Genomic DNA, 230686 nt, shown 5'->3' with positions numbered 1-230686 from the left:
TACACACATATCCCTTAATCCGTTTCCATCTACCGCAACACTCGCACTTTCTAACGTACCTTCTAACTTAAAACCTAATTTCTCAGGTATCGCTCTACTCTTCTTATTTAAAGAATCACAACGAATTTCTACACGGTTTGCTTTCAATTCAGAAAAAGCGTAATCCGTTATACCTTTCGCAGCCTCTACCATATAGCCTTTTCCGCTAAACCTTGTATCAATCCAATATCCGATTTCAAATTGAGGTATATCCCAATTAATACGATGCAATCCGGCTGAAGCAATAAATTCACCTGTTTCTTTCGAAAATACTAGTAATCTTAAATCCTCACGTTGCAAAAATTGAATATGTGATTTTCTAATACTTTCTTCTACTTCTTGCTCTGTTTGCTCTTTTTGTGCAAACACCATCCAAGGTTTTAGTTCTTCTATTGAAGCCTGAATTGCATCATATACAACTTTACCATCTCCTGGTTTCGGCATTCGAATAAAAAGCCTGTCAGTATAAAATTCAGAAGGAAAATCGAATAATAACAGATTCACTGTAAACACTCCCTATATTTCTTTTATATATAATAATATCCATCTCAAGTTATATAGTAAAGAATTTTCTGAATTGAAAACCTTTTACTCATTCACTTCCACCGCTACACGAATTCCAGATTCAATCGCACCTTGAATCCATCCGTGATATAGCGTTGTATGATCTCCAGCGAAGAATATTCTCCCCTCTGGTTTGACAATCGCTGGTTGCAACTCAGATTCTTGACCTGCTTGAAAAAGTGCAAATCCTCCAAGCGCATACGGATCCAATGTCCAGCTTTTTGATATTCCAGATATGAACTCATCATACACTTGACCACCTAATATTGTTGCTAAGTTGTGTAATGCGTAATAAATACGATCACCTTTTGATAAACCATCCCATAACAACGCGTCATAAGACCATGTATAGCTACCTAACATCATAGCCGGTCCTTTCTGCCCAATTCCATAACTTGGATAATAGGCATAACGAATTGGCAAATCTGTTATAATTCTGCCGCCTAATTGTCCTTGTTCTTCCCAAAATCGGCTTTTAAATTGAATTCCTATTTTCGTCGCAGGCATATAATGTAATTCACGAATTGCTTTCCATTTTTCATGAGATATAGAATCAAACGGATCTACTTCTACAAAACGCATTGTCGAAAACGGAATGGTAACAATAACTAAATCTCCTGTAATACTACTATATTCAAAAGTTTCCTCGTTCCGATAGAAAGCTGTCACACCATTATCGTGTTGATGTAGCTTCATTAATTTTTGATTATATATAATATTCTCTTCTAATTGCGGTAAAAATGACTTTGGCAATCTATCGTTCCCGCCCACAATTTCACAAAATCCGCTCTCCTCTTGCATAATGTATAGAAAGCGTAAAGTCTCTACAAACGATCGTTCCAAAAAACCTTCTAAATCTAATAGAACACCAATCATCTCAATTGTTACTGGCGAAAAGTAAGTATTATACTGATAAGGATGATACTTTAAAAATTGCCCCGTAGAGTATCTTCCAAAATCCTTTACTACAACGTCCCAATTTTTTTCTGGGTTCTTTTTTATAAAATTTATAATGGGCTGTACCGCTAACAATAATAATTCCTCTGACGTTTTTCCAACTTCATTCATTTCCACAGGATATCTTAGAATACTTGGATCTTTTTCATATTGTTTTAACGTCGTTTTCCGTCCATTTACGTATATAATATCCGTCTCATTCCTATTAATAAAAGGTCTCACCTGTAGCCCAAATTTTCTTATATATGTCATCGTTAATGTATGCGAATATGGAATCCTCATTGCTCCAACATCTAAATATAATCCGGTATCTTCCATTCTAACCGTTTCTATACGGCCACCTACCCGGTTATTTGCTTCAAAAATTTTCACATCATGTCCTGCAGCCTTTAATAAAGAGGCTGAAACTAACCCAGCCATACCAGCTCCCACTACAATAATCTGTTTTGGGCTTGTCGTCTTATTCAATCCTTTATCTATAACTTTTAACGCTTCATCCATTTCAGTGTTATACATTATATCTTTCTGCACAATTCCACCCCTTACTTCATCAAATGGACGTTAGTGGTTTAGTGCATTTTATTCATAAATCCCCATAAACATAACACCATTGCAATTTGAATATTCACTAAAAGTACATAAGAGACAGATTTCATATTTCTTTATGCCTCGTATAATATAACAACCGCAACGAAGGAGTGACTAAAAAATGAAACATACTTATGATTACCACGCTACAAAAAAGCATTTAGAATTAAAGAAACAAAACTTATGTAAAAAACTTAGCAATATGACACTATCTGAAAAAGAACGTGAACAACTAAAACGTGAAATTGACAACTATGAATATATTTTAAATCTAGTCGAAATGAATCATTATGAACGCGGATTTTCTCGTTAAAAGCGGAAATAAGATTATCCGCTTTTCATTTTGAGCATTTCACTACGCATTTTTCATAAGTAAATATATAATAGGATGTACATTAAGATTGAGAGGTATATTCTATGATCAAGTTAAGTGTATTAGACCAATCACCTATTTCAGATGGTAGCACAGCAGCCCAAGCTTTTTCACATACAGTTACGCTTGCACAAGAAGTTGAAAAACTCGGATTCACACGTTTTTGGGTATCCGAACATCATAATTCCGTAAGCTTAGCTGGTTCAAGTCCAGAAATACTTATTTCTCATATTGCCGCTAAAACGGACCGTATTAGAGTCGGTTCAGGTGGTGTTATGTTACCGCATTATAGCCCATATAAAGTTGCTGAGAATTTCCGTGTTCTAGAAGCATTGTATCCGAACCGCATCGATCTCGGTGTTGGTAGAGCTCCTGGTGGTATGCCAATAGCAACTCGCGCACTTCAAGAAGGGAAAATGGTCTCACTTGATCAATATCCAGAACAAATTGCAGACGTTGCAATGTACTTACATGATCAAGTACCAGAAAACCATCACTATGCAAACTTAAAAGCCACTCCAGTTATCCCAACGTCTCCTGAAATGTGGATGCTCGGTTCTAGCGGAGAGAGCGCTAAAATTGCTGCAAACAACGGAGCTTCTTTCGCATTTGCACAATTTATTAACGGCTTCGGAGGCCCTGAAGTTATGAGGGCTTACCAAGAACAATATCAGCCTTCATTTTTAGGAGATAAGCCTAATTCAATCGTTGCCATCTTTGTTATATGCGGAGAAACAAATGAAGAAGCGGAAAAAATTGCTTCTAGTTTAGATTTATCAATCTTATTATTAGAGCAAGGAAAACGAACTACTGGTACACCTTCTATTGAAACTGCTCAAAATTATTCATACAGCGCTTATGATTTATTCCGTATAAAAGAAAATCGTCAACGTATGATTGTTGGTGATCCGTCTTCTGTAAAAGAAAAAATAATAAACTTAAGCAAAGCATACAATACTGACGAATTTATGATTGTCACGATTACTCATCAATTTGAACATAAATTAAAGTCTTATCGCTTATTAGCAAATGCTTTTAATTTATAATTCTAAAAAGAGATGCATCACATATGATGCATCTCTTTTTCTTACTACTTATTGTTTTCATTTCCTATATATTCAATAGCTTCTTTTAATAGCTCTTCAAAGTTAATAGGATAATCATGATCTAAGTCAGGCACAACTTTATACTTATGTTCTATATTCTTCTCTCTTAATAGTTGTACAAATTGCTGCGTGGATTCGAAACAATCTTCATCTTGATCCCCGCATACTATATATCCTTTTATATGTTTATCCTGCAGCACTCTTAGCAACTCATCCCATTCTTCAATCTCGGGAAGCCATGGTGCCATAAAAACAAAACCATCAACCTCTATATCTTTTTGCAAAATCGTATATAAAGCTACTCTTGCCCCTGCAGAAAAACCACCAATGATTACATTTTCTACTGTATGGTTTTCTATAAACTTATTGTAATGCCCTTTTAATTCTTCTTTCCCTCTCTCTATATCATCCCAAACAAATCCATCTGAAAACTGAATTTGTGAAGACTGTGGTAAAGCTAACGTGTAATCTTGTGTCAAAACTGATTTCCAATATGGCTCTACTATTTGAATATTTTCTTGGTCACCGTGCAATGTAAGTAGTAGATTTCCTTCTTTCTTGCTGTATATATATTTCACATCTGGTCTTTCCTTTTTATGTGCTAATTCTTCTCTTTCTTTACATAATTGCACCATTGTATGAAATTCTTCAAATTTATGTAGTGATTTTAAATCTTCGTCGGAAATTAAATACTCATTTCCATACCAGAATCCCTTTTCTATAATGGCCTCTCTCATTAAATGTAATGCTTCTTTTTCAAGTCCCGATGCACTTGCGAGTGCATACTTAAAATTATATATTTGCGCCTCATTCCCTATTACACCTGTAGCGTTTTCCATTATATAATTGTACGCTTCAAAACTTCCTTTATTTGCATAACAACGTAACGTTTCATTTAATAATTGAATGTAAGTCATGCTATTTTTCATGTACCAATTCCCCCGAAACCTTTTATAATATTTTTTGCGAATCTTTATACCACTTTGTATAACCCACGCTAACAATACCTTATTCTCAAAATGATGCTTAATAGTTACTCTTCCCTGTCCAATACATTTAGTATAAATAATAATAGACTGAAAAATCAATATTTTAACAAACAAAAAAAGACAACAATATATGTATTGTTGTTTTCATTACATCTACCCGCTCTTTTGTTTTTTTCTATCTGGTTTACTTGAAACTAAATAATGTTTTTCTGAAATATATAAGTCTCTTTTTAAGCTACGATTTAAGTAAGGTCCTAGCTTCATTCCGCATATGAGGCGATCTTCGCTACCTTCAACAATTGGGAACATTTCTTTTTCTGTTACGTATTGGTCTACTGCTTTTTGTACGACATCAATTTCTTTCACTAGGCTTAAATTTTCTGCTGTATGTTCAAATACCTCAAGCGTTTCCTTCGTTATGAGAAAATCATTTGTTGGAAATGCAGGTAAATACGGTTTTAACAAATCATAATTTACTGTATAATCTTCATTTACTAATACTGTATAAACGATATTAGCATTCGTTTCTAAAAACTGAGCCATCGCTTGTTCTAATTCATCTTTCGTAATTTCCCGCTCTTCTTTTCCAGTTCTGAAAAAGCGAAACATCGCATCGCCTCCTTTTTACTATATTATAGCATAAAAGAAAACTGAAAAATCATAAAAAAACCCATTGAAATAATTTTTCAATGGGTTTCTATTATATTTATCGTTATTTTAAGAATGCACTTAGCATCCATACATGCTGTTCTAATGTTGTATGAATTGCTAACAGCATGTCAGCTGATGTTTCATCACCAGCTTCACCTGCAACTTCCATACCTTCTTTTAATTCTTGAATAAGTGCAGAATAATCATTCACTAATGTTTGCACCATTTCTTCTGCAGATTCTTTGCTTGTCCCTTCGCTGACACTAGATGTTGCGAGATATTCTTTCATTGTCGCTAATGGTTTACCTTCTAAAGCTAAAATACGTTCTGCTAACTCATCAATATACGTTCCAGCCTCATTATAAAACTCTTCAAATTTCTCATGTAATGTAAAGAAGTGTGGCCCTGTCACATACCAGTGATAATTATGTAGTTTAACATATAACACATTCCAGTTTGCTACCTGCTTGTTTAATACTTCAACAACATTTGTTTTCGTACTCATACAATCACTCCTCTTATCATTTTGTAATGTTTATCTTTTAATAACCTAATTACATTTTACCATACATTCCCTTTCCTTTCGAACAATTGGCTTATATGTAACAAAGTTTTAACACCTTTAATGCTTCCCTAATATCATTAAATTCATGTATTTTTTCAAACACTTCATACGTCTAATTGTCCAAGCTCATACATATGCATAATAGTACATCAAGCTCATCATAGTAGAAAGAGGGATAACATGGACAATCAACAATGGCAAGTAGCAAAGAAAGTAGCCGCTACTTATATCGGAACTGTCGTTGGAGCTGGATTTGCTACTGGACGAGAAATTGTTGAATTTTTCACAGTGAATGGATTATACGGGACAATTGGCATATGTGTAAGTGGATTTTTTTTTATTTGGCTTGGCACAAAGATGATGTTACTTTCATCACAAATCGGGGCATTTTCAGCGCAAGAATTTAACAAATATTTATTTGGGGATGTATTTGGGAATGTTGTAAACACATTATTATTACTCGTTTTATTCGGCGTAACGAGCGTTATGTTATCAGGGGCTGGTGCAGTATTTGAAGAGCAACTTCGCTTACCAAGACAACTCGGTATTCTTATTACAGTTATCGCTTGTCTTATTATAAGTAGCCGCGGATTACAAGGTGTTTTTGAAGTAAATACACTTGTCGTACCTATTATGATGATTTTTATTATCGGACTTGCTATTACAACCTTTTTTCACGGTACACCTTCCATTAATAACACTATTCCTGCAGAGAACTGGAATATGAAATGGATTACTAGCCCTATTACATATGTCGCCTTAAATCTTTCTCTCGCCCAAAGTGTTCTCGTCCCATTAGCCAGTGAAGTAAAGGACCGAAAAGCTATTTTTTGGGGTGGGATTTTAGGTGGTGCTGGACTTTCTTTAATTTTATTATGCAGCCATTTAGCAATCTTATCAGTCGATCAATTTTACCAATATAACATCCCAATGGCTGAAGTCATAAGAAGATTTAATGCAACTTTTCACTTCTTTTTCGTTCTCATTATTTTCGGTGAAGTTTTCACAACTTTAGTTGGTAATGTGTTCGGAATGACAAAACAGATGCAATCTATTACTGGGTGGAAAAATAACAATATTATTTTCTTCATTTTACTAATTAGTTATTGCTTTAGCTACATCGGTTACAGTGACTTACTTCACATTCTATATCCTATCATCGGATGGGTAAGTATTGTTATACTGCCAATCATTGCGTTTAAACAACTTCAAAAAACATAAAAAAGCATCCATGTTATTGGATGCTTTTTTATGCTCATTCACAATCATCACATACTTCCCAGTACGGTCCCATTTCTAATGCTAAATATGGCTTTAACTGCAACCGAATCATTCGACTAGGCATGCGCTCTAAAACAAATTGAATACCTTCTTCATCTTCGTCTAATTCAACTTTTGAAATCGCAATTCTTTGCATAGTCGTAATGGGAATTCCATCTTTATATAAAGTGATTTTCACCTCATCGTATTCATTAAAATATAATTCGACACTCATTTGATTTTTCAGTATTTCATCAACAATTTTAAATGTATTATTTTGTTCTTGGATTATATATTTCCATCCGCCTCTATCTTCTTTCGGAGCTGTTTGAAATAATGTCTCCAAATCCTCGTATAGCATAAGATAACCCCTCTCTTACTAAAAAACGATGAGTATTTTATATACCCTTTATCTCTATCACTATCCATAGCTATTGTACCATATATCAACGTTCTTACCGTATTCATTTGCTTCATACATACTTATAAAATAACTAATTCTATCTCCATTATTATGTATATTACCTCATTACTCCATACACTCTTACAAGTTCAAATAACGACAGACTTTAATCCATGCAAATATTGTCTACTCTCTGCTTTTATTAGCTCACAGCATTCACACTTTTATATATAGTAAGACTACCACAAATAAAAAAGGAGAGTGACTTATACCACTCCCCTCAAAAGACCTTCCCTATAGCTGCTAAAACTAATACGATTATTAAAATTGCAAATAATAATGAGACAATGAAACTAAAAATAGGTAACGCTTTCTTTTCATTCTTCTTAAATAGTAACTTTAAACTAAGAAAAATATTTACTGGTACAAATATAAAATAAAAATATTTAACAATTTGCACCGAGCTATTCGAAAGTGTTTTTAATATAAACACTTCAATTAGAAAAACAATAAAAAATGAAATACTTAGCCAAAATGAGACGTAACTAAGCCAAGAATGTCTTTTTGTCCCCCAATACACTCCCATAATACTCTCCTTTTATTTGTATTCTATACGTTAATAATTATACACAAAGCTAACAAATACCTCTATTTTTCGACAAACATTATGCAAAATACCATTTTAAACGTCATAAAGGAAGTTTACATCTCCATTTGATTTTACACAATAAAACAGACTACCCTCTATTGGCATAATGCTACTAGGGGATAGTCTGTTCTCTATTAGACTTTAAATCTGTCAATTAGTCCTTGCAACTCTTCAGCCATTTGAGATAACGTGCCTGCTGCAGATCCAATTTCCTCCATCGAAGCTAGCTGTTCTTCAGCTGAAGCCGCAACATTTTGTGTGCTTGTCGCATTATTTTGTGCTGTCATTGCAATTTGTCCTACCGAAATAGATACTTCATTTGCCCCTTTTGACATTCCATTAGCCGTTTCAACCATCGTCTTAATTTGATTAGCTATTTCATTTGTAGATTGTAAGATTTCAGCAAAGTTTTGCTTCGTTTCATTTGCGATAACAAGTCCAGATTGAACTTCCTCATTTACATGATTCATAGATTTGACTGTCTTACCCATATCATCTTGTATTTCACATATTAATTTACTAATTTCACTAGAAGATACGCTAGACTGCTCTGCCAATTTACGCACTTCATCTGCAACAATTGCGAAACCTCTTCCATGCTCACCGGCTCTTGCGGCTTCAATCGCCGCATTTAGAGCTAGAAGGTTTGTTTGATCTGCAATATTTTGAATTACTTCTAAAATATCACCAATTTGTTTTGATTTATTATTTAGTAATTGTATAACTGCATCTGATTGTGAAACCGATTCTGCAATAGACTGCATCTGGTTTACTGTTCTTCCTACTAGTTTCCCACCATCTTCTGCTTTTTCACGAGTATGTGCAGAAGCCGTATTAATAGATGATGAACTATTTGCTACATGTTGAATTCCTTCCGTTACATCAAACAGTAACATAGCGCCATTTTCTACGCTTGTTGTTTGCGTCGTTGCCCCACTTGATATTTCATCCATTGCGATTGTGATTTGCTCAGTCGCTTCACTTGCTTGCCTTACACTTGCAGTTAACTCTTCTGATGCCGCTGCAACATGCCCAGCTGAATCGTTAATTCTTCCAATTAACGTCCGTAACGAATTCGTCATCTCATTAAAACCTTTAGCAAGTTGGCCGATTTCATCATTAGAATGAATTTCAATTGTTTGCGTTAAATCCCCTTCGCTTATTTCTTTAGAGGTAACAACTAATCTCTTTAAAGGCTTCGTAATTGAAAGTGTTACAAAATAAATAAGTGCCCCGCCTACTACTAATGAGATAAGCATAACAATTAACATATTATAAAATACAGGTTGAGCAGCTTCAATTACTTCACTTGAGTACATCGTCCCACCAATTTTCCAACCTGTTTTTACATTTGTAGCAAATACCATATTCTTTTCACTACCGCCATAAGAATATGAAAAAGCACCGTGATTATCTTCATAAATTTTCTTTGCCCAAGAATCAGCCGCTTTTTCCCCTGATTTTTCTTGTGGATGAGCAATTATTTTTTGCTTTCCATCTAAAATGAAGGCATATCCTTTTTTACCAATATTAATTAACTTTGATGTTTTTAATAAATTATCTAAACTTAAATCTAGCGCAACAACTCCATTTTTATCTTCTGTTTGTTTTGCGATTGTTACGACAATATGTCCATTTCCTTTTGCCTTATATGGCTCAGTAACAACAATACCACCTTGTTTTGCAACCGCATCTTTATACCAAGAACGCTCTGTTGGATCATAGTCTGCTGCCATTTGTATATTTGGTTCTTGTACAAATTTTTTATCATTTCCGGCAACATATACTTGTTCAATATCTTTATTTAAATTTATATATTGAGATAACATTTTTCTTAATTCATCCTGATTATCTCCTTGATACATATTCCCCTGAATCACCCGTGCAAAATTATTCACATCATTAAATTTTGCATCAATCATTTGATTGATTAAATTATCCAGTATTTTTATATTGTCGTTGGCACTACTCTTAATTTGCGATTCAAAATTCTTTTTGGCTGTTTGATAAGACATGCCTCCGATAATAGACACAGCCGCAATTAAAATTACAAAGAATGAAATTAATAGCTTTTTTGCTACTTTCATATCACGAAACAAATTTAATAGTTTACCCATTATGAACCTCCTAATTTTCAAATTTAAAAGTTAAATTGAGTTAATTATGAATATTTCCCAATCCCTAATTATTATTTTCATAACCTATTATGATGAATACTTTGTAAAGTTTAAACAATTAACTTCCCTTTGTCTATATATATAAATAATATTATTATAAAATTTACAAATAGAAAAAACCAAAGGGTGCCCCTTTGGTTTTTACATTTTTTTATGTTGTTTAGAAAGCTTTTTCCACTTATCACGCTCTGCTCTGGCAAGGATTGCATCTTGTTTTCTTATAAAATACGCCAGTTCTCTTTGTAATTTTTTATAGCTTTTCAAACGATTTATCGTAATAAGTCCGTTTTCAATTGCACTATACACCGCGCACCCTGGTTCATTCTCATGCTTACAATCACGGAAACGGCATGTTGTCGCAAGTTCTTCAATATCAGAGAATGTTGTTTGAATCGCTTCGCTTCCTTCCCAAAGTTGCAATTCCCTCATACCGGGAGTATCAATTACGAGAGCGCCACTTGGCAATTGGAATAACTCTCGATGCGTTGTCGTATGCCTTCCCCTACTATCCTCCTCACGTATATCTCCCGTTTTTGCTACCTCAATTCCTATTAGCGCATTTAACAAAGTTGACTTTCCTACCCCTGATGACCCAACTAAAGCAATTGTTTTCCCTGAAGAAACGAATTGTTTCAACGAATCAATACCTGTATGCTCTAAACTATCAACAACAAAAATAGGAACACCAATTGCTATAGCTTCCGTTTCTACAATTTTTTGTTCTATATCATTACATATACTACTCTTTGTTAAAACAATAACTGGCATAGCGCCACTTTCATACGCTAATAATAAATAACGTTCCATCCTTCTAACATTAAAATCATGATTAAGTGCATTCACTAAAAATAAATAATCTACATTTGCTGCTATAATCTGTTCTTCTGTTCTTGTTCCAGCCTCTTGTCTTGAGAAAGAGCTTCTTCGCTGGAAAATACGATGAATAATCGCTTTCTTTTCATCTTCTATTTTCTTTATATACACCCAATCACCAACTGCTGGATAATCGCCTTTCGTAACTGCTTCATGCCGAAACTTCCCAGACAGTTCTGCCATATACTCACCATCATTACAAATAATTCGATATATATGCTTATGCTCGAGTAAAATTCGTCCTACTTCAAAGTTCTCAACAGCTTGTTCCTCAAAAAAAGAATCCCAGCCGAACGATTCTAAAATATTTTGATTCAAATTGATATCCTCCCTAGTGTAAGCTAAGCGGAAGGATCGTGCGCTCACTTATATAGTCTCGCCCTTTCCATCCACCTTTGTATTTGGTTTATTATTCATATAAGTTATTTTCGCCATAATACATCACCCCGTTCTTCTTTTAATTACTCTCATTATATGGAATTCTCCTATAAAAAGCTACATTATTTAACGTAATTTTCAAACAACTTTCTTTTGAGCATTCTAATTTGTCCTCGGTGACTAATTTCATCTTCTAGCACATGATACCAAAGATAGTGCTGGTTATATATTACACCGTTAGGCCACTTTCTTTCTGACATGAGCCACTCATCACTTTGTTCACTTAAATACTTCAGAGATTCTTCTCGAACACTTTGTAGAAGTTGTACATAATACTGTATTTCATGACCACGGATCGCTCTACCTGCTTCCCCTAAATACAGTGCATCTTCCCATATTTCTAATTCTTCTTTTGTAAAGTCACGATTTTGAAATGAAATAAGCTGATGAACTTTTTCAATAGCTGCTATATGCTTTAATAAGGCGCCAATTGAATTTCCGCTGCTCTGCATAATTAAATCTAATTGCTCAACTAATAAATTTTTTACTTCGCCTAATGTTACAGCCCTCGTATGCTCCAGCATGCTTACTAATTCCCCTATAGTTTTTGTATAACCATCTACACTTCTTATTCGATAACCTATCTTCATATCACGCACCCCTTTCTGCATTCATATTATTGTAAAAATGATTCATATAATAGACTGAAACCTTTCGAAATTTTCTGTTATAATTAAATTGAATACAAAATATACCCAAACAAACTTTCTCAATATGCTTATATGAAATATTAAAAGGAATCAATATAAAATAATCGAATCTTATTCACTAAAAGGAGTGGATTCGATGGAAATGTATCAATGGCTAACCGCTGTTCTCGTTGGTGGCATTACCGGCTTCGTTTCCCATCTAATCAATAACCAAGGTAAGTTATTGCTTCCACGCCGTTTGAAAACATTTTTTCATTTTGGATTTTTAACTGACATTTTTACTGGTAGCCTAGCCGCACTTCTTGGGCTCGTTTTATTCGATGTCACCGCAATAAAAGAAATTATAAAAGTATCCATTGTAACTGCTATTTCCGGTCAAACTTTCTTACTACATCAAGCTCTTGGTGGCGAACAGGCTAAAAATACGCAAATTGGGAAAGCTGATGAGAAGATTCAAGAAATTGACAAATTATTGCGACGTTAGTGTATACTTTCTTTTAAAATTATTGTTATAATGAGAAATAAATATTTTCTATTGCGTCGTTTGTCAGGAGAAAGGGTGTTTCGTATGACAAAAAAGAAAATAGAAGATTTCTTAACAAACTCCGAAAAAGAGGAACTGCTAGAAAACTATAAATGTTTACGAGAAGCCCGCACAAAAAGCGAAGCTAACTATTTTGGTGAAGCAGTAAACCATCTATTAAATAAAGCAAAACAACGAATTATTAAAGATGCAGGTATACATGATGAAAATGCTGCAACTGTTCAATCAAAGAGAAAAGCACTGTTTTAGCTACATTAGCTAAAACAGTGCTTTTTATTTAGAATTTTTTTCTTTCCATGCTATATTCTCTCTGCCTTTATCTTTCCATTTTTACAGTTTCAAAAGTCATCTAGACCTAAAGATCAACCTAATAATATTAGCCCACGCAAACCATTTTAATAATAGATAAAATAATTGAACTAGTAATGCTACAAACTAAATAAGTTTATTAAATCGCTTCTTTTAAATCTGAATGCGGATTTGGTCCGTATTGATTGTCATTTTCTTCACTTTCAATGATAAAAAATACAAGTAAAACAACGCTACCAAACGGTACAAAATTTAATAGTTGCCACCATCCCGTTTTCCCAATATCATGTAATCGTCGTGCACCAACCGAAAAACTTGGTATAATCATTACTAACATAAATAGCAACGCAATAATAGCAACTAACACCTCTGAAAATGATGATAAAAATAACAGTAGCCAAAAAATTACGATATTGGATAAACTAAAAATCCAGTACTCTTTTCGCGTAGCTCTACCACTAAAATTCCCATAATTCTTTAGAGCTTTCAAATACCATTGCATTTAAACCTCTCCCTTTTATCCCCAATAAAATTAAAATATGTAATTATTAACAGATAAGTAGAAATATAACACAACATTTATGTAAAATCCATATCCCCATCTAAATTGCCCCCTATTTAAATAGTTTTTTCCTTCGGCATTTTTCACATTACTTTCACATCTATTTCACAAATATAAGTAGTCCGATATGCTAAACTAAGTATATCCTTTTCCAAGGAACTATATGCCGATATATAAATCCCTATCTTTATAGGGATTTTTATTTTTTGATTCCTCATAACTTTGTTACAATACATTTCTTCTACTATTTCTATACTTTTAGTAACTACTTTAATTAAAAGCACATTCATGTATTCACACTCTTATTAATTCTGATTTGCGAAATATTTATACAAGCTTTATGATGCAATTCCTGTTTCACTACTTTCAGTAAGTTTTTCACTTTTTCTAAACAAAAATAAAGCTCCTATATATAGTAAAGTAGTAAAACTACCTATAAGTATAAAATTGTGAGATACTGCAAATAACATTCCTGCTATTGCCGCACCAATCATTTGACCAATATACATAGAAGCATTTGCAAGCGCGGCTCCTGTTCCTCTTGCTACACTAGATATGTTTTGTAAGTGCCTCATCATTAATACAAACAAAATTCCTGTCACAAAAAATAAAACAAAGAAAAAGTATTCAACAAAAATAAGACTCTTTAAATAGGGAAGTATTATATACGACAGAACCATACTAAAAAAACATTTCATATGAATATGAAATGTTTTTTTAGTATTCTCTATTCTTTTAATAAATCTAATAATCCATTACCTTCGGATGTACGTTCATACCCTAAAGGTACAGTTCTTTTAATAAGTTGTGCATATATTTCCGGCTCTGATAACTTTCGACCGTATTCTTGCTCACACTGTTTAATGAGCAAGGCAAGCGCTCCAGCAACATGCGGCGTCGCCATGGAAGTTCCACTTAACACTGCATATTTCCCATCTGGATACGTAGATAATATTTCATCACCTGGCGCTACTAGATCAATTTCTTGATTTGAATTACTAAAACATGTGATTTTCCGTTCTAAATTGACAGCGCCGACTTCAATTACTTCCGAGTAAGCACCTGGGTAATCTAGTTCCTCTGTATTATCATTACAATCTCCATTATTCCCAGCAGCACATACGACGAGAACATCCTGCTTTACCGCATTTTGAATTGCTTCATGTAATTCTGGAACATCTTGCGGACCACCAAGTGACATTGAAATAATTCTCACTTTCTCTTGATTCGGCCCTCTCCAATTTACAGCATAATGAATTGCCTCAATAATTTGCTCGTAACTTCCAGAACCATCTCCCGCTAAAACTTTTAATACTAACATTTTAGCAAGTGGTGCAACTCCTAATACACCGACACCATTTTCAGTTGCTGCAATCGTCCCCGCGACATGAGTACCATGTCCGTTATTATCAAGATACACATTTGGATCAGCTTCATAATCTTTTGTGAAATTTCTTCCCCCGATAATACGATCTTTTAAATCTATATGATTAGTATCACACCCTGTATCTAATACGGCAACGACTACATCTTGCCCCTTCACACTCTTTCCCCATACTTGCGGAGCGTGAATCAGTTGTACACCTGGTGGAATTTCATTTACTTGTTCTACAACCTTATTTACGGTAAATGGAATCAATTGTATACCTTTTTGTTTATTCACTGTACTACTCATCGTAATCCCTCCTGAAAATGTATTATTTTCATTTCAGACCACTTTTGAATACGTGTAAATGTAACATTCGTTTTATTCTTTTTGTTTTCCTTCTTTTCAAATATTTCTCAACATCATTTACTAACTCTATACTACTTTTGTATTTCCCCTATGATTTATAGGAAATAACAGCCTGGGTCATTCAACTAATAACCAAAATAAAAGGACCAATTAATGGTCCTCTTACAGTCTTTTAAAAGAATGATATGTAATTTGAAAAATAATATAAATTAAGACTAAACCTCACTCTTGTTTAAAAACTTTTCTATTTCTTTTACTAAATATTCCGCTCCCTCTATCCCAACAGTAATATTTCCATTTGCTAATGATATGTTCTGCTCTGAAACATCACCTGTGATTTGGCAAGCATTGTAAGGTTGATATTTTTGTAAAATGATTTTATCTGCTTCTACAAAAATTTCAAGCGGTGATTTGATTTGTATTCCCAATACATCGCGTAATTCTTTAGGGATAACAATTCGTCCTAATTCGTCTACTTTTCGAATAACTCCTGTTGCTTTCATATTTCTCCCCCCTTTCTCTCTATTAATTTTTTTCACCTCGCTTTTTCCATTTTATCACTTTTTGGCAATACTTGCCTCTTTTTAGAAAATTTTGTACTCGAGTTAAAAAAACACATTTAATGCATACGTAATCTCTCTTTCAATTGTTTTACATAACGGGATCTTATAAGTAAGAAGTATACAACTTGAATACCTATGAAAATACTTAATACAACTGTATTTTCTTTAAACAATGAGTACTCAAACATTTGCCCTAACGCCGTTAAGGCTACTGCCCCATGTAATGTTGCAACACCAATTGGAACGAAGAATAAAAGCGCCAATCGAATTGTAACTACCTTCGATAATTCCCTACTCGTCAATCCAACTTTTCGAATCATTTCGAACAAGCGAACATCATCCTCCAAATCGGAGAATAAACGGAAGTAAAGGAAACTTCCTGCGCAAACGAAAAATACTATACCAATAAAGAAACCTACAAATAAAATCGGTCCTGCAATTTGTAAACTTTGGTTTTGTTCGTACTCTTCCGCACTAAACGTTGACTGTTCTTGATACGGTTTAATTTGATGAGTAAGCTCTTTACCAATTTCAATCTCATCTTTCGTTCTTTCAGTTTTATACATATAATCTTTTGTCTCTATAAATCCATCTTGTAATGAATCATATTGATTATTAGAGATTACATAAACATTTCCTCTTAATATTTTCCCCAATGAAGATGAAGTAACTTTTTTCACCTTTAAACTTTCATTCATATTGGGTAAAGTAATTTCTTTTCTTTCTTTCATCGCTGGCCCTGGTATATCAGCTGACAAAAATACAACCTCTTTATTTGCTACAGTATTAAATGGTTCTCCTGTTAACTTTGCATATTCCTTATAATCTGATTCTTTTATAAAAGTGGCGCTTCTTAACGACTGTTCCTCCGTTTTCTTTGTCGAAATATTAGTTTTTGAAGCTGCTATATTATGTTTCTTTAATCCTTTGTCAATCATTTGTATATGTTGTGATTCGTTACTATTCCCTTGCTTAGAATGGTAATGAAACGCAATTGGTCTCTCCATTATCCCTTTCGTCATGGATGCGAAGCCGACTAATGTCCCTATTGCGGAAAATGCTACAGTAGAAATAATGGTTACAATAAAGAACATTCTTGCGTTATCTCTCATGCGATACGCTAAATCTGATAACGTAATAATATTAGTCTGTGTCCAATAGAAACGTTTACTTTTTTTACATAATCGAATAATAAAGACACTCAGCTGCTTGTACAACAAATACGTCCCAATAATAACTACCGTTGTAACAGGAATCATCATAATAAATACCATTGCGCCATGCGATAGAAGAGCTCCTACATAGCCAGCACTAAGCAATACTACTGCTAATATTGAAGAAATGATTGATGCTTTCGGTTCCGGTTTTGCCTCTGCTGATCCTCTAAACAACTTCATAATTTTATTTTTACGAATCATTCCTGCACTAAACAATGATATGATCATAAATAATATGAAAAACATAATACTTGTTACAACAATTGCTTTCATCGGTATGTAATAGGATAAGGAGATATCTAGTTTTAATATCATCGGGGCGACAAATAGTAATACCCCTGAAAATAACATACCTGAAAGAATACCAAAAATAATTGCCCCTATTCCAATCATAATATTTTCAAAAAAGATAAGACGCTTTAATTGATATTTCGTCATACCTAGCATCATTAAAATTCCTAGTTCACGCTTTCTCGTTTTTAAAAACATTCCCATCGAATATAAAATAAAGAATAATGTAAATAAGTAAATAATAGACTGTGCAAAAGACATACTTACGAATACGTACTGACCTAATTCTCCTGCACTTAATGCCGGATGAAACGCAAAAAATGAATACACAAAAAAGGCCATAATTGCAAATGCACTACTCAAAAAATAGGCTGAGTATGTCCGTCTATTTCGGGTTACATTCCGATATGCTAGTTCTCTAATGTTCATATTACTTCTCCGCCCTTCTACTATCTATGTTTTTATATTAGTAAAGTGCGGAAATACCTTCCATCGATTCAAATGACAAAAACCTTACATTTTTGAAAGGTTTAAAAAAATTGCTTATACGTAGTACTTTATTTATAATGACTACATTCATATTCATACACACATCCTATTGTATATTCGTTAGTTTTGCGAAATAATAAAGGATAGAAGTATGTACCATTATACATATAAACTTATTTACCGCTTTAATATGAATAGGAGGAAAACATAATGACATTACAAGAACAGATTATGAAAGCATTACATGTTCAGCCTGTAATTGATCCAAAAGTTGAAATTCGTAAACGAGTTGATTTCTTAAAGGATTATGTAAAAAAAACAGGCGCAAAAGGATTTGTACTTGGTATTAGCGGCGGCCAAGACTCTACATTAGCAGGACGCTTAGCACAACTTGCAGTTGAAGAAATTCGTAACGAAGGTGGTAATGTAACGTTTATTGCCGTGCGTCTTCCTTATAAAGTACAAAAAGATGAAGATGATGCACAATTAGCATTACAATTCATTCAAGCAGATCAATCTGTTGCATTTGATATTGCTTCAACTGTTGATGCTTTTTCAAATCAATATGAAAACTTATTGGGTGAGTCATTAACAGATTTCAATAAAGGTAACGTGAAAGCACGTATCCGTATGGTTACTCAATATGCAATTGGTGGACAAAAAGGGTTACTTGTTATCGGAACAGATCACGCTGCAGAAGCTGTAACAGGGTTCTTTACAAAATTCGGAGATGGTGGTGCAGATTTATTACCATTAACGGGATTAACGAAGCGCCAAGGACGTGCATTATTACAAGAGTTAGGTGCAGACGAGCGACTTTACTTAAAAATGCCAACAGCTGATTTATTAGATGAAAAACCAGGTCAAGCTGACGAAACAGAGTTAGGTATTACTTATGATCAATTAGATGATTATTTAGAAGGTAAAGCAGTTCCAGCTGACGTTGCAGAGAAAATTGAAAAACGTTACACAGTGAGTGAGCATAAAAGACAAGTACCAGCGTCAATGTTTGATGATTGGTGGAAATAAATAAAACATAAAAAAGAAGCTAATCTTCATTTAGCTTCTTTTTTATATGTTAACGATATACCCCTACTCTTTTCTCCAATAAATCTTGCAAGCAATCTTCATGTTGTTTACAAAATAACGGTGGCATGTCGTCTAACGGGAAAAACTTCAAATCCAACGTTTCATCACCATCTACTTTTTTGTCACCTCCAACTATTGAGAATGAAAAGAACATCACAATTGACTGGGCCTTGTCTCCATTTGGATATGATTGAAAATATTTTGTATACACTCCAATAAGCTCATTTATTTCTACATCATACCCGGTTTCTTCTTTTATTTCCCGGATTGCAGTTTCCGCAGCTGATTCTCCTATCTCCATTGCACCACCTGGAAATCCCCAAGCGTTAAAGTCTCCTCTTTTTTGCAGTAATACTTCTCCATCTTTATTAAATACACAACCACCGGCAAAGTTTAAGAAAACATAATCATGTCCTACTTTTTCACGTAATTCTTTTATATAATTCGCCATTCTCTTTCCCCTTTTCATACTTCTTCTATCGCTATTTTTTATCTTTTTCAAGCAATTCAATGATTCGATCTAGCTTCTGGTTCATATTAATCACGTGGTGTTTCTTTGCAACGCTGCTTTGTAATACTCTTCTAATAAACAAAGTAAATGATATGAAAAACAAAACGATAAGTCCGATTACTAAACAAGTATATATCAATGTGAAAATATTACTTTCGAACAAGTTCATTCAGCATTCACATCCTCTCCTTTTTATTTTATCACATAATTCCCAATATTTTAAAGTGATCAACAAATATAAAAAGAGCATCTTTTACAGATGCTCTTTCTCATTGCTTAATACGTAAATGTAATTGTCGCCAATGAATAACCAGCCAATGCACTATAAGGCGCTACTTGATAAGACACACGCTTTGCACCTTTTGGCCAATTTATTTCATTTAATACTTTCTTTATATCTTGCATCGTCCCATCCATGGACTGCTTATATCGTACTTCTACTTTTTCTGGTTTGGCTGCAAACTGTTGCTGCAACTTTTGCTTAAATTCATTATAATTTTCTGCTCCGTATTCTGCAGATAAGTATTGTAAATTTGTTTCTTTTAACATCTGCTCATATACGACAGTCTTTGAGCTACCAGCTTTTATTTTATTTGTTAATTCACCAAAATAACTTGTAGTTGCCGCTGGATATTTGCTACGATCCCATTCATGATCTTTACTTAACTGTTCGTCAGACATATTAAAATATGAGTAAGTTACACGCCCTGCTTTATCTGGTACTGGATCATCAAATGTAGTATCTAGGTGATACCATTTGTTTTCAATGTTCACTAAATTCCACGCGTGAGCTTGTCCATTTCCTGTGCCTGTTACAATATGATTTTGAATACCTGCCTCTTTTAACAACTCATACGTTAATAATGTATATCCTTGGCAAACGGCAGAACGATTCGCTAATGCTTCATATGCTGTATACGCTTGATAAGACGTATCATAAGACACATGCTTAACAACGTAATCGTGAATAGCTTTTACTTTCTCATGCTCATCCATCCCTGGTTTTACAATTGATCCAACAATTGATTTCGCCTGAGCTTTTACATATTGAGTTTGTTCTTTTGATTCACGGTATTTTACTTGCAGTGTAAACGTATAGTCCCCTGGCATTCCTTTAATAGAATATCTAGTAGACGCTACATTATATTTTACATACTCATCAGCATCTACAATTTTATTAAACTCACCATACAATTGATCCATAATATTTCTAGCATTTCTATCTTTTGTTTTATATGTGATTGTAATATTTTCTTCTCGATTATCAATCTGTTTTTTTAATTCTTTTCTGAAATCATCTAATAACTTTACATCTGATTGTGCTGTCACTGTAGTCGGATTTGTAGCTGCATAAGATACAGATGATGCTTGTAAGCCTCCCATTACTATAGTTGAACAAAGTGCGGCAGCTGTCACATACTTACTTGTCTTTCCCATCTTGTCACTCCTTATATTCTATAACTATACGAAAAAGTATCGTATAGTTTCAGAGTATACAATACTTTTTCGTATAGGTCATATGAGATTATGCATATTAACTAATTCACATAAAAAGGTTGTTCTTTTTAAAAGAACAACCTTTTTTCATTAGCATGTTTGTAATACACAGCATGTATTTTCAAAACGTTGATTTTTCAAATCTTCATTATTAATACAGAAATATAGCATCCCTAGTTCTCCCCAAACCATATTACAATTTTTATGATCTGAATCAATTTGGAATAAAAGAGTCATTTGCTGCGGGTCTACTCCCATATATTCTCCTGTCTCATATAACACTTCTTCTTGTACAGAGAATGGCTCACCAAACATTTGATGGTTATCGTAGTTATCTGGAATTAGCTCTTCAAGTAATTGCAAGAAACGATCTGAATCAGCCTCATCTTCAATGAAAAGTTCTGGTAATTTGTATGTCAGTTCAAAAGTAATTGCACACTGGTTATATTTCGCTTGTATTTCATTTTCTCTTCGTAATTGCTCTACAGGAACATCATAATAAAGTACACGCCCAGCTTCTGTTAGATTCACATTTTCTTCAAAATAATTTTCAATGCAAAAGAAATACAGCATCCCCGTCTTAGGAAGATTGTGATCCATACCAACGTTTTGTAAATCACTTAAGTTAAATTGCGCGATAAATTGTAGTGGATTTCCTTTATGCTTTGGATATTCAAATAAAGCTGGTAGATCAGGAACTCCTCCCATTTTCGAACTACCTATCGCAACAGTTCCCTGCTGCTTTGGCACAACTTTTATACAAGGAAATACAGTATTAATAAGTTCTTCTTTCAAGTGTGTTAGTTCATATTTATCAATTAATACTTCAATTTTTTTATTCATAAATTCTCCTTACATTTACATACTTATTTATATCATAGTACAAAGATTATACTTCATTCTTTACAAAATCAACAAGCCTCCCAAAAACGGGCTTATCCTTCGTACGCGAACAAGTTTAAAAAAGCATACTATACATTGTTCCTACAAACATGATAATTCTTTAGTTCTTCCAGTACATTTTCCCCTCGTTCATTTTTAAATATAAGGAGGAATTCCACATGGGTTACGGATATAGTTGCTGTGGTTACGGATACGGTGGCGGCGGTTGTGGTTACGGAGGTTTCGCTTTATTAATCGTTTTATTTATCCTTCTAATCATCATCGGAGCTAGCTGTTGGGGCGGCTTTGTAGGCTGCTAGTAAACTAAAAAACTATTGTAAAAAAGCACGTACAATACGTGCTTTTTTGCCATTTCTAAATCTTTCATTCGAAAGGAAGTATGTTTAATGAAGATTGATGGTGTTTTTGAAGGAGGCGGTGTGCGCGGTATTGCGCATGTCGGGGCAATTTGCGCGTTAGCCGAAAAAGGTTATGAATGGGAACGTGTAGCTGGTACATCGGCTGGTTCGATTATTGCAGCGCTCCTAGCGGCAGGATATTCTTGTTCAGAGTTAAAAACGATTATAACTGATATTGATTATAATAAATTTACGAAAAGAACTTTTATTGATAGAATTCCTTTTATCGGCAAGGGACTCAGTGCATGGACTACTCTAGGTATATATTCTAATGTATTTATAGAAGAATGGATTGAAGAATTACTTCGAAAAAAAGGTGTTCATTTATTTACTGATTTACCGGATCTAAACAAACTCAAAATCATCGCCTCTGATATTAGTAATGGTAAAATGGTTGTCTTTCCTGACGACTTACCAAACTACGGATTTTTAAATTATCGCTTCTCTATCGCTAAAGCGGTAAGAATGAGTAGTACAATCCCCTTCTTCTTTGAACCGGTAAAATGGAGAACTCCAAAATGGAAACAGCCTTGTTATATGGTTGATGGAGGAATTCTAAGTAATTATCCAATTTGGATCTTCGATTCACCTACCGCTCCTCGCTGGCCGACTTTCGGATTTCATTTTGTAAAAGATGAGATTCAAGCTGATCCTGCTCACTATAACGAGCCTATTTCCATGTTAAAAGGACTATTTAAAACAATGATGCAAGCTCATGATTTACGTCATTTAGATAAGGAATCAAAAGCAAGAACGATTACAATTCCAACAGGAACGATTACAAGTACTAATTTTGAACTGACAAAGGAAGAAAAAGAATGGCTTTACAATTCTGGTTATAACTCTGCTAATAAATTTTTACAAGCTTGGAACTTTAGGCAATATATCGATGAATATAGAAAAGGAAATCAAGACCGAAAGACAAATCGATTTTTTCGTCAACTTGACTCATAATATTATTACTTTGCTTATAAATACGAGAACGTTTAACAACTTAATAATAAATAAGCCTAGTAATTTCTTATATTACTAGACTTATTTATTATTATATAATCTCGTACATTGTTTAAGGATACGTTAACCCTTCGGCTTCCTCTGCAGTAATAACTATGTAACGATTTCCCGTTCTTAATCCTAACAGTTCTGCTTTTTCAATCGCTTCTTGCTTCGTCTCTGCATAAGCAGCTAAATATTTTTCTCCATTGATCATTTGGCAAATTACATATTGTTTCATTACTTTCTCCTCTTACTTTTTCATTAGTTGTGCAAGTTTTTTTATACCTATTTCAATTTCTTCTAACGTTGCGTATGAATACGATAGGCGCAAAAATTGATTTGCACTTCTATCATATAAAGTACCTGGGTTTAATAAAACCTTTTCTTGCAGAGTTTTATCAAATAAACTGCGATATGAAATGGGTACTTTTATATGTACCCATATATAAAATCCCCCTGTTGGTTCATGCCAAGTTGCTATTTCACGAAGATATTTATCTAACATTAGTAACATAAAATCTCTTCGTTTTTTCAATTCACTTCTTACAAAGCGCAAATGCTCATCATATAGACCATTTGTAAACCACTCTGCTGCAATTTGCTGGGATATAGTGCTTGAACCATAATCTGTTTGCATTTTTATGTCTGACAATCTTTGAATTACTGGCTCAGGTCCAACAATCCATCCAATTCTTAACCCTGGACTAATTACTTTGGACATGCTTCCAATATGTAGTACGATTCCATTTTTATCATAGGCTTTTAAAGGTTTCGAACAAGGTGCATCAAACCATAAGTCTTGATACACTGCGTCCTCTATAATAGGTAATCCAATTTCATTACATATTTCCATCACTTCTATTCGTTTCTTCGCATTCATACTAAAGTTCGTTGGATTATGAAAAGACGGGATTGTATATAAAATAGATGCATTAAATTGCTTCTTATATTTTGTAATATATGATGTATTTAAACCGTTCTCATCCATTGGTATTCCAATGAAACGCATTCCTGCGGATTGAAAAACATTAAGCGAGTATAAATAGGATGGTTTCTCTAATAAGATGGATGCCCCTTTTGGAAGAAGCCCCATAGAGATAAGTTGCAGCGCTTGAATTGCTCCTGAAACAATTAATATAGAGTCAGGAGATACACATATACCATGCCCCTTTAAGTATTCGGAAATCTTTTCCCTTAAATAAAAATTTCCTTTCGGCTCTTCATACCCAAGCGTCACATTTGACTTTAAAAGCTTATTCATAATTTCTTTCATCTTTTTCTCAGGTAAGAGACTCGGCGCGAGCTCACCTGTTCCTAATCGAATTACATGTGGATAAAATTCAGCTTGATTAATCTCCTGAATAGCTGGGAGATTCGGATAATGAAGTCCTGTTTCTACATAAGACTGCCAATTAGGCGGGGGTGCGTAAGTTGAAGCATTCTCATTATTATTTACAACAATTGTTCCTTTCCTGCCATTCCCTTCTATGTATCCCTTTGCAACTAGTTCACCGAAAGCCATTACAATTGTGCTTCGATTCACACCAAATGTATGTGCCAAATCTCTTTGTGAAGGTAATTTCGTTCCAACGGTCCATTCTCCATTAACGATCCTTTCTTTTATATACGTTTCTATTTGTTTATACAGAGGAGTCGCTAGAGACATATTCGGTTTCCAAACGAATCTTTCCATTATATCACCTTATATTCTTTTTGGTTGGTAACCTCCCCAACCATATGGATGGATACAAATTTTCATTTCTTCTATACAATATACACTATCATAATGAATTAAAATAGGAGGTAATATGATGAGTGAAGCAATTATTCATGGTATCATTCTTGCATTTGGACTTATCATTCCATTAGGTGTACAAAATGTTTTTGTCTTTAACCAAGGTGCGAGCCAACCAAACATTTGGAGGGCAGCCCCTGTAGTATTAACTGCCTCTATATGTGATACGTTACTCATATTGATTGCAGTGCAAGGTGTCTCCCTTGTACTCCTTACTTTTTCTTGGCTAACTAACTCGTTATATATAATTGGATTTTTCTTTCTCCTATACATGGGCTTTGTTATTTGGAGAAGTAACCCTTCCAACGATGTAAAACAAGAAAAAAGTATGCCCTTAAAAAAGCAAATCCTTTTCGCAGCATCCGTTTCGTTATTAAATCCACATGCTATTTTAGACACAATCGGTGTAATTGGAACAAATTCTATTCAATACATAGGAAGTGAAAAATGGGCTTTCACACTTGCAACTATTATCGTTTCTTGGATTTGGTTTATAAGCTTAGCGTTAGCGGGGAAATTTCTAAAAAGACTAGACTCAACCGGAAAGACAATTTTATTATTAAATAAATTTTCTGGTCTCATCATATGGGGTGTCGCGCTTTATATGTTAAAACAAGTTATTTATTCTTAATGAACGAAAGAGAATTGCATGTTACTCAAAACATCATGCAATTCTCTTACAAATTATGAAGTAGGCTCTGGTTTCTGTTTTACCGTCTTTGCATCCTTTGCTGGTTTAATCCAAATGATTGCTATGATAGCACCAATGGCAGCGAAAATACTTGTCAAATAAAACACTTCATGGTCCGCCCCTTTCATGAAAAAAGAATATAAAGGTGGTCCAGCTGCTACACCGATAAATCGCATTGAACTATAAAATGACGTAACCGTTCCCCTTTGCTCCTTTTCAATTCCTTGTGTAATGAGGGCATCTAAACATGGGAGTGCCATACCAATCCCTATCCCCATAATAACGAGACAAAGAAGTAGTAAATAAATCCCTTTTATAAATAAAGGAATGATGACTGATGCAGCTGCCATTAAAAAACCAATATAAATACACTTCTTCATAACATTTTGATTATCTCCAATTTTTTTACCGGCCATATATGAACTAAGTGACAGTACAAGTAACGGGATAGCAAGCACACACCCTTTCCATATACCATGAATGTCATACTTTGATTCCAGTATAGTCGACAAATAAAAGAGAATTCCGAATAAAATAAGCATAATAATTGCACCTAATGCAAAAATGGCAATTAACCATCTTCCTTTTTCTCGAAACGTAGACAGAATAGATTTTATAAACTCTTTAAGTGGTGGTACTTCTCCTTCTTGTTTCTTTGCCTTTACTAGAACAAGCAACAAAACAATTGATATGACACATAAAACTGGAATCGCCCAAAATGGTAAGAACCATACAATGGCAGCAAGAGCAGATCCTAAAATAGGGCTCAGCACTTTTCCAAATGTATTGGATGTCTCAATAATTCCCAGGCCTGTACTAACTTGTTTTTCGTCTTTGTATAAATCACCAACACACGGTATAACAACCGGCATTGCCCCAGCAGCACCAATACCTTGAATCGCTCTACCGATTAATATCCAAGTGTAGGGATTATCAACTTTCCAAGATACCCAACCAGTTATAGCTCCTCCTATAGCCGCAATCAGCAAACTCGGAACCATTACCATCTTTCGTCCCCATCTATCTGATAAATAACCAGCAATCGGTATAAGTAAAATGGCTACGATAGAGTAAATTGTAATAATCATGGATACTTGAAACGATGAAATATGTAATTTCTTTTCAATTGTCGGCAAGATTGGAATGAGCATTGAATTCCCTAATGTCATGACAAGTGGAACTGATGCAAGCGCAATTAAACAACAGTTTTCTTTTTTTAACATGTTGATTTCGGAACCTTTCATCATATATTTCTTACCATATAATAGCCCTGCTGGAACATAATTTTCATTCCACCAGGGCTATTACATCTTTAATACTTCCCATTCACAACAAAAGAAATTGGGTAAAATATAGTATTACTTTTATTCTTTGAATTCTGTTCGCAATATATTCATACCAATTAATTGAAAAAAAAAAGAAAGGAAGAATCCTTCCTTTCTCCTATAACCTTCTACATTTAGCGAGTATATCCGCCACCAAGCTGTTGTTCTGCCATCGCTACTAGGCGTTTTGTGATTTCACCGCCTACAGAACCGTTTGCACGTGAAGAAGTATCAGCTCCAAGTTGTACACCGAACTCTTGTGCAATTTCATACTTCATTTGATCTAAAGCTGCTTGTGCTCCATGTGATGCTAATTGATTAGAATTACGATTTCTAGCCATTACCAATCACCTCCTTATTTATATATAAATTGTGTTAAATTCAAATTAAAATACATGGAAATTTTTGGTTATTTTTTACCATAAAAAAAGAGCCTCTAAAACGAGACTCTCACATCATTTCACATTACGAACTTACTACTTCTAATTTTCTATTTATTAATACTTTCATTTCTTCTTTTAATATCTCTTTTGAATTATGTCCAAACCATTCTAAGGAAGCAAAAAGATCCGTACCTCTCACTTCCTGAATAATCTCATCATAATTTACAATACCTTCAAATAACGGAACCATACCAATACGACTTCCTGCTGCAGCATATACATTATTAGGTTCAAACACATGCAAATAATCCGCTGAAGATATATTCTTAAAATGGTAATGTAGTGTCCACGGCTTTAATCGATGGAAACTGTCTATTGGATCTGCGCCAGACTCCCATATATGAAGAAAATCAAGATTTATTTTTAAATTCGGATGGTTTACTTCTTCTAATAGTTCTATAGTAGAAGGCAATGTGTCCGTTAGTGTATTGGGATGTGTTTCTAACAGCACATACATATTGTGCTGAGCAAATACATCACAAATCTTACGTATTCGCTTTACATACTCTTTTCTCTCTTGTTCCGAGAAGTCCTTGCTCCCTTTTTGCCCAGCAAACGTGCGAATTTTATTCGTATTAAACCAATTAGCTAGTACTACAAGTTGTTCACTTTTCTCTATCGTTTTTTCAAAATCTGCTGATAATGATATATCTAAGTAATCACTTATCATCGTAATTTCTAAGTTTTTATCCTTTAGAAAATTCAATTCTCGTTCTGTCGTTTCACGTTCTTGCATGTACAAATTTTGTGCATGCGTCCCCCATAATTCAATTCCTTCAAAACCGTTTTCATATGCAAATTGAACAATATCAGTAAATGAAATTAATTGATGACGAAATGAAATGGTACATAGCGAATATTTCATAGCATTAAACTCCCCTATCTTAAATTCAGTTAGCTTATTAAAGAGTTGCGACAGATTGATTTGTTTTCATACCTTTCCATGATAGAAACTGTCTCTCTAATTCCTTCTTAATTTGCAGTTCAATTGCATTCATTTCATCCAGTTTTTCAATAATCGATACTAGCATACCTTTATTATTCGTCATTGCCATTTTAATTGCACGATACTGTACATTTGTAAATCCTTGTACAATATCCTCTACCCGATCACACCAATAATCAAATTCTTGCTCCGAATATTGCAACGTTTCACGGAAGTATGCAAAGGCATGCTCATAACTATATTTACGAATTGCAAGTACTGGTATTTGTTTTACTGCTGCTACAAGTCCAGAAAGCGCATATCCTTCTTCCTCATTTGCCATTTTTACAATTAAATTTTTCAGTTCCATAGTCAGTTCATTGTCGTTCTTTTTGAATGTTTCTGTGAAATAACTAGCTACTGTTTCTTGCGTTGGCTCCCCAATTCCTTCTATATCAATGAAATAACCTCCACCAAATGGGTTATCTTGAATAGAGTGAAGTACTTTTTCTCTTTCCATATTTCCTTCCCAACGAAAATCAGGATCTAGCATGAACCACTCTTCTTCTTTCTCTGTTTTTGATATCATTAAATAATGTGGAAACGGTTTTTGATGAAATTTATTTTCCCTCTCTGGTAATAGAGACATATCAACCATTACAATGACATAACGATTTTCCGGCTTGTTTTCTACTAATTCTAAAAACGTTTCTACATTGCTATCTTTATCTTTTGCATGATCATACCATTCGTTTACTTTAATACCGTACAATTTTTCAAACCAAAGTAAATAATGATCATGGTTAATGTTTTCAGAGTGATATGAAATAATTCCGCCTTCTGTTATATCAAAATCTCCATCCCATAGTCCAAAATAAAATGGACGAAAATCAATGTCGCTACGCCTTTTTATAATTTCACAAAAACAACTCACTAAACAGTGCACTTTAATTGAAGTCATACTCTCATCCACTTTCCTAAAGGTTAGTTATTCACATTTACTTCCTGTAACGGCTCTAACTCCTCCATAAAATCAAGCAAAGATCCTACAGTAAGAAATGCCTTTGGATCTACCTCATCCTCTGGAACGCATAGCTTTACATCCATTTCTATGTATACAATAAGCTGTAACATCATTACCGAATCTATATATAAATCTTGATTTAAGCGCATCGTTTCTTCTAAATGCGTTACATTTTTCAGTTCCATTTTTTCTATCATAATTTTTAACACGGCATTCTTTAACGCTTCCCGTCTCATGTTGTAACCTCTCCCATCTCTAGTAACTTTCTACTTACTTTTCCGGTTTTATTTTTAGGAATTTCATTTACACTTTCAATTTCATACGGAACTTTATAAGAAGGTAAGTGCTGAATACACCATTCTCTTATTTTCACTGGATCAACATGAGAGATCACTTTCGCTTTAACTATTTCGCCCATCACAGGATGTTTCCCTCGATATACAATTGCCTCTTGCACACCTTCCAATCGAAGCATCGTTTCTTCTACCTCTATAGGAAAGACTTTTAATCCTGAAACATTAATTACATCGTCCATACGCCCCATAAAATGAATGCCACGCTCAGATTTATAACCTAAATCTTTCGTGAAAATTTCCTTATCATTCATTTTCACGACGATTTCTTCCGGTGCATTTTCATCTGAACCTATGCTTATACTCGCATGAGGTAGAGGGTTTCCTAAATCTAAATGGCTCTTCATATCATGACATATACTAATACAACCTGCTTCAGAACAACCGTATTGCTGCATCATATATGTTGTCATTTCTTTTAGTTTATAAAATAGTGCTTCTGGCAAAGGCGATCCTGATGTCATAATTTTATGAAACTGGAACGTTCCTAATGGAAAACTCCCCATAATGTGTAACATAAGTGGTACTGCATATATGATATGTTTTTCTGTATTGCGAACTATATTTAATGCGAATTTAGGATTTTTGTTCGTAATGATTACAGGTTTGCTCCCCCTCGTAATTGCTGATAACGTACCACATATTAGTCCGTATGAATGTGAAACAGGAGCCATAACGATTGGCACTTCATCTACTTCACAGTTTAAAGCTTCATTATAGGCAGTAATTTCTGTATCAACTTCCGTCCATGCTCTACGAATCAGTTTCGGTTCTCCCGTAGTTCCCGAACTATATTGCAATAAAGAAGGCTCTTCTAGTAAAAAGTTCCCTACTTCTAATTTTGTAAAATCGCCATATTCTCCATATAAAACTCCTACACAATTTGCACGCTTTGCCATTTCAATAGCCGTTTCTTTTGGCGTATCTTCATGTATAAGTAATACTGATGATTTCTTTTCTTTTAAGAAAAACACAAGCGTAATAATATCGAATGGATCTTTCAGACAAAGTGCAAATCTATTTCCTTCTGCTTCTTGAAATTGTTCCATTTCCTCATAAACTTGTAATCTCAAATTAAAATTACTTTTGCTATACTCTTGTTTATTAACGATTAGCATAATTTCCCCCTGTAACAATTGATTTTTGTTTCATAAGTTTTCTTACTCTATACAATGGATTTGGAACTTCATGAACAAGCGATTCCACATCCATATATAATCGACGTTTCGTTAATTGTTCAGCATAGAATGTAGGTGCATATAATTGAATATTTTCAAATCTACCTTTCAAATGTGGATATATTCTTAAATGATCTTCAATTTCTTCAACAACCATCATCCAAAAATGTTCTTCTTTCAATCCATATTCATCCGCAAGTACGAATGCTAATTCTCCTAAATTAAACAGGAATAGTGCATCTAACACCATCTCTTGCAAACATTCAATGCCATCCATTTCAAAGAAATCATTCATTTTTCCATTCGCATATGTTTTATGCATTTTAGTAAAGTCGGGACATTTGTCAACTTCTTTCAAATATGGACGATAAAACTCAAGCCCTTCATGAAAATCCTTTAACGCAATACGAACAGGCACCCCTTCTTTATGGACTAGAATCATATTTTGTCCATGTGATTCCAGTGCGATGCCATGCTCTACAACAAGATGTATAACTGGTATTATCGCTTTTTGAATAAGTAATTGTAGCCAATCCTTCATTCCATATTTATTCAACCACACATCAATAATTGGTGTACCATCTTTCTCTTTAGCGTATAAACCATTAAAAGGAATTGCATCCTCTTGTGCATCTAAATACTTATGAACGCTTTCGCGCCAAATACATCCTAATGAACCATATATAGCTTTCTTATTCGTGTCATACGTTACACTTGAAAACTCACTTAACAAGATTAAACGTGCTTCATCCATTAAATAGGCGTCATTATTTACAACATCATTTAACCAATTTGATATTACTGGTGCACTCACAACAGAGTATGGTTTCAGCGTACGAAGTGTTGAAGTGTTGAGTAAATTCATCGATAATTTAACGTACGGTTTCTTTGGACTCGTAATATTTCTTAACGTTCTCATTGACTGTTGCGCGCAATAATCGTCCTCTGATGTTCCTAAATAAATAATAAATTTACCCTGTATATGATCCGCATAATTTGAAATGATGAAATTCTCCCACTGCCATGGGTGAACAGGTATAAACACGTACTGTTTTGGATTACATCCCTTATTACGAATTCGTTCCATAAACTCTTCTAATTTACGATCGCCAATCTCCTCTTTTAAAAGGTTGTTATACATCACTTCATTCTCATAACCTACAGTCGCATAATTCTTATGTGCTGCAATCCATATGAGTTTTATTGGCTGCATAAATTCATAACCATATTGAAAATTGTCACGATATTGAAATCCAACACGTGCTTTATAACTAGGATGGTATGGATGGCCATCTATTAATTGGCTTTCAAACTCATCGTAAGATTTTTGAGTATATTCTCTCTTATTATTTCTTTCATATTGTGCAATCGTGTCTTTAAATATTGTTTGTTCTAATTCTTGCATAAAAGAATCTAATTTAGCTTGTTCTACACTAGTAACCCGAAAAACTTCTTCTAGAAATTGCGAGACAGACTGTATTTCTTGCTGTTCATCTTGAACTCTTACTATTAATGAGTCTAACGAAATACGTCCAAATGTCATCCGTTCCCTGCCATAGCATTTGTACGTGACACTTTTGTCTTCTTCATCAAGTCCTTGTATTAGAAAAAGAAGTTGTTCTTCTTTTTCTATGCGAACCGGTGTAATAATCCCCTCATAAATTAACGATTCTACTAATTGACGTAGCACTCTTCTTCGTACTGAAATGTAATCTTCTGATTCGAGCGCCTTCAATACTTTCGTATGATACATGTCCACTCTCATAAAACCCTCCACCTTATGACAAAATACCATTATTTGTATTACGTGAAATTTTAACGTTATTTATGAACGAACAGCCACTTCTCTAACGAGTGGATTATGTACTTGCACATAAATAGCTTGCTCCAATGGATTACTTAACTCATCGACATCGAAAAATCTCGTTAGTAAATTTGCTTTACACGCTAACTTATCTTCGTCCAATAATTCTCTTAAAAATGTAGAAGGTTCCCGGTTATATGGAAGAAATGATTCAAGTACAGACCTTAATTCCGAGAGAAGAATTTCCTCCTTAATTAATCCTGCTGTGCCAAAACCATTAATGATGCCAAACATATGATTGAAAATTAAGTAGTAACGAAATCTCTCATCCACAATATAGTCGTCATATAAATTTCCAGTACGTTCTCCAATACCAGCTAATTCATTATTAAGCATCTCTTTCATTGAGTTACAGAAATAAAATCCTTGATTATCACGGAAATAATATTTGATCGGATAACCATCTTTTAGCTGAACAACGCTATTTTGCTGATGAGCTTCTAATGCAACACCATACTGTAAATACATCCATACCATTGGCTTTAAAGAAATATTCATATATCGTCTAAACCACTCTAAGCTTACTTCTTCACAGCTTTTACTTTCTAAATCTGCTAGGCGATGAATAATATTCGATAACCGCGTACGCTCCCCAGGTATAGCGTCTTGAACTAGCCCAGCAATTAATGTTGCGTCGTTTGCATGTTCACTATAAAAAGGATTCTCACGAATAATCACTTCAAATCCAGATTCTTGTGTTCCATAATTTAATGTAATAAAGGCTGGATCACAAATAAAATCAAATCCTGGAAATCTTTCTCGTACTTCACCAATAGCCGTATTTAACATTTCCTTCCCTTCAAGACCACTCTCAAGTTCTTTCAGTTTATTAATACGCATTGAATTCGTTACTTTCACCGGAAATGAAAACTTAAGCATATACTTCGAATTGGGATGATATAGCGTCCTTAGTGATGATGTTGCCATATAATACTTACCTACAGGACCAATATACTCAAGCAATTCTTGAACTATCCAATCTTGTACGTAAGCTTGATGCAAGAGCCATTCTGCCTGAAGCGGATGAATTGGAATTAATGCATATTGATCTTCCTTACAGTACTTCGCTATAAATTCCTTACTAACCATCTCATCATTACTTAATTCTTCTTTTATAATCATTGTTGTAGAATCTGATAATAATGATTTTTCATTTACTATACTTTTATGTGCCCGAAAATAATGAAGCTGACATTCTCCTTTTAATTCTGGAGAATACATTGCACTTTTCCAATCCAATATCCCCTGTCTACTCTTTGGTGTAGGATGAGTTAAATGCCCAAATAATAAAGACTGCTCCGCTTCTATAAAAGTTGTATGAAAACCGTATAATGCGGATGTATCTTCTATTCTCTCTTTTGTAAATTCCTCAATATTTTGACAACTACGGATGACTCGAAGCATAAGTTCCGCAGGATTCGTTCCTTCTCCGTAGTTGATAGACATCTCTTTTATTAAAAATGTAATAACTGTAACATAATCTGCTGTAATAACAGAATGACTATCTCCAATTTGATAATAAAATTGTTCTCCAAACAAATGGCGATCTGTTGATGATTTATATATAACTTCTCCATACAAAGTAACGTTCTGTGCCGATAGCCGACAACATAAATATGTGGGGACTGTATCTCTATTCAACGTATTACTGAAGATACTCTTCATTCTTTCATCCTCTGTAATCCATTCTCCACTCCCTGTTTCTCTTAAATAACAGTTTAAAAAGCTTTGTAATGTTGCATGTTCTGCGATTTGTTTCGCATGCTGCATGTTGGTCCTCCTCTTTATATTAACGCTATGAGAATTTCATATTACAATTGATAATTGAATATCGTTATCAACTATGATTCTAATTGATAATGATATTCAATTCAATAGTATATTTCAGAATTTTTTTATCAAATTAAATTTTTCTTTTTTTCTTTCTTTTCTTTAATCTAGTTAAAAGTCCACTAGAAAAATTCTTGCTTTCAAACTAATTACCTACTATTTTTTATTAATCCACCTTTTGATGGATTAATAAAAAGGTACACCAAATGAGGTATACCTTTCTATACGATATGTTTACATAATATTATTATATGCATCAATCTATATAGCTGTTTGTTTTTGTAACAAATTCAAATCTCTCCAACAATACGCTGTTTCTTCTACCCTTACTCTCTCTAAAAATTTCGTATCAATTTTTTCAGGGTTGAATTTTTCATAAAACTTTTTAGAAGGATTATTCGTAACAACCCAAACTAAAAGTGATTGCATATCATTATTTATACAATCCGATAATAAAGCTTGAAATAACTTTTGTCCTATTTTCATTCCTTGATACTCTTGTAAAAGGTAGATTGCATATAATTCTCCATCACAATTATATGTACCAGTTCTTTCTACTCCCCCATCGATGAATCCAACTATTTCTCCATTTAAATTCTCTGCTACAAATCTAAATTGATGATTACCCTCTTTTTGAAAAATATCTTCCCATTGTTTTTCTCGTTTCTCATATGCTATATTATCTAGAATTTCGTCAGCAAATATCCCTTTATACGTTGTTTTCCAACTATCAACATGCACCTTTGCTATACCTTGTATATCATCCTTTATTGCTCTTCTAATATGTATTCCCATCATTTCTCCCTCCTTGTTACTCATCATTATATCAATTTCATTCCTTAAGAATCCAAATAAAAAAGAGTGAATTCACTTCACTCTTTTTTATCACAATTATCTACTTTCCACTTCAACTGAAACTACTCGATCTATCTCTTTCAGGGAACTATATAACTCTGTTGTATATAAATCTTCTGGAGCTAAAATAACCATCTCTAGTTGCTGAAATGCTCCACTATCTATATCTTTAATTTTCACGCGTTTCACATGCATGCCTAAATTTTTAATTTGCTTAAATATACCATCTAACTCATGATGCTCTTTAACAGTAATTTTTATAGATAAATCCTTTTGTCTTAATGAATACGGTCCTGCAATTTTCACAAGTTGCGGAAGTACATTAATCGCTAAAATAATTAAAACCATCGCAACTGTCGCTTGTAAATAAAATCCCGCACCAATTGCGATCCCTAAAGCTGAAGCAGCCCACACCATAGAAGCTGTTGTTAATCCAGAAATAACGTCATTACTTCTTCGTAAAATGACACCCGCGCCAAGAAAACCAATTCCACTAACAATTTGAGCGGCCAGTCGCATCGGATCCATATTTGTATGTCCTGGAACAGAATATACATGTACAGATTCAATTGAAACCATCGTAATTAAACAACTTGCTACAGAAATAACCATACTTGTTTTCACACCAAGTGGTTTATTCTTTAGCTGCCTATCTATCCCGATGAATAATCCTAAAAAGAGTGCTAAACCTAATTTGAGTAAAAATTCATATGACATATTCCCATTCTCCTTACTTTACAATGTTTCCCTTAGAATAACTCACTATAACTCTTTTATGATATCAATTCCAGTCTTTTCTATTCATTTAACGTAAAAAACCGAAAAAACATTTATAACGATGTTTCTCCGGCTTTTTATTACACTTTAGATTCTTCTTTATTTCTGATCTTTAATCTTAATTTCTGCATCTTTGTAGAATGCTAATTTACTGTCATTATACTCTTTTGTAAATTTGTTAAACTGCTCTTTCGACTTTTGTGCTTCCACATTTAATTCATTAACAGTTTTAACTTTTTCACCGATTTCTTTTAATTTCGTTTCTTTTACTTTTAATTTTTCATACAGTTCTTTTTCAGTCGCTAACACTTTCGTGTAATTTTCATTCATCTTTTGGAATGCATCATAACGATTCTTATACGACTCTTCTACTGCTTTTGCTTGTTTTTGTAACTTCTTATCTTCAATCTTCTCTATATTACTTTGAACAGACTTCGTTTCCTTCTGTGCTTTTTCTAGCATTTCTTTCTCACTTTTCAATACTTTTTCACGATCGTCTACATTTGCAGTAGCTTGCTCTATTTTCTTCACAACTGCTTCATTATGATCTTTACCTTCTTGCAAAATTTGAGCATATAATTCTTGCCCTTGTTTCTCTAACTGCTCTAATTTTTTTGCTTCATCCACTAAAGATTTTTCTTGTGTTGCTGCTGTTTCAAAAGCTGTATATAGATTTTCTTCTGGCTTTTCACCGAAACAACCTGTTAAAAGTCCTACTGATAATGCTCCAACTACTGCTACTTTTCCATACTTCAACGTTCATTCCTCCATTACATACGGTTATCATGCCAGAAGTTCACTGGGAAGTGACTCTCTTCATGATAAGCTTCAAACTCATAACCTTTTTCTTTTAGCCCCTTTAAAATTGCTGGCACAGCAGCAACTGATTGCGGGTGAATATCATGCATTAAAATTACTTCTTGTGGTTTTGTTGCGTTTGTTAATACGTTTTGAGCAATTTGTGCTGCAGCTGCATCAACTGGCATTTTATTGTATCTCCAATCTAATGAATCAATTGTCCAATCCCATACTTTAAATCCGCCTTCTACCACTTTATTTCGAAGACCTTCATTCAATCCAGGCATCGAACCATATGGAGGACGTGTTAATTTAGGTGATTTCCCAATAATATTAGCGATTAAACCTTGATCTTCTTTCATCTCATTTACATACTCGCCATTTTTATATAACTTTGCGAAATTATGTGTCATACTATGCATGCCTACATAATGACCCTCAGCATTTTCACGTTTCACTAAATCAGGAAATTCTTTTACATTCGCTCCAATTAAAAAGAACGTCGCCTTCGCATCATGTTGTTTTAGCGTATTTAATAATTCAGCCGTATATTTCCCTGGCCCATCGTCAAATGTAAGATAAGCAACTTTTCTTTCTTTTCCATTAAAACGACTTGGTGCCGTTTTATTCATTTCAACTTTCGGCTGTTCACTTGCAAGCTGCACTACATTTTCTTGTTTCGCAACAGCTTTTGCTGGTGAAGTAATTGATTGAAACATGTAATACCCAATAGCTACTGCGGCAATCGCTATTAAAACGACTACTATTTGTTTAATTTTTAAAGCTTTTTCCATTCTATCGAATTCCTCTCCCTATTAATCTTATATATAAATCGCCCAATATAATTATACATCTATTTATTTTTATTTCACCATATAAATAGATTTTATTTGTATTATAATGGGAGTTTTATCAAAATTGTTGTTCCTATTCCTTCTTTGCTTGTAACACTAAGCACACCGCCATGAAGCTCTACCATTTTTTTAACGATAGCTAAACCAATACCTGCACCTGCAGCATGATTATTAATTTGGTAAAATGATTGCTCAATATATGGTAAATGTTCTTTAGCAATTCCAATCCCTTCGTCTCTTACCTTAATCACTGCTTGTCCTTCTATTTTAGTCGCTTCAATGTGTATTGTACTTTTTTTATGTGAATACTTAATTGCATTTTGAACAATATTCAAGAAAACTTGCTTTAACCTATTTCGATCTCCCATCAATTCAATTCGGTCTATAGTAGTAATAAATTGAATTTCCTTCTCTTCCGATTTAGGAGTTAATTGCCAAATCGTCTCCTCTAGTATATCGTACAACTGCACCTTTTGTTTATATAAATTAAAATGATTTGATTGTAATCTTGAAAAATCTAGCAATTCTTCTACTAAATGAATCAATCTATCTGTCTCACCTGAAATAATGCCCATACCTTGCTTTATTTCTTCTTCTGTTAAATGATCTACTGTTTTTAACGTCTCACTCCAACCTTTAATTCCTGTTAAAGGCGTTCGTATTTCGTGCGAAATAGAAGCAATGAATTCATTTTTCATCTGCTCAGCCTTATCTATTTTATAGGCCATATAATTTAAACTATGTGCCAATTCACCTAATTCTCCAGGATAATCTTCTTTAATTTTTTGCTTTAATGTGCCTTCTGCAATTTGTGAAGAGGCTTGAATAATGGATTCAATTGGCTCAACAAATGAATTTGCCAAACGTCTACTAATTAAGAAGGCGACTCCCGAAATAACAATACCTACAGAAATAGTAAACGTAATAATTTCAATAATCTTTTTATTTACATTTGTTAAAACAGTCGTATATTTTAAAACACCAATAGTTTGTCCTTGATGTATAAGTGGGCTTAGCACCTCTAGTTGTTTTTTATTACCTTTCGTAGTAACTTGATTATACATTTCACCTTCTAATAATGATTGTGGAATATTCACTTTACCTTTTACCTTTTCACCACTTGAAGATTGTATAACCGAGCCGTGACGATCAATTAACTGTAATTCTGTTCCTTCTAATTGAAAGCTACTAATTATGTCACCACTATATTCTTGTAATCGAATAAAGTATAGTGAATTGTATTCTGAAAAAAAACGTGTACTCGTTTTCGCATGAGACTCTATATATTGCACAATACCATTATAATAGTATCGATAAATTGAGACTGAAAATACAACTTCAAATAATACAAGCATAAGTGTAATGACCGTCATAAAATATAAAGTCACTTTCCGTTTCATCTCATACTTTCCTTCCACACATATCCTTTTCCCCACACCGTAAGAATAAATTCAGGTTCTGATGGATTACATTCTATCTTTTGACGTAACCGTCTCATATTTACATCTACTACTTTCGTCTCACCTACGTAATTGGTTCCCCAAATCATATTTAAAATTTCATCACGCGAAACTGGCTTTGAAGCCTGATTCATTAAATACTGTAATATCATATACTCTGTAGGTGTTAAATCGACTAATTGTCCATCTTTATACAATCTTTCTTCTATAATATTTAACGAAAATGGACCTGACGTAACAATATTCGTTTTTTCTTCATGTACTTCTATTCTTCTTAATAAAGACTGTATACGTGCAGTTAATACTACTGGACTAAACGGTTTTGCAATATAATCATCTGCACCTATTCCTAGTCCTTGCACCTTATCTTCATCTTGTACACGTGCGGTTAACATAATAATACCCATTTTTTTATTTTCTTTCCTGATAGCCTTACAAACTTCTAAACCATCAATCCCCGGTAACATTACATCCAGCAGTGCTATATCAACAGTTTGTTCACTCAAAATCTGTAACCCTTCTTCTCCAGTAGTAGCTTCTATTACATAAAATCCAGCACGTTTTAAATTTAAAACAATAAAGCTACGGATCGTTAATTCATCTTCTAAAACTAAAATTTTTGACATAATTCCCACCTCCTACTCTTGTTGATAATCCGCTAGCGGTGTTATATATGCTTTCACTTTTTCAAATTCCGATTGCTTCGGTACTGCATATACGTGAGAAGCCGTTTTAATTGCTGCGCTGTAGCCTTTTATATTGAACCATTCTTTCCGCTTAAAAATATGAACTTCAAGCCATATTTTATTTGTTCTTGTATCCAAAAACTTTTGAGAATTTGATTCTTTTTGCTGATCTGGTATTGTAATTTTCCCTATTAACTCTTTAGGAATTTTCACATAATACCCTTTTTCTATATCTATATATCGTTCTTCAATTGGTTTAATTCCAGATTCACTCCACTGTATGTAACGTTCAAAAAGCGGACTATCACCATGTGATTTATCCTCCCAACCTTTTGGACGTACAGTACGAACAAATTCAATAATGCCGTCTTCATTAACATCTTTACTTTCTACAACATATTCATTAAATAAATCTTCTTTCCCACCTATAGGTAATACTTCATAATGATCCTGATCAAATTTTGCTACATAAGTTATACCTGAATGAGCGCCAACTCCTGCATCAATTACTACCGCCTTTAGTGATTTAGATATACGACCCATTTGTATTCTTTGAATACTATTTATAAATGGATCGTATGACACTTCAGATAAAGTCTTAAATTGTTCCATGAACTCAACTGTCAGCTTCTCATCTTTTTCAAATGTAACAAGGCTTATATCTTTCAGTCCATTTTCATTTAGATCCTCTATGAATAACTTCGTATAACTTCGATTATATATTTCCTTCATCTCTTCATTTTCTTCCGAAAAAACATACATAACATGTTCTAACGATTCACGATTTACAGAGATTCCGATTAACAACTCTCTCTTCCCGTTCCCTGTAAAATCACCGACTTCAACGATATCTACATCTCCACCATCAAATTTATGTGTGGACTTTATTCTCCAGCCATTTCCGATTTCTTCATATACGGCTAAATATACGCTATGATCTTCATTCGGCAATTTATAAAATAAGATGGCTTCTTTCTTATTATCTTGTTTAAAATTCATTGACCAAATCATCTGTTTATCTTTGTTAGACATTGGAGTAAGTAAGCGATAATTAACAGGTAAATCTTTATCAATTTGTTCCTTTAATTCATTAATCCATTTTTCATTTGTAGGAGCTTCCATTAGACTTGTTGGAGCTTCAGACATTTTACATCCAGTCAATATAAAGATAATTCCCATCATGCTTAACCATTTCTGCATATGATATCTTTCCTTACCACAAATTTTGAATATGTCCTTTTACTTTTTTACCTATCCATTATACTCATACATATGAGTATAATTTTTCTAAACTAAAAAATCGTTACAGAAAAGTTACAAATACATTCCAAAAAAAAAGATTGGCAAAAGCCAATCTTTTTTTATTATTCGTTTCGGACTGATTTTGGCGTTACACCTAAATGATCATTTAATTTTTTTGAAATATCTTTTACATTTTTTTCATTTGGAATGTAATAATAAATACCACCGATACGTTTATCTGTACCTTCTATTTGCAATTTTTCCATTTCCAAACTAGATCCTGCCATATTTTTTGTAATGGCAAGCATATCGTCAAATGTTAAGTTCGTTTTCATATTTTTATCAACCGCATCTAGTAAAGAGCCCATTTTGCTAATTGATTGAACAGACATCGCTTTTTTGGCAATTGCTTCTATTACAAGTTGCTGTCTCTGTCCACGCATTGCGTCACTATCAATTTTACGCGTTCTTGCAAGTGCAAGTGCTTGTTCTCCATTTAAATGTTGGTAACCTTTTTCTAAATGAATCATACCAGCTTGGTCTTTACTATCTTGTTCAGTGAAAGTAACTGGTACATCAATATCAATACCACCAATTGAATCGACAATTTGTACGAATGATTCAAAGTTAAACTTCACATAATAATCAACAGGGACATTCAAAAATCTTTCCACTGTATCGCGTGTGCTTTCTACGCCACCAAATACGTGAGCATGAGTAATTTTATCTAATTTTTTTCTAGTTGGAATGTAAACACGTGAATCACGTGGAATACTTACTAGCTTAACAGACTTATCATCTTTATTAATTGTTGCTAATAAAAGTGCATCTGTTCGAACTGCTTCGCCATATTGGCTTTTTCTCATTTCACTTCCATCTACACCCATGATTAATATTGAAATATTATCCTTTAAAGGTTCAACTTCTTTATCACGCTTTGATGACTTTTCAATTTTCGCATACGCATCATTTACAACAGCTTTTGCTTTATTATATATAAACGAACCATATCCTACTCCTCCAAAAATAAGTAGGAAAAATGGAATTAATATGAACCATTTTATTGACTTTCTTTTAGAACGCTTTTTATTACTTCTCGTATTTTGTTCTAATTCAGAGCTCATACCCATTCGCCTCTCTTTCTCTTTACCAAGTATAATGTAAGTCTATTTATCTTCATATTGAATTTCCTTTCATTAACCTTACAATTTTGTAAGGTTACTACTAAAACCCAATATGTATTCCATTTCACATTATACTCTCGTACTTATTTTTGGCAAGTCACTATTTACCAATTTCAAAAATTTAGCACTTCGCAACATGCAAATTTATAAATTCATTAACTCTTTCATTTTAAATTAGGATATCTTTTTCCAGATAAACGATATGAATAAAGAGTCCAGCTAATGATAAAACCTCTATGAATACAGTATATTTCACGTTATTATTTCTCAAACGGCGTATACATGCTTTTCTTCCCCTGATTATCAATAAAAGCCGACTTTGCTTTTATTTTCGTTTTTTCTACTTCCATGTCTTCATTTGAGAAGTTCACAATGATTTTAATATTTTTTCCATAAGAAACAAATTGTACTAGCTTATCTTCTGACAAATACGCAAAATTCGTCATCTCTTCTTTTACTGCTTTTTCATGAACTTCATTCCAAACTTTTAGATGCTCTGTAATTTCTTTTTTATGCTTATTCCACTCTACTTCATCTAAATGGTACAACGGAGGAACATTATACAATAATTCAGACAGCATTCGATTTCCAACTTCATCTTTTACCTTTAAACTTCCCCATTCCCAATGGTGCGTTGTAATAACGGAATCATTGTATACTAATTTATATAATGGTACCGAATATACTGGGTTTAAATACACTTGTTTATATTCTTCTTTCAATGGTACTTGTTTTGCATATTTTTCGGGAACATTTTGATTTGGTGACCAATATCCACCGACATAATACGGACTTGTTTTATTTTTCCGCATATCTTCATCGTCCCATTTAATAACAGGTGTTTCAATTCCGTGTGCAAATGCAATCGTACTACTAGCAAAATCATTTCCACCTTCAGAACCAACGACCATACCCTTTTCTTGCGCAATGTAGTCCATTCGTTTTAAACGTGCTTTTAAATCTTGCTCTTGTGTCGTTATATGTTTCGCTGAATAGTCATCGTAAATTTCACCTGTCGCATCACAATCAATAAACCATGAATTATATTTAGGACCATTTTGTAATATATCATTCATGCGTTCCTTTACACTAGGCAGCGATAAAGTCGGGTTTAACTTGCGACCTCTGCCTAAAAAGCCTTGCACCTTTTCTCCGTTTTTCTTCGTTACAGTAGCCTCTTCATATAATGATGGGTCATTAAAGGATGCTGTGTTCCAATTTTTATCACTTTTTTCGTGAATGGAATGATATGAATCATACGGACCAACTAAATACCCCATTTCCTTCGCTTTTGTCACGAAATTAGGTTGCATAAATCCTTGTTCCCAGTTCGGCAGACCAATCCACGCTTTTTCTATTCCTACCTCTTTCATTTCCTTTAGTATGTCCGTTCCATCTGCATTACCCCATTTACTTACCTCTTCAACCGCATCACCAAGTAGCGACTTTAATAAATGCTTATTTAAGCTATACAATTCTGTGTTCGTTAAGTGACCTACACCTTTCTTTAATAGCACACTAGCTTCCTGATCAACGTTTTGAAAAATATCCTCTTTATAAAATTCCTTCATGGATAATACTTCGTTTATATAACGTAAAATAACATTTTTTTGATACTTATCAATGAAATCTTGTTTACTTACTTGATCTAATACATTCAGTTCCCCAGGCTCTGAACTATTCTTTTGAATAAGTTCTTTTATATGACTAAACAGCGGGCTATTTATTTGCTCCCTTAGTTTTGGCCAATTTATATTATTTTCTGATAGACCATTTTGATTCCAAAAATAAAAATGCGCCGCTCCATATAACTTTTCGATTTCTTTATTTTTTCTAGCCTTTTCTTGTAATGTTTTAAATTCACCTTTTCGAACAATATCATCCTTATACAGTTTAGCAATGCTTACCGCATCATTATTTGTCACATATAATTGAAATCCATATGTTTTATTTTTATTTATGCTCGGAAATTCATGTGTAAAATCAAATCCTATTTTCGGATCCGAATGAAACTTCAATTCATTATTAAACATATTGTTTGCAATATATACAATTGAATATTTCGAACCATTTAATGCGAAAAACTTCATAGAAAATGATTCAGCAAATGAATATGCATCATCCTTTAAAAACTTCTTCCAATTCTCATCATTGCTCGGAATTTGCTTACCCTCCCATAACGGAAGTGTATAATTTTCAGCTTCTACTTTCGGCCATGTAAAGCTTTCTGCACCAGTCGATTCCACTTCAATGTTTAAGTGGTCTTTTTTCTTTTCTAATTTTATTTTTACTTTTTGATCTGGATATTCCCACGATGTACGATCCTTTTCTTTTTTTACATTCGATACCTTCATTTTCGGTAGGGGTCGTGATGCCTGTTCCTTTACCCCCTCATGTTCTACAGTTAATGTGAATGTTTCTGGATTTACATCATAAGTAAAATCTTTATACGTCGATTTCTTTATTTTAGACTCTTGTACAGCATTACTACCTTTTACGTCACAACCGACTAAAGTCGAAAATGGCATAGTTGTTAGAAGACATATCGCTATCATTTTTTTCATCCTCTGCACCTCCACCAATGAATATACAGGTGGTTTGTTACAGGAATGTGGCAAAAAATAATAGAGCTAGCATTTTGCTAGCTCTATTTGGAGTATTAAAAGTTGATATGAACAACTATAACTTGCTTAGAAGATATGTAATACAGTAACTGCGTTTTTTTCTCAATAATTATGAAACTAAACAAATCAAAATTTTAACAAGCATTCTTCAACTGAAAAAATAAGTGTATACAATGTATCCTAAAAATAGTACTAAAATGATTATTCCTGTGCCTTTCCAATTCATACCGCCTGCTATATCAACTGGACTACCTGTTTCCGCTCTATTGAGTCCGTCATGTAAAGAACCCGTAGGATTACTTTTTAATTCACTTTGTCTCATACGCTCTCTTTTTTCTTCTGGTGACTCTTTATTCATTTAATCACCTCCAAAATGAATGCACTCTTTACTTACATTATTCAAAATCAACATTTGTTTTATATTTTTTTCCGAAAAAAACCTAATTTAAAATAGGTTTGCAACGTAAAGAAAGCTAGCCATGCCAGCTTTCTTTACGATCCAATATGCTCTTCCTTATTTACAATAATACCTTTATGGTCGATTTCAAGCTCACATACTTTCATATCTGTAAATACTCTCGCTAATTGCTCAGCGATTTCTTGACGTTTCTCATATGGCGTTAATATAAAAATAGATGGTCCCGCACCGCTAAGTGCTGTACCGTACGCACCAAATTCTTTTGCGCATTTACGAATAGATGGTAATAACGGTACGAGTTCTAAACGATATGGTTCGTGAAAATGGTCTCTCTCCATCATTTCACCTACAACTTCCCACCGCTTTTGACATAATGCAGCTACTAATACGTTACTTATCGCACTAGCTTTAACTGCCTCATGAAACGGAAACATCTTTGGTAATACAGATCGACTTTCATCTGTATTTAATTCTTCATTCGGAATGAGAGAAACTACACCTAATTCCTTGCTCTCAATTCTTACGACGGAAATATCCTTTCCATCAAGTGCTCCGATTACAGTTCCACCTAATATAGAAGCAGCAACATTATCAGGATGTCCTTCAAAATTTGTAGCAATTTGAACTTTTTGATCAGCAGTTAAGTTCAAATTGCCTAGTTGATTCGCAAGTTCTATCCCAGCTACAATCGCTGATGCACTACTTCCTAGCCCTCTTGTTAATGGGATATTACTAGTAACTTCTATTATATGGGGTGATATAGAAGGACAGACTTTACATGCCGTGCTAACGATTAAATTTTTATCGTCTGTCGGAATTGATTCTTCAAAGGAATGGATTACTTGCCATTTATCAGCTTTTTCTTTAACCACCACATCTAAATACAATGACAAAGCTATTCCAACTGAATCAAATCCAGGACCAACATTTGCCGTACTAGCAGGGACACGAACACTTAATGGTATCACGACATAATCACCCCTTTAATATGATCTTTAATCTGTTCTATATCATTTGACAAACTTGCGATGTCTAGTTGATTTGAAGAAATAGCGATATCAGGATCCTTCAAACCATTTCCAGTTAATACTGCAACAACTGTTTCTCCCTTTTTGATTTTTCCAGATTTAACATGTTTAATTACGCCAGCTAATGAAGCATTTGATCCTGGTTCAGCGAAAACTCCTTCAGTTTTTGCTAATAACCTATACGCATGTAAAATTTCTTCATCTGATACCATATCTATTTCACCACAAGACTGCTCGGCAGCCTCTACTGCATACGACCAACTTGCTGGGTTACCGATGCGAATCGCTGTTGCAATTGTTTCAGGTTCTTCAATTACATGCCCTTTTACAATTGCAGCTGCTCCTTCTGCTTCAAAACCATGAATTCTTGGCTTCTTATAACCTTTTTCTTTCTCATATTCACAGAACCCTTTCCAATATGCTGTAATATTCCCTGCGTTCCCAACAGGGATAGCTAGAACATCTGGTGCATTTTGCAATTGGTCACAAATTTCAAATGCTGCCGTTTTTTGCCCTTCAATTCGATAAGGATTCACTGAATTTACTAACGTAATCGGCTCTTCTGCAGCAATATTTCTTACAGCCTTAAGTGCATCATCGAAATTCCCTTCTATTGAAATAATTTCAGCTCCATAAGCGACCGCTTGCGCTAATTTTCCATGTGCAATCTTTCCTTCTGGTATTACGATAATACATTTCATCCCAAGACGTGCCGCATATGCTGCAGCTGATGCTGATGTATTACCTGTTGATGCACAAATGATTGCTTCTGAACCTTCTTCTTTCGCCTTAGCAACTGCCATGACCATACCACGATCTTTAAAAGAACCTGTCGGATTCGCTCCTTCGTACTTACCGTATAGCTGAATCCCTAATTGTTTTGATATGTTTAATAATGGAATAAGTGGTGTGTTTCCTTCCATTAAGCTGACATCAGGTGTATTTTCATTCACCGGTAAATAAGAAGCATACTGTTTTAATAGTCCTTTATACATATTGTTTTTCCTCCTCAATAATGTAGTAACTGTTTATTTCACTTGCGACAGCTTCTATCGCTCCTAAAACTCGTTCAAATTGATACTTGGAAGTTCGATGTGTCACAACAACGACTTCTGCCAGTTCACGGTTTAAAGGTAATTGAATAACCTCTTTTAAACTTACAGAATAATTAACGAAACATTCTGTTATTTTTTGTAACATCCCAGGCTCATCTCGTAATGAAATGCGTAAGAAATATTTCGAAACTACTTCTTCATCACCTTGTAATTCATAAGGAACTGGTTCTTTTAACGCACTTTTATTTTTCGGAACTTGATTCATATTTTTAACGATGGAAATAATATCACTTACTACAGCAGAACCAGTCGGTAACTTCCCAGCTCCGGGTCCATAAAACATCACTTCTCCTACCGCTTGGCCATGAACATACACCGCATTAAATTCATTATTCACATTTGATAATGGATGCTGGCTCGGTAAAAGCGTCGGTTCTACACTTAAATGAATGGCTGGTCCTTGTTTTTCAGCCTTACCAATTAACTTCATAGTAAATCCTAACTTTTCAGCCATTTGTAAATCTTCTTTTTCGACCTTTCGAATCCCTCTTACTTGCACATCATCTAATGAAACATTCATCGAAAAACCTAAGTTTGCAAGAATTGCTACTTTTCTTGCCGCATCTAGTCCATCTACATCTGCTGTCGGATCCGATTCTGCAAAGCCTAATTTTTGTGCTTCCTGTAAAGCCTCTTCATAAGACCATCCATTTTGACTCATTTTTGTTAACATATAATTTGTTGTACCATTTACAATTCCCATTATTTTTTCAATTTGATCTGATGCTAGCCCGTCAGTTAGTCCTCTTAACACTGGAATACCGCCTGCTACGCTCGCTTCATAACATAAATCACAATCATTATCGTTCGCCAGTTGAAGAAGCTCTGCACCGTATACAGCCATTAAATCTTTATTTGCTGTCACGACATGTTTCTTATTTCGTAAAGCCTTAACAATATGCTGCTTCGCTTCTTCAATTCCGCCCATTACCTCTACTACAATATCAATATTCGAATCATTTAGAACTTCATCTGCATGACTTGTTACTGCAATCCCGTCAATACAAACATCGCGTTCTTTTTCCAAATCACGTACAACGACTGTTTTCACTTTCACTTCGTATCCTGTATCAAGAGCGATTTTTTTATAATGTTCTTTCAAAATATGAACAACACCACTTCCGACCGTACCTAAACCTAATACTCCAACATTTATAACGTTATTCATCTTCTAATCTCCTCCTAAAAGTTTAATTGTTACACCTATAAATCACCTTATTCTGCTTTTTTGTCATGCAGGTGGTGGTTATTTCCGTACTTATAAATCGTTTCATGTTACCGCACCTCCCTTCAAAGTAATAAAAAAAACACACCCATCCCTAGGAAAGGGACGAATGTGTTTTCGTGGTTCCACCCTTGTTCCAATCTAGACGTATTTCTCCCTAGATTGCTCAAGTTCAGATAACGGCTGATACCGTCAATAATTACTAGATTACTCGTTCACTATTGAAGTTCAAAGGTGGTAAAATCATTTCTCGTGTTAGGAAGCTCACACCCTTGGCTTCCCTCTCTGTAAACCGTAAAAATGATTTCTTGTCCTTATCGTTACTTTTTCGTTCATGTTTATTTGTTAACTCATTATACTCGCATAAAAAACAAAATCAATACTATTTTTAAATTATTTTAAATTTTCAATCTCTAAATCCGTAAAAAAACACACTCATCCCTAGGAAAGGGACGAATGTGTTTTCGTGGTTCCACCCTTGTTCCAATCTAGACGTATTTCTCCCTAGATTGCTCAAGTTCAGATAACGGCTGATACCGTCAATAATTACTAGATTACTCGTTCACTATTGAAGTTCAAAGGTGGTAAAATCATTTCTCGTGTTAGGAAGCTCACACCCTTGGCTTCCCTCTCTGTAAACCGTAAAAATGATTTCTTGTCCTTATCGTTACTTTTTCGTTCATGTCTATTTGTTAATTCATTATAGTTATCAACTTTTTAAAAAGCAAGCCTATTTTTACTAACTATTTTCAAGAATTTTTTTTATTATATTTCACAATATCATTATGCAACCGCCACTCAATTTACCTATTTTGTTATTTCTCCAGTTTATAAATCAACGGTTCATATATAAAGTGAAACTTTAATCAGTGGGGATTTTGTTCATCCCCACTGATTATTAGCCTTCACCAATCGGGCTTTTACGGGCAGTTGATCCCCACCTGACTTCTTTGTTTTCGCTGAATTTTGAGGTAGGGGTCTTACTGCCCGTTAATGTGGGATAAATTCCCCATTCTAAAAACCGTACATATCCGCTCTACAAAACTATATTAATAAAATTTTTAATACAATCTTTTTGTATAACTTTCTTCTAAAGAACGTGCAACATCTTCTTCTGAAGTATTCACTTTCGCATGCTCCAGCAACATTTTTGCTGCTGATGGTAACTCTTTTTTATTTAACCAAGATTCTGGATCCCACATCTTAGAACGAATAAACGCTTTTGCACAATGAATATAACACTCTTCTATTTCAACAACAATTCCAAGCAACGGATTGCGTCCATTCGCCTGCATTTCTTTCAAAATTTCTTCGTCGTTTGTAATATACGCTCGGCCATTTATTCTGAGTGTCTCCCCAAGACCTGGAATAAAAAAGATTAGTCCTACACGTGGATTTGAAATAATATTCAAAATGGAGTCTATACGACGATTTCCTGGTCTTTCTGGAATGATAATTTTATTATTATTGAGTACGTATACAAATCCAGGTGCATCTCCTCGCGGCGAGGCGTCACACTCCCCCAACTTATTTCCAGTGGATAATACTAGAAAAGGAGATTTAGAAAGAAAATCTACGCAATGGTGGTCTAATGATGAAATGACTTTTTTCAACGCTCGCTCACTTGGTTGCCCCAATATTTTCCGTAACTCTTCCTCTGTTGAAATAATCGATTTTATTTCCGTACGCTCTATCCCCACTTATAACCACTCCTTTTTCTTTATTTTCCCAAAATTCAATACAAATATTGTATAATAAAATTTGAGGAAAGGGGAATTAAAATGACAGAGTGGTTAACAATATTTGATCCTGAAAGAAATACACTTGGGAAGAAATTACGTGATGAAGTGCATCGTGACGGCGATTGGCACGAAACATTTCATTGCTGGTTTGTAGAAAAAGATAATGAAGATATGTTTTTATATTTCCAATTACGCTCTAAAAATAAAAAAGAAGCTCCATGTATATGGGATATTACTTCAGCTGGACATATTATGCATGATGAAGATGTACAAATTGGTGGTCTTCGTGAAATTGAGGAAGAATTAGGGCTTTCCTTTCAAACTAATGATTTAACATACAAGGGAATCTTTAAAATAGATTATGAAATTTCAAATCTTACTGATCGCGAGTTTTGTCATATGTATTTTCACAACGTCATCAATCCACTTCCATTCGCACCAGGTGAAGAAGTAGACGATGTGATGAAAGTACATGCAACTTCTTTTCTACAACTATTAAAAGGAGAGATTTCATCTTTAACGACTATTTCAGTCTTAAACAATACACCGATTACGATAACATTTGAAGATATTTATCCGTATGATCTTGCATACTATGAATTTGTTATAGAGCAAGGAAAAGAATTATTAAAAAATAATAGTTTATAAATAAAATAGGACTCCTAGCATAATATTGCGTAGAGTCCTATTTTTTATTATTGTTCAAGGATTTTTAATCTACTCTCTACTTGTATAAATAAACGAATCATTAATAACAGCATAACCACTATAATCACTATTATTGTATGTGGATATCTAAACAGTATACTAATAACACTTCCAATTAACATCATGATAAATCCGTTTTGCTTCATCACTTCTGCACTATACCTGTTACCCGCATCCCATAATTCCTTATTTTTCATAGATCGTTTCGTACGATAACCATATGCCGCATTAATATCGGTCGGTGGATTTTTTTGAAGAATAATTGCCGCAAGTATAAAAATAATACCAATCAATATGCTTATTCCTATGTTTACTAGTGCATCAATCAATTATATCCCCCCCTAACTTACACTTTCATTATACGACACAACCCTTATTTTTCCAATTTATAACACATTCACTTTCTTTCTTTTGATGTCTGGAACATACTTGGAAGTGTTACAAAACGTGCCCCTTTCGTTTTTAACTGCGGAATGATTTTGTCTAGTGCATCAACAGATCCTTGTAAATGCCCACCTGGAGTAGAATGCTGCAGTATGACACTACCTGGAAATGAATTCCCTAACACATTATTTGTAATCGTATCGGCACTTACACCTTTCCAATCAACTGTATCAACACTCCACTGTACAATCATAAAATTTTGCTCAGTTGCCCAATTCAATTGATTTTCAAGTATTTCACCATACGGTGGACGTATAAATTTAGGGGCATAGCCGGCTAAACGTTTTAATATTTCTTCCGTTTTTATAATTTGATTACGGTACTCAGCGTCATTTACTTTCGCTAAATTCGGATGACTGTACGTATGATTACCAATTACATGCCCTTCATTTGCAATACGCTTTACTACATTCGGAAATTTTTCTGCGTTTTCACCAAGTAAGAAAAAAGTAGCTTTTACATTATGTTGTTTTAACTTATCTAATATTTTTGGCGTGAATTCTGAATCTGGTCCATCATCAAATGTAAGAGCTACTTCCGCTTTATTATACGGTCCTGAAAATGCGTACGCATATTTTTCAACCCATGTAAATGGTGTCCACGATCCACGATCATCTGCTTTCATTTGTACTTCATAGCTTTGAGGGATATATGCGTATGGCAATGCGCTTATATAATCTCCATAATAAAATGAGTTATATGGCATATAAGCATACGAAACATCTCGTTCTAGTCCCCATTGATATGGAGCAAACATTTCTGGCGAATAAAAATAATACATGATAAAAAACCTCCCTAAATTTTCATATGTGATTCATCTGCACTTTGTTAGAGAAATTGTTATTCATAAACAAAAATAAGACTGTCCTTAATTAGGACAGCCTTACTACTTTATATTATTAATAAATTGATGTACTATCTTTTGGCAAAGCTTTCACATGTTTTAAATAGTTCGTCACTTTATCATCATCTTCTTGCGGATATTGATATTCATACGTGTTAGCGATTTCGTTCGCCACTTCCCTAAATAAATCACTCATGACAAAGAATGACTCCCATATGTTTTCATATTCAGCATTAGAAAATGTCCTTTTAAATTGCTCCCACATATCTTCTTCAATATATTGCTCGAAATGCTTTCCAAACTTCCCTGTATTAACTGTAAAGTCTGTTTTCATACCAATATGCCATTCTAGCATTACGATGAACATATCTCGCACTGGTCCTTCAAGCATTCCTTTTGCATAAGAAAGTTCCTCTCTCCATACCCCTTTTGCCACATTTGTACTACACCACCAAAATTCATTACAGCAATCCAAAAACTCTTTTTCTGTAGGCTTTTTTATTAAGTAATCCTTATCGCTTGCTGGCGGGAATCCTTCTATACAATTATCTTTATCAAGAAGCAGTTTACTTAAACTATCTTGTCCAACGAACTTTTTTATTAACTCAACTGGAACTAGCGTTAAATCAATCCGATTCCCATCCATGAACTGCATTAAATATGGAAACTTCCCATCTTCATCTGGTTGAACTAACGACATTTCTTCTGGCATTTGTACTATCATTATTTCTCCAAATCTATGAACCCAATTATGATTAGACGTAAAAGATTGTATATCATTTACAACATACATAATATCATAGTCTTGAAAACAATCTCTTTTCACATTTGGATTTACACGCGATCCATTCATGATAACTGCTCGAATTCTTTCATCCTCTTTTGCTATATTTATAATTACGTCTAACATTTCTTTTTCAGTTCTCATCTATTTATATCCTCCAATTTTTTAATATATAATATAGTGTTATGTATATTGGAGGTCCACGAGCTAATCTCGTTATACACGATACATGTTATAATTTTTGAAACTTCTTTTTCATCCCTTGTTCCTCCTTACATCACTCTTTTACAACTGCCATCCCTTTCAATTTCCCAATGCTTTCTACCATTCACTTTTAATTATACCGAAAATTCTGTCTCGAATACAAAAAATAAAGAAAGGACATCTACCCCTTACAGAATAGATATCCCTTCTTTTAAAGTTAAATTTAATTCCTATGGATTAGTAGACCAAAGCCCAGCAGATTTAATAAATGTACGTTTATTTAATTTCAGCTGCGCTACGATAAATTCTGCAATATCTTCTGCTTGCATTACTTTATCAGGGTTTCCATCAGTTAATCCTAAATCTACAGCCATATCAGTTGCTACTGTACTTGGAGTTAAAGCTGTTACACGAATGTTATGTTTGCGAACTTCCATCGCTAACGATTCTGTTAAGCCAAGGACACCAAATTTAGAAGCACTATATGCACTTGTTACAGGTGCACCTTTTTGTCCTGCTGTAGATGAAATGTTAATGATATCACCAGATTGTTGTTCAATCATGCTCGGTAAAGCTGCACGAGTTGCATAGTATACACCCATTAAGTTTACTTGAATGATTTTTTCCCAATCAGCAACGTCTAGTTCTAAAAACTTACCGAATTTAGAAATACCAGCGTTATTAATTAAAATATCGATAGATCCTAAACCATTTTTTAACGTTTCAATCGCAGTTGTTACTTCTTCATATGAAGAAACATCAGCAGTTGCAATAACAGCTTTTACACCTTCTGCTTCTACTTCTTTTGCTACAGCTTTTAAGTTTTCTTCTGAACGAGCTAATAAGCCTACATTTACGCCTTCTTTCGCTAATGCGATTGCTACAGCGCGACCAATCCCTCTACCTGCTCCTGTAATTAAAGCATTTTTACCTTGTAATAATTCTGCCAAGTATAACACTCCTTAATCATCTCAGTTATGTATTATATTAAAATTGTATCTATGTTTATGTAAAAAGGCAATGATGCACTTTCATGTGCGTAGGTTACTTGTAGGTAACTATAGAAAGTTTTTATTTATAAGTTTCATTTTTTTACCATTATTCATGTAAAATAAAAACAAATCCAGCATAGGGGAGTGTATGAGTATGAAAAGCGAAGGAAAAGCTTTTCAATATAATTGCAGTAACGGTAAATGCATTTTTAAAGAGAAATAGTGTTAGAAGGTTCTCCTTCTAACACTATTTCTCTTCATGATTCGGCATACGCACAATAAATTCAGTACCTTTTCCTTCCTCACTCTCCACTTTTATCTCTCCTTGATGAAGGTCGAGTACTTTCTTTACAATAGCTAAACCTAAGCCACTTCCTCCATAGGCACGATTTCGTGAAGAATCCGCTTTATAAAAACGCTCAAAAATATGTTGTTTCTGTTCTTCTGATATACCAATTCCTGAATCACGGATACGCACTTCCACTACTGTCTCATGTTCCTTTAACTGAATAGTAATCGTACCACCGCTTGGAGTAAATTTAATACTATTATGAATTAAATTAATCCACACTTGACTCATACTTTCTTGGTCAGCAATAACATATACTTTTTCTAAATCTAGTTCTAACTCAATTTCTTTTTCAGCCCAGAGTGGTTCACTATTTAACACAATTTGCTTTAATTGTTGATCTAATCGATAGCTCACTCTTTCTGGTGTATACTCTTCTGATTCTAAAAGAGTTAGCTTTAGTAAATTTTGACTTAGTTTAGATAATCTCGTTGTTTCAGTTTCAATAATGGTAAGATAATGCTTTCTTTTTTCCTCAGAAAGATTATCGTCTTGTAGTGCTCTAGCAAATCCTTTTATAGAAGTTAACGGTGACTGTATTTCATGAGAAACATTCGATACAAACTCTTGTCTCATTTTCTCCATCGTATTCAGTTCATCTGTCATATCATTTATACTTTTTACGAGCACGCCAATTTCACCATCATACTTTTCTTCATTTCTTATTTTTACGGAGAAGTCTCCTTTTGCAATTTTTTGTATCGGTTCAATAATAGTCCAAATCATCGCCTCTCGTTTTGGTCTCATTAATATTCCAATCAATGTCCAAATAAGAATAATAAAGACAAAACCGACCATATCACTAATTAGAAAAGCAACAAACGGCGATACGTTTACGTCAAAAGCATTCAATATACTAGTTGCTACATAAAATGCGATAGACCAAATTATAGTAAGAAAAGAAAAGAGCGCTAATACCGCTCCAAATACTTTCAGCATCTTCAACTTACTCATTCGTTTTCTTTTTCTCATTTACTTACCTCTAAGCGATACCCTAATCCTCTTATTGTTTTAATACTAAATTTCGACTGCTCTTCTTGAAACTTCTCACGTAACCGATTAATATGAACGTCTAGTGTACGTTCATTACCTTCAAAATCATATCCCCATATTTCTTCAATTAATTGCTCTCTCGAACAAGTTCTTCCCGATTTAGACCCTAAAGTAAAGAGCAGCTCAAATTCTTTTAACGGTAATGTAACCGTTTGTTCTCCAGATGTAACTTCGAATGTTTTACGATTTAATAATACATTTCCAACTTGAATCGATTGGGAAACTGTAATTTGGTAACGTTTCAATAATGCCTTTACTCTCACTACTAATTCTATAGGGTCAAATGGTTTTACAAGATAATCATCTGTCCCAAGGTGAAATCCTTTTACTTTTTGTGATGTTTCCCCTTTGGCAGTTAGCATCAGAACCGGGATATCATAGTATTTTCTTAATTCAAAACATACATCAAATCCATCCATATTTGGCATCATGATATCAAGAATAACCATATCGACTTTTACGTCATCCATTTTCTGAAGTGCATCTACTCCATCAATTGCCTCATATGTTTGAAAACCTTCTCGTTCTAAAAATACCGAAACGAGTTCTCTAATGTGTGGATCGTCATCTACTATTAAAATTTTAGGTATCAAAGGAACCATTTCCTTTCTACTTAGCATCTAATATATTTTTTAAAAATGAATCATCAGTGGAGTAAACTTCCCGCTGATGATTCATTTTATAATGCACCCTCTTTAATTTTCAATTGTTGCGTTGCAAACTCACGATACATATCATGCGTCTGTAATAATTCATCATGCGTACCACTACCTGTAAGATTCCCTTTTTCAATAAAGACAATTTTATCTGCATCTACAACAGTAGAAAGTCTATGCGCAATCACTAACGTTGTTCTGCCTTTCATTAAGTTATTTAACGCTTTTTGAACGACAGACTCAGATTTACTATCTAAGCTTGAAGTCGCCTCATCTAGCATAAGAATTTGCGGATTTCGAAGCAACGCTCGGGCAATGGCAATTCGCTGTCTTTGTCCCCCAGAAAGCTTCACACCGCGTTCTCCAACTTCTGTTGCATAACCGTTTGGTAAGTCATGAATAAATGCATCAACATATGCCATTGCTGCTACTTTTTCAATTTCTTCATCTGTTACTTCGCCCTCAACGCCGTAACAAATATTATCACGAATCGTTCCATCAATTAACGGACTATCTTGTGATACGTAACCGATTTGACGTCGCCATGACTCTAATGAATAACTCGTAATTAATTCTTTTCCTAATTTAATGGCACCACTAGTTGGCTCATAAAAACGTTCCAGTAATGAGAATAACGTTGTTTTCCCACTACCACTTGGTCCTACAATTGCTGTCACTTTTCCAGATTCAATTGTGAAATCAATATTTTTCAAAACTTGCTCTTCTTCGTTATACTCAAAATGTACATTTTCAAGAACGATCGGTTGCTTAGCATTTGTCACTTTCACACCAGTTTCATGATCTTCTACTTCATATTCTAAAATCGTACTAATTCTTTCCGTTGCACCAATTGCCTTTTGGAATTGTGTAAAGAACATAGATAATTGACTCATTGGCATTACAATTTGAACTAAATACAAAATAAACGCTACAAGTTCACCGGTTGTTAATGCACCGCTAGAAACTCGCATCCCGCCATACCCTACGATAATAACAAGTAGTGCCATTAAAACAAACGACATAACTGGCGAAATTAATGCTTGCACTTTTCCTTCTTTCAAACCAAATTGTAATAACTTTTGTATACCTGTATTACCCGTTTCATATTCTTTCTTTTCTGTATTTGAAGATTTCACTAAACGAATTTCTGATAACACTTGCGTTAACACACTTGTAAAAGATGCAGTTTCATCTTGAAGCGCTTTTGAAATCTTATACATTTTTCGTCCAAGTGGAACTAAAATTAACACAGACAACGGAATAACCGTTAAAAGTAACGCAGTCATTTTCCAATCTAAAACAAATAATACAATTAACGATCCAACAATTGAAATACCACCTGTTAATAAGTTTGACAAATGCTCAGAAATTAACGTTTTCACAACACCTGTATCATTCGTCATACGGCTAATCGTATCACCTGTTCTATTTTGATCGTAATAAGATACCGGCAAGATAAGTACCTTTTTCCACAAACGTTCTCTTAGTCCCGCTACAATCTTCTGCCCAATATAATTTAGTAAATATATAGACAACCCTGCCGCAATAGTTTGCATTACAAAGAAAGCAATTAACCCAACAATTTGTCCTACACTAATTGAAGAAAGCGAAAAATTATCTACTAATCCTTTTGTCAGCATAGGAATAAATAAACTCGCTCCCGTAGAAAGCAAACTCATTAACAACGCAAAAACTAAAATTCCTTTCGGAGGATTTGTATCTTGAATAAGGCGTAAAAACTGCCTCCAACTCCCTTTTTTCTTTATTTCATTTCTAACTTCCATTCCTGTTCATCTCCTCATGTTAAACAAAACTGTTCTTTCTAAAATTAGAATACGATACAAATGTAAACTGAATGTAAACACACTTTTTCTATTTTTACAAAATATACATAAAAACTCATCTTTACAACAGATATAAACATCTGATATTATTACCTGGTACTTAATATTATTCTATGTAAATTATAGATAAATAATTTAAAACACGATATAAATCTCCAGTTAGTGAAAGGAGTATCCTTTTTGCAAACAAATATACATTCTGAAAAGGAAACAATTATTTTTATTCATGGATTAGTTGGCAATCGTCGTGCCTTCAAAAAAGAGCAAAAACGATTTTCTGCCTCCTACAACATTATAACTTATGACTTATTAGGTCACGGTGATGATAAAGGAGAAGCAATCGACTTTTCATTACAGCGCCTCGTAGATCAATTATTAAACTTATATGAACAAGAAGGTATTAAAAAAGCACATATTTGTGCGCTAAGTTACGGCTGTTACATCTCTACAATTTTTGCACAAATGCATCCAGAAAAAGTATTAAGTATTTGTCATATTGGAGGACATTACAATAACCCTTCTCGTTTATATAATGTATTTCAAAATTTTTGGGAGAAGCGAGGAGATGAATACTCTAAATGGCTCTCTCAATACGCAAATACTATTTTTCCAAGCGGTATATTAAAAGCAAATCCGTTCGCAGTCATTTCAAGAAATATTTACTACCGTTTCGGATTACAATTACATTCATCCATAATTGCCCAGTCATTACGACATCGGTTAGAATTCGATTTAAAATCTAAATTAAAATCACTTCCTCACCCTATACTATGGGTAATGGGAGAGCATGATCATCTCTATAAATCTTGTCTATTTGATTTGAAATCTATTTTGCCTAACGTTCTATATAAGGAAATACCGTTAGCGGGACATGCAGCGAACTTATTTCGTCCTAACTATTTCCATGACTTATATGATCGATTTTTAAATGGAAAGTTAAAATAAAAACTATTAAACTTCCAATTTATTCAACTATAAAAAGGCTTCCCAAGTTTCCTTGGAAAGCCTTTTCTCTATACGAAAAGTATATAAAACTACTTTTTCTTAGTATGCTTTTGTGTAACCTAATAGGTGCTTGCTCCAGTAAGAGTTACTTACAGAACTAATACGTACACCAGTTGCATCTGTTTCTGCACTAATGAACTGACCGTTTCCTAAGTAAACACCCATGTGAGAAGGACCTGATTTATAAGTATTTTGGAAGTATACTAAATCACCTGGTTGTGGATTGCTAGTTTTTGTTTTAGAGCTCCAGTATCCAGCAACTGTTTGACGAGCGCCTTTATGACCAGTTTGATTTAATACGTAGTGAATGAATCCACTGCAGTCAAAACCAGCAGGTGTTGTACCAGCAGTTCTGTATGGTGAACCATTTAAAGATCTAGCGAATCCAGCGATTGAAGATGTATCTCCACCTGTTGTTGGTTTTTGTACGTCTTTACCTGGTTGTTGAACGTTATTTGTAACATTATTGTTATTTGTAACGTTGTTTACTCCGCCTTTTACAAACTTAACGAAGTCTGCACTTACGTAACCTGTGCGGCCGTTATGGTTAATTTTGTACCAACCATTTTCAGCACCAGTAACGTTTAATACTTTACCATTTGTTACTCCACCGATTACAGCGTTGTATGTAGCTGGGCCTGTACGTACTTTTAAAGCACCAGTGTTAACAACATAAGAACCACCAGTTTGAACTGTTGTAGTATTGTTGTTTGTAGTTGGTTGTTGTGTTTCGTTAGATACAGCAGAACCACCTTTTGTTACGAAGTCTTTGCTTACGTATCCAGTTCCACCATTGAAGTTGATTTTAAACCAATCTTGTACTTCACCTACAACTTGTACTGTTTTACCTTTGTTTACAGAACCTAATACTGTATGAGATGTACTTGGGCCTGTACGTACGTTAAGTGAAGAAACGTTTACTGTGTAAGTACCTGTTCCTTGTTGAACAGTCGTTCCTGTTTTGCCACCAGTCGTTACGAAGTCACCACTTACATAACCTGTTTGACCATTTACGTTTACTTTGAACCAACCATTTTCTTGTCCAACTACTTGTAGCACTTGGCCTGATTTTACTTTAGAAATAACGTTATGTCCTGTACCAGCACCTGAACGAACATTTAATACATCAGCAGTTACTGTGTATTTTAATTCAGAAGTTGTTTCTACAGTTTTTGTTTCAGTTACAGTCGTTTGAGTTTGAGTTTGAGTTTGTCCATTAATTTCTTTTAGCGCTTCATTTGAAACTTGTGCATGAGCAGAATCCATTCCTGGAACTGCAACGCCAGCTACAGAAGCTGCTGCTAAACCTGCAATTACTTTTTTCATAAGTTGTCTTTACTTCCTTTCCCTACTATCCTCTTAAAAAAAACTAAAACTTTAATACTTTACAATATTATCAAAGTAAAATATTCATCCAGTTCCATTTTTTAGCAAGAGTTTTATTTTTCACACAGAGTTCATTTTAAATGAACAAAGTGAAATCCGTGTGAACTTCATGTGAACTTTATCATTAAACACAGTGTTTTTGCAATGGTTTTTTCAAATTTCTTATATATCGCATGAAAATTCGACATTCCATTTAATATTTTAATATAAAATATCCCTTTTCTATCTATTATAAAAAATTCTATTAACCTAATACAAACTCAAGTATGTATTTCCTTATAAAGCTCCTTACATGAAGTATACTTTCATCATGACAAAAATCACTCTATTTATCAATAGTATAATATTTTTAGAAAACTAAATTTCTATACTATCTACAATTTTGAAATAATTTGACGAATTGTAAGATTTATTTCACAAAAGCCATTTCTCCTTTAAAGAAAACACACACTATATCAACTGTTCTCTTTTTCTTATAATGGAATTTATAGGATATTTATAGTATTATATACATATCTTAATAAACAAGAATTTTAGCGAATTGATTAAAGTTTCATTCCCTTATAAAATGAAACTTTAATCAGGAAGGGTTTTATACATCCTCCGCTAATTATTAACCCTCACCACTCGGGCTGCCCATTAATGCGGAGTTTTATTGGAATAAAAAGAGGAGGCATATTTGTGAGAAATATAATAGATGATCCAATACAAAAAAACATAGAGCTATACTATGCTTTTATTCAATTCGTTTCAATGATAACATTACAAAAAGTATCAGCTATTGAAACACGTAAAAACGAATTAAAAAATCAGATGAAAAATGCCGGACAAAAAAACCCTTATTACGTATAAAAAAAGGTGAACAGGTTATATTCCTGTTCACCTTTTTAAATTATTTATAAATTTTCACACGGTCCTCTAGCGGTTGGAATTCTTTTTCACCAGCATGTACTACCGGTTTACCAAATGGCATTTGCGCAATAAGTTTCCAATTCTCTGGAACATCCCACTCTTTTCTCACTTCTTCATCAATTAGCGGATTGTAATGCTGTAACGTAGCACCAAACCCTTCAATTTCTAAAGCTGTCCAAATTGCAAATTGTAACATTCCTGATGATTGCTGAGACCAAGTTGGGAAATTATCTTTATATAATGCAAAGTTTGCTTGAAGGCTTTCCACTACTTCACTGTCTTCAAAATATAAAACCGTTCCATAACCACTTTTAAATGCATTCATTTTTTCTTCAGTAGGTGCAAAGTTATTTTCAGGTACAATTTTTCGTAACGTTTCTTTCGTAATATCCCATAATTTATCATGTTGTTCTCCTAATAAAACAACAACGCGAGCACTTTGAGAATTAAAAGCTGAAGGTGTATGTTTTACAGCATGATAAATCACTTCTTGAATTTTCTCATCAGAAACTACTTGCTCTTTACTAATTGCATAAATAGATCTTCTGTCTTCAATTGCTGAGTAAAAATCTTTTGCCATCATAATTCCCTCCAATTTTCAATTGAGGCTATTTCATATGTATATATCATATTACGCCCCTCAAACTTATTATTAATAAGCTTATAACTTTATAATATCACAGCAACAAATAAACTCAAATGATAACACTTGTATTTAGAAGCTTTTTCCTTTTTAAAATAAAAATAAAAATAAAAATAAAAAGACTGTTTGTTGTTATCTAAAATTAGTAACAACAAACAGTCTTACTTATGTAGCGATCTAGATTCGTATTTTACTTACTTAATTAACTAATCCAAATGCATACGACATTAACTTATTTGTCTCTGTAAAACGTTTTGTTTTACTTGATGTCCCCATGACCACTGTAATAATTCGATTATCACCTTGCTTTGCAGTCCCAGTAAAACAGTATCCTGCACTATCTGTAAATCCAGTCTTTAGTCCGTCCATTCCTTCTATATATAAACTTTTATTATTTTTATTTAACATGTCGTTTGTGCTTATAACATTAATATTATTAAATGCTAGCTGACTTTGGCGTAAGTGAGTCACTTCTAATATTTCCGGATAATCTTTTATAAGATGATATGCCAATTGCGCTACATCAGCAGCCGTCATTTTTGTTTCACTTCCATCTGGCTCTTGTAATCCAGAAGCATTTGCAAATTTAGCATGTTCCGACATTTTTAACTGTTTCGCTTTTGCATCCATAAGCTGAACGAAATCTTTCTCCGATTTTGCCATATGTTCTGCTAAAGCCACAGCTGAATTATTAGCTGACTCAATCATTAATGCATGATATAAATCTTTAACAGTTAATGTATCATTAACTTGTACTGGGATTCTCGCTCCCTCTGTTTGTGCCGCCTTCGCACTCATTTTTACTGGATCTTCCCAGCGAACTTTCCCGTTATGTATACTCTCTAGTAAGAGATACGCTGTCATCATCTTAGACATACTAGCCGGTGCAAAAGCTTCATTTTCATTATATTGATAAATAATATCTCCATCACTCGCATCGATAATCATAGCTGCTTTTGCGTTAATTTCTGGTGGGATGTACTTTGGCGGGACTACTTTTTCAGTAAATCCTGCTTTAGGTAGTTCTGCCACTTGCAAAGGTTGTCCCTCTACATTCGCTATGCTCTTTTGATTTCCTTGGAATAAGAACCAACATATCCCTAAAATAATGACTAATAGGACTGTCATCCTTCCCCATTTTAACCGATTCATTTCAAAACTCCTTTAGCAAACCTTTTATACACTCACATTTAACCTTATCAACAATTCCTTTATACAGTCAAGGTAAAAGGTATATTTATTCATAGTACAGCAATGATTATTTTAATTTATTTATGTTAAACTTACAATATTGAAACGTAAGAAAATTTAATAATAAAATCTCGTAAATAAAGCGAAACTTTAATCAGCCCCACCAATCAGGCTACCCGTCAAATAGCGAGATAAACTATTTAATAGAAGGGATTCATACAAATGCTACTTCCAAAATCATTAAAATACGGAGACACAGTTGGGATTTACTCCCCTTCTTCACCAGTAACCTACACTTCACCAAAGAGATTTGAACGAGCAAAATCTTACTTACAACAGAAAGGGTTTCATATATTAGAAGGTTCATTAACAGGTCGATATGATTTTTATCGTTCTGGTAGTATACAAGAGCGGGCCGAGGAGCTAAATGTCTTAATAAGAAATCCTAATATTTCTTGTATTATGTCAACAATTGGTGGGATGAATTCAAATTCAATATTACCTTATATTGATTATGATGCTTTTCTAAAGAACCCTAAAATAATGATTGGATATTCAGATGCAACTGCTTTATTACTAGCAATTTACACCAAAACAGGAATCCCTACATTTTATGGACCAGCTCTCGTCCCTTCCTTTGGCGAATTTGAACCTTTTGTTGATTGCACATACAAATATTTTGCTGAAACTTTACTACATGATCATTCTCTTCCTTATCATATAAAACAACCATTATTTTGGTCAGATGAATTTATTAATTGGGAAGAAAAGACAAAGGAGAAAGAACTTCGACCAAACGATTGGATTTCAGTAATTGATGGAAAAGCTACTGGGCGTATTATTGGCGGGAATTTAAACACGATACAAGGAATTTGGGGTAGCCCCTATATGCCACATATTCAAGAAGGCGACATTCTCTTCATTGAGGACAGTTCAAAAGATGCAGCTACTATTGAAAGAAGCTTTTCATTACTTAAAATTAACGGTGTATTCGATAAAATTTCAGGTATCATTCTTGGAAAACATGAGCAATTTGATGATTGTGGTACAAATCGAAAACCTTTTGAAATACTATTAGAAGTACTTCAAAATCAAAGAATTCCTTTTCTAGCTGACTTCGATTGTTGTCATACACATCCCATGATTACCATGCCTATCGGTGTTCAAGTAGAGTTGGATGCAACAAATAAAACGATACATATTGTAGAACCTTGGAAAAAATGAATGCATAGCTTCTATTGTTTTACAATAAAAGCCATGATACTATATAATTTGGAATGTGAAAGATTAAACAAAATACGTTCCAATATATATCATTAGAAAAATTAGGTATAAATATATATTTATATGCAAAAGAGAGTGAATAAATGAAACCAACTATTAAAAATTACGTATTTTTACATGTAGCTTTTTTGATATATTCTATCATTATGGTTTACATGAAATGGGCAGCTAAATTCCCCATTGCTTCCATCTCATTTTTTGTTGCTTATTTCGGACTAGTTATACTTTTATTCGGATATGCAATTTTATGGCAACAAGTAATTAAACATTTCGAAATTTCAAAAGCATATTCACATCGCGGAATTATTATACTGTGGTCAATGCTTTGGTCAGTATTTCTATTTGGAGATACTATTCAGTGGAATCATTTACTTGGTGCAGCTATTATTATCGTCGGGATTGTGGTGGTGACAAAAGATGAATAGTTATATGTTATTATTTATTTTCGGGATAATTTTAGCTAATTACTCACAAATATTATTAAAAAAAGCTACTTTGCAACAATACGATTCTAGAATAAAAGAATATGTGAATCCTTATGTTATTATCGGCTACTCTTTATTTGTAATTAACGCCGGATTAAATGTTATCGCCATGAAGGGCATGGCATTAAAACAAGCATCAGCATTAGAATCCTTAAGTTATATCATCATATTAATTTTTGGTTGGTATTTCCTAGGAGAAAAAATAACGAAACGTAAACTCATCGGCAACATGATTATTATCGTTGGTGTAATCGTTTATTGTATCCAATAGTAAAAAGCTCCGTTTATCACAAACGGAGCTTTTTACTATTGACCTAAATTTTGCACTTTATCTTTCAAATCTCGAACTTGATCTACCGTCTGCATAAGCTCAGAGTTTTTAAATTGCTCTACATCCACTTTTCCTTCTTCTATCTTTGTCATCGCCGTATCAATTAACGTATTTAACTTTTCGTTATATCCGACGATTTGTTGATGAATATCCTTTGCTACATCAGGTGGCGTTAATTCATTGAATGCGGGTATATCTTGTTTAATTTCACTAAGCTTCGTTTCTAATTCTTTTCGAGCCTCGCTATCATTAACGGCCTTTTCTGCTAATGCTGGTGCATCATTTGCAAATGCACTTATTTCATTTACATAGTCTGTCGCCTTTTGAGCATAATCTATGGAGTTCTTTCCTTCTTCCACTATTGAACATCCCATTAAACCAATTGAAACTATAAATACTAATAAAATTGATTTTATTTTCATTTTAGACTCCCTTCGTCTTTATCATTGTCTGTAATTTTCTCTATACATAACTTCTAGCTAAATTGTTTATAACCTTTTTCAAATAGCTATTTATCCTCTTACATGCCCTATTATCGTTACAACATCTATTTCTATATGTACGCTTATAATATCTTCAATTATATCCATATATCCTTGTCCTATAGCTGTTCCATAGTGTAATGTAAGCCCCTTCTTTTCATACACTGACTTTGGCACTGAAAAAATAAATCTCCTCAAGTTTCTTTCATCAGTTGGTTCCATAATTAAAACAATCCCATCTTCATCAAACATATACGCTCGCCCTCCAACTTTACATTCACTATGGCTCAGTATTGCCTTGGTCAGCAAAATTTAAAACATAATAAGTTAAGATACACTCCGCTCTATCATAAAGTGAAACTTTAATTAGCCCTCACCAGTCGAATCTTTATCGGCAAATAGCGAGATAAAAATAAAAAGCATTCATTCTTTTTTGTTAAGAATGGATGCTTTTTAAAAAATCAATTTCTAACTCTAGCATCTTTTTTTGACGAGGTTTTACTTTTCTTACGGGAACTCCAGCGTAAATATACCAATCATCTAAACTCTCTTTTACCATACTCATCGCACCGACTGCCGTACCTTCTCCTACCGTTACATTTGGAAAAATAATAGAATTAGCACCAATAATCACATGTTTTTTTAAAATAACTTTTTCTGCTTTCACATTCCTATATTGATTCGGGACGGTTGGCCCCATTAATGTATTTCCACTGAAATCATCAAGTACTGCATATACGATTGTTTTAGCTGAGATGTTTGCAAAATCATGCATTTTAATCCCAACTTCCCCTCCATATAACGCTGTATACGCTGATATGTGCGAATAACTTCCAATTGTGATTTTACCACTTAAAATGCAAAAATCATCAATTCTTACATGATTGCCAACTGATATAGCACTCGGATTATATATACTTGCTTTTTTACTAACCAATACATTTTTCCCAACAGATAAAAATCCAATTTGCTTTAGTTCTTCTTGACTATAAAAACTATTCATCTACCGACACCACCTTCTGCTCTAAACAGATTACAATTTGCTCTACTAGTTCTTTCGTCATTCCTTCCCATAAAGGTAAACTTACGATTCGTTTTGCTATTTTATTCGTCTTTGTTAAATCTGTAGACTTATAGTTTTTAAAAAGAACTTGTTGGTGGCAAGATGGTGAAAAGTATAATCTAGCTTCTATTTTCTGTTTTTTCAGTTCTTCTATTACTTGTATATTGCGAACTTCTTCTGGACAAATGATAGGCATAAATTGGTGAATAACCGCTTCTGTCTTTTGGACTTTCCACCCTTTTTTCATTAACCCAGTATTTTGTAACAACTGTTTATACCATTCAGAAATACGGCTGCGTTCTTTTAATTTTTGATCCCACTTTTTTATAGTCGCTATCCCAATAGCTGCTGCGTATTCAGACATTTTACAATTAAACCCCATCATCGTACATTCACGATTTTTATCAAATCCGAAATTCCCCATTCTTTTAATACGTTGTATATCTTCTTCGTTTTTACTATATATGAGCCCTCCTTCACCAATTCCGAACGGCTTTGTTGCATGAAAGCTATATACAATCATTCCACTAAAATCTTGACCGTAATGCATCCCTCCATTCATTAATCCAAATCCCGGCGCCGCATCTACGACAACCGGAATCCCCTTCTTCTCTAGTTCTTCATATTTTTCTAAGTTCATCCATGATCCAAAAGTGGCGTACGGGATAACAATCGCAACCTCTTCTTTTAATTCTTCTATTTTATCCAAAAGTACGGTTTTATCCATATACCAATCATCTATTGAAATATCAATAAAGTACGGTTCCAATCCACACCAAATAGCGGCTAAGGCAGTCGCAGGGAATGTAAAGCTAGGCATGAGAGCATACTTTCCCTTTCTTCTTTTCTTTAGTTGAATAGCCGCCATTAACCCTAACGTTGCGTTTGCTACTGTTGTAACAGCTCCCCTGTTTTGAAAAAATGACGACATAATTGTTTCCTCAAAACGTTGATTTATAGGTCCATAATTCGTATATATGTGAGATGTATCAATTTCCTTCAATTCGTCCAAATACTCACTTACAGGTACAGTTGAAGCACGTAAAAAAGGAATATTCTCCATATCTATCTATTCCTTCCTATCATTTTCGGACAATATAGAGCATATCTGTTTCAGTTAATCCAAACTTCCTAGCACTTTTCATTCCTTGTTTTTCCGCTATGTTATATAATTCTACCTTAAATCCTGCATTCATTAATCGTTGAATAAATCCCGATTGATTGTAAATTCTCACATGATCTTCTTGACCAAAAGCTAATTTCCTCAATTGTGGTGTTACAATTAATTCATTCTCTATAATAAAATCTACATTCATTACGATCGGTACTTGAATAATTCCCCATCCATTTGGCTTTAACACTCTATATAACTCTCGCATTGCTTTGTCATCATCAGGAACGTGTTCTAACACATGACTACATAATATTACATCAAAAGTATTACTATCATATGTAATCCTTGTAACATCAATTTCCTTCATTAATGGATCCTTTGGTTCTAAGTCACCACATACATACGTAATATTTTTATACTCGTTAAACCAATCTCTTAACTTCGCTTCAGGTGCAATATGAAGCATTGTATAGTTTCTATTTAACAAGTCCGTTTCCGTTTCAATGTACGCACGATACAATCTTTCACGATCCATCGAATTGCAAACTGGACATATCCCTGTATCTTTATTCCACATCTCAAATTTATATTTCGGAAAATCATAATGCGCTGGCCAAGGTGAAAATTTTTCAAATTGTTGATTGCAATATTGACAATAACAAGATTCTTTCTCAAACATATGAGCAACTAACTTGTTTAACCCTTTTTTTATCTTTTCATTATAAATTTGATCTAGTTCGCCATTTCTTACTGCATCCTTAACTATAAATCCCGCATTTTCTAAACAATAAGATAAACTCTCTTTATACTCACTTTCGGAGCTTAAAAATCCACTATTATATGCATCTATAATTAATTCAATCCACTCTTCAATTGTCATTAAAATAAAATGCATTTGTTTTTGATTTTGTCCACTATGTTGTCTAAAATAACTAAGAGGTTCTTGCATATAAACTACTTTTCCTTTCCTCATCATATCTAGCCAAGTTGCAATGTCATTAATAGCAGAATAAGCCTTTCCTTTAAAATATCCAAACTTCCCGTCAAACAAATCCCGATTAAACAAAACAGTTGTCGGCTCACCAACTACATTTTTTAAGTTTTTTAACATATAATTTCCTAATTCTTTTCCTTCAAAAAGTGTAGTTTCTTTCGCGATTTTCATATTTAATGTTGAAGGTGGTAATATCTCTCCATTCTCATCAATCAGTTCACGATATGACGTCACAAATGAAATATTTTCTAACGTCAAAAAGTATTTCATCATTCTCTCGATCTTTTCATGATGAAATAAATCATCATCTAATAAAAAGTTTATATAGTCCCCATTCGCAAGTTCTACACACTTATTAAAGTTTTCGGCAACTAACGGCGTTTCATTTTTAACATATGTAATACACTTATATTCACGTAAGTACGGTTGAATCATAGCATTGACTTCATTATTTGTACTATCGTCAGAAATAATAATTTCAATATTTTCATATGTTTGATTCAAAGCGCTGTTGAGTGCTAATTCCAAGTAATAAGGTCTATTGTATGCAGGAATAAGTATACTTACTTTCGGTAATGAAGAATTATTATTTATATGTTGTTTTTTCTTTTCTATGTTTATTTTCTTCGCTCTAATTTTTTGGTAATAGTCTAATGTATATAATATTGATGATGGAACTATCCTTCTTGCATAATCTAGAAAATTAGTTATCGCTTTGTCTAACTCTTTTTCGGTGGATAAGAAACCATATTGTTCTCCTGCTATAATACTGTGTGAAAAATCTTCTAACCCATCCATCATTTTATTAGATTCATTTAACTGTTGATCTGGATGTAATCGAAAGTAACTCAGTGTCTCTGCTATATATACTGCTTTTCCTTTACTTAATAAAGATAACCATGAAGCTATATCTACGTTACATAAATACCGCCTCTTATCAAAAATCCCATATGGTTCTTGTAAATCATTTTTACGAAATAAAACTGTTGTCGGTTCTCCAATATAATTTTTTTGATCCACAATTACCTTATTTCCTAATTCTGTTCCCTCTATAATGGTATCCTCTTCAAATAAACGGACAGTCGAATAAATATGTCGCAGTTCTTTCCCTTTATCATCAATGACTTGACGATGAGATGTTACAAGCTTAATTTCATTATCTAAATCATTGAAAAAATACTTCATCATTTTTTCAATTTTATTCACATGAAATACATCATCATCCATTAAAAAATTTATATACTCACCGTTCGCTTCATTAAATAACATTAACGCATTTTCAAATTGTCCGAGAGTTGACCTATTTTTTATATAAATAATATTTGAATGATCACATAAGTATTTTTGTAACAATTTTTCTGTTTCATCATTCGTGCTGTCATCTCCAACTATAATTTCTATATTAGGGTACGTTTGTTCTAACACACTACATAACGCCTTTTCAAAGTAACTAGGACGATTATACGTAGGAATTAATACACTTACCAACGGAAGTTGCTCTACCATTTCTTCAGTTCTTTCAATACGAGTTCTCATTTTAACTCTCTCACCTCTTCGCATATTATTTATATACGCGACACAAAAATCACATTACTTTAACTGTATGGAGCCTATATACTTTTATGCAAACATGAAACAAAATATCATACTTTTCGTTCCTGAATAAACATATTTAATAATGCGGACATTTTATTTGCACCTTTTTTATTCATATGATCACTATCATAAAAATCATCGTCACAAAATAATGGCGAATCAAATAGATCTATAATTTGAAAAGAATATTGAGTTTGAAAATCATTTATAACTTTATAAAAATCTTCTTTTAATTTCTTACTACTACAATTGAAATAATGTGAAGTAACAGGGAACACAACAATTAATGGCTTTATATCGTTTTTTAACAGTAATTCTAAATATTTCTTAAAAATCATTTTATTTTCATCTAAAGTATGAGGATACGCCAATTTAGCATGTGAAGCTGCTCTTATTTTCCCGTGTTCTTCAAAAGGAATATGAAGAGAAGTAGTATTCCATTCAGCATTTATCCAAGGCAGCGTCAATGATTCATCTTTTAGTTCGTCTAATAAAATATATTCAAAATGCAAATTAAAAATAGAAAGAAGTGGTTTCGGAGTATTTAGATGTGAGAATCCATCAGTGGGTAGAGGAGAATGAACTACAGTATGATGACCATCTTGAAACAATGGATAATATACTTTGTGAATTCTATATGATTCAGATGATAACGACATATCAAAGTAAAACGAGAAATAGGCTATTCCTATTAAACAATATTGAAATGAATGATTGTTTGATAAAAGTTGTGACGCTATTAAATAATCATAGTATAGATCTTGCGATGGAAGTGTTAATTTTATTGACTTTTTTGAGAGAAGCTCCGTACTTATGCCACAATGTGGATAAGACAAACCGGTAGCAAACAATTCATACGTCGGATCACTCTTTGCTTTTTTCATAGAAATGTATAAAGACATAAGATCCGGATTTATTTGATAGATAGAAATTAATTTATCCTTCCATTCATACATGTATTTTGTTAAATTAATAATTTTTGAACTTTGCACGCCCCTATTTATCAAGTCATTTGTAAGTTTTTCTGCGTCCCCTCTCCAAATGACTATATATTGAAAAGAACTTTCTATACGAACAACATCTGAAACGTCTACAACATGAACTATTGTTTTACATTTATTTTTGTCTAACGTATTTCGAATCCTCTCCCCTGATAACTCATCACTTAAAACAATGATTTTATATTGCTCCTTCATGTACATCCCCTCCACTATATGTATAATATGAAATTCATTTTTAATTCGTAACAATCATATACACCTGCAATCTAACAAAAAAATAGCTCCACCATTAGGCGTAGCTATTTTTACAATTATTGCTTATTCAAATCATATTCCTTTATCTAACTCATAAAGTTTACGATACTTTTCATTTTCTTTCAGAAGTTGTTTATGACTACCTTGCATGACAATTTGGCCACGATCAAGGAATATAACTTCGTCTACATGTTCTATTCCTACAAGATGGTGCGTAATCCAAATAACCGTCTTTTCTTCCGTTGCAGAAAACATTGTTTCGATTAAAGACAATTCTGTTTTTGGATCTAAACCGATAGTCGGTTCATCAAGTACAATAATTGGTGTTTCTTGCATAAGAGTTCTAGCAAAAGCAACCCTTTGTCTTTCCCCACCAGAAAACCGCTTTCCCATTTCATGCATTTTTGTTTGTAATCCGTCTGGAAGAGAAGTAACATGTGAAGCTAATTGTGCTTTCTCTAAAGCTTTCCATATCTCTTCATCCGTCGCCTCCGGTTTGCCAATTCGTACATTATTTCCAATTGTCGTATCAAACAAATGCGGCTTTTGATTTAATACAGAAATATATTTAGCTAAAAGATTCGTATGAGCTCGTTCACCATTCAATACAACTTGTCCATTTACTGGGCTTAACGCCCCTGTTAACAATTTTAGTAAAGTAGATTTCCCTGTCCCACTTCTCCCTAAAATAGCAATTTTCTTCCCTGCTTTTATTTGTAATGATACATCTTTTAATACAATCTCATTACTATCTGGATAACTATACGATACGTGATTCAGTTCAATATCTACATGTTTTGGTTCAATATAATCTTTCTCTCCATGCAAATCCGTTTCATCATGTAAAACACTATCACTTTCTACGCCATTAAGACGATGGGTAGATTCTACGTACGACGGTATTCGATCGATGGCATCTGCAATAGGAATAAGCGCGTTTGTTACAGATAAAGTCATTAATACGAAAGCTGCGATAACTGTAGGAGCAATTTGTTCACTTGCCGCTTCATTCCCAGTCCATATGATCATCGAAATAACTACAATACCTACTACTAATTGAATGATACTGTCCCGAATATGATACCAGCGTTTCACTCTCTTTTCGATTTTTAACAACTGATCATTTTGTTTTACATACTCATTAATAAATTCATCTTTACGACCACTTGCTTGCCAATCAGATAATCCAAAAACAGCATCTGTCAGTTGTTGATACAAACGGTTTCTTCCTTGCTTTAAAGTAACATGATGTTTCTTCATCAAAAGTAATGATACAAACGGAAGAAGAAAAACGATAATAGCTAACATACAACCTACAATAAGTGCAAAAACAAAATCAAATGCACCGATAACAAGTACGAAGATACTATAAACAACTAGCGCTAATATGCTAGGAAATATTGTACGTAAATATAGGTTTTGCAAATGCTCTATATCTTCGGATAACACTCCTAACATATCACCCGTTTGAAATCGAGAACGGAAAAATAACGCCTGTGGTTCTACTATTCTATATAGCCTCGTTCTCATTTTTTCTAATATACGTAGTACGACATCATGTCCGACTAGGCGCTCTATATAATGAAATACAGCTTGCCCTATACTAAACGCTCTTGTTGCAACAATAGGAACATATACAGCCATTACATTTTCTGGTCTAAGGGCAGATTTTGAGATCAAATAACCTGAAATAAAAAGTAACATCGCTCCTGAACTAACTCCAAGAAGACCAAGGAAAATAGTTAAAGTCATTCTACCTTTATTTTGTTTTATATAAGGTTTAACCCAGTTACTCATTTCTCTCCCCTCTCTTCCCTATGAAAATGTAATGTCTCATTCTCTAAAAGTTCTTCATACGTCCCACTTTCTTTCATTTCCCCTTTATTTAGAATAAGAATATGGTCCATTTGTTTCATCCAATGTAGACGGTGAGTTGCTAAAAATACTAACTTTCCATTAAATAGACGTAACATCGCTTGCTTTATTTCAAATTCGGTTTCAATATCAAGATGTGCCGTAGGCTCATCTAATAAAATGATTGGTTTTTTACTTAAAAGCGCACGCGCCATAGCAACACGCTGTTCTTGTCCGCCACTTAGCATACGTCCACCTTCTCCAATTCTTTCGTGTATCCCATTTGGAAGTGATGTAACGAGTGAACGAAGGCCGACTTCATTAATAACTCTTTCAACTTCTTCATCTGTTGCATTTGTTTCATAAAAACGAATATTATCCTTTAATGAAAGCGGAAAAATATAAGGTTGCTGCGGAATATAAGCAATATTTTTTTGCCAATCTTCACGAGTAGATCCATCAACTTCTACACCATTTACTAACATCTTTCCACTCGAAGGAGATAAAAAACCTGCTAATACGTCGATTAACGTCGATTTCCCTGCACCACTTTCACCAATAACACCAATAGCACCGTTACCTTCCCAAGTAAAATTAATTCCTTCTAATATAGCCTTTTCAGATTCAGTATTATTAACTTTGATATCTTGTAATTTCAAGCTACTAGAGGCATTCCATACTATATCTTCATTTAAATCTTTCTTTTGTATTCCTTTTTGTTGTTGCAAAATCTCTTCTATTTGCTCCATCGCAATTTGTCCATCTAATGTCGCATGATAATTTGCTCCCACTTGTTTAATCGGCAGAAAATATTCCGGAGCTAAAATCAAAATTGTAAGGGCTGGTAATAGTATAATCGTTCCATCTATTAAACGTATCCCTAATCCAACTGCCACAAACGCAATTGATAAACTCGTAAAGAAATCTAATGCAAAAGAAGAAAGAAAAGCAACTCGCAAAGTACGCATCGTTGCTTTTCTATATCTTTTACTTACTTTTTCAATCTTTCCTTCGTGCTGTTCACTTTTCCCTAAATACTTTAATGTTTCTAAACCTTTTAACGTATCTACAAAATGATTCGAAAGTACACGATATATCTCATACTGACTATCTGCCATTTTTTGCGCTGCTAATCCGAGAAGAATCATAAATATGATCACGATAGGAATCGTTACAACTAAAATGATTCCAGACTCAATATCTAGCGTAAAAACATATAGTACAATTAGACCTGGAACGATACTACTTCTAATCATTTTAGGAATCGTTAATTCAATATATGTTTTAAATTTCTCAATCCCCTCAATTGATAAGGTAACCAGATGACCAGTTCCAACAGTTTGAACATACCTTGGACCTAATGTGAAATATGCCTCTATCAATTGTTTTCTTAGTAACGACCCTGTTTTTTCAGCAAAACGTTCCACTAATATTTGTGATGTTCGAACTACTATGTTACGCGCTGCAAACGCGATACCAAAATAAACAACTTCACTTAATATTGTTTGTACTGTCTCTCCATGAAATAAAAACGTAATAGCTCGTGCTAAAAAGATTGTTTGCGCAATAATACTAAAAGCTTCTAAAATACTAATAATCGTTAACGCTACATATAAAATACGGCTACCGGGATAAGACGGAAGTCCTCTTTTTCTTTTCATTAGTACTCCAAATCGTTGTCTGACTTAACAGGTTGTCTAAATACATAATAACTCCATATTTGACTTCCGATAACGAAAGGCAAAATAGCAATCGCAAAGTAAGTCATAAGTTTTAATGCATAAGCTCCTGATGCTGCGTTGTAAATTGTCAAATCATTCATTGCTCCTAAAGAGCTAATCATAACACGTGGGAACATACCGATAAATACACTCGCACTTAGTAAAATGATCGTTAAACTCGTCATAAAGAAAGCCCAACCATCTCTTCTTCTTTTATTTAATAAAGTGGACACTAATAGTGCTACAAAAGCTCCGATTGGTACCATAATCCATTCTGTTCCATGAGCAGTGAAAATGTCGGTTTTCCATAACCCCACACCAGCAAAAACAAGAAGTGTAAGTAATGAAAATGGTGCAATTTTTATTGCAGCAATTCGTGCACGTTCTCTCAATTTACCAGTTGTACGTATCGTAAGAAATTGTAATCCGTGAACAATACATAGTAGGAGAAACATTACTCCTCCAAGTAACGCAAATGGATGAAGTAATTGCAAGAATCCACCTACAACATTTTTACTCTCATCAATAGGTACACCTACCATAAAGTTTGCAATCGCAACTCCCCAAAGGATAGGAGGTAACATACTTCCAATAAACATCCCCCAATCCCATGCACTCTTCCATTTATGATTATCTATTTTCGCACGAAATTTAAAGGAAACACCTCTTAAAATTAAAGCAAGAAGCATAAATACAAATGGAATATAAAAACCACTAAATAAAGTTGCATACCAGTGCGGAAATGCCGCAAACATGGCTCCACCAGCACAAACAAGCCATACTTCATTCGCGTGCCAGAACGGTCCTATTGTATTTAAGTAAACTCGTTTTTCAAAATCATTCTTTCCTAAAAACCTCGAAACCATTCCTACACCAAAATCGAAACCTTCCAGTACGAAGAATCCAACAAACAAGATTGCAATAACTAAAAACCACAACTCATTAAGAGATAACATACTCTTCCTCCTTATCAAATGGATCATGGCTTTGATAATCCTTTTTCGTTTTCTTATTCGTGTGGCCCTTAATGGTACGAACGAATAAGTACACACAAATTCCACCCATAATTAAATACATTGATGTGAATGAAATAAGTGAGAATAATACTTCACCGAATGTTACATTTGGTGATACAGCATCTTCTGTTTTCATTACACCAAATACTACCCAAGGTTGACGACCCATTTCAGTCATAATCCACCCTACTGTATTACCGATGAATGGAAGAGAAATTGCATACACCATTAATTTTAAATACCACGTTTTTTCAGCTAAACGATCTTTTCTTGATAAGAACCATCCGTAAGCTCCTAGAAGAAGCATGAATGTTCCACTCATTACCATCGCTCTAAAACTCCAAAACATTGTATGCACTGGAGGAATATAATCTCCAGGTCCATATTTTTCCTCATATTGTTTTTGAATTTGATTCATCCCTTCAACTTGACCGCTAAACTTATCATACGATAATAGACTTAGCATATAAGGGATTTGAATTTCAAACGAATTTTCTTTCTTCTCTGTATCAATTTTCGAAAATACTGTAAATGGTGCTGGATCCTCACTTGTATTCCATAGCGCTTCAGCTGCCGCCATCTTCATTGGATGTGTCTTAATTAATTGTTGCGCTTGTGCATGACCAAAGAATAATACAAGCGCCGTTGTAATTGTTCCAACAATGATAGAAATTCGGAAAGATTTTTTAAATACTACAGTTTCTTGTCCTTTTGTAATTTTCCATGCACTTACACCAGCAATAAAGAATGCACCTGTTGCAATTGCCGCTGTAATTGTATGCGGGAATTGTACCCATAGTTGTGGGTTTTGAATAATGGCTAAGAAATCATTCATTTGCGCACGACCATCAGCTGCCATTTCATACCCGACAGGTGACTGCATAAATGCACTTGCAGTTAAAATCCAGAATGCTGATAACATCGTTCCAATTGAAAGGAGCCAAATACACATTAAGTGAATTCGCTTCGGTAATTTGTCCTCACCGAATACCCATAAACCTAGGAATGTAGACTCAATGAAAAATGCCAGTAATCCTTCAATTGCAAGCGAGGGACCAAATACATCACCTACAAAACGTGAATACGTTGACCAGTTCATACCAAACTGAAATTCTTGTAAAATACCTGTTACTACACCTACTGCAAAGTTAATAAGGAATAATTGCGTCCAAAACTTTGCCATCTTCTTATATACCTCTTGCCCTTTTACCACATACAACGTTTGCATGATCGCAATAATAAAAGCTAAACCAATTGACAGCGGAACAAAAAAGTAATGGAAAATCGTTGTTGATGCGAACTGTATTCGTGCCAATTCGAGCGTTTCCATACTAAAATCACTTCCTTCATAGTTTTTATAATAAAAGTTAATTGAGCAATCTTATCAAACTCAATTATTAAGAAATACGAAAAGACAAAAACATTTTGTATGTATTGTCGAAAAATATGAAGTTTCAGTTTTTCAAACTATTGTAATGCTATTTTTTACCTTTTCACTATTTCTGTAGTGTTTTATTCGTTAATCGAATTGTATAATATACCTGCATAGTAAATTCAGGTTATTTTTGACGTATTATTGACATCATTTTGTCTGAAATATGTCTTTTGTCATTTTTTTGAATCAGATTTTTCTCATTAGCAAAATGTGTTTTTTCAATATACTTCTTACTTTTATATCTATAAAACAATCGTTTTTTCTTCATACGCTTGACTTTTACTCGGAAAAATGTCCTCGAAAGCACCCACGATAAATGCTTATTTTTTGTCAAGAGAAAAATGTATTTTCAAAATTCAAACTCGAAATAATGTTATTCAAAAATAGAAAACAACTTCCCTCTTCCTCGACTAAAAGTTCATTTTTTTGTCATTTTTCCAGAACAAATAAAAAAACTGAGAGTCGATTAAACTCTCAGTTTTTTTATTTATTTTGCTGTATGTTTTCTAACGGCTGGTAAAATTTCAGTAGCAATTAATTCAATATTTTTCTCAATTTTATCAAATGGTACACCGCCAAAATCAATTTGTGCCATAAAGCGTTGTTGGCCAAACAATTCATATTGGTAAAGCATTTTCTCAATGATTTGTTGTGGGCTACCAACCATTAAAGCATCACGGTAATCTATTGCATTTGTAAATTGCTGTTTCGGATACCCATCACCGCGCAGTGTAAGCATACCAGCATTAATGTGAGGGTAATATTCACTAAGTGCATCTTGTGAATTTTTTGCCGTATAAAATAAACTCGTTGTCGCAACTGGTAAACTAGCTGGATCAAATCCGCTTTGCTGAGCAGCCTCGCGGTAAGCATCTACTGACACTTTAAAGTTAATTGCTGGACCACCAAGTGTTGTTATCATCATTGGCACACCTGCACGTCCTGCTTTAATTGCACTAGCTGGTGGACCTCCAACTGCACGCCAAATTGGTAAGTTATTATTTTTCGCTCTTGGAATCACCGATGCATGTGCGAGCGGTGCTCTGAACTGTCCATTCCATGTTACATGTTCCTCGTTATTAATTTTTAATAAAAGATCCATCTTCTCTTCAAATAATTCTTCATAATCATTCACGTCATAACCAAGTAAACTATATCCTCCAATACGAGATCCACGACCAGCCACAATTTCTGCACGTCCATTAGAAATCAAGTCAATGGTAGCGAAATCCTCATATACTCGAACTGGATCAGATGTACTTAATATCGTTGCGGAACTTGCAATTTTTATATTTTTCGTAGCTTGCGCGACCGCACCTAAAATAACTGTATGAGCTTGCGTTGTAAAATGTGTTTGATGACTTTCGCCGACAGCAAACACATCAAGTCCTGCCTCATCTGCTAACTTAGCTGTTTCAATTAGTTCGTGAATTCTTTTCTCTGGCGTAATTTTGTCCCCATTATGTGGATTTAAAACATGATCACCAATTGAATATAATCCAAACTCAATTCCTTTTCTTGTATCTATACGGTATTTTTCCATAGTTACTCTCCCCTTTAATAAAGTAGTATTAGTTTTTTTCTAAAAACGTTGGTAAGTCAAGTTTATCTCCGTATTACCTACACCATCACTTGATTAGTCAATTGATGGTGTAAAAAAAATTACTCTTGCGGTAATTCTTTTTTTTCACTATGCTTATGAACTTTCGTCATCAGCTCATATAATATTTTCTGCTCTTCTTCATTTAATACATCATCAAAAAACGAAGATTGAAATGCAAGTTGCTCTGGCAATGCTCTCTCTAAAGCTGCTTCTCCTTGCTCTGTAAGACTAATTGTTTTCGTTTTCCAATCTTGTTTTCGTACAATATATCCTTCTTTTTCAAGACGAGTTAACATTCGAGAAATGCCACCTTGTGTAACAGTTACCTTTTCAGCTAACTCCATTTGTGTTAGTGGTTGATACGTACGTATTTGCAAAAGCACATCAAATTGAGCTGTCGTTAAATCAAAACGTTTTAAAAACTCATTTGACATTTGATTACTTTGGTTCGTAAATCGTATTAAACGTAACCATATTAATGATCCTATCGTATTATCACGCATGTTTTGTCACTTCCTAGCGTTCATCTTACTATCACTTTACTACGCAAGTGATAAAAAAGCAAGAAAAAATGTAATAAATATATCGATAGAGTATTGCATAAATAATGATAAGTAAGAATTCATATAAACATGAATTCTTACTTATCATTATTCTTAACTTTTCCTTTCATTCATTACTATATTTAAAGCTGCCATAGCTTTTGGCCAACCAACGTAAAAAGCCATATGTGTTATTAATGCAACCAATTCATTCTCCTTAATCCCATTTTGTTTAGCTAGCTTCAGATGAAATTGTAATTGTTCTGTATTACCGAGACTGATTAGTGCTGACACAGTACACAAACTTCTTTCCCTTAATGTTAAAGTGGCATCCCGCCACACTTCCTCAAATAATATCTTTTCACTATAATGAGCAAATGCAGGTGCCATTTCTCTCATTTTCTTTTTAATATGTACTTCAATAAGTTCATTTTTCATTTTTTTCTCCCTTTATTTTCATCATTTGTGCTATTCCTTGACCAAATGACCAGTTTTCAGCAGCTGTCTCATTTAGTGTAATAAAAATATTCGAAGTTTTAACGTCGGAATATTCCGTAATTTTTAAAGATATCGATTGATACAAATCTTTTTTCTGTTGCACCGTTCTTCCCGGTCCACATGTAATAGAAACATATATCATATTCTCTGTTCTCTTTTCTCCTCTTTCCAACAAATAATATGGATTATATAAAAATTTATTTTGTTGGTAAGGTAAGAACATTTGAAAATAATCATTTTCAGGGATGTTAAAATGTTCAATTAACGAAAGATGGATACATTCACCCATTTTTTCCAACTCTTCTTCATTTAATATGTTTTCAGGATAATAAATCTTCACAAAAGGCATAGACTTTCATTCCTTTTCTTATTTTTAATATACAACAAAATTTCATCGTGAAATGTGTAAAATCTCATATACTGTAGCACCTTTATTTACTATAATATCAGGCTTCTCTTCATAAAACTCAAACCTACTATATCCCCATTTATCCGGATTATAAACGATTACATTCCCTAAACACTTTTCATTGTTTTGTACATTTTCATTCATCATGTTTAATTGAGTCCCAATCAGCGTTTTACTTTGAGCAATACTTCCTGCATATTCAACAACATATCTACTTTTCTTAAATCCATCACTTAGATTAACAACTAATGGAACACCTATATGTATTTGTTGCCAACCAAACGATTGTAAAATATTATCGTAATACCCTTCAAAGATAAATTTATTCATCCCTTCATGCCCATTCCAAATATATAAAGGTGCATAGGAGTTATAAAAATTCCCGTCTTTCTCCGTTTCCGTAATTAAATAAGCTTTAAAATTTAGTGCTTGGAAACCATCAGTTTTATAACCATTATCCTTTACCCTTTTCTTAATAATTTCCATGTCATAATCCTTTGGCAAAATGACCTTATATTGCATTCCAATCATGTTTATCACTCGCTTTCAATCTTATATACATTATGATAAATCGATAAGTAGCTAACGTAAAATAGGTATAAATTATGTTTGGTATCATTTATAATGATAGTGCATAAGGGGCTGAGATATATGGAAATAAATGATCTTATTATATTCAAAACTGTAGCCAGTGAGGGTTCTATTAGTAAAGCTGCTAAAGAGTTAGGTTATGTTCAACCGAACGTAACTGAAAGAATCAAAAAATTAGAACAAGAATTAGAAACACCCTTACTACATAGAGATAACAAAGGCGTTTCCTTATTACCTTCTGGTGACATTTTATTAGATTACACGAATCAAATATTAACTCTATTAGAAGAAGCGAAAGATAAAATTAAAACAAGTGGGTCTTCTTATATAATCGCGACGTCACAATCGATTTTGACTAATTATTTAAGTAAGCGTATTAAAGAAAATTTCATGAATTATCAAATATATGTAGAAAATAGTAGTCATTTGCCAAAATTACTGCAGCAACAAAAAGTTGATATGGTCATCACTTATGAGGATGATTCTGGTGCAGGTTTTAAAAAAGTATTTACTACTTCAATTTCTATAGGCTTACTAAAAGATCAAGAAAAATGTATCATTGACTATTCAAAGGAACTCTTCTTCGTTAGCAATGACAAAAAGTGCCCTTTTAGAAATAAGACGATACAATTTCTAAAAGAAAATAATTTATCTCAGCGTCAACTTCAACAATTAGATTCTTATTCGCTTATGGAAGAGTTTATTCAGGACGGAAAAGGGATAGCCTTTTTGCCGATTAAAAATGATAAATTGGTACCAATTGAAGATGTTCCAGTTGAAAAATTAGCTGTTCATTTTTTTACAAATCAAAACTCTTTCAAACAAATCCCTGATGAACTATTCGGTTAATAAAAAATCCCTCCTTTATGAATCTAAAAGAGGGATTTTCATATTCTATACAATTGATTTTTCACACATTTTGCTCCACTTCTGCACTTTTCTCCTTCTTATTCCGTTTCATATTCTTCAGTCCCTTAACCGTGCCAACTAATCCTTTCGGGAAAACTAGCAATACGATAATGTACAATAAACCAAGAATAATCGTCCATCGTTCAAAGATCGGATACTCTGTAGCTAGTTCTGATAAATAATATTTTAGAGATTCAATAATTCCAGCTCCTGCAATTGCTCCAATTAACGTTCCAACCCCACCAATCATCGTCATCAATAATGCATTTAATGTCATTTCAATTGAAAATACAGTCGTATTAACAAAACGCAATGTGATAACAAATAAACCACCGCTAATCGCAGCTACTACTCCTGCAACAATGCTAGCAATAATTTTATAATGAAGCACTTTATATCCTAGTGCTTCAACACGTTGCTCATTTTGGGAAATTGCCTTTAATACTTTTCCAATAGAAGATTTGGTGAAAAGACGTAACAGAACAAAAATGATAAGTAAACATATAAGTGTTACATAATAAAACGTAAAACGATCACGGAATACGTCTGGTACACCAAATGTAAAACCATCTCCTCCGTGAGTAAGCCCACGCCATTTTTCAGCAAGTACAAAAAATAACTGTGAAATAGCAAGTGTTAACATTGCATAAAAATGACTTTTCAATCGTAAAGAAAGCAAACCAATTATATAACTAACGATTGCTGAAACGATAATTGCAGCTACTATTCCAATTAAAAAGTTCGTTATTGATACGCCTTGTCGATCAAATAAAAGTGCTACCCCATATGCTCCTATCCCAAAGAACATACAATGACCGAACGATACAATTCCTGTATACCCAAGCAATACATCAAAACTCATTGCAAAAATAGCAAAGATGAAGATTTGAGTGAACAAAATTAACAGGCTCCGTGAATCATTTACGAACGGAAATACACTTAAACAAATGAGCATACATACTCCGAAGTATACTTTAATTCGGTCCGATGTGTTGTTCACCATTTCACCCCTTTTCACCAACAAGTCCAGTTGGCTTCACTATTAAGAAAAATAGTAACATTAACATATTAATTGCAAGTGATAAATCTGGTATAAAATACGCTGTAAAAGCACCAGCTAATCCGACAATTAAAGAAGCAATAGCTGAACCTTGAACGCTTCCTAATCCACCGATAATTACTACTATAAAAGCTAAAATTGCATACTGCATGCCCATCTCGGCGAAAATAACGCCCGAATACGGTGCTAATAAGAATCCTCCCAAAGCTGCCATCCCTGCCCCTAATAAAAAGACGAAAGAAAATATCGCTTTTACATTAATACCAAGCGCTTGAACCATTTCTTTATCCATTACACCTGCACGGATCATAAGACCTATCTTCGTCTTTTTGAGTAATAGTAGTAGTGCAATGTAAATAATTATCCCAATCAAAATAACAAATAGACGATATTTAATTAATATAATACCTCCGAATGTAAAACTTCCTTGTAACCATAACGGTAATTTTGCACTAATAGGGTTTGGCCCCCAAAATATTTTAATACACTCACTAAGAACGAGCATTCCTCCAAGCGTAACGAGCAGCTGTCGAACATGATTTCCATATACCGGCCTAATAAGAAACCTTTCTAAAATAAATCCTAGGAACATTCCCATGGCTACTGCTCCAACTAAAGCTAATATATAACTTCCTGTCACATTAAATAACCAAACACCTGTAAATGCTCCCCATGCAAATAAACCACCGTGTGCAAAGTTTAAAACGCTCATTAAACCGAAAATAAGTGAAAGACCTGATGCTAACAAAAAAATGAGCATCCCTGTTGAAATCCCATTTACAAATAAATTGATTAACACATCCATCCTTTTCACCTCGGATTCATGTTAAGAGATTCCTAAATATTTATGACACATTTCCTTATCCTTTTTTAATTCATTCATAAAACCGTTATGAACAATTCGTCCGTTATCCATAATGTAAAAATAATCGCCAATTTGACTGGCCATCATAAAATTTTGCTCAACAAGTAAAACTGTTGTTTTCTCTTTCATCTTCAAAATAGCTACCATTAATTTCTCCACCATTATCGGGGATAGCCCTTTGCTCGGTTCATCAATAAGTAATAATCCATCACTATTAATAAACGCTCTTGAAATAGCCAACATTTGCTTTTGCCCTCCGCTCAAGAGCCCACTTTTCTTATTCCAAAACTGCTTTAAATCCGGAAATAGTTCCAGCATCCACTCTATTTTCCCTTCTACTTCCTCACCTTTTCCCCTAGCAAGAGCGAAAGTTTCTTCTACTGTCAAATCATGAAAAATACCTTGATTTTCTGGTACATACCCTATTCCTTTCCTTGAAATTAAATGTGTAGGTAATCCACTCACTTTTGCACTATCATAATAAATTTCACCATCTGCAATGCGGTGAAACCCCATCACTGAACGTAATGTCGTTGTTTTCCCTGCCCCATTTCTACCAAACAGTACAGTAATCGTCCCTTTCTCAACAGCAAGAGATACTCCTTGCAAAATATGAAACTGATCTAAATACGTTTCTATATTATTCACTTGTAATAGTGCCACTATATAATCCCCCTAAATAAGCACTTTGTACACGCTCATCTTTCATAATTTCTTCTGGCAATCCTTCAGCCAATAACTCTCCATGAAATAAAACGATAAGATGATCTGACAAACCTAGTATCATATCCATTTTGTGTTCGATAAGTACAATTGTGCTCTCTGGATGTTTCTTAATATTTTCAATCACTTGTAATATAGCAGGGACTTCCTCAACCGAAATACCTGCCGTCGGCTCATCAAGTAATAACACATCCGTTTTTAAAGCTAATAACATCGCAAGTTCTAGCTTCCTTTTCTCTCCATGTGCCAAATCTTTCGCTAATACGTTCTCTTTTTCATGAAGTAATACTGTTTTTAAGAAACGTCTCGCCTCTCCAACTTGTTGCTTTAATTTTGCTGAACTCGGGAAAAAACTATAGTAATCTTGTACGAATGATTGAACACTTAAACGGACATTTTCAAGTACCGTTAATTCTGGGAATATGTTTGTAAGCTGAAAAGAGCGACCGATTCCTAAGCGTGTTCGATCTGAAATCGATAGTTTTGTAATATCTTGCCCTTTAAAATACACTTCACCTGTTGTGGGTGAAATCTGTCCACTTAGTAAATTAAATAACGTTGTCTTCCCCGCACCATTTGGCCCAATAATAGAAATGAGCTTTCCTTTTTGGACAGTTAAATTTACATCTTTAATAACTTGATGTTCACCAAAAGATACACTAAGATTTTTCGTCTCTAGCAAATGTGTCACGAAATCCCTCCCTTTAAAGCCGTGAGTATGAAAGAAATTTGTATAAAGAGGGTCCCCCCTCTTTATACAAAAACAACAGAAAATTCAGTCTATTTATTTTGAACTGGTGGTTCTGTTTCTTTCATCGTTAATTCTCGCTCTAACACTGGCACCGGATAATCAACACCGTCTTGCTTTTTCAATGTGATAGAATACAGTGTCTGCATCGCTTGGTGGTCCTTCTCTCTAAACTTCATCTTTCCTTTCGGTGTATCAAATTCCATTCCTTCCATTTTCTTAATCAAGGTATCTACATCTGTATCACCTTTTGTTTTCTTTAAGGCTTCTACAATAGAAATTGCTGCTGACATTCCTCCTGCTGTAAACAAATCTGGCACTGCACCATTAAAACGTTTTTTATGCTCTTCAACTAGCCAATCATTCACTTTATTTTTTGGAAGTGTGTGATAATATACAGAAAAACCTTGCATACCTACTAATGCATCCATTGTTTTTAATGCTGGTATATCTGGCGCACCTGTAGAAATTTTAATACCTTGCGCTTCCACATTCATATCTTTCAACTGTTTCCAAGGTGAATTTGCCCCTGCCCAAACGATAAATAAATAATCTGGTTTTGAACTAATGATATTTTGAATATTCGCTGTAAAATCTGTTGAATTTGTATCCGCGTATTGCTCATTCACAATGTTCGCACCTAATTTTTTCGCACCCGCTTTAAATGCAGCAATCCCTTCACGACCAAAAGCGTTATCTGGGGCAAATGTTGCAATCTTTACATCTTTTTTCGCAATTGCTGCTGCTCCTGCAATCGCATCTTGTGAGGAACTTCTTCCAGTTCTAAAAATATATTTATTCCAGTTCTTCCCGGTAATACTATCCGCAACTGCCGGTTCTACAACCATAATCTTTTCATATTCTTCAGCCAGTGGTAAAACCGCTAACGTATCACTTGAACTAGACGATCCAACTAAAAAATCAACTTTCTCTTCTTCTAATAACTTCGTAGCTTTTTTAACTGCTACATCCGCTTTCGTTTCTGTATCTTCTACAACAAACTTAATCTTTTTCCCATCTACTTTCCCAGTTCCACCAGTTGCATAATTTAACCCTAATTCAAATCCGTTCACTGTTTGTTTTCCATACGATTCTAGCGGTCCTGTTAAAGAAGCAAGGACTCCTACCTTAATCGTTTTTTCATCCTCTGTACTTGTTTTCTTTCCTGAACAAGCTGCCGTTATTAATAACGAACCTAAAACACAACCAGTAAACATTGTTTTTAGCCACTTACGTTTTTTCATCGACATTGTGATCCTCCCCATACTTTACTTTCTGATAGAATCAAACACGCCAAAATCCCCTGTCCGTAATCATGACTAACTAATTCGATAGATAATGGAAAACTCTTGTAGTACCCTCTACATTCGGCACAAATATATAATCACCTTCCTATGTAATGGAAACGGACATACAATCAATATATATTCTGCAATCCAATTGAAAATACTGTTTCATTTCAGTAATGACCATACAAAAAGACTAACTTATTTTTAAGTTAGTCTTTTCCCCTTAATTAGAGTTAAGTTCTACTTTCTCTAACCCTTCAGCCAATTGTTTCTTATCTAGTCCTTCTCCTATTACTACTAAGTTTGTCGGGAAACCGAAGTCTTGTTCTAATAAAGTTGGTACTCCGAACGAATATTGGAATAGGTGAGGGTATTTATCTCCATGGAATTTCACAAAACCTTTCACTCGATAAATACTATCTGGTAAATTCGAAAGCCATTCATATAATGTGTCTTGATCAATCGGTTTCGTAAATTGATATGTCATTGTTTGTATATGTAAATGCTGTTTGACATGTAGTGTCTCGTGTTCCTCATCATTTGGAAATTCTGCTTCTTCTATATCTTTTAAAGATATATTACAATACTTTGTCTCATACATTTTCGCATGATCATTTATTGCCTTTACTTCTTCAAATACTGTATTCTTATCTTCATCTGTTAGTAAATCTGCTTTATTAACAAGAATGTGACTACCAAATTTCAGTTGCTCATGCAATAGCTGTTGTACATTTGCACTTAATATACTTCGATTTAACCACCTTACTGCATCTAAAACGACTACAATTGATTTCACTTCCAGAAAAGGAGCTAAAATTGGCGAGACACACGCGTCTAACACTTCAATTGGATGCGCAACACCTGTCGTTTCTATATAAATTACATCTGGTCTTTCTTGTTGGTATAACGAATGTAATTGTATTTCAAGCTCTTCTTTTAACGTACAACAAATACATCCTTTAAGAAGTTCTCTTAAAACATTCTCTTTTCCAATAATATCTGTATCTACTGAGTATTCACCAATTTCATTCATTAATACTGCAACTTTTCTATTCTTCTTTTTCTCTGCTAACAATAAATTTTGTAATAATGTTGATTTTCCACTACCTAAAAAACCACCTAATATATGAATCTCCACTTTATTCATTCAACCGACCATCCATTTCTTTACTTCAAATGTATTCAAAGCGTAATAATTACGATTTATATTTATCATTTTATTAAAAGAATGACCATTTGTAAATATAAGAGATTCACTGTTCATTTACTTCATATGCAACTCTAACTCCAGACTCAATTGCCCCTTGCATCCATCCATGTGTTAATGTCGTATGCTCTCCTGCAAAATGTACTTTTCCAGATGGTGGTGTAATATACGGAAATAACTCGAGCTCTTGGCCTGGTTCGAAAGCTGTAAATGCACCGCAAGAATACGGATTTTTACTCCAGCTAAAAGATGTTCCAGTGACAAACTCACTATAGACGATGTCACCGTATATTTCCGCTAAATTTTTTAATGCGTAACGAATACGATCTCTTTGCGGGAGACTATCCCATGTTAACGCCTCATCTGCCCACGTATAACTTGCTATAACGATAGCTGGTCCTGGAGTATGAATGCCATAACTCGGATAGTATGTAAACCGTATCGGTAAATCAGTAATAGATTTACCGCCACACTGTCCCGCTTTCTCCCAAAATCTACTTTTAAACTCTATTGCAATTTTAGTTGCAGCAATATAATTTAATTCACGAATTGCTCTTTTTTTAAAATAAGAGAATAAATAGTATGGCTGAACTTCTACAAATCTTAACGCTGAAAATGGAATTGTAATAATAGCAAAATCACTTGTTATTGTAAATTGCTCTAACGTTTGTTCATGATTTCCTTGTAACATTACTTTATTATCTTCTTGTATAATTTTATCAACCTTATACGGCATTAAAATATGTTCCCTTAATTGTGGTAAGAATGCATTCGATAACTTATCCATTCCACCAGTTATTTCATAATATTTCGTTGTTGAAGTAAAGAAAATCATTTCACGTAATACTTCAATTAAGGACATTCCCATATAAGCTTCCATATCAAGAAGTACCCCAATCATATCTATCGCACCATCTGAATAATACTCCATTAAAAATGAACCAAGCGAATACGTTTTATACTTTTTTTCAACGATAAGCCAGTTTTTATCAGGATCCTTCTTAATGTAATTTAGTATTGGTTCTAATACTTCAATCATTAGCTCTTCTGCCGTTTTTCCTCTTTCTTTATCCAAAACCGGATATTCAAGTACACTTGGATCATTTTCAAACACATTCAATCTCGTTTGAATGTTATTCGTATAAATGATATCTGCAAAAGTTTTATTTATAAAAAGGTTTAAAGGTAGTTTAAATTTATGAATATACGCTAAGGTTAACTTATGGGTGTCAGGGATTCTCATCGGTCCCGCATTAAAATATAAACCCACACTAAATGGTTCCCGAATCGTATACACTCTGCCACCTATTCTGTTATTTGCTTCTATAATCGTTACTTCGTGCCCAGCCTCTTTTAATAAAGAACCTGCAACTAATCCAGAAATCCCTGCACCTGCAATCGTAATCCGTTTTGGGTTATTCTTTTTAACAAGCCCTGCATGAATAATATGAAGCATTTCTTCCATTGCTAATGGATTCCCCATGCCATTTCCCCTTTTACAAAGGATTTTACTGAATTATATTCGGTTCACTGAATTCCTATGTTTTGTTCGCGGGTTTGCACGGATACATTTTCAAATACTTGAATATCTTTTATAAAATGTAATAAACTAGATATGACTCTATAGAAGTAAGACGTATTATCTTACATAATAAAATCAATGAAATTGCGAGGAATTTTGAAATGAAAAAAGGTATTAACCGTGTTGTATTAGTAGGAACAGGAGCAGTTGGATGTAGTTATGCTTACTGCATGATTAACCAGGCTGTAGCTGAAGAATTTGTTTTAGTCGATGTAAATGAGGCAAAAGCTGAAGGGGAAGCAATGGACTTAAGTCATGCTGTTCCATTCGCACCAGCTCCAACTAGAGTATGGAAAGGCAGCTACGAAGATTGTAAAGATGCTGACCTTGTAGTTATTACAGCTGGATTACCACAAAAACCAGGCGAAACACGTTTAGATTTAGTTGAGAAAAACGCTAAAATCTTCAAACAAATCGTTCGCAGTATTATGGATAGCGGATTTGATGGCATCTTCTTAATCGCAACAAACCCTGTAGATATTTTAACTTACGTAACTTGGAAAGAATCTGGTTTACCGAAAGAACGTGTAATCGGTTCTGGTACAACGCTTGATTCTGCTCGTTTCCGCTATATGTTAGGTGAGTACTTCGATATTGGTCCACACAACATTCACGCTTATATTATCGGAGAACACGGCGATACTGAACTTCCAGTTTGGAGCCATGTTTCCGTTGGTATCCAAAAACTACAAACACTGCTTGAAAAAGACAACACGTATAATCAAGAAGATTTAGACAAAATTTTCATAAACGTCCGTGATGCAGCTTACCATATTATTGAGCGTAAAGGCGCAACTTATTATGGTATCGGTATGTCACTTCTACGTGTTACAAAAGCAATTTTAAACGACGAAAATAGTGTATTAACTGTATCAGCTTACTTAGAAGGTCAATACGGTCAAAAAGATGTTTATATCGGGGTACCTGCTGTTTTAAATCGCGGCGGTGTTCGTGAAATTTTAGAGGTTGAATTAAGTGAAGATGAAGAATTAAAATTCGACCACTCTGTTCAAGTATTGAAAGAAACAATGGCTCCAGTTCTTTAATTAAGATAAAAAGCAATCCAATTTATTTTGGATTGCTTTTTATTTTCATTATCTCCTATGACTTTTTAGTGATTTTCTATCATTTCTTATTTTTTAGTCGCATTCTCATTATTTATATCAAGTACATCTAATAAAAAGATAAAGATTGGTATCCCGATAATAAGCCCCCATATTCCAAGGAAATGCTCTGAGAAGATGAGAATCATAAATGTGTAGAATATTGGTAAATTTGTTTTTGCAGACATAAACTTCGGATTTAAAAAATAACTTTCAAGAGCATGGATTACTGTTATGAATACGAGTATGTATACTACGTATATAACTCCGCCTACGTTGTAAGCAATGATACAAAGTGGAAACAAAGAAATAATTACACCTGCAACAGGAATCAACCCTAGTAAGAAAATCATAACAGCTAATACAAGTAGCTGTGGAAATCCTAAAACGATTAATGCAATGACAGTAAGAATACAATTTACAACGGCAATTAAAAACTGAGCCTCAATTACTTTGCCGAACGATCTTGCAAATCTTTCACCAAAATATGCAATTTCTTCATAAAAGATTTTTAACTTACTATCTTTAAACTTTGATGTAAATGTAATAATACGCTCTTTTTCTAATAAGAAAAATAAGCTTAAAATTAGAGATAATAATATTTGTAAACTTACCTTCCCTATATTTGCTATTGATTGATATATGACGTCTACACCTTGTTCTATATATTTTGATACTTCCATCCCATTAATTGTCGAAAGTGCATATTTAACGATTTCATTATCAGGTGGATTTTGAAAAAACAGTTTAAATTGATAAATTAATTGTGAAATTTGTATCGTCAGCACAGGTAAATATTTATATAATGTTGTGCCTATAAAGGAAACTAGTATTATATATAAACATGCAATAACAATTTTCCGGTTTACTTTCAATTTTCTTGAAATAAAACGTTGAAATCGATCCATTAAAAACGTCAGTATAAACGTAATTAATATTAAATTAATCATACTTTTTAATGCGTATAATACAAGCGCTACTATTATTAAAACGAGAAACCGTTGAAACCCTCTACTTCGAAAAAAACTCTTTACTTCATTCATTAAGAATTAACCTCCCCCTTCAATGGATGGAAATTGAATATATTACATTTTATGAACTCCTATAGACAATCTTTCTTACTAATTGAGAAGAATCCTTTTTTTCTTTTCATATTGTTAGATTCGTTTAACTGGAATCCACCAACATAATTTCGGTGGCAGTTATTTTTCATATAATCTTTTATAAACTAGGTGATTTTCTATTTTTGGACTGCTGTTCATACGCATATCCAATATTGAAAAGCTCTTTTTCACCAAACTGTTTCCCTACAAACACTACACCGATTGGTTCTCCATTTTTATCATATCCAGCAGGAACCGCTAATTCCGGATAACCAGCTACAGCTGATAGAAGGACTTCATCGTTATTAATCATAACTAGAGCATCCAAACCTTTTTCTACTAAATACCTATCTAGCTCTTTTCTTGCATTTTCTTGACTCGTTTGCACTACGTTTTCAAACTCTTCTTTCGTTATAGCAGATTTTTCAGACCCTTCAATTAATGTTTGTCCGTATTTTATTCGTCTTTTACTATCCTTTTTATTAAACGCTATAATCTCTTCTAACGATTTTACCGGTACATTCTTTTGCTGTGAAAGATAGTCGTTTACATTATGCTTGAACTCATATTCTAATGTTTGCAAATTATCTACACCCTCAGCACTTAACTGGATATTATCAGTTAATATCGCACCTGCATCTTGAAGGTCTTTTCTAATTTTTTCTACTACTACTTTTCTATTTTCATCTTGTTGGTCTACAGAAAAAAGAAGCCCTATCTTTTTCCCTTTTAATCCATCTATTGATAAATCCTTTGTATAATCAATTCTTTCTTTATCTTTCATTTTTTCTGTCATAACATCTTTTTCGTCATAACCTATCATTGCATTAAATAACGTTGCTACATCTTTTACTGTTCTTGCCATAGGTCCTGCTGTATCAAGAGTTTCAGCTAATGGAATAATTCCTGTTCTACTTACCATACCTAAAGATGGACGTAACCCAACTACTGATTGCTGCGCCGCTGGTGCAACAATCGATCCCGTCGTTTCTGTTCCAATTGCAAGCGGCGCAAAATCTGCTGCAACTACTGTAGCAGATCCTGAACTTGATCCTGAAGTATCGAATGTAATCGGACCGTACGGGTTTAAATTTTGTCCTTTCTTCCCGCTATACCCGCTTGGCATTGTAAAAGATAAATAGTTCGCCCACTCAGACATATTCGCTTTTCCTAAAACAAATGCTCCTTCTTCTTTCAACTGCTTCACAATTGTTGCGTCTTGATCTGCAATCCAATCTTTTAATACATAAGTTCCTGCACTAGTCGGCATCACTTTTTCCGTCTGTACATTATCTTTTACAACGACAGGAATACCATATAAATTCGAATTTTTGTTTCTACCCCGCTCTTGATCTAACTTTCTTGCTTCTTCCATCGCATTAGGATTTATCTCTGTAACAGAATTTAATGTTATTCCATTTTGATCATGTTCTTGTATTCTAAAGAGATAAATACTCGTTAATTCTTCATATGACAACTTTCCATCATCAATCATTTTTTGAAGCTCATCTACAGTCGCATTTACGACTTCTCTTTCTTTTATCTTTACATTTTCTATATTGATTCCTTTAAGCTGATTATGTATCGGTTGTAGCACTCTTTCTTTATCATATACAATACGCTCAGGTTCCTTTGGAAAATAATTTTTATACACGTAATATCCGCCGGCACACGCTAATAAGACAATGCCTCCAGTGATAGACAGCGTTACCTTTACCCATTTCTTCATGTTGCTTCCTCCACTCTATAAGATGCTTAGCTATACAAAAAAGAGAGTTACCTTTTACTTAACTCTCTCCAATCAAAATGCTAAATGAAAAAATGAAAGATTTCAATCTAATTACTTCTTTTTTTGCATTTGCTTTGCTAACATTTCTTTCACTTGATTATACGTTAACCCTGAATTTTTATTTAAACGCTTTACTTCCTCAACATCAGTACCTACCACTGTATATTTTTTCTCATCATTCATTTTTCTAATTCCCTTCTCACCGTATTATTTCTTATATTTCTTCCCTAAATGCGCATAAATTAACACCACTACAAAAAAGGAAGCTGTTTTTAAGCACAGCTTCCTTCTCGTTACATATTGTATTTCTTAATAAAATTTCACTACATCTTCAGTAGGCAAGAACGTTCTTTCTGCTGGTTGTTCGTTTGGTTCACCAAATGGCATTTGACCTACTAAGCTCCACTCTGCCGGAATGTTCCAAGTTTCTTTCACTTCAGCATCTACGATTGGGTTGTAATGTTGTAATGACGCCCCAATTCCTTCAGCAGATAATAGCATCCACACAGTATGTTGTAACATCGCATTTCCTTGATGAGACCAGAATGGAAACTGATCTTTGTATAATGGGGCATTTTCTTGCATTTTTTCTACAGTTGCTTGATCTTCAAAGAATAGAACTGTTCCTACACCTGCATGGAAGCCTTTTAGTCTTTCTACAGTCGCTTCAAAGTTTTCTGCTGGTACGCGTGCTCTTAGTGTTTCTTTAACGATATCCCAAAACTTTTCATGCTCTCCATCCATTAATACAACCATACGACCACTTTGCATATTGAAAGATGTTGGTGCGTGTAAAGCTGTTTTTAACACTTCTTCAATTCTTTCTTTCGTAATTGCATCGTTTTTTGTTACTTTACGAATTGAACGGCGGTTCACGATTGCTTCTTTTAAGTTTGTTGTAGTTGCTGACATTTTAATTCCTCCAAATGTTTGTTTTATCATTTATTTTGTTATTTCATAACAAGCGAATTAGCAATATCCATCGGTATTACATTGCATACCTTCAAATGAATTTGTTTTATCCTTTTCAATTTCTTTATCAATGACCCTTTCTAGTGTTTCTTTACTAGCAAGTCCTTGAATGACTTCATCTCCAATCATGACAGTTGGAACAGCCATAATATTCGCTTCATCATATGCGTGTTGAATTGCTTCTTGATGCTTTTCTTTATATTTACGAGTTACTAAAGCATCTTTAAATTCCGCCTCAGGAAGTCCTACTTCTACCGCTAATTTTGTTAACACATCAATATCTTCAATGTTTTGCTCTTCTTGGAAAAATGCTGTGAATACGCGGTGATGATACTCATTACCTAGTCCACGTTCTTTCGCAAATTGACATCCTTCGAAAGCTAAATGTGTATATGGATGTGGTGAAACACGTGGCAAGCGCATATCAATTCCTAACTTCTTCGCTGTCGGAAGAATGAAAGCATCCCATGAACCTAATTTTTCTGGTTCATTCCATGGATCTATTTTTGAATATGGACTTGGACGTAATTCAAATGGCATCCATTCAATCTCTACATCTTTCTCTTTCGCTACCTCATCTAATGGACCTTTTGCTAAAAAACAAAACGGACATATAAAATCTGAGTATACTTTCATTTTTACAGTCATAACTTTTACACCTTACCTTATCGTTGTAATCAAATCAGTTACATTGATGATAAAAAAATATAAATATTATTTAAGCATTCATTTTTTCTTGCAAAGTTTCAAACAACTGCCCCATCGTAATATTTCTCAAAACTTCTTCCATCGCGGATTGTGCTTGAATTAAAATAATTTCTAACACCGCTTGAATATTCGCCCCAATTGGACAATCTGGATTCGGTTGCTCGTGAATATGAAATAGCTTGTCTTCTTCGACTACGTTCACTGCATGATACACATCTAACAATGTGATTTCATGTAAATCCTTTAGTAATCCCGCGCCACCCGGTCCACGATTTACGTAAACAAAGCCAGCTTGTTTCAAGTACGACATGATTTTACGAATGACTACTGGATTTGTATTGACACTCTCAGCCATATAGTCTGAAGTACAAAGTGAAGATGGATTGTTTTTCAAAATAGATAAAATATGAACAGCTATGGAAAAGCGGCTACTAATTTTCATCGTAATCACCACCTCGATGTAATCATTATAGTTACAACTAAAAAATAAGTCAATCCTTTTCATAGATTTTTTATAAGCAAATTAAAAAGTGCCCCATTATGATATATGAGACACCCCTTTTTATTCTGCAAATAGCGCTTGAAATTCTTCAATAAATAGCTGTACAGCGATTGAAGAATCCTTTAATGAAGGAACAGCTAAAGCAATTTCTCTCCATACTTGCGGCTCCAATTCTCTCGTTTGCACATTCTGTGGTAAATTCGTTAAAGATAATTCAGCTAATATTGCAATGCCTAATCCTTCTTGAATCATATTTAAAGCTGTAGTAACGGTAGAAATTACATACTCAGCCCGAAGTGGTACGTTGGCTTGTTTAAACATATCAATGATGGGTGGTTCGTATCCGCCCTTACATAATATGATCGGTTCATTCTCCAAATCACGAATTGTAATAGAGTCCTTCTTACAAAGAGGATGATCCTCTCTTAAGATAGCAACCATTTTTCCCTTCGTTAACGGGACAATCTCCATCTCTTTATTAGGCAAAATAACAATTCCTATATCAACAACCCTCGATATTAACCAATCTTCAACTTCTTTAATTGTTCCTTCACAAAGAACGACCTCTAAGCTCGGATACTTCTCCTTAAAATGGTTTATCATTTTCGGTAAGAAATGTGCAGAAGCACTCGGAAAACTCCCAATTCGAATCGTCCCCACTTCGTGTCCTTTCTCCATCGCAACTTCTTGTTCAATCTTCTCTACACCGTTCAAAATCTCTCTAATATGTACAAGAATTCTGTTTCCTACATCCGTAACGAGTAATCCTTGTCGTTTATCACGTATAAGAATCGTAACTCCTAACTCTGACTCAATACTTGAAATTGCATGACTTACAGCTGGCTGCGTCATATTTAACACCCTGGCAGCCTTCGTAAAACTGCCTAACTCAATAGTTTTTATTAATAGTTGCAGTTGTGTAATAGTCATAACTAATCACTTATACTCCTTATAAAAAAGATTCATTTTATTTATTACATTCGATATCATATCATAGTGAAATGAATAACAACAAGGAGGTCTTACCGTGACACAGCTTTCTCGAACTAAGACGGCCATAATCCTTACCTTTCTCGTTTTCATGTGGGGAATCAATTGGCCTTTATCTAAGTTTGCCCTGCATTATACACCACCCGTTTTATTTGCAGGCGTTCGAACTTTAATTGGAGGATTCATTTTACTCCTTTTCGCTCTACCCAAATATAAAGAATTACATTTAAAAGAAACGTGGCATTTATACGTTATTTCTTCTTTACTTAACATCATTATATTTTACGGGTTACAAACTGTTGGTCTTCAATATATGCCTGCTGGGTTATTTTCCGCCATTGTATTTCTACAACCAGTTTTACTCGGTATTTTCTCGTGGATATGGCTTGAAGAATCAATGTACGGCTTGAAAATTTTCGGGCTTGTTCTCGGATTTATTGGTGTAGGTGTTATTAGCTCAAGCAGTTTAACAGGACATATTTCTGTTATTGGAATCCTTCTCGCGTTAGGATGCGCTATTGGCTGGGCACTTGGCACAGTATTCATTAAGAAGACTGGTCACCGCGTTAATGCCATTTGGATGGTAACAATTCAGCTTCTTATCGGTGGTCTTTGTTTAATCGGATTTGGCTCAGAATTTGAAAGTTGGTCTAGTATTGCTTGGAGTATGCCATTTGTTAGTGTACTACTCTTTATTTCATTCTTTGTTATTGCAATGGGGTGGCTTGCATACTTCACACTCGTTGGAGCTGGTGAAGCGAGTAAAGTAGGGGCTTATACATTCCTTATTCCCCTTATCGCTATTATTGTAAGTTCAATCTTCTTACATGAAGCCATTACAATGAGCTTATTTATTGGCCTATTATTTATTGTTGTGAGCATTTGTTTTGTAAATATAAAGCCGAAAACACTTGCTGTAGGGCAGCAGGTTGAAGTGAAATAAATATGAGAAAGAGCCTACTATTTGTAGGCTCTTTTTTATATCTTATTTTTTACGACGCACTACAAAAACACACGCACCTACCGAAGATACAATTGCCAAAATAGATAAAACAATTGCTATCAACTGCATATTACTAGTACCTTCATTCTTTTCTACATTAGATACTTCACCATGTTCTCCTGTTAATGACGTACCTTTTGCAATTGTAGTAAGTGAATGCGGTTTTTCAGCTTTCTCATCGCCTGTCCATTCAACAATTTCTCCGTCTTTATATTGTTGATATGCATCCCAAGCTATTTTTTGTTCTTTATCCGGATTTTTAGCGACGAAAGTAAATCGCTGGAACTGACCGGGTAAAATCCCTTCTCCTATTGCTTCCCATACTACAGTTTTCACTTTTCCGGCATTATCTTTCTGCTCTTCCATTTTCCACCCTGGCACTGGTTCATACTGTTGGAATTCCACACCAGACGGTATTTTCAGTGTAACTTTTGTTGTTGCTATATTCTTTTCAACTGGTACTTTTATCGTGTAAGTCTCCCAAGAACCGATGTCAGAAGTTGCTGGCTTCACAGTAACGTGCGCACTAACAGGTAACGAAAACATTCCCATTGTAATTGCTGTTGCGATCATTGTTGTTCCTAATTTTTTTATACGTTCCATTTTCAATTAGCTCCTTTTTATCTATACCTACTCTTTATCCCGCTATTCGCCGGGTAGCCCAATTGATGAGGGCTGCTTAAAGTTTCACTTTATCTGCCACCTACAATAAATTTATAATCCGTATCGAAGCTATCAAGCGATTTCGTTAATCCGTGTACTTGTATATTCCAGTTTCCTGTCATATTAATATACATACCTTCTGCTTCATATTCTCCCGGTGAAACTGCCGAAACTTTAAATGATCCTTTTCCCATATTCATATCTAACGATTGAGTCGTTAATATAATTTGTTCCATATCAGTAACGGGTTGTCCGTTCTCATCCTTTAAAGTAATATGGAATATATTTTGTCCTACTCTATTAGGACTTACATTTAGCGTCATTTCATATCCATTATCTAATTGTTTACTCTCTGTAAAAGGTCCAGTAGGAGGCATCGGTGGTGTTTGTACGTTTGTCATAAAAGCTACGATGACGAAAATGATAATTCCAATGATAAACTCTACTTTCACCGTAGCACCTAATCCTTGCTCCGCTCTCATTTTCCCTTTCACATAATGAATAATTCCCAATATCCCCATGAAAACGAATAAAAGTATCTTTGCTAGTAAAGCTAATCCATACTTCGTATCAAATAACGAGTGGATTGTTGGAATAAAAAATGTACTGTTAAAAAGACCTGTTATTAAAATCACAATGACAGCGCATGTTGCCCACGGTGAAAAACGCTTAATCATATCCCAATACATATTCCATTTGTTATCCTCTTTACGTAACAGAAGAATAATAGACGATAAACCACCAATCCATAATGAAGCTGCGAATAAATGTAAAAAATCCATAACAACAGCAATATCTTTAAACTTTAAACCATATGCGTGACTATTAAATGCTTTCATAACAAGTATTCCAATAAACAGCACTATTGGAATACTCCATACTTTAAAAGACGATAGCTTCTCACGCCTCATCGCAAAATACGTAACGATTATAAGCGAACTAATGAGAACCATTTGAGTAATCCAAACATAACTAAAAACAGAAAGCTGTAACGTTTCTTTTAATAGTAAAGGATTGAATGCTTCTAGCCATGAAACATCAGCATTTATTTTCGCTTGCAGTGGTAGATTGAATAACAAGCTAGTAAATATCCCTAATAAGGAAATCCATATTATGTTCTTACTCCTTGATCGAACCGAGGTTGCATTCCCTTTATACATAATAAGATTAAAGAATAGCACTCCTATAAATAGTGAGAAACTTGTATATAAAATTCCACGTTCCATGATCATATCAATTTGCGGAACATACCCCATCTCTTCCACTTGTACATCGTCTGTTTCCGCTTCCGCTAATCCAATACGGAATGGAATAACCCCTTGAATTGGATGTCCATCAGCTGAAATAGCTTTCCACTGAATAGAGTAGAGACCATTTTTGAGGTTTTCTTTTAATCCGGCTTCTAATAGTTTTTTATTTTTTTTATCAATATGAGCATCTTTTAAATCGACCCTTTTACCTGATGTATCTCTCACGTACAATGTATTAAAACGTGAAACTTGTATGTCCTCATCGAATTCGATTTTTACAACAGATGGTGCTTTCTTCAATGTTTCATTTTCAGTAGGGTTTGATTTCACAACGTACGCATGAGCAGATGCACTTTGCGGGATCAATATGATAAGCACACACACAAGTAATAACAATGTCCCTAACCTTTTCATTACTTTCACACTCATTTCACTTCTTTCTTCCTCATTGCTCTATTTTCATTACTTTAACTTCCAATGTTTGATTCTGGGCAAAATATTAACCTGATTAAATATAAACTTCTAGAAAGTATAACTCTTTATTTCTCTTCCACCTCTAAACTTCCAATATAATAGTAACTATTATGATAGATACAACTTACATTTTTAAAGCCGATTGTTATTATATCATAAAATATATTTATGTAAGTTATCAAAGAAGAAAAGTTATCGTGAATCATTTGTGAAGAAAATGTGAAATACATAAATAAAAAGGTATTACGTTATTACGTAACACCTTTAAAAAAATATCCCTCTTCTATTTCTCTTCCGGATAATCACAATACTCGATAATCGTTCCTTCAGTATCCGCTGGGTTAAGATAAATTAACCTTCTACCGTGCTTATTAATGCGTAGTGTATGCTCTAATGTCCGAATACCTTGTTCTTTTAACTCTTCTAGAGCCACATCTAAATCATCGACACGATACGCAACGTGATGAACACCTTTACCTTTTTGTTTAATAAAACGGGCAATTGGAGATGTCGTATTATTCGTCGGTGCAAGTAATTCAATTCTATCTCCATCCACTTCAAGAATGGCTACTTCGCTTTCCACACCAGGAGCTTCACTTACGTAACGATCTATTAAAGTTCCTAGTAACACATTTTCATAAAAACGTATCGTACTATCTATATCACGAACTGCGATTCCGATATGATCAATTGTTTTTTTCATTTTATTTCCCCTACTACTTTATTTTTTCTCATTATTAATAGTAACAAAAAAAGCTATAGAAACAAGTTCTATAACTTTTTTTATTTAACCTATTTTCTTATCCGCTCTAGTTGCTGGTTGAACTTGGTTTTTCACTTTTAAAATGCTAAGTCCATATCCGATAAATCCACCGATAATCGCTGGGAAGATCCAGCCTAATCCTACTTCCTGCATCGGAAGGAATTTAGTGAACACTTGGCTTACTACTTCAATGTTAACTCCAGCTGCACTTAATCCATCGAATAAGCTGATGATAAATGTTACGATTAAGCTCACTTGATAAACTTCAGCTCTTCCTTTGAATAATGAATGGAAGAATGTTAAGAAAATCAATACGATTGCTAGTGGATAAATTGCTGTTAATACTGGAACAGAAACTGCGATTAACTGTGTTAATCCTACATTTGCAACAATTGCACTAAATACACATAGCGTGATTGCAATTGCTTTGTAAGGAACATTTGGGAATAACTTATGGAAGAATGAAGAACATGCTGATACAAGTCCCACACTAGTTGTTAAACAAGCTACTGTAATCATTAATCCTAATAATACTCCGCCATATGATCCGAAATAGTAGTTAGAAACTTTCGCTAATACTTCTCCGCCGTTCTCTAAATGTCCAAGCTTTGCAACACTTGAAGCACCCATATAAGAAAGTGCTGTATAGATAATTGCTAAAATAGATGCTGCAATAATTGTCGCTTTTGCACAAACGACCATAATTTGTGTTTTCGTTTTCGCACCTTTTTCTTTAATAGCATTGATAATGATAATCCCGAATACGAATGATGCAAGCGTATCCATCGTTAAGTATCCTTCTTGGAATCCTTTAAAGAATGCATGTGATGTATAAGCTTCCACTGGTGCTTGCATATCTCCAATCGGATGTATAAAAGCAACGATTACTAAAATACCGATGAAAGTCAACTTAATTGGTGTTAAGATTTTTCCAACAATATCGACAATTTTCGCGGGATTTAGCGAAAAAAAACAAGTGATACTAAAGAATATAATTGTGAAAAGAATTAAAGGTGTAGAACCTACTCCTTCTGGCATAAACGGTTTAAGACCAATTTCATAAGAAACATTTCCTGTTCTCGGTATTGCAAATAACGGACCAATCGCTAAGTATAAAACTGTTGTAAACACAATCCCAAACACTGGGTGAGCACGACTAGCTAACGACTGCAAATCATCTTTACCTGAAAAACCAAATGCTAGCACACCTAGTAATGGTAATCCAACACCAGTTACTAAAAATCCAGCGTTAGCAATCCATACATTCTCTCCTGCTGATTGACCAAGCATCGCTGGGAAAATTAAATTTCCCGCTCCAAAAAATAGTGCAAATAACATTAATCCAATAACTACTATGAACGAAAACGGTACTTTATTCGCCATAATATAACCCCCATTCAAGTTTCCTTATCTCATTTTCCAATTTTAACTAATTGAATTTTCTGAATATTTAATTTAAGTATCAACTATTCTTGAACTCATTATAGTTTGCTATATAATATTTTGCAATACTATTTTCGAACTTTTCTTTTATTTTATAAATATACATTTTTTAACATGAAAAATAGACTAAAAAACCAACATGGTCATCCATGTTGGTTTTTCCATTTACTATCATGAATTAAAATTTTGCTGCTACTTTTTTAACGTTTTCTAGACCTTCTTCAACAATTTGTTGTGAACGATCTGGATATTGATTGTGTCCTTCAATTACAACTGTCTCTGGATTTGTAATTCCCCAGAATCCAAGTACCGTTGTTACGTAATTAACTGCCATTTCCATAGGAGCCATTTGCTCTGAAGAGTAATCTGAACCACGAGCACCTAACACAACTACTTTTTTACCACCAACTAAACCTTCTGGGCCATTTGCTGTATATTTAAACGTTTTTCCAGCTTGAGATAAGTATGAAATATATGTGATTAATGGCGCTGGTACTGTAAAGTTCCATAATGGGAATGCAAATACAACCTTATCAGCTTCTAAAAACTGATTTAAATATTGATCTACTGTAGCAACTGCCTTCTCTTCTTCAGCAGTTAACTCCATGCCTTGGCTACGTTTATATCCACCTGAAATCGCGATATTTCCGTAATAAGGAAGATCTAATGCAAATAAATCTAATTCCGTAATTTCTGTATTTGGATTTGCTTCTTTATAAGTACTTACAAATGTTTCATACATTTTTGAACTAACTGCTTGCTCCGCTGGACGATCGTTTGCTTTTACAAATAATACTTTTGACATTTTTTTATTCCCCTCTACATTCGTATTTTCTTCTTTTTTACCAAATAATGAGCTAAATAGTCCCATTTTCTTCACCTAATCTTTCTTTTCATATTCATTATTCATCATCATAAAAATTCTTATTCTAAGAAAAAGTTCCAATAGATACCTTAAGTTACGCTATCACAACTTTTTATTATTTAATTACCTTATGTAAGTGATTGTAATATAGTCACTTACTTTAGTCAAGTAACTTTTAATAAAAAATAAAATCTCAATTTAAAAATATTAACTAAAATACAATTGAACACCAAATACATCTTTATTACTTATATAATAAACTTTGAGAGGAAAATTCATATATAGAAAGGATTTATTCATGAGCACTATAGAAAAGATTCAAACTTTTATTATTCTTTTTGCTGTTACATGCGGCATCGTACTCGGACAATTTAATATGATACATACGTATTCAGACAAATTTATTGTCCCCTTCTTATTTTTCATGCTATATGGATTATTCCTCAGCATTCCATTAAAAGAAATAAAAAACGGATTTCGCAATTTAAAATTTGCTGGAACAAGTCTTACTATTAACTTCTTATGGACACCTTTACTCGCTTGGGGGTTAGGAGCACTATTTCTTTCCGATCATCCAGCACTTTGGGTTGGATTTATAATGTTAATGGTTACTCCATGTACAGATTGGTACTTAATCTTTACTGAAATAGCGAAAGGTAATGTAGCACTTTCTACTGCAATTTTACCTGTAAATTTAATTTTGCAAGTACTGCTCCTTCCCATTTATTTATTTTTATTTGCTGGTGTCATGAAAACTGTAGCGATTTCTGTTTTAGTAGAAAGTATTGTTATCGTAATCGTCTTACCATTTATACTTGCACACGCTACAAAGTTCATTATGAATAAAATGAAAAAAGCTGAAACTCTCGAGAATAAACTCATTCCGTTTTTCAGCTCTGCTCAAATTGTATTTTTAAGTTTAGCAATAGTAGCGATGTTTGCATCACAAGGTAAATATTTACTGCAAAATATGAATGTCGTTTTATTATTACTCGTTCCTGTTCTATTGTTCTTCATCATTAATTTCTTACTAGGACAATTTATCGGGCGCATGATGCATTTATCTTACAAAGATACAGTAAGTCTAAGCTTAACAACGTTAGCAAGAAACTCACCTGTTGCACTCGCTATCGCTGTAACAGCTTTTCCAGACGAGCCTCTTATCGCACTTGCACTCGTTATTGGACCGTTGATTGAGTTACCGGTACTAGCTTTTGTTTCACAAGTTTTGTTGCTTATTAAGAAAAAACGGCAATACGCATAATAAAAGCCGTCCCATTTTGGGACGGTTTTTATTATGGAAAGATTACATACAACACTTGCTTCTTATTTATCAATACAAATGAAATTACCGAAACTACAAACGTAATAATACCAATTGTAATAAAGTGAAACTTTAATCATTGGGGGTTTTGTTCATCCCCCAATGATTATTAGCCCTCACCACTCCCGCATTAACAGATCCTTTCTAATTAAAAATGATAGGAAACGTAAATATAACGAAAGCTGCCCAAAGTCCGTATATTGGCAAATACTTCGTAACGGCATCTTGGATAGCTTTTAGTCCTGATTTATTTTGCAAGAAACGCATATAGGCAAACATAATCCAAATGAGATTTGCCCAAATCAGTATGTTTACTCCTAAAACAGCAAGTCTATTAGGTGTAATCCCGTAAGAAGAAAGTCTGAATACTATGGCTGACAATGCGACAGTGTCAATAATAAGCGCCAGAACAATTAAGGAAAAATTTATATAATCTGAAATGTTCTTTTTCTCGTCCGAGTCACTCTCAACGATAGAAAATATAGTAACAGCCAATACGCCAAGCAGTATTCCGTTGAAGGCCATTAGGAAATTGCGATCCAAGAATGGATTTTTCCCGACCCAAATTACCGTTATAAGATAGATAAGCAAGGTAATCAGGACGAGAGGACTAAAAATTTTAGATATGTATGGTGTAATATTTTTAGCAAGCTTAAGATTCATTGATACTAAGTATGCAGTCACAATAGCGAGAGCCGCTGCTCCAAATAAAACAACATTACTAAAATAGAATTCTCCTATATCTAAGTCAACAAAGCTAAATAAACGCATGGTGAATACCGCAAGTATCATTCCGCTCACTGCCATGCTCCCGTAGAGAAGGCAATATTCTAAATTAAATTTAATATAGGCTAATCTTGTACTGCCTTTTGAATATTCATTTCCTGTAAATGCAAGCCCTACTAAGACCCATAAAAATATAGGAAGATGTAAATACGCAAGTATGGTACTGTCTTTATAATTTACTGGCAGCGTATTAAGATAATACCCGGAAATTAGGAACAACGCTGCAAGGGAATAAATAATACTTTTTTTCGGAGTATTATTGTAAACAAAATAAGCAGCAATAAAGGGAATTACACCAAAAGCCAAGTTAATTGGAGCAATTGCTTCCTGCTCAACAAAGTGGAAAATGATCCTGGTGCTTATGCCGGCCAGAATAGCTAAAAGGCCCATGAATAAGAAACCTTTTTGAAACAAAGATGTTTTTTCTTTATTTACTTTCTCCTTGAAATGCAACCTTTCATACCAAGCACCTAGAACTTGAGAATCAGGGTTTTGGTCCCATGCTTGTGAGAATGCTTTTTTAAAAGCTTTCGGATCTTTTCTATACATCTTCTCCAACTCATGGGGGTTATCCATATTTTTAACAATCAAATTGTTAATGTTCATAGTTATACCTCCTCTAATTTTAAAAATAAGGTTGTTACCTTTTAACAAAAGCACCTCACTCATTTATTATGATTTTGATTTTAATACAAGTTTTATCGTTTTACAATAAAAAATTATTATTTAAAGGATTTTTTTTATCGTTAAATTTTATATAAAAGAAAAACAAAAGAGCATGACAGTTTTATGTCATGCTCTTTTAACAAATTAATTCTCAAATACAAAATTAATCTTATTATCTTTCCACTCTAATTTCGCATCAAACGTTTTCTCGCCCTTTTTAAAGCCTTTAATTAAATCAGTCTTTTCACCTTTTAAGAGCTTTGTCATATTCTTTTGCGAAATTGTTTTACTTAATATCTTCTTTGAAATGGTGAAATCACATTGCGTTGTATTATAGTTAGAACAACCGTAAAACGTTGACTTATCAATTACATCGCCATCACATTTTTTACAGCTACCAACCTTTTTACCCGTTGTAAATTTCGATCCTTTTCGTTCAATCGATTCAACATGTAGTCCAGTGAAATCCCACTTCTCAGACATTTCCACTGCATCTTCAATAATTTTAGCTGATAGCTTTTTCGTCTGTTCCATAAATGTAGCTGGTGAAGCTGTACCTTCACCAATTTCCGCAAGACGTTGTTCCCATTTCGCAGTCATTTCTGGTGAAGCTAGTATTTTATCACCAATTGCGGTAATTAATACTTTTCCTTTATCAGTCGCATACACTTGGTTTTTCTTTACATCTATATACTTACGGTCTTTCAGCATCGTAATAATACCTGCGCGAGTCGCTTCCGTACCTAAACCTTCTGTTTTCTTTAATACTTTCTCCAGCTCTTCATTCTCTAAATACTTACCAGCTGTTTTCATTAACGTAATAAGTTGTCCTTCTGTATAGCGCTTCGGTGGCTGTGTTTTTCCTTCTTTCACTTTCACCTTTACAACTTTTCCTTCTTCGCCTTCAGCTACAATTGGAAGAATGGTTTCGTCATCTTTATCGTCTTGGAAAATAACTTTACGCCAACCTTCTTGAATTTGCTGTTTTCCTTTTGAAATGAATTCAGCACGTTCATCTACAAGCGTTACAATCGTTGTATAGTCAAAGATTGCAACTTCATAATGAGCTGCAATAAGCCTTCTTACGATCATATCGTATATTTTCTTTTCATCACCTGATAGTCTGCTTGGGTTTGTAACTTGCTCTGTCGGAATAATTGCGTAGTGATCTGTTACTTTCTTTTCATTTACATAACGCTTGTTATTCATAATGGATTCAACCGGAGCCGGTAATAAGCCTTTATATTCATCAAACTGACTTAACTTCTGTAAAATATCAGGGAACGTCGCTGCTTCTCCTTGTGTAACATAGTTAGAATCTGAACGTGGATAAGAAACAATCCCTTTTTGATATAGTGCTTGCGTTATATCAAGCGTCTTTTTCGGTGAAAACTTAAAGGCTTTATTTGCCGTTGCTTGCAGTGATGATAAGTTAAATAAAAGTGGCGGCTGAAACTCTTTACGCTCCGTTTTCATTTCCTTCACAACAGCCGGTTTCCCTTGGCAAAATGCCGCAATTTTATTCGCCATATCAGGGTCTTTTAAGCGGGATTCATTATCCTTTTCCCATTTTCCGTCATATTTCTTTCCTTCTATATTAAAGGTTGCAAACACTTCCCAGAAAGGCTCTGACTTAAAGTTTTCAATTTCTTTCTCTCGCTTTACAATCAATGCTAACGTTGGTGTCTGGACACGACCAGCAGAAAATACATCATTCATTCCTTTTTTCTTTAGCAAAATACTAAAGACACGTGATGCATTCATACCAACAACCCAGTCAGCACAAGATCTTGTGTATGCTTCGTAATACGTATTAATTGTATCTGATTCATCAAGTAGATTTTTAAACCCTTGGTAAATAGCTTGCTTCGTTAAAGACGAAATCCATAGACGCTTCATCGGCTTTTGCACGTTACAAAGATTAATAATATTTCGTACGATCAGTTCCCCTTCACGCCCAGCATCGCCTGCGTGAATAATTTCTGTTACCTGTGGATTATGTAACAGCTGTTTCACAACGTTAAACTGTTTATACTTTGACTTTGTTACTTCAAATTGAAAACGCTCTGGAATCATCGGTAACGTATTAAGTGACCATTTTTTCCACTCTGCGTGATAATGCTCTGGATTACATAACTGCGTCAAATGACCAATTGCCCATGTACAGTACGCTCCATTTGGAAATAACTCATTCGCTTCTACCTCTAAATATCCATCTTTCCGGCGATATTTAAACTGTGAAACAAGAGCCAACCCTTGATCTGGTTTCTCGGCAATAATTAATTTCATTTTATAACTCCCTATCTGTATTCCAGTGTTACTTTCATTGTCTATATGTTTAGAAGCGATGATAAAACAACAATCTTATTTATCATTCGCGGTTTGTCTCGCAAATGTGAGACCTATAATATTATACGCTTATTCTTTATGGCTTCACAATAGAAACTCATAATATAACAATTTCTTTCACATGCTTATAATTAAAAAAGACGCCCTAAAAAATCAAACGTCTCTTTGCCTACATCTATGAAATTGTGCAGATAATATGCAGATATTAATAAGCATAAGTACCCTCCATATAAACATATGATGAAATGAACGATAGGACAAGGAGGTATCATAATGTTTGCTTATACGTTAACTACCTTAACACTTTGCTGTACTTCGATTCTTATTACATCCTATATTTCCAAACGTAAGGGTACCCTAATGGAGTATATGGTATTTATTATGTCTTTTAGTATGAGTATCGGTTTAAGTATTGGTTTTTACTTAGGCATTCTCTTTAAGGAGGAATTACTATATTCTACTTTGCTTGCTATTTCAATTAGTGGTTTTATCGGCTTTTTAATCGGTCTACGTTTTCACCTATATACCGCTTTAGAAGGAATGTTCTCTGGATTAATGGCAAGTATGATGGGAGCAATGATTACAGAAATGTTAAACGCTCAACAAGCTCATAGTATATTGTTCATTAGCCTTTTACTTACTATAACGATTACTATGTCCTGTGTGATTCAATTATTATCGGAGAACTTTTCTACTTTTATCCAACAGCGTTTTTTGTCATTACTTTCAATTAGTGTAGTAATTATCGTTGCCGTATTCGCGACATTCCCAGATCATACTCCCTCACCTACATCCGGGCATGATCAACACATACATTAGTACTTGCAACAAAAATGAATAAGCAGCTATCCATAGGATAACTGCTTAATATTACTCTGGCTTATTAGGAATGTTTCGGTTTGGAACATAATCCGATTTGTAATCTGTATATTTTACTTCTGTTACCATCCCAGCTGAAGCATGGTGTAAATCATGACAGTGGAACATCCAATCGCCCGGATTATCTGCTACAAAGGCTACTTCATATTCTTCTCCCGGTTTTAAGTTCAATGTATCTTTCACAATTGGAGAACCTTCTATCGGTTTTCCACCTTTACTCAATAACTGGAAGAAGTGACCATGTAAATGCATTGGATGATCGTCCATTTTAGAACCATTTACTAATTTTACTTTTACTAAATCACCCTTTTTTACTTGAATTGGGTCAATATCTGGAAATACCTTTCCGTTAATTGTATATACCATTTCATTTCCATTCATTTGCGTATTTAAGTCCATATTATATGTGGCAGTATACTCTTGATTTAACGTGAAACTACCTAATTTTTTAGCACCATATTTCGTCATATCTAATTTCGGTAATTTTTCTTTTTCGTCTGTTTTATCTTTCATCTCTTTGCTGCCATCATACTCAATAACAGCTTTCATTCCTTTTGCACCTTTATTTTTCGAATGGTCTTCAACATACCATTTCCCCGAATTGTTAGCAGTAAATTCAATATCATAACGTTCACCCGGTGCGATTGAAATTACTTTATCCTTTATAACTTTTGGATCGTTTATTGGTTGACCATCTGTCGCAATTACTTTTATATCATGGCCATGAACATGTATATCATGTGATAGATAACCAGCATTGACGAGTCTAAGACGAACGTTATCTCCCTTATTCACTTTTAATGGCGCTACTAAATCACCGCTTTTTCCATTGATTGTGAATAAATCGTACATACTCATATCATGACCTTCCATCTTCATATTTCCATGGTCCATTCCTCCCATATTACTAGAGTCTTTTTTATCACTGCCCATGTTCATATCAGAATGAGCCATGCCGTTCTTATCATCATTCTTTTCCCCATTTTCATTACCTTTAGATTTATTACCTATTTGCCCTTTTGTCATTTCTTTTAACTGCTTATTCATTTCTTCTTTATCTGTAACCCATTCATCCAACATTAATGTGTAATCTTTATCATATTTTTCCTTTGTATCTTCTACAATGAGCGCTCCATACAAACCTCTATCTAATTGATTTACAGAATCTTGATGCGAGTGATACCAGTACGTTCCTGGTACGTTCGCTTCAAATTCGTAAGTGAAACTTTTTCCTGGTTCAACTGCATCTTGTGTCACGCCTGGAATTCCATCCATGTTATTTGGGACAGGATATCCATGCCAATGAATAGATACTGGTGCAGATAATTCATTTTTTAATGTCACTTTCACCTTTTCACCTTTTTTCACCCGAATTTCTGAACCAGGAGATGAGCCATTAAATGTCCAGACTGGAACAATAACACCGTTACTTAATTTTTGCTTTTCTTCTTTCGCTATTAAAGTAACTTCTGGTCCTTTTTCAACTTTCAATGGTGTTGTAGCTGTTTCAGTCTGTAGTGTTTTTTTATCATTCATATTTTTATGATCATTTGTTATATTTGTCGTCACAGAACAGGCAGCAATTAAAAATATTACAGAGACTGTAACGGCTGTTAATACAAATCGCTTCATGGAAAATCCCTCCTTTTTCTTTTTCAAAATCATTATAGAAGTTGATTTTCAAGAAAATAAGGAGATGTAATTAGATCTTACGTAAGCTAATTGGAAGATTACTAAAAGCGGAGACATTACAAGAGGCGAATATTTTAGAAATACAAAATATTTTCCTTGTAGCGACTATACTAGCCGTTCTCGTATTTGTTTTGACGTTATTTCTTAAGAAACAATAACACTGCTATTATTAAATAAGAAAAATGTAGCTAAAATGCTCTTCACAAAAGAACTTACATTTTTGTATAATAAGAACTAATGTTCCTTACAAGAAGACAATAGACTCAAATTACACAAATATATCAAATAGAAGAGGATTGATATACGATGAAAATTGATAGACCAAAAATTTCACCAGAGTTATCTTCAAAGAATTTTCAAGATATTTTTTATGAAGAAGATCCAACATTGGAAGTGTGTGAAATTATAGACTCCACTTTCGAAAATGAATCTGTAGATAGAGTGCGATTATATGATGCGGTGATAAAAAACTGTAAGTTTACTAATACAGACTTTAGCAATATTGATATTACAGATGTTTGTTTTGAAAACTGTGATTTATCAAATGTTAATTTAAGCAATTCTTCTGTTCACAGAGTCGAATTTAAAAACAGTAAATTAATCGGAGTAAATTTCACAGAATCTAGCTTAGGAAATGTTAAATTTGAGAATTCAATTTTGAATTTAGCGGCATTTGGAAATTCCAAACTAGAAAAAATCATCTTCAATGAAACTTCATTAAATAATGCAGATTTTTTTGACTGTAAACTTAAAAAAGTTGAATTCCAATTATGTAGTCTTGATGAAGCTAATTTTGATCAGACATCACTGAAGGGGATAGATATTAGTTCTTCTACCTTTGATACACTTACAGTTTCAGTGAACGATTTAAGAGGATGTAAAGTATCAACATATCAAGCTGTTCAGTTTGCTACTTTATTAGGATTAATAATTAAAGATTAGTATTTCGAAGAAAAGAACCCTATCCCGAATCATGGATTTTTTAATTGTCCACGGTTCGAGATAAAGTTCAAATAAATTAGTGATGACTCTTTTATTATTTAACTACAGCTTGGTTTCCTTTTACATGTTCATTATTTACACTCATAAATTCTTCAATTTCTTCAACTTCCCTAATGATATCTTTTGACAAGTTTTCATACCCGTCTTTCGTTACAAGAATGTCATCTTCAATACGAATTCCAATTGATTCTCCTTCAATATAAAGACCAGGTTCAATTGTTATAACCATACCTTCTTCTAACACTCTATCTTTATATGTTCCTACATCATGTGTATCTAAACCAAGGAAATGGCTGACACCATGATAATAGTATTTTGATAACTCTTCATCTTCTTGAATTAAACCAATTGCTTTACACTCTTCTGCCAGTACCTTTTTTGTATGCTCATTTAATGCAGCGAACTTTAATCCTGGCTTAATAAGCGCTGTTGTTTCTTTTAATGCTTTTAATACAATATTATAAATTTGTTTTTGACGACTAGAGAATGTTCCATTTGCCGGGAATGTATAACTAATATCAGCGTTATAGTAGTCTTTTTGAGCACCTAAATCTAGTAATACTAAGTCACCATTTTGAATTTGTGCATCATTATCTTCATAATGAAGAACTGTAGCATTTTTCCCACTCGCCAAAATTGTATTGAACGCATGGTGCTTAATGCCAGATGATTTCAGTGTAAAATCAAATTGAGCTTCTAATTCATACTCCATCATGCCTGCTTTTGCATTTTTTAACACATTGTAAATACCATCTTTCGTTACAGCAATCGCTTCTTTAATAATTTCAATTTCTTCCTCTGTTTTAAATACTCGTAATTCACAAATGTTCGGATATACATTACCAATTGTTACGTGTGGGTATTTTTCTCTTACATGTTTAGCAAATGCTAATGTTTTTGTCTCCGTACCATTCCAATCACGACGTTCTATATCTAAATATAGATGCTTCGCATTTTCTGTAAAAAGTATATTTGACATTGTCTTTTCAAAGCTATCTAAATATACAACTTTCTTTATACCTGAAATTCCCTCTGCTTCTTCGCTAGAAACTGTCTTCCCAATCCATTTTTCCATTACTGGATCTGATTTTTCAATGAAAAGTGTCTCTTCTACACTATTCCCAAACTTTTTCAGCATAAAAATAACATTTGGTTCATCGATTCCCGTTAAGTAGTAAAAATTACGATTCGGTACAAATTTATAATGGGCATCAGCTGACATATGCGGTGCTCGTCCCGCAAATAAAATCGTAACGGATTCATCAGGTAATGTTTTCGTTAGTCTTTCTCTATTTTGAGCAAAAAATGTTGATTTCATAATAATCCCCCTAGTGTTCTATGTATGCTTATGAAACTAATCATCAATACAATTTATTCTATTATTGTTATAATTTTTCGTCAATTAATTATACTCATAGCGAAAGGAGAATTTTCATTACTCGGGCCTCTTCCACGCTAAATTATGCATACCACTCCACAATTTCTTGATATTTATTCCATATACTTAAAATCTCATATATAGGAAAGGAGCCATAACTTTGAAACATTATGTAGCAACAGGGTTAGCAATTACTTCTTTATTAATAATTTCAGGATGTTCTAGCAACGTCGAAACAGCACCAGTGAAAAAAGAAACGGCGCAATCTCAACCAAAAAATATAGAAACAGCAAATACGAGTCCGCAAGACTTCTATAAAGAAATTACATCTGGAAAAATCGAGCACATTCACGGAATTGGCTATGCAGGAAATATGTCTGGGGTTTCTATCGCCACTCATAGCGGGATAAAAGTTTATCAAAATGGCAAATGGCTTGAAGCTAAAACTGGACTACATGATTATATGGGCTTTCAGGCAACGAAGAACGGGTTCTTTGCCAGCGGTCATCCTGAACCAGGAGCAAATTTAAAAAATCCTTTAGGATTAATGAAAAGTTCTGATGGTGGTAATACTCTCGAAAAGCTAGCTTTTTATGGAGAATCTGATTTTCATAACCTTGCTGTCGGATATAATACGGAAACAATTTATTTATACAATGAACGTCCAAATTCTAAATTGCAACAAGGTTTTTACTTTAGTACGAACAATGGACAAGAATGGAAAACTAGTAAATTGAAGGGGCTTTCAAGTGCAATCCACTCCTTTTCAGTACATCCAGATCAATCTAGTGTAGTCGCGGTAAGTACTAAAGATGGTGTTTACTTATCTACAGATTACGGAAATACATTTGAACTATTCTCTAAATCACTTGAATCGACCGCAATTACATTAAGTAATGAAGATGTTATTTACGCCCCTATTAATAAGCAAATCGTAACGAAGAAATCAATTGCTACAAATGAAGAAACAAACATACAAATTCCACCTTTAGATTCTAAAGATGCAATTATGTATATTTCACAAAACCCTCAAAATTCAGCCGAAATCGTATTTGCTACAATGAAATCAAATGTATTCCTCTCTACAGATGAGGGTAATACGTGGAAGCAGATTGCTAATGAAGGAACATTCCAATTTAAGTAGAAGGGTGAATATAACGTGTTTTCAACAATTAGTGAATGGAGCTATCAACTCATGTCTCCTTTAATGGATGCCGCGAATGCTACGAAATCTGTACCTCTTTTATTTTCGTTTTTATTAGGCATAGTAGGTACCCTTGCTCCTTGCCAATTAACAGGAAACATTAGTGCTATTACACTTTATAGCAACCAATCTTTACAAAAGGAACATGTATGGAAACATATACTTTTATTCATTTTAGGAAAAATAATGGCTTTTACGACGCTTGGACTATTAGTATGGTTTTTAGGAAAAGAGATTCAGCAAATATTGACTTTGTATTTTCCATGGTTACGAAAAATGATGGGACCCTTATTAATTTTAATGGGGCTACTGTTGTCAGGTATTATAAAAAGAAGATATTTCTTCTCGATTAAATTTATACGAAATCAAAATGAAGTTGGTTCATTTTTACTCGGATTCTTCTTTTCCTTAGCTTTTTGTCCGACTATGTTCGTTCTATTTTTTGGAACGTTAATCCCTTTATCTTTATCATTTAATTACGGGTACTTGTTTCCAACGTTCTTTTCGATAGGAACTGCTCTTCCTATCGTCGTATTAATGTCCTTCATCTCCTATCTGGGATTAAACGGGGCATTACTAAAGAAGAGCAGGAAAATAGGAAATAGCATTCAGCGTATAGCTGGTTTTCTCCTTATTTTAATCGGATTTTATGATACTGCTCTTTATTGGTAATACATACAAAAGATAAGCTCTAGTGAAATGAGCTTATCTTTTGTAATATTATATTCATTTTTTCTTTTGCTGTAGTTGAGCTAATAAATTCTTAACAAACGCGAGAAACAGCGGGTCATTCTCTTTTTTAGGTGACCATTGCATAATAAGTTGTCGTGGAATTGTAATTTCTATCGGCTGTACAATGAAGTCATGAATAATTTGCTTATGTAGTCCTGATAACGGAACGATTGTTATGCCATTAACTTGTATAGTAAGTGCTAATGCTGAACTAATTGATTCTGACTCCATCACTTTATTAACTGTTATTTCATTTTTCATCAAATACGGTTCGAGCACTTCTTTGCAACCAGAAAGCGGCATAATAAAAGGATAATTTTTTATATCATTAATAGTAAGGTTAGGCGGAACTTTTTTTGAAGAAACCATAACATACGGATCTTCACCAATGACATCATAATGAAATCCTTGTATTAAATTTTCTTTTATAGAAATAGAAAAATCTGCACTACCTGATGATAGCCAATCTAACACTTCTTGATAGCTTCCTTCTCGAACTGCAAGTACATATTGACTATGATCAATATTCCCTAGTTGAATACACTCCGCCAAACAATATACAGTAACGGAAGGATACGTAGCTAGTACAATTTTATACAAGCTTTTATTCTTCAACTGGAAAGCTGTTTCCTCAAGTTTTTCATACTCCATTAGAAGTCGATTCACACCAACTAAAAATTCTTTGCCATTTTCAGTTAGAATCGTTCCTTGTCTAGAGCGATCAAATAACGTTATAGCATATCGTTTCTCTAATTTGTTAATAATATGGGTTATTGCTGGCTGTGTCATATGTAATTCCTTTGCTGCCAGACTAATACTATTTAAACGAGCCACATATGTAAAGACTTTAAAATCAAAAACATTCATTCTGTTCTCCTTATATAAAATATATTTATATCATCTATAAATAACCTTCATTATATTTATGAAACCACTTCATTTACACTGAGTATACATCATCAATATTACAAATAGATGAAACTTATATACCCTAGAGGAGTGTTGATTAAATGAGTACTTACATTTTAGTACATGGAGCATGGCAAGGTGAATGGGCATGGGAATTAGTAAAACCTCAACTAGAGGCTTTAGGTCACACTGTTATTACACTAGACTTACCTGGAAGTGGGAAAGATACAACTCCTTCACAAAATATAACGTTAGATTCCTATGTTGATGCAGTAACAGCTAATATAAATCAACAAAATGAAAAGGTTATTCTTGTTGGACATAGTATGGGTGGAGTCGTTATTACTCAAACTGCTGAACTTATACCAAATAAAATCGATAAATTAGTATATCTTTGTGCTTTCTTACCACGAAATGGAGAAAGTCTTGGTAGTAAATTAGACGGAGAAGATGGCCCGCAATTCACTATAAATGAAAATGACTTGACTGCTGAACTTATACCTAATCTAATTGAACAAACATTTTTAAATGCTACAGAAGACGGTTCTATTAAAGAAGCATCTTTTAATCAAATGCGTCCTCAACCACTAGGACCCTTCCAACAAGAGCTGAAAATATCTGAAGAAAACTTTGGAGCCATAGATCGCATTTATATTGAAACGACTCTAGATAGAGCGATTCCAATTGATTTTCAACGCCTAATGAATACAGAAACACCTTGCAAGAAAATTATTACTTTAGAAGCTGATCATTCTCCATTTTTCTCTAAAGCATCGGAACTTGTTCATTACTTAAATGAATTAAACTAAATTTTTCATAAAATAAATAGACACTCACAGGTGTCTATTTATTTTACTAATTAAAAGCTATCTTTACTCTATCTACATTGCCATGCCCTTTTGCTTCATCTCCCACTTTTTATACAGTAGTACTGCACCAAATAAAAATACTCCCGCAACAAATGAAGCTACTGGTAACATCTTTATCATTCCATCTGGAAATACGAGCGGCAATAATGGAAATGCATACACTGCTGGAATACGTACACCAACAATTTTTAATAAAATAAGCATTAATATCATATTTAATAAAGTGACTACAATCCATGAATCAATCGCAAAGTACAATATTGTTCCAACAGTTGCAGATGCAGTTAATACGACTATTTGTTTAAAAGCCATTTTTTCATTGTACATCGGCTTTTGAAGTGATTCATACACGACAACTAATATTGGTGGAATAACTACTAATTGTTCATAACCAGTTATCCAGCATAAACTAATCCATACGAAATTTAGTATTAGAAATACAGTCATATATTTATACTGTATTTGCACTTTTCGCTCAATACCGTTGTTCAATTTAAATATAAGAACACCTATCATTAAAATAAATGTTAAAGCAAATACCGCGATAACAAATGACCATTCCGTCGCATTTGTTACTAACGGTAATAAACCTGTCGCAATGGATGGTGCTAAATTGGATTGAATAACACATAAAAACAACATCATTAATATAAGTGTTAAGCTAACTTTTCCTATATAGAAAATATCCATTTGATTCACTGCAAAACCAATAACAGCTGTTATTGACGGTGCAATAAAGATTTTTTCTGGTTGTCTTAACCATCCTGGTTCACGATACGCCCATAAAGCAATTGCCATCGCTGCTATTTCCGGCAAAATGACTTCCGGATCATTTAATAACACACCAGCTGTTACCATAGCTAAAATAAATAAAATAGCAATCGTATATGAGATGATTGTTTCTTTCTTTGAAATTACTGCATTCATTATTGCATACTCCTTTTTACTTATTACTTTCATAATGTAAAACAACAACTCTTTATACCCTACCGTAGTATTGTATATTGGCATCTTTTCTATTTCAAGTATTAGTATTCATTTACATCCTCTCTCATCCATACACATACAAAACAAAGCATTTTATAGACATTGACACTTATTAAAAGATAGGTTACAATAACTATACATTAGTAAGTAGCTAATGTAATTAAATTTAACTAGAGGTGAAACAAATGAAAAACATTTTATTCCGTATTAACGAATTGTCAAAAAAAGAAAAAGCGAATGGATTAACAGTTGATGAAAAACAAGAACAACAAATGTTGCGCCAAAACTATACACAAACATTTCGTGGAAGCTTAGATTCCATTTTATTAAACACAAAAATTGTTGATCAAAATGGTCTTAACGTTACACCTGCTGCATTACAAGATGCTCAAATACGTTTAAAATTAAGCAAATGAGTTCCGAGCTAAAGAATTCTAATAAAACATAAAAAGAGCTGGATTTCCTATATAGAAATTCCAGCTCTTTTTATTGTCTTTTTTAATTTAGTAAACGAGCGATACATCGCAATTCTCCACGACACAATCATCGCAAATGCAAGTAAGAAAAACATTCCGCTTAACTCTGCCAAATCAATTGATTGGCTTAAATATGACTTTAATGCCACGCGTACAGCTAATAAGCCTACTAAAATGAATATGAATGCTTTTGACGGTTTCATAAATATATGTTCGCCTTTTATTTCGAACTTAGTTGTTTTAATAAGAAAAATAGAGAAAATAATCCCTATACTAATTGCCTCGACTATTTCTAACGATGTTAATCGAAAATCTGGTAAAAAGTACATCATCGCGCCTGTACTCATAAAAATTGGTGGTAATATAATTTTCTTTTTCGTTATCGGCTTTTTCGCTGCTTTAAAACGTAGAAACATTACCCCAACAGCCATACAAACCGCTATGACACTTGATAAAAGTGCTATCATACTTTCCACTCCTATCTATTTAAATGACTTTTTTAGCAAAATCATAAACCAATAAGTAACTACATGCCGCATTATAGAATTTCTTCATTATATTCCTCCTGCTGTAAACTTTCCATATTCGCTGCAATCATTTTACGCAAAGTTTATGAACGGAATATGAACAAAAAAACCATTCTGCAATTAATAATTGCAAAATGGCTTTTTAACTTATTTTAAATCGTCAATTGTGAAAGCACCTGGAAGTAATTGCTCAACAGTCACTTCTTTTTCATCACCTTTTACATTCGTTAGTAATACAGGCATTTTCGGATCACAGAATTCAGCAATTACTTGTCTACACGCACCACATGGTGAAATCGGTCCATCAGTTTCTCCTGTAATAACTAAGTAACTAAAATCGCGCTCCCCTTCTGATACCGCTTTAAATATTGCTGTTCTTTCTGCACAGTTACATAAACCATAAGAAGCATTTTCTATATTACAACCAGTATAGATTTTCCCTTCTTTCGTAACTAACGCTGCGCCAACAGGAAATTTAGAATACGGAATATACGCTTTCGATAACATCTTGTTTGCTTCTTCAATATATTTTTTCTTATCCATATTATTTCCCCCTCAAAGTAAATGAAATGATGATTAGTCAGTAATAACTGTATGAACTAATTTAGGAGCCACTGCTGTTTCAGCTATAGAAATATTCTCATAAATTTTTGCTTTTACATCTTCTACATTTTCACGGTTTGCGTAGATTGTTACGAAAGGCTCGCCTTCTTTTACTGCATCGCCAACTTTTTTACGTAACATTAATCCTACTGCTAAATCGATTTCATCTTCCTTCGTTGCACGACCTGCACCAAGTAACATAGCTGCAATACCAATCTCATCTGCAACAATGTTAGAAATAACACCTGAAGTTTTTGCAGGTACATCAATTACATACTTTGCTTGTGGCATTTTTTCTGGATTGTCTACAATTGAGCTATCTCCGCCTTGATTGCTTAAGAACTCTTTAAATTTCGCAGTTGCTTTTCCGTTTTTCATCACTTCAATTAGCATTTCACGAGCTTCTTCTAACGTATTTGCTTTTTTCGCAAGTACGACCATTTGACTTCCTAATACAAGTACTAATTCTGTTAAATCTTCTGGACCTTCACCTTTTAACGTATCAATCGCTTCTTTCACTTCTAGAGCATTACCAATCGCAAATCCAAGAGGTTGTGACATATCTGAAATAACTGCCATTGTTTGACGTCCTACGTTATTTCCGATACGTACCATTGCATGTGCTAATTCTTTTGCATCTTCTTCTGTTTTCATAAATGCACCAGCACCTGTTTTTACATCAAGTACGATTGCGTCAGCACCAGCTGCAATTTTTTTACTCATAATTGAACTTGCGATTAAAGGAATTGAGTTAACAGTTCCTGTTACGTCGCGTAATGCATAAATCTTTTTATCTGCAGGTGTTAAGTTTCCTGTTTGTCCAATAACAGCTACTTTGTCACGGTTTACAATATCAATGAATTGTTCTTTCGTAATTTCAACGTGGAATCCTTCTACCGCTTCTAATTTATCAATTGTTCCGCCTGTATGTCCTAAACCACGACCAGACATTTTTGCTACTGGTACATCTAAAGCAGCTACTAACGGTCCTAATACTAATGTTGTTGTATCACCAACACCGCCAGTTGAATGTTTGTCTACTTTAATTCCTTCAATTGCTGATAAGTCGATCGTTTCTCCAGACTCAACCATCGCCATCGTTAAATCTGCACGTTCGCGATCTGTCATATCTTTAAAGAAGATTGCCATTGCAAGCGCACTCACTTGATAATCAGGAATACTTCCGTCTGTATATCCATTAATAAAGAATTTGATTTCTTCAGTCGTTAATTCTTTGCCGTCACGTTTTTTTGCAATAATATCTACCATTCTCATTACAATCACCATTCCTTTTTATATTATATAAATCTATTAAAATAATAAGCCAACGATTGTTGCTGATAAGAAACTTACTAATGTTGCACCGAATAGTAATTTCAAACCAAATCTTGCGACTACATTCCCTTGCTTTTCATTTAAGCTCTTAACTGCCCCTGCAATAATCCCAATTGAAGAGAAGTTTGCAAATGAAACTAAGAATACAGAGATAATCGCTGTCGTTCTATCTGAGAAATTAAAGTTTCCTTGTGCTAAATCTGTCATAGCGACAAATTCATTTGATACTAATTTTGTTGCCATAATATTTCCGGCATTAACTGCTTCATGCCAAGGTACACCCATAATAAATGCAAATGGTGCAAATGCATAACCAAGAATTTCTTGGAATGAAATACCGATTACACCTTTAAATACTGCATTAATGAATGCGATAAGAGCAACGAAACCGACTAACATAGCTGCTACTGTAATCGCAACTTTAAATCCATCAATAATGTATTCCCCTAATACTTCAAAGAAGGTCTTCTTCTCTTCTTCTTGTACTTCTAACATATCTTCTTCCTCAGTAACTTCATATGGGTTAATGATAGAAGCAATGATGAAACCACCGAATAAGTTAAGCACTAAAGCGGTTACAACATATTGTGGTTTTAATAACACCATATATGATCCAACGATAGACATAGAAACTGTAGACATTGCTGATGCACATAATGTATACATTCTTTTCTCTGGCAATAACCCTAGTTGTTTCTTAACTGAAATAAATACTTCAGATTGTCCTAAAATCGCAGATGCAACAGCGTTATATGATTCTAGTTTCCCCATTCCATTTACTTTACTTAATGCTAGACCGATAGATTTCACAATAATAGGTAATACTTTAATATGTTGCAAAATACCTATTAAGGCTGATATAAATACGATTGGCATTAATACACTTAAAAAGAACGAAAACTCTTTTTGATTTACTAATCCACCAAATACGAAATTCACACCGTCAGCGGCATATTTTAATAGCTCTCCAAAACCATCTGCTATTCCGCTAATTAATATATTCCCTACACTTGTATTTAATAATAGAAACCCCAAAATGAATTGTAATATAACCATCGTTATGATTGGACGATATTTGACTTTCTTTCTATCATTACTAGCAAGCCAAGCGATACCTAAAATCAATACGAGGCCAAAAACACCGATTAAGTATTTCATAAGCCGTTTCCTCCCATTCGTATCCGCTTACATTTTTTTCAATTATTAAAGCAATAGATATACTTTAAACGTATATCTATTGCTTTAAGCTTTTATCGATTAGTAGTTATCTGTAGCACCTTTTGCATCATTTAATACGATTGCAACACTAGCACTTGCTCCAACGCGAGAAGCTCCAGCAGCTACCATTTTGTCTGCATCTTCACGTGTACGAACACCGCCAGATGCTTTTACACCAACGTTTGGTCCTACTGTTTTACGCATTAATGCGATATCTTCAGCAGTTGCTCCGCCAGTTGAGAATCCAGTTGAAGTTTTTACGAAATCAGCACCAGCTTTTACTGATAATTCACAAGCACGTACTTTCTCTTCATCTGTTAATAGGCAAGTTTCAATGATTACTTTTACAAGAGCTTTTCCTTTTGCTGCTTGTACTACTTCATAAATGTCTTTTTCAACAAATTCGTTATCGCCATCTTTTAAAGCGCCTACGTTGATTACCATATCAACTTCAGTTGCACCTTTTGCGATAGCATCTTTTGTTTCAAATGCTTTTGTTTCAGTAGTGCTTGCTCCTAATGGGAAACCGATTACAGTACAAACGTCTACATCATGTCCAGCTAGTTCATCAGCCGCTAATTTTACCCATGCTGGGTTAATACAAACAGAAGCGAATTTATATTCCTTTGCTTCTTCGATTACTTTCATAACATCTTCTTTAGTAGTATTAGCTTTTAAAATTGTATGGTCAATTAACTTTGCAATGTTCATTATCTTCACTCCTCATATCTTTTAACAACTTCATTCTAACTCTTAGTTGAACAAATGTAAATACACTTTTGAAATTTTGTTCATTCTTTTTTAAAAAGCATTTTCTTGTAGTAAATAAAGCGCATTCTAACAAAGAACAGTTCATATATAATCAAATTTTCTATGTTAACAATGGTAGTATGTATCTCCATATCCATAATTATTTTTAAAAAGGCAAATTGTGTTCAAAAAAGACTCCTATCATTCATACATAACAAAATAAAAGGAGTTCTCAATATGTTAATTTTGAGAACTCCTTTTATTTCTAACCTTTTTGATAATGTAACAGTTCTTTTGCTGTATGCTGATCGATAATTAATACATTTGCATACCCGCCACGTAACGCACCATCAATTGCTTTTATTTTTCTATTACCACCTGCAACTAAAATAGAGCGTTTCTTTAATTTCAGTTCCTCTAACTCAATTCCAATGGTACGCTTATTGATTTCTTCACTACTAATATTTCCGTCTCCATCAAAGAAACGTGAACAAATGTCACCGACCGATTGTTTTTTGAGTAAATTTGTTTCATCCTTATCGAAATAACCTAATCGGAATAATAGCGCTTCGTCTCGCACTGTTCCTACAGTGAAAATTGCAATATTCGCTTGTTTTCCCATTTCGATAATGTGATGAATATGTCGATCCTGTTCCACTAATTCTTTTGTCACTGCATTATCAAATATAACCGGAAGAGGTAGATTTCTTGGCGTCGTTTGAAAAGCATCTGCAAATAAAGCTATCGTCTCATTCGCATATGTATTTACACTTGAATGACTAATACCACCTTTTAGCTGGACAACCTCTACCCCTTTTACATGTTGCGGTACGATTTTTCTAGCGATTTCATACATAGTCATGCCCCAGCTTACACCAACAATATCACCGTTTTTAACCGTCTTTTCCATATACTCAGCAGCATATTTACTTATATACTCTGTAATCGTTGCATATTCCGGCACTGGAGAAAATACCACATGTGCCTCTAACAAGTTGTACTTTTCTTTCAGTAAATTCCCGACGTTATCTAAATCAGCAAATGGATCAGCGATGCTAATTTGAACAAACCCTTTTTCTTTCGCGTACTTTAACAATCTAGAAATCGTCGGTCTTGAAATATTTAATTTATTAGCAATTTCTTGCTGACTATAATCTGATTGATAATATAATCTTGCAACTTCAACGCTTAATTGTTGTTTATCTTTTTCCATAGTAACTCATTACAAATCCCTTCCTGTATTTCCCTTTCGTTACAAGCATTATACAGCTTTATGCAAAAAAATTCGACTACCGAATTTTATCTAACTGAACTTCTATTCCACTTATTATATACAATGAAACCTTATTGTGTAGATTTACAAACCCAATATAGAAACACTTAAAACATATAAATCGGTTTATATGTAATTCTTTATTGCTTTTCCTGTAGTAACGATAACAAAGCCGTTCAATAAGAAACATGAAACATCGTCTAAAAGCTATTCAAATACCCCTCATAAACAAAAGATACTGTTCATAAGGGGTATGTATTCAATTTAAGTTTATAAAAATCGGATGGAAACACTGCAAGTTCTCACTTATTTAGAATAAGAGAAAAGATGATGTTTTATTTGTTCAATAAAATAATGATGGTGTATATTATCGTTAGATACGCGACTTGCCATAATAGCTCCCTCCATTGAAGATGCAAGAAAAGAAGCGAGCGATATAATATCTATATCTTCTTTAAGTTCTTGTTTCTCTATTCCTTCTTTTATGAGAGAAGCCATTAACATTACTGTATCATCATAACCTTTTGCTGCTGCTTTTTGTAATTCTGGAAATACTCCAGTACTTTCAATTGCGCTATTAAGTAATGGACAGCCTCCAGCAATAGGAGGATTATTAGCTGCATCTTGATATACAAGGAAAATTGCAAGGATTTTATCGATTGCTGTCTTTTTATTTTCCATTGCTTTATGAAAATGACTCCACATAATCTCACCACTTTTGTCATAGGCAGCAAGGACAATTTCTTCTTTACTTTTGAATCTACGATAAATAGATCCTTTAGGTAGTTCAGTAGCTGTCATTATATCCTGTATGGATGTGCGAGTTATCCCATTAGTATTAAATAAATATAAAGATGTTTCAATAATTTTTTCTTTAATCTTATCAACTTTAGTCATACTTTGTAATCCTCCTAATAAAAACGAGCTTAATATTCCAGGTGATATTTACCATCCATTTTCTTGAATTTTTTTGTAAGTATAAATAAGTTTGGAACAAAAATATATTATCCATCCCTATATTATGTGAACCTCAAACAATACAGTTTGAAAAGAGGTAATCAAATTGTATTATCTATATCATTCAAATAAATTTTCTGTCAAAATTAACATGTCCAATTATTTAATTCAGTCCTGTTATACAACTAATTTCACCTACAATTGTAGAAGGTGTAAAAATATATAGTTAATTTTAACGTATAGACTATGATTATTATATATAATTTTTATTAATATGTTTAGCTAAAGTGTTTGAACCACCCCACTCTCACTTCATTCTATAAAAAATTAATCATTAATGATTATTGGAATTAAATTGTAACAAAGCAACTGAGATATAAATATATTTGCTTTTTACCATTTTGATTTCGTTAAAAGGGTTTAAAAAACTAGAAACTTGTAGTATCATTAGATTTCGATTCAGACCGAACCGTCCGGTTTTTTAATATAAATATATTTAGAAGGAGAACGTTATGCAGAAAGAAAAATCAAAGATTATAGGTAATTTAATTACGGGGGCAATAAAGTGAACTTTATAAAAATGAATAAAAAAGAAATTATTATGTTAATAGTTTATACAATGTTTGCACTACTCCAAATTGGCTTGTTCATATTATTTGGCCTATCACTTTTAACTAACAGTAATTTAGTTGAATCAGAATTTGCTCTTAGTGCCATCGGTTTGACTGTACCTGCTATTGTAGGAATAATTTTCTTTAGGAAAGAAATTATTGAAAGTTTTACTTATTTTAAAGAGAAAACAATTTTGAAAATAGTAAGCATTCCTATGGTGGTTTTACTTATGGTAATTGTGGAAAATTCTATTATGCATTTTCTAAACATAGGTCAGCCAGAGAACCAAGAACAGGTCCTTACAAGGGGCGCAGAGGTGCCTATTATATTCACATTACTTCTATTTGGGATTATAGGGCCAATAATTGAAGAAATCATATTTCGTCATATATTAGTGAATCGTTTTTCGGAATATGTTGGTACTGCTATTGCATCCATCGTTTCGATTATAATTTTTGCAGGTCTTCATTCAAATCAACTTTCGGATCTTACTATATATTTACCTGGCACGGTGATGCTTACTGCGGCTTATCTTATTTCTAATAGATCCCTTGCATATGTTATAGCGATACATATGTTAAACAATTTTATTCCTTTTATTTAATTGCATATGTCATAACAAGACATATGTAATTGAAGGTTTTGATGCAAAAATACTCTATGTTTCTATCGAGTATTTTTGGTACCAGAACCACTTTTTCTAAGGCATAAGAAATCTTATCAAAACTACAACTTATTAGGAGAGTGTCGGTCATGATTGTAACAACAACTTCTGGAATTCAAGGTAAAGAAATTATTGAGTATATTGATATTGTAAATGGTGAAGCTATTATGGGTGCAAACATTGTCCGCGATTTATTCGCTTCAGTTCGTGATGTTGTCGGTGGCCGTGCTGGTGCTTATGAAAGTAAGCTAAAAGACGCTCGTGATATTGCAATGGACGAAATGAAAGAACTTGCAAAACAAAAAGGTGCGAACGCTATCGTTGGTATTGACGTAGATTACGAAGTTGTACGTGATGGAATGTTAATGGTTGCTGTCAGTGGTACAGCTGTACGTATATAAGTAAATAAAAAAACGGTTCCTCCCTTGGAATTTATACTTTGAGGAGGGGCCTGGTTCTGTTGCAGATTTTAAAGAATAAAAAGAGATGTTGATAAAGCATTATACGTCGAAAAAACACAGTTTGAGTGTAAACTGTGTTTTTTTATATAGAAGCCTCATCCCATCACTATCAAGCTAAAATTTTGTGTTAACTTGTAAAAAATGTACATTTTTTACTTTGGGGTAATTTTGAATCCTTAAGCTTATGGGCATGTGCTGGTACCCTCTAATACTGTACAAATTTTTTATAAATGGTTGTAAGGTTCTACGTTTTTGACCATTCTGTACAACGATAACTTTGGTTTATTGATTTCACCTGTAATCTGGTAGCCTATCCTCTGATACAATTTAATGGCAAGTTGGTTCTCTTTCTTTACCGTCAGAGAGCATTTGGCAAAGCCTTGCAGCGAAGCTTGTTCCTCAGCAAACTCAATTAATCTGGTACCTATCCCTAGTCCTCGACTTTCGGGCAGTAAGGCAATTGTTCCGATGTGAAACTCGTCATCTTCTCCCTCCTTCAAGGTAAACATGGAATAAAGCATTTTGATATTCAGAATGTTATAAACAACAAAACCCAGCTTTCGGAACGAAAGCAGCTGTTTAAAAGTGGGCCAGGCAAGACGATTTAAAACGGGTATGGGATAGCAAGTAATCATCCCTAAAGTTTTCCCGTCCATTTGAGCTTCATAGGCGTATTGATGACTAAAACGGTTGTTCTCCTGCCGCCATAGCTTATAAAATGTCCAATCGACTGTGTTCTTCTCCTCAGATCCTGCAAGTGGAAACGCCATGTATTCCAATGCCATTACATTTAGCTGGGCGCCGACCATGGATTGATGAACAGCCTTTACAATAGAGATTTTATTCATTATCCTATTGCTCCTTTTCACTTTCTATATTATTAATATTAATTATCATGGATTTGAATCAGTTCACTTCCCTCTCAATTCATCCTTAGCTTTGAAACCATAATAAAATGTATTTAAAACAAGCTCTGCAGCAGATTTTTTAGCCACATTTCCTTCATGTACCTGTTCCCAGGTATGGAAAAGCAGAGCATAAAGCGTATTCAAAATCCATTCACTGCTAACTGTTTGCTGAAAGTAACCTCTTTGTTGTAGCAATTCAATAACGCGTCTTAAGGGTTCCCTCAGCTTCTCTTCTGCTTCACCTAATTCTTTGTTGTTAAATACAGATGCATCATGACCTAGAAAATAGATTTTGTCACCTAAAGGGATTAACGCTTCAATGAGTTCCGGGATATAGTTTTCGCTTCTTTCCTCATCCAGTGGAATCTGGTTTACAGTATCACTTACCAGTTTTATAGCCCGATGGCCCAAGAACAGCATCAATTTCTCCCTGCTTTCGACGTAGCGATGGAGTGTAGCAATTCCAATTCCCGCATATTCCGCAATTTCATTCATCGAAGCAGTAGGATTTTCAACAAGCAATATAGTAGCTGAATCAAGAATTGCATTAAATCTCGCTTCCTTCAACGCTGACAAGTCTTTCTTCATCGTCAATCTCTCCCTTTTTCTATATAAAGTCGTCATTTTTGATAGATAAATATATCATTTGATATTATAATAAACAATCTCAAATAAAGTGTCCAGCTGCTTAATGTAGCTTTTCAAAAAGAATTATATTCCTGAAACTGATAGTACTTTGAATGTTTCATTTTTAGTATTTCATTATTTAGATAACGATGAAGAAATTAAATTCTTTAATGTAATAAATACAAGAGCCAAAGGAAATGGTACGAGTTACTTTCTGCATAAAGTTATCGGTTTATTTTAAAATTCACTTCCGGGTATTGGGTTATCAGCCTTTTAAGGGTTGAGCCGTCATCCTTCTGTTTTACATACTGGTCAAAAAATGCCAGGCTGAATTCGTTAATAATACGATGAACTTCCTTTGGATTTTCACCTGGGCTTTGCAACAGAGGTGAGAACAAATGTAAATCGGTAAAGCTTGTATGATCCGTATGAGGAATGACCATTGACATACCACCGCCAGCTAACCCGCGTCCGTATCGCTCCCTCACTTCAAAGGGATCTGCTTCATCAGGCTCTTCTGCATTCATGAGCAGAAATGGTTTTCCAATGCCACTTTCAGGCAAGATTTCACCATACAATGTACCATCCATATTGATAGCTGCTTTGACACGAGAATCTTTTGCAAGTATTTGTGCTGCGGTAGCTCCACCGTAAGAGTGGCCAAACATTCCAATTCGCGAGGTATCCAGTCTTCCTGTAAAGAAACCGGTCTCATCGTTTTCGTTAAGTTTCTCTATCTGATTAAGGACAAAGCTGACATCTTCCTCCCATAATTTTATGTGACTATCTCCTTCATCAGTTAAATTGATGGGCTGTACGTAAGCAGTTCGACCACCTGGAAAGACGGTAGCTGCAGCATCAAAGGTATGATCGATACTTAGAACAATATATCCTTGACTAGCCAACTCCTCAACTTGAAACGTGTTTTGATTACGAAAACCATTAAAACCATGAGAGAAGAGTAATATGGGATAGTGATTCTCTGAGTCTGAGAGTTGTAAATCCATAAACGAATGAGACTTTACCAATTCCATGTGGCTGAATGCAAATGCAGGAATAGACAATGTTTTTTCCAATCCCTTGGAGAGCTCATTTATGTTACGAATATAAGGTTCTGGATCCCCCTTGCTTTTTTCAGCTGCAGGATACCAAATTTGCACCATCAGTTCGCGCCGATCGTTTGGATTTTTTGAATATGATTCATTTCTCTGATGATCAACCCAATGATATAGCTTCGTACCGACCCTATGTGGACCAGTTGGTTCTTCAAATGAAAATACTGGCATAAGTAAGGGTAGCGCAACTGCTACAGACAAATAGATACATAGTAACGAAGTCTTAACTATGAATATACCCGAACTTCTAAAGCCCTTTTTCCGCCCAGCTAATAAATAGCATAAAATTAAGATAACTGGGGATACATATGCCGGAATCATCTGCCACCTAAAACCTTCTGCCAATAACTGAACTGTAACCATTACAACGGCAATCAAAGTAGCTAATTTAGACCACTTTTTCGTTTCTCTGCCTATTAACAGTATCCAACTCAATAGACTAAAATTCACTACTATCAAAACAACTTCCCAGAAATTCATTGGCCTATCTCCTTTGCATGCATTTTACTTCTAATTAAAGAGGTAGTTTTCAGCCTAAGCAAAAGCAGATGAAACACCTATATAGTTGCACCAATTATGCTTAGTAACCGTTTCATCCACTCTACTCCTTTATTCAAATTAAAAACTTAAAATGCCCAGCTACCTTTACGAAAAATTGGTTCTACAGTTCCATCTGGTAGAATACCGTCAATGTCCATCTCACTGCTGCCAATCATAAAGTCCTCATGTGTTACTGAAATATTTGCCCCTAACGTTTCAAGCTGATCGTTTTCTAAATCTCTTCCACCCTCTAAGCAAGTTGGATAAGCTTTACCAATCGCTAAATGGTTCGATGCATTTTCATCAAACAATGTATTAAAATATAAAATTCCCGATGCTGAAATTGGTGATTCATGTGGTACAAGTGCTACTTCACCTAAATAGCAAGAGCCTTCATCCACATTAATAAGCTCTTGTAATAAATCATGTCCTACCTGTGCTTCAGCTTTAACAATTTTTCCTTCTTCAAATGTCAGTTTAAAGCCATCGATAATATTCCCTTGATAAACTAATGGTTTTGTATTGCTTACATAGCCATTTACACCTTGTTTCATCGGTAACGTATAAACCTCTTCTGTCGGCATATTAGCCATAAAGATAGTATCATCAGGAGTTTTACCACCTCCAGTAACCCATTTATGCTGTGGTGCTAATGCAATTGTTAAATCAGTACCTGGCGCTGTATAGTGAAGCTTCATATATTTTTTATCGTTCAGTAGGACCGCACGAGATTCTAAATTTGTTACATGTTCACGCCATTTTTCAATAGCACTGCCGTCACCAATACGAACAGCTTTAAAAATAGCCTCCCATAATGCTGGTACTTGATCCTCAGTTGCTAAACCTGGGAACACCTTCGATGCCCACTTTGGTGAAGGAACTGCTACCATCGACCAAGCTATTGAATCCTTCATTACGGCGTTGCGATTGTTTCTCAGAGCAGCTCCTGCTACCTTTTGATAGGTAGCTAGACGATCAGATGAAATACCTGTAAATTTATCAGGATCTGTAGCATCTATCATTAATAGTGCTCCTTTACGTTCGATCAGCTCATCATTCATTTTGACTATCCACTCTGGGAAGCGATTAAATTCTTCATCTGAGGCATAATCAAAGTAAGCACGTTCCATTTCTTCATCCGAAAAATTAACATGAACAAGCCCTGCCCCAGCCTTATAAGCCTCTTTCACAACTATACGGGCGAAATCCAATGCATCCACTGATGTATTGACTAATAAGTATTGCCCTGGTTGAATATTGACACCGATTTTCACCGTAAGTTCTGCATATGCTTGTAATTTTTCTTCAAAAGTCATATTATTTACCTCGCTTTTATTAAATTGGTTTTGAATTCCCCTCACTAACTTACTTTCTGAACAGGTTTTCTCAGAATTTCCATTTCCCATTTTTTATTAGAACATGATAACAACTAATGGATTTTTTCTACTACTCATATATTTAATTTCTAAACTTTGATTCAATTAATATTGATTTGTTTTTCAAAAAATCTAATCGAAGGGTATCAAACACTACATAAAGTTATAGAGTTCTTTATTGTGAAAGCTCACTCAGTTCTTCCCAATCTTTTCAATGCTGCTGTACCTAAAGACTTACCATCAATGGGGCGTTTAACATTCTCAATCACTCCTTTATCTTTACAAAAGCATTTTTGATAGATAAACATATCATTTGACATAAGATTAAATCATTTTAAATGAATTATCAAGCCATAAAATTTAATTTTTAAAAAATTCGGTAAAAAACCATATAAAAATAGATTCTATCAAAGGGAGCGATAACGGAAAAATTTTTACGCACACATGGATACGAAATTACTGCTCAAAAATACCCTCTTACATTTATCTGCAAGGGGGTTTTCTTTTTATTCATTTTGCAAATAAACAAACGTGTTTCCACTTTACCTATTTTTTCATGTTTACATTATCCTATCTAGATGAAGCTATCTCCTAGAGGTAACGCCACATGCCCATCAAGTTAAGAGTTAAATTGCCCCCATAGAAAGGAAAACTGAATCGGATTGTATGAATAATTATGAAGAGATAGAATTTTCGTTTTGGAGATATTTCAAAAGTTTAGCTTGATGGGTATGTGAATCTCCTCTCTATAACAAATATTTTTTAGTAAATGTTAAAAATTTTACGAGAATGTAATTTTTTAACATTTTAATTTTTCTCAATTGTATAACTTTATTTTTGAACTATACTTAATTCGTAATCCCAAAATTAGGAAAGGAGCTTTGAGATAGGACATTTATCTTAATTGTTTACTTAGAGGAGTGATTTAAGAAATCAATGAAGGTAATGTGTTTCTAAATTAATCAGGAAGGGAACTTGAAGTGTTACTATGCTTTTTTTTACTCATCTAAAAATATCATCAACATTTTTTTATAAGTGTGAATTTAAAAAATCCACTTTCGGCATTAGTGAAAAAACTGATATTTCGTATGTAAGTAATAATGAATTTTAACGAAGGGACTGATCTATATGAACAGAAGAAAGAATTGTAGATTACAAAAAACTATAAAGGTGTTTGCAACATCTGCTATTTTAGCAACCACGTTATTTACACCTATTATGTCAAACAATTTAGATGTACATGCTGAAACTGCACAAACTGCAACTCAATTTGAACAAAGAGAGTTTGACCTTCCAGGTACAGGAAGTTTTTGGGATGAAGCAAAAAGAGAAAAAAGAAGTGAGCAAAAAAATTATATGCCAACAGGCATATATGTGAAACCTAATGAACAGGTTACAATTACAGTATCAGGAACGCAAAAGATTAGAGCCATTATTGGGACACATCAATATGATAAAGAATGGGGAAAAGAAATTGATCTTTCACCTGGCTCTAATACCATCTCTTCACCAAACGGCGGCGTATTAGGGTTAGATAATTTTCAAAGCACAGGAACAGTTAAGGTGCAAGTAACGCAAGGCGGTAGCCCTATTCCTTTCTTTGTATTAGGGAAACACACAAAAGCAGACTGGATTGCCATGATGAACAACTATCCAAATGCACATGCAGTACAATTGAAATCAGAACGAGCGGTGCTAACTGTAACTCGTGATAGTGCCAATAAATATATTGTAAATCAAGATCCTGTGCCCCTATTAAATAAATATGATGAAATGATTCGAGCGCAAGACAAGTTAGCAGGGCTATCTGAAACAGATCCTAATCCTTTACATCGTTCAACTCGTCGTATTTGGGCCTTTGTAGAAAATCCTAACGCACAAAGTTGGGGCATGTATGCAAGTTGGGATGGAGCCGTCTTTACGACTGCTGGTGAAGCTATCAAAAGTACTTTAAATGTCAATGAGTTTGGGTGGGGACAAATGCATGAAGCGGGACATGCACGACAACAATATCCATGGACGTGGAATGATTTAAGAGGTATGGGTGAAGTAACTAATAATCTATATTCTTTAGCTGCATTCAAGAAAATATACCCAAATATACCAACACGTTTAGATACAGAGGGAGATTATAATAGAGCTTTTGCGTATTTAAAACAAACAAATAAGGAATATAAAAATATTGACGACCTGTTTGTAAAACTTGTTATGCTTTGGCAACTTCATTTGGCATATGGGGATGATTTTTATCCAAATCTCCACAAATTATATCGTGAGATACCAGAGGATCAACTTCCCAAAACAGACGAGGATAAAATACAGGCATTTATTTACAATACATCGAAAATAGCAAAACAAAATGTACTGCCATTCTTTGATAAATGGGGATTGAAAGCAACACAAGAAACGAGACAAAAAGTAGAAGCTTTAAACAATCCAACATTAATTGCACCTATATGGGAAGCGACGGATGCTAAACCTGTTAAACCACTTGCTGTATTGTCAAAAAAAATAATGAAGGCAAGTGCAAATAGTGAGGAATCAACGGGCTCAGCTAGTAAGGCGATAGATGGAAAAACAGATACATTTTGGCATAGTACTTGGACACCAAATCAATATCCTTACAATTTGACACTAGAACTTGGTGATACACGTACCATTTCACAATTGGCATATCTTCCAAGGCAAGATTGGTCAGAAAATGGCCGTATTTTAACTTACAATATTTATACGAGTGTAGATGGCATTACGTATGACAAAATATCATCAGGAACATGGGAAAATAATAGTGATAAGAAAACGGCAACATTTACCCCAGTTACTGCAAAGTATGTAAAAGTGGAAGTAACGAAAGGACAGAATGGATTTGCTTCAGCAGCTGAAATAGATATTTTAGGGTATTAATTATTTTCACTTGTAAATGAGTATATGATCACAGGGTGGATTTTGAAATATTTTGAGGATCTGCCCTGTGATATTTTTTGCGTATTTCATGTTCTGTTTTCACTTTATAATTTCTGATAGGAAATTAAGTGAATAAGTTTCAGTTAATACTAATAAAGTAAAAGTCTATAATGATTCTTCAAAAATTTCTTCCTCAAAAAATCTTTTTTGTTTCAACATTTTTCTGACTACTTAGTTTTTCAAACACTGCTTCTGCTTCTTGACCATAATCTCTAAATGTACCTCCAGCAACAGAATCAATTTCTAAATATTTTTCCTTTGAAATCAGATTAGGAGTTAAGGAACCCATATTCTCATCTCCTACTAAAGACATGCACATAAATATAAGTAGAAATATAAGTAGAAATATAACTAATAATCCTAATGTTATTTTCCCTATTTATTGTCTCCTGTTCTAAAAAAACAGTTTCTGTCTATCATACCAACAATAGGGAATGTCCTTTTAGAATTTATAAAAAATATAAAAATACATGACAAACTTATATATAATTGCAAGTTCAACCCTTACAAAAAAACAAGATAAAAAAATAAACAGCAGAACTAGTCCACTGTTTACTTCGCCACGCCTTCATGTAATTTTTCTGTATAATCTTTTACATCTTTCCAGCTATCTTTCGCTGTATGTAAATCTTCTTTTATAAACGTAAACTCTTCCGGACTAATTCCTTTTACGTTTTGTAGTAAATTATTATATTTTGCACCTACTGTATACCATTGATTTGATATGTTTTGTAGTGCTGTAATTGCTGCATCAATTGTTTCTGTCATGTTTGTTGTTTTATTTTTTACATCAGTCAAAATTAAGACTTCTGCTTGCGCTCCTGAAATTCTATCTTTTAAATTAGCGATTTCTCTTTCTGCATTTGCGATATCTTTTTTCGCAACCGCGATCATTGGCCCGCCAGCAAGACATGTTATTAATGCTACACAAAGTACGCCACCAGCAATGACCATATCATTACTCTTTTTAATCGAATCGTTATATGTATTTATTTGTTGCTCTAGAGCTGGAATACCAGCATTCGTACTTGCCAATATCGCTGTTAACTGATTTGTATCTTCTTTGAAACTATTTGTATCTTTCGCCATTCTATTGCGAAAAGCTTTCAAATTTCCTAATAATCCATCTACCTCATTTTGATTCTTTACAATATCTGCATACAACTTTTCTAAATCCGCTTTTAATTTTCCGCTATCCTTTTGATCAATCGCTATTAACATGTCATTATAATACGATTGAAAAGTATTATTGTAATTTATAATATTTTGATCTGTTTTCATAATTTGAGGCTTCATATTATTTAACCAATATGCTGCATTAATTTTTGCATCTCTTTGATGCTGAATCATATTTCCTTTAAATTCACTATTAATCGAACTTATTTTACTTAAATCCGTCTCTTGTTGATTTTGAATTAATTTTGCATATGAATCCATTGCAAATATGCTTGATGTCGTTTGTGCCATTACATCTTGGAATCCTGCTGGTCCAAGAGAATAGTTTTTCACATTTTCTTGTAGCACCGTTACATTTTGTTCTGCTGCAAAAGGATGTAAAGGAAATGCGTTACTCGTTGCCACCCCAGCAATCATTACCGCTAAAAGACATTTTTTATAAAATCGTTTCTGCATATTTTTCACCTATTCTCTTTATAAGGATATCAAAAGCTCCTGCTCACAACTGAACAGGAGCTTCAAATCATTCATCAACACTTAACGCCCTAACGATTCGTATTCGATTATGCTTTTTTCGTATCTACTACTTTAATATCTTCAGCATAAATCTTTTCTGCATAGTCTTTAATGTTTTTCCAGCTATCTTTCGCAATGTTTAAATCTTCTTTAATGAAAACAAGATCGTTTGGACTAATTGAATCCACATTTTGAAGTAAAGAATTGTATTTTGATCCCATTGTGTACCATTGGTTTGAAATATTTTGTAACGCTGTAATTGCAGTATCAATTGTATTTGTTAAATACTCTGTTTGTGTTTTAATGTTCGTTAATCCTGCTACTTCTAATTGCGCAGTTGTAACTTGTCCTGTTATCTTTTGAATTTCTGCTTGTGCATTATCAAGCTCTTTCTTCGCTAATACGATTCCAGCTGTACCACCGCCTACAGCTGCTGCACCACCTGCAATTAATGCTACTCCTAGCGGTGTTCCTGCACCCGTAGCAATAACTACTGCACCACCGATAATTGCAATTGGTCCTAGAGCTGTCGCAACAGATGAACCGATAATAATTGCATTATATTTACTAATCGCTTCATTGTACGTTGTAATTTGATTTTGCAGAAGCGGAATTCCTGCATCTTGACTAGCTAATATAGATGTAATTTGATTTGCATCACCCTTGAAGTTTTGCGTATCCGAAGTCATTTTATTTCGGAATTTCTTCAAGTCTTCTACTAACTGATCCACTTGCGCTTTATTTTCATTAATACTACTTGATAATCTAGTTAAGCCTTTCGTAAGAGTCGCTTTATCCTTTGCATCAACTGCAGCAACTAAAGTATCATAATAGTTTTGGAATTTCGTATTGTAGTTAATGATGTTTTGATTCGTTGAAATAAGCTGTGGCTTTAATACATCTAACCATTGCTTCGCATTTCCTCTAGCTGTATCTTGATGCTGAATCACCTTTCCTTTTAAAGCTGCATCAACAGTCGATACATTTCCAAAGTTAACATTACCTTGTTTAATAATTGTTAAAGCATACAGATCCATTACTAAAGCATTTGAACCTGTTCTTTCCATTGCATCTTTCAAGCCTTCTGGTCCTAATGAATATTCTTCATAGTCATTATAAGCTTTTGCTACCGCATGAACTGGAGCTTGTTTCACTGTACTTTCAGCTGCATACGTATGAGCCGGCATAATATTTCCTGCTGCAAATACTGCCATCAGTGCTGATAGAGCCATTACTTTATAAGGTTTTTTTGTCATTTTTCTTCTCTCCCTATATCGCTAATTATTTTTCTGTTTAATGTACTTCAACGTTTGTAACGTAATCTTCAAATTGATTTGTTTGCTTATTCATTTCATCACTTACTTTTTTAATTTGATTGAAATGTTTTTGAAGTAAACTACTGTCTGTATACGTGCCTTCTTCAACATTCGTTTGAATTTGGATCATATTATTATTTAAAACTTTCCAATCCGTTAATAACGTTTCTAAAGTTGTAATTTGACGATCAATTAATTCTGTAAAGCTATTTACTTGATCTTCAACGAATGTAATTTGAGTCGCCTCTGCTTCAGTTTGTGATAACTTTTGAATAAGTGGTAATAACTCTTTTTGCTTTTGTTGAATGCGAAGAGCTGCTTCTCTCGTTTGACTATCTGCAGCATTTACAATTTCATTACTTAAAGTACCGATAGAAACAAAATCAATTGTTTTCGTTTGTGCAGTTTGATTTGTGATTGTAAATACTTGTTTACCGATATTAATAGAACCTTTAATGATTTCTTGAGGTCTATTCAAAATAGTAGTTAGTTCAGCTTGAATTTCTCCTTGAATTCTTTTAATATCTTCTCTTAATTTCACAATATCTCCACTTGATCCTTGTAGTGTTTTTATTGCTTCATCGGCTTTAATTGATAAGTTGTTACTATCTTTGTCTAATACTGTTTTAAATCGATTTAACTCTAATAAATCTTGCTCCATACTCTCTTGGATGCTTTGTACTTGCAATTGTAATTTTCCATATGCACTCATAAAATCTGCTTTTGCTTGCTGATCTTCATTTACGTTTCCTGCTAGTTCATAGAGCTTACTATAATAGCTATTAAATCTAGTGCTGTATCTCATCATCTCTTGATTTAAGTCAATTAGCTTCGGATTATATTCATCAATCCACTCTCGTACATTCGCCTTTGCAAACTTTTGATGATTCGTTAAGCTACTCATCGCATTTACCTTAATGTCTGGCTGTTGCAAAATAATTAATCCGTATGCTTGAATAAGCGGTGATTGTGATCCTAACATTCTAATTGAATTGGATAATGTATTTGGAGCAATTACATTTTGCGCATATACTGTTTTCACTTCCGTTTGCCCCTCCTTAGCGTAAGCGCTTACAGGAATGAAGCAACTCGTAGATACTGCTGTAACCAATAACCCTGTAATTAAAGTCTTTTTCACTTTAACTCCTCCTATGTATTAGCAACTATTACTATCGCATTTTATTATTCTATTTTCTTGCCCATAATTTGAGATGGTTAAAATAGAGAACGTTCTCACCGTGATCTATGTATGAACCATCTCTCCCAACTGTTATTGCTACAGTACTTACTTATTTTTATAAAACTTTTCATATGTGTTTAGTATGAATAATATTGTATAAATTTTCTATTTCATCGAAATTCCCACATTCACACAGTGAATATATTACATAAAAATATTATTCATTTTAAACTAAACAACATACGTAAATATGAAATTTCGTTTTGTTTTCATATAAGTTTTGTACTGTAAGGTCATTTAAACACAGCTGTTTATATAACGTAAAGAAGTATTTTCATTCCCTTTATTTTCAAGCTTTCATGTCCTTATTTCAAAATATAATCCGATTCACTTTATCGATTGAAATATCTACATATCACAACAGAAAACACTACTTGCAAACAACCGGTAAAATTATATTGATATAATTTTTAACCCCGTATGCAATTATGCATAGCATATACACAAAAAGGATAGCTTCATTTTCACGAAACTATCCTTAAAAAATCTTCTTATTTTTTCAAATGATATGGAACTGTCGTAATAACAACATTTCTTTTATAAAGTAAATACGCACGTATGAGTAAACTGGATTGATTATGAAGAATGTTATGCCAACCTTTTTTCGGAATGAACTGTGGTATAACGACCGTAACGCGGTAATTCGATTCACTTGCCTTATATTGCACTGTATCAATGAACTTCGTTAACGGCTGAATAATACTTCTATAATGAGAATGTAATGTAACAAGCCTTACTTCAGGTTGCCACACCTTCCATTTCTCTTCAAATTTCTTTTCCTCTTCTCTGTCAAAAGCAACATATACAGCGATAACTTGATCTGCAGAAAGAGATTTCGCATAGTTCAATGAATTTTCTACTACATGCGTCATACCTGCTACAGGAACGACAATTACATTCCCCTCAATTGGAATAAGAGGTTCACAAGTTTTTAAACTTAATTGATCACCCACTGCATCATAATGCTTCTTAATTCGATGAAACAAGAAGATAATAGCAGGTAAGAAAATAAGAATCGACCAAACTTGTGCAAATTTAGTTAAAAAGAACATGCTCATTACGATAAAACTAATAACTGCACCAATTAAATTAACCGTTAATTTTAAAACCCATCCTTCAGGTTTTTCGCGAAGCCACTTTAATACCATCCCTGTTTGAGAAAGTGTAAATGGAATAAATACCCCTACTGCATATAACGGAATTAAATGTTCTGTTTGTCCTTGGAAAGCTACAATTAAAATAATCGAAGCAACTCCAAGTATTATAATACCGTTTGAGTAACCTAGACGGTCTCCTCTAATCGTAAACATTCTCGGTATGAATTTATCTTTTGCGAGGTTAACCGCTAATAAAGGAAATGCAGAATAGCCTGTATTAGCTGCGAGAATTAATATTAAAGCTGTTGTACCTTGTATGAAATAGTACATGAAATTACGTCCAAATGTTTGTTCAGCAATTTGAGAAACAACTGTTACTTCTTTACTCGGCGTCACTCCGTAATAATAAGCTAAAAATACAATTCCTGAAAATAACACAGCAAGTAATGCACCCATTGCAAGCAATGTTTTTGCAGCATTGTTTGGCGCAGGATCTTTAAAGTTCGGAATTGCGTTTGAAATTGCTTCAACACCTGTTAAAGCAGAACTACCTGATGCAAATGCTCTTAACAGTAAAAACAAACTAATACCCGCAACCGGCGTTCCGATCGGCGTGTGTAAAGTTGGTGAAACGTGACCAGTCAAAATATTATATATGCCTACACCAATTAATATAAATAGGGCTAAAACAAATAAATAAACAGGATATGCTAAAACAGAAGCCGATTCCGTTACTCCTCTTAAATTTAAGATCGTAATAAATATAACAAATATAATCGCAATGATTACATTATGTGCATGTAAACTAGGAAAAGCAGATGTTAGCGCATCTGTACCTGCAGATACACTTACTGCAACAGTTAAAATATAGTCGACTAATAAAGATCCTCCAGCAATTAAGCCTGGATTCATCCCTAAATTTTCTTTTGATACAACATACGCTCCCCCGCCATGCGGATAAGCAAAAATAATTTGACGATAAGATAAAATAAGGGCTGTCAATAATACTAATACCCCAACAGCGATCGGAATGGAATACCAATAAGCGATCGCTCCCACACCTGCTAAAGCAATTAAAATTTGTTCTGGACCGTAAGCAACTGATGACAATGCGTCAGAAGATAAAATAGCTAAAGCTTTCGTTTTATTAAGCTTTTGTTCTCCAAGCTCTGTTGATTTTAACGGTCTTCCAATTAAAAATCTTTTAATAGATGAAACCAATGCTGTCCACTCTCCAATAATTTTGTACGAACTTTTCTGCTTGTTACAGCCAGTAAACGATTTCCTCAGAAAACAAAAAATGTCTACAAGCCATAGCGAAATAGACTTGTAGACATTATTTTTTTTGTCGCACAAGCTCCACCTTCCTTCTCAATATAACGCTTACGAGGTTAGCTGTCGGATTCGGGCCTATGAGTAGCCCTACCTTTTTCAAGGATTCACCCCATCGGATTATGTACTAATCCGTAAAAACGGGTCCCCCGTACCATGCGGTTTCAGCGATTTAGAAAATTGAAACTGTGGATTATAATACTCCTTTATTTTCAAAAAGTAAACAAAAATTTTTAATAAGAAAAAAATTAAAATGATTGCGCATAATCCGCTGAGAAATATACATAATGAATATTAAAAATCCGCAAAGGAGACCCATATGTCTAAAGAAAAGAAGCCTATTTTTTCCGATTCATATTTAGATGCAGTAGCAAATGAAATTAATCAGTTATATGGTAAACGTGAACAGGAAATAAATTTGACAGATAGAACGAAAAGAAATAAATAATTTGTCATACAAAAAATAAAAAAGATAGCAATACACTTATATATTGCTATCTTTTTTATTTTTTCATACATCTAATTCTATTACAGATTTGTTAAAGGTCATCTCTTCATACACCTTTAAATTTTGATATATAGATTCTAATAATGGTGCCGCTATAGAAAATTTCTCTGCTACATCCAGTAAATATCCTTGCAAGTGCTTCCCTTCAATAAACGAACCCTTTTCCATATCACGTTGCATTGATGACTTCATATCATACGAAATTTTATCAATCGTTTTCATATGTTCCTGGGCAATATTAGCCTTTACTGGAGCTCCTAATACTCTCATGATTTGTACAGATTCCTCAAACACATTACGGATAAAATCACGGCCGCCTTCACTTTCACGGATTGGTCCAATTGGTGCACGCATTAACGTTGTCACACCTGACATTACAGTAATAAATAAATATTTATGCCACATATCTTGCGTAATATTTTCACTTAAAACAAAACTAGACTTCGTACCTGAAAATGCTTTAGAAATATGCTTTACTCTCTCTGAATTTTGAGACTTAATTTCTCCAAACACAAGTCTGTTGGCAGCGCTAGTTTGTACAATTTCTCCTTGATCGTTTAACGTCGTCTCGATAAAGCATAAACCGCCAATTACTTTTTCTTCGCCGAATTCTTTTTGTAGTAGTGATAAATGAGCGATACCATTTAACAATGGAATGATTACAGTATTATCGCCAACAAACGGCTTCAAATCTTGAATAGCCTCGTTTAAGTGATACGCTTTTGTTGAAAATAAAATAACATCAAATGGAGAAGTTCTCTCTTCTTTCGTTATTAATTTCGGTTGGAAGGAAAAATCCCCGTTAACACTTCGGATTACAAGTCCTCTTTCCTCTAATTGTTTTTTCCGTTTACTACGAACAAGAAACGTGACATCTTCTCCCTTCTCGACTAATCTGCCACCAAAAAATCCTCCGACTCCACCAGCGCCTAATACTAAAATCCTCATACAGCATGCCCCTTTTCAAAATACAATTTTATAACTTTTAGTATACATAACATTATACATGTCCTCTACTAAATAAGCTGAATTTTCACTCTCAATTGAGTATAAAAGAGTGGTTATTTTCAAATAAATTTGGGCATGTTGTTTCTATAGCATATATGGAAAGGAAACAATGTAGATGGAGGCAATACAAGCAATTGAGGAAAAAGGTGTAGCAACAGCTATATTTCAATTTTTGTTCCCGTTTTCGTTTAAAGCTGGATATGAACAAGATATGTTCCCTTTCTTACAAAAAAACGATTTTCGTCCTTTTCGGCTCGATCATCTCGATGATGAAAATACATATTATGGGGAGTTTAAAGTTTCACATCAAAATATGGAAGCATACTATCTTTCATTTACAAATAAAATTCTCTTTCCTCATTCAGAGCATCAAAAGGGCTTGCAACGTTATTCAAAGGACCTTAACTTAACTGGACATTTAACAACAAACCTTATTTCAATCCCATTCAAGATACACTCTATCGATGTAACACTTTGTCCTTATGAACTTGGCTTCTTAACAATTCGAACAGAAGTAAACACTGCTCCAAACATGACTTTATCTGAAGCAATCGAATTCGCTGCTCGCTTCCGTGTACTTGAAACTAAAAATGATACAAATGAGACTATTTGTATTGAATGTAACGGAAAAAAGTATTCCCAAGTTGAAAAATTCATTTTTGGTTATTTATTTCATGGTGTAACTGATTTCTTTGAAAAGAAGAGATTAAGAAGTTCATACTTTCAAACCTTCCCTTTCTTCGAAGACCAAAGAATGTACGTCCAAACTTTATTGTCACTAAAAGAAGGTATGGAGCTTAATGAAGTGGATGTTTATCGTACTTCTAGTCTTTCCGGATTAACAAGTGATGGTAAGCCATATGTGAGCGCAAATAACCTTCCTTACATTCATGACTATTTAAAAAAACACGCTTACCAGAGATGGGCTCCAAATCGTTATTTCATAATGGAAGAACATATTTTTACATGTGTAACAAATGAAGGAGAACGTAAAATCGCTAAACTTGCTAGTCAAATGTACGGAGAATTTTATTACGCTTTATTATTAAACCTATTCCATAAAATTGTTTTATTAAAAATGGCTAACGCCTATGCTGAGCTAAACATTGAACAAGATACTAATGAAATAGAGAAATTAATTTATTCGATCAATTCCTTCACTGCTAATTATTTTTCTTTAGAATTAGTATCCCAATCACAAAGTGAAGATATTTTCTTTCGTTTAAGAAAACTTTTTAATATTGAGGTTCTATACTCGAACGCGAAACAAAATCTTGATAGTTTGTTTAAATATCAAGAAAATGTCGCCTCTAAAAAAGATAGCCTCTTATTATTAATTTTAACGCTCTACTCTGTAGTGGGCCAAATGTTAGGGTTTACTATGATTGACCTTTTAAGAAACACCGATTCAAACAAAATATCGTCACCTCTTGAATTTTTCGCTCTATTAATTGCGATTAGCGGCATTGTCATTTCACTTATTTTAGGAGCCCAAAGTTTATACCAATGGGGTCTACAGCATAAACGAAGAAAAGCTTGGGTAAAACAAACTGTACTTTCTGCCGTTAAAGAGAAAGAAGATAAAAATTAAAAAAGGTTATTTTCAAATTCTTGGCGCGCTGCATTAAGTGAAATTTTTATGAGCGATTTTCCGATTATATCGGCGCAACTCGAAATATATCAGCGATTTTTTTAATATATCGACTTACCGACAAATGACAGGACCGGATAATAAAAAAAGGGTGCTCCAAAATAAAACTTGGAGTACCCCTTTTATTATACGAATTCAGTTTACTTCCCTGCTTCGATTTGCTCTAATGCAGCAGCTACTTGCTCTTCCGTTAATTCATGTTGTATTACGTAGCGGTTACGTGGACTTACACGACATTCATGAGAACATGCACGTAAATATTTCGCTTCGTTTTCTTCAGAACATAAAATTTTCTTATTACATTCTGGATTTGAACAGTTTACATAGCGCTCACAAGGTTCACCTGTAAAGTGGTCTTTACCAACGATAACATGTTCTTTTTGGTTTACTGGTACAGCAATACGCTCATCGAACACGTAACATTGTCCATCCCAAAGCTCACCTTGTACCTCTGGGTCTTTTCCGTACGTTACAATTCCGCCGTGAAGCTGACTTACATCTTCATAGCCTTCACGAACTAACCAACCAGAAAACTTCTCACAACGAATTCCGCCTGTACAATAAGTTAAAATCTTTTTACCTTCAAGTACTTCTTTATTTTCACGAATCCAATCTGGTAATTCACGGAATGATTCGATATCAGGTTTAATCGCACCTTTGAAGTGACCTAAATCAAACTCATAATCATTTCGTGCATCAATGATAACTGTATCTTCTTGTTTCATTGCTTCATAAAAATCTTTTGGCTCTAAATACTTCCCAGTTATTTCGTGTGGGTTAATGTCATCTTCTAGACGAAGTGTAACTAACTCTGGACGAGGACGCACGTGCATTTTCTTGAATGCATGACCATCAGCTTCATCTATTTTAAATACGATACCGTCAAAACGTGGATCATTGTTCATTGCTTCCATGTATTTCTCTGTTTGTTCTACAGTTCCAGAACAAGTTCCGTTAATACCTTCTTTCGCTACAAGAATTCTTCCTTTTAATTCAAGTGAATTACAAAATTCTAAATGCTCTGCCGCGAATTCTTCTGGGTTTTCAATTGTTGTGTACATGTAATATAGTAATACTCTGTATGGTTTTGTAGTTGCCAATGTATTTCTACCACCTATCTAATTTTTAAAATCATGTATAAGTTAACGTTCATATCAAAACATATATAATAAGAAAATGAATCCCATTTTCTTTTCTTTATACTATTTTCTATCAGTTAACAAAAATAAAAAACAAGATTACACATCAAAACACTATGGTTATGTTGTAATCCCAATATATTATATATCATACAAATGCAATTCCATCAATTAATATGCTGGATTATCGGCTTTATGTTCACATAAATTTCAAAATTGACCCTTTAATTTATTATGTTTCCCCACGTCATCACACCATAAACTCCCAATTTATTTTACGTTATCACACCATCCATTGCATAAAGGCATATAATTTGCATTAAGGAAACTTTCGTGTTCAAATGAAATTATCATATAACATATCTAAATGTATTGAAATAATGAGTAAGAATAAATACAATAATTTCATCAAGTTAACATTTTAAAGGGGAAAACTACTATGAATAAAGATATAACAAAAGATGAACATCTCCCTTCTGAAAGTACAACCGTACAATCAGCTCACTTAGCTTTAAGTGGAGAAACAAAAGGCTGGAAAAGACTGTTACCATTTTTAGGACCCGCTTTTATAGCGTCCGTTGCTTATATTGATCCTGGCAACTTTGCTACAAATATCGCAGCTGGTTCACAATATGGATATTTACTATTATGGGTTATACTCGCCTCTAACTTAATGGCTGTATTAATCCAAACTTTATCAGCTAAATTAGGAATTGCTACAGGAAACAATTTACCCGAAATAGCTCGTGAAAACTTTCCAAAGCCTGTGTCTATCGGTTTATGGATACAAGGTGAACTAGTTATTATGGCTACAGATTTAGCGGAATTTATTGGAGCTGCATTGGGGCTTTACTTACTATTTGGAATCCCGATGCTACCTGCCGCTTTAATTACAGCAGCCGGATCATTTATTATCCTTGAATTTCAACGTAGAGGATTTCGTCCACTAGAAGCTATTATTACAGGAATGATTTTCATTGTAGTAATTGCTTTTGGGATTCAAGTTTTTTATGCAAAACCAGAATTAAGTCCCCTTCTTTCAGGACTATTTATTCCAAAATTCCAAGGTGTAGACAGTATATTACTTGCAGCAGGGATTTTAGGTGCGACAGTTATGCCACATGCAATATACTTGCATTCTGCATTAACACAACGCCGTGTGGTCGGAACAACTGACGAACAAAAGAAAAAGATTTTTCGTTTCGAATTTATCGATATTATTATTGCAATGGTTATTGCTGGAGCAATTAATGCAAGTATGTTAATTGTTGCTGCTGCACTATTCTTTAAAAACGGCTTGCACGTTGAAGATTTAGATGTTGCTTACACTCAATTTACCAACTTAGTAGGTCCTGTATCAGCTGCTTTGTTTGGAATTGGGCTCTTATCAGCAGGACTATCTAGCTCTTCTGTCGGTACAATGTCGGGTGATATTATTATGCAAGGTTTCATTCGCATGCATATTCCGTTATACTTACGCCGATTTATTACAATGATTCCACCATTAGTTATTATCGCTTTAGGTGTAAATCCAACTTACGCTCTAGTCATGAGCCAAGTCGTCTTATCATTCGGTATTGCATTTGCACTAGTGCCACTTATTATGTTTACAAGTAACAAAAAGATTATGGGTGCACTCGTTAACCACCGTATAACAACATTTATCGCTTGGATAATTGCAGCACTCGTTATCGTTTTAAATATCTTCTTACTGTATCAAACATTTATAGGGTAATGAAAAAAGGGTATTCCAATTTTAATTTGGAGTACCCTTTTTGGATGAAATGATTTTCTTCTAGTTACCACTTATGTATGTCCCTCTTTCCGGCATCATGACACCATTTTCAGTTCGAAAGTAAAGTGGCAATCCTTCCGCAAAAAACATACTTACCTTGGACGGATCTTGCCTTTGATGATGAATATGTAAATGCGGCTCACTTGAACTTCCTGAGTTACCGACTTGAGCAAGAAATTCTCCTTCATTTACATGTTGTCCTTCTCTCACATTAATTGATCCTTTCTTTAAATGGGCAAGAATTAAAAATGTGCCCGTTTCATCTAGTCGTAAATAAATATGATTCCCAGCCATTGACTGAAAATTATCCGATCCCGGAACTAAATCTTGTTCATTATTATTAATTGATACAACCGTCCCAGAAGCTGGTGCCATTACTTTCGCTCCATATATTCCGTAATCCTCTAACTTACTACTTTTCACTTCAGCAGGTGGAATGAGAATATCATATGCCCACCTTTCATTTGGTTTTATAACGTGATAGTTCATTTCTAACCGATCACCACCCCAACCTATTAATGCTCGCTCATTCAAAGGAAAACGAACTACTGCTTTAGGACTCATAGATTGTATATCTGCTGGATAAGCAATTCTACCTATATTAGCAAACCAACCGACAGGCCAAGCTCCAATGATAGAAAACAGAATGATTAAAAATAGCGTTCTATCTATCCGCTTTCTAAAAATGCCTTTCCAAAAAAATATTATTACTGATCCTACCAAGAGGAAAACTGAAATAAAACTAAAAGCCTGTATACTCCACCAAACAAAAACTGATGTAACACCATTAGCTACATAAACTAAGATCCAACTTATAATTAAAAAAGAAACTATAATTACTAATAAAAATGCCTTCCACATGTCGCGTCCCTACTCTCATATCCTTTTTCTCAATGATACAAAGTAAAAATTACGACATATAAAAGAAATACTTACGACTTTCTTACTTTTTTATACTGCGGTAATTTCACAGTAAAAACTGTTTCTTTATCGTTACTACGTACAGTGATATCCCCTTGATGGAGATCGGCTATACTTTTTGAAATTGCAAGTCCTATTCCTTTCCCGCCCGTATGAGAACTACGTGATTTTTCACTACGATAAAATTTCTCAAAAACGTAAGGAAGGTCCTCTTTCGGAATGCATTGTCCAAAATTTTTAATTTCTACTTCAACATTCATTGTTTTATTGGAAATTTCAATTGCAATTTCCTTTCCATCTTTTCCATACATAATACTATTACCTATTACATTTTCAAATAGTCTCACTATAAGTGCTACATCAACTTCTACATGCAGCACTTCATCACTTTTAATATAAAAGCTCATATTAGCATCATCTAATTGTGGTACAAAGTCAATCATGATTTGTTCAATTAATGCTTTCATATCTACTTCATCTTTATGTAATTCAATCTCTCTATAATTTATTTGACAGTATTCTAATAAATCATCTATTTGATGTTTTAATTCATAACTTTTTCGCTTTAATATACTTACATACTGTTCACATTCCTCTCCATTCGAATGAAGTTTATTTCCTAACAGGTCCGCATAACCGATTAAAGATGTTACTGGCGTTCGTAAATCATGAGAAATATTACTAATCATTTCATTTTTCATTTCCTGTGATTTTTTTTCATTCTCGATAGACTCTTTTAAGCTTTTCGCCATTCTATTAACATTTGCCGCTAGTTCACCAATCTCGTCATTTTTCAAAATAGGTATATGTATTTCAAAATTACCGTCACTTATTTCCTTCAGGTTCTTGTTAATTTGAGACAACCTTTTCATCAGTGTTTTTGTCATACATGCAAAGTATGTTGTAGTAAAAATCAAAAAAACTATAAAATATAAAAATGAATATTTTTCCTCTAAAACATTAACCTGACTATATATATTTCCAACTAAAATTTGAAACACTATTATACTTACAGTCGCTAACAAGATGCTACATATGAATGCGATAAAAAACTTAGCTCTAATGCCTTGTAATGATTTAATCTTCAATTTTATATCCGACTCCCCAAACATTTTGAATAAACTTCGGTTCTTTTGGATTCTCTTCAATTTTATTTCTCAATCTTGCAATATGAACCATTACTGTATTATTACTTTCATAGGCTCTTTCGTTCCAAACGCTCTCATATATTTCTTCAATTGTGAACACACGATTCCTTGCAGCTGCCATTAAGTGTAAAATATCATATTCAGTTTTCGTAAGATTGATTCTTTCTCCATATAACATTACTGTTCTCGACACTTCATCTATTTCTAAACCTCTAATATTTATTTTCTTTTCCATTACTTGGGGAGCATTTTGATTGAAATATGTATACCTTCTTAATTGAGCTTTCACTCTTGCGATAAATTCAATTGTACTGAACGGCTTCACAATATAATCATCTGCCCCAGTACTAAATCCAATTACCTTATCTACATCCGATGATTTCGCGCTTAAAAACATAATTGGTAAACTATGTTTCTCTCTAATCCTTCTACAAAGTTCTATACCATCCATTTGAGGCATCATAATATCCAAAATAGCAAGTTGAATACTGTTATTATTTATTATTTCTAAAGCCTCTTCTCCGTTATGAGCACTAAAAACTTTAAAACCTTCTTGTTTTAAATTCACATTAATAAATTGAATAATATCTTTATCGTCATCTACAATTAATATCGAATTTTTTTCCATTTCCAAACCTCTTTTTTGAAATATATTCCACATCTAAGTTTATCATAAATCAAATCTACCCTTACACCTTGAATAATCTTTATTTTCAGATTAAATTATATAATAACAAATACATTCTATTTTCATGTGAAAAGGAGCGAAAATATGTTTCCTTTATTAAAAACTGAAAGACTCATTTTAAGAGAACTTACCGAAAAAGATGCACCACGTATACTACAATGCTTTTCTAATACTAATGTACTGCGCTATTATGGCCAAAAACCGTTACAAGATGTTGATCAAGTGAAACAAATCATTCATAATTTTAAGTTGAGCTACAATGCAAGAAGCGGTATAAAATGGGGAATCGAATTAAAAGACAAGAAAGAACTCATCGGTACCATTGGTTTTCACGATTGGTCTTCTGAGCATAAACGAGCCAATATAAGTTATGCCTTTTTGCCTGAACACTGGGGAAAAGGATATGCGACTGAAGCTGTTTCTGAGGTTATATCATACGGTTTCCATACGATTCATTTAAAGCGGATCGGGGCAATTGTATTTCTTGAAAATGAAGCTTCTAATAAAGTACTATTAAAATTAGGCTTTGAAAAAGAAGGTGTTCTAAAAAATTATATGTATCAAGATGATATCCCATATGATACGAATTTTTACGCTTTATTAAAATCAGTTTAATAGAATTTATGTGTAAAAAACCTTACTTTTAAAAAGTAAGGTTTTTTGTATTTATTCATTAGCAATATAAGCATTCTTATAAGTATAAATACCACCAAATTGATGTTTTTCAATTCCTTTTACATAATCCTTTTGTACATATGCTGAGCCAATATGATAAAGCGGTGCCACAGCTGCATCTTCTAATAATACCTGCTCGGCTTCTCGCAACGCTTTCCATCGATTTTCCGTATCTAGTACAAAATCCGTTTTCGCTTTCTTTATTAATTCATCGTAACGAACATTAGAATAATTCATTTTATTATTCGGATTCCCTGTCGTAAATAACTCTAAATAACTAATTGGGTCTTTATAGTCAGGTCCCCAATTTGCCATAGTTATATCGTAATCACCTATTTGTTCTAACTGTAATTTTTGCTTAAATGGCTGTTGTTTAATTTGTATCGTTAACCCTTGCAAATTCTTCTCTAAATCACCTTTTATATATTCTGCCATACGTATTGCATTATCTTGTTCGAACGTTAAGAACTCTAGGTTTACTTGTTCTACCCCAAGCTCTTTTTTCGCTTCTTCCCAAAGTTTTTTTGCATTTTGCAAATCATATGAGGAAATATCTCCATTTTCTTTTCTAAAATCTTTACCAGTCACTTCATTTACATGACCAACTGGTACAAGTCCACTTGCAGGTTTTGCTCCGTTATTAATAAAGTGAGCAACGAAATCATCTTTATTTAACGCTAATGAAATAGATTGACGCACCTTTTTATTTGCTAACGCGGTATTTTTTTCATTAAAACGAAGCATAGCAATTCCAGGATCACTCGACATATGTAATTCCTTATTCCCTTTATACTTGTCTACAACTTGCGAATTAATAGGTACTCGATCTAAATCTCCGGCTTCATATAAATTTACAGCTGTCATTGTATCCTTTACGATATGAAAGTTTATTTCGTCTAATTTCACTTTCTTTCGATCCCAATATGTAGCATTCTTCTTTAATTGAAACTCTTGTTCATGCTTCCATTTTTCTAATACAAATGGACCGTTATATATGAGATTACTAGGTTCCAATGCATAATTGTTTCCTTGTTCTTTCAAAAATGATTCATGCTGTGGTAAGTATATAGGTAGTGCTAACAACTGTAAAAAATACGGAACTGGCTGTTCGAGTTCAACTTCTAACGTATAATTATTTATTGCTTTAACCCCAAGTGCATCAAGAGGCATTGTTCCCTTATTAATCTCTTTCGCATTTTTCACATAAAAGAGCATGTATGCATATTGAGATGCCGTTTCAGGATTAATTGCACGTTTCCATGCAAATATAAAATCATTTGCTGTCACACTGTCTCCATTTGACCATTTTGCATCTTTACGCAAATCAAATGTATATTTCTTACCATCTTCACTTCTTTTAAACGATCTTGCTACTGCTGGAATAGGCTGATCTTGATCATTTAATACATATAACCCCTCAAATATATTCTGCATAACGTGGGCTGATGTACCATCCATTGTTTTCGCAGTGTCCAGAGAAGGAATTTCTTCTGATACTGTTACATTTAACACTTGTTTTTTAACCTCTGTATCACTTTTATTCGCTTTATTATTACAAGCTGTTAATAATAAAGATGTAACAAGTGCCATTACCATTAAATGGCTCTTTTTTCGCTTCATGAGTTGTTCTCCTTAAATATAAAATATTATAAAGCGTAATATATTATAGCAGAAATACTAACAGAAAGATGCGACATTCTTTTGAATATTTATTCGTTCAAGAAAAAAGCTATCCTTTTAAAAGGATAGCTTTTTCAACTGTCACATAATTATCTATCTTTGCAGACCTCGTTTATAACGACGTGCTTCAAATATAATACGCTCTTCATCTAACGTTTTACATTCGCCATTCCAAACGACACGTTTTCCGTTAATAATTACATCGCTTATATCTTTACCACTCGCAGCATATACAAGGTGTGATAACACTTCATCTGCTGGTTGTAGATGCGGCTTGTTAGACGGGTCAATCGTAATAAAATCAGCACACTTACCAGCTTCTAGTGACCCTGTTTGTTTCATCCCGATTACTTCCGCAGCTCCTTTTGTCGCAAGAGAAAGAGCTGTTTCAACTGGTAATGCTGTTGCATCTTGGTGAATACCTTTTTGTAATAAAGTCGCTATGCGCATTTCTTCAAACATGTCTAAATTATTGTTAGATGCAACACTATCTGTTGCAATTCCTACTTTTATTCCTGCTTCTAGCATCGCTTTTACATTCGCTATACCAGAACCTAGTTTTAAATTACTATTTGGGTTATGTGCTACTCGAACATCATGTTCTGCTAAAAATGCACGCTCATCGTCATTTAATACTACACCGTGTGCAATAACTGTTGGGCGTTTAAACAATCCGCAGCTCGCTGCATATTCTACTGGACGTTTTCCATACTGTGCTTCAATATCACGTACTTCACGCTCTGTTTCAGAAAGATGGATATGAACCATCGTTTGATTCTCTACTGCAATCCGTGCGCACTCTTCTAACAATTCTGTACTACATGTATATGGACTATGTGGTGCAACCATCGTAGTTAACATGCCACTTTCGTTATAGTAACGCTTCACATATTTCTCAGCTTCTTCAATCGCTTTCTTTTCATCGTCTTTCGTTCCGAAGCTAAATAAAGTCCTTGAAACAGCAGCTCGCATCCCGCTCCTTGATACCGTTTCCATAATTGCGTCTTGATCTACTCCAATTGGATTAAACATGTCAGAGAATGATGTTGTACCACTTTTCACCATCTCAAGTAATCCTAATTCCGTACTAGCGACCGCAATTTGGGGAGTAAATTGACTTTCCAGTGGCCAAATTCTCGTCTCAAGCCATGGCTGTAATAACATATCATCTCCAATACCTCTTAGGAGACTCATTACAACGTGTGTATGTGTATTTACAAGCCCTGGTAAAACCCACTTTCCTTTCATGTCAATTACTTCATCTACTTCAAATTCATTAGCGAATTCTCCGCTCTTTACATCTATAATTTGATCATTTTCTACAATGATATATCCATTTTCTATCACTTCGTTTTGTTCATTCATCGTTACAATTGTAGCGTTTACATAAGTTGTTTTCAAAAGTATTTCCCCTTTCAACTCTATGAAGTTCCCTTTAATAAGTTACCACCATTATAGTAACTTATTAAAGATTAAGAGTCAAAAGATAATTTTAATTCTTTCGTTATTTTTCCCTTCAAAATGTTATATTGCTTTTCATTTGTATCTGCAAATGCTTCTTCCCGATTTGACTTTTCATCCATATAATTCAATTTCCCATTGAATTGAGTCTCTGTAAAATCAAATCTCTGCCCATCTATAAAGTTATAAAAGTGCCATACCTCTCTTACTTTTGTCTTTTTAATTTCTCCTCCGTATATGTCTTGAACGACAAGAGCTGTAACACCACATTGTCCCTTTGCTGGGTTTTCAATTGTCCACTTTGAACTCGTTTCAATCGACCACGATTTTATTAGTGCTTCATATATTCTTTTTTCCTTTACATCATCCATTCTAATCTTCCCCTACTATTAATAGTTTTACACATCATATTTCAAAAGAGGCAGTACACGCCCCTTAAAGATAGTTGATGGTGTCTCTCCTATTAACTGTGCTCCCATTTTCAAGTAATATCCTTTTGCATTCGGATCACTATCAATTGTAAAACTTTTTAATCCTAGTTCATTGGCTTTTTCTATTACATACTCCCAAAGTATTTTCCCGTAACCTTTTCCTTTGTAATGAGGATGAATGTACAAGAAATCGAGAGCTTTATCATTACGTAAAAATGAGAAAAAACCAATCTTCGCATTATCGTTTACTAAAACATATACAAAATTATTTTTTATGTACTCTTCCGTAATTGTTAAATCTTCCTTACAAGCAAGTATGAATTCTTCACTATAATTCCACGTTGCTTTTGAATGTAGTGCGAGTTCACTTAATTCATTTGCTTCACTTAATAATGCTTCTCTTATCTTCATGATTCTTTTTCCTCACTTTCAATATGTACACTACTAAATTGATTCGGAAAGCACTTCAAAAAAACCTTCAATTTCCATAAAATAGAAATTGATTTTATAAATCTTTATTATAATCAGTACGACTTTCAACAATTTTTTTAAAGAAAAAGAACGCCATCCCTAAAAGTTGGCGTTCTCTTTTTCTAAAATTTAATCTTCAAGCTCACTCATTCGTTTTACTATTTCGTACGATACAAACCTATACAGTTTCTACTACCGCTTCAAGCATTGTTCCATTTTTAGCATAGTTCGTATGCCAAGAAAAAGCTTTTTCTAAAATATGAGGAGTTTGTCCACCTCTTATTTTTGCTTCTTCGTAATAAGCTCGTAGCTGTTCACGATACATTGGATGTGCGCAATTCTCAATAATAAGTTCCACTCTTTCTCTTGGCGCAAGTCCCCTTAAGTCGGCATATCCCTGTTCAGTGACGATAACATCTACATCATGTTCAGTATGGTCTACATGAGAAACGAAAGGAACGATACTTGAAATGTTACCACCTTTCGCAATCGATTTAGTAACAAAGATAGCTAGGCGAGCATTTCTTGCAAAATCGCCAGACCCACCAATACCATTCATCATTTTTGTACCTAAAACGTGAGTAGAGTTAACATTTCCGTATATATCTAATTCTAATGCAGTATTAATTGAGATTAATCCAAGGCGACGAATAATTTCAGGATGATTGGAAATCTCTTGTGGACGCATCATTAATTTGTCACGATATTTTTCAAAGTTAGAAAATACTTGTTGCATTTTCTCTTCAGAAAGCGTGATAGAACAACAAGAAGCAAAATTGACTTTTCCAGCATCCATAAGATCAAAAACTGCATCTTGTAAAACCTCGGAATATACTTCTAAATCTTCAAATTCTGAATCTAACATTCCATGCAATACGGCGTTAGCCACTGAACCAATTCCTGATTGTAACGGCGCTAAACGATTTGTTAATCGGCCTACTTTGACTTCTTCTCGAAGGAATTCTATTAAATGCTGTGCCATAATAACAGTTTCTTCATCCGGAGGAACAATTGTCGATGGCGAATCCAATTGATTCGTAAACACAATTCCCTTTACTTTTTCAGGATCAATTGGAATACCGATTGTTCCAATTCGGTCATCTGTTTTCACAAGCGGAATTGGAAGCCTCTCCCCTTGTTTACCTGGTTCATATAGATCATGTAGCCCCTCTAATTGCGCGGATTGAGCCATATTCATTTCAATAATAATAGACTTAGCATTTAAGGAAAACGCTAAGGAATTTCCAATTGAAGTGGTTGGAATAATCATTCCGTCCTCTGTAATCGCAACCGCTTCCAAAATAGCGAAATCTATATCCAGAACGTCAGCACGGAGTAACTCTGCTGTATGAGACAAGTGTTGATCCACAAATAAAAAGTCTCCGTTATTAATTCCTTTTCGCATAGTAGCGTCAGCTTGGAAAGGTAATCTTTTCCCTAAAATTCCTGCCTCAGCAAATAATTTGTCTACATCCGATCCTAAAGAAGCCCCAGTATAAACATTTACTTTAAAAGATTCATCATTCTTAACTCGATTTACAAGCGCAAATGGGACTGCTTTTACATCACCTGCACGTGTAAACCCACTTAAGCCTAAAGTCATTCCACTTTGAATCCAGGAAGCTGCTTCTTCAGGTGTAACTACCCGATCTTTTAGACGTTGATCTCTGATTCTATCTAAATTGTTCTCCATATGTAATCCCTCTCTCATTGAATATTCATAATTATTTTACACATTAACACTATCAAAATAGGGATTTTAGTATACAATGCCGAAAATTCAGACAGAACAGCAAATCTAGGTTCTAAAGCAGAAAAATTTAGAATCCTAGAAGTTTACGGAAATAACTAGCGTATGATTGACTAACTGGTACTCTCTCACCATTATCCATCGAAAGTACAAAAGTAGAATGGGTATCAGGATAAATCGCTTTAATATGATTAACATTTACAATAAACGAACGGTGACATCTAATAAATGAATCTTTCGGAAGCAAGTATTCGAATTCTTGCAGAGAGTATTTATGTGTTCCTGATAACTCTTCTGAATTCACATACGTCTTTTTATCTTTAGCCTCTAAATACATAACCTTTGAAAAAGGAACCGGAATCCAGCCGTCTGTTGTTTTTAAAGTAACAACTGACTTTCCATCCGTTAAAGCTGGATAAATTGCCGTCACGCACCCTTCAAGCTTTCCATTGTTTGAAAATGGTACAGCCATTCCATGATAAGGAATACCAAAAACATCCCGATTCATAAACTCAGATGTTTTTTGATTCATCACCATCGCTTTATGAGCAATCGTTCCTTCCTTTATAGGATCCCCGACACTAATCTTTAAATCAATTCGTTTACTTGGCCGATAGTAAATATATTCTTTCGTATTCGAAACAGCAATTGAAATTTCATCTGAAAATAGTTCCCCAACAACATCTAGTAATAAACCTAACGTTCTATCTTCCATTCTATTAACACCTCATTCACTATTATACTACTATTATGAACGAGCATCTGTTGCTTTATAAAAAGTTTAATTTTAAATTACTTTTAAAATTAGTTTTATTCACTATTACTTCGTTACTACAAAAAACCTCACTTCAGAAAAGTGAGGTTTCCTCTCATACAATATTTTTTTATTTTTTATTAAGTAAAGTGAATTTAAGAATTTATTGCCCCTATTTCTGTATAATAAATAATCCCAAACTACAAACAGTTTGGGATTATCTTTCTCATTTATTATGCGCATCTAACCACGAAATTAAATCTTTAAATACTTCATCCTTATTTACTTCATGAAACATTTCATGTCTACCATTTTCATATAAACGTAGTGTCACGTCTTTCACACCACATTTTTTATAGTTTTCATATACTTCTTTTACACCTTTCCCCATATCGCCAACAGGATCACGATCACCAGAGAATATATGTATTGGAAGATTCTTTGGCGTCTTCTTGTATTCTTCTAGTTTATTTACTTCTAATACTCCAGAAAATAATTCTCGGTAAAAACTCGTCGTACAAATGAAACCACATAACGGATCCGCAATATATTTATCAACTTGATTATTATCTGAAGATAACCAATCAAATTTTGTACGATTTGGCTTAAAGTTCGAATTGAAGTTTCCGAAAGATAAAAAGTTTAACATTGGACTTTTCGTTTTTGCCCCGCGCAATTTCATTTCGATTGTTGCTACTTTATGACCAATAGCTCCTAAAAGCCCTGGATTTCCACCTGTTCCTGAAATCAGAAATCCATCATATAATTCGCCTCTAAGTTGTACAGCACGTCTTGATAAAAAAGAACCCATACTATGTCCAAGTAAAAACAAAGGACTTGACTGCTCTTCTTTTATCTTTTCTGAAACAAAGATAACATCCGATACAACTTGATTCCACCCTATATTTGGTTCAAAATGACCATAGTCTTCTTCTTTTTTTACTGTTTTCCCATGTCCTTTATGATCATGCGCATAAACACCATACCCTGCTTCCAATAAAGCATCTACAAATTCTGTATACACCCCTGCATGCTCTGTCATGCCATGTGCAATTTGAATAATTCCTCTCGGATCTCCTTCTGGTAACCACTTACGCAAATAAATTTCCGATCCATCCAATGCCGTAACGAAACTTTCCTGTACATTCATTTCGTCAGCCCCCAACTCTATTATGTATAGCTTTAAGAAAATGAATATCCATTCACTTTTCTTATTTTATATTATATGTAATTGCTTTCATTATGACAAATGATGTATTTTTCAGACTTGCTTTTAAACTAATTTCTTGACGAATTCAAAATAAAATTATATAGTTACTTACATAAAGTAACTATATAATTTTTAGGAGGTTCCTACTATTATGATGCCATCATTATTTTTAGCACATGGTTCGCCTATGCTCGCTATTCAAGATACAGACTATACACGATTTTTAAAAACACTTGGAGAAACATATAAACCGAAAGCAATTGTTATTTTCACTGCTCATTGGGAAAGTGAAGTATTAACGATTTCCTCATCAGATAACGAGTATGAAACAATTTATGATTTTGGAGGTTTTCCCCCTGAGTTATACGAAATCAAATATCGTGCGAAAGGCTCTTCTCATATTGCATCTATTTTAGAAACAAAATTTAAGAACAAAGGTATTTCAGTCCATCATAATATGACGAGAGGTTTAGATCATGGTTCATGGACACTCCTGCACCGCATGTATCCAGAAGCAAATATTCCTGTCGTGCAAATATCAGTCAATCCATTCCTTTCTGCAAAAGAACAATTTGAAATTGGAGAAGCACTTAAAGGACTCGGACAAGAAGATATTTTAGTAATCGGGAGTGGCGTTACCGTTCATAATTTACGAGCACTGAAATGGAATCAAACTACACCTGAAAAATGGGCAATTGAATTTGATGATTGGATTATTAAACATATGCAGAATAACGATAAAGATGCATTGTTTAATTGGGAGAAAAATGCTCCTCATGCACAATTAGCAGTACCAAGAGCAGAACATTTTGTTCCTTTATTTATCGCTATGGGAAGTGGTGAAAATAGCGGTGAAGTCATTCACCGTAGTTACGAGCTTGGTACATTAAGTTATCTTTGTCTTCGATTTTAAAGAAAAGGATGAAGCACATGCTGCTTCATCCTTTTTCTTTTTCATTCACTTAGTTAACTAACTTCCAAATGTCGTTTCTCTGATACCTCTTCGTTCTTATTATGAAAATAAACCCAAATACACGCAATAAATAATAGTGAAGATGTAGAGAGGAAAACATATTGGAAACCTGCATGCGCTGCAATTTGTCCCCCGAGCACTGGACCAATCATATTTCCTAAAAACTGAAATGATTGATTATATCCAAATATTCGTCCCGTAACATGGGTTGGTGTATGTTGTTTTAGTAGAGTTTGTACGGAAGGTAATAATCCTGCTTGTGCGATACCTAATAAAAATCGAAGAATTAATAGTTGCCAAGCTGACGTTACAAATGCTTGCGGGATAAAAATAATTCCTGCAGCAAATAACGCTACAACTAACGTTTTTTGAGGACCGATATGATCTGATAATCTTCCTAGTCTTGGTGCTGCCAAAATAACTGCTAATCCTGTCGCTGACATAACTGCACCCGCAATTGTTTCAATATGTGCAGTATGAGGACCTACTAAATTTTTCACGTACAATGTAACAATTGGTTGAACTGACATATTAGCAAGTTGAATAATAAATGTTGTTACAAATAAACTAATAATTAAATGCTTCGCTGGGACCATCGTCCATACTTTTTTCGGCTGTGTTTTTTTTGCTTGAGCAGAGTGATTTTCTTCATGCAGGAAGAAAAAAACGATGAGAAAGGAAAGGAATAAAAAAGCTCCCGTAACAAGAAAGACATGACGCATTCCAATTAACTCAGACAAATAACCGCCAAGTAACGGGCCAAGTAACGAACCGCTCACACCACCAGTTGAAATTGTGGAAATCGCCCAACCTGAATGTTCTTTCGGAGTTTCTGCTGCAATAAATGTCATCGCTGTTGAAAGGAAACCAGATACTGCTCCCATTAAAAATCTTAGTGCGACTAGTTGATACACATCCGTTACAAACCCCATAAGCGTCATAATAATCGCCATACCGAGGCTAGCACGAATAAGCATCAATTTCCGTCCATGTATATCACCAAGCTTTCCCCATATTGGCGATACGATCGCACCCATTAAAAATGTTACACCAAATGCAAGTCCCGACCACTGTGCAATGCTTGAAGTGCCAGTTACTCCTAATTCCTCAATATAAAAAGATAAGAAAGGAATTACTAAACTCATACCGGCTGCAGTGGTAAAACAACCTAGCCAACAAATCATTAAATTCCGTTTCCAGCTGGCCATTTTCACACCTTCTTTCTTTAGATACCCATTCTACACCCTTTCTTGTAAAAAGTTTAGTAATTTGCTTTATATGCAAGATTTACTACAAAACCCGCTATTTTCTAGTAAAAAACACTACATCTCTACATCATTTTCATAATAAAACCAACTCCTCTATATGAAGTTGGTTACTTATTATCTATCGGTATTAAACGAGCATTACAATTTCTCTCGTAAAACTCAATGGGACCTGCTTGTCCAATAATCGCATATTCATATCCATCTTGCTTCATATTATATAAACAATGATGCAATAATTCTTTTCCTACACCTTTCACACGATTTTGTTTCGCTATGCCCATTGGACCAAACAAGCCTTTCTTTCCTCTCACTACATCGTAACAGGCGAAACCAACTATTACTTCCTCCTGCTGTGCAATATAGATAGGTAACTTTTCGTTATATGTCCGAAATCCATAATCAACCGACTGTAACCACCGTTCACCAAATTCATCCACTACAAATCGTGATAACTTATCAAAATCAGAAGGACTAACTCTTCTTACATGACAAAATAATGTATTATAAATAGATTTAAAACTATTTAAATCAACCGCTAAGTCTCTCGGTGCAGCTGTAATACGTAATATATCTTCTTGCATTTGTGTATGTATAAATCCACCAATATTTGTATCTACATGAAATAATGCATACATAACATGTCCTTCATTTACTACTACTTGCTGAAAGCGTTCCATACGTTTCTTCGCTATTTGTAAAATTTCTATCGCCTTATAAGATAGTTTATATTGCCCTATTTTTTTATACTCTTGATTATGTAAATCGAATTGTTTTCGTAACGAAAGTTTTTCTAAAAAATCTGGACCGACTTTGTGAAACAAATACATAAATAACTCAGCGCAAACTCCTGTACCTTCTTTACACATACCTATAAACAGATGGACTGGGTGAATTATGTTATACTCACTCTCTTTTGCTGCAATCTCCAATATTTTATGCACACGTTTTGTAAATTGAAATTCCTCCATATGTGTTTCCATCCTCTACTAATTTACTAACAAACCGTAACCATAAATAATTGAAACAATTACACCCACTACCAATATACCTGGAAGTAAATTTGCCACCTTGATTTTAATAATACTAAGCAAGTTCAATCCAATAGCAGATATCATAATGCCGCCCGTAGCCGTCATCTCCACTATAAATTGGTTCATTAATTCTTTCGGGACAAAACTATTAATTTGTGTTGCAAAAACTGCAATACCACCTTCATATAAAACAACTGGAATTGCCGAAAATACTACGCCAATTCCTAGAGTTGTCGTTAATATAATAGAAATAAATCCATCGATAATCGCCTTTGTAAATAAAATATCATGATTTCCGCGAATCCCACTGTCAAGTGCACCAAGTATCCCCATCGCGCCAATTGCAAAAATTAAAGTAGCTGTTACAAAACCTTCTGATATGCTACCTTTCCCTTTCGATCCAACTTTATTTTCTAGCCAATCCCCTAAATGTTTTAACTTTTCTTCTAATTGTAACCATTCTCCAATTACCGTACCAATCACTAAACTCAGTATGACAACAAGAAAGTTTTCACTTTTTAATGCCATTTGAAGCCCAAGCACAGTAACCGCTAAACCGATTGCGTGCATTATCGTCCCTTTCATACTTTCTGGAATCCTACTAAATAATTTACCAAGTAAAGTACCAAATATAATACAAATTCCATTTACAACTGCTCCTAATATAACCATTTCTCATTCTTCACCCTTCGAATTCTTTATTTCTATATTTTGGTTTATACATTGATTTACAGGTTATCTATATGTTAACTTAATATTGAGAATATTAACAAATGTTTTCCACTACATAACCCGCTATTTTTTGTAACTTTAATTACCTTTAATAGATTCAGTGTTAATTTAATTGCGAGATAATATTAAAAGGGAAGGTATATATGAAAACTTTACTAAAACGATTTTTGTTAATAGCCTTTTTCATTACACCGATTGTTTTATTAATCAATTACTCTTTTATTTCAAAAGCAAAAGACAAACCCGATTTGCAAAACAAATCTAGTAAAACCGCTTCAAAAAGCGAAAAGAAAATAGAAGACCAAGAAATCACACTCACCTTCTCTGGTGATACAATGTTTGATTGGCAATTACGTCCTATAATCGAAAAGAATGGGGCTGATTACCCATTCCAACATGTAAAAGAAGAAATAAAAAAAGCTGATATTTCTTTTGTGAATTTAGAGTCGGCATTTACAACGAAAGAAAAGAAAGCACCTGGGCAACTGTTTTGGATTAAAAGTGATCCATCTACACTACAAGCTATTAAAAACACTGGATATGACATCGTAAATATTGGGAATAACCACACACTTGATTATGGGCAAGATGGATTATTAGATACGATTTCTCACGTAGAAAAATTAAAGTTCCCTTACATTGGAGCCGGAAAAAATGCGAAAGATGCATATACAGCACGAGAAATGACCGTAAAAGGGAAAAAGTTTAAATTTCTTTCCTTCGTTCGATTTATGCCTGATTCTAATTGGGTAGCTGGTGAGAATAAACCTGGCGTTGCGAATGGCTATGATTTAAATCTTGTAACAAAAACAATTAAAGAACAAAAGAAAGATGCAGACTATTTAATCGTCTATATGCATTGGGGCGTTGAAAAATCAAATCGTCCGGTAGAATACCAAAAGCAATATGTACCTAAAATGGTTGAAGCAGGAGCTAACGCAATTGTCGGGAGCCATCCACATTGGTTACAAGGGTTTGAGTATTATAATAAAGTTCCTATCGCTTACTCATTAGGTAACTTTTTATTCCCGAGTTATGTGAATGGGAAAAGCGCTGAAACTGGCGTATTAACTTTAACTTTTAAAGGAAAGGATGTCCAAATGTCATTCAATCCTTATATCATTCGCAACAACCAAGTTTCCCCTGTAAATGAAGGAGAAAAGAAAAAAGCTCTTCAATATTTACAAACAATTTCAACTGATGTAGAAATTGATGATACAGGGAAAATAAAAAACAAACGAAACTAGACAGCTCAAGATCTATTTCTCTGTAATATACTTTACAGAATAGGTGATAAACATGCTGAAAGAGTTATTAGAAAATATAAACCTCTTAGAAAACATCTATAAAATGTCTATAGCAATCCTGCTTTTATGTTCCTTTTATTCTGTGAGACTATTTAAAAAAATAAAGCGAGAGAGAAATCTTACTCCTTTTGAATTTACAATGTATGTAATCATTCGTATTGCGATACTCTTTTGGTTAGCTAGCTTTATTCTTCTTGAATTTAATGAGTACCTAGTTTAACTATAAAAAAGATAGAACAAGCACTATATTCCCTCGCTTGTATCTATCTTTTTTATTTACATTCTAACTCTTTCCTTCTATTAAATAAGCAAATCAAACAAAACAGGGTTTTTATTAAGTTCCATAAATTGAATATTATTTTCTTTAAAGCGAGTAATTAATTGCTCATAATCTTCTTTATGTTTTAATTCTACGCCGACTAATGCTGGACCATTTTCTTTATTATGTTTCTTAATATACTCAAAGCGCGTAATGTCATCTTCTGGTCCTAATCCTTTATCAAGAAATTCTCTTAGCGCACCTGAACGCTGCGGAAATTCAATGATAAAGTAATGTTTCAGTCCTTCATAAATGAGCGAACGCTCTTTCATTTCTTGCATTCTATCAATATCATTATTTCCACCACTTAGCGTACATACAACTGTTTTACCTTTTATTTCATCTCTATATAAATCAAGCGCTGCAATAGAGAGTGCACCAGCCGGTTCAGCTACAATCGCATTTTTCTTATACAGTTCTAAAATCGTCGTACAAACTTTCCCCTCTGGTACTAAAATAATATCGTCAATTACATCTTTACAAGTTTCAAATGTTAACTTTCCTACTTTTTTAACAGCTGCCCCATCAACAAAGCTATCTATTTTCTCCAATGCTACATTTTCATTTTGAAGAAAAGCCTCTTTCATAGATGCAGCTCCCATTGGCTCTACACCAATAACCTTTGTAGTAGGACTAACACCTTTTACATATGTACCAACTCCTGATGCTAATCCACCACCACCGATTGCTGTAAAGATATAATCAACCGGTTTCTCCATATCATGCATAATTTCAACTGCCACTGTCCCTTGACCAGCAACTACATACGGATCATCAAACGGATGAACAAATGTCATTCTATTTTCTTCACAATAACACTGTGCTTCTTGGAAAGAGCTATCGAATGTATCACCAACTAATACAATCTCTGCGAAATCACCACCGAAAAATTGTACTTGTGATACTTTTTGTTTCGGTGTTGTTGTGGGCATAAATATTTTTGACGGAATCTTCAATAAATTACACGTGTAAGCAACTCCTTGCGCATGATTACCAGCACTTGCACAAACAACACCGTTTTGTAACTTTTCTTTCGGTAAACTTTGAATCAAATTGTATGCACCACGAATTTTGAAAGAGCGAATTAATTGTAAGTCTTCTCGTTTTACATAAACGTCACAATCATATTTCTCAGATAAAACTGTATCACGTTGTAACGGTGTTTTAATAACGATATCTTTCATGCAATTATGGGCCATTAAGATATCTTCAATTTTCACTCTCTCCTTTACCTTTTGCACCATTATATATCATCCTTATCTCTTTTAAATTGGCTCAATCAAAATGTGGGATTTTCAGAACAGCCCCTGTATTCGCCGATGTTACCATTTGTGCATAACGTCCAAGCCAGCCAGTTTTCACTTTTGGTTCTGGTCGTTTCCATTCTTTTTTACGCTTTTCTAATTCCTCATCACTCACCCTTACTTCTAGCAAGCGTTCTTCAACATCAATACATACAATATCCCCTTGTTCAAGAAGTGCAATCATCCCGCCCGCTGCTGCTTCTGGTGAAATATGTCCTACTGAAATTCCACGTGAAGCTCCAGAAAAACGTCCATCTGTTAATAATGCAACCTCAGCACCTAATCCCATTCCAGCAATTGCTGATGTTGGGGCTAACATTTCTGGCATACCAGGGCCACCTCTTGGTCCTTCATAACGAATGACAACTACATCTCCTTTTTTCACTTTCCCAAGCATAATGCCCGCAAGTGCCTCATCTTGTGAATTAAAAATAACGCAAGGCCCTTCAAAACGCTTTACCTCTGTTGCACCGCTTTTAATAACCGCTCCATCTTTAGCAAGATTTCCTTTTAATATACGTAAGCCCCCCTCTTCACTATGAGGGTTTTCGAGAGAGTGAATAACCTCCTTATCTTTAATCTCTGCCTCAGCGATATTTTCTCTTAATGTTTGCCCAGTAGCAGTTATTCGATCAAGATGAAGTACTCCTTCTTTCCGGCTCATCTCTTTCAAAATTGCACTAATCCCGCCCGCACGATCAATATCTTCCATATGCCAATTTGAGGCTGGACTTACTTTACATAAATGAGGTACACGTCTTGAAACTGCATCAATACGGTTCATATCATAATCTAGTCCTGCCTCTTGTGCGAGTGCTAGCGTATGTAATACTGTATTCGTTGATCCACCCATCGCCATATCAAGTGCAAAAGCATCGTCAATTGCTTCTTCTGTTACAATATCACGCGGCTTAATATCTCTTTCAATTAAAATTTTCAATTTCTCTGCTGCTTGTTTAATTAACTCTTCACGTCTTGGATCAATTGCTAAAATACTCCCGTTACCAGGAAGAGCTAAACCTAATACTTCACATAAACAATTCATAGAGTTCGCGGTAAACATACCCGAACAAGAGCCACAAGATGGACAGCCATGATCTTCAATATCTTTTAATTCTTCTTCTGAAATTTTCCCAGATTGATAAGCTCCTACCCCTTCAAAAACAGAGCTTAAATCAACAACTTCTCCTTTTGACGTTTTTCCAGCCGCCATCGGGCCGCCTGAAACAAACACAGTCGGAATATTAATACGTAGTGCAGCCATCATCATACCTGGTGTAATTTTGTCACAGTTTGGGATACAAATCATGCCGTCAAACCAGTGTGCATTTACAACCGTTTCTACTGAATCTGCAATAATTTCACGACTCGGAAGAGAATAACGCATACCGATATGTCCCATCGCAATACCATCGTCAACTCCAATTGTATTGAATTCGAATGGTACCATACCTGCCGCGCGAACTGCCTCTTTTACAAGTTTCCCAAACTCGTTCAAGTGTTTATGCCCTGGAATAATTTCAATAAAAGAATTACAAATCGCTATGAAAGGTTTATCAAAATCTTCATCTTTCAAACCAGTTGCTTTTAATAAACTACGGTGCGGTGCTTTATCAAAACCTTTTTTAATCATGTCACTTCTCATCTTGTCAAATCCCCTCTTACATATTTTTCATTTATACTCTCTTACTCTATTTCTTTACTAATTCTTTCGGTGCATGAATCCAGCTCATCATTTCACGAAGCTCTGCTCCCACTTTTTCTAATTGATGATTTTGTTCTGCTTTTTTCATTGCGTTATACGTCGGACGCCCTGCTTGATTTTCTAAAATCCATTTCTTCGCAAATTCACCTTGCTGAATTTCTGTCAGAACACGCTTCATTTCCTTCTTCGTTTCATCTGTAACAATTCTCGATCCTGTTACATAATCTCCAAACTCTGCCGTATCTGAAATAGAATGGCGCATAGTCGTTAATCCACCTTCGTACATTAAGTCGACAATTAGCTTTAATTCATGCAAACATTCAAAGTATGCAATTTCAGGACGATATCCACCTTCCGTTAACGTTTCGAACCCGGCCTTCACAAGTGCAGTTACCCCGCCGCAAAGTACAGCTTGCTCACCGAATAAATCCGTTTCGGTTTCTTCTTGGAATGTCGTTTCAATTACCCCCGCACGTGTACACCCTACACCTTTTGCATACGCCAGTGCTACATGTAGCGCTGTTCCCGTCGCATCTTGATGCACTGCGACTAATGCTGGAACACCATTTCCTTCTTGAAATACACGGCGAACGAGATGACCTGGACTTTTTGGCGCGACCATCGCTACATCTACGTAACTTGGCGGATTAATTTGTCCGAAGTGAATGTTAAATCCATGTGAGAAAAGTAACATTTGTCCTTCACGAAGATTCTCTTCTACCTCTGCTTTATACACATGAGCTTGCTGTTCATCTGGCAATAACATTTGTACAACTTGTGCGGTTCGAACCGCTTCTGAAACAGACATTACTTCAAATCCATCCGCTTTCGCTACTTCATACGACTTACCAGGACGAACACCAACTACAACCTCTACACCAGAATCACGTAAATTTTGTGCTTGCGCATGACCTTGTGATCCATAACCAACTACTGCAACAGTTTTTCCTTGTAATAACTCTACATTTGCATCTTTTTCATAATATGTTTTCATATTCCATACACTCCTTATAATTTATTTACTTGCAGAACATCAATTATTTTTTTTAACTGACTAACAAGTAATGTCGCTTCATTTTCAGTACAAACTGCTGTGAGTTTCATTTCAGAAACACCACTAGTATCTCTTTCTTTTAAATGTAAAGAAGAAATATAATAACCACGCCGAGCAAAAATCCCACTTATACGTAATAAGACGCTTGGCTCGTTATGAATAACGAGTGAAAAAGTATGACTCATTCTTCCCACCTCTTCATAATCATTTCGTTATTCCCTTTGTTTGGCGGAACCATCGGAAATACGTTTTCACCTTCTTCTACACAAAAATCAACTACAACAGGACCTTCATAAGCAAATGCTTCTAACATCACTTGTTTTGCCTCGGTTGAATTTGTTGCTCTTAATCCCTTTACTCCATAAGCTTCTGCTACTTTCACAAAATCTGGTGATCCAATTTTTGATTCTGATAAACGATTTTCATAAAACATTTCTTGCCATTGCCTTACCATCCCTAAAAATTTGTTATTTATGATAAATACTTTTACAGGGATGTTATTTTCAGCAATTGTTTGTAGTTCTTGAATGTTCATTTGAAAAGAAGCGTCACCTGCAATACAAATGACAAGTTCTTCTTTTTTAGCTAGCTGAGCACCAATTGCTGCTGGAAAACCAAACCCCATCGTTCCTAATCCTCCAGAGGTAAGGAACGTCCGAGGTTTTCTTGCTTTATAGAAGTGAGCAGCCCACATTTGATGCTGACCTACTTCTGTTGTGACAATCGCTTCACCATTCGTTAATTCACTTACTAAGTTGATCACATGCTGTGGTTTTAACTCAGATTCTTTTTGCTTATAAGAAAGTGGATATTCTTCTTTCCATGTCTTTACTTTCTGAAGCCATTCGTCTGTTTGTGTATAAATAGACATATGTAACAGCATGTGTAACGCTTTTTTTACATCACCAACAATCGGATGTTCTACAGTTACATTTTTATGAAACTCAGAAGAATCAATATCAATATGTACTTTTTTCGAGTTTGGAGAAAAAAGTTCTAATTTTCCTGTTACACGATCATCGAAGCGAACACCTAATGCAAGTAGTAAATCACATTCTGTTACCGCCATATTAGCAGCGTATGTCCCATGCATACCAAGCATCCCTAGAAACAATGAATCATCCGGTGGATATGCACCAAGTCCCATTAAAGTTGAAACGACTGGAATACGGTTCTCCCTTGCGAATTCGAAGAGTTCATCGGATCCACCTGAATGAATGACACCTCCTCCAATATAAAGAAGTGGACGCTTAGATTTTGAAATTGCTTTAGCCACCTCTCTAAGTTTCATGCTGTCTGGTACAAATTCTGGTTTGTACCCCGGAATATCAACTTCTTCATTAAAGAAACTGGTGACTTTTGCATTTTGAACATCTTTTGGAATATCAATTAATACTGGTCCCGGGCGCCCGCTTTTGGCGATGTAAAAAGCTTCTTGCACAATTCGTGATACATGATTCACATCACGAACCTGGTAATTATGCTTCGTAACAGGTACTGTAATTCCGACAACATCCGCTTCTTGAAATCCATCTTTACCAATTAAAGGCGTTGCAACTTGCCCGGTAATGACAACTAAAGGAATCGAATCCATATAAGCGTCTGCTAAGCCCGTAACTAAATTTGTCGCCCCTGGGCCAGAGGTAGCAAAGACTACCCCGACCTTTCCAGAAGCTCTCGCATATCCTTCAGCCGCATGAATGGCAGCTTGCTCATGACGAGTTAAAACATGTTTCAAACCACTTTCGTATAACGCATCGTATACTGGTAAAATCGCTCCGCCTGGATAGCCGAAAACGGTCGTTACACCCAATTTCTTCAAACATTGAATCACGTGCCCAGCGCCTGTCATTTCTTCATACTGTAACTTCTCATACGCTGTATACTGCTGCTTCATTTCCATTAACTCCTCTCCTTATTTATGCTAAGCTTTCCGTCAGCCTGGGAACACGTACTCCTCTTTCTCTCGTTAATTTTTTAAATTCTTCGGTCAATTGTTTCGTTACACTTCCTGGTTTCCCATCTCCAATTTCTCTGGAATCAACTTTTACAACTGGAATTAACTCCGCTGCTGTTCCTGTTAAAAATACTTCATCCGCTACATATACATCATGGCGAGTGAACGGTCTTTCCTCACACGGAATACTCAGTCGCTCACATAGCTCGATAACACTATTTCTCGTAATACCTTCTAATGCTCCTAAATAGGATGGCGGGGTTAATACTTTTCCATCTTTCACAACGAAAACATTATCACCAGAACCTTCACAAACATATCCTTGTTGATTTAACATAAGAGCCTCTAACACTCCTGCTTGTGCTGCTTCAATTTTTACAAGTACGTTATTTAAATAATTCATTGACTTAATACGTGGATCTAACGCATCTGGCGTATTACGTCTTGATGCAACAGATACAACGCTTAGCCCATTATCATAAAATTCTTGTGGGAATAACTTTAATTGTTCTGCAATGATAATTACGCTCGGCTTCACACAACTTCTCGGATCGAGCCCTAAGTCACCTTTTCCTCTTGAGACAATTAAGCGAATGTAAGCATCAGTATATTCGTTTTTTTGGAGTGTATGTAAAACTGCTTCTTCCATTTCTTCTACCGTCATTGGAATTGTTAGTAAAATAGATTTCGCTGATTCATACAATCGTTTCACATGTTCTTTTAAACAAAATACATTTCCTCCGTAACTACGAATCCCTTCAAATACACCGTCTCCGTATAAAAAACCGTGATCATATACTGAAACAACTGCCTTTTCTTTTTCTACAAATTCCCCATTCATGTAAATGTACTGGTTTCCCATCTCACATCGCTCCTCTTTTTTTCTCTATTTTTTGCAATCTATTTCTACATCGATTGCTGAGATGAGTATTTTTAACAGAATATTAAGTATATAAACCTTAAAAATATACTCGTCTCAACAATCGATTACTTACATACTTGTAGCAATCCATTGCTGAGACGAGGGAATCGTGGTACCACTCAGCTTCCTTATACTTCTCACGAAATATAAGCTCTGCAAGTCCAATTAGACTTTTGTTTTTCTATCGGGAACAACCCCGCTACTTTTTACTAGTTTTCAAAAGTAGTGCTCCAAGGTGATTTTCAATGAGTGAATTGTTACCACCCTCACAGCCTCGGGGCAGCTCTCTGAAACAATCTTTATCATTTACTCTCCTCTTCTACGCATTCTCTTCTTCTATTTTTAAAAATAAAAACTCTCGCCTCAGCAATCAACTACTACAATTTAGTAGCTTTGATTGCTGAGGCGAGAGTTTCGCGTTACCACTCAGCTTCCTTATACTTCTCACGAAATATAAGCTTTGTAGGTCCAATCAGACCTCCGTCCTTTTACCGGAGACGATGCCGCCGCCCTCTACTCAGTTTCCCTTTCGCAAGCGATGCTCCGAGGTGATCTTCAATGATTCGATTGTTACTACCCTCACAGCCTTGGAGTAGCTCTCTGAAACGATCATAATCATCTACTTTCCTCTTCTTTGCATATACAACATATAAAGTTAGAAAATTCTTAATTAACTTTTATTTGTTACACGTATTATAGGACGTTGTTCTTTTCGTTGTCAATATGTTTTTTTCAAAAAAATCAAAATTCATTCTATTTATTTTTTCTCAAATCAAAATTGGAATGCATTACTTACATACACTCATATATTACTTAAGTATGTTTGCATTACTACATAAAGAAAAACTTATAAAGTTTATGAGGAGATGAGGAAACTATGTTAAAAGGGAAAGTAGCGTTAGTTACAGGAGCAAGCCGAGGAATTGGACGAGCGATCGCTAAACGTTTAGCAAATGACGGTGCATTGGTTGCTGTTCATTACGGTAGTCGAAAAGATGACGCTGAAGAAACTGTTCATGAAATTCGATCAGATGGTGGCCAAGCTTTTTCTATCGGCGCAAATCTAGAATCCTTACACGGTGTAGAAAACCTTTATAACGCTTTAGATACTGAATTACAAAAGCGCACTGGTGAAACACAATTTGATATTTTAATAAACAATGCTGGCATTGGTCCTGGTGCTTTTATTGAAGAAACGACTGAACAGTTTTTTGATAGAATGGTTTCAGTAAATGCAAAAGCTCCATTCTTTATCATTCAACTAGCACTACCACGTTTACGTGACAATAGCCGAATTATTAATATTTCATCCGCTGCCACCCGCATTTCTTTACCTGATTTTGTTGCATATAGTATGACGAAAGGCGCTATTAATACAATGACTTTTACGCTAGCAAAACAGCTTGGAGCACGAGGAATAACGGTGAATGCAATACTTCCAGGATTTATTAAAACAGATATGAATGCAGAACTCTTGAGCGACCCGATGATGAAGCAGTACGCTACTACTATTTCCGCTTTCAATCGCTTAGGTGAAGTAGAAGACATTGCCGATACTGCTGCATTCCTTGCTTCTCCAGACAGCCGCTGGGTTACTGGACAATTAATTGATGTGAGCGGAGGATCTTGTTTGTAAAAAACATATATTTTCAAATCTTTTTTATTGCGCAATAAAACAATTTATATAATACTATATAAAACATATACATTTAGGAGGATTACAGCAATGTCCGAAAAAACATACGAACTCGCAACCTTCGCAGGCGGTTGCTTTTGGTGCATGGTAAAACCATTTGATGAACTTCCTGGTATTCATAAAGTACTTTCTGGCTATGCAGGAGGTCATGTAGAAAACCCAACATATGAACAAGTAAAAGCTGGAACATCTGGACATTTAGAAGTTGTTCAAATTACATTCGATCCTTCTATTTTTCCTTATCAGAAATTACTAGACTTATATTGGCCACAAATCGATCCAACTGATGATGGCGGACAATTTTTTGACCGTGGTCCATCTTATCGTACCGCTATTTTTTATCATAACGAAACACAAAAAGGGCTTGCTGAAAAATCAAAACAAGCTCTTGCAGAAAGCGGTATGTTTAAAGATCCAATCGTGACTGAAATTCGTCCTGCTGCACCTTTTTACGAAGCAGAGGAATACCACCAACATTTCTATAAAAAGAATCCAGAGAAATATGCTACTGAGCAAAAAGAATCTGGGCGTGAAGACTTTATAAAAGAAAATTGGCAAAAAAAATAATAAAAACGCATCGTGCTTTTTTAGTACGTTGCGTTTTTATTTTTGATAAAAGTACCATACAATTAACAGAACAATTGCTGTTAGTGACCAAAGTACTATCTCGTTTTTCACTCTATTCTTTTTCTTAGTCATTTCATTCCCTCCTAATAACTATTAAACATATTCAATTTTTTCTTTGTTTAATTGTCCATCTTATATACGTGAATACATCCTTACAAATTCTAATAGCAAGACCACCAATAATTCCGATTGCAATGGAAATTACTAGCATCTGTCCAAAACTAAAAGAATTTGTGTACATTATGTAGAGAACGATACATATAAGTAAAACATCCGGTAAAGAAAGTAAAAACCTTTTAAGCATTCCTTTATCTCCTCTATACTTTTTAATTTATATCTTCTACTGTAATTTTGAAATAAAATTTGTTCAAAAATTCCATTTACACCCTCATTTTATGAAAAATAATAAGAATCCCTTTTCAAAAGAGATTCTTATTCAGCAGATTTAAGTTTAATTATTTTCTACATATCCTATTCCATAATTACTCCTAAAATAGAATAATATTACTAATGATTTATTGTAAATTGACTATTTGCCAGGTAACCGAATGTCGCGCCAGCTACCTACATCGCATTGGCCAAATTCATTATTACCTACCGCGATCACCGTGCCGTCTGATTTTAGTCCGACTGTATGTGCACAACCAGCCGCTATCGCTACAATATCTCTCCAATCACTTACGTTACATTGGCCATACTCATTCCAACCCACTGCGACCACGGTACCGTTTGATTTAAGTCCGATTGTATGATTCGTACCAGCCGCTATTGCTACAATATCTCGCCAGCCACTTACATCACACTGGTTATGTTTATCATTTCCCACTGCTGTCACCGTACCGTCTCGTTTAAGACCAACAGTATGAAGATACCCAGCCTTGACCGCTACAATACCTCGCCAGCTACTTACATTGCATTGACCATATCGATTATTCCCCACAGTCGTCAATGTGCCGTCCAATTTAAGACCGACTGTATGCCAGTCACCCGCTGTGACTGCCACAATACCTTGCCAACTGCTTACATTGCATTCTCCTTCTTTATTTCGGCCCACCGCTACTACCGTGCCATCCGATTTCAGGCCAATAGTACGACGCCACCCTGCCGCAACCGCTACAATATTATGCCAATCGTTTACATCACATTGTTCATGCTTATTCCAACCCAGTGCTACCGCAGTACTGTCACATGTAAGACCGATTGTATGAGCATTACCCGTGTTCGTTGCCATATGAACATTGCCCACTGCGACTGCTTCAATATCTCGCCAGCCACTTACATTACATTCCCCTTCTTTATTCCGGCCCACCGCTACTACCGTGCCATCCGATTTCAGGCCAACTGTATGACAACGCCCCGCCGCTATCATATCTTTGGGCCATCGCTTCACTTTTTCTTTCGATAAAAGGTAATCCATGTTTTACCTCCTTGCATATAAGCAACTGTATCATAATAGATATTTTTATCAAATTTCATTATAAATCTACATTTACAAAGAAAGCTTATTTTACTTCTTCAAAAAATAAAAACCTCCAGTTTAAATACTAGAGGTTTTCTCGTTATTTCTTCAATCGCTCAATAAAATCATGTAATTTATCAAGTGACTTCATATTCTGATTGCAAGCTACACCATCTTTGCAAATGTAGTTTCCCTTTTTAACGAAAGTTCCTGGTACATCGCCTTTAATTTCAACTAAAAACATTCCTACTTCTTCATGTCCATGACATAACGAACAAATGCTTTTTTTATTTAAACTTTGGAACGTTCCTTGCAGACCAACAAATTTATTTTTATCATTTTTCGCTATAATAAATTTCCTGCTTGACCCCTTATCAATCCAGCTTAAATAAGATATTTCTTTCATATCCATTTCTTCCATATCAGGAAGTTTTAACTTTTTCGCTTTAGGAAATAATTTTTTTAATGTTTGTGCTGTAACTTCTTGAAACGGAATTACATACGGATTTATTTTCATTAAAAATGATTCTGCATCTTCTCTATTTTGAACTGTTAATACCGTATCAATTAACTCTTTCTGTTCATCCGTTAAATTCTCAAATACATGTATTATCTTTTCAATAGCAAGCGATTTTAACGCTTGAATTACACCTCTATCATTTGCCGTTGCATGCCCGTTTGCTAAAATATAAGCTTGTGATTTTATAAAATTATATTGATCACTTCTAATAAACGCTTCCATCTTTATCACTCCATACAAATTGTTGATCTAGTTTTATTGTATACAATGATTACATTTTTTGATATGTAAAAGATAACTTAGAAACAAACATTACATATATCACTTATTCTCTACCGCTGCATTTCCTGACAAAAGAAGCCATCATCTGTTTTCCATTCCGCATATAATACGTCTTCAAATTTAGTAATTCCTTTTTGCTTTATTTGTTTATAAAGCCATCCTTCATCAAATCCCGCTTCCCTCAAATTATCCTTAACTACTTTTCCATCACTAATTAATGAAATTGGTAAGTATACAGGCTTATGTTTTAAACTTAAATCATTTATAGTAGGAGATTCGTATTTACTTTTTTTCAGAACGCTTATGTTTCCGTTCGGTTCCAATATCATATATTCAACTTCTCGGATTGAAAATATATCTTTTTGTTGCCTAAGCATTTGTTGTAATTGGTTTATATCCAAATGATTTACGCTTAATTGTTCACGATCAATCTTTCCGTTACGAATAATAATTGAAGGATACCCTTCAAAAAACCTTCTTGTTCCTCTTACTTTTTGTGTTATCACTTCTATAGTATAAATTAAAATTACCCAAACAAATACTGAATATAAAATAGACCATACTTTAATTTTAGGATCATATATTGAATTTCCAACGAGCTCACCTAGGACGATTGCAGAAATAAAATCAAATGGCGTTAGCTGAGATATTTGTGTTTTCCCTAATATTTTTGTAGCAATTAATAGAACAAAAAAACCAACTAAAAGCTCTATCGTTATTTGTCCAATATGATTCATATATGTTCACCTTTCTACTTTTCAAGTGCTCTGTATACCATTTAGTAAAAAAACGGCACATTTTTTCTATTATCATGCCCGTTCACACCTCATATATCCAATACACATAAAACAAAAAGAGTCTGATTCAAAGTAATATATGAATCAGACTCTTTTCCTCTTATTTAGAATACACAATCTTTTTAATCGTTTCCCCAGAAAGAAAATATTCTTCTGCAAGTTGATGAATAGCAATCCCACTTTTAAACGCTTCTTTAATTGCTTTATTTCTTTCATCTAGTTGTTTTCTTCCGCCAGATCGTGTACCCCATTTATAATGTTTCGTTTCTTGTTTCGGAATGTAAATTGTTTCACCTTGTATATACTTTTGAATTTCAGTAATTAAACTCTCTGGTAAAACAGCATTAGCTTTTACGTATTTCATTTCTGCTCGCCCCTTATTTTTTATGGTTCATTTCAATAAGGTGCAAAGCCAAATATAAAAAATGATACGAGCTCATATAGGCGATTGTATATTACTTGTCTACCTCACGCAAAGTATCGCCATTTCCATACTTGGCTTTGCATGAGGCGTTGCAGTGTCTGGCAATTGAATTATAATCGCCATATAAACACCTCCTAATATACCTTTTGCATTTTATTATATGATAAATTCCTTCTCCTTGCATCCACACCCTTCTTAAAGCACGAAATTACTTAGTTTGATATAATACTTTTTAACTGAATTAAAAATCATTGTGAGGTTACATTATGAAGAAAAAAATTATCATTACAATCGTTACACTATTCTTTATTATCACGGCATTATTCGGAACATACAAATTGATGAACGCAAGAAGCTTTCAATTATTTGGAGATTTAACACAACGCGTAGAAACAAATGAAAAAGTGATTGCTTTAACTTTTGATGATGGCCCTACTAACAATGTAAAACAAATATTACCGCTACTAGATAAATACAACGCTAAAGCTACTTTCTTTTTAATTGGAAATGAATTAGAGCAAAATTTATCGTTAGGAGAAGCTATCGCGCAATCTGGACACCAACTTGGAAACCATACATATTCTCATAATAGAATGGTTTTCAAAACACCTTCTTTTATTAAAGATGAAATAGAAAAAACGAATTCATTAATCCGCCAAACAGGATTTACAGACGAAATTGATTTTAGGCCCCCTAACGGTAAGAAGTTAATAGGGCTGCCATATTATTTAAATAAAAACAATATCGAAACAATCACATGGGATCTTGAGCCCGATACTTTTTATAAATCTGCGGCTGATAAAATTAAATACGTTAATAAAAATGTAAAACCAGGTTCTATCATTTTACTGCACTCTATGTATGATGAGTCTAATGAAAATTTACAAACGATTGAAGGTATTTTAGATTCTTTATCTAAGAAGGGCTATCAGTTCGTAACAGTAAATGAATTGCAAAAAAGAGCAAAATAAAAAGGTAGCGTATCTTTGTATGATACGCTACCTTTCTTTTTATATGATGCCAAGTACATTTAAGAATACGATAATAATCGCAATTGGTGCGATATAACGAAGTAAGAATAACCATAATACGAATAGTTTATAACCTTTATTTTTACTTACACCTAGCTCTTTCATTAATACATCTTTCTTCATTTTTAAAGGAACAAAGATAGAAACTAATAATACACCAAGTGGCATTAATACGTTACTTACTGCATAGTCCGCTAAATCAAAGACTGTCTTCCCGAAAATCTTCAGATCACTTAATATACCGAATGATAATGCTGATGGTACCCCAACAACGAAGATTAATAACCCTACGATTAAGGCCATTTTTTCACGTTTCCCTTTACCTTTTGATGTTAACGATGCAACACTAATTTCTAACATCGAAATTGCTGATGTAATCGTAGCGAAGAAGAATAGTAATAAGAAAACGATGAAGAATAATTTTCCGAATGCCATTTTACTGAAAATAGCTGGCAATACGATAAATAATAGTCCTGGTCCTTGAGATGGTTCCATCCCAAATGCGAACACAACTGGGAAAATTGCAAGTCCTGCAAGTAATGTAATAACAAGAGTTAAGGCTACGATAGAAAATGCTGAACGTGGTAAGCTTTCTTCTTTCGGTAAGTATGAGCTATACGTTACCATAACGGCTACCCCAACAGATAATGAGAAGAACGATTGCCCCATTGCGTATAAAATGACTTCTGATGTTACATGTGAGAAATCAGGTTGTAAGAAGAAACGAACGCCTTCTCCAGCACCATCTAACGTAAGTGCACGAACGATTAATACAAAGAATAAAACGAATAGTGCTGGCATGAAATATTTATTTACTTTTTCAACACCATTTTGTACACCTTTACTTACGATGAAAATAGTAATAAGGATGAATAATAGCTGTGATCCAACTGCTAAATATGGATTGGAAATGATTTCACCAAACGTAGCTTCGTATGCTCCATTTCCTTCCCATAGTCTACCTGTAATTGCATTCCATAAATATAATAAAATCCAGCCTCCTACAACACTGTAGAAAGAAAGTAATATGAAACATGTTACAATTCCTAATTTACCTAACCAAGGCCATAACGTTTTAGGAGCAATCTCTCTATATGCATCGACAGCCTCTTTTTGTGTACTTCTTCCAATAACAAATTCAGCTAATAATAGCGGTAAACCAATTAATAATGTGAAACCGATGAAAATTAGGAAGAACGCTCCGCCTCCTCCAATGCCGGCCATATATGGGAATTTCCAAATCGCCCCAAGACCAATTGCCGAACCTGCTGCAGCTAATACGAAACCTAATTTCGATGTCCATTGCTGTGAATTCATTTGTTAATCTCCTCTCTATCTCTTTTTCTTTGTTACAATTCGGTATTTATATTGTTCTATCAATACTCTTTTCTAATACGTTCACTTCCTCTCTAATAATAAAAAAACGCCCCTACGTAAATACGTAGGGACGACAAAATTATCGCGGTACCACCCTAGTTGTGAAGAACACTAAGAAACCACCTAAATAAAAACGCCCCTACGCAAAAACGTAGGGACGATAAAATATCGCGGTACCACCCTAGTTATGAAGCCACACCAAAGTTAGGACCTAAATAAAAAACGTCCCTACGTAAATACGTAGGGACGATAAATATCGCGGTACCACCCTAGTTGTGAAAAAATCTTCACCACTTTATTTGATAACGGTATAAACTACCGTCTTTCATTTCCTCAAAATATGAGATTTATGAAAGATGCTCCAGGACGAACTTCATGAATAATCTATATACTGATTCACACCAACCATCAGCTCTCTGAAATAGGGAGATATTCACTACTATACCCTTTCATTGCCCAAATATTATTTTCCGAATTGATTACTATCATTTTTATCACACATTAAAAATAGTGTCAACTTATATTTCGAATTTTTATGTATTACAATCTATTTAAAAATTCGAAATATAAGTTTTAGTTTAGAAAACAAGTAGCTTAGTACATAACGAATTCTAACAGGCAATAGAAAAAGAATTACGTATTATTGATACTTATTCAATAATACAAATCATCTAGAAACATAACCTGTCTCTCTGTATTCATTTTTTAAGAGTTTGATGGATACCAAGAAAATTTCGCATCACTATCCAGTGGTCTATTTTTCGTTTCTTCTTTAATTACACGAAACCATTCATTTAGAATTTGATTTTTGGGCAATTGAGCAGCAAGGCTATCTTCCCAAATTATATGTGAGAACCAGGCTTTCGTTTCCCATTCAAACTGCAATTGTGCGAACGAAATTATAGGGTGATCAGCTCCACGAAATTGCTCATTTACTGCATTTGAAACTTCTGGAGCTTGCGGTAACAACTCGTTCTGAATTCTATTTCTTATCGTCTCATTTTCTAGCTGATCCCAGAAATACAATTGCCCATTTATTTGATAAAAAATATCAAATGAAGCCTCACCTTTCTTCAAATTCAATAACACGAAGGCACGTTCCACATCATTGTCAGCCGCTTTTACAGCATTAACAATTATATTTTGTGCCATTGATACCCAGTAACTAGTCGCTTCCTCTACCGGTGATTCAACATACAATTCTTCACTTAATTCATGAAGAGTAGCTTCTTGCTCATTTACTTTTTCAACTTTTTTAAAAAACCTATTAAAAAACCCCATAACTTCCCCCTTATTACTATTTTCTATTTCACAAAATAAAAAATAGATTTTTCTTGCTCATCCACATTTACTCCTGGCGCGTATGTATGAACTTGTTGCAACACTTCTTCTATTAGCAACTCTAACTCCTGCACACTTTTTTCTGGATTCCCTATTAATGTGTCCGCCATACGTTCATATAATTTTTCAGGTTTAATAGTCATTCGTTCCACATTATTAGGCATCCATTTAAACGCTGGATGATGTACGTACATTTTATTCAAACCAAATAAAACACCGAATATGTTCCTTTGTACTTCGCAAATAACGTCATAAAGCATAAGCCAATCTTTCCGTTTTAAAAGCGCCTTTCGATTGTGCCAACGATTACTTAACCATAGATTTTCTGAAATCATCCGTTTTGCTAGTTCATCTGAATATGCCGCTACTTTTTCTTTTAATTCATTCACTTTCCCTTCTCCATACAAACTAACACCATCATGAATGGATGATACAATACATTGTTTTTCATAACTTATATCATATTGATCCACCACATCCGAAATCACTTTCTCTACTGTCTCTGTTAAAAAGTTACTAATCTCTAATTTAATTCCCTCTTTCGTTAAATACGTTTCCGACCATTCTTCTTCCTCATACGGATGATACGATAATATTGTCCCATCAATATGATGAATAGGGGCCCTACGATCCTCATCTTCTGGCGGTGTTGACCATAAAATATGTAATTCTATATCTGAATGTTCATCTTCAAGCTTTCTAGCTACTGAACCCGCTAAAATAATAGCTTCTACTTTCGGATTTTTCCTATAAATCTCTGACATCTCTATCGCTTTCTCTTTTAATCCCATTTCATTTCCCCCTAAAATTGCAGTAATCCCCTATATTTCATTTATCTATTTCGATATTACAGCTTGCATTACCTTTTCAAATTCCTACTTAATCATATTTGTATCCAATAGCGCTGAATAACTTCACCAGTACGAGAAGAAACTACTTCATTTTCTAACACACCTCCAACCTTTTGAATCGTTTTAGCAGAACCGATATTGGATTTATCGCAAGTTATTAATACTTTCTGCAATCCTAATTTTTGCGCTTCAGCTAATGCAAGTTGTAGTTGTTTCGTAGCGTAACCGTGGCGACGTTTATTCGGATGGACACTATATCCAATATGACCGCTTTCCCGTAATAATTCTGGATTTAATCTATGTCTAATATTCACAAAACCTATAAGTTCCCCTTTTTCAAAACTTAAAAACTGACTAGACGGCACTCGATTAGCTAGTAAATTTTCTCCTAGTTCTTGTTTACTCACTTTTTCAAACCATTCATCAAGAGAATCAAAGTTTTGTAAAGAACTACTTCCATGTGGTTGTTCCCCTGAGTGTAAAAACGCTTGTCTATACGCCGTAATATGCTCACTATATTCATGGATTGGTTTTAATAGTTTCATTGTTCTTCTCCCCCTCTTCATTCCATAAAACAAACACCTTAATAGCAGCTACTCACTATTAAGGTGTTTCTATCCTTTTTATTCAAATAACCCCATGCTTAAATAACGTTCACCTGTATCAGGCGCAATACATAAAACTTTTTTACCAACGCCTAGGCGTTTCGCTATCATGATTGCAGCGTAAACAGATGCTCCAGAAGATGGCCCAACTAATAATCCTTCTTGTCTAGCTAAGTTTCTCATTGTCGTTAAAGCCTCTTCATCTGCAATTTGAATAATTTCGTTATACACTTCTGTATTTAAGTTTTTCGGAATAAATCCTGGGCTTGTTCCTACTAGTTTATGAGGACCTGGTACACCACCGGATAAAACGGGAGATCCTTTCGGTTCCACTACTGCAATATATAAGTTTGGCAATTTCTCTTTTAACGTTTCACCAGTCCCTGTAATCGTTCCGCCTGTTCCTGCCGTTGCAACAAAAGCATCAAGCTCTCCATCCATTTGTTCGTAAATTTCAAGTGCAGTCGTATAACGGTGAATATTCGGATTAGCTGGATTTTCAAATTGTTGCGGGATAAAACTATTAGGTATTTGTTTTTGCAGTTCTAACGCCTTCGCAATTGCTCCTGGCATTCTTTGTTCTGCTGGTGTTAAAACTACTTCTGCTCCGTATGCTTTCAATAAATTAATACGCTCTTTTGACATATTATCTGGCATAATTAAAATCGCTTTATACCCTTTAGCTGCTGCATTCATCGCTAAACCAATCCCTGTATTCCCGCTTGTCGGTTCAATAATTGTATCTCCTGGTTTGATGAGACCATTTTCTTCTGCAACGTGAAGTAAATTATAAGCAGCACGGTCTTTCACACTGCGCGATGGATTAAACATTTCTAGTTTCACATACACATCTGCTGCGTCTTCCGGAATAAATTTAGATAATCGGACGACAGGTGTATCTCCTATTAATTCCGTAACGTTTTCACACAATTTCATAGCGCATCCCCTATTCTATCGTTTTCTTATCACTTGGCAGTAACCATGAAGTGAGTCCAATTAATGGTAGACAACTACATAATAGCATAATAAATTGCAGGCTATATATATCTGCTAATTTCCCAAGAACTACAGCACCTAATGCTCCAAGTCCAAATGCAAGACCTACGATTAATCCTGACACCATTCCCACTTTTCCAGGCACAAGCTCTTGTGCATATACAACAATTACACTAAAACTACTTGAACTAATAAAACCGATACATAAAAATAACGGTACGACCCACACAAGTGAGACATGTGGTAATAACAGTGCAAGTGGCGCTGAACCTAACATTGAAAATACGATGATATTTTTCTTACCAAATCGATCTGCTAACGGTCCTCCGAAGAAAGTGCCTAACACACCAGCAATCATAAATGCGAATACGAAATACTGGGCATTTTTTATAGATAAACCGTAATGCTCTATTAAGTAAAATTGATAGAAATTCCCGATACCAGCACCGTACCAAGAGCGTACAAAAGTAAGAAAAACAAGAAGTATAATAACGAATTTAATGTGTGTACTTACAATTGCATTTTCCGCCTCAAGTGCAGCCCTCTTCTTCCTTCTTACAGCACCGGTTGCTAATTCATTTTTGTACCAATTCGATACGAAAATTAATAATGCAATTCCTACTGCTGCAAATGCTGTAAAACCTAATGAACCAATTTGACCGAGTGGAACGAAAATTAGCGCTGTAAAAATAGGAGCTAAAGAATTCCCCGTGTTTCCCCCAACTTGATAAATCGCTTGCGCTAACCCTCGTTTTGCACCTGCCGCCATATACGCAACACGAGCGCCTTCTGGATGAAAGACTGCGGAACCTAAACCAATAAATAAAACAGAAATAATAACAATAATAAAGTTTGGTGCAAACGCGAGTCCAATCATTCCAAGCATACTTGAAAACATGCCGAGTGGTAATAAAAATGGTGACGGCTTCTTATCTGAATACATACCAAACACCGGTTGCATAATCGATGACGTCATATTTAACGCAAACGCAATCCACCCTACTTGCATATAGGATAAATTCATCGTTTTTTCCAAAATAGGAAACAACGCCGGCACAACTGCTTGCATCGAATCATTTAAAAAATGCCCAAAGCTAATCGCAAATAAAATTCGATATATTGTCGGTGTTTCTACAGTTTTTTTGTGTGAAACTGCCTGCATATGTGAATCTCCCCTTTCTGTACAAAATATATATTTATTACAGTAGGTGTAATAAATTCTGACTTTTGAAACATTTCTATTCTATACTGCTTTCATTTCTTTTTCCAGAAATATAACTTAACTCCCGTCATTGGCTTGCATCCTTGTAACTTTCAGCGGTAAAACAGTACAAAAAAAAAGACAACCCAATCACATACTGGGTTGCCTCTTACATTAAATTGCAAAATGCTTATACTTCTCGTAATCACTCGTCTTACATTCTATTTGTAATTTGGTACCTTCGTTTTCGTAACTCGTAGATAAAACGTGTGCATGATTATTGAAATACGAAACTACCTGTCCTTGATCATATGGAATTAACATTTCACACTTCGTATATTCTTTATAGATGTGTGAGCGAATCATTTCTACAAGTTCTTCAATTCCAACATGTTTCTTCGCTGATAAATAAACGCGATCTTCTTGCACTTTCGGAATTTCAACATCTACCATATCTGATTTATTATAAGCATAGATCGTTGGAATATTTTCTACTCCAATTTTCTTTAACGTTTCATTTGTAATATCAATTAATTGTTCATAATTTGGATTTGCGTAATCTACAACGTGAATAAGTAGGTCTGCTTCCGCTACTTCTTCTAACGTTGAACGGAACGCCTTCACAAGATGATGTGGTAATTTACTTACAAATCCAACTGTATCTGTTAATAAAAATGATTTATTATCTGGCAAATCAATATTTCGTACAGATGTTTCTAACGTCGCGAATAACATATCTTTTTCAAATACTTGTTTTTCTTCTGTACCATTATAAATTTCAAGCATTGCATTCATCGTCGTTGACTTTCCTGCATTCGTATAACCTACTAATGCTACAACAGGTATTTCATTTTTCTTACGCTGCTTTCGCTGCGTTTGACGCTGGGCAACGAGCGCTTCTAAATCTTTATTCAAAACTGAAATTTGTTCTTCAATTTTACGACGGTCTAACTCTAACTTCTTTTCACCGACACCTTTATTTTTCGTACCAACGCCGCCGCTCTGTCTCCCTAACGATTCACGAAGACCGATTAAACGAGGCATCATATACTGAAGGTGTGCTACTTCTACTTGTAGCTGTGCTTCTTTCGTTTTCGCACGTTGCGCAAAAATATCTAAAATTAAAATGGTACGATCAATTACCTTACAATCTAAATCCTCTTCTAAATTTCGAATTTGTGAAGGAGATAATTCATCATTAAAGATAACCATATTCGCATCTATTTCTTGTACATACGCTGCAACTTCTTCAATCTTTCCTTTTCCGATATAATGCGATGGATTTACTCGTTGTAAATTTTGCGTTACTTGCCCAATTACCTCTACATCACAAGCTTCCGCAAGATTTGTTAACTCTTCCATCGAATATGCAAAATCATCTTCATTACCTACATTTACTCCAACTAAAACTGCTCTTTGTAATACTTCTTCCATATATTTATTCCTCCATTTCGATTACGTAAAATAAAAAACACAGGTCGCTGCCTGTGTTTTCGTAAACGGATAAGGGTTCACCAAAGAAATAGAAGAAAGCTATGCTTTCATCCTATTTTATAGTCAAAAAGTCCCAAGATTGTATACGTATCCACAGTAAGTGTTCACTTATACAACCCCATTCTATTTATAAAGGCAAAACAAAAAGAGGGCGTATTCGTCCCTCCCTCTTTTTCACATATAAGCTTAATAAAGGGTTCCTTTAAAATAGGCAGACCAATCCCGTTCACTCTGTACACAGACAGAGCCTTTGAGCGCTATTCAATTATTGGCACAAAGTATTGAGACGTAATCTGATTAAGATCAAAGGAAGCCCCTCCGTTCATTTTAAGTTACATAAAGTGTAGCATAAGTAATTCGCTTTCACAAGGTTTAACAACCTATATCACACGAAAGAAAATCTTTATATTTTTACTTTAATCGTCATTTTTTGCGAGTTTTTCTCACAATAAAAATAACAAAAGCAATTATCAAATTTAGAAACTTCTCGTATATTATTTTTACAGCACTCGCCAAATTCCTTCATAGTAAGTTAAGTATTATCGTTTTAATACAACAAAAATCTTTATTGACATTTTTATAACCTAATATTAGTATCAGGTTATAAAAATAAAAGTTAGGAGATGTTCCTATGCATTCTAAATCTCGTATTACTGCAATTGGTACTTATGTTCCAGATCAAATATTGTCTAATAACGATTTAGAAAAGATGGTCCATACGAATGATGAATGGATTGTACAAAGAACAGGAATGAAGGAAAGAAGAATCGCTAGCGACGAAGAATACTCCTCAAACTTAGCCATTAAAGCAATTGAAAATTTATGTACAACATATAAGAAAAACTTAGAAGATGTCGACTGTATCATTGTCGCTACTACTACTGCTGATTACGTTTTCCCTAGTGTTGCTTGCCAAATACAACAATACTTCAACATACCTCATACACTAGCTTTTGATTTAAATGCAACTTGTGCTGGTTTTACATATGGACTACACGTCGGTAATAGCTTAATCACTTCTGGATCACATGAAAAAGTACTTGTCGTAGCGACAGAGACATTATCTAAAGTTACTGATTATACCGATAGAACGACCTGTATTTTATTCGGTGATGGTGCTGGAGCTATTTTATTAGAAAGAGATGAAAACACCCCAAGCTTTATCGCTGCTCACATGGGAACAAACGGTGATGGCGGCATTCATCTATATAGAACAAACTTATCTACTACTATGAATGGCACACCACTGCAAACAAATGAAAAAATCGTTCAAAATGGAAGAGAAGTATATAAATGGGCAACACGCACGGTACCAAAAGGCATAAAAAATTTATTACATACCGTAAATATGCAAGTAGATGATATAGACTGGTTCATACCCCACAGCGCTAACTTACGAATGATCGAATCTATTTGCGAAAAGTCTCAAATTCCAATACAAAAAACATTAACGAGCGTGGAATATATGGGGAATACCTCTTCAGTCACCATTCCACTCGCTTTAAATTTAGCTATAAAAGAAGGGAAATTAAATAACGGAGACACACTTTTACTATACGGATTTGGTGGCGGACTTACGCATTTAGGGCTTATTGTAGAGTGGAATTTAATTTAAGTGTATAAAAAGAGGCTCTAGCCAGTAACTAGAACCTCTTTTTCATTTAATTTCTTGCCCCTTTTCGAGACCATATCACAACAGGAATAAGTAATAACGCTAACACGCCTCCAGCCAATGACAATGCCGCATAACTTGAATTCGCTACTACCATACCTGACATTGCTCCACCAGAAGCTCCAGCTAGCGCAATAAAAACATCTATTTTCCCTTGTGTTTTAGCACGTGTAGACGGTGTTGTGGAATCAACGATTTGTGCTGTACCACTTATCAATCCGAGGTTCCATCCTAGCCCAAGTAAAGACAGAGCAACGATTAATAATAATAAAGAATCACTTGGCGCTATCGCAGCTATGACACCCGCTGCAAGTAAAATCACTCCACCAGCTATGCTCATTGTAGTTCGGCCAATTTTATCAATTAACATTCCTGTAACGAGAGATGGAAGATACATTGCACCTACATGAAAACCTATCACAAGTCCTACTGCACTTAAACCGTGACCGTGGTGTCCCATATGAACTGGCGTCATCGTCATAATCGCAACCATCACGATTTGCGTAAGTATCATTACGATTGCTCCAACTGTAATACCTCGTTTATTTTCTTTCGCTTCTTCTGTTATTGGTTGTCCTTTATATGTATGTTCCTGTTTATATCTTTCTATTATGTTAGCAATAATCAAAGGATCTGGACGAAGCATAACAAAAAGAACTAGACCCGCCAGTATAAATGCTGCTGCCGATAGTATGAACGGACCTGCAAGTTTAGGAACTCCAATTGAATGAGCAAAACTTCCCATTACCCCTACTAAATTTGGTCCTGCAACTGCACCGAAAGTCGTCATTACCATCGTAATACTAACAGCCGTTGCTCTCTGCTTCTTATCTGCTAAATCTGTACCTGCATAACGAGCTTGTAGATTCGTGGCTGTACCAGCACCATATATAAGTAAAGAAATAAGTAAAAGAATAATACTATTTGTTAAAGCTGCCATTACAACACCAATTGCTCCAAATCCACCTACTATAAACCCTGTTGCAAGACCTATCCGGCGTCCATATCGTTGCGAAAGCTTCCCTACTATGAAAGCTGCTAATGCCGATCCTAATGTAAACATAGCAGTTGGTAATCCTGCAAACGCATCTGTTCCAAGCATTTGCTGCGCAAGAAGTGCGCCCACTGTAATACCAGCAGCTAGTCCTGCACCGCCAAACATTTGTGAAATGCTGACGATTATTAACGTTCGTTTGTATAGTTTTTGTTGCTCTTCTTCTGTGTACACATGATTATCTATTAAAGCCCCTGCCTTATCTAGCAATTCCCCATCCTCCTTTTAAAATTAATCCCTCTTGTTAATGTACTATGTATAACGTTACATATTCAATGGCATTTTCCATTCCTTCCTTTCATTCTAAAAAACTTTCTAATCATACTCGACTTATCCCATGCTATATTAAAAATACTACTATTCACAATAGGCAAGGAGGAAACAATGAAAAAAACAGTAGAATTATGTGAAGCTTGCAAACATGATCCAGTATATAAAATAGAAGAATCCGATCAAGCAAATCAACCTTATAAATTATGTAACCAATGTCATGAGCGTCTTATTTCGTTATCTTTACATCCTAAAGAATGGTACCATCTTGTAATGATTCACTCACCTTATAAATATTATTTGCATGATAGTTTTTATGAAGAAGATGGTAAAGCGAAGCAACCAAAATTAGAGATGAATGAGCACAAACTTACACCCGTGCCCACTTTAGAAGAAGTTCGCTCTAGTTTAGAGGAATTACTTGATTACACCATGACTAGATGGTTTCTTCAAGAAGCAGAAATTGAAGCTCTTAATAGGTACGATCAAAACGAAGTACTAGATGCTGTTATAAACCGCTTTTCAAACACAATGAATGGTGTAATTAAAACTAGATTACTTGAAATTGTTATATGTATACTAGGAGAATTCGCCTCAGATTGGATAAGAAAACTGTGGAAGGCATTTGATGAAGATTTACTTGCACCTCTTTCTCACGCTGCAGCTTATTGTTTACCATTTGAAGAAGCCTTTCCTTTAGTAATAGAAAGGCTAAAAACAGTATTAAAAAGTGAGCTTCCGACCACTTCCTTCATTTGTCTGCATTCTTTTCAATCCTCAGAAACATTAGATTGGATAGAGGGAACATGCAGTATCATTTCATAACGATTGGGCGCGATTAGCTGCAGTATCACAACTAACTTGGAGACGAATTAAGTCTTGGCTAACAAAAGGACACCCTTTAAGTTTAATAGCACTTGATGCAATGGTTAGCTGTATACCTGCAAATGAAGATGTACTACATGAAATGGATCCAAAAATTTTATTAGCAGATCCGTCAGAAATAAAGTCAACCTTAATAGCTTACAAACAAAGAGACAATGTTCCAACTGTCAAAAGAAGTGTTGAAACTATTTTAGAAAACAAGACAGAAATATTTCAATACATGAATCCTTTACAAATATCTATCAAAAAGAAACCACAAAACTTTTTAGTTATGGATGGCACAGTACAAATCCATGAAAACAGACTGGATGAATACGTAGACTTCATTAATACAAACAACTTTACTGATGTTTACATTAATGACCTTAGGTATAGTTTGCACCATATTAATTTTCTTGAACACTGCCCGCAAATTGAAAGCTTACACATTAGTAGTATATATATTACTGATTATTCAGCCCTATATAAATTAAAAAACTTAAAATCTTTATCACTAGAAGAACCACAAGTTCCACTAAACTTAACAGAGCTAGAAAGCTTTACAAATTTAGAGGAACTTCACATAAAGTGTAATAAAAACATTAAAGGCTTCGAATCTTGTCCTAACTTAAAAGAACTGTACATTTGGAAATACAAACCGAAACAAAAGAACCTTGAAGAATTAATGTCTTTACAAAAAATTGAAAAACTAAGCATTACACAAGGGAACATTAATTCATTAAAAGGATGTAGGTCATTACCTAAATTAAAGCATTTAGAACTCAATTATTTAAGAAATTTAGAGCATATTGATGAAATTGAAAACAATGCTTCAACTTTAAAACACATCGAATTCGACCATTGCAGTAAGCTTAAAAACCACGAATATTTGCGCTATTTAACGGAATTAGAAACTCTCATCTTATCAAGTTGTGGTAACATACGAAATCTACAATTCATTAAAGAACTACAAAAATTAAAACATTTAAGCTTCGTGGATTCTACGATTGTAGACGGAAATTTAGAATCTTGCGTCGGAATTGATTTTGTTGGTTTTAATAATAAAAGGCATTATAGTCATAAATTTAAAGAATTAAATCCAGATTTTTCATACTAACGTAAGGAAAACAGGCTAATAGCAGCCTGTTTTCCTTTACGCTTCTTCTACTATCCTTCCCTTTCTCTTTTTACTCAAAGCTTTCCCTTCCCAAAACAACAAACTTACGAAAGCACAAATTAAAATAATTGGCACACTTGCTTTATATAAATCTGTAAAACTCATAGCCATCTGATTCTTGGCATAATGATTCACATCATTTGAAAATGTGAGTACCTCTTTCTTTATACTTTCCTCTTGTTTTTCAACTTCTTTTGTCACTTTCCTCATAACTTCTTCTCTTTTTACATCTCTATATTCTACTGGAACTTTTCTTAATATTTCATCCGTCTTGTCGCGAATCAATTCTTCCTTTTTCTCTTTACTTAATCCCATTGTCATTGCATTTTGTTTCTTATTTATATTCGACTCTAAACTTTGATTCTCTATTTTCTCTTTAGTCATTTGTAAAATTTCAGTTTGCTCAGTACTATTCACATGAATAGTACGCACCTTTTCTTCTGCATAACGATATACTTTTTCTTTATTTACAGTTAAATTGTGAGTTAAGTTAGAGACAAATATTGCGACTGCCAATACAATTCCAACTTGTCGTAACATTGATACAACACTTTGAGAAGCAGTTAACAATTCTCCTTCAAACGAAGACGCACTTAAAACTGTAATTGGCCCCACTACTAAACCATATCCAACACCTAATATCATACATGGAATAATAATTTCTATATTTGTTGAATGAACATCAATCATTTGCAACCAATAGTAGGAAAGCCCCATAACAAGAAATCCTGACAAAATAATAGTTACTTTTCCGAGTTTTTTAATTAAAGTTGCTGCAACTGGTGAGACAAAAAATATCATTGCTGAAATAGGTGTCACTAAAAAAGCCGCTTCAATTTCCGTTCGATCCTGTAGTTTCGTCAAGAACGTTGGAAGCAATACAGTAACTCCAATTAAAAATAAATTACTCAATATAACAACGATCGACGCTCCGACAAACATTCGATCTTGAAATAACTTTAAATTCACCATTGGGTTATGAATCTTTCGTTCTACTAAAATAAATAGAATAAGAGAAATAGTGCTAATTGCATAACAAGACAAAGCAATATTACTTTGCCATCCCCATGTATTACCTTTTACTAATATGAGAGTAAATGAAAAAATTGCTGTGCTACTTAATAGTAGTCCTATCCAATCTATTTTTGAGATAATACGTTCTTCATTTTTTATTTGTAGCATGATGCAACATAACACGATTCCTATTATACAAACCGGAACATTAACGAAGAACACCCATCTCCATCCTAAATTTTGCGTAATAATTCCACCTATTACTGGTCCCATAGCAGCTGACAATCCTTGTGTTACTCCTAAAATTGCAAGCGCAACATGCCTCTTAGCTAATGGCATAGCTGATACACCAATTACCATACTTGTTGGAAATAAAATCGCTGCCCCAATACTTTGTATAAAACGAGAAAAAATAAGAAAATCACCTGTATTAGCAAAAGCGCAAAGTACCGATCCACCACCAAAAATCACCAGACCCAGAATATACATCTTTGCTTTTCCAAAGATATCAGCTATCCGCCCTAACGGAATGGCAAGTACTGCAATCGTCATTGTATAAACATTTAATACCCAAGACATCTTTTCTAACGAAGTATTTACACTCGATTGTATTGCCGGTAAAGCTATATTCATAATTGTCGTATCAATCATACAAAGAAAGATACCTAGACACATTAAAAAGACAATCTTAATACCCTTTGATTGCTCCATCTTTATATACCCCTTTATTTATTGTGAACGCGTTTTTCATTCTTCTGTTTTATTGTTTTCTTTCGCCTCTAACTCTTCTAATTTTTTCTTCAAAGTCTCCACTTGTGCACTATAAGATGCAATACCTACATCTAGTGAAATTTCTTCGACGAAAGTAATACCTACTCTCCACTTTTCATATTTCAATCGAAGATCTGCAATGTACGCTTCTTTTCTTTCAATTTCATCTTTAATCCATTTTTTTATTGTTACATCATCACTATAGTTACCAAAATACATTCTCATTAAAAAATCCGAACGTAAAACATCCTTCTCTACAGGCGTCTGCATGTATTGATAAAACTCTTCACGTCCTTCATCTGTAATAAAGTACATCTTCTTATTCGGTTTCCCCTCTTGCATGACAACCTCTTTTTTTATTTTCCCTTCATTCTCCAATTGTCGTAACGTTGGATAAATCATTCCAAAACTTCCATCAAAAAAATGAGTAAATACGTCTTCAAACACAATTTTAATATCGTAACCAGACAATTCCTTTTCCATTAATAAACCTAAAACAACATCTCTTCCCTTCAAAGTAAAACCCCCACACATTATATAATCAATAATCATATTAACATTGTTAATATGATTATTGATTATATACCTTATTCTGTTAATTGTAAAATGTTTCTAAATAAAAAAGCCCCATAATTTGGTTTCACCAATTCACAGGGCCATTTTCTTTTTTACTCTTTCACACCTACATCTTGCAAAACTTCAATATCCTCTTTCATTTCATAATAATAAGAAGGCAATTCTATACCATGTTCTAAGAAATAATCCTCAATGAATGAAATAATAATTTTTAACGTTTTCACACGAGCATACAATTTATCGTTACTTTCAATAATATGCCACTTCGCATTTGGCTTACTTGTTTTTTCAAACATGTCTTCCATCGCTTCAACATATTCATCCCATTTTTCACGATTACGCCAATCTTCGTCTGTAATTTTCCATCTTTTCAAAGGATTTTTCTCTCTATCTTTAAATCTCTTTAACTGTTCCTCTTTACTTATATGGTAGAAGAACTTCCCCATTATGTAATGGTCATCTGTTAGTAGTTTTTCAAAATCATTAATCTCATCATATGCTCTCATCCACTCTTCCTTTGTAGCAAAACCTTCAACACGCTCAACTAACACACGACCGTACCATGAGCGATCAAAAATAGTAATTTGCCCGTACTGTGGAATTTTGCGCCAGAAACGTTGCAAATAATGGTAACGTTTTTCATGAGGTGCAGGCGCTCCAATTGGATCTACTTGGAACCCACGAGGGTCAAGATGTTCCGTCACCCGCTTAATTGCCCCACCTTTACCAGCCGCATCCCATCCTTCCATAACAAGCATAACCGCGATTTTTTCTTCTTTCAAAATTTGTTGTAATGCTAATAAGCGCCTTTGATATTTTTCGAGTTTCTTATTGTACTTAGATTTTGATTCAATTTTTTTCGTTAAGTCTACTTTAGCAAGATGTCCATTTTCCATAAAACAAATCCCCCTTGTTGTATGACAATGTTATTTTAACATATTTTTGGCAATTTTTTCATATCCTAAAAAGCTGTGTAGAAACATCTCTACACAGCTTCCCTCTCTAATTTCACATATACAAGCACATTTAACTACATTAAAATAAATAATTTATACGGAACTCTTAGTATATTCTTTTTATTAAAACATAAAAATAGCCCTTTTAAAAAGGGTAGCAATCTAAGTATAGAAAAAACAAATTTATTCTTTCTTACTACATACGTAATTATGCCAGCTATAAGAGTAGTGAATAATATATTAATTCACTACTCACAATAACCACTTTACATTATATGGTATATTTACTCGTGAAAAGAAGATAATAACAAGTAAATCCATTAAAGAATGGGAGCTCTAAAAAAAATGAAACGAAAAATATTAACTCTCTTTACGCTTATATGTTTAGCACTACCAATGCAAGCTAGTGCTTACACATTTCAGTCACTACCGATTGCGTCAAAGTCTAAACAATGGTATGTCGAAATTGATAAATCTCATAACTCAAACAAGCAAGCAATCCAGCCGAAACAAGGTGTATTTGATACGTATAGTTTACTCGTAAAAAACATCGGTCATGATGTATCAAACGTATCTGTGGAAATACTTGATAACAATCCTACCTCTAAGGCTACCTTTAAACCTACTACACCTAATGAAAATATTTCTAAAAGTCATACAAGCTTTGACTACATGGTATTCCCATTAGACTTTAATAGTCATAATTTTAAAGTTGTAATCACTTGGGAAGAAAAGAATTTCTCTTATAACGGCCATCCGGTAAATGAAGGTAAAAAAATGAAACAAACATTTGTATTTAATGAAGACTAAGTCCTAATTTCTTTAGGGCTTAGTCTTCTTTTTTGAAACCTGCTTGTATCGCTTCCGTCACTTCTTTTGTGATTTCTAATTTTGTTGCTTCCATACTAATTTTTTTGTGCCAAATGTGTATGGAAGGCTTTTCATTACAAAGATGTTTTATTAATACTAGTTGATTATATGCTAAGTTATTTTCTATATAGGTCTAGCCCTCTTTTCCCATATAATCAATTAAATCGACGAATACTCGGTACAGACAATGCTATTCCAATTGTTAAAATTACTAAACTAGCTAGTGTTATAATAGTTATCTCGCCACCTATGACAGTAGCTAACCAGCCTACAACTACGTATCCTAATGGCAATAAAGCAAAAGAACCCAACATATCAAGGCTTGCCACTCTTCCGAATGCTTCTTCTGGTACAAGCTCCTGTAAACTCGTTTCCCAAATGAGTCCAAATATCATCATGCCAAATCCTTCAATTGCCATTAAGAATATTAAAGCGGGTGCCCAAGAAATGAATGGCATAATTAATAAAGCAATGCCACTCATTAAAACACCTCCATAAGCCAGTAATCCTCTCTTATGCCACAGCTCTTTCCCACCAAATATTAATGCGGCAATTACAGCCCCACCACCAGAAAAGGCCATGCCAAGTCCATACACGTAAGCTTCAAAATGATGATGAACATTAAATAACCATGGAATTAATACGACGATAATACCGGCATAACAAATATTTATAAAAGAAAAAACTAAAATTGTAATCCACAGCCACGGATGACTTTTTAAAACTAAAACACCTTCCATAAACTCTTGTTTGTAATTAAGCTTACTCTTTTCAATGGGTTTTACTTTTTTAAACTTAATTTCTTTTAAAAATAATAAACATAAAAATGATAATAAGTACGTTGCTGCATCTAGTCCGAAACCTATCCCTGCAGATGCAACCGATACGATTAACCCACCAAGTGCTGGCCCAATTAATCGTATACCTTGATTACTCATTTGAGTGAGTGCGTTAGCTGCATTACGAATTTCAGGGACGAATACTTTCGCCCTTACAGCAGAATATGCTGGTTGGAATATCCCTTCCATAAGTCCGTATAAGGCAACGAGAATATATAAAATTGTAATTGTTAATAAATCCATAAATATAAGCGATGCAAGTAATAGCATTAATATACAGCGGATTATATCCGTAAATAACATTAATTTAACCCGATCAATTCGGTCTACAACTAAACCCGCAAACGGTAAGGCAAGAATATTAGGTAGCATGTACATTGCCATCGTCATCCCCATTACAACTGTTGAACCAGTTAATGAATACACAACAACTGGGAGTATGACCATAGTTATCGAACTACCTAAGACCGAGAGTAATTGTCCAATCCATAAAAATTTAAAGTGTGGTGATACTTTAACCGGTAATAATAATTTACCAACATAACCTAAACTTTTCTCCTTTTGTATTTCTCCTTGCATGTCTCTCCCCTCTTTTCGAATGACTATAGAATTTATAATATATAACTGAAAATTTATAACATTCCATTTCTAATTATATAAGAAACAATTATGTTATGGTAAAATTATCAAAAAAATATAAAGGAGAATACATCATTATGCCTCCAAATTCACATAACATCGAACATCAGATCTATACAATGTGTATGATCCAACGTAACAATGAAATTTTACTCATAAAACACCCCAGCCATCGAGGTTTCCCTGGCTACATCGCTCCTGGCGGCAAAGTAGATTTTCCCAAAAGTATCGTTCAAGCCGCTATAAGAGAAGTAAAAGAAGAAACTGGATTACTTGTTTCCAATTTAACTTTTAAAGGATTAGATGAATATGTCAATCCGAAAGGTAATGTTCGATATATGGTATTTAACTATTGGACAGACTCATTTGAAGGTGAACTTCTTTTGAATCCTCCTGAGGGTGAATTATTATGGATACCAATCGATACAGCACTAAAGCTACCTATGCAAACTTGGTTTAAAGAAAGATTCCCATTATTTTTTGAAACAGGCACTTTTGAAATTCAACGTGTTTGGGATAATGAGCTAAATAAACAAATTTCTATGACAATTACCCATACATAAAAAAGCTTGGAAACCCATCCAAGCCTTTCTTACTTCTGTGCAATTTTTGCAATCTTATAATGAATATGTAAAAATTCAAGTCCAAATAGCCACATGCTATGATGAGCTGTTAACATTTTATCCTTACCCTCTGTAATGATGAAAGTCTCTGCTAACGGTAAACGGATTGTTAAGAACCGAGTATGTAAATAAATTCCCTCATCTCCCTGGCCATTTTCTCTTAACTTACTAGTAATGATTAAATCATGATTATCATTATATAGTTTCAAAATACCAGTCATATTCGAATAAGGTAAAGGTAAGGCGATATTCATATATGTCTCATTCTTATTTGTATGCTTTGAATAAAGAGCTACAAAAATAGATTCACCTGCTTCATTTTTCCTTATCCAAGCCCTTACATTCTCTCTTCCATCTTTCTCATCTATTACACTAATGATAGAGCCATGCATCGTTTCCCAATTGCCGCCCATCCCTAAATGTATTTGTCCTACATGCTTGCTCATTTTCTCATAACAAAATGCAAATAGGCGGAACCAACGAGCCCATTTAATATTTGATTGCAACTCATACTCTGTTGTATTTTCATAAAAACGAATAATACTTAAAGGTACCTTCGTCACGTCAAATGACTCACTATGAAAGTCATTTACTTTATCGACTAAACCGTTGTATTCCTTACTGTCTACTAAATTGCCGCTATATAAAAAAGCCTCACCAATTGCCACACTTCCTCTTAATTTACTCATTGGTTTCCCATAGTATTTATAATTCGGAACACTCTTTTCGATCATCCAGCCGACAAATGCCGGTAACGCTACTCCAATTCCGTTGACAACACCGTGAATCCAAACCATTTGAGCAATTGTAATCGTCATTACATGCTTCAAATTTCCGTATGAATATATAAGTGAGAACATAATTGTAACCATGAGTGTACTAGACGAAACGATTAGAAGAATCTTTGCACTGATAGCATTAAATTTTGCTCTCCAAACGTAAAATCCATACCCATAAATGGCACATAAATATAGGAGCACTGCAAAAAATTCAAATATTCTCGAGTATGTAATTCCTATTGCAACTGTCATAGGTGAAATCATGATGATAAACATAATAGCATCATATACTTTACTTCTCTTTTCTCTTTTTCTCCCTATTAAACCAGCTGATAATGGCAATAGAAACGCCGAGTAATGAAAATGTGCAGCTGTGAGTAAAACAATGTCAGAGCTAAAATGCATAATTGAAAGTTTTGCTACTGAAGCAAAAAACCAAAAACCACCTAAAAACAAATAAATAAACGCACTATCTATGGCGATCTCTTCTAACGGCTTCCATCCTCTTTCTAGCAATCTACTTACACCAAATAACGCAACAATTCCTGTATATACAAACCAAACTAGCGCAAATACATTGTAATTTGTGACGAAAGCTAGCATTGCACAAATTGCTGCGATTGGATATAAAAACGATACGAATTTATAAAATAATAAATACGATCCATCTCTTTTTCTTTTATCAATAATACAAAGTGACATTGGTATAAATAATAAAACAGACAATAATATAATTGCTTCAACAGGATTTATATTCGACCACTCATATATTAGAAAAACAACATAACAAGCAAGCCCAAATATTATATTTTTCATATCGTTTATTTCCTTTCCACAAATGTTCCCTTATATGAAAAAAGCGAGCCAATTAACGGGTTTCGTACTTGTACATGAATTCGAAAACACTGTAGTGTTGCATCATAACTTTCAACAATTTTTGCTTCACCATACAAAAATTTTGGTAACGGCATTTTTCTTCCAAACATATAAAACCATTGTTTCTTTGAAGAAATATGCATTGCCCCTAACTCATCGATATGAAAATGCAGTGTAGAAACGAGTAAATGTGGTTCGCCAAAATAATCTACAATTTCATTTTCGTTTCCATCCAATTGCATAACTGCATTAAAATATCTTTTCTTATTATGAAAATAAAAAGTACGGTTCCACCTTACTAATTCTTGTCCATATTCATCTCGCTCAGCTATGTTTTGTATCGTAAATGGAATTTCCTCTCCTCGTTCCGAGAAAAACATTCGAAACTTCGATGCAATTTTTAATATAAATTTCACGAAAAAAGAGCCACCGTAAATTTCATCCATCTTTCCTTCACCTGTAAAACTATTCTCTTCTGTAATCGCATAACGCTTCTGCAATTCAGGATGAAGATTTTTATAGGTATCCCCTAATAATCGTTCATATATATTAACCATACACTTATCCCTTTCTCGCCCTATTGCAATTTTTCGCTCTTGGTAAATCGCAACTATTTATATAACCGACAATTGATAACCCCATTAGAAGAACATTTAATGTAATCGGATTAAACGGCTCTGTAAAGCTTGCAATATTCGTAAATCCTGCCGCTAATGTTAAAACTAGTAATACAATAATATACAGTATAAATAATTTTCGTTTTGTTATTGGCAACAGCCATACAACACCGAAAATTATTTCTAACACCCCAATTATTTTAAGTATATATACACTATTTTCATTTGAACCGATTAATACAGAAAGCATCTTTACTTCTTCTAAATGAGTAAAAAGTAGTTTTGGCACTATCCCTTGATATATCCATACAAAAGCAAATAAAAAACATACGAGCCAATACGTCATTGTTCTTCTAATTAGTAACCTAGGATGAAGCCCCTTTTCTAACCATAATTTTAAGGCATCAAAACTCCAAGCAGTCGCCCAACCTAATAACGGACGAAAAATATAGGAATCTATCACATTTCCTATACGACCAAATCTTGTATCATAATCATATTGTGTCTCAAAATGGATGTATTCTTTATTCGGCGTATACTTCCAATAACCACGTCCTATTTGAATAAGAGATAATGTATTATCCGTCCAAAATTTTAAAGAGGAAATTCTTTCACCAGTTTCTTTTCTTATTTCACCTATTGATTCCCCTTCTCCAGCTATTTCAAACCCAAATCCAATCTTTGTTTTATACAAAAACTTCTGTGGTTCTCCTTCTTTTTTCTCTAAATACGAAATTTCAGTAAAGCGAGCATCCCACTCTGTATGTATAGCTGGTTCTTGCGTATATTCCCATAATTTTCCCATCGTCGTGTTCATTTTTGTCGCAACATAAATAGGCTGTTTCCTTTTCATTCTCCCACCTCCTATGCACTATAAGTTTAATGTACATGCAATGAATTTATTTTGCTACATTTTTCACAAACTTCCTCAGAAAAAAGAAAGAATTTTTAAAATATATATAAAACACTTGATTCCCCGAAAAATTTAAATTATTATAAAACAAATGTTACCAACAACTTCATAAATCAAACACTCTCGCCTAAAACGTGAGATAGAGGTTGCGATACTTATGAGTATTCTAATGGAGACACAGAGATGTCTATGAACTTAGATGAAAGGAAGTATTGCCGAAATTGATAAGTTTCTCTGCATTTATCAATTGGGGCTGTTTTCGAATAGAAACAGAACTGTCATATGTACAGACGTGTACGTATGAAGAGCTATCTACAAAAAAGAGATATCATTTTTTATGATATTCCTTTTTTGGCGGTTTTTTTATTAGCTCCGTTTTCTGTTTCCCTTTTCCTGTAACAGCACCATCCTCACTTATTTGAGATGGTGTTTTTTGTTTGTCTTTCTGGTAACTACAGGAGTATTGGGATTTATATATTTCCTAATCTATTCTTAAAAATAGACGAAAGAAGGAATCTGTAATGGAAACAATTGTTCAAAAATTCGGTGGCACTTCTGTCGGAAGCGTCGAACGCATTCAACATGTAGCAAATTTAATTATTGAAGAATATGAACGAGGTCATAGCATTGTCTCTGTCGTTTCAGCAATGGGAAAAAGCACAGATGAACTTGTCGCACTCGCTAACGCTATCACAGAAAATCCAAGTAAACGTGAAATGGATATGCTTCTATCTACAGGAGAACAAGTAACTATTTCATTATTAACAATGGCACTGCAAGCAAAAGGCTATCATGCAATTTCATTAACAGGGTGGCAAGCTGGTATTACGACAGAATCTGTACATAGTAGTGCACGGATTACTGACATTCATACAGATCGTATTCAATCTTATCTTGCTGAAGGTACGATTGTTATTGTAGCTGGTTTCCAAGGAGTCAGTGAAGATTTTGAAATTACAACGCTTGGACGAGGCGGTTCTGATACAACTGCTGTCGCATTAGCTGCTGCACTAAACGCAAAAAAATGTGATATTTACACAGATGTGACCGGCGTATATACGACGGATCCACGAGTTGTAAAAGATGCTTATAAATTAGATGAAATTTCTTATGACGAAATGTTAGAACTTGCAAACCTCGGTGCTGGCGTATTACACCCGCGTGCTGTTGAGTTTGCTAAAAATCATAACGTAGTTTTAGAAGTTCGCTCAAGTATGGAACAAGAAAACGGAACAATTGTAAAAGGAGAATGTAACATGGAACAACAATCAATCGTTAAAGGTATTGCATTTGAAGATAATATTACACGCATCACAGTGAAAGGATTAGAACAAGGTTCACTTTCAACTGTTTTCTCTACATTATCAGCGGCACATATTAATGTAGATATCATCATTCAAAGTATTACAAATGAAGGAACTGTTCATCTCTCCTTCTCCATTCACTCGAATGATTTAAGAGAAACATTAGAAGTATTGGAACAAAATCAAGAAACTCTTCACTACGAATCTGTAGAACATGAAAATCACTTAGCAAAAGTATCAATCGTAGGATCTGGCATGGTATCTAACCCAGGTGTCGCTGCAAATATGTTCACTACTTTAAAAGAAGAAGATATTCATATTAAAATGGTAAGTACATCAGAAATTAAAGTGTCTGTCGTTATTGACCGCCTTCATTTAGTAACAGGCGTTGAGGCGCTGCATCAATCATTTATGGCGAAAATTGAGCCTTTCGTGCAAATGAGCTAATTTGATATGTTTAGTAACGCTTATAAAAAAAACATATTAATCTACTTCCTTCCTATTAAATAAAAAGCTATTCGTTAACAAGATGCTATATGATATATTAAAAAACACCTTGTCACATTTTCCTATACTGTGACAAGGTGTTTTTGACTGAAAGGAATTTGTAACTACTTAGTAGTATAATTATGAGGATAATTAAATAATAAACTTTTATACATAAGGAGATAAGACTATGGCAAAAAACAAATTACTACGAATGGACAATGTCAGCATCGTTGTAGAATCCCTTGATAACGCAATCTCTTTCTTTGAGGAGATTGGCTTGAATCTCGAAGGTCGAGCAAATGTCGAAGGTGAATGGGCTGGTCGCGTAACTGGACTCGGTTCTCAGTGCGTAGAGATTGCTATGATGGTCACTCCAGATGGCCACAGCCGAATTGAACTTTCGCGATTTCTCACCCCTCCTACTATAGCAGATCACCGAACAGCTCCTGTAAACGCCCTCGGTTATCTACGCGTCATGTTCACTGTCGAGGATATTGACGAAATGGTATCGAGACTCACTAAGCATGGTGCAGAGCTCGTTGGCGAAGTAGTTCAGTACGAGAACTCGTATCGTCTCTGCTACATTCGTGGAGTCGAAGGAATTTTAATCGGTTTAGCAGAAGAACTCGGTAATAAATAAGTAATGTTTTATAAAAAAGAGGGAATAGCTCTATATTTAAGCTATTCCCTTACTTCTATTAAAACAGATGAATGTTTTCTTTCTTGCAAGCTTCACGTAAATCGTCAGGCCATACAGAAGATTGAACTTCACCGATATGTGCTTTACGTAAGAAGTACATGCACATTCTTGATTGTCCAATGCCACCGCCGATTGTTAATGGTAGTACGTCTTCTAGTATACCTTTATGGAAATCATACTCACGTTTGAAGTCTTCACCAGTTTTCGTTAACTGCTCATCAAGTGATTTACTATCAACACGAATTCCCATTGATGATAACTCAAATGAAGATTGTAGTACTGGGTGCCAGAATAAAATGTCACCGTTTAATTTCCAATCGTCATAATCAGCTGCGCGTCCGTCATGCTTTTCACCTGAACGAAGTGCATCACCAATTCCGATAATGAAGACTGCACCGTGTTCTTTTGCAATTGCATGTTCACGATCTTTCGGTGTTAATTCTGGATATTTATCTTCTAATTCTTGAGAAGTAACGAAAACAATTTCTTCCGGTAAATACTTTCCAAGGAACGGATATTTTTCAAATAAGTGATCTTCTAAATCTTTGAATATTCCATAAATTGTTTGTACTGTTTTTTGTAAGTATTCAACAGTACGCCATTCTTTTTGAACGATTTTTTCCCAATCCCATTGGTCAACATAAATGGAATGCGTTGCATCAAGTTCTTCATCACGACGAATCGCGTTCATGTTTGTATATAAACCTTCACCAGCTTCATATCCGTATTCATGTAATGCAAATCGTTTCCATTTCGCTAGTGAATGAACAATTTCTAATTCTTCTCCTGAATGTAACATATCAAATTCAATTGGACGTTCTACACCGTTTAGGTGATCGTTTAATCCTGATTTTTTCGTTACGAATAATGGTGCAGATACGCGGAATAGTTCAAGGCGTTTTGCTAATTGGTCCTCGAAAAATGTTTTAACTTCCTTAATTGCAATTTGAGTCTCTCTTACTGTCATTAATGATTGATACATGGTGGTTTCCTCCTAAAATGTTTGGATGTTGTGAAAAGAAGCCAACAAAAAAAGCCCTTCTTTCCCAAAAAACTGGGACGAAAGGCTTTGGTTCCGCGGTACCACCCAAATTAGCAACAGAGGTTGCTCACTTATACAATACGGAGATGAAATATCTCGATACTGTTCTTCTTGTAACGGCGAAGTTCCCGGCTAAGTCTACTTTCCTATAAAGGATTTCGGTTAGCAACTCCAGGAGGTTCTTCATAATAGGCTTCGTATCAGGCTCACACCACCCCTGACTCGCTTAAACTACGTCCTACTACTACTCGTCCTTTCATAGTCGTTTTGTTGTCACATCTCTGAAACATTTTATTAATGATTATTCTATACAAAAAATAAAGAAAGTCAACAAAAAGTTTTAAAATATTTTTCAATTCTTTATTTTACGGCTTTATTGATTGTTGTTAATTTAACATCTTTACTTTTTCTGCCTCGTCATTCCCAAAAATGTTTCACTGACCGAAACTAACGTATACACAATAATTAATGTGATCGTTCGGAATATAGAATCCGCAGTATTTCTTATTATTTTCATTTTCTTTATAATTCCTTTCAGTTTACTTGCAATTTCATGATATACTATAGCATTCAAGCAGTTTGTTTTTACTTAAAACAAACATAGTCATTTATCCAGAATATTTTTCTAAAACATTGGCTATTATTAAATAAGATTTTTTATATAACGGAGTGATCATATGAGTAAAACGAAAGCAAAACCGAAAAAAGGTGTAGGACAAGGTACAGGAAGTAAAGGATGGAACCGTTGGCAATCAAGTGCAAAGAAAAAGGCAGCTGCCAAACCCTACAAAAGTAAAGGTACAAAGAAGTAATTTAAATAACATTTGATTTCTTTACTTTGTACAAAACAAAATATAATTATTACAACAAAAAAGCTATGCCCTCATAAATTTGAAGGCATAGCTTTTTTATATTAAATCATTAAAATATCTCGAATTTCTTCCTCTGTGATTGAGGACAATTTCTCTTCTCCCGGCTCAATCACTTCAGCGATTAAATTTTTCTTACTTTCTTGCAGTTCATGCATTTTCTCCTCAATTGTTCCCTGAGCTACTAGCTTTATAACTTGCACTGTATTTTTTTGTCCCATTCGATACGCCCTATCGGCCGCTTGTTGTTCAACAGCTGGATTCCACCATAAATCATATAATATTACTGTATCTGCACCAGTTAAATTAAGTCCGGTACCACCAGCTTTTAAAGAAATGAGAAATAGATCTCCTTCTCCTTCGTTAAACCGATCGCACAGCTCTACACGATCCTGCGCTGGTGTACTCCCGTCTAAATAAAAGTATGGAATTGCTTGTCGATTTAACTCACGACCAATAATGGAAAGCATCTTCGTAAATTGAGAAAAAATTAATATTCTCTTCCCTGTACTTCTACATTCCTCTAAAATCTCTAACAGTTGTTCAAATTTAGCTGAACTTCCTTTGTAATCATCAACAAATAAAGCAGGATGGCAACAAATTTGTCGCAATCTCGTTAAACCAGCTAAAATTCTAATTTTATTTTTACGTAACGTATCTTTGTCTAAATGCTTTAACGTTTCTTCCCTTAGCTTCGCTAAATAAGCAGCATAAAGACTCTTTTGATCGGGTAATAGCTCCGATGATTGTAAGTGCTCTATTTTCTCTGGCAACTCATTTAATACGTCCCCTTTTAATCGTCTTAATACGAATGGTTTCACTCGCTTCGCTATATCTTCACGCCTTAAATCACCGAACTCTTTTCTTCCTGGTAATAATTCCGGGAAGACGACATGGAAGATAGACCATAGCTCTTCTAATGAATTTTCTACAGGTGTACCAGTTAGTCCGAAACGGTATTCAGCTTGAATTGTTTTCACAGCTCTTGCCGTTTGCGTTGTAGGGTTTTTAAACGCCTGTGCTTCATCAAGAAATAGTGTATGAAATGGTCTTGCATATAATCTTATATCTCTTCTCAGTAATGGATATGACGTGATTACGACATCAAATTCCGTTATATCTTTCAAAATTTTCCGGCGCTCTGCTTGGTTTCCATCTGCAATAACTGCTCTAATATGCGGGGCGAATTTTTTCAATTCACTAAACCAATTATAAACAAGAGATGATGGTGAAACGACTAATATTGGCAGTTTCTTTTCTCGAATCTCAGTCAAAACAGAATCTATAAAAGCAATGCTTTGCAACGTTTTTCCAAGTCCCATATCATCTGCTAAAATACCGCCAAAACGGTAATGAGCAAGTGTTTTCATCCATTCGAACCCATATACTTGATACTTTCTCATTTCTGCATTTAAAGTATTTGGCACAGCAAACTTTAATTTTTTCGGGTTTTGAATGTTTTCTACTAACTCTTGAACAGAATCATCCAAACTTAAAACATTGCCTTCATGAAGTCCGTTCATCCATTTTACACTTCGAATAAGCGGAACATTTACCTCTTCTCCATGTAAAAATTCTTTCCGAATACCTGATTCTTTTATAAACTGATTAATTTCATTAAACTCTTTACTCTCTAGCGATAAAAACGAACCATTCGCCAATCGATAATATTTACGTTTCTCTTCAAGGGCCGCTAATACACCTTTAATTTCTGCTTCTGGTATTCCTTTTATATCAAAACGAAATGACAACCAATCAATTCTTTCTTTTCTTCTCACTCTAATAAGAGGAACTGCATCCCCTTTACTAATTCGCAATTTGATTGCTGTAGTCGCATAAATATCAACTAAACCTTTTAATGTTGGCACAACGTGATATAAAAAATTATACTCAGCTTCTTCATTATGCATAAAGTAACCGCCTTCTGTTTTTGCAAAAGCACTTTCACTCATAATGTCTAAAATCTCTTTTTCCTTTTTCTCATCACGATTAAAAACAGACGGCTGTCCATCCTCTTCTAGCGGATTAATCATGACGTTCCCATAGTGAAATTCAAGACCTGCTAATAAGCGATTTTTCACGCGGTCTAAATACAATTTCGCTTTTAGCGAAGGTGTTTCAACACGATCCGATATTACTTCATCAATGTGTACAGTTCCGAGCTTCATTAATCCTGGTACAACTTTCGTGACGAAATGTTCCATCTTACTTTCTGGAATATAAAACTGATTACTATTTGAGCGACTCATCATCTTTTGTAATTCAATAAGTCGCATACAATCTTCAATGTGTAAGTGATATAATTTCCCATCGTAAAGTGCATTGTTATACATATCCATAACTTGTACACGATTTAAACCCTCTATATGAAGTGTAAATCCGCCATTATTTCCCTTCGTAAATTCAAAGTGTAACGGCAACAACCCTTTTGAAACTTGTAATCCCTGAAACAGTTGTTCATTTTGTTTCAGCTGTACATATTCAGCTTTAGAAAGTGAAAAGAGCATATCTTTCCATGAAGCTGGTGGTATAAATATCATACTTTCATCTTGTTTCGCGTGTACTTCTAGCGTATCTTCATACATTTTTTCGTTATGATACATTTTAATGAGCTGCTGAATAATCGCATCCGTTTCTTGTTTAAAACTATGTACATCTGGTGTATATGTAAATTCATTTGAACAATGCAAAGACTCTCTTTTCTCCACCTTAGAAAGAAATTCTCTAATATGATTTATGAAATACACTTTGGCAAGTTTCAATTGAATTCCAAGAAGAGCCCCACCACTTCTCGTAGCAACTGGTGTACATATAAACTCAATATCTAATATTTCACGTGTATCAAAACGGTGTTGTTTACTTTTTGGCCTCAGTGGTTTGTCTGCAAACAGCTGAAACATACCACTTGTCAATTGATCATTTCTGCTACTAGTGGAGCTCATTCCACCTGTTTGTTGATTATAGTTTATTTGTATTAATACTGCTGCAACATGTTGACAGTACGTTTGAAAAGACGCTAATGAAGGACAACTACATTTTGCAACAACATCACCCTTTTTGGCTTTTGCTACTGTAACATGGAAATCCTCGTTCCCTTTTACTGTCGCCTCACAAATTTCTTTATTTTCATCGTAATGATCTATTATCACTTTATTTGATTTATAATAGGCTTCACCTCTTTTATATGAGGTCTCTCCGCACACTTCTTTAATAATCGATTTATTCAATGTGAAACTCATCGCTTTGACACTTCCTTAATATAAAACCATTTTCTCTTACTTAACATTTTACATGCTCCACGAGAAAATATAAAATGTTGATTTAACAAAAGAAGATGCTTATTTATAAGCATCTTCTTCACTCTATCTCCATCAACCTCTTCGCCTCAAAATACAACACTTGAATAAACTTCTTCGTATTAATTCGCGTATGACCAGAAGATGCGAGTTCATCTTTCGTCATTTCTGTCATCCGTTTTCTAACTACGGTAAAATCGAAAAATTTTGGAGCATAGCTTTCAAATTTTGGATTTGAAAAGTCTGTTAATCCTAAAGAAGCCAAATGATTTAACGACTGATAAATAGCTCGACGTACTCTTTGTTCAGACGCTTTTTTCTCTTTATCAATATCCGCCTCTAAAGCTAGATCCCCTAATTTCCTTATCGTAATATGATGAAAAATTTCTTTTAACGCAGGAAAGCCAAACTCAAATGTCTGTGCCTTTTCTTGACCATATAAATATTCCAGCATACTAAGTAAATCTTTACTTCCATTCTCTCCCGCAATACCGAGTTCTGATAGTAAAAAGCGTCCTAAATCCCCTATCTTTTTTCCTTCTTGCACTGGTTCAGTACGCAATTGCGGCTTTTCCCACTGAAACACGTTATTCAATGATTTTTGAATATCATGTATAGAACGCTCCAATCTAATACGCTCCATCACTTTGCGTACAACAGATACAACTTCGATTTTGTTTAATGGTTTTGTAATATAATATTCTACACCAAGTGTATATGCCTCACCTATAAGCTGCTTCGATTCCACTTGAGAAATCATAATGATTTTCCCCGTGAAAGTTGACGCAATGTGACGAACTGTTTCAATTCCGTCCCTCATCGGCATCAACAAATCAATAAATAAAATATCTACTTTTTTAAAATTTAGTTGATCCGCTTCAATAAAAGCTCCGTCATCCGCCTCACCAATTACTTCTCCAAGATCTCCATCTTCAATAATTTGCGAAAGCATCGAACGGAAAACTTCATCATCGTCTACGATATAATAAAACAAATCTATTCCCCTTCCTGCTTTAAACTATCCTCTGGTAAACAAACGATAAACTTACATCCTCTTTTATTTTCTCGGTCTTCTAATTTCACTTCTCCGCCTAGCTCTGTTACCATTTCATTTATGTAAGAAAGCCCAATACCAGTTGACGGTGTTCCCGTTTGATCATACTTGGAAGTAAATCCTGGCTTAAATACTAATTTCTTATACTTTTGTGTAATACCAGGTCCATCGTCAATTACTTCAAAAAATATATGCTGATTTCTTTTATATAGCTTAATAATAACGAAACCTTTATCTTCAATTGCTTCAACTGCATTTGCAACTAAGTTATTAAAAATTGATAGCACTGTATACACGTGGTATGCAGCATGCTCACCTTCTATATGTTTAGAAAAACGTATATCCTTTTCTAGCATTTCAGCATACTTCTCGTTTATTCTAACAATCATCTCTGCTAACTCATGTCCTTCTACATATTCAGCCACATTTTTATCTAATAACAGTTTAGATAATCCTGCAAATATCCTTTGATTATCCTTTTTTATTTCATGCACTTCCCCCGCTATTTTCAATGCTGTTTTACTACTTGAATCAGCGCTTACTTGTAAATTTCGATATAGTTGATATGCTTCTTGTGTAATTAACTCCGCATTTTGTAACGTCTTTTTCAAATGAACAGATTCCACATATAAATTAGAAAGATGCATTAACATATTTTCATTTTCTTTTCGAACTTGCGATTCTTTTAATTTCGTTTCATATAAATTCATCATATTTAAAAAACCAAGTGCAAAGAAACTACGAAAAATAGCAATAATAATAAGTTTATTCACTTCAGAAATCGTTATTGTTGTACCTAGTACTAACATGTGATAAAACGCAAGTTCTGACATACTTGCAACAATTTCAATTGAAATTCCAAGGCATCCAATAATGATTGGTTTCTGATGGAACTTATTTACCCTACAAAGCGAAAAAAAACTGCCATAAATAAAATAATAGAAGAACACAGGATAACGCAAATAAAATGATTCTGTCATATGAAATGAACCTTGCATGATCCAGTCAAGACATACTCGGAATAAGACTACAGATATACCAACAAGAATACCTGCAACTCCTGCTGGTACTCTTCTTAAAAATAATAATAAAAAGAAGAATAGCGGTGTACCGAAGCTAACTCGAAACGTATCATTAAAGGGATGAAAGTTCAGCTCCCCAGCAATCGGAACAACGACCATTAATATAATTAAAAGGGACATATCTTTCTTCCATAATTGATTCCAATTCAAAGGTGACACTTCCTATACTTTTTTTCAGTAGTAAAAGTGAAAGCCCGCTTATTGTTATAAACGGGCTTTTTTTCTATATTCTAACCTTTTCTACCGCTTTTATTTGGCGATACTCTGGCTTCCACATTGCTTCTTGCACTGCCATCTTGATATCGTTATCACTTAAGTTCACTCTTGCAACACCTTCTGCAACTGCAACTTTCGCTACTTCAATTGCAACCATTTCTGAGATATTACGTAATTCTTCGACCTCTGGTAAAATAGGTGCTCCTGGCTGACTTGTATCTACCATACTTGCAACTGCTTCAGCAGCCGCTGCGAACATTCCATCCGTCATGACGCTTGCTCGTACTACAATTGTTCCAAGACCAAGCCCTGGGAAAATAAGTGCATTATTTGATTGTCCAATCACATACGTTACACCGTTATATGTAACTGGTTCAAATGGACTTCCTGTTGCAACTAACGCTCTTCCTTCTGTCCACTCGATTAAATCTGCTGGTTTTGCTTCAGCAAGTGGCGTCGGATTCGACATTGGTAAAATGATTGGTCTTTCTATGTGAGAAGCCATTTCTTTAATAATCTCTTCTTTAAATGCACCTGCAACAGTTGATGTACCAATTAAAATTGTCGGTTTTACATGTTTCACAACTTCAGCAAGTCCGATCACATCATTTTGCTTCCACTCACTTACTTCTGCTTCTTTTCTTGCGTACGGAATTTGGAAATCAAGAAGATCTTCCATATTATCTGTAACTAACCCGTTACGATCAATACACCAGAAACGCTTATATGATTCTTCTTCAGATACGCCTACGCGGACCATCGCATCTCTAACTTGATCTGCGATACCGATTCCAGCCGTACCAGCACCAAATACAACAACGCGGTGTTCACTTAGCGGTACACCAGAAGCTTTCACTGCCGATAATACTGCCGCAAGTGAAACTGCACCTGTACCTTGAATATCATCATTAAACGTACAAACGTCATGACGGTATTTATCTAAAATTTTTCGTGCGTTACGAGAGCTAAAGTCTTCCCAATGTAAAAGTGCTTTCGGGAATTGTTTATTTACCGCTTGTACAAACGTATCAATAAATTCATCGTAAGCTTCACCTGTTATACGAGGGTGACGATTTCCAATATAAAATGGATTGTTTAATAGTTCCTCACGGTTTGTACCTACATCTAAAATTACCGGTAATACGCGGCTAGGATCGATTCCAACTGCGGCCGTATAAACAGCTAATTTTCCGATTGCAATGTTAATACCACCAACGCCCCAGTCACCAATTCCTAATATGCCTTCTCCATCTGTTACAACGACTAAATCAATGTTCTCAGCTGTTGCACCAATATTGGTGAATGCTTCTTCAATACCTGATGGATCGTTAATCGATAAATAAACACCACGTGGTTTACGATATTCATGACTATATCTTTGAATTGCTACACCGACAGTTGGTGTATATACAATCGGTAACATTTCACGTAAATGATCTGTTAATATACGATAAAATAATACTTCATTTCGATCATGTAACGCAGTTAAGTATACATTCTTTAATAAATCATCCGGCTGAGAACTAAATTGTTCGTATGCTCGGCGTGCCTGTTCTTCTAACGTTAAAACCGCTGGCGGTAATAACCCTTTTAAACCTAACTCTTCTCTTTCATTTTGTGTGAAAGCTACCCCTTTATTTAAAAGTGGTGTTGATAATACTTCTGCTCCTCTTAATGTTGTTTCTAATGCACCATTAGAAGCTACTGTAAACTTGCTCATAACATCCCTACCTCTATTCATATATAGCATTTCTATATTGTAAACAAAAAAGAGGGGCTTGTCCCCCCTCTTCTTTTAATTTTTCTTTAAAAGAGTTGCTCCTGCAATCCCTGGGTGCGTCATTTCGAATGGATCTAGAATTAACTCTAAGTCTTCTTGTGACAGTACACCATTTTTCACACAAAGTTCTCGAACGGATTGCCCTGTCGCGATTGCTTCTTTCGCAACGCGAGCTGCAGCTTCATAACCGATATGAGGGTTCACGGCTGTAATAATTCCTACACTCTTCTCAACATACTCTTTTAAGCGATCTTCATTCGCTTCAATTCCTTTTAAGCAATTATCTGTAAAGGCACGGAAACCGTTATTCATAATGCTAATTGATTGAAGTAAGTTGAAAACAAGTACTGGTTCCATAACGTTTAATTCTAATTGTCCTGCTTCTGAAGCAAGGCAAATTGTATGGTCATTACCAATTACTTGGAACGCAATTTGGTTAATAACTTCTGGCATAACAGGGTTTACTTTCCCTGGCATAATAGATGAACCTGGCTGACGAGCTGGTAACATAATTTCCGCTAAACCAACACGTGGACCTGATGCCATTAAGCGAAGGTCATTCGCAATTTTAGACATATTCATCATACATACTTTAAGTGCTGCTGATACTTCTGTGTATGCATCCGTATTTTGCGTTGCATCTACTAAGTCTTCTGCACCAACAAGTGGCAGTTCACTAATTGCAGCTAAATGTTTTACAACCGCTTCAATATATTCTGGATCTGCATTTAAGCCTGTACCAACTGCAGTTGCTCCCATGTTCACTTCATATAAGTGTTGACGTGATTGCTGAATTCGTTTCATATCACGTTCAAGTACACGAGAGTACGCTTTAAATTCTTGTCCAAGGCGAATTGGCACAGCGTCTTGTAAATGTGTACGACCCATTTTAATAACATGGTCAAACTGTTCTGCTTTTATTTCAAATACATCATGCATATAACCCATCGTTTGTAATAAGCCTTCTAATGCGTTTAATGTAGCGATATGAATCGCCGTTGGGAATGCATCGTTTGTTGATTGCGCCATGTTTACATGACTATTTGGACTAATATAATGATAGTCTCCCTTTTCCATCCCTAATAATTCAAGAGCACGATTGGCAATGACTTCATTTGCATTCATGTTCATTGAAGTACCCGCTCCGCCTTGGATTGGATCTACGATGAAATGATCATGCCATTTTCCATCAAGAATTTCTTGAGCAGCCTCTGCGATCGCACCGCCCTTGTTCAATTCCAATCTTCCTACATCTGTATTCGCAAGCGCTGCTGCTTTTTTTACAATTGCGAACGCTCTAATTAAACCTTCATGGATTTTGTATCCTGTAATTGGGAAATTTTCAACTGCACGCATTGTTTGTACGCCATAGTATGCATAGTTTGGTACTTCTTTTTCACCTAAAAAATCTTTTTCAATTCGAACACCATTTTTAACTTCAGTTAATGTTGCCATGATTATTCACTCCTTAACGATTTCTTATGCTGCTTTTGTTTCTTTGACTGTTTCTACATATTGTTTTGCTTTCTCATTATCGAATTCGCCTTCCCACTTCGACATAACAATGGCCGCTAATGCATTTCCTAATACATTGACAGATGAGCGAATCATATCTAAAATGCGGTCAATTCCCGCAATTAACGCGATACCTTCTAGTGGTAGCCCCATTGAACCTAACGTTGCTAATACAACAACGAACGATGCACCTGGAACTCCCGCCATACCTTTGGATGTTAACATGAGAACGAATAATAACGTTATTTGCTCCGTTAGTGACATGTGCACACCGTACATTTGTGCAACAAACAATGCCGCTAACGCTTGATAAATAGCCGATCCAGTCAAGTTAAATGTATAACCTGTCGGAATTACGAAAGAGGCAACTGCCTTTGGACAACCGAACTCTTCCATTTTTCTCATTATATTAGGTAAAACAGCTTCTGAACTTGCTGTCGTAAACGAAAGAATCAATTCTTCTTTTAAAATTTTCATTAATGTAAAAATGTTTACTCCAACCATTCGTGCATTAATACCTAATACAATCACAACGAATAGTATAACAGTTACGTATACAGCTAGCACTAGTTTTCCTAGCGGAAGTAATGTCGCTACACCAAATTTTGCAACCGTAACGGCAATTAATGCGAATACACCAAATGGTGCAAATTTCATAACTTGATTTGTAACCCAAAACATGGCTTCGAGTACGCCTTCAAAAAAGTTAAAAACAGGCTTTCCTTTTTCCCCAATTGCCGCAACTCCTAAGCCGAACAATACTGAGAAGAATATAATCGGTAATAGGTCACCTTGTGCAATCGATTCAAATACGTTTTTCGGTACAATGTGAACAATTGTCTCAGCAAAACCTTTCTTCTCTGTTGCATCTGCAGTCTGTTTATAAGAAGAAATATCACTTTGCTGTAAATTACTCATATCAACGCCAGTACCTGGTTGGAATATATTCGCTGCAAGTAATCCCATTAAAATAGCAATCGTCGTAATAATTTCGAAATAAAGAATTGTCTTACCGCCTAGTTTCCCAAGCTTTTTCATATCTCCTACACCAGCTACTGCAACAATTAATGCTGAAATAACAATTGGTACTACAATCATCTTAATTAAGTGAATAAATATATCCCCAATTGGTGTGATATAAGAAATCGCCGTTTTATTGCCATAAAAGACTGCCCCTACTACAATCCCTAAAACAAGCGCGACAAAAATTTGTGTTGCCAATCCGAATTTTTTCATTTATGTTCATCCCCTTCATGCGAACGCTTTCAATTTGAATTTATAAAAGCTACTCACACATCTTATAAGCGAACCTACAAAATCATACAAAAACCTACAAGTTCGTCACAAAAAATTCAAATATTTTTCTTCTTTTTTTCATTGACACCATTTTGTTAAAAAACGATAAAATAAACTTGATAAGCAATCAGATTATTGCGTATAATCAAAAAGATATATACTTACAACAAATCAAAATGAAAAGGAGTGGATGTTATGAAAAACTATACAAAGCAATTCGTTCTATCTTCTTCTTTTCTTTTTCATTTTCTTAAAAAGGAACAAAGGCATTCGCCTTTGTTCCTTTTTTATTGCGATCTATATAGGGGGAATTGTTATGAGACCATATAAACGTGTTTTAATTAAATTAAGCGGCGGTGCACTTGCCGATCAAACTGGAAATAGCTTTAACTCCAAACGATTAGAACATATCGCAAACGAAATTTTATCCATTGTTGATTTAGGTATAGAAGTATCCATCGTCATCGGTGGCGGTAACATTTTTAGGGGGCATCTAGCTGAAGAATGGGGAATCGATCGAGTAGAAGCTGATAATATCGGTACGTTAGGTACAATCATTAACAGCTTAATGCTTCGCGGTGTTTTAACAAGTAAAACAAATAGAGAAGTACGCGTTATGACTTCCATTCCATTTAATGCAGTAGCTGAACCATACATTCGCTTGCGTGCAGTCCACCATTTAGATAACGGTTATATCGTTATCTTTGGAGGCGGAAACGGCCAACCGTTCGTGACGACAGATTATCCAAGTGTACAAAGAGCCATCGAGATGAATAGTGATGCCATATTAGTCGCAAAACAAGGGGTCGATGGCGTCTTTACAAGTGATCCAAAGCATAATAAATCAGCAAAAATGTACAGCAAACTAAACTATAATGATGTCGTTAGACAAAATATACAAGTCATGGATCAAGCGGCATTACTGCTTGCCCGGGACTACAATTTACCAGCACACGTCTTTAACTTTGATGAGCCTGGTGTCATGAAGAAAATATGTTTAGGCGAACATGTGGGGACGTTGATTAATGATGATGTTACGATGCTGGTGCATGAAAAATAATGATTTCCCACCAAAAAAGGGTGCCTTTTGTAGGCACCCTTTCCTAATTCATCATCACAAATAGAAGTCAACCAATCCCGCCACTTTCTCCTTACAACGCTCCCAAAAAGATAACTTTTCAAAAAACTCTTTCGTCATTTCTTTCGAATCATGAAAATCCTCTGTTAACGCCTTATTAACTTGTCCTACAATAGGACCACCATAAATATAAAAATTCATTTCATCATTTATATTGAAGCTACGCGAAGTAAAGTTTGTTGTACCAATAACGGTTAATTCATTATCAATAAGCATTAATTTACCATGGAACATTCCTTTTTTATAACCATATACAGTAATCCCATTATTAACAGCTTGACGTATGTATGGATACGCCGCTTCTTTTATAAGAGGTAGATCCGGTTTATATGACCAAAGTATTTTTACTGTAACACCACGCTTTTGCGCCGCGATTAAAGCATTCATAGATTCTTTATTTTTCGCTATAAAATACGGTGTTGCAATTACAATGGAGTGCTGAGCTTGTTTTATGAGCTCTATATATTTTTCAGCAACGTAATGCCCATTGTAACTAGTCATAGTATGTAATGTATTCCCTTTACTAGCTTTATTCGTACTTCTCTTTATCTCTTCTTTCGTATCTCGTTTCCAGTCTAAAGCGAATTGCTGTTCTAAATCTTTTGCTCCTTCTCCTTTAAGTCGTACATGATAATCACGCCAATATCCAAATCGCTTATCTTTCCCTAAGTACTCATCTCCTATATTAAATCCGCCTGTATAGCCAATCTCCCCATCAATCGTCGTAATACGGCGATGATTACGATGATGAAGAGAATAAAAGCCGAATGGTAATTCAGGTTTTCTACTATATGTAAAATGCACACCATTTTCCTGCAATTCATTTTTCATCTTTCTTTCAAATGATAAATCATTAATGCGATCAACGGATAAATAGACGTTTACTCCTTCTTTTGCCTTCTCTTTTAATAAGTTTAAAAAAGTATGGCTACTTTTATCATCCGACAAAATGAAGAAATACGTGTAAATGGAGCTTTTCGCTTCTCTTATATCAGTAAATAATTGTTTATAAAAAGACTTCCCTTCTACATATAATTGAAAGTCACTATAATGAGGCGCATACTCTGTCGGCATGTTTTTCCAAGCTTCCATTTTCCTACCTAAGGTAACATCGATATGCATCCATATTAAAATAAAAACGAAAATAGCAATAACAATAGAAGTAACTCGCAATATTTTTTTAATCATTTTGATTTCCTTCCGATCATTTTCTTTCCACCTTTCTATTTTGTCATTCAAGTTTAGATTTCATGCTTCATACAAAAAAGGATGTGACTTAACGTCACATCCTTTTCACATTAAACAAAATTCCTCGCATCATTATTTCTTCCAAACTTATAAATCGCAATTAAGAAGAATGCAATCGCGAAAGCGAATAAAATTAAAATGTTTAAATACAACTCAGAGAATGGAATTCCTTGCTGTAGTTTCGATACTGTGTCTAACAACCAGCGCTGTGGAAGAAAATTAGCTACTTTTTGTACTGCACTTGGCATAATGTCATATGGGAAATAACAACCCGCTAGTAAGCATGTTGGTACAATGACCATGTTTTGCATCGCATTTGCCGATGCTGAGTTTTTCGAAAAAGCTACAAGGACTAATGATATTCCAATTGCGATTAATGCAAATAGCATTAGTACGCCCATCATCACTATGAAAGGCATATTGATATTCGTATGAAAAACATTCGTTAGGAATAGGATTGTAATCAAAATTTGTACTGTTAGTATTATCATATTTACCCCGACATTAGATAATATGAACTTCTTCCCATCTATCGGCGTTGATAATAGTCTAAAGTACGTTCTATTCTCTTTTTCTTTTAAAATATGACCTGATAAGTTCGCTGCTGAAAACAGCATAAACATAATAAGGTAACCCATCGTTTGATTTGTCATATCTTTATTTTTCGAAGTATCTTCTAGCGTCTCCGTTTTCATTTTAAATGAACTTTTTTGATACCCTGCGTACATATTGTCGAATGTACTTTGATCTGTTCCTGCTACTTTACTAATAGCTGCTATATTATCAACATAATTATATAAATATGATTTTATAAATCCTGTTACTTGATCACCTTTAATCGATGAAATTTCAATATGCTCTGGTTTCCCTTCTCGAACACTTTTTGAAAAACCAGAAGCTAATGTAATAACTCCATCAAGTTTTTTGGAAGTGAGTTTATCTTCTACTTCAGACTCCTTAACCTTACTCACATTCACATGATTTAATCCTTCTAAAAACTTTATCGTATCATTCGCTATTGGCTCATTTTCTTTATTTACAATCCCGATATTTAACGTTCCTTGCCCTGCATTTCCATATATCGAGAAGGAAATGAGCGTCCCTATTATCGGCAAGCTAATTATAATGAGTAAACTTTTTTTATTTTTCAAAAGCACAGATAACGTTTTTTGTATGAGCCATAAAATATCCTTCATGCTATAGCCCCTCCCGTCTACGTAATGCAATAATTGCAATTAATAAAAAGAGTACTGAAATTCCAAGGTTTAAAGAAATGACTGGTAGTGCTGCCCCTACATCATTTGCATAAATAATTTTCATAACAGCTGTATTTGCCCAAGTTAATGGCGATAAATTCGTAACGAAATTTTCTTCTACTACGAAATATGCACCTCCAAAAATAGAAGCTAATTGCACAACAACCATAATAATTGCCCTAGACGCTTCAGCTGTTTTCGTGATATATCCGATTCCTAAACCGAAGCTAATTGCTAGAAAGACTTGTGTTAATAAAATAAGAAATATGATTCCAAGATGGTCGCCCCAATTCGCTTGAAAAACAAATTTACTAAATAACATGACGAGTAATATGCACAGGGCATTTGCTACTAGGCTACCAAGTACTTTTCCAATGAATATTTCAGCTTTACTTATAGGTGCAGCAATGAGACGATCTCCTGTTTTACGTATTCGTTCTCCTCGAATTAAAGAACTCGCTCCCATCGCAGCATATAGTGCAATCATCGTTGTCATTACAACCGCATAGTAATCCATAGAACCTGGTTTTTTCGCAGCTTGTAAAGATGTTTCTTTTATATAATCATTATGATTTCCGTTTGAAATAACCGTACTAACCTTAGTAGGATCTACTTTTGCAACTTCGACCGCTACATTGTACTTATCAACAAATGTTGTAAGCATTCCTTCCACAATACTTCCCTCAATACTACTTTTGTCACTCCCATAAAATTTTGCACCATCTTTATTTAACTCTACATAAGCGGCATATTTATTTTGCTTCACTTCTTCTTTCCCATCTATACTGCCGGAAGCTTTTTTAAAATGAATACCTGATTTATCCACTTCTTTCGTAAATGCTTCAAATGATTGAGAAAACGTGCTACTCGCTTCATCTTTATATAGCACTTGTATATCTTTAATAGCATGACTATCACTATTAAATGCGTTGGTTAACGCTGTTCCTAACACAAGCATAAGCACAATCGGAAATGCTAACATAAAAACTAAAGTTCTTACATCTCTGAAATCTCTTTTAATATGCATAATTGCAATATTGAAGATGTTCAATTGATGAACCTCCCTTTACCTTTTCTTCATTTACTTTTTATTTATCTCGTAAGTTTCTTCCCGTCAATGTAAGGAATACTGTTTCTAAGTTGGGAGCCTGCTCCTCTAATGAACGAATTTCAATATCATGATTGATACAGTGTTGAATGATTTTATTTAAATTATTTAATCCCGCATCAGAATTCACTTTAATTACGTTTTCTTCAATTTGAACTGCTTTCACACCGTTTATCTCTTTTAATTTTTCTACATCTAAATTCTCTACCGATTTCACTTCAATCCAAATATCTTTCGTGTCAGTAATAATTGCTTTTAACTGTTCTTTCGTACCTTCTGCAATTACTTTACCGTGATCTACTATCGCTATTTTCGTACAAATCTCTTCTACCTCTTCCATGTAGTGACTCGTATAAATAATTGTACTTCCCATTTCATTTAATTTACGTACTGACTGCAAAATGTAGTTTCTTGACTGTGGATCAATTCCAACTGTCGGCTCATCCATAATAATTAACTTCGGTCTATGAGCAATTGCACAAGCGATATTCAGTCTTCGCTTCATCCCACCAGAAAAGTTCTTCGGATAGCTTTTCTGTTTATCACTAAGTCCTACAAATTTAAGAGCTTCCTCTACCCTAGCTTTTAATTCGGCTCCTCGTAACCCGTACAATCCAGCAAAGAATTTCACATTTTCATAGGCAGTTAACTCTTCATAAATCGCAATATCTTGCGGAACAATACCAATATTCATTTTCGCAAATCGATTATGTTTCTTTACATTTTTTCCTAGTATGCTAATCTCACCTTCATTACTTCTTAACAAACCAGCAATCATATTTATCGTTGTACTCTTACCAGCACCATTTGATCCTAAAAAGCCAAATATTTCTCCTTCTTTAATAGATAAAGACATATTATCAACTGCGATGAAATCACCAAATTTTTTCGTTAAATTTTTAATTTCTAATGTATTCATCATTTTCACCCCTATTTCGGTTTCTCTGCTTTTAGTATAAACAAAAAGAATGAACCTGCTCAGTGCAGAAGTTCATTCTTTTCACATGAGAATATTCACTTTTTTCATATGAGATGGTTCATCCTCGTACCATTCTCTTTATATTGGCAACAACATCGTTACTGAAAAACCACTTGTCCCATCTACAATAATTTTTCCGTTTACAGACGCCGTTCGCTCCTCCATCCCCATAATACCGAGACCTTTTTTAACAAGAGCTACCCCTTTTCCGTTATCCTTCACTTGCACCTTAACCATCTTGTTAAGTACATGAATATCTATAGAAATAACTGTCGCATCAGCATATTTCATTGCGTTTGTTAGTGCTTCTGTAACATTCTCACCGATAATTTTCCACTGAATGGGAGAAATCATATCTAAGTTCCCTTTGTATACAAAAGGAATATTCACATCATTCTTACCGGCAAATTCCTCTATGAATAATTTCATACGATGAATGCCAATTTGCTCAGTTGGAGGCTTCATATTTTTTAATGTAATGCGAATACTTTCAATTCCATCTTTTGAAATGTGAATTGCATTTTGTAATAACTCCGCAGATTTTTCTTTATCTATTTCCATTAACCTTTTTGCTGCTTCCATTTGAATAAGTGCACCCGTCATCGAGTGACCAATTTTATCATGAATTTCTTGCGATAACCGATTTCTCTCTTCTAGCTTAAATGTGTATTCAGATTGTCTTATGTACTCTTTATTTTCATGTAAGCTTTTCGTAAGTCGTTGCATATCTTTTCGCATCTTATCATTTTGCGATTCAAGCTTTACTACACGCGATATATATCGATCTGCTATAGTTAAAACGAGAAAAGAAAATGCAACAATTAATCCATAAGTCATTCGAATACTTTCATCTGCAATCGTAATTGGGAGCATCATAACAACAAAGCGTGGCCAATTCTTTTCTATGTAATGGAATGTAATTTCGTATAAGTTCAAAGGTAAAAACAAAATAAAAAATGGATGAACCCTCCATGTAAATAACATAATTATGCCAATTGACATACAGATTAATAATTTTTTATACGTATCTTTTTTAAATATAGAAATCATTACGTTTACAGAGAGGTAAATAAGTAAAGTAAATATAACCCAAGGTAAATTTACTACATTTGCGTAAATATAACTAAACACAATATATAAAAAGACAATTAATTTACTTACAGTTAGCCAAAATTCCATATCACTAATCTACTTTCCCTGTTAAGTAATAAATCGCAATTTGTGTGCGATGTTCAAGTCCAGTTTTCCCTAAAACTGACGTAATATAATTTGCAATTGTTCCTTCAGATATAAAAAGCTGTTTCGAAATTTCTTTATTCGAGAAACCTTTTGCAATTAATGCGATAATACTAAGCTCCCTTTCTGTGAAAAGGCTCTTATCAATTTTACATTCTTCCTCTTTACTTTCCATTAAATTAGACTTAATTTTATCGAGGACAACATCTTGCATAACAGTTTGACCGTTATATACTCCTTTTATCGCATCACGAATACGCTCCGGATCGTTATTTTTTAACAAATAACCTTTCGCTCCGTTTTTTACTGCATCCAAAATATATTCATCATCATCAAACGTCGTTAAAATAAGCGGTTTTGTTTTCGTCTCTTCACAAATGAACTTCGTCGCCTCTACCCCGTTCATATTTGGCATGCGAACATCTAAAAGAGCAATATCAACTTCATGCTTTTTACAATATGCTACAGCTTCTTCCCCATCATTTACAGTATCTACTACTTCGAACTCTTCGTATGTATTTAAAATAATTTTCATGCCCTCTCTAATAAAAGAGTTATCATCCGCTATTAATATTTTAATTTTCATGTTTGTTAGTATGGCCCTTCCCCTACTAACATTCACATCCTTTCTCCGTGTAACATTTCCTACTTGCTCATTATATACTTCTCTTTACCATTTTTTCACACCTTTTTTCATCTAGCTCTCCTGCAAAAAATATATTATTCTTTTTTTACAATATGTGTAGGGTGACTTATCATTCTTTACGTCTATATAATAGAATGCGTCAAAAAGGAGGGAGCGACCCATTGAGGAAAAACAATTAATTGAAAAAGCACAGCAAGGAAGCGAGCATGCTTTTCGTATCCTTGTACAAACATATCGTCATTATATTTTTCAAGTTATCTTTTCTATTTTAAGACATGAAGAAGATGCGAAAGATGTTACACAAGAAGTATTCGTAAAAATTCACACCTCTCTCCCAAATTATCAATTTCGCGGATTAAAAACGTGGATGGCGCGTATTGCCACCAATCACGCTATTGATTATAAGAGGAAGAAAGCTAGAGAAAGTGAAGAACTCTCCTTATGTAAAGAAGCTGAGGAAAATATAAAGTCCTCTCATAATATTGAGGCTTTATTATTGACGAAAGAGCAGAAATTACTCATTGCTCAAAAACTGAGAGAACTTCCCGAAAATTACCGTGACGTCGTTCTCGCACATTACTTAGAAGAAAAAAGTTATCAAGAAATTGCTTTACAGGAAAACATCGAAGTAAAAACAGTCGAAATGAAACTGTATCGGGCACGAAAATGGATTAAAAAACATTGGAAGGAGGAAGAGTTTCTATGATGCATTATTCAAAAGAAGATTGGCGCAATTATACATTAGATTTTATAGAAAACAATAAACGTGAATCTATGGAAGAACATCTTTACGAATGTGATCATTGTTTAACACTTTATATGGAAAGTATTGATGAACAACATGAAAACCTTCCAATGATAAATGATGATTCATTTACGAACGAAGTTATGACGCAAATTAATTTTGAAACGCTACAACCTAATGAAAATATAAAAACAAACTCACTAAAACGCACAATTATTCACTACATAATTGCGACTGCAGCTACAATTATTTTTATGGTAAGTGGTTTATTCCAATATATTTTTACAGCGACATCAAATTTCGAGAAATCTTCAAAACATAACGAGTCTTCTATCTCACAACAAATTGTAAACAAATCGGTAGATACATCAAAAAAGGACGGAGGTTTAAAGCATGAATAAAAACCCCTTTTTAGCACTTGTATTAGGGCTAATTCCTGGGCTTGGACATTTATACTTAAAAAAGCTAGGACGGTTTATTTTATATAGCGGAGGATCTTTATTTCTATTCTCCTTTGCAGTATTTTGTACCATAGTAGTAAGAGAACGTGATATTGCTTTTCTTTCTCTATTTTTACTAGCTGTTCTATGGGTAATTAACTTACTAGATTTAGTTATCACCATTATAAAACAAACGAAAAAACAAGAAGCTGGAGAATTGATAAATTCCTCTAAAGAGAGCGAACGATTTTATATCATTCTCCTATCCATCATCCCTGGACTTGGCCATTTCCAATTAGGACTTATGCAACGCGGTCTTACGTTTTTAGTCGCTTGCGCTGGCTTAGGCAGCATGATTATATTTGTAACATTATTAACATCTCAAGGAAGTTTCCTTATCTTTCTTATTACGTTACCTGTTTTATGGATTTATAATTTCTTTGACGTTGTTCAGCAACTACAGAAAAAAGAACGCGACGAGCAATTAATTGACCGTACTATTTTCGAAGATTTTGAAGAACATCGAGAGCAAGGAAAGAAAAGTAAAACATTTGCTTCTATTTTAGCGATGTTCCCTGGAGCAGGTCATATGTATTTAGGTTTACAACGCCGTGGTCTTCAGCTTATGGCAGCCTTTTTACTATCTATTTATTTACTCGACTTATTAAGACTTTCTGCGTTTTTATTTTTAGTACCAATCATTTGGTTCTATAGCTTTTTTGATGCGTTACAGCAAACAGCAAAATACGGAAAAGAACGAGTACAAGACGAACCCATTATCGATTATTTTATAAATCATCAAAGATGGATCGGTATCGGATTAATTACACTCGGTGGTTATTATTTATTAAATCAAACAGTCCTTCCTATTTTGAATGATTATTTTGTAACTATATTTAATATTCATCTTAGTGAACTATATTATCGCTATTTCCAGACATCTATCGTTGCGCTCCTTTTAATTGGCGGCGGCTTTAAATTGTTACTTGGAAATAAAGAAAACAAAGGTGGGACAAGCGAATGAGGACTTGGCGTGTTGGAACATTCTCAATGGGGCTTTCTATTATATCGTTAGGGTGCTTTTTACTATTTTCAGTCGTAAAAGGAATTCAAGTATTAGATACACTAACTGCATGGTGGCCAGTTTTACTTATCATACTTGGAGCTGAAGTTTTACTATACCTTCTATTTTCTAAGAAGGAACAATCATTTATTAAATATGATATTTTTAGTATTTTCTTTATCGGTGTTTTAGGAAGCGTCGGAATTGCTTTTTACTGTTTATTATCAACTGGATTACTAGAAGAAGTTCGTCACTCTATTAACACAACGAGGCAAACGAGTAATATTCCAGACGGACAATTTGATATACCTGAATCTATCAAAAAAATCGTAGTAGATGCAGGCCATCAACCTCTAACGATAGAGGGAAATAATACAAATCAAATTCATCTTTTGGGAACTTATGAAATGACAACGAAAGCAAATGAAAAACTCAATTTAAAACGAGATGATTTCCTTTCAGTTCAAACGGCTGGAGAAACGATGTATATCACTTTAAAATCATTACCTGTTCAGCATACGTTATTTAATTCAGCACCACAGGTGAAACCAACGCTTGTTCTTCCGCAAAATAAAAATGTGGAAATCCGTGCTTCAAATAACGAACTATCTCTTTATCCAGGTCAATTACAAAATAATTGGTTTGTACAGGAAAGCTCAAGAGTGTCTGTCCATCTTGCAAAAGAAAGTGATGTATCTTTAACAGCAGTAACGAATCAAAAAGAAACACATGGAAGTACACCTTGGGAACAAGTAGAAGATTTAACGAAAAACGAAAATACTTCTTCAGAAGAACATCCAGAATTAAACACCCAAGAACATTGGTATAAAAATTCGATTAAAACTGGAAATGGGACGTACAAGTTAAATATTGAGAAAGCTTATAATTTGAATATGAGTGTTCTCGAAAAATAAAAAACCTTCCGCAATTGCGGAAGGTTTTTCTCATATAATCGCTTTAATTCCTTCTAACACTAATCCAATCATAAATCCGCAAACCGCCCCGTTTACTCGGATCCACTGTAAATCTTTACCGACGTTATTTTCAATCATTTCGATTAACGTCTTATCATCTAACTTATCAAGATTTTCTTGTACAAGCTTACCAATTTTCGAATGGTTCTTCTCAACAAGACTTACAACTTGTTTTTGTAACCAATCTTCTATTTTTTGAACTGTCTGTTCATCTTCTTTTATTTTATTCATTTGTTTTTGTAAAAATGGAATAACATATTTATCAGCAAATTCTTCATTATTTACAAAAGCAACTGCTCTTTGCTGTACTTGCTCTAGCATCTCTTTTATTTTGTCAGTAGCATTCCAATTGGCAATCCATTTTTCTTTCCAATTTTCTAATTCTTGTAGTAACGCTTCATTTTCTTTTACATTTATAATTTCTTGACGAATTTTCGCTAATATAAGTTGTCTCGTGCTATTATCTGCATCTTGTAAGCTGTTAATATTGCTAATAATAAACTTCTGCAAAATGCCGCCAATTTTATCTTCATCTACAATATTCATAAACGATTTCAATGTAAACTGTAAGAATCCATCTACTTTTATATTTTCCATCGCCTTCATACCTAAACTACCGAGCTGGTAGCGTGCTTCATCTTGCGCTGTCCAATCTTTCACTTTTACTAAAATGTAATCAAGTGTCTTTTCATCATATTCTTGCACAACTAATTGATCAACAAGCACTTGTAAAATGTTACTTGTATTAATTGTATGCAAATATGTTTTTAATTCTTTTTCAATAATAACAGCTAACTTTTCTGTATCTATTGTAACAATTGCTTTCTCTGCAATCGTTACAATCCCCTTTTTCACAGCATCAGACTGCATTTCTCTCTCAGCAATTTGCAGTACCATTTGTGCTAACTGCATCTCTTTTACTTTATTCGTAATACTTTCTTTCGTCAGCCATTCATTTTCTAACGTATTGATGAGCCCTTTCGTTACTCGTTTACGATTTTTAGGTAACAAAGCTGTATGCGGAATTGGTATTCCCATCGGGTGACGGAATAATGCTGTAACTGCGAACCAATCTGCAAGCCCGCCAACTAACCCAGCTTCAAATCCCCCTTGTATAATCTCTCCAGCTATCGTTCCTTGAAAAGGGATAGAAGCCGCAAAGCCGACACCCATAACCCCAAGCGAAATACCCGCTATATATTTAGTCTGTAATGACATCGTATACACATCCTCTTATTATGTAAAATAAAGCTTTTTGTTGTATTTATTCAATATTAGTTATCCTTTATATATACTATAAAGAACTATTGTGAAAATAACAAAGATTTTTATGTACATGAAAAAATGAGGCTACAACTAGCCTCATTTTTCTTATATCGTTAATTCCAAACCTTTCCTATAATATTCATCCATTATATCGTTTGGAACCATACTTCCACCCGTTCCCCACACAATATGAGTACCTTTTTTCACCTTCTCTGTTAACTGTTGCTTTTGTAAATACTCATCTTCTTTACATACTTTCACTGGCCCTATCATACCTGCTAGTGCAGAAGGCTCTAAATAAATATTCTCCGTATCAGCTAGCTCTTTTAACAATCTATATAACTCTTCATCGCTTACTGTGTAATTCCCACTCAAAAATGGTTCCATCGTTTTACCGACAAATCCAGATGGCCTTCCTACCGCAAGTCCATCCGCATCTGTTACATTATCAATTCCGATATCTTGAACGGAAATTTTGTCATGAAGGCCTGTCATTAAGCCGAGTAACATACAAGGAGAATGTGTTGGCTCTGCAAAGTAACAATGAACATTATCTTTATACAATAACTTTAAACCGAATGCTACTCCGCCAGGTCCTCCTCCTACTCCGCACGGAAGATAAACAAATAAAGGATGATTTTCATCTACTACAACCTCTAACTCTTCTAATTGCTTTTGTAATCGTGATGCTGCTACTGCGTATCCTAAAAATAAATCATGCGAGTTTTCATCGTCTACAAAATAACAGCTAGGATCCGCATCCGCTTGTCTTCTTCCTTCTTCTACTGCTTTGCTATAATCATCTTCATATTCAATAACGTTTACACCTTTACTTCTTAATAAATCTTTCTTCCATTCTTTTGCGTCTGCTGACATATGAACAGTTACATTAAAACCTAGATTCGCACTCATAATCCCTATGCTAAGTCCTAAATTCCCTGTAGAACCTACTGCAATTGAATATTTCGAGAAAAACTCTCTACATGTATCACTATCTAAAACGGAATAATTATCTTCTTCTGTTACCATTCCGTGCTGCAATGCTAGTTGCTCAGCATGTTTCAACACTTCATAAATACCGCCCCTAGCTTTAATTGATCCTGATATTGGAAGATGACTATCACATTTTAATAATAATTCTCCTAAAATAGGTTGCTCATATTTTCTCTCTAAAGCTTCTTTCATAGAAGGTATTTTCACTAAAGGTGATTCGATTATGCCGTTCGCCCCTTTCGTTTCAGGAAAAACTTTCGCAATATATGGTGCAAAACGCTTTAATCTCTCTTCCGCATCTTTTACATTCTCTTCATTAAGTGGTGAATCTTTTATTGCTGTTTCATACTTTTCTATGTTTGGATTTATCCAAAATACTTCTTCTGTTGCAATAAGCTTATTCACTAATGGATATTCTGCTTGTAATGCCCCTATTTCTTTCATTTTGTTTCCTCCTTATATCCTTGTAGCTCACCATACAATAAATTATAATTAAATTAATTTTAATATAGTTTAACACAAATAATCCCATTAAGTTAATTTTAATTTAATTTATTTAAATATAATTTAATAATTATTAAGGAGATTTTCATTATGGAAAATATAGATATTGGTAAAAAAATTGAAAAACAAAGAAAAGAAAAAGGTTTAACTAGTAAAGAACTAGCAAAGATGGCCGATATTACACCATCAATGTTAAGTCAAATTGAGCGCGGGTCCGCTAACCCTTCTATCCAAACATTAAAAGTGCTTGCTAAAGCTCTTGATGTGCCAACATTTAGCTTTTTACTTGAAGATACAAATACAGACGATTTAATTGTACGTTCCCATAAACGAAAGAAAATGATTATTGATAATTTATCATATGAAATGCTTTCACCTGATTTCACTGGAAATTTAGCAACAGCAATTATGACCGTCCCACCTAATACAGCTTCATCAGAAAATGTGCTAGAACATAAAGGAGAAGAATTAGCATTTGTCTTAGATGGGAAAATCACATTATATTTAAATGAGGAAGAATACGTATTAGAAACTGGCGACAGTGTAAAAATACCTGCTTATTTAAAGCATAAATGGGTGAATCATTTTGAAAAAAACGCGATAGTCTTATTTTCTGTTACTCCGCCGATTTTTTAATATATCAATAAAAACAGGATGATTCTTATAAAGTGAGGATTATCCTGTTTTTATTAAATAAGAAAGTGAAATTTTTGTTAAAAACTTAACAGTTGGACCCAATCCGAACAATCCTCCTAAAAACATATTTACAAGTAAAACTATCCCTCCCATTGATGCTAACGTATCATGAGTCAGATTCATCCCACCACTACCAGAGGCACTTGTAATATTCACATAAAAATAAGAAATATGTAAAAATTAATTAATTTTTCAGAATTTTGTTGAAAAATATGGTAAAATCACTCTTATACTTCTTCTATTTTGCTATTATAGAAATAATTAAATTAGGATACTTTTATCGAATGGGGGAATATATAATGAGTGTGTTATTAAAAGGGCATGAACAGATTGTCAACGAATTAAACATTTTATATCAAGTAATGGTAGCGGAGCAATTAATTGAAGCGAAACAATTAAAAGAAAAAATAGAGAAACAGATTAATAAAATTGAAGCTGATCAAACTCTATCGCTTTACTACTCCCTACTAAACTTTAAATATAAGGTCCTAACCGATTGGACAAACATTAAGTATGATACTTTTAGTCAAATTGTTCGTTTAGACAATCCAATAACTGAAGACTTTATTACTTATTATTATCACTTTTTTAAAGCTGAACATGCTACCATTATTGGAAATTATGATGAAGCAAAAAAAGAATACGAAAAAGCTGAATCCCTTTTAAAACATGTACCAGGCGAACTAGAAGAAGCTG

217 protein-coding genes, 4 pseudogenes, 2 riboswitches and 5 other annotated features (2 of these 228 only partly in view) are annotated in these 230686 nt (G+C 34.3%); of the genes and pseudogenes, 53 read left to right on the top strand and 168 right to left on the bottom strand.

Annotation, left to right across the window (positions count from 1 at the left end):
* Positions 1 to 543: the 5' portion of a GNAT family N-acetyltransferase gene (locus tag ACTL4X_RS09895; protein WP_001050716.1), read on the bottom strand. 42 nt of this gene lie to the left of the window's left edge; 543 of the gene's 585 nt are visible here — the first part of the coding sequence; it begins with the start codon at positions 541 to 543; the stop codon falls past the left edge of the window.
* 84 nt (positions 544 to 627) lie between these two features.
* Positions 628 to 2091, bottom strand: coding sequence for a flavin monoamine oxidase family protein (locus tag ACTL4X_RS09890; RefSeq protein WP_001168130.1), 1464 nt, complete (start codon positions 2089 to 2091; stop codon positions 628 to 630).
* 178 nt (positions 2092 to 2269) lie between these two features.
* On the opposite strand from ACTL4X_RS09890, the gene ACTL4X_RS09885 reads away from it, so the two are divergent.
* On the top strand, positions 2270 to 2461 hold the full coding sequence (locus tag ACTL4X_RS09885; RefSeq protein ID WP_000683368.1) for a DUF3896 domain-containing protein: 192 nt from the start codon (positions 2270 to 2272) through the stop codon (positions 2459 to 2461).
* 104 nt (positions 2462 to 2565) lie between these two features.
* Positions 2566 to 3567, top strand: a complete 1002-nt coding sequence (locus ACTL4X_RS09880) for an LLM class flavin-dependent oxidoreductase (RefSeq protein ID WP_000594045.1) — start codon at positions 2566 to 2568, stop codon at positions 3565 to 3567.
* Positions 3568 to 3611: 44 nt separating this feature from the next.
* Here the strand turns inward: ACTL4X_RS09880 and ACTL4X_RS09875 are convergent, their stop codons facing one another.
* The 3 genes from ACTL4X_RS09875 to ACTL4X_RS09865 form a co-directional block, all read right to left on the bottom strand.
* Entirely contained in the window at positions 3612 to 4556 is a 945-nt protein-coding gene (locus ACTL4X_RS09875; protein WP_000798317.1) for an alpha/beta hydrolase, read from the bottom strand.
* A 213-nt stretch (positions 4557 to 4769) separates the two neighbouring features.
* Entirely contained in the window at positions 4770 to 5225 is a 456-nt protein-coding gene (locus tag ACTL4X_RS09870; protein WP_000488210.1) for a DUF3939 domain-containing protein, read from the bottom strand.
* A gap of 103 nt (positions 5226 to 5328) precedes the next feature.
* A complete protein-coding gene (locus ACTL4X_RS09865; protein ID WP_000105199.1) occupies positions 5329 to 5772 on the bottom strand; it encodes a Dps family protein in 444 nt (147 codons plus the stop codon).
* A 240-nt stretch (positions 5773 to 6012) separates the two neighbouring features.
* Here ACTL4X_RS09865 and ACTL4X_RS09860 point away from each other — a divergent pair, with 240 nt between their 5' ends.
* Positions 6013 to 7053 (top strand): YkvI family membrane protein, encoded by a 1041-nt coding sequence (locus ACTL4X_RS09860; RefSeq protein WP_000370204.1) that lies wholly within the window; start codon positions 6013 to 6015, stop codon positions 7051 to 7053.
* Positions 7054 to 7087: 34 nt separating this feature from the next.
* On the opposite strand, the gene ACTL4X_RS09855 is transcribed toward ACTL4X_RS09860, so the two are convergent.
* The 6 genes and pseudogenes from ACTL4X_RS09855 to ACTL4X_RS09830 all read right to left on the bottom strand — a co-directional run bounded on the left by ACTL4X_RS09855 (position 7088) and on the right by ACTL4X_RS09830 (position 12222).
* Entirely contained in the window at positions 7088 to 7453 is a 366-nt protein-coding gene (locus ACTL4X_RS09855) for a DUF3979 family protein (protein WP_000965068.1), read from the bottom strand.
* A 322-nt stretch (positions 7454 to 7775) separates the two neighbouring features.
* Positions 7776 to 8081 (bottom strand): hypothetical protein, encoded by a 306-nt coding sequence (locus tag ACTL4X_RS09850; RefSeq protein ID WP_000539569.1) that lies wholly within the window; start codon positions 8079 to 8081, stop codon positions 7776 to 7778.
* Between the two features lie 197 nt (positions 8082 to 8278).
* Complete coding sequence (locus ACTL4X_RS09845; protein ID WP_406741423.1) at positions 8279 to 9097, bottom strand: methyl-accepting chemotaxis protein; 819 nt, start codon at positions 9095 to 9097, stop codon at positions 8279 to 8281.
* Between the two features lie 123 nt (positions 9098 to 9220).
* A pseudogene (locus tag ACTL4X_RS09840) lies at positions 9221 to 10159 on the bottom strand (HAMP domain-containing protein); the annotation flags it as partial.
* A 303-nt stretch (positions 10160 to 10462) separates the two neighbouring features.
* Positions 10463 to 11512, bottom strand: a complete 1050-nt coding sequence (gene rsgA / locus ACTL4X_RS09835; RefSeq protein WP_001073051.1) for a ribosome small subunit-dependent GTPase A — start codon at positions 11510 to 11512, stop codon at positions 10463 to 10465.
* Between the two features lie 182 nt (positions 11513 to 11694).
* A complete protein-coding gene (locus ACTL4X_RS09830) occupies positions 11695 to 12222 on the bottom strand; it encodes a DinB family protein (RefSeq protein WP_000690662.1) in 528 nt (175 codons plus the stop codon).
* 196 nt (positions 12223 to 12418) lie between these two features.
* On the opposite strand from ACTL4X_RS09830, the gene ACTL4X_RS09825 reads away from it, so the two are divergent.
* Positions 12419 to 12766: a DUF4257 domain-containing protein gene (locus ACTL4X_RS09825; RefSeq protein WP_000426317.1), complete on the top strand. Its 348-nt coding sequence runs from the start codon at positions 12419 to 12421 to the stop codon at positions 12764 to 12766.
* Between the two features lie 84 nt (positions 12767 to 12850).
* Positions 12851 to 13075 carry a hypothetical protein gene (locus ACTL4X_RS09820; protein WP_000162602.1) on the top strand — a complete coding sequence of 75 codons (225 nt, stop codon included), beginning with the start codon at positions 12851 to 12853 and terminating at the stop codon, positions 13073 to 13075.
* 199 nt (positions 13076 to 13274) lie between these two features.
* Here the strand turns inward: ACTL4X_RS09820 and ACTL4X_RS09815 are convergent, their stop codons facing one another.
* From ACTL4X_RS09815 to ACTL4X_RS09790, 6 genes and pseudogenes are all read right to left on the bottom strand, one after another.
* Entirely contained in the window at positions 13275 to 13637 is a 363-nt protein-coding gene (locus ACTL4X_RS09815; protein ID WP_001198796.1) for a DUF805 domain-containing protein, read from the bottom strand.
* 143 nt (positions 13638 to 13780) lie between these two features.
* Positions 13781 to 13987, bottom strand: a complete 207-nt coding sequence (locus ACTL4X_RS09810; RefSeq protein ID WP_001101741.1) for a hypothetical protein — start codon at positions 13985 to 13987, stop codon at positions 13781 to 13783.
* A gap of 48 nt (positions 13988 to 14035) precedes the next feature.
* Positions 14036 to 14383 (bottom strand): annotated as a pseudogene (locus ACTL4X_RS09805) (MFS transporter); the annotation flags it as partial.
* 41 nt (positions 14384 to 14424) lie between these two features.
* Positions 14425 to 15372: a serine protease gene (locus ACTL4X_RS09800; protein WP_000099762.1), complete on the bottom strand. Its 948-nt coding sequence runs from the start codon at positions 15370 to 15372 to the stop codon at positions 14425 to 14427.
* Positions 15373 to 15647: 275 nt separating this feature from the next.
* A complete protein-coding gene (locus tag ACTL4X_RS09795; protein ID WP_000648324.1) occupies positions 15648 to 15935 on the bottom strand; it encodes an AbrB/MazE/SpoVT family DNA-binding domain-containing protein in 288 nt (95 codons plus the stop codon).
* Positions 15936 to 16051: 116 nt separating this feature from the next.
* Positions 16052 to 17932 carry an FtsX-like permease family protein gene (locus ACTL4X_RS09790; RefSeq protein WP_001026005.1) on the bottom strand — a complete coding sequence of 627 codons (1881 nt, stop codon included), beginning with the start codon at positions 17930 to 17932 and terminating at the stop codon, positions 16052 to 16054.
* Positions 17933 to 18202: 270 nt separating this feature from the next.
* On the opposite strand from ACTL4X_RS09790, the gene nadE reads away from it, so the two are divergent.
* Entirely contained in the window at positions 18203 to 19021 is an 819-nt protein-coding gene (gene nadE, locus ACTL4X_RS09785; protein WP_000174904.1) for an ammonia-dependent NAD(+) synthetase, read from the top strand.
* Positions 19022 to 19070: 49 nt separating this feature from the next.
* Here nadE and ACTL4X_RS09780 read toward each other — a convergent pair whose 3' ends face one another.
* The 4 genes from ACTL4X_RS09780 to ACTL4X_RS09765 form a co-directional block, all read right to left on the bottom strand.
* On the bottom strand, positions 19071 to 19532 hold the full coding sequence (locus tag ACTL4X_RS09780) for an NUDIX hydrolase (protein ID WP_000024992.1): 462 nt from the start codon (positions 19530 to 19532) through the stop codon (positions 19071 to 19073).
* Positions 19533 to 19563: 31 nt separating this feature from the next.
* A complete protein-coding gene (locus ACTL4X_RS09775; protein WP_001048104.1) occupies positions 19564 to 19761 on the bottom strand; it encodes a DUF4083 domain-containing protein in 198 nt (65 codons plus the stop codon).
* Between the two features lie 107 nt (positions 19762 to 19868).
* Entirely contained in the window at positions 19869 to 21029 is a 1161-nt protein-coding gene (locus tag ACTL4X_RS09770) for a transglutaminase domain-containing protein (protein ID WP_000520865.1), read from the bottom strand.
* Between the two features lie 150 nt (positions 21030 to 21179).
* Positions 21180 to 21932, bottom strand: coding sequence for a YwqG family protein (locus tag ACTL4X_RS09765; protein WP_001034843.1), 753 nt, complete (start codon positions 21930 to 21932; stop codon positions 21180 to 21182).
* Positions 21933 to 22150: 218 nt separating this feature from the next.
* Between ACTL4X_RS09765 and ACTL4X_RS09760 the strand changes: the two genes are divergently transcribed.
* Positions 22151 to 22291, top strand: coding sequence for a YjcZ family sporulation protein (locus ACTL4X_RS09760; RefSeq protein ID WP_000540419.1), 141 nt, complete (start codon positions 22151 to 22153; stop codon positions 22289 to 22291).
* A gap of 87 nt (positions 22292 to 22378) precedes the next feature.
* Positions 22379 to 23344, top strand: a complete 966-nt coding sequence (locus tag ACTL4X_RS09755) for a patatin-like phospholipase family protein (protein WP_000686808.1) — start codon at positions 22379 to 22381, stop codon at positions 23342 to 23344.
* Positions 23345 to 23456: 112 nt separating this feature from the next.
* Here the strand turns inward: ACTL4X_RS09755 and ACTL4X_RS09750 are convergent, their stop codons facing one another.
* Both ACTL4X_RS09750 and ACTL4X_RS09745 read right to left on the bottom strand, forming a co-directional pair.
* Positions 23457 to 23624 carry a DUF3933 family protein gene (locus ACTL4X_RS09750; RefSeq protein WP_000816389.1) on the bottom strand — a complete coding sequence of 56 codons (168 nt, stop codon included), beginning with the start codon at positions 23622 to 23624 and terminating at the stop codon, positions 23457 to 23459.
* A 12-nt stretch (positions 23625 to 23636) separates the two neighbouring features.
* Positions 23637 to 25079 (bottom strand): aminotransferase-like domain-containing protein, encoded by a 1443-nt coding sequence (locus tag ACTL4X_RS09745; protein WP_000439421.1) that lies wholly within the window; start codon positions 25077 to 25079, stop codon positions 23637 to 23639.
* Positions 25080 to 25197: 118 nt separating this feature from the next.
* On the opposite strand from ACTL4X_RS09745, the gene ACTL4X_RS09740 reads away from it, so the two are divergent.
* Positions 25198 to 25812 (top strand): LysE/ArgO family amino acid transporter, encoded by a 615-nt coding sequence (locus tag ACTL4X_RS09740; RefSeq protein WP_001287303.1) that lies wholly within the window; start codon positions 25198 to 25200, stop codon positions 25810 to 25812.
* Between the two features lie 53 nt (positions 25813 to 25865).
* Here ACTL4X_RS09740 and ACTL4X_RS09735 read toward each other — a convergent pair whose 3' ends face one another.
* The 22 genes from ACTL4X_RS09735 to ACTL4X_RS09630 form a co-directional block, all read right to left on the bottom strand.
* On the bottom strand, positions 25866 to 27095 hold the full coding sequence (locus ACTL4X_RS09735; RefSeq protein WP_002197672.1) for an MFS transporter: 1230 nt from the start codon (positions 27093 to 27095) through the stop codon (positions 25866 to 25868).
* 236 nt (positions 27096 to 27331) lie between these two features.
* Positions 27332 to 27538 carry an alpha/beta-type small acid-soluble spore protein gene (locus tag ACTL4X_RS09730; RefSeq protein WP_000113545.1) on the bottom strand — a complete coding sequence of 69 codons (207 nt, stop codon included), beginning with the start codon at positions 27536 to 27538 and terminating at the stop codon, positions 27332 to 27334.
* A 124-nt stretch (positions 27539 to 27662) separates the two neighbouring features.
* Positions 27663 to 28505: a sugar phosphate isomerase/epimerase family protein gene (locus ACTL4X_RS09725; protein ID WP_000877681.1), complete on the bottom strand. Its 843-nt coding sequence runs from the start codon at positions 28503 to 28505 to the stop codon at positions 27663 to 27665.
* 37 nt (positions 28506 to 28542) lie between these two features.
* Positions 28543 to 29526, bottom strand: a complete 984-nt coding sequence (locus ACTL4X_RS09720; protein ID WP_000200705.1) for a DUF6005 family protein — start codon at positions 29524 to 29526, stop codon at positions 28543 to 28545.
* A gap of 23 nt (positions 29527 to 29549) precedes the next feature.
* Complete coding sequence (gene asbD, locus ACTL4X_RS09715) at positions 29550 to 29825, bottom strand: petrobactin biosynthesis protein AsbD (RefSeq protein WP_001250560.1); 276 nt, start codon at positions 29823 to 29825, stop codon at positions 29550 to 29552.
* Positions 29822 to 31060, bottom strand: coding sequence for an AMP-binding protein (locus tag ACTL4X_RS09710; protein ID WP_000909585.1), 1239 nt, complete (start codon positions 31058 to 31060; stop codon positions 29822 to 29824). Before ACTL4X_RS09710 ends, asbD begins: the two co-directional genes overlap by 4 nt.
* Entirely contained in the window at positions 31047 to 32885 is a 1839-nt protein-coding gene (locus ACTL4X_RS09705; RefSeq protein ID WP_001261830.1) for an IucA/IucC family protein, read from the bottom strand. Before ACTL4X_RS09705 ends, ACTL4X_RS09710 begins: the two co-directional genes overlap by 14 nt.
* 60 nt (positions 32886 to 32945) lie before the next feature.
* A complete protein-coding gene (locus tag ACTL4X_RS09700; protein ID WP_001163344.1) occupies positions 32946 to 34754 on the bottom strand; it encodes an IucA/IucC family protein in 1809 nt (602 codons plus the stop codon).
* Between the two features lie 321 nt (positions 34755 to 35075).
* A complete protein-coding gene (locus ACTL4X_RS09695) occupies positions 35076 to 35612 on the bottom strand; it encodes a GNAT family N-acetyltransferase (protein WP_033666136.1) in 537 nt (178 codons plus the stop codon).
* 93 nt (positions 35613 to 35705) lie between these two features.
* Entirely contained in the window at positions 35706 to 36386 is a 681-nt protein-coding gene (locus tag ACTL4X_RS09690; protein ID WP_000119510.1) for an MgtC/SapB family protein, read from the bottom strand.
* Between the two features lie 159 nt (positions 36387 to 36545).
* Positions 36546 to 37202, bottom strand: a complete 657-nt coding sequence (locus ACTL4X_RS09685) for a YkyA family protein (protein ID WP_000873565.1) — start codon at positions 37200 to 37202, stop codon at positions 36546 to 36548.
* A gap of 14 nt (positions 37203 to 37216) precedes the next feature.
* The gene (locus ACTL4X_RS09680) at positions 37217 to 38038 is read right to left on the bottom strand and encodes a peptidoglycan-N-acetylglucosamine deacetylase (protein ID WP_000409484.1); all 822 of its coding nucleotides are present in this window, start codon (positions 38036 to 38038) and stop codon (positions 37217 to 37219) included.
* A gap of 101 nt (positions 38039 to 38139) precedes the next feature.
* Complete coding sequence (locus tag ACTL4X_RS09675) at positions 38140 to 39498, bottom strand: sensor histidine kinase (protein ID WP_000824536.1); 1359 nt, start codon at positions 39496 to 39498, stop codon at positions 38140 to 38142.
* Positions 39495 to 40184: a response regulator transcription factor gene (locus tag ACTL4X_RS09670; RefSeq protein WP_000036075.1), complete on the bottom strand. Its 690-nt coding sequence runs from the start codon at positions 40182 to 40184 to the stop codon at positions 39495 to 39497. The genes ACTL4X_RS09675 and ACTL4X_RS09670 overlap by 4 nt, the downstream gene beginning before the upstream one ends.
* 12 nt (positions 40185 to 40196) lie before the next feature.
* Positions 40197 to 41444 carry a hypothetical protein gene (locus ACTL4X_RS09665; RefSeq protein WP_001174868.1) on the bottom strand — a complete coding sequence of 416 codons (1248 nt, stop codon included), beginning with the start codon at positions 41442 to 41444 and terminating at the stop codon, positions 40197 to 40199.
* Between the two features lie 164 nt (positions 41445 to 41608).
* Entirely contained in the window at positions 41609 to 42610 is a 1002-nt protein-coding gene (locus ACTL4X_RS09660) for an LCP family protein (RefSeq protein WP_048656281.1), read from the bottom strand.
* A gap of 320 nt (positions 42611 to 42930) precedes the next feature.
* Complete coding sequence (locus ACTL4X_RS09655) at positions 42931 to 45234, bottom strand: glycoside hydrolase (protein ID WP_071740410.1); 2304 nt, start codon at positions 45232 to 45234, stop codon at positions 42931 to 42933.
* A 208-nt stretch (positions 45235 to 45442) separates the two neighbouring features.
* Positions 45443 to 45652: a DUF6366 family protein gene (locus ACTL4X_RS09650; protein WP_001031478.1), complete on the bottom strand. Its 210-nt coding sequence runs from the start codon at positions 45650 to 45652 to the stop codon at positions 45443 to 45445.
* A gap of 134 nt (positions 45653 to 45786) precedes the next feature.
* Positions 45787 to 46680, bottom strand: coding sequence for a homoserine kinase (gene thrB, locus ACTL4X_RS09645; protein WP_000612684.1), 894 nt, complete (start codon positions 46678 to 46680; stop codon positions 45787 to 45789).
* Complete coding sequence (thrC, locus tag ACTL4X_RS09640) at positions 46677 to 47735, bottom strand: threonine synthase (protein ID WP_000276434.1); 1059 nt, start codon at positions 47733 to 47735, stop codon at positions 46677 to 46679. The genes thrB and thrC overlap by 4 nt, the downstream gene beginning before the upstream one ends.
* On the bottom strand, positions 47728 to 49023 hold the full coding sequence (locus tag ACTL4X_RS09635; protein WP_001066902.1) for a homoserine dehydrogenase: 1296 nt from the start codon (positions 49021 to 49023) through the stop codon (positions 47728 to 47730). The genes thrC and ACTL4X_RS09635 overlap by 8 nt, the downstream gene beginning before the upstream one ends.
* 155 nt (positions 49024 to 49178) lie before the next feature.
* Positions 49179 to 49410 (bottom strand) — a binding site (T-box leader).
* Positions 49411 to 49525: 115 nt separating this feature from the next.
* Positions 49526 to 49757, bottom strand: a binding site (T-box leader).
* Between the two features lie 384 nt (positions 49758 to 50141).
* Positions 50142 to 50780, bottom strand: coding sequence for a pyridoxamine 5'-phosphate oxidase family protein (locus ACTL4X_RS09630; RefSeq protein ID WP_000510728.1), 639 nt, complete (start codon positions 50778 to 50780; stop codon positions 50142 to 50144).
* Positions 50781 to 50861: 81 nt separating this feature from the next.
* On the opposite strand from ACTL4X_RS09630, the gene ACTL4X_RS09625 reads away from it, so the two are divergent.
* A complete protein-coding gene (locus ACTL4X_RS09625; protein ID WP_000141352.1) occupies positions 50862 to 51470 on the top strand; it encodes an NUDIX hydrolase in 609 nt (202 codons plus the stop codon).
* Between the two features lie 47 nt (positions 51471 to 51517).
* On the opposite strand, the gene ACTL4X_RS09620 is transcribed toward ACTL4X_RS09625, so the two are convergent.
* The 4 genes from ACTL4X_RS09620 to ACTL4X_RS09605 all read right to left on the bottom strand — a co-directional run bounded on the left by ACTL4X_RS09620 (position 51518) and on the right by ACTL4X_RS09605 (position 54756).
* Positions 51518 to 51856 carry an SdpI family protein gene (locus ACTL4X_RS09620; RefSeq protein ID WP_025687792.1) on the bottom strand — a complete coding sequence of 113 codons (339 nt, stop codon included), beginning with the start codon at positions 51854 to 51856 and terminating at the stop codon, positions 51518 to 51520.
* Between the two features lie 71 nt (positions 51857 to 51927).
* Positions 51928 to 52755: a peptidoglycan-N-acetylglucosamine deacetylase gene (locus tag ACTL4X_RS09615; protein WP_000291203.1), complete on the bottom strand. Its 828-nt coding sequence runs from the start codon at positions 52753 to 52755 to the stop codon at positions 51928 to 51930.
* 118 nt (positions 52756 to 52873) lie between these two features.
* On the bottom strand, positions 52874 to 53746 hold the full coding sequence (locus ACTL4X_RS09610) for an aminoglycoside 6-adenylyltransferase (protein WP_441395018.1): 873 nt from the start codon (positions 53744 to 53746) through the stop codon (positions 52874 to 52876).
* Positions 53747 to 54036: 290 nt separating this feature from the next.
* The gene (locus tag ACTL4X_RS09605; protein ID WP_000818985.1) at positions 54037 to 54756 is read right to left on the bottom strand and encodes a 3-ketoacyl-ACP reductase; all 720 of its coding nucleotides are present in this window, start codon (positions 54754 to 54756) and stop codon (positions 54037 to 54039) included.
* A 196-nt stretch (positions 54757 to 54952) separates the two neighbouring features.
* Between ACTL4X_RS09605 and ACTL4X_RS09600 the strand changes: the two are divergent.
* Positions 54953 to 55021, top strand: a pseudogene (locus ACTL4X_RS09600) (DUF3139 domain-containing protein); the annotation flags it as partial.
* Positions 55022 to 55045: 24 nt separating this feature from the next.
* On the opposite strand, the gene hitS reads toward ACTL4X_RS09600, so the two are convergent.
* From hitS to ACTL4X_RS09585, 3 genes are all read right to left on the bottom strand, one after another.
* Positions 55046 to 56119 carry an envelope stress sensor histidine kinase HitS gene (gene hitS / locus ACTL4X_RS09595; protein ID WP_001231621.1) on the bottom strand — a complete coding sequence of 358 codons (1074 nt, stop codon included), beginning with the start codon at positions 56117 to 56119 and terminating at the stop codon, positions 55046 to 55048.
* Complete coding sequence (gene hitR, locus ACTL4X_RS09590) at positions 56116 to 56793, bottom strand: envelope stress response regulator transcription factor HitR (RefSeq protein WP_000612414.1); 678 nt, start codon at positions 56791 to 56793, stop codon at positions 56116 to 56118. Before hitR ends, hitS begins: the two co-directional genes overlap by 4 nt.
* An 86-nt stretch (positions 56794 to 56879) precedes the next feature.
* Positions 56880 to 58640, bottom strand: coding sequence for an ABC transporter ATP-binding protein (locus tag ACTL4X_RS09585; RefSeq protein ID WP_000453869.1), 1761 nt, complete (start codon positions 58638 to 58640; stop codon positions 56880 to 56882).
* Positions 58641 to 58880: 240 nt separating this feature from the next.
* On the opposite strand from ACTL4X_RS09585, the gene ACTL4X_RS09580 reads away from it, so the two are divergent.
* On the top strand, positions 58881 to 59645 hold the full coding sequence (locus ACTL4X_RS09580) for an alpha/beta fold hydrolase (RefSeq protein ID WP_001194306.1): 765 nt from the start codon (positions 58881 to 58883) through the stop codon (positions 59643 to 59645).
* Positions 59646 to 59744: 99 nt separating this feature from the next.
* On the opposite strand, the gene entFM is transcribed toward ACTL4X_RS09580, so the two are convergent.
* The gene (gene entFM / locus ACTL4X_RS09575) at positions 59745 to 61031 is read right to left on the bottom strand and encodes an enterotoxin EntFM (protein WP_000755513.1); all 1287 of its coding nucleotides are present in this window, start codon (positions 61029 to 61031) and stop codon (positions 59745 to 59747) included.
* Positions 61032 to 61772: 741 nt separating this feature from the next.
* Here entFM and ACTL4X_RS09570 point away from each other — a divergent pair.
* Positions 61773 to 61943 (top strand): hypothetical protein, encoded by a 171-nt coding sequence (locus ACTL4X_RS09570; RefSeq protein ID WP_001244279.1) that lies wholly within the window; start codon positions 61773 to 61775, stop codon positions 61941 to 61943.
* A gap of 40 nt (positions 61944 to 61983) precedes the next feature.
* Here the strand turns inward: ACTL4X_RS09570 and ACTL4X_RS09565 are convergent, their stop codons facing one another.
* A complete protein-coding gene (locus ACTL4X_RS09565) occupies positions 61984 to 62586 on the bottom strand; it encodes a nitroreductase family protein (RefSeq protein ID WP_001987122.1) in 603 nt (200 codons plus the stop codon).
* A 258-nt stretch (positions 62587 to 62844) separates the two neighbouring features.
* A complete protein-coding gene (locus ACTL4X_RS09560; RefSeq protein WP_001080870.1) occupies positions 62845 to 63798 on the bottom strand; it encodes a D-alanyl-D-alanine carboxypeptidase family protein in 954 nt (317 codons plus the stop codon).
* Between the two features lie 261 nt (positions 63799 to 64059).
* Between ACTL4X_RS09560 and ACTL4X_RS09555 the strand changes: the two genes are divergently transcribed.
* The 3 genes from ACTL4X_RS09555 to ACTL4X_RS09545 all read left to right on the top strand — a co-directional run bounded on the left by ACTL4X_RS09555 (position 64060) and on the right by ACTL4X_RS09545 (position 65877).
* Positions 64060 to 65061 (top strand): S66 family peptidase, encoded by a 1002-nt coding sequence (locus tag ACTL4X_RS09555; protein WP_000926333.1) that lies wholly within the window; start codon positions 64060 to 64062, stop codon positions 65059 to 65061.
* 143 nt (positions 65062 to 65204) lie between these two features.
* Positions 65205 to 65546, top strand: a complete 342-nt coding sequence (locus ACTL4X_RS09550) for an EamA family transporter (RefSeq protein ID WP_000805125.1) — start codon at positions 65205 to 65207, stop codon at positions 65544 to 65546.
* A complete protein-coding gene (locus ACTL4X_RS09545) occupies positions 65539 to 65877 on the top strand; it encodes an EamA family transporter (protein ID WP_001089868.1) in 339 nt (112 codons plus the stop codon). Before ACTL4X_RS09550 ends, ACTL4X_RS09545 begins: the two co-directional genes overlap by 8 nt.
* A gap of 35 nt (positions 65878 to 65912) precedes the next feature.
* On the opposite strand, the gene ACTL4X_RS09540 is transcribed toward ACTL4X_RS09545, so the two are convergent.
* The 15 genes from ACTL4X_RS09540 to ACTL4X_RS09470 form a co-directional block, all read right to left on the bottom strand.
* Positions 65913 to 66359 carry a DUF6376 family protein gene (locus ACTL4X_RS09540; protein WP_000695202.1) on the bottom strand — a complete coding sequence of 149 codons (447 nt, stop codon included), beginning with the start codon at positions 66357 to 66359 and terminating at the stop codon, positions 65913 to 65915.
* Positions 66360 to 66449: 90 nt separating this feature from the next.
* Positions 66450 to 66671, bottom strand: coding sequence for a hypothetical protein (locus ACTL4X_RS09535; protein ID WP_000459114.1), 222 nt, complete (start codon positions 66669 to 66671; stop codon positions 66450 to 66452).
* Between the two features lie 184 nt (positions 66672 to 66855).
* On the bottom strand, positions 66856 to 67422 hold the full coding sequence (locus tag ACTL4X_RS09530) for an acyltransferase (RefSeq protein ID WP_001084196.1): 567 nt from the start codon (positions 67420 to 67422) through the stop codon (positions 66856 to 66858).
* Positions 67415 to 68545 carry a DegT/DnrJ/EryC1/StrS aminotransferase family protein gene (locus tag ACTL4X_RS09525; RefSeq protein WP_049107610.1) on the bottom strand — a complete coding sequence of 377 codons (1131 nt, stop codon included), beginning with the start codon at positions 68543 to 68545 and terminating at the stop codon, positions 67415 to 67417. Before ACTL4X_RS09525 ends, ACTL4X_RS09530 begins: the two co-directional genes overlap by 8 nt.
* Before the next feature lie 19 nt (positions 68546 to 68564).
* Positions 68565 to 71126, bottom strand: coding sequence for a glycosyltransferase (locus ACTL4X_RS09520; protein ID WP_001260415.1), 2562 nt, complete (start codon positions 71124 to 71126; stop codon positions 68565 to 68567).
* A 107-nt stretch (positions 71127 to 71233) separates the two neighbouring features.
* Complete coding sequence (locus tag ACTL4X_RS09515) at positions 71234 to 72382, bottom strand: hypothetical protein (protein WP_000664262.1); 1149 nt, start codon at positions 72380 to 72382, stop codon at positions 71234 to 71236.
* A 132-nt stretch (positions 72383 to 72514) separates the two neighbouring features.
* Entirely contained in the window at positions 72515 to 74239 is a 1725-nt protein-coding gene (gene cydC, locus ACTL4X_RS09510; RefSeq protein ID WP_000073643.1) for a thiol reductant ABC exporter subunit CydC, read from the bottom strand.
* Positions 74236 to 75957 carry a thiol reductant ABC exporter subunit CydD gene (gene cydD / locus ACTL4X_RS09505; protein WP_000824039.1) on the bottom strand — a complete coding sequence of 574 codons (1722 nt, stop codon included), beginning with the start codon at positions 75955 to 75957 and terminating at the stop codon, positions 74236 to 74238. The genes cydC and cydD overlap by 4 nt, the downstream gene beginning before the upstream one ends.
* Positions 75957 to 76973 (bottom strand): cytochrome d ubiquinol oxidase subunit II, encoded by a 1017-nt coding sequence (gene cydB / locus ACTL4X_RS09500; RefSeq protein WP_000950085.1) that lies wholly within the window; start codon positions 76971 to 76973, stop codon positions 75957 to 75959. The genes cydD and cydB overlap by 1 nt, the downstream gene beginning before the upstream one ends.
* Positions 76960 to 78363, bottom strand: a complete 1404-nt coding sequence (cydA, locus tag ACTL4X_RS09495) for a cytochrome ubiquinol oxidase subunit I (RefSeq protein WP_000448870.1) — start codon at positions 78361 to 78363, stop codon at positions 76960 to 76962. Before cydA ends, cydB begins: the two co-directional genes overlap by 14 nt.
* Before the next feature lie 592 nt (positions 78364 to 78955).
* Positions 78956 to 80011 (bottom strand): LLM class flavin-dependent oxidoreductase, encoded by a 1056-nt coding sequence (locus ACTL4X_RS09490; protein ID WP_000417543.1) that lies wholly within the window; start codon positions 80009 to 80011, stop codon positions 78956 to 78958.
* A gap of 119 nt (positions 80012 to 80130) precedes the next feature.
* A complete protein-coding gene (locus tag ACTL4X_RS09485) occupies positions 80131 to 80574 on the bottom strand; it encodes a MarR family winged helix-turn-helix transcriptional regulator (protein WP_001205523.1) in 444 nt (147 codons plus the stop codon).
* A 153-nt stretch (positions 80575 to 80727) separates the two neighbouring features.
* A complete protein-coding gene (locus ACTL4X_RS09480) occupies positions 80728 to 81051 on the bottom strand; it encodes a carboxymuconolactone decarboxylase family protein (RefSeq protein ID WP_000787195.1) in 324 nt (107 codons plus the stop codon).
* Positions 81041 to 81460: a tautomerase family protein gene (locus ACTL4X_RS09475; protein ID WP_001117232.1), complete on the bottom strand. Its 420-nt coding sequence runs from the start codon at positions 81458 to 81460 to the stop codon at positions 81041 to 81043. The genes ACTL4X_RS09480 and ACTL4X_RS09475 overlap by 11 nt, the downstream gene beginning before the upstream one ends.
* Before the next feature lie 42 nt (positions 81461 to 81502).
* Positions 81503 to 82051 (bottom strand): DUF4865 family protein, encoded by a 549-nt coding sequence (locus ACTL4X_RS09470; RefSeq protein ID WP_000579897.1) that lies wholly within the window; start codon positions 82049 to 82051, stop codon positions 81503 to 81505.
* Between the two features lie 120 nt (positions 82052 to 82171).
* Between ACTL4X_RS09470 and ACTL4X_RS09465 the strand changes: the two genes are divergently transcribed.
* Positions 82172 to 82960 (top strand): LysR family transcriptional regulator, encoded by a 789-nt coding sequence (locus ACTL4X_RS09465; RefSeq protein WP_000405005.1) that lies wholly within the window; start codon positions 82172 to 82174, stop codon positions 82958 to 82960.
* A gap of 61 nt (positions 82961 to 83021) precedes the next feature.
* On the opposite strand, the gene ACTL4X_RS09460 is transcribed toward ACTL4X_RS09465, so the two are convergent.
* The 7 genes from ACTL4X_RS09460 to ACTL4X_RS09430 all read right to left on the bottom strand — a co-directional run bounded on the left by ACTL4X_RS09460 (position 83022) and on the right by ACTL4X_RS09430 (position 90395).
* Positions 83022 to 83975 carry a branched-chain amino acid ABC transporter permease gene (locus ACTL4X_RS09460; RefSeq protein WP_002040965.1) on the bottom strand — a complete coding sequence of 318 codons (954 nt, stop codon included), beginning with the start codon at positions 83973 to 83975 and terminating at the stop codon, positions 83022 to 83024.
* Between the two features lie 49 nt (positions 83976 to 84024).
* Entirely contained in the window at positions 84025 to 84885 is an 861-nt protein-coding gene (locus tag ACTL4X_RS09455; protein ID WP_000382805.1) for a branched-chain amino acid ABC transporter permease, read from the bottom strand.
* Positions 84886 to 84906: 21 nt separating this feature from the next.
* Positions 84907 to 85608, bottom strand: a complete 702-nt coding sequence (locus tag ACTL4X_RS09450; protein ID WP_001196696.1) for an ABC transporter ATP-binding protein — start codon at positions 85606 to 85608, stop codon at positions 84907 to 84909.
* Positions 85586 to 86359 carry an ABC transporter ATP-binding protein gene (locus ACTL4X_RS09445; RefSeq protein ID WP_000149338.1) on the bottom strand — a complete coding sequence of 258 codons (774 nt, stop codon included), beginning with the start codon at positions 86357 to 86359 and terminating at the stop codon, positions 85586 to 85588. Before ACTL4X_RS09445 ends, ACTL4X_RS09450 begins: the two co-directional genes overlap by 23 nt.
* Positions 86360 to 86448: 89 nt before the next feature.
* Entirely contained in the window at positions 86449 to 87666 is a 1218-nt protein-coding gene (locus ACTL4X_RS09440) for a substrate-binding domain-containing protein (RefSeq protein WP_000062009.1), read from the bottom strand.
* 262 nt (positions 87667 to 87928) lie between these two features.
* Positions 87929 to 88852, bottom strand: coding sequence for a CobW family GTP-binding protein (locus ACTL4X_RS09435; protein ID WP_001044942.1), 924 nt, complete (start codon positions 88850 to 88852; stop codon positions 87929 to 87931).
* A 106-nt stretch (positions 88853 to 88958) separates the two neighbouring features.
* On the bottom strand, positions 88959 to 90395 hold the full coding sequence (locus tag ACTL4X_RS09430) for a flavin monoamine oxidase family protein (RefSeq protein WP_000528002.1): 1437 nt from the start codon (positions 90393 to 90395) through the stop codon (positions 88959 to 88961).
* Between the two features lie 200 nt (positions 90396 to 90595).
* On the opposite strand from ACTL4X_RS09430, the gene ACTL4X_RS09425 reads away from it, so the two are divergent.
* Positions 90596 to 91540: an L-lactate dehydrogenase gene (locus tag ACTL4X_RS09425; protein WP_000715321.1), complete on the top strand. Its 945-nt coding sequence runs from the start codon at positions 90596 to 90598 to the stop codon at positions 91538 to 91540.
* A gap of 86 nt (positions 91541 to 91626) precedes the next feature.
* Here the strand turns inward: ACTL4X_RS09425 and ACTL4X_RS09420 are convergent, their stop codons facing one another.
* The 7 genes from ACTL4X_RS09420 to ACTL4X_RS09390 all read right to left on the bottom strand — a co-directional run bounded on the left by ACTL4X_RS09420 (position 91627) and on the right by ACTL4X_RS09390 (position 97601).
* Positions 91627 to 92640 carry an AI-2E family transporter gene (locus ACTL4X_RS09420; RefSeq protein WP_001006596.1) on the bottom strand — a complete coding sequence of 338 codons (1014 nt, stop codon included), beginning with the start codon at positions 92638 to 92640 and terminating at the stop codon, positions 91627 to 91629.
* Positions 92641 to 92818: 178 nt separating this feature from the next.
* Positions 92819 to 94429: an amidase family protein gene (locus tag ACTL4X_RS09415; protein WP_000759479.1), complete on the bottom strand. Its 1611-nt coding sequence runs from the start codon at positions 94427 to 94429 to the stop codon at positions 92819 to 92821.
* A gap of 111 nt (positions 94430 to 94540) precedes the next feature.
* Positions 94541 to 94672: a hypothetical protein gene (locus tag ACTL4X_RS09410; RefSeq protein WP_000997344.1), complete on the bottom strand. Its 132-nt coding sequence runs from the start codon at positions 94670 to 94672 to the stop codon at positions 94541 to 94543.
* Between the two features lie 126 nt (positions 94673 to 94798).
* On the bottom strand, positions 94799 to 95401 hold the full coding sequence (locus ACTL4X_RS09405) for a nitroreductase family protein (RefSeq protein ID WP_001277021.1): 603 nt from the start codon (positions 95399 to 95401) through the stop codon (positions 94799 to 94801).
* A gap of 57 nt (positions 95402 to 95458) precedes the next feature.
* Positions 95459 to 96109: a DsbA family oxidoreductase gene (locus tag ACTL4X_RS09400; protein ID WP_000216673.1), complete on the bottom strand. Its 651-nt coding sequence runs from the start codon at positions 96107 to 96109 to the stop codon at positions 95459 to 95461.
* Positions 96110 to 96179: 70 nt separating this feature from the next.
* Entirely contained in the window at positions 96180 to 96611 is a 432-nt protein-coding gene (locus ACTL4X_RS09395) for an Rrf2 family transcriptional regulator (RefSeq protein WP_000704073.1), read from the bottom strand.
* A gap of 120 nt (positions 96612 to 96731) precedes the next feature.
* A complete protein-coding gene (locus tag ACTL4X_RS09390) occupies positions 96732 to 97601 on the bottom strand; it encodes a LysR family transcriptional regulator (protein WP_078386319.1) in 870 nt (289 codons plus the stop codon).
* Between the two features lie 97 nt (positions 97602 to 97698).
* Between ACTL4X_RS09390 and ACTL4X_RS09385 the strand changes: the two genes are divergently transcribed.
* Entirely contained in the window at positions 97699 to 98604 is a 906-nt protein-coding gene (locus ACTL4X_RS09385) for a DMT family transporter (RefSeq protein ID WP_000192811.1), read from the top strand.
* A gap of 42 nt (positions 98605 to 98646) precedes the next feature.
* Here ACTL4X_RS09385 and ACTL4X_RS09380 read toward each other — a convergent pair whose 3' ends face one another.
* The 5 genes from ACTL4X_RS09380 to ACTL4X_RS09360 all read right to left on the bottom strand — a co-directional run bounded on the left by ACTL4X_RS09380 (position 98647) and on the right by ACTL4X_RS09360 (position 104128).
* A complete protein-coding gene (locus ACTL4X_RS09380) occupies positions 98647 to 99267 on the bottom strand; it encodes a YcnI family copper-binding membrane protein (protein ID WP_000439685.1) in 621 nt (206 codons plus the stop codon).
* A gap of 89 nt (positions 99268 to 99356) precedes the next feature.
* The gene (locus ACTL4X_RS09375; RefSeq protein ID WP_000114308.1) at positions 99357 to 101006 is read right to left on the bottom strand and encodes a copper resistance CopC/CopD family protein; all 1650 of its coding nucleotides are present in this window, start codon (positions 101004 to 101006) and stop codon (positions 99357 to 99359) included.
* Positions 101007 to 101334: 328 nt separating this feature from the next.
* Complete coding sequence (locus ACTL4X_RS09370; RefSeq protein WP_000750850.1) at positions 101335 to 101754, bottom strand: VOC family protein; 420 nt, start codon at positions 101752 to 101754, stop codon at positions 101335 to 101337.
* An 84-nt stretch (positions 101755 to 101838) separates the two neighbouring features.
* Complete coding sequence (gene brnQ / locus ACTL4X_RS09365; protein ID WP_001284786.1) at positions 101839 to 103197, bottom strand: branched-chain amino acid transport system II carrier protein; 1359 nt, start codon at positions 103195 to 103197, stop codon at positions 101839 to 101841.
* Between the two features lie 238 nt (positions 103198 to 103435).
* Entirely contained in the window at positions 103436 to 104128 is a 693-nt protein-coding gene (locus ACTL4X_RS09360) for an FMN-dependent NADH-azoreductase (protein ID WP_000522528.1), read from the bottom strand.
* 292 nt (positions 104129 to 104420) lie between these two features.
* On the opposite strand from ACTL4X_RS09360, the gene ACTL4X_RS09355 reads away from it, so the two are divergent.
* Positions 104421 to 105386 carry an arsenic resistance protein gene (locus tag ACTL4X_RS09355; RefSeq protein ID WP_071740406.1) on the top strand — a complete coding sequence of 322 codons (966 nt, stop codon included), beginning with the start codon at positions 104421 to 104423 and terminating at the stop codon, positions 105384 to 105386.
* Between the two features lie 204 nt (positions 105387 to 105590).
* On the opposite strand, the gene ACTL4X_RS09350 is transcribed toward ACTL4X_RS09355, so the two are convergent.
* Both ACTL4X_RS09350 and topB read right to left on the bottom strand, forming a co-directional pair.
* Positions 105591 to 106838, bottom strand: a complete 1248-nt coding sequence (locus ACTL4X_RS09350; protein WP_001024721.1) for a DUF4153 domain-containing protein — start codon at positions 106836 to 106838, stop codon at positions 105591 to 105593.
* Positions 106839 to 107042: 204 nt separating this feature from the next.
* Entirely contained in the window at positions 107043 to 109187 is a 2145-nt protein-coding gene (gene topB, locus ACTL4X_RS09345) for a DNA topoisomerase III (protein WP_000766771.1), read from the bottom strand.
* Between the two features lie 333 nt (positions 109188 to 109520).
* Here topB and ACTL4X_RS09340 point away from each other — a divergent pair, with 333 nt between their 5' ends.
* Positions 109521 to 110066, top strand: a complete 546-nt coding sequence (locus tag ACTL4X_RS09340) for a hypothetical protein (protein WP_000458537.1) — start codon at positions 109521 to 109523, stop codon at positions 110064 to 110066.
* A 51-nt stretch (positions 110067 to 110117) separates the two neighbouring features.
* On the opposite strand, the gene ACTL4X_RS09335 is transcribed toward ACTL4X_RS09340, so the two are convergent.
* The gene (locus ACTL4X_RS09335) at positions 110118 to 111758 is read right to left on the bottom strand and encodes a multicopper oxidase family protein (RefSeq protein ID WP_086692921.1); all 1641 of its coding nucleotides are present in this window, start codon (positions 111756 to 111758) and stop codon (positions 110118 to 110120) included.
* 366 nt (positions 111759 to 112124) lie between these two features.
* On the opposite strand from ACTL4X_RS09335, the gene ACTL4X_RS09330 reads away from it, so the two are divergent.
* Positions 112125 to 112760 carry a pentapeptide repeat-containing protein gene (locus ACTL4X_RS09330; RefSeq protein ID WP_000687270.1) on the top strand — a complete coding sequence of 212 codons (636 nt, stop codon included), beginning with the start codon at positions 112125 to 112127 and terminating at the stop codon, positions 112758 to 112760.
* A 94-nt stretch (positions 112761 to 112854) separates the two neighbouring features.
* Here the strand turns inward: ACTL4X_RS09330 and ACTL4X_RS09325 are convergent, their stop codons facing one another.
* A complete protein-coding gene (locus ACTL4X_RS09325) occupies positions 112855 to 114138 on the bottom strand; it encodes an aminopeptidase P family protein (RefSeq protein ID WP_000842983.1) in 1284 nt (427 codons plus the stop codon).
* A 220-nt stretch (positions 114139 to 114358) separates the two neighbouring features.
* On the opposite strand from ACTL4X_RS09325, the gene ACTL4X_RS09320 reads away from it, so the two are divergent.
* Positions 114359 to 115342, top strand: coding sequence for a F510_1955 family glycosylhydrolase (locus tag ACTL4X_RS09320; protein ID WP_000683843.1), 984 nt, complete (start codon positions 114359 to 114361; stop codon positions 115340 to 115342).
* Positions 115343 to 115357: 15 nt separating this feature from the next.
* On the top strand, positions 115358 to 116074 hold the full coding sequence (locus ACTL4X_RS09315; protein WP_000493100.1) for an urease accessory protein UreH domain-containing protein: 717 nt from the start codon (positions 115358 to 115360) through the stop codon (positions 116072 to 116074).
* A gap of 54 nt (positions 116075 to 116128) precedes the next feature.
* Here ACTL4X_RS09315 and ACTL4X_RS09310 read toward each other — a convergent pair whose 3' ends face one another.
* Positions 116129 to 117001, bottom strand: a complete 873-nt coding sequence (locus tag ACTL4X_RS09310; RefSeq protein WP_001100328.1) for a LysR family transcriptional regulator — start codon at positions 116999 to 117001, stop codon at positions 116129 to 116131.
* 143 nt (positions 117002 to 117144) lie between these two features.
* On the opposite strand from ACTL4X_RS09310, the gene ACTL4X_RS09305 reads away from it, so the two are divergent.
* A complete protein-coding gene (locus tag ACTL4X_RS09305) occupies positions 117145 to 117852 on the top strand; it encodes an alpha/beta fold hydrolase (protein WP_071740405.1) in 708 nt (235 codons plus the stop codon).
* Between the two features lie 72 nt (positions 117853 to 117924).
* On the opposite strand, the gene ACTL4X_RS09300 is transcribed toward ACTL4X_RS09305, so the two are convergent.
* Positions 117925 to 118839, bottom strand: coding sequence for a hypothetical protein (locus tag ACTL4X_RS09300; protein WP_078386347.1), 915 nt, complete (start codon positions 118837 to 118839; stop codon positions 117925 to 117927).
* A 245-nt stretch (positions 118840 to 119084) separates the two neighbouring features.
* Here ACTL4X_RS09300 and ACTL4X_RS09295 point away from each other — a divergent pair, with 245 nt between their 5' ends.
* Complete coding sequence (locus tag ACTL4X_RS09295) at positions 119085 to 119315, top strand: DUF896 domain-containing protein (RefSeq protein WP_000789773.1); 231 nt, start codon at positions 119085 to 119087, stop codon at positions 119313 to 119315.
* 47 nt (positions 119316 to 119362) lie between these two features.
* On the opposite strand, the gene ACTL4X_RS09290 is transcribed toward ACTL4X_RS09295, so the two are convergent.
* The 7 genes from ACTL4X_RS09290 to ACTL4X_RS09260 all read right to left on the bottom strand — a co-directional run bounded on the left by ACTL4X_RS09290 (position 119363) and on the right by ACTL4X_RS09260 (position 125978).
* A complete protein-coding gene (locus ACTL4X_RS09290) occupies positions 119363 to 119842 on the bottom strand; it encodes a CcdC family protein (RefSeq protein WP_017656786.1) in 480 nt (159 codons plus the stop codon).
* A gap of 207 nt (positions 119843 to 120049) precedes the next feature.
* Positions 120050 to 120445, bottom strand: coding sequence for a cytidine deaminase (locus tag ACTL4X_RS09285; RefSeq protein ID WP_000358533.1), 396 nt, complete (start codon positions 120443 to 120445; stop codon positions 120050 to 120052).
* 33 nt (positions 120446 to 120478) lie between these two features.
* Positions 120479 to 121780, bottom strand: coding sequence for a pyrimidine-nucleoside phosphorylase (locus ACTL4X_RS09280; RefSeq protein ID WP_002093946.1), 1302 nt, complete (start codon positions 121778 to 121780; stop codon positions 120479 to 120481).
* A 36-nt stretch (positions 121781 to 121816) separates the two neighbouring features.
* Complete coding sequence (locus ACTL4X_RS09275; protein WP_000876188.1) at positions 121817 to 122998, bottom strand: NupC/NupG family nucleoside CNT transporter; 1182 nt, start codon at positions 122996 to 122998, stop codon at positions 121817 to 121819.
* Between the two features lie 99 nt (positions 122999 to 123097).
* Positions 123098 to 123769 carry a deoxyribose-phosphate aldolase gene (deoC, locus tag ACTL4X_RS09270; protein WP_001017436.1) on the bottom strand — a complete coding sequence of 224 codons (672 nt, stop codon included), beginning with the start codon at positions 123767 to 123769 and terminating at the stop codon, positions 123098 to 123100.
* 304 nt (positions 123770 to 124073) lie between these two features.
* On the bottom strand, positions 124074 to 125021 hold the full coding sequence (locus tag ACTL4X_RS09265) for a sugar-binding transcriptional regulator (RefSeq protein WP_000409781.1): 948 nt from the start codon (positions 125019 to 125021) through the stop codon (positions 124074 to 124076).
* Positions 125022 to 125387: 366 nt separating this feature from the next.
* Entirely contained in the window at positions 125388 to 125978 is a 591-nt protein-coding gene (locus ACTL4X_RS09260; protein ID WP_000169640.1) for a TetR/AcrR family transcriptional regulator, read from the bottom strand.
* A gap of 625 nt (positions 125979 to 126603) precedes the next feature.
* Between ACTL4X_RS09260 and ACTL4X_RS09255 the strand changes: the two genes are divergently transcribed.
* Together ACTL4X_RS09255 and ACTL4X_RS09250 are read left to right on the top strand one after the other, a co-directional pair.
* Positions 126604 to 127254, top strand: coding sequence for a CPBP family glutamic-type intramembrane protease (locus ACTL4X_RS09255; protein ID WP_061457041.1), 651 nt, complete (start codon positions 126604 to 126606; stop codon positions 127252 to 127254).
* Positions 127255 to 127403: 149 nt separating this feature from the next.
* Complete coding sequence (locus tag ACTL4X_RS09250) at positions 127404 to 127715, top strand: heavy metal-binding domain-containing protein (RefSeq protein ID WP_000637505.1); 312 nt, start codon at positions 127404 to 127406, stop codon at positions 127713 to 127715.
* Between the two features lie 284 nt (positions 127716 to 127999).
* Here ACTL4X_RS09250 and ACTL4X_RS09245 read toward each other — a convergent pair whose 3' ends face one another.
* The 4 genes from ACTL4X_RS09245 to ACTL4X_RS09230 all read right to left on the bottom strand — a co-directional run bounded on the left by ACTL4X_RS09245 (position 128000) and on the right by ACTL4X_RS09230 (position 132281).
* Entirely contained in the window at positions 128000 to 128623 is a 624-nt protein-coding gene (locus ACTL4X_RS09245) for a GNAT family N-acetyltransferase (RefSeq protein WP_071740404.1), read from the bottom strand.
* 63 nt (positions 128624 to 128686) lie between these two features.
* Positions 128687 to 129271: a TetR/AcrR family transcriptional regulator gene (locus tag ACTL4X_RS09240; RefSeq protein ID WP_071740403.1), complete on the bottom strand. Its 585-nt coding sequence runs from the start codon at positions 129269 to 129271 to the stop codon at positions 128687 to 128689.
* A gap of 263 nt (positions 129272 to 129534) precedes the next feature.
* Positions 129535 to 130905 carry an alpha/beta hydrolase family protein gene (locus ACTL4X_RS09235; RefSeq protein WP_441395016.1) on the bottom strand — a complete coding sequence of 457 codons (1371 nt, stop codon included), beginning with the start codon at positions 130903 to 130905 and terminating at the stop codon, positions 129535 to 129537.
* 146 nt (positions 130906 to 131051) lie between these two features.
* On the bottom strand, positions 131052 to 132281 hold the full coding sequence (locus ACTL4X_RS09230) for an aminopeptidase (RefSeq protein WP_000141967.1): 1230 nt from the start codon (positions 132279 to 132281) through the stop codon (positions 131052 to 131054).
* Positions 132282 to 133469: 1188 nt separating this feature from the next.
* On the opposite strand from ACTL4X_RS09230, the gene ACTL4X_RS09225 reads away from it, so the two are divergent.
* Entirely contained in the window at positions 133470 to 135245 is a 1776-nt protein-coding gene (locus ACTL4X_RS09225; RefSeq protein ID WP_071740401.1) for a M60 family metallopeptidase, read from the top strand.
* A gap of 193 nt (positions 135246 to 135438) precedes the next feature.
* Here ACTL4X_RS09225 and ACTL4X_RS09220 read toward each other — a convergent pair whose 3' ends face one another.
* From ACTL4X_RS09220 to ACTL4X_RS09200, 5 genes are all read right to left on the bottom strand, one after another.
* A complete protein-coding gene (locus ACTL4X_RS09220; protein ID WP_025687226.1) occupies positions 135439 to 135618 on the bottom strand; it encodes a hypothetical protein in 180 nt (59 codons plus the stop codon).
* A 239-nt stretch (positions 135619 to 135857) separates the two neighbouring features.
* Positions 135858 to 136937: a non-hemolytic enterotoxin NHE subunit C gene (gene nheC / locus ACTL4X_RS09215; RefSeq protein ID WP_001171994.1), complete on the bottom strand. Its 1080-nt coding sequence runs from the start codon at positions 136935 to 136937 to the stop codon at positions 135858 to 135860.
* Positions 136938 to 137044: 107 nt separating this feature from the next.
* Positions 137045 to 138253, bottom strand: coding sequence for a non-hemolytic enterotoxin NHE subunit B (nheB, locus tag ACTL4X_RS09210; RefSeq protein WP_000162976.1), 1209 nt, complete (start codon positions 138251 to 138253; stop codon positions 137045 to 137047).
* Positions 138254 to 138290: 37 nt separating this feature from the next.
* The gene (nheA, locus tag ACTL4X_RS09205; protein ID WP_000751828.1) at positions 138291 to 139451 is read right to left on the bottom strand and encodes a non-hemolytic enterotoxin NHE subunit A; all 1161 of its coding nucleotides are present in this window, start codon (positions 139449 to 139451) and stop codon (positions 138291 to 138293) included.
* 593 nt (positions 139452 to 140044) lie between these two features.
* Entirely contained in the window at positions 140045 to 141871 is a 1827-nt protein-coding gene (locus ACTL4X_RS09200) for an APC family permease (RefSeq protein ID WP_000254901.1), read from the bottom strand.
* A 144-nt stretch (positions 141872 to 142015) separates the two neighbouring features.
* A riboswitch (cyclic di-AMP (ydaO/yuaA leader) is annotated at positions 142016 to 142162 on the bottom strand.
* A gap of 139 nt (positions 142163 to 142301) precedes the next feature.
* Here ACTL4X_RS09200 and ACTL4X_RS09195 point away from each other — a divergent pair.
* Positions 142302 to 142430: a hypothetical protein gene (locus ACTL4X_RS09195; RefSeq protein WP_000031873.1), complete on the top strand. Its 129-nt coding sequence runs from the start codon at positions 142302 to 142304 to the stop codon at positions 142428 to 142430.
* A 63-nt stretch (positions 142431 to 142493) separates the two neighbouring features.
* Here ACTL4X_RS09195 and panE read toward each other — a convergent pair whose 3' ends face one another.
* Positions 142494 to 143438 carry a 2-dehydropantoate 2-reductase gene (gene panE / locus ACTL4X_RS09190; protein WP_001221892.1) on the bottom strand — a complete coding sequence of 315 codons (945 nt, stop codon included), beginning with the start codon at positions 143436 to 143438 and terminating at the stop codon, positions 142494 to 142496.
* Positions 143439 to 143613: 175 nt separating this feature from the next.
* On the opposite strand from panE, the gene ACTL4X_RS09185 reads away from it, so the two are divergent.
* Complete coding sequence (locus ACTL4X_RS09185; protein ID WP_000387431.1) at positions 143614 to 145089, top strand: hypothetical protein; 1476 nt, start codon at positions 143614 to 143616, stop codon at positions 145087 to 145089.
* A 200-nt stretch (positions 145090 to 145289) separates the two neighbouring features.
* Here ACTL4X_RS09185 and trhO read toward each other — a convergent pair whose 3' ends face one another.
* On the bottom strand, positions 145290 to 146249 hold the full coding sequence (gene trhO / locus ACTL4X_RS09180; protein WP_000246231.1) for an oxygen-dependent tRNA uridine(34) hydroxylase TrhO: 960 nt from the start codon (positions 146247 to 146249) through the stop codon (positions 145290 to 145292).
* A 478-nt stretch (positions 146250 to 146727) separates the two neighbouring features.
* Here trhO and ACTL4X_RS09175 point away from each other — a divergent pair, with 478 nt between their 5' ends.
* Complete coding sequence (locus ACTL4X_RS09175) at positions 146728 to 148023, top strand: Nramp family divalent metal transporter (RefSeq protein WP_001030678.1); 1296 nt, start codon at positions 146728 to 146730, stop codon at positions 148021 to 148023.
* Between the two features lie 60 nt (positions 148024 to 148083).
* On the opposite strand, the gene ACTL4X_RS09170 is transcribed toward ACTL4X_RS09175, so the two are convergent.
* From ACTL4X_RS09170 to ACTL4X_RS09160, 3 genes are all read right to left on the bottom strand, one after another.
* Positions 148084 to 148944, bottom strand: coding sequence for a M23 family metallopeptidase (locus ACTL4X_RS09170; protein ID WP_000265297.1), 861 nt, complete (start codon positions 148942 to 148944; stop codon positions 148084 to 148086).
* Between the two features lie 71 nt (positions 148945 to 149015).
* Positions 149016 to 150116, bottom strand: coding sequence for a HAMP domain-containing sensor histidine kinase (locus ACTL4X_RS09165; protein ID WP_162837403.1), 1101 nt, complete (start codon positions 150114 to 150116; stop codon positions 149016 to 149018).
* The gene (locus tag ACTL4X_RS09160) at positions 150082 to 150780 is read right to left on the bottom strand and encodes a response regulator transcription factor (RefSeq protein WP_000414517.1); all 699 of its coding nucleotides are present in this window, start codon (positions 150778 to 150780) and stop codon (positions 150082 to 150084) included. Before ACTL4X_RS09160 ends, ACTL4X_RS09165 begins: the two co-directional genes overlap by 35 nt.
* A 144-nt stretch (positions 150781 to 150924) precedes the next feature.
* Here ACTL4X_RS09160 and ACTL4X_RS09155 point away from each other — a divergent pair, with 144 nt between their 5' ends.
* Complete coding sequence (locus tag ACTL4X_RS09155; RefSeq protein WP_000484228.1) at positions 150925 to 151455, top strand: GNAT family N-acetyltransferase; 531 nt, start codon at positions 150925 to 150927, stop codon at positions 151453 to 151455.
* Between the two features lie 51 nt (positions 151456 to 151506).
* Here ACTL4X_RS09155 and ACTL4X_RS09150 read toward each other — a convergent pair whose 3' ends face one another.
* The 7 genes from ACTL4X_RS09150 to ACTL4X_RS09120 all read right to left on the bottom strand — a co-directional run bounded on the left by ACTL4X_RS09150 (position 151507) and on the right by ACTL4X_RS09120 (position 159212).
* The gene (locus ACTL4X_RS09150) at positions 151507 to 153135 is read right to left on the bottom strand and encodes a peptide ABC transporter substrate-binding protein (protein WP_000823514.1); all 1629 of its coding nucleotides are present in this window, start codon (positions 153133 to 153135) and stop codon (positions 151507 to 151509) included.
* 153 nt (positions 153136 to 153288) lie between these two features.
* The gene (locus ACTL4X_RS09145; protein WP_140161620.1) at positions 153289 to 154614 is read right to left on the bottom strand and encodes a bifunctional S-methyl-5'-thioadenosine deaminase/S-adenosylhomocysteine deaminase; all 1326 of its coding nucleotides are present in this window, start codon (positions 154612 to 154614) and stop codon (positions 153289 to 153291) included.
* A gap of 53 nt (positions 154615 to 154667) precedes the next feature.
* Positions 154668 to 155027: a YunG family protein gene (locus ACTL4X_RS09140; RefSeq protein WP_000342907.1), complete on the bottom strand. Its 360-nt coding sequence runs from the start codon at positions 155025 to 155027 to the stop codon at positions 154668 to 154670.
* Between the two features lie 27 nt (positions 155028 to 155054).
* Positions 155055 to 155498: a GNAT family N-acetyltransferase gene (locus tag ACTL4X_RS09135; protein WP_063219840.1), complete on the bottom strand. Its 444-nt coding sequence runs from the start codon at positions 155496 to 155498 to the stop codon at positions 155055 to 155057.
* 238 nt (positions 155499 to 155736) lie between these two features.
* Complete coding sequence (locus ACTL4X_RS09130) at positions 155737 to 157251, bottom strand: acetyl-CoA hydrolase/transferase family protein (RefSeq protein ID WP_000429812.1); 1515 nt, start codon at positions 157249 to 157251, stop codon at positions 155737 to 155739.
* 127 nt (positions 157252 to 157378) lie between these two features.
* Complete coding sequence (locus ACTL4X_RS09125) at positions 157379 to 158023, bottom strand: LytTR family DNA-binding domain-containing protein (protein ID WP_000390211.1); 645 nt, start codon at positions 158021 to 158023, stop codon at positions 157379 to 157381.
* Positions 158024 to 158288: 265 nt separating this feature from the next.
* Positions 158289 to 159212, bottom strand: coding sequence for an alpha/beta hydrolase (locus ACTL4X_RS09120; RefSeq protein WP_001102581.1), 924 nt, complete (start codon positions 159210 to 159212; stop codon positions 158289 to 158291).
* Between the two features lie 211 nt (positions 159213 to 159423).
* Between ACTL4X_RS09120 and ACTL4X_RS09115 the strand changes: the two genes are divergently transcribed.
* Positions 159424 to 160185 (top strand): DODA-type extradiol aromatic ring-opening family dioxygenase, encoded by a 762-nt coding sequence (locus tag ACTL4X_RS09115; protein WP_000982899.1) that lies wholly within the window; start codon positions 159424 to 159426, stop codon positions 160183 to 160185.
* 53 nt (positions 160186 to 160238) lie between these two features.
* Here the strand turns inward: ACTL4X_RS09115 and ACTL4X_RS09110 are convergent, their stop codons facing one another.
* The 3 genes from ACTL4X_RS09110 to ACTL4X_RS09100 all read right to left on the bottom strand — a co-directional run bounded on the left by ACTL4X_RS09110 (position 160239) and on the right by ACTL4X_RS09100 (position 163216).
* Positions 160239 to 161453, bottom strand: a complete 1215-nt coding sequence (locus ACTL4X_RS09110) for a multidrug efflux MFS transporter (RefSeq protein WP_000179303.1) — start codon at positions 161451 to 161453, stop codon at positions 160239 to 160241.
* A gap of 167 nt (positions 161454 to 161620) precedes the next feature.
* Entirely contained in the window at positions 161621 to 162481 is an 861-nt protein-coding gene (locus tag ACTL4X_RS09105) for a GNAT family N-acetyltransferase (protein WP_000390853.1), read from the bottom strand.
* Between the two features lie 18 nt (positions 162482 to 162499).
* Positions 162500 to 163216 carry a DUF554 domain-containing protein gene (locus ACTL4X_RS09100; RefSeq protein ID WP_000236030.1) on the bottom strand — a complete coding sequence of 239 codons (717 nt, stop codon included), beginning with the start codon at positions 163214 to 163216 and terminating at the stop codon, positions 162500 to 162502.
* 203 nt (positions 163217 to 163419) lie between these two features.
* Between ACTL4X_RS09100 and ACTL4X_RS09095 the strand changes: the two genes are divergently transcribed.
* On the top strand, positions 163420 to 164523 hold the full coding sequence (locus tag ACTL4X_RS09095; RefSeq protein WP_000854536.1) for a CapA family protein: 1104 nt from the start codon (positions 163420 to 163422) through the stop codon (positions 164521 to 164523).
* Between the two features lie 52 nt (positions 164524 to 164575).
* Positions 164576 to 164803 carry a hypothetical protein gene (locus ACTL4X_RS09090; RefSeq protein ID WP_000910604.1) on the top strand — a complete coding sequence of 76 codons (228 nt, stop codon included), beginning with the start codon at positions 164576 to 164578 and terminating at the stop codon, positions 164801 to 164803.
* 80 nt (positions 164804 to 164883) lie between these two features.
* Here ACTL4X_RS09090 and ilvA read toward each other — a convergent pair whose 3' ends face one another.
* The 6 genes from ilvA to ilvE are packed head-to-tail and all read right to left on the bottom strand — an operon-like array spanning position 164884 to position 171784.
* Positions 164884 to 166146 carry a threonine ammonia-lyase IlvA gene (gene ilvA / locus ACTL4X_RS09085; protein ID WP_000250327.1) on the bottom strand — a complete coding sequence of 421 codons (1263 nt, stop codon included), beginning with the start codon at positions 166144 to 166146 and terminating at the stop codon, positions 164884 to 164886.
* A gap of 31 nt (positions 166147 to 166177) precedes the next feature.
* Entirely contained in the window at positions 166178 to 167851 is a 1674-nt protein-coding gene (gene ilvD, locus ACTL4X_RS09080; protein WP_001255814.1) for a dihydroxy-acid dehydratase, read from the bottom strand.
* Between the two features lie 46 nt (positions 167852 to 167897).
* Positions 167898 to 168905 carry a ketol-acid reductoisomerase gene (gene ilvC / locus ACTL4X_RS09075; protein ID WP_000861143.1) on the bottom strand — a complete coding sequence of 336 codons (1008 nt, stop codon included), beginning with the start codon at positions 168903 to 168905 and terminating at the stop codon, positions 167898 to 167900.
* Positions 168906 to 168919: 14 nt separating this feature from the next.
* Positions 168920 to 169150 (bottom strand): ACT domain-containing protein, encoded by a 231-nt coding sequence (locus tag ACTL4X_RS09070; RefSeq protein ID WP_441395015.1) that lies wholly within the window; start codon positions 169148 to 169150, stop codon positions 168920 to 168922.
* Entirely contained in the window at positions 169147 to 170862 is a 1716-nt protein-coding gene (ilvB, locus tag ACTL4X_RS09065; protein ID WP_002164572.1) for an acetolactate synthase large subunit, read from the bottom strand. The genes ACTL4X_RS09070 and ilvB overlap by 4 nt, the downstream gene beginning before the upstream one ends.
* 22 nt (positions 170863 to 170884) lie before the next feature.
* On the bottom strand, positions 170885 to 171784 hold the full coding sequence (gene ilvE / locus ACTL4X_RS09060) for a branched-chain-amino-acid transaminase (RefSeq protein ID WP_000528162.1): 900 nt from the start codon (positions 171782 to 171784) through the stop codon (positions 170885 to 170887).
* Between the two features lie 151 nt (positions 171785 to 171935).
* Positions 171936 to 172175: a binding site (T-box leader), on the bottom strand.
* Positions 172176 to 172721: 546 nt separating this feature from the next.
* On the opposite strand from ilvE, the gene ACTL4X_RS09055 reads away from it, so the two are divergent.
* Both ACTL4X_RS09055 and msrA read left to right on the top strand, forming a co-directional pair.
* Entirely contained in the window at positions 172722 to 173480 is a 759-nt protein-coding gene (locus tag ACTL4X_RS09055) for an SDR family oxidoreductase (protein WP_000911822.1), read from the top strand.
* A gap of 90 nt (positions 173481 to 173570) precedes the next feature.
* Positions 173571 to 174107 (top strand): peptide-methionine (S)-S-oxide reductase MsrA, encoded by a 537-nt coding sequence (gene msrA / locus ACTL4X_RS09050; protein ID WP_001291883.1) that lies wholly within the window; start codon positions 173571 to 173573, stop codon positions 174105 to 174107.
* A gap of 163 nt (positions 174108 to 174270) precedes the next feature.
* Here the strand turns inward: msrA and ACTL4X_RS09045 are convergent, their stop codons facing one another.
* The 5 genes from ACTL4X_RS09045 to ACTL4X_RS09025 form a co-directional block, all read right to left on the bottom strand.
* Positions 174271 to 174471: a hypothetical protein gene (locus ACTL4X_RS09045; protein ID WP_000919314.1), complete on the bottom strand. Its 201-nt coding sequence runs from the start codon at positions 174469 to 174471 to the stop codon at positions 174271 to 174273.
* A gap of 225 nt (positions 174472 to 174696) precedes the next feature.
* Positions 174697 to 175584: an RCC1 domain-containing protein gene (locus tag ACTL4X_RS09040; RefSeq protein WP_000385090.1), complete on the bottom strand. Its 888-nt coding sequence runs from the start codon at positions 175582 to 175584 to the stop codon at positions 174697 to 174699.
* Positions 175585 to 175726: 142 nt separating this feature from the next.
* On the bottom strand, positions 175727 to 176368 hold the full coding sequence (locus ACTL4X_RS09035; RefSeq protein WP_000387072.1) for a FusB/FusC family EF-G-binding protein: 642 nt from the start codon (positions 176366 to 176368) through the stop codon (positions 175727 to 175729).
* Positions 176369 to 176478: 110 nt separating this feature from the next.
* Positions 176479 to 177165, bottom strand: a complete 687-nt coding sequence (locus tag ACTL4X_RS09030; RefSeq protein WP_001015543.1) for a DUF421 domain-containing protein — start codon at positions 177163 to 177165, stop codon at positions 176479 to 176481.
* Positions 177166 to 177325: 160 nt separating this feature from the next.
* Entirely contained in the window at positions 177326 to 177589 is a 264-nt protein-coding gene (locus ACTL4X_RS09025) for a CD3324 family protein (RefSeq protein WP_000878325.1), read from the bottom strand.
* A gap of 326 nt (positions 177590 to 177915) precedes the next feature.
* Between ACTL4X_RS09025 and ACTL4X_RS09020 the strand changes: the two genes are divergently transcribed.
* Complete coding sequence (locus ACTL4X_RS09020) at positions 177916 to 178620, top strand: polysaccharide deacetylase family protein (protein ID WP_000726858.1); 705 nt, start codon at positions 177916 to 177918, stop codon at positions 178618 to 178620.
* A 39-nt stretch (positions 178621 to 178659) separates the two neighbouring features.
* Here the strand turns inward: ACTL4X_RS09020 and ACTL4X_RS09015 are convergent, their stop codons facing one another.
* From ACTL4X_RS09015 to hflX, 7 genes are all read right to left on the bottom strand, one after another.
* Positions 178660 to 179997: a sodium-dependent transporter gene (locus ACTL4X_RS09015; RefSeq protein WP_001088187.1), complete on the bottom strand. Its 1338-nt coding sequence runs from the start codon at positions 179995 to 179997 to the stop codon at positions 178660 to 178662.
* Between the two features lie 299 nt (positions 179998 to 180296).
* Positions 180297 to 180519 (bottom strand) — a binding site (T-box leader).
* Positions 180520 to 180762: 243 nt separating this feature from the next.
* Positions 180763 to 181338 (bottom strand): hypothetical protein, encoded by a 576-nt coding sequence (locus ACTL4X_RS09010; RefSeq protein ID WP_000505543.1) that lies wholly within the window; start codon positions 181336 to 181338, stop codon positions 180763 to 180765.
* Positions 181339 to 181361: 23 nt separating this feature from the next.
* Positions 181362 to 182189, bottom strand: a complete 828-nt coding sequence (locus ACTL4X_RS09005) for a DUF4037 domain-containing protein (RefSeq protein WP_000523174.1) — start codon at positions 182187 to 182189, stop codon at positions 181362 to 181364.
* 92 nt (positions 182190 to 182281) lie between these two features.
* The gene (locus tag ACTL4X_RS09000) at positions 182282 to 182794 is read right to left on the bottom strand and encodes a GNAT family N-acetyltransferase (protein WP_000771271.1); all 513 of its coding nucleotides are present in this window, start codon (positions 182792 to 182794) and stop codon (positions 182282 to 182284) included.
* 78 nt (positions 182795 to 182872) lie between these two features.
* Positions 182873 to 183790 (bottom strand): cysteine synthase A, encoded by a 918-nt coding sequence (cysK, locus tag ACTL4X_RS08995; RefSeq protein ID WP_000762273.1) that lies wholly within the window; start codon positions 183788 to 183790, stop codon positions 182873 to 182875.
* A 10-nt stretch (positions 183791 to 183800) separates the two neighbouring features.
* Positions 183801 to 185012, bottom strand: a complete 1212-nt coding sequence (locus ACTL4X_RS08990) for an MFS transporter (RefSeq protein ID WP_001149398.1) — start codon at positions 185010 to 185012, stop codon at positions 183801 to 183803.
* Positions 185013 to 185225: 213 nt separating this feature from the next.
* Positions 185226 to 186485 carry a GTPase HflX gene (hflX, locus tag ACTL4X_RS08985; RefSeq protein WP_000393283.1) on the bottom strand — a complete coding sequence of 420 codons (1260 nt, stop codon included), beginning with the start codon at positions 186483 to 186485 and terminating at the stop codon, positions 185226 to 185228.
* Positions 186486 to 187176: 691 nt separating this feature from the next.
* Here hflX and ACTL4X_RS08980 point away from each other — a divergent pair.
* The gene (locus ACTL4X_RS08980; protein WP_000555752.1) at positions 187177 to 188160 is read left to right on the top strand and encodes a ketoacyl-ACP synthase III; all 984 of its coding nucleotides are present in this window, start codon (positions 187177 to 187179) and stop codon (positions 188158 to 188160) included.
* Positions 188161 to 188206: 46 nt separating this feature from the next.
* Here ACTL4X_RS08980 and ACTL4X_RS08975 read toward each other — a convergent pair whose 3' ends face one another.
* On the bottom strand, positions 188207 to 189481 hold the full coding sequence (locus ACTL4X_RS08975) for an MFS transporter (RefSeq protein WP_000884513.1): 1275 nt from the start codon (positions 189479 to 189481) through the stop codon (positions 188207 to 188209).
* Between the two features lie 174 nt (positions 189482 to 189655).
* Here ACTL4X_RS08975 and ACTL4X_RS08970 point away from each other — a divergent pair.
* Positions 189656 to 191522, top strand: a pseudogene (locus ACTL4X_RS08970) (hypothetical protein).
* 36 nt (positions 191523 to 191558) lie between these two features.
* Here the strand turns inward: ACTL4X_RS08970 and ACTL4X_RS08965 are convergent.
* The 3 genes from ACTL4X_RS08965 to ACTL4X_RS08955 form a co-directional block, all read right to left on the bottom strand.
* Positions 191559 to 193307: an MFS transporter gene (locus tag ACTL4X_RS08965; protein ID WP_000438110.1), complete on the bottom strand. Its 1749-nt coding sequence runs from the start codon at positions 193305 to 193307 to the stop codon at positions 191559 to 191561.
* A gap of 36 nt (positions 193308 to 193343) precedes the next feature.
* Positions 193344 to 193883 carry a PadR family transcriptional regulator gene (locus ACTL4X_RS08960; RefSeq protein WP_000678333.1) on the bottom strand — a complete coding sequence of 180 codons (540 nt, stop codon included), beginning with the start codon at positions 193881 to 193883 and terminating at the stop codon, positions 193344 to 193346.
* Positions 193884 to 194035: 152 nt separating this feature from the next.
* Complete coding sequence (locus ACTL4X_RS08955) at positions 194036 to 194839, bottom strand: polyphosphate kinase 2 family protein (protein WP_000427315.1); 804 nt, start codon at positions 194837 to 194839, stop codon at positions 194036 to 194038.
* A 405-nt stretch (positions 194840 to 195244) separates the two neighbouring features.
* Between ACTL4X_RS08955 and ACTL4X_RS08950 the strand changes: the two genes are divergently transcribed.
* Positions 195245 to 195709: a hypothetical protein gene (locus tag ACTL4X_RS08950; protein ID WP_000823336.1), complete on the top strand. Its 465-nt coding sequence runs from the start codon at positions 195245 to 195247 to the stop codon at positions 195707 to 195709.
* A gap of 215 nt (positions 195710 to 195924) precedes the next feature.
* On the opposite strand, the gene ACTL4X_RS08945 is transcribed toward ACTL4X_RS08950, so the two are convergent.
* Positions 195925 to 197187: an MFS transporter gene (locus ACTL4X_RS08945; protein ID WP_086692820.1), complete on the bottom strand. Its 1263-nt coding sequence runs from the start codon at positions 197185 to 197187 to the stop codon at positions 195925 to 195927.
* A gap of 137 nt (positions 197188 to 197324) precedes the next feature.
* On the opposite strand from ACTL4X_RS08945, the gene ACTL4X_RS08940 reads away from it, so the two are divergent.
* Positions 197325 to 197810: an 8-oxo-dGTP diphosphatase gene (locus ACTL4X_RS08940; protein WP_001134941.1), complete on the top strand. Its 486-nt coding sequence runs from the start codon at positions 197325 to 197327 to the stop codon at positions 197808 to 197810.
* Between the two features lie 29 nt (positions 197811 to 197839).
* On the opposite strand, the gene ACTL4X_RS08935 is transcribed toward ACTL4X_RS08940, so the two are convergent.
* Genes ACTL4X_RS08935 through ACTL4X_RS08925 form a run of 3 tightly spaced genes read right to left on the bottom strand, consistent with a single transcriptional unit; the run spans position 197840 to position 200995 of the window.
* Entirely contained in the window at positions 197840 to 199465 is a 1626-nt protein-coding gene (locus ACTL4X_RS08935; RefSeq protein WP_086692822.1) for a YndJ family protein, read from the bottom strand.
* A gap of 5 nt (positions 199466 to 199470) precedes the next feature.
* Entirely contained in the window at positions 199471 to 200082 is a 612-nt protein-coding gene (locus ACTL4X_RS08930) for a DUF4166 domain-containing protein (protein WP_000247278.1), read from the bottom strand.
* Between the two features lie 4 nt (positions 200083 to 200086).
* Positions 200087 to 200995: a DoxX-like family protein gene (locus ACTL4X_RS08925; protein WP_086692824.1), complete on the bottom strand. Its 909-nt coding sequence runs from the start codon at positions 200993 to 200995 to the stop codon at positions 200087 to 200089.
* Positions 200996 to 201187: 192 nt separating this feature from the next.
* A riboswitch (Lysine riboswitch) is annotated at positions 201188 to 201374 on the top strand.
* Between the two features lie 202 nt (positions 201375 to 201576).
* On the opposite strand from ACTL4X_RS08925, the gene ACTL4X_RS08920 reads away from it, so the two are divergent.
* Positions 201577 to 202806, top strand: coding sequence for an aspartate kinase (locus tag ACTL4X_RS08920; protein WP_017657943.1), 1230 nt, complete (start codon positions 201577 to 201579; stop codon positions 202804 to 202806).
* Between the two features lie 229 nt (positions 202807 to 203035).
* Positions 203036 to 203488 carry a VOC family protein gene (locus tag ACTL4X_RS08915; protein ID WP_001107259.1) on the top strand — a complete coding sequence of 151 codons (453 nt, stop codon included), beginning with the start codon at positions 203036 to 203038 and terminating at the stop codon, positions 203486 to 203488.
* 58 nt (positions 203489 to 203546) lie between these two features.
* Here ACTL4X_RS08915 and asnA read toward each other — a convergent pair whose 3' ends face one another.
* On the bottom strand, positions 203547 to 204530 hold the full coding sequence (gene asnA / locus ACTL4X_RS08910) for an aspartate--ammonia ligase (protein ID WP_000284917.1): 984 nt from the start codon (positions 204528 to 204530) through the stop codon (positions 203547 to 203549).
* A 70-nt stretch (positions 204531 to 204600) separates the two neighbouring features.
* Positions 204601 to 204859 (bottom strand) — a binding site (T-box leader).
* 408 nt (positions 204860 to 205267) lie between these two features.
* Here asnA and ACTL4X_RS08905 point away from each other — a divergent pair.
* Positions 205268 to 205402 (top strand): DUF3934 domain-containing protein, encoded by a 135-nt coding sequence (locus ACTL4X_RS08905; protein WP_000047588.1) that lies wholly within the window; start codon positions 205268 to 205270, stop codon positions 205400 to 205402.
* A gap of 101 nt (positions 205403 to 205503) precedes the next feature.
* Here the strand turns inward: ACTL4X_RS08905 and ACTL4X_RS08900 are convergent, their stop codons facing one another.
* The 6 genes from ACTL4X_RS08900 to ACTL4X_RS08875 all read right to left on the bottom strand — a co-directional run bounded on the left by ACTL4X_RS08900 (position 205504) and on the right by ACTL4X_RS08875 (position 215638).
* Positions 205504 to 208698: a DEAD/DEAH box helicase gene (locus tag ACTL4X_RS08900; RefSeq protein WP_086692830.1), complete on the bottom strand. Its 3195-nt coding sequence runs from the start codon at positions 208696 to 208698 to the stop codon at positions 205504 to 205506.
* A gap of 118 nt (positions 208699 to 208816) precedes the next feature.
* Entirely contained in the window at positions 208817 to 209749 is a 933-nt protein-coding gene (locus tag ACTL4X_RS08895) for a response regulator (RefSeq protein WP_000500302.1), read from the bottom strand.
* 2 nt (positions 209750 to 209751) lie between these two features.
* Positions 209752 to 211050 (bottom strand): sensor histidine kinase, encoded by a 1299-nt coding sequence (locus ACTL4X_RS08890; protein WP_002023846.1) that lies wholly within the window; start codon positions 211048 to 211050, stop codon positions 209752 to 209754.
* A gap of 64 nt (positions 211051 to 211114) precedes the next feature.
* Positions 211115 to 212827 carry an oxaloacetate-decarboxylating malate dehydrogenase gene (gene malS, locus ACTL4X_RS08885; RefSeq protein ID WP_002197621.1) on the bottom strand — a complete coding sequence of 571 codons (1713 nt, stop codon included), beginning with the start codon at positions 212825 to 212827 and terminating at the stop codon, positions 211115 to 211117.
* A gap of 75 nt (positions 212828 to 212902) precedes the next feature.
* Positions 212903 to 214342 (bottom strand): aspartate ammonia-lyase, encoded by a 1440-nt coding sequence (aspA, locus tag ACTL4X_RS08880; RefSeq protein WP_048538206.1) that lies wholly within the window; start codon positions 214340 to 214342, stop codon positions 212903 to 212905.
* A gap of 24 nt (positions 214343 to 214366) precedes the next feature.
* Positions 214367 to 215638 (bottom strand): cation:dicarboxylate symporter family transporter, encoded by a 1272-nt coding sequence (locus tag ACTL4X_RS08875; RefSeq protein WP_000713293.1) that lies wholly within the window; start codon positions 215636 to 215638, stop codon positions 214367 to 214369.
* A gap of 376 nt (positions 215639 to 216014) precedes the next feature.
* Between ACTL4X_RS08875 and pyrH the strand changes: the two genes are divergently transcribed.
* Entirely contained in the window at positions 216015 to 216758 is a 744-nt protein-coding gene (gene pyrH, locus ACTL4X_RS08870; RefSeq protein WP_001248059.1) for a UMP kinase, read from the top strand.
* Positions 216759 to 216812: 54 nt separating this feature from the next.
* Here pyrH and ACTL4X_RS08865 read toward each other — a convergent pair whose 3' ends face one another.
* The 6 genes from ACTL4X_RS08865 to ACTL4X_RS08840 form a co-directional block, all read right to left on the bottom strand.
* The gene (locus ACTL4X_RS08865; RefSeq protein WP_137396511.1) at positions 216813 to 218024 is read right to left on the bottom strand and encodes a phospholipase D-like domain-containing protein; all 1212 of its coding nucleotides are present in this window, start codon (positions 218022 to 218024) and stop codon (positions 216813 to 216815) included.
* Positions 218025 to 218134: 110 nt separating this feature from the next.
* Positions 218135 to 219280 carry an ABC transporter permease gene (locus ACTL4X_RS08860; RefSeq protein ID WP_048538205.1) on the bottom strand — a complete coding sequence of 382 codons (1146 nt, stop codon included), beginning with the start codon at positions 219278 to 219280 and terminating at the stop codon, positions 218135 to 218137.
* A 1-nt stretch (position 219281) separates the two neighbouring features.
* Positions 219282 to 220391 carry an ABC transporter permease gene (locus ACTL4X_RS08855; RefSeq protein WP_086692833.1) on the bottom strand — a complete coding sequence of 370 codons (1110 nt, stop codon included), beginning with the start codon at positions 220389 to 220391 and terminating at the stop codon, positions 219282 to 219284.
* 37 nt (positions 220392 to 220428) lie between these two features.
* Positions 220429 to 221367 (bottom strand): ABC transporter ATP-binding protein, encoded by a 939-nt coding sequence (locus ACTL4X_RS08850; protein WP_017657419.1) that lies wholly within the window; start codon positions 221365 to 221367, stop codon positions 220429 to 220431.
* 138 nt (positions 221368 to 221505) lie between these two features.
* Entirely contained in the window at positions 221506 to 222606 is a 1101-nt protein-coding gene (locus ACTL4X_RS08845; RefSeq protein ID WP_000397690.1) for a sensor histidine kinase, read from the bottom strand.
* Positions 222607 to 222610: 4 nt separating this feature from the next.
* The gene (locus ACTL4X_RS08840) at positions 222611 to 223249 is read right to left on the bottom strand and encodes a response regulator transcription factor (RefSeq protein ID WP_000694093.1); all 639 of its coding nucleotides are present in this window, start codon (positions 223247 to 223249) and stop codon (positions 222611 to 222613) included.
* Positions 223250 to 223469: 220 nt separating this feature from the next.
* Between ACTL4X_RS08840 and ACTL4X_RS08835 the strand changes: the two genes are divergently transcribed.
* The 4 genes from ACTL4X_RS08835 to exsE are packed head-to-tail and all read left to right on the top strand — an operon-like array spanning position 223470 to position 226471.
* Entirely contained in the window at positions 223470 to 224015 is a 546-nt protein-coding gene (locus tag ACTL4X_RS08835) for an RNA polymerase sigma factor (RefSeq protein ID WP_256737415.1), read from the top strand.
* Positions 224012 to 224455: a hypothetical protein gene (locus ACTL4X_RS08830; RefSeq protein ID WP_000972341.1), complete on the top strand. Its 444-nt coding sequence runs from the start codon at positions 224012 to 224014 to the stop codon at positions 224453 to 224455. The genes ACTL4X_RS08835 and ACTL4X_RS08830 overlap by 4 nt, the downstream gene beginning before the upstream one ends.
* Positions 224448 to 225518 carry a hypothetical protein gene (locus tag ACTL4X_RS08825; RefSeq protein WP_001039115.1) on the top strand — a complete coding sequence of 357 codons (1071 nt, stop codon included), beginning with the start codon at positions 224448 to 224450 and terminating at the stop codon, positions 225516 to 225518. Before ACTL4X_RS08830 ends, ACTL4X_RS08825 begins: the two co-directional genes overlap by 8 nt.
* Positions 225515 to 226471: an exosporium protein ExsE gene (gene exsE, locus ACTL4X_RS08820; RefSeq protein WP_001261429.1), complete on the top strand. Its 957-nt coding sequence runs from the start codon at positions 225515 to 225517 to the stop codon at positions 226469 to 226471. The genes ACTL4X_RS08825 and exsE overlap by 4 nt, the downstream gene beginning before the upstream one ends.
* Before the next feature lie 30 nt (positions 226472 to 226501).
* On the opposite strand, the gene ACTL4X_RS08815 is transcribed toward exsE, so the two are convergent.
* Together ACTL4X_RS08815 and ACTL4X_RS08810 are read right to left on the bottom strand one after the other, a co-directional pair.
* Positions 226502 to 227749: a DUF445 domain-containing protein gene (locus tag ACTL4X_RS08815; protein ID WP_000058300.1), complete on the bottom strand. Its 1248-nt coding sequence runs from the start codon at positions 227747 to 227749 to the stop codon at positions 226502 to 226504.
* 153 nt (positions 227750 to 227902) lie between these two features.
* Complete coding sequence (locus ACTL4X_RS08810; protein WP_086692835.1) at positions 227903 to 229234, bottom strand: D-serine ammonia-lyase; 1332 nt, start codon at positions 229232 to 229234, stop codon at positions 227903 to 227905.
* A gap of 150 nt (positions 229235 to 229384) precedes the next feature.
* On the opposite strand from ACTL4X_RS08810, the gene ACTL4X_RS08805 reads away from it, so the two are divergent.
* Positions 229385 to 229930 carry a helix-turn-helix domain-containing protein gene (locus tag ACTL4X_RS08805; RefSeq protein ID WP_000427637.1) on the top strand — a complete coding sequence of 182 codons (546 nt, stop codon included), beginning with the start codon at positions 229385 to 229387 and terminating at the stop codon, positions 229928 to 229930.
* A gap of 39 nt (positions 229931 to 229969) precedes the next feature.
* Here ACTL4X_RS08805 and ACTL4X_RS08800 read toward each other — a convergent pair whose 3' ends face one another.
* The gene (locus ACTL4X_RS08800; RefSeq protein ID WP_002025592.1) at positions 229970 to 230146 is read right to left on the bottom strand and encodes a hypothetical protein; all 177 of its coding nucleotides are present in this window, start codon (positions 230144 to 230146) and stop codon (positions 229970 to 229972) included.
* Positions 230147 to 230289: 143 nt separating this feature from the next.
* Here ACTL4X_RS08800 and ACTL4X_RS08795 point away from each other — a divergent pair, with 143 nt between their 5' ends.
* Positions 230290 to 230686, top strand: partial view of a response regulator aspartate phosphatase gene (locus ACTL4X_RS08795; protein ID WP_000114849.1) — the beginning only. Its footprint extends 698 nt past the window's final position; the window shows 397 of its 1095 coding nt (coding positions 1-397); its start codon is at positions 230290 to 230292; the stop codon falls past the right edge of the window.

This window comes from Bacillus sp. RE35 (genome assembly GCF_052146655.1).
GTDB lineage: Bacteria > Bacillota > Bacilli > Bacillales > Bacillaceae_G > Bacillus_A > Bacillus_A cereus.
Note: the sequence above shows the minus strand (reverse complement) of the source record. Positions and strands in the feature narration are given on the sequence as shown.

Excerpts from the sequence above, each read along its gene's own strand:
- ACTL4X_RS09885 (WP_000683368.1), top strand. The coding sequence starts at position 2,270 with ATGAAACATACTTATGATTACCACGCTACAAAAAAGCATTTAGAATTA.
- ACTL4X_RS09880 (WP_000594045.1), top strand. The coding sequence starts at position 2,566 with ATGATCAAGTTAAGTGTATTAGACCAATCACCTATTTCAGATGGTAGC.
- ACTL4X_RS09875 (WP_000798317.1), bottom strand. The coding sequence starts at position 4,556 with ATGAAAAATAGCATGACTTACATTCAATTATTAAATGAAACGTTACGT.
- ACTL4X_RS09870 (WP_000488210.1), bottom strand. The coding sequence starts at position 5,225 with ATGTTTCGCTTTTTCAGAACTGGAAAAGAAGAGCGGGAAATTACGAAA.
- ACTL4X_RS09865 (WP_000105199.1), bottom strand. The coding sequence starts at position 5,772 with ATGAGTACGAAAACAAATGTTGTTGAAGTATTAAACAAGCAGGTAGCA.
- ACTL4X_RS09860 (WP_000370204.1), top strand. The coding sequence starts at position 6,013 with ATGGACAATCAACAATGGCAAGTAGCAAAGAAAGTAGCCGCTACTTAT.
- ACTL4X_RS09855 (WP_000965068.1), bottom strand. The coding sequence starts at position 7,453 with ATGCTATACGAGGATTTGGAGACATTATTTCAAACAGCTCCGAAAGAA.
- ACTL4X_RS09850 (WP_000539569.1), bottom strand. The coding sequence starts at position 8,081 with ATGGGAGTGTATTGGGGGACAAAAAGACATTCTTGGCTTAGTTACGTC.
- ACTL4X_RS09845 (WP_406741423.1), bottom strand. The coding sequence starts at position 9,097 with ATGGATGAAATATCAAGTGGGGCAACGACGCAAACAACAAGCGTAGAA.
- ACTL4X_RS09830 (WP_000690662.1), bottom strand. The coding sequence starts at position 12,222 with ATGAAGATAGGTTATCGAATAAGAAGTGTAGATGGTTATACAAAAACT.
- ACTL4X_RS09825 (WP_000426317.1), top strand. The coding sequence starts at position 12,419 with ATGGAAATGTATCAATGGCTAACCGCTGTTCTCGTTGGTGGCATTACC.
- ACTL4X_RS09820 (WP_000162602.1), top strand. The coding sequence starts at position 12,851 with ATGACAAAAAAGAAAATAGAAGATTTCTTAACAAACTCCGAAAAAGAG.
- ACTL4X_RS09815 (WP_001198796.1), bottom strand. The coding sequence starts at position 13,637 with ATGCAATGGTATTTGAAAGCTCTAAAGAATTATGGGAATTTTAGTGGT.
- ACTL4X_RS09810 (WP_001101741.1), bottom strand. The coding sequence starts at position 13,987 with ATGAATGTGCTTTTAATTAAAGTAGTTACTAAAAGTATAGAAATAGTA.
- ACTL4X_RS09800 (WP_000099762.1), bottom strand. The coding sequence starts at position 15,372 with ATGAGTAGTACAGTGAATAAACAAAAAGGTATACAATTGATTCCATTT.
- ACTL4X_RS09795 (WP_000648324.1), bottom strand. The coding sequence starts at position 15,935 with ATGAAAGCAACAGGAGTTATTCGAAAAGTAGACGAATTAGGACGAATT.
- ACTL4X_RS09790 (WP_001026005.1), bottom strand. The coding sequence starts at position 17,932 with ATGAACATTAGAGAACTAGCATATCGGAATGTAACCCGAAATAGACGG.
- nadE (WP_000174904.1), top strand. The coding sequence starts at position 18,203 with ATGACATTACAAGAACAGATTATGAAAGCATTACATGTTCAGCCTGTA.
- ACTL4X_RS09780 (WP_000024992.1), bottom strand. The coding sequence starts at position 19,532 with ATGGCGAATTATATAAAAGAATTACGTGAAAAAGTAGGACATGATTAT.
- ACTL4X_RS09775 (WP_001048104.1), bottom strand. The coding sequence starts at position 19,761 with ATGAACTTGTTCGAAAGTAATATTTTCACATTGATATATACTTGTTTA.
- ACTL4X_RS09770 (WP_000520865.1), bottom strand. The coding sequence starts at position 21,029 with ATGGGAAAGACAAGTAAGTATGTGACAGCTGCCGCACTTTGTTCAACT.
- ACTL4X_RS09765 (WP_001034843.1), bottom strand. The coding sequence starts at position 21,932 with ATGAATAAAAAAATTGAAGTATTAATTGATAAATATGAACTAACACAC.
- ACTL4X_RS09760 (WP_000540419.1), top strand. The coding sequence starts at position 22,151 with ATGGGTTACGGATATAGTTGCTGTGGTTACGGATACGGTGGCGGCGGT.
- ACTL4X_RS09755 (WP_000686808.1), top strand. The coding sequence starts at position 22,379 with ATGAAGATTGATGGTGTTTTTGAAGGAGGCGGTGTGCGCGGTATTGCG.
- ACTL4X_RS09750 (WP_000816389.1), bottom strand. The coding sequence starts at position 23,624 with ATGAAACAATATGTAATTTGCCAAATGATCAATGGAGAAAAATATTTA.
- ACTL4X_RS09745 (WP_000439421.1), bottom strand. The coding sequence starts at position 25,079 with ATGGAAAGATTCGTTTGGAAACCGAATATGTCTCTAGCGACTCCTCTG.
- ACTL4X_RS09740 (WP_001287303.1), top strand. The coding sequence starts at position 25,198 with ATGAGTGAAGCAATTATTCATGGTATCATTCTTGCATTTGGACTTATC.
- ACTL4X_RS09735 (WP_002197672.1), bottom strand. The coding sequence starts at position 27,095 with ATGTTAAAAAAAGAAAACTGTTGTTTAATTGCGCTTGCATCAGTTCCA.
- ACTL4X_RS09730 (WP_000113545.1), bottom strand. The coding sequence starts at position 27,538 with ATGGCTAGAAATCGTAATTCTAATCAATTAGCATCACATGGAGCACAA.
- ACTL4X_RS09725 (WP_000877681.1), bottom strand. The coding sequence starts at position 28,505 with ATGAAATATTCGCTATGTACCATTTCATTTCGTCATCAATTAATTTCA.
- ACTL4X_RS09720 (WP_000200705.1), bottom strand. The coding sequence starts at position 29,526 with ATGACTTCAATTAAAGTGCACTGTTTAGTGAGTTGTTTTTGTGAAATT.
- asbD (WP_001250560.1), bottom strand. The coding sequence starts at position 29,825 with ATGAGACGGGAAGCGTTAAAGAATGCCGTGTTAAAAATTATGATAGAA.
- ACTL4X_RS09710 (WP_000909585.1), bottom strand. The coding sequence starts at position 31,060 with ATGCTAATCGTTAATAAACAAGAGTATAGCAAAAGTAATTTTAATTTG.
- ACTL4X_RS09705 (WP_001261830.1), bottom strand. The coding sequence starts at position 32,885 with ATGAGAGTGGACATGTATCATACGAAAGTATTGAAGGCGCTCGAATCA.
- ACTL4X_RS09700 (WP_001163344.1), bottom strand. The coding sequence starts at position 34,754 with ATGCAGCATGCGAAACAAATCGCAGAACATGCAACATTACAAAGCTTT.
- ACTL4X_RS09695 (WP_033666136.1), bottom strand. The coding sequence starts at position 35,612 with ATGATGGGAATACATATTAGAAGAGCAATAAAGGATGATATACAAGGT.
- ACTL4X_RS09690 (WP_000119510.1), bottom strand. The coding sequence starts at position 36,386 with ATGTCATATGAATTTTTACTCAAATTAGGTTTAGCACTCTTTTTAGGA.
- ACTL4X_RS09680 (WP_000409484.1), bottom strand. The coding sequence starts at position 38,038 with ATGGAAAAAGCTTTAAAAATTAAACAAATAGTAGTCGTTTTAATAGCG.
- ACTL4X_RS09675 (WP_000824536.1), bottom strand. The coding sequence starts at position 39,498 with ATGAAACGGAAAGTGACTTTATATTTTATGACGGTCATTACACTTATG.
- ACTL4X_RS09670 (WP_000036075.1), bottom strand. The coding sequence starts at position 40,184 with ATGTCAAAAATTTTAGTTTTAGAAGATGAATTAACGATCCGTAGCTTT.
- ACTL4X_RS09665 (WP_001174868.1), bottom strand. The coding sequence starts at position 41,444 with ATGCAGAAATGGTTAAGCATGATGGGAATTATCTTTATATTGACTGGA.
- ACTL4X_RS09660 (WP_048656281.1), bottom strand. The coding sequence starts at position 42,610 with ATGAGCTCTGAATTAGAACAAAATACGAGAAGTAATAAAAAGCGTTCT.
- ACTL4X_RS09655 (WP_071740410.1), bottom strand. The coding sequence starts at position 45,234 with ATGAAAAAAATGATAGCGATATGTCTTCTAACAACTATGCCATTTTCG.
- ACTL4X_RS09650 (WP_001031478.1), bottom strand. The coding sequence starts at position 45,652 with ATGAATAAAGAGTCACCAGAAGAAAAAAGAGAGCGTATGAGACAAAGT.
- thrC (WP_000276434.1), bottom strand. The coding sequence starts at position 47,735 with ATGTATAAAGGACTATTAAAACAGTATGCTTCTTATTTACCGGTGAAT.
- ACTL4X_RS09635 (WP_001066902.1), bottom strand. The coding sequence starts at position 49,023 with ATGAATAACGTTATAAATGTTGGAGTATTAGGTTTAGGTACGGTCGGA.
- ACTL4X_RS09625 (WP_000141352.1), top strand. The coding sequence starts at position 50,862 with ATGACAGAGTGGTTAACAATATTTGATCCTGAAAGAAATACACTTGGG.
- ACTL4X_RS09615 (WP_000291203.1), bottom strand. The coding sequence starts at position 52,755 with ATGTATTATTTTTATTCGCCAGAAATGTTTGCTCCATATCAATGGGGA.
- ACTL4X_RS09610 (WP_441395018.1), bottom strand. The coding sequence starts at position 53,746 with ATGAGAACTGAAAAAGAAATGTTAGACGTAATTATAAATATAGCAAAA.
- hitS (WP_001231621.1), bottom strand. The coding sequence starts at position 56,119 with ATGAGAAAAAGAAAACGAATGAGTAAGTTGAAGATGCTGAAAGTATTT.
- ACTL4X_RS09585 (WP_000453869.1), bottom strand. The coding sequence starts at position 58,640 with ATGGAAGTTAGAAATGAAATAAAGAAAAAAGGGAGTTGGAGGCAGTTT.
- entFM (WP_000755513.1), bottom strand. The coding sequence starts at position 61,031 with ATGAAAAAAGTAATTGCAGGTTTAGCAGCAGCTTCTGTAGCTGGCGTT.
- ACTL4X_RS09565 (WP_001987122.1), bottom strand. The coding sequence starts at position 62,586 with ATGATGGCAAAAGATTTTTACTCAGCAATTGAAGACAGAAGATCTATT.
- ACTL4X_RS09560 (WP_001080870.1), bottom strand. The coding sequence starts at position 63,798 with ATGAATCGGTTAAAATGGGGAAGGATGACAGTCCTATTAGTCATTATT.
- ACTL4X_RS09555 (WP_000926333.1), top strand. The coding sequence starts at position 64,060 with ATGCTACTTCCAAAATCATTAAAATACGGAGACACAGTTGGGATTTAC.
- ACTL4X_RS09550 (WP_000805125.1), top strand. The coding sequence starts at position 65,205 with ATGAAACCAACTATTAAAAATTACGTATTTTTACATGTAGCTTTTTTG.
- ACTL4X_RS09545 (WP_001089868.1), top strand. The coding sequence starts at position 65,539 with ATGAATAGTTATATGTTATTATTTATTTTCGGGATAATTTTAGCTAAT.
- ACTL4X_RS09540 (WP_000695202.1), bottom strand. The coding sequence starts at position 66,359 with ATGAAAATAAAATCAATTTTATTAGTATTTATAGTTTCAATTGGTTTA.
- ACTL4X_RS09535 (WP_000459114.1), bottom strand. The coding sequence starts at position 66,671 with ATGTTTGATGAAGATGGGATTGTTTTAATTATGGAACCAACTGATGAA.
- ACTL4X_RS09530 (WP_001084196.1), bottom strand. The coding sequence starts at position 67,422 with ATGAATAGTTTTTATAGTCAAGAAGAACTAAAGCAAATTGGATTTTTA.
- ACTL4X_RS09525 (WP_049107610.1), bottom strand. The coding sequence starts at position 68,545 with ATGGAGAATATTCCTTTTTTACGTGCTTCAACTGTACCTGTAAGTGAG.
- ACTL4X_RS09520 (WP_001260415.1), bottom strand. The coding sequence starts at position 71,126 with ATGAGAACTCGTATTGAAAGAACTGAAGAAATGGTAGAGCAACTTCCG.
- ACTL4X_RS09515 (WP_000664262.1), bottom strand. The coding sequence starts at position 72,382 with ATGAAGGAGCAATATAAAATCATTGTTTTAAGTGATGAGTTATCAGGG.
- cydC (WP_000073643.1), bottom strand. The coding sequence starts at position 74,239 with ATGAGTAACTGGGTTAAACCTTATATAAAACAAAATAAAGGTAGAATG.
- cydD (WP_000824039.1), bottom strand. The coding sequence starts at position 75,957 with ATGAAAAGAAAAAGAGGACTTCCGTCTTATCCCGGTAGCCGTATTTTA.
- cydB (WP_000950085.1), bottom strand. The coding sequence starts at position 76,973 with ATGTTATCTCTTAATGAGTTGTGGTTTTTAGTTATTGCAATCTTGTTT.
- cydA (WP_000448870.1), bottom strand. The coding sequence starts at position 78,363 with ATGGAAACGCTCGAATTGGCACGAATACAGTTCGCATCAACAACGATT.
- ACTL4X_RS09490 (WP_000417543.1), bottom strand. The coding sequence starts at position 80,011 with ATGGAAAAATACCGTATAGATACAAGAAAAGGAATTGAGTTTGGATTA.
- ACTL4X_RS09485 (WP_001205523.1), bottom strand. The coding sequence starts at position 80,574 with ATGCGTGATAATACGATAGGATCATTAATATGGTTACGTTTAATACGA.
- ACTL4X_RS09480 (WP_000787195.1), bottom strand. The coding sequence starts at position 81,051 with ATGAAAAATGAACTTATTGAAGTACATATTAAAAAGAAAATGAGAGAA.
- ACTL4X_RS09475 (WP_001117232.1), bottom strand. The coding sequence starts at position 81,460 with ATGCCTTTTGTGAAGATTTATTATCCTGAAAACATATTAAATGAAGAA.
- ACTL4X_RS09470 (WP_000579897.1), bottom strand. The coding sequence starts at position 82,051 with ATGATTGGAATGCAATATAAGGTCATTTTGCCAAAGGATTATGACATG.
- ACTL4X_RS09465 (WP_000405005.1), top strand. The coding sequence starts at position 82,172 with ATGGAAATAAATGATCTTATTATATTCAAAACTGTAGCCAGTGAGGGT.
- ACTL4X_RS09460 (WP_002040965.1), bottom strand. The coding sequence starts at position 83,975 with ATGCTCATTTGTTTAAGTGTATTTCCGTTCGTAAATGATTCACGGAGC.
- ACTL4X_RS09455 (WP_000382805.1), bottom strand. The coding sequence starts at position 84,885 with ATGGATGTGTTAATCAATTTATTTGTAAATGGGATTTCAACAGGGATG.
- ACTL4X_RS09440 (WP_000062009.1), bottom strand. The coding sequence starts at position 87,666 with ATGTCGATGAAAAAACGTAAGTGGCTAAAAACAATGTTTACTGGTTGT.
- ACTL4X_RS09435 (WP_001044942.1), bottom strand. The coding sequence starts at position 88,852 with ATGAATAAAGTGGAGATTCATATATTAGGTGGTTTTTTAGGTAGTGGA.
- ACTL4X_RS09430 (WP_000528002.1), bottom strand. The coding sequence starts at position 90,395 with ATGGGGAATCCATTAGCAATGGAAGAAATGCTTCATATTATTCATGCA.
- ACTL4X_RS09425 (WP_000715321.1), top strand. The coding sequence starts at position 90,596 with ATGAAAAAAGGTATTAACCGTGTTGTATTAGTAGGAACAGGAGCAGTT.
- ACTL4X_RS09420 (WP_001006596.1), bottom strand. The coding sequence starts at position 92,640 with ATGAATGAAGTAAAGAGTTTTTTTCGAAGTAGAGGGTTTCAACGGTTT.
- ACTL4X_RS09415 (WP_000759479.1), bottom strand. The coding sequence starts at position 94,429 with ATGAAGAAATGGGTAAAGGTAACGCTGTCTATCACTGGAGGCATTGTC.
- ACTL4X_RS09410 (WP_000997344.1), bottom strand. The coding sequence starts at position 94,672 with ATGAATGATGAGAAAAAATATACAGTGGTAGGTACTGATGTTGAGGAA.
- ACTL4X_RS09405 (WP_001277021.1), bottom strand. The coding sequence starts at position 95,401 with ATGTCAGCAACTACAACAAACTTAAAAGAAGCAATCGTGAACCGCCGT.
- ACTL4X_RS09400 (WP_000216673.1), bottom strand. The coding sequence starts at position 96,109 with ATGACTGTAAAAATGAAAGTATACTCAGATTTTATATGTCCGTTTTGT.
- ACTL4X_RS09395 (WP_000704073.1), bottom strand. The coding sequence starts at position 96,611 with ATGAAAATTAGTAGCCGCTTTTCCATAGCTGTTCATATTTTATCTATT.
- ACTL4X_RS09390 (WP_078386319.1), bottom strand. The coding sequence starts at position 97,601 with ATGACTATTACACAACTGCAACTATTAATAAAAACTATTGAGTTAGGC.
- ACTL4X_RS09380 (WP_000439685.1), bottom strand. The coding sequence starts at position 99,267 with ATGGAACGTATAAAAAAATTAGGAACAACAATGATCGCAACAGCAATT.
- ACTL4X_RS09375 (WP_000114308.1), bottom strand. The coding sequence starts at position 101,006 with ATGAGTGTGAAAGTAATGAAAAGGTTAGGGACATTGTTATTACTTGTG.
- ACTL4X_RS09370 (WP_000750850.1), bottom strand. The coding sequence starts at position 101,754 with ATGAAAAAAACAATTGATCATATCGGAATCGCAGTTCGTGATATAGAT.
- brnQ (WP_001284786.1), bottom strand. The coding sequence starts at position 103,197 with ATGGCGAATAAAGTACCGTTTTCGTTCATAGTAGTTATTGGATTAATG.
- ACTL4X_RS09360 (WP_000522528.1), bottom strand. The coding sequence starts at position 104,128 with ATGGGACTATTTAGCTCATTATTTGGTAAAAAAGAAGAAAATACGAAT.
- ACTL4X_RS09355 (WP_071740406.1), top strand. The coding sequence starts at position 104,421 with ATGAGCACTATAGAAAAGATTCAAACTTTTATTATTCTTTTTGCTGTT.
- ACTL4X_RS09350 (WP_001024721.1), bottom strand. The coding sequence starts at position 106,838 with ATGAACATTAACAATTTGATTGTTAAAAATATGGATAACCCCCATGAG.
- topB (WP_000766771.1), bottom strand. The coding sequence starts at position 109,187 with ATGAAATTAATTATTGCCGAGAAACCAGATCAAGGGTTGGCTCTTGTT.
- ACTL4X_RS09340 (WP_000458537.1), top strand. The coding sequence starts at position 109,521 with ATGTTTGCTTATACGTTAACTACCTTAACACTTTGCTGTACTTCGATT.
- ACTL4X_RS09335 (WP_086692921.1), bottom strand. The coding sequence starts at position 111,758 with ATGAAGCGATTTGTATTAACAGCCGTTACAGTCTCTGTAATATTTTTA.
- ACTL4X_RS09330 (WP_000687270.1), top strand. The coding sequence starts at position 112,125 with ATGAAAATTGATAGACCAAAAATTTCACCAGAGTTATCTTCAAAGAAT.
- ACTL4X_RS09325 (WP_000842983.1), bottom strand. The coding sequence starts at position 114,138 with ATGAAATCAACATTTTTTGCTCAAAATAGAGAAAGACTAACGAAAACA.
- ACTL4X_RS09310 (WP_001100328.1), bottom strand. The coding sequence starts at position 117,001 with ATGAATGTTTTTGATTTTAAAGTCTTTACATATGTGGCTCGTTTAAAT.
- ACTL4X_RS09305 (WP_071740405.1), top strand. The coding sequence starts at position 117,145 with ATGAGTACTTACATTTTAGTACATGGAGCATGGCAAGGTGAATGGGCA.
- ACTL4X_RS09300 (WP_078386347.1), bottom strand. The coding sequence starts at position 118,839 with ATGAATGCAGTAATTTCAAAGAAAGAAACAATCATCTCATATACGATT.
- ACTL4X_RS09295 (WP_000789773.1), top strand. The coding sequence starts at position 119,085 with ATGAAAAACATTTTATTCCGTATTAACGAATTGTCAAAAAAAGAAAAA.
- ACTL4X_RS09290 (WP_017656786.1), bottom strand. The coding sequence starts at position 119,842 with ATGATAGCACTTTTATCAAGTGTCATAGCGGTTTGTATGGCTGTTGGG.
- ACTL4X_RS09285 (WP_000358533.1), bottom strand. The coding sequence starts at position 120,445 with ATGGATAAGAAAAAATATATTGAAGAAGCAAACAAGATGTTATCGAAA.
- ACTL4X_RS09280 (WP_002093946.1), bottom strand. The coding sequence starts at position 121,780 with ATGAGAATGGTAGATATTATTGCAAAAAAACGTGACGGCAAAGAATTA.
- ACTL4X_RS09275 (WP_000876188.1), bottom strand. The coding sequence starts at position 122,998 with ATGAAATACTTAATCGGTGTTTTTGGCCTCGTATTGATTTTAGGTATC.
- deoC (WP_001017436.1), bottom strand. The coding sequence starts at position 123,769 with ATGAACATTGCAAAGTTAATTGACCATACAATTTTAAAAGCTAATACT.
- ACTL4X_RS09265 (WP_000409781.1), bottom strand. The coding sequence starts at position 125,021 with ATGGAAAAAGATAAACAACAATTAAGCGTTGAAGTTGCAAGATTATAT.
- ACTL4X_RS09260 (WP_000169640.1), bottom strand. The coding sequence starts at position 125,978 with ATGACTAAAGTTGATAAGATTAAAGAAAAAATTATTGAAACATCTTTA.
- ACTL4X_RS09250 (WP_000637505.1), top strand. The coding sequence starts at position 127,404 with ATGATTGTAACAACAACTTCTGGAATTCAAGGTAAAGAAATTATTGAG.
- ACTL4X_RS09245 (WP_071740404.1), bottom strand. The coding sequence starts at position 128,623 with ATGAATAAAATCTCTATTGTAAAGGCTGTTCATCAATCCATGGTCGGC.
- ACTL4X_RS09240 (WP_071740403.1), bottom strand. The coding sequence starts at position 129,271 with ATGAAGAAAGACTTGTCAGCGTTGAAGGAAGCGAGATTTAATGCAATT.
- ACTL4X_RS09235 (WP_441395016.1), bottom strand. The coding sequence starts at position 130,905 with ATGAATTTCTGGGAAGTTGTTTTGATAGTAGTGAATTTTAGTCTATTG.
- ACTL4X_RS09230 (WP_000141967.1), bottom strand. The coding sequence starts at position 132,281 with ATGACTTTTGAAGAAAAATTACAAGCATATGCAGAACTTACGGTGAAA.
- ACTL4X_RS09225 (WP_071740401.1), top strand. The coding sequence starts at position 133,470 with ATGAACAGAAGAAAGAATTGTAGATTACAAAAAACTATAAAGGTGTTT.
- ACTL4X_RS09220 (WP_025687226.1), bottom strand. The coding sequence starts at position 135,618 with ATGTCTTTAGTAGGAGATGAGAATATGGGTTCCTTAACTCCTAATCTG.
- nheC (WP_001171994.1), bottom strand. The coding sequence starts at position 136,937 with ATGCAGAAACGATTTTATAAAAAATGTCTTTTAGCGGTAATGATTGCT.
- nheB (WP_000162976.1), bottom strand. The coding sequence starts at position 138,253 with ATGACAAAAAAACCTTATAAAGTAATGGCTCTATCAGCACTGATGGCA.
- ACTL4X_RS09195 (WP_000031873.1), top strand. The coding sequence starts at position 142,302 with ATGTCTAAAGAAAAGAAGCCTATTTTTTCCGATTCATATTTAGATGCA.
- panE (WP_001221892.1), bottom strand. The coding sequence starts at position 143,438 with ATGAGGATTTTAGTATTAGGCGCTGGTGGAGTCGGAGGATTTTTTGGT.
- ACTL4X_RS09185 (WP_000387431.1), top strand. The coding sequence starts at position 143,614 with ATGGAGGCAATACAAGCAATTGAGGAAAAAGGTGTAGCAACAGCTATA.
- ACTL4X_RS09175 (WP_001030678.1), top strand. The coding sequence starts at position 146,728 with ATGAATAAAGATATAACAAAAGATGAACATCTCCCTTCTGAAAGTACA.
- ACTL4X_RS09170 (WP_000265297.1), bottom strand. The coding sequence starts at position 148,944 with ATGTGGAAGGCATTTTTATTAGTAATTATAGTTTCTTTTTTAATTATA.
- ACTL4X_RS09165 (WP_162837403.1), bottom strand. The coding sequence starts at position 150,116 with ATGTTTGGGGAGTCGGATATAAAATTGAAGATTAAATCATTACAAGGC.
- ACTL4X_RS09160 (WP_000414517.1), bottom strand. The coding sequence starts at position 150,780 with ATGGAAAAAAATTCGATATTAATTGTAGATGACGATAAAGATATTATT.
- ACTL4X_RS09155 (WP_000484228.1), top strand. The coding sequence starts at position 150,925 with ATGTTTCCTTTATTAAAAACTGAAAGACTCATTTTAAGAGAACTTACC.
- ACTL4X_RS09150 (WP_000823514.1), bottom strand. The coding sequence starts at position 153,135 with ATGAAGCGAAAAAAGAGCCATTTAATGGTAATGGCACTTGTTACATCT.
- ACTL4X_RS09140 (WP_000342907.1), bottom strand. The coding sequence starts at position 155,027 with ATGGATGATGTAAAGGAAAAAAGAATATATGAAGCACTAATAAAATCG.
- ACTL4X_RS09135 (WP_063219840.1), bottom strand. The coding sequence starts at position 155,498 with ATGAAGATAAGAGAAGCATTATTAAGTGAAGCAAATGAATTAAGTGAA.
- ACTL4X_RS09130 (WP_000429812.1), bottom strand. The coding sequence starts at position 157,251 with ATGGAGAACAATTTAGATAGAATCAGAGATCAACGTCTAAAAGATCGG.
- ACTL4X_RS09125 (WP_000390211.1), bottom strand. The coding sequence starts at position 158,023 with ATGGAAGATAGAACGTTAGGTTTATTACTAGATGTTGTTGGGGAACTA.
- ACTL4X_RS09120 (WP_001102581.1), bottom strand. The coding sequence starts at position 159,212 with ATGAATGTACAGGAAAGTTTCGTTACGGCATTGGATGGATCGGAAATT.
- ACTL4X_RS09115 (WP_000982899.1), top strand. The coding sequence starts at position 159,424 with ATGATGCCATCATTATTTTTAGCACATGGTTCGCCTATGCTCGCTATT.
- ACTL4X_RS09110 (WP_000179303.1), bottom strand. The coding sequence starts at position 161,453 with ATGGCCAGCTGGAAACGGAATTTAATGATTTGTTGGCTAGGTTGTTTT.
- ACTL4X_RS09105 (WP_000390853.1), bottom strand. The coding sequence starts at position 162,481 with ATGGAGGAATTTCAATTTACAAAACGTGTGCATAAAATATTGGAGATT.
- ACTL4X_RS09100 (WP_000236030.1), bottom strand. The coding sequence starts at position 163,216 with ATGGTTATATTAGGAGCAGTTGTAAATGGAATTTGTATTATATTTGGT.
- ACTL4X_RS09095 (WP_000854536.1), top strand. The coding sequence starts at position 163,420 with ATGAAAACTTTACTAAAACGATTTTTGTTAATAGCCTTTTTCATTACA.
- ACTL4X_RS09090 (WP_000910604.1), top strand. The coding sequence starts at position 164,576 with ATGCTGAAAGAGTTATTAGAAAATATAAACCTCTTAGAAAACATCTAT.
- ilvA (WP_000250327.1), bottom strand. The coding sequence starts at position 166,146 with ATGGTGCAAAAGGTAAAGGAGAGAGTGAAAATTGAAGATATCTTAATG.
- ilvD (WP_001255814.1), bottom strand. The coding sequence starts at position 167,851 with ATGAGAAGTGACATGATTAAAAAAGGTTTTGATAAAGCACCGCACCGT.
- ilvC (WP_000861143.1), bottom strand. The coding sequence starts at position 168,905 with ATGAAAACATATTATGAAAAAGATGCAAATGTAGAGTTATTACAAGGA.
- ACTL4X_RS09070 (WP_441395015.1), bottom strand. The coding sequence starts at position 169,150 with ATGAGTCATACTTTTTCACTCGTTATTCATAACGAGCCAAGCGTCTTA.
- ilvB (WP_002164572.1), bottom strand. The coding sequence starts at position 170,862 with ATGAAGCAGCAGTATACAGCGTATGAGAAGTTACAGTATGAAGAAATG.
- ilvE (WP_000528162.1), bottom strand. The coding sequence starts at position 171,784 with ATGGGAAACCAGTACATTTACATGAATGGGGAATTTGTAGAAAAAGAA.
- ACTL4X_RS09055 (WP_000911822.1), top strand. The coding sequence starts at position 172,722 with ATGTTAAAAGGGAAAGTAGCGTTAGTTACAGGAGCAAGCCGAGGAATT.
- msrA (WP_001291883.1), top strand. The coding sequence starts at position 173,571 with ATGTCCGAAAAAACATACGAACTCGCAACCTTCGCAGGCGGTTGCTTT.
- ACTL4X_RS09045 (WP_000919314.1), bottom strand. The coding sequence starts at position 174,471 with ATGCTTAAAAGGTTTTTACTTTCTTTACCGGATGTTTTACTTATATGT.
- ACTL4X_RS09040 (WP_000385090.1), bottom strand. The coding sequence starts at position 175,584 with ATGGATTACCTTTTATCGAAAGAAAAAGTGAAGCGATGGCCCAAAGAT.
- ACTL4X_RS09035 (WP_000387072.1), bottom strand. The coding sequence starts at position 176,368 with ATGGAAGCGTTTATTAGAAGTGATCAATATAATTTTATAAAATCACAA.
- ACTL4X_RS09030 (WP_001015543.1), bottom strand. The coding sequence starts at position 177,165 with ATGAATCATATTGGACAAATAACGATAGAGCTTTTAGTTGGTTTTTTT.
- ACTL4X_RS09025 (WP_000878325.1), bottom strand. The coding sequence starts at position 177,589 with ATGAAATACGTAAAAGCTAATGCTGTTTTACCAGAGAGTTTAATTACT.
- ACTL4X_RS09020 (WP_000726858.1), top strand. The coding sequence starts at position 177,916 with ATGAAGAAAAAAATTATCATTACAATCGTTACACTATTCTTTATTATC.
- ACTL4X_RS09015 (WP_001088187.1), bottom strand. The coding sequence starts at position 179,997 with ATGAATTCACAGCAATGGACATCGAAATTAGGTTTCGTATTAGCTGCA.
- ACTL4X_RS09010 (WP_000505543.1), bottom strand. The coding sequence starts at position 181,338 with ATGGGGTTTTTTAATAGGTTTTTTAAAAAAGTTGAAAAAGTAAATGAG.
- ACTL4X_RS09005 (WP_000523174.1), bottom strand. The coding sequence starts at position 182,189 with ATGGGATTAAAAGAGAAAGCGATAGAGATGTCAGAGATTTATAGGAAA.
- ACTL4X_RS09000 (WP_000771271.1), bottom strand. The coding sequence starts at position 182,794 with ATGAAACTATTAAAACCAATCCATGAATATAGTGAGCATATTACGGCG.
- cysK (WP_000762273.1), bottom strand. The coding sequence starts at position 183,790 with ATGAAATTGTGTGAAAACGTTACGGAATTAATAGGAGATACACCTGTC.
- ACTL4X_RS08990 (WP_001149398.1), bottom strand. The coding sequence starts at position 185,012 with ATGCAGGCAGTTTCACACAAAAAAACTGTAGAAACACCGACAATATAT.
- hflX (WP_000393283.1), bottom strand. The coding sequence starts at position 186,485 with ATGGAAGAAGTATTACAAAGAGCAGTTTTAGTTGGAGTAAATGTAGGT.
- ACTL4X_RS08980 (WP_000555752.1), top strand. The coding sequence starts at position 187,177 with ATGCATTCTAAATCTCGTATTACTGCAATTGGTACTTATGTTCCAGAT.
- ACTL4X_RS08965 (WP_000438110.1), bottom strand. The coding sequence starts at position 193,307 with ATGGAGCAATCAAAGGGTATTAAGATTGTCTTTTTAATGTGTCTAGGT.
- ACTL4X_RS08955 (WP_000427315.1), bottom strand. The coding sequence starts at position 194,839 with ATGGAAAATGGACATCTTGCTAAAGTAGACTTAACGAAAAAAATTGAA.
- ACTL4X_RS08950 (WP_000823336.1), top strand. The coding sequence starts at position 195,245 with ATGAAACGAAAAATATTAACTCTCTTTACGCTTATATGTTTAGCACTA.
- ACTL4X_RS08945 (WP_086692820.1), bottom strand. The coding sequence starts at position 197,187 with ATGCAAGGAGAAATACAAAAGGAGAAAAGTTTAGGTTATGTTGGTAAA.
- ACTL4X_RS08940 (WP_001134941.1), top strand. The coding sequence starts at position 197,325 with ATGCCTCCAAATTCACATAACATCGAACATCAGATCTATACAATGTGT.
- ACTL4X_RS08935 (WP_086692822.1), bottom strand. The coding sequence starts at position 199,465 with ATGAAAAATATAATATTTGGGCTTGCTTGTTATGTTGTTTTTCTAATA.
- ACTL4X_RS08930 (WP_000247278.1), bottom strand. The coding sequence starts at position 200,082 with ATGGTTAATATATATGAACGATTATTAGGGGATACCTATAAAAATCTT.
- ACTL4X_RS08925 (WP_086692824.1), bottom strand. The coding sequence starts at position 200,995 with ATGAAAAGGAAACAGCCTATTTATGTTGCGACAAAAATGAACACGACG.
- ACTL4X_RS08920 (WP_017657943.1), top strand. The coding sequence starts at position 201,577 with ATGGAAACAATTGTTCAAAAATTCGGTGGCACTTCTGTCGGAAGCGTC.
- ACTL4X_RS08915 (WP_001107259.1), top strand. The coding sequence starts at position 203,036 with ATGGCAAAAAACAAATTACTACGAATGGACAATGTCAGCATCGTTGTA.
- asnA (WP_000284917.1), bottom strand. The coding sequence starts at position 204,530 with ATGTATCAATCATTAATGACAGTAAGAGAGACTCAAATTGCAATTAAG.
- ACTL4X_RS08905 (WP_000047588.1), top strand. The coding sequence starts at position 205,268 with ATGAGTAAAACGAAAGCAAAACCGAAAAAAGGTGTAGGACAAGGTACA.
- ACTL4X_RS08900 (WP_086692830.1), bottom strand. The coding sequence starts at position 208,698 with ATGAGTTTCACATTGAATAAATCGATTATTAAAGAAGTGTGCGGAGAG.
- malS (WP_002197621.1), bottom strand. The coding sequence starts at position 212,827 with ATGAGCAAGTTTACAGTAGCTTCTAATGGTGCATTAGAAACAACATTA.
- aspA (WP_048538206.1), bottom strand. The coding sequence starts at position 214,342 with ATGGCAACATTAACTGAAGTTAAAAATGGTGTTCGAATTGAAAAAGAT.
- ACTL4X_RS08875 (WP_000713293.1), bottom strand. The coding sequence starts at position 215,638 with ATGAAAAAATTCGGATTGGCAACACAAATTTTTGTCGCGCTTGTTTTA.
- pyrH (WP_001248059.1), top strand. The coding sequence starts at position 216,015 with ATGAGACCATATAAACGTGTTTTAATTAAATTAAGCGGCGGTGCACTT.
- ACTL4X_RS08865 (WP_137396511.1), bottom strand. The coding sequence starts at position 218,024 with ATGATTAAAAAAATATTGCGAGTTACTTCTATTGTTATTGCTATTTTC.
- ACTL4X_RS08860 (WP_048538205.1), bottom strand. The coding sequence starts at position 219,280 with ATGAAGGATATTTTATGGCTCATACAAAAAACGTTATCTGTGCTTTTG.
- ACTL4X_RS08850 (WP_017657419.1), bottom strand. The coding sequence starts at position 221,367 with ATGAATACATTAGAAATTAAAAATTTAACGAAAAAATTTGGTGATTTC.
- ACTL4X_RS08845 (WP_000397690.1), bottom strand. The coding sequence starts at position 222,606 with ATGGAATTTTGGCTAACTGTAAGTAAATTAATTGTCTTTTTATATATT.
- ACTL4X_RS08840 (WP_000694093.1), bottom strand. The coding sequence starts at position 223,249 with ATGAAAATTAAAATATTAATAGCGGATGATAACTCTTTTATTAGAGAG.
- ACTL4X_RS08830 (WP_000972341.1), top strand. The coding sequence starts at position 224,012 with ATGATGCATTATTCAAAAGAAGATTGGCGCAATTATACATTAGATTTT.
- ACTL4X_RS08825 (WP_001039115.1), top strand. The coding sequence starts at position 224,448 with ATGAATAAAAACCCCTTTTTAGCACTTGTATTAGGGCTAATTCCTGGG.
- exsE (WP_001261429.1), top strand. The coding sequence starts at position 225,515 with ATGAGGACTTGGCGTGTTGGAACATTCTCAATGGGGCTTTCTATTATA.
- ACTL4X_RS08815 (WP_000058300.1), bottom strand. The coding sequence starts at position 227,749 with ATGTCATTACAGACTAAATATATAGCGGGTATTTCGCTTGGGGTTATG.
- ACTL4X_RS08810 (WP_086692835.1), bottom strand. The coding sequence starts at position 229,234 with ATGAAAGAAATAGGGGCATTACAAGCAGAATATCCATTAGTGAATAAG.
- ACTL4X_RS08805 (WP_000427637.1), top strand. The coding sequence starts at position 229,385 with ATGGAAAATATAGATATTGGTAAAAAAATTGAAAAACAAAGAAAAGAA.